Source organism: Thermocoleostomius sinensis A174 (genome assembly GCF_026802175.1).
Classification (GTDB): Bacteria; Cyanobacteriota; Cyanobacteriia; order Elainellales; family Elainellaceae; genus Thermocoleostomius; species Thermocoleostomius sinensis.
Window position 1 is genome coordinate 5,071,820 of record NZ_CP113797.1, and the last position, 229,875, is coordinate 5,301,694.

The following is a 229,875-nucleotide window of genomic DNA, read 5'->3' on the forward strand; positions in this document are numbered from 1 at the left end:
ATTGTCGCACCAAATTTGCTGATAGTGAATCCCTCACCGCCGCCGCTGCCACTGTGGCACTAGCATGTGGCACCATTAGCCGATCGCCTGACCCTCAACTCCTAGCTCTCCCTCTCTGCTTTTGCTTTTCTGCTATCTTCCTCTCCTCGGATACATTCGTCAGGAACTTCTCACCCTTAGAATAATTCAAAGTAAATATGAATACTGCTATTCAGGTTTGGCAATAAGTCCGTTATGACTACCGCTCTTGCGTTTTCTCGTTGTTCCTTTAAACCGATCGTCGTTCGATCGCTGATAGTAGGTGTCTTATCTACAGCCGGAGTGCTGCTGGGGATAGTGCCGACACTGAATACTTCCACGGCTGAGTTGACCTTCAGCCAAGCGGCTTATGCGCAAAATGGGTCTCAGTTTTCAGATCAAGACTTAGAGAATTATGTTCGGGCAGCCGAGCAGTTAGAAATTCGCCGACAGCGAGTGGTGGAAGAAATTAAGGGAATCGTGGGTTATGTTCCTGCCATTCGCTGTGACGTGCCCAGTAGCTTAGAGGAACTCCCATCAGGAGCTAGGGAACGAGCCGTAAGCTATTGCAATTGGGCGATCGGGATTGTGGAGGAGAATAATCTTAGAATCGATCAGTTCAATGCCATTATGTCTGCGAGTCAGTCTAATGCCGCCTTGGCACAGCGCATTCGCTGTATTCAGCAACCATCAGATGCCTGTGGACAATAGCACATCTCCTCCATCAGTCCTCCACTAGTCAATCGCCCATCGCTTGACTAGGCAACTTCAGTAACGGCTGGAACAGGTTTGCGCTGAATCTGCACGTTACCGTCGTTGTCAATGTCCACGATCGCCGTTTCTCCCATACTCACCTGACCTGCCAGAATGGCTTCGGCTAGATTGTCTTCTAGCAAGCGGGCAATGGCTCGACGCAATGGTCGCGCTCCGTAGCTGGGGTTGTACCCTTCCTGAATTAACTGCTCTTTGAACGCATCGGTGACTTCAATGCGAATGGCTTGTTCGCTGAGGCGATCGTCTACCTCTTTCAGCAACAGATCGGCAATTTGCTGGAGCTCGTCGCGTGTCAGCGGTTGGAAAACGATGATCTCATCAATGCGATTCAGCAATTCCGGGCGGAAGTAGTGCTTCATCTCATCTTGAACGCGCGTGCGAATGTGCTGATACTGCGTGTTGGCGCGATCGTCGGTAAGCTCAAAGCCCAAGCCACCGCCACCCTTCTCAATCAGCTTGGAGCCGATGTTCGAGGTCATAATCAACAAAGTATTCTTGAAACTGACCGTGCGGCCTTTGGCATCGGTCAAGCGCCCATCTTCCAACAATTGCAACAGCATGTTAAATACATCTGGATGGGCTTTTTCAATCTCATCCAGCAAAATCACGGTGTAGGGCTGGCGACGTACCGCTTCGGTCAATTGCCCGCCTTCGTCGTAACCAACATATCCCGGTGGCGATCCAATCAGCTTGGAAACAGTGTGGGCTTCCATGTACTCGGACATATCCAGGCGAATCATGGCATCTTCCGAGCCAAACACCGTCGCCGCCAATGCCTTTGTTAACTCTGTTTTACCAACCCCTGTAGGTCCAGCAAAGATGAGGCTGGCAATCGGACGTTCGGGATTTTTCAACCCCACACGGGCCCGACGAATAGCACGAGCGACGGCGCTCACCGCCACTTCTTGACCAATCACGCGATCGTGGAGGGCATCTTCCAGGTGCAGCAGCAACGCCGAAGTGGATTCGGTAAGTTTGGTGACGGGAATGCGTGTCCATTCGGAGACGATATGAGCAATATCATCTGCGGTGACAGAGGCAGCATCCGATGGGGTGGTATCTGTTGAGGACAGAATCGCTTTGATCTGGGCTTCTAACTCCAGTTCCCGATCGCGCAATTTTCCAGCTTGCTCAAAATCTTGAGCGTCTACAGCCGCTTGCTTATCAGTGGCTATTTGGCTTAGTTCCTGCTTCAGCGATCGGACGGGGGAATGTTGAGCCTGCCGCAACCGCACCAGTGATCCGGCTTCGTCAATTAGGTCAATGGCTTTGTCAGGCAAGAATCGATCGGCAATATAGCGGTGGGATAGTTTGGCTGCTGCGTCTAAGGCTTCATCTGTAATTGTGACGCGGTGGTGCTGCTCATAGCGATCGCGCAGACCGTGCAAAATCGCAATCGTTTCTTCAACACTGGGTTCGCCCACGGTGACGGGCTGAAACCGTCGCTCTAAGGCAGCATCGCGCTCGATGTACTTGCGATATTCGTCGAGCGTGGTAGCTCCCAACACCTGGAACTCGCCTCGCGCTAAGGCTGGCTTCAGCATATTGGCAGCATCTAGACTGCCTTCGGTGGCTCCGGCCCCTACCAATGTATGAATTTCATCAATCACCAGAATAATATTTCCCGCCTGCCGCACTTCCTCAACAATTTTGGACATGCGTTCCTCAAACTCACCGCGTAGGCGAGTTCCTGATAGTAACGTTCCAACATCAAGGCTGATCACCTGCTTGTCACGCAAGATATCAGGTACATTGCCATCGTGAATCCGCTGGGCTAGTCCTTCGGCAATGGCAGTTTTACCCACGCCAGGTTCACCAACCAGCACCGGGTTATTTTTAGTGCGACGCCCCAAAATTTGCACTACTCGCTCCAGTTCTAGCTGCCGACCCACCATTGGATCAAGCTGTCCTTGGGCGGCTAGTTGGGTTAAATCGCGGCCAAATTCGTCAAGTGTGCGGAGGGACGATCGTTTCGCTTGTGGAGCTTGGGAGCGCTCTCGTACCCCTGCTGCGACTGGAGCCGCTTCGATCGCCTGACTTACCTGTTCCAGCAATTGCACTAAATCAACCCCCAGATTCTCTAGCACCTTGAGGGCAATATTATTATCATCTTCCAAAATGCTAAGCAACAAATGCTCTGGCGTCACATAAGACTGGTTTTGTTGAGCTAGAACAGTAGCTTGTTCCAGCACGCGAACCGACTTTGGGGTAAACGGAATTTCCGTCAGTGCTGCATTATGGCTACGACCCATGAGATTTTTAACCTCACTACGAGCTGCCTCCAGCGTCACCCCTAAATCTGTTAATAGCTTCGCCGCTGTTGTTCCCTTGCCACGAAGCAACCCCAGCAGAAGTTGCTCGGTTCCAGCCGAACGATATCCCAAACGGCGAGCTTCTTCTTGGGCAGCCATAATTACTGCGATGGCTTGCTCCGTAAAATACTCAAACATGAATCGAATTCCTCCACTAGGCTGACTGGTGCAGCCGATCGGCTGCCCTAACGCAAAAAGCTAAGAATGCTGAGAAAAATGACTGAAGCGCGCAACCGAATGCAGTTCTATCAACTTCACGAAGATCAATCTCTATCAATCTCTCAGAGCAATCTATGTCTACAGTTTCAAGGGTTAGGTTTTGGTCGTTTGTAGGGTTTGCAATGAGTGAACGGGTTAGTCATCAATACAGCAGAAGTACAAACTAGCAAGTGGACACTGTTCCCATATGAACATTTGTTGACTTACCTTCTTACTGTAGCGAGGCGGGAATCGAGGTGGCAGGGAGGAAAACCGTCGCAACTAGTAGAGGCTCTTCGCTATTGTCAAGGTTTGTAACTGGCTGCATAACTCTGTTCCGTGACGGCGATAACTCCATAGGACTACAAAACCAAGCTCTGCAAATTGGTTTTACCAAGTCCTGCAACGGTCATTGAATCAATGGGAGTTCAAATCATGCCTGCTACAAATGGAAACGATGTTCTTTATGGAACCAGCGCCTCTGATACAATCGATGCTTTGTTAGGGAACGATACAGTTTTTGGCGGTTACGGAGACGATCGGTTGTATGGCAATGGTGGCAATGATTTTCTGTACGGGGACTATGGTAACGACACGCTCTATGGCGGCGTTGGCAATGATGCGCTGATTGGCAGTTGGGGCAATGATTTCATCTACGGCGAAGATGGTGATGATGTCATTGGCTTTTCAAGCTACCACGACGAGATTGGTGATGATTATTTATACGGTGGCAACGGCAACGATCGGATTTACGCAGGGACGGGTAATGACAGAGTGGATGGAGGCACAGGCAACGATATCTTGTATGCGGGTGCAGGCAACGACTATGTGGATGGCTGGACGGAGAATGATTTAATCTACGGCGAGACGGGTAATGATACGCTGTATGGCTATTCTGGCAATGATACGCTGTATGGAGGTAACGACAACGATCGAATGCTGGGCGAAGCTGGCAATGATTTTCTAGACGGTGGCAATGGCAACGATTATCTAGATGGTGGAGACGGTAGTGATACCCTCATTGGCGGTTTTGGCAACGATCAACTTGTTGGTGGACTTGGCACGGGTGATGGTGTAAATCGCCTTAATGGCTTTGGCACGACGGCTAGCACCATTGCGCAGATCGACACATTGATGGGTGGTTCTGGAACCGACTACTTTGTTTTAGGTGGCAGTTGGGGAGTGTCTTATGTCGAACCGGGTGATGGCTATGCAGTGATTGCTAATTGGGATTGGACTCGCGATTGGATTGAAGTGAAGCGCGTTTCGGGCGGCAGCTACAGCCTGGAATATAGAAGCGTCAGTGGCATTGGTTCCTCCGCCACAGATACGGAAATCTACTTTACCGACTCGCGTGGTGTTCGCGATCGCATTGGCATTGTGCAAGACAGTACCAATGTCAACATTGGTCGCGACTTTCGCTATGTATAGCTTCGTTCAATCCAGCACTCAGCTATACCTGCCTCAACTATTTCCTCTCTAAATTCCTAGATTGGTTTTGCTTTAACTTTCTTCAATTCTTTCTGTAGTAATCAAACGAATCACCAAGATCGTTCAACTCTACAGTTTTGCCTCTAGTCAAGGATCTCATTCATCCTTCTTCTCTTTTAGCCTTCTCCTCGATCGCTCTAGTCTTTCTGCGGGCTAGAGCGTTTTCTATGCTTATCTGACTACCAATGTCACAGTAAAGCTATTTGTGCACAATTTTTGCAGTCATCTCCGATAGCTCACTCGCAATTCTCAGTTTGACGAAATGCAGTTCAAGCCTTAAGCGGTTTCCATCCAGTCAAAAATTCGATCGAGTTGCTCAAGGGTAATTAGCCCATACTGCCAGAGAATCATGGGAATCAGGTTTGTACTTTGCTCGCATTGACGTAGTGCAAAGGCGATCGCGGCTGCCGGAACAGCAAGTTCCTCACTGAGGAACGTAATTAGCTGGACGCGATTGGTCGGCTCCTGAATCATTGGCTCACCCCCTGTCAATTAATTTGATATTAAGTGAAGTTTTGTAACAGAATTTCAGAATTTAATGAAGGCATTATAGCGAGAAATTGAGAATTGTGGGGAAGAAAATTGCAAGAATCAATCTTTGGTCTGACCCTGAGTTTCTGCGGGTTTTGTCTTCATTAGTAGTCTCTTCAAACCGACGTCAATGCATTTCTGGTGGTTTCCAAGCTTACGGCTCAAGATGAAGAAAAAATGAGAACACTGTAAACGTTTCTGAGAGATATTGCGTGAGTAACGCCCCTGATTTGAACTGCACACTGGCTGGCTAGCTACATAGCCGAGTGAAGCAGTAGTAACCGCAGCATCATAGGTTTGGGGCAGCGATCGGTTTCTACAACGAACGAGATTGGGTGATCACACCTGCGATCGGGCTTTTTGAGAGGGCAGGACTAAAATTAATTCTGTACAATTGAATACGAAGAGCAAGGAGATGTTACAAAGTTTGTTCTTTTTCTGGTAGAAGCACAGCCAATGCTGAAGCCATAAACAGGAGAGGAACCGTTCGTAGATGATACCAATTGCTCTCCTTTAAACACCCTGGTTCAATTGGAGGCACACTATGTCCCCAGATTTATTTGATGCTTTTACCGTGATTCTCGTGGTTTCTGTGTTTAGCTGTCTGTTTTCCCCAACCCTAGCTTGGCTTTTGTTTCCCCATAGCTAGAGTGACAGCCCTCAATGAGTCGCTCAATCGGCTTTGAGCAGTCTTCTCAGTCTTCTGTGTTTCGAGCTTGTTGAGGATTGGATCGAGCGGCTAGGCTAAACTAATTTTTTGCTTCTTTTTACTTGATTTTCTATTCACTGTCATGAGCACCTGATGGAGCAGGAGTCCCTTGCTCCATTTGTTTTTGTGCAGCGGCTTAATTGAGATTGAGTGACGAACCTCGAATCACCTCACCCCAACCCTTCTCCCAGAGCAGGCAGGAGGGGCTTTCGATCCTGGGTTTTGGGTTGAAGTCCCTTCGCCCCCGTGGGAGAAGGAATTGAGGGATGGGGAGAAAAATTTGCCAGTCAATCAAACAGGGGCAGGGGTACGAATGTGGGCTACTCTCTGGGTTGACTTGGTTTATACGCGACCGTACTCAACAAAAAATAGGGACTGCTCTCAGCCCCTATTTCACAGATTCAAACTAGTTCAGACTAGCTACAAATTGTTCGCCTTATACTAATTTCAAATCTGGATACTCGACCAACACTTCCTCAGCAGAAAGAGTGTCGCCTTCTGCTTGCGGTGTCCACAGCACTTCTAGCGCCAATAGCCGATCGCTGGAAACCGCACCAATCTGGGAAATAGCCCGACGCAAATCTTGATCATTGTTGACAGCGGGTAATTCGAGTTTGCCCTGTGCCGCTACCAACAGTGTTACAACGATGTATTCGCTGGGATTTTCAGGAAGCGCGAGTTCACCCGACGAAGCCAGGGCTTTACGGGCCTCTGCTTGTTGCAGCAGGTTGTTGACATTGGAGAGTGTTTCCTCCGAAAACTTACTGCGCTCAGTCAAGGCTAGACGATTAAATTGAGCTTCAGCCGCTTCTAAACGGGTTTGCTGAGAGTCGCTGCCACCATAAACCCAGTACTCTGGGTGACGCAAAAGCGCGAGGGTTGTCTCTTGTAGCACTTGGGCCAGTCCTTCAGGAGAGTTGGTATCAGCATGTTCAGCAATGCGATTGAGATCGGCTTGCAATCCTCGTGCTTTTGCTAATAATCCTACTTGCAGACGGGCAACGGAAACGGTTGGCGAAGCGGCGCCACTGTAGCTGTCATAGTCAGAGCTACCTGCGATCGATCGGAAGCTGCGCAACAGAAATGAGGCGACTGCGATAAAAATTAGCAGCGTGAATAAGCCACCGCCACCGAAGCCAAAAATGGGCACTACAAAGGGAAATCCAAAACCACCGCCGGGATAGTACCCACCCCCATACCCACCGCCTGGTGCATAGGTGCGAGGTGAGGAATAGGTTGGGCCACTGCTTGGCATTCTGAAGCTACCGCCACCAATGCGACCACCACTTTTTGCGGCCAATGCTCCATCTGCATGGCCAAGAACCAGCGTTGCAACTAAGATCAGCGCTAACACTGGTTTTAAAAGTGGTTTAATCCATCCAAATAATTTTTTGTGCATATTGCCGTACCTGTCCAATTCACGAACGATAAGATCGGCTTGGCTATACCCAGGGCTAAGCGTAACCTGCTTGATTTACCGAATGTTACAAATTGTCTACATTTCTAGTCTACTCTTTTGCTGCTTAAGGCAGAAGTAAGCTTAAGAGGGATTTTAGGGACGATTCAGGAGAGATAACCGTACTGAATTTCGATGCGATCAGATGGCGATCGCATAAATGTAACCGGACTGGCGATCGCTCGATCGGTTGCTAAGGTGAACAAGTGCGACAGATGAGCAAGTTCCTGCTGCACCCTCTGCCCTATGGTGAATTCTGATACGCCTCTAAATGGGTTCAAGGTCATTGAAAACGGGTCAGAACGGCGAATTCTCTACCGTGAGTGCTTTGGAATGAGCCGGATTGATATTCCAGTTCTGGTGCTGATAAGCGGGCTTGTTTGGGGGTACATTTCCATAACTTGGCAGGGGTTATTTTCTAGGGATTGGCCGGAAACCTTGCCTGAAGTCCGGTTTGCGATCGTTTTTGGTTTAGTGATCGCAGGTTTTTTTCTGTTCACAGTCCTCTGGCCGCTGTTTGGCGTTTCCGAATATCGCATCACACCCAATTATCTAATTATCCGGCGACACATTTTTGGCATTCTCTGGCAATATCGCCGCATTCCCAGATGTCAGATCAGAGGCATTCACCGCTTCACCGCGCCTCCTACTCGATATTCGCCGGAGCTTCATACAGTTTATGTTGTGGTTGGCAATCGCCGTACTCGCCTAATGACGCAATGGTCTCAAAAGGCAGAGTACGTCAATTGGTTACACACAACGCTAAGCAGTCTGTAAGTTTTGCCAAATTTAAGATTTGCGGCTAGTTCCTGCAAGGATGATTAACACCACTTCCTGTTTCTAATCTTGTTCTGGTCAAAGGTTTGAGTTACTCTTACTCTTCACTCTTTAGCCTTTAGCCTTCAGCCTTTAGCCTTCTACTTCACCCTCCCCCAACGATCGTGACAATCTCCAGTCGATCGCCATCTTGAATTTCAGTCCCGTCCCAAAACTGGCGATGCAGAATTTCGCCGTTATATTCCACTGCCACAAGGCGCGGATTCAACCCCATCTGTTCGAGTAAATCAGGCAATCGCGTTTGCGGGTGGCATTGACGCGGCTCACCATTCACTTGCACTTGAATCGGCTGAAAAGAATCAATCGAGGTAGACATACCCAATAGACCACTAGATATTCTTAGATACTTTTAAAGTGATAGCGTTTCAGATACATTGCTTCCATACCCCCGGCTGTCGCTGTTCTCCTTACTCAGGGGAGGCATCAAGAGATGTTACCAGGCTTGAAACACCATCTTAAACGGTCAACGGTCAATAGAACTCTAACCCAACGATTTATCTAGTTGGGTTATTGTGATTTCACCCGTCTCAACGTTTGTATGCGATCAAGTTGAGAGATGAAAAACTGGGTAGTCAGCGTCGGTTGTTCCGCCAGCATAATGGCCCGCACGATCGCCACCCGTTCTGCTCCTGCCGACAAAACATCGTGAAGATTTTCCGAATCGATCCCACCAATGGCGAACCACGGTATGGTGGCATGATCAGCCGCATAGCGCACATACTCAACCCCGGCGGCGGGTCTACCAGCTTTGGTTGGGGTTTCATACACCGGCCCAACGCCAACATAGTCGGCTCCTTCTTGAATTGCGCGCTGCAAATCGTCAGGGCTATGAGTTGAGCGTCCAATAATGCGCTGACTTCCTAACAGTTGACGCGCCAACGCGATCGGCACATCATGCTGACCTAAATGCACCCCATCGGCATTGACTGCTAACGCCAGATCGACCCGATCGTTCACCAGAAACAGTGCCCCATACTGATGACACAACTGTTTCAATGTTTGGGCAGTGTGTAAACGGGTGAGATCATCGGACTCCTTATCGCGATACTGCACCAGCGTCACCCCCCCTTGTAACGCTGCCTCGACCGTTTCGATCAAATTCACCACTGGAGCCGTTACCAAGTATAAATACGATTGTTGCAGGACTTGAAATCGCTTGTGATGCTCGAGATTACTCTCTAGGGTGTATACGCGATACCGCATGTGTTTGCAAGCAGTTCCCATCTCTGGGAAGTAGAGTTTGCCATATTCCTCTAACACCCGCAGTGCTTCTTGCACGCGGCAGAAATTGACCCGCAGCACTTGTGCCACGCTCGATCGCTGCTCTTCTTGGGGATGAGTTAAATCAGTGCCTGAATCGTTGGGCGTATCGCGAGTAGCCCGGATATCATCGCGATGCCACTGAGCCAATTCTTGACGAAGCTGCTTACAATCACTGGCAAAGTGAGCATTGTTTAACCCAAACCGACACCACTCTTCGATGATCCGTAGACCTTCACGAGCGCGGTCTAAATTGGCATCGAGAATCCGATATACAGCAAACTTAGAGAAAGCGGGGTGCAACTCTCTGGACTGTCTGCCGTCGTGACGATCGTTGTGTTGACTGTAGCTGTCGCCCATGCCATCTTTCCACTCCTGTTCTATCGTAACAGTTCCGTACTAGCGACACACAGTGCTACATTGCTACAATTAGAGAAAATTAAGCTCACCTTGGACGAGTGTCCGGATCACAAGTGAAGCAGCCGATTGCTGTAACTTGTTTCTGATGTGGCTGGCTGTTCGTCGAGATCTATTTTTGTTACAAGAGAATAATATTTCTGCCCGATCGATCCGGTTTGTCTCGAATTACGCTACATATAGAAATTAATCTTGAATTTACAATCAAAAAACGCTACTTGCAGTAATAAGCTGAGTCACCTTTTCAGTTGGCGTCGGGAGTTTATTTCATGCGTTCACTTCTTGCCTGTCATCGTCCTGCCTGTCAGCGCGCCAGTGCTTCCGTATCTGTGGTCATAGCAGCCACTCATTCGGCTTTTGCGTCCGAACATTTAAGTTGGGTTGGAAATTGGGTTGGACTATCGCTGACGGTTGTGTTATGGCAAACCAGTGCTTTGTTGCTGCCTAATTCCGCAGTGGCTGAAGTCATTCCAGCACAGGCCGAATCGAGTTCCTTCGCGGATTTCCCTGGGGCTTCCTCACCAACGGCGGAAGCACAGCGGCTTCTATTTGTGAGTTCGATCGTGGGCAACGATGACAGCGGAGATGGTAGTCAGCGATCGCCCTTTCGCACTATTACCCATGCTTTAAACGTTGCAACCGCTAACACCATTATTTTGTTGGCAGCAGGAACCTACAGCCGCGAAACAGGCGAAGTCTTCCCCTTACAGCTAAAATCCGATGTGACGGTTCAGGGTGATCCCAGTCGGCAGGGGCAGGGTATTATCATTCGCGGCGGCGGGACATTTACCAGTGCTGATGCCATAGAGCAAAATGCTACATTTCTGGGAGCCGAGCGGGCCCAGTTGATTGGCGTCACGATAACTAATCCTTATGCTCAAGGCTATGGGCTATGGAGCAACTCCGACAATTCACTCATTGCTAACAACACCTTTACTGACAGTCTATCTCAAGCTGTTTTTGTCCCGGGCGATCGATCGAGAGTGGTGCAAACAAATCGATTCGCTCGTCGCCGTACCGTTGCTTCACCCAACAGCACCGCCCAAACCCAACCCCCTCAAGAGCAACCCCTGATTCAGCCAACTGCTGCCATTACCGAGTTACCCCCTGCGGTCTCCGCCAAAGCGGCGATCACGACGCTGCCCCCGGTGCCCTCAGCGTCGCTTGCTTCGGTGACAGCCACCGCCGCTCGATCACCAGCAACAGCAGTTCGTCCATCGTCTAACCAAATCACCGTGCTGCCTCCGGTGCAGTTGCCTCGCTCAAGCAGCGATCGTTGGGACACCAGTGAATTCAGGCAAGCCTCTGCTCTCCCTATTCACCACCCAAGAAGTCCTATGGCATCAGACTCGTTGCTTGCGATTCAGCCCGCTATGGACTCCTCGATTCTGATCTCAGCCTTGCCCCCGGCACCCACTGCACGCCAACCAGCAAGTTCTCAGACCACGCGACCAGCGATACTACCGCATGCACAGGCATCTACTCGTTCTTTCGTAGAAACCTCAGCAGAATCCTTTAATCCAGATTTATCCAATTCAGCGATCGTCGAGCCGCGATCAATCCATCAAAGGCCTAGCCATCCCGGATCTGCCCAAGTCTCTGCTCAAGTTACCTCCCGATCGCTCCAACCCACTCAGTTGCAACAATCAACGTCGAATCAGACCACACCAGCGGCTGTGACAACTTCATCTACCACCGCCACCGCGATCGAGATTCCAGTTCCACCACCTGAAACCATTGCCACTGCTGTGTTAGATCATGCGACACCGCCGCTTAGCGCCATACAGCTTTTTAATGCGCCGATCGAGATTCCGGTTCCACCACCTGAGTCTAGCCAAGCCGAACCAACCATGCGTCCGCCGACAGGTGTCACCGCCAACGCAGCAGAGGCAAACGCCTTACTGCCTGTGCCTTCGGGCGATATTCCGATTGGCAATGTGGGAGATATGCCACGAGTCAGGATTGCAGGAACACCGTCTCCTTGGAGCAATGGATCACAGACTAGCGCTGCTGTCAGAGCCAGTTTGCGCTATCGAGTCGTGGTGGATGCCAACAACGACCAGTTGCGATCGTTAGTACAAGCGATTGTCCCGGATGCATTTATGACGCAAATCGGTGGACAATCACTGATCCAAGTGGGAGCATTCAGCGATCGGGGCAATGCTGAACAGGTGGTGCAACGGTTGAACCAAAATGGGTTAGTGGCTGTCATTCACGAAATTGAATAACTTGAATCATGATTTTTTCTTTGTGAAAGCAGATCGGGGATGGGCTATGACCTTCGACCAGAGCCATCCTGGCGATACCAGCGAGCGATGCGATCGGGTGATACCCCTAGTAAGTACGCCCCAATGACCAATTGATTGATTAGTGTTGTTTTAAGGATGCCTAGTTTGTGCCAGCGCCGGGCTGATGTAGTGACAGCACGGGGGACGATGGCAATATGCCCGATCGATCGGAGTTGTCGCACAAACACAAAGTCTTCCATAATTGGCAGAGCAGGAAATCCGCCAAGCTGGTGAAATGTTTCTGCTTTGAGAAACAGAGCTTGGTCCCCATAGGGTAGCTGTAACAAACGCGATCGCCACTTTACCCCCCACTCGATCCACCGCAGTCCGGGTTCTTGTCCGTCAATGTGTAGCTCAAAGGCTCCAGCGACAACATGCAGGCGGGAGAGGGTTGCTTGTACATCGGCGATCCAATCGGCGGGCAACCGGGTATCAGCATGAAGAAATAGCAGGATAGAACCAGCAGCAATCTGTGCACCCTGATTCATTTGCTGGGCCCGTCCGGTCGGAGCACTCAACACAATTGCTCCGGACTGTTGCGCTAATGTTACAGTATCATCTTGGCTGCCACCGTCTACCACAATGATTTCAAGATTAGTGTTGGTTGACTCGGTGGCTTGATTGGGTCTAGGGAGTTGCCCCTGTGGCAAGATGGCTTGAATCAATGCTGAAATGCGGTGGGCTTCGTTCAATGTTGGAATGATCACCGAAATGGCAGGTGGTGTGATACCTTGACGCACAGTTTCCCAGATCGGTAAGTCTTCGGGGCGATCGATATCTGCCCGTGTAGCTAGATAGCCGATCGATAAGTTTACCTGCTTGGCGGCCGTGACGGTTTGCTGAAATACCTCGCTGGTACTCCAGGCAATGTTAGTAAACAGCGTTGGAATCATGCGACTGAGTCCAATCAAATAGTAGCCGCCATCTACTGCTGGACCCAGCACCAGATCATGGGTTGCTAAAATTTGAAATGCTTGTGCTAGTTGCTCTGCACCGAGACTAGGACAATCTGTACCGATGACAACCACACGCTGAGCACCCATTCCGAAAGCCGCTTGTACCGCATAAGCCATGCGGTTTCCCAAATTCCCAGCGCTTTGAGGACAGTAACACCACGCCGATCCTAACCAAGCTTGCATCTGCTGGCGATCGACCTCTGGATTTTCAGTGCCGGCGAACCAAACTGTTGTTGAAATCGAGCGCCGATTGAGCAGCGTTTGTACCTGCTTCAGCGTATGTTCTGTCATTTGCCGTTGTAGTGCGGCCGCCCCTTCTGCACCCAGCGCCGGAATTAAGCGGGTTTTTGCCTGCCCGGGTTGCGGATAGCGAGTGAAGATGATGAGATGTTCAATCAAATGTTTTGTAGCAGCCAATAGATAGAGAGTTCCTTGCCGATCGCTCCACTTATGATGTCATCAATTGGTTTGAATAAACTGAAGAGATTCTGAGAACTGGGGAAGGACATCGCCAGAAGTAATGACTGACCAGCATAAATTAATAAGCCTTGATAACCTCATTTCGCTTGACAGCTATCGGCAAATTTAGCAGTAGGACGTAATATCTTCACCACACTCATCAGCTAGGTAACACAACGCTCGAAATCGTAATGCTACCACCTGATCGTAGACAGGATTCAGTTTGCACATTGGTGGAACATGAGCAAGAACATGTCCAAACACTTTGAGATCGCGCTCAAAGGGACATTGGGCTGGAACTAGTTGACAAATTTGATGCGCTAGCTTTGGATTATTAATTTGAATGCTATCTAACCACACCCGTAAAGGACGAAAAACATCGATCGCAAATCGTTGCTTTGACGGTTGGGTAGGGGTTGAGACATCGATCGCAGATAGGTCTCCATGGGACGGCTCTAGCCAAATCCATGGCGCTAATAGTAAGTTTTCGGGTTTGGTATTACAAGCGTTCATCGTTACATTTCAACTCATTGGAAGGATGGTGAGGGGAGTTTATAGTGTTCTCTACACTTTCAAAACTAGGTTTATCGGAACCGTTTTAAACTGAATTTTCCGATTGACCTGTAGCGATTTTAACCATTGCTTCATTATTTTCTGGTTATTGATTAAAGGTACAGAGGGGTTATTGATTAAAGGTACAGAGGGTTGATCATGTTTACGGACTACTTCTCCTGTTGGTTTGGGCTGACAAGCGTAAAGCTAACATTCCTTGGGGCAGTTTTTGGGCGATCGCCGCTACCTGGTCAGTTTTATCCCGAACAACCGCAGCGTGCAATTGATCCAACTCACACAATTTACGATTGATCCAACTCACACAATTTACGATCGATCGAATAGGGTTGGACGAATGCCATAGTGTCGATAGTGCCAGTAGTCTCGTAGAATGCGATCGTGGTCGAAGCAAAGCGGTGTAGGAGTTTGCCACGGCTCAAAAATTCCGACGTGTTTAGCATCATCGCCCGCTTGGGGTTCTCCAATGGCAGTTGCCAAAAACACAATGGCGATTGTGTGAAAGCGAGTATCGCGACTAGGATCGGAATACACCTGGAATTGTTCAATTAGATCGATCTCTAGCCCAATTTCTTCTTTTGCCTCTCGTCGTGCCGCCGCCTCGACCGACTCGCCATAGTCTACAAACCCACCTGGAAGCGCCCACCCTAAGGGCGGATTTAATCGCTCAATCAGAATAATGGGTCGATTTGGGCGACGCACCAGTTCAACAATAATATCAACCGTCGGAGCAGGATTTTTGTAAGTCACAAATGGCAATAGGAACCGCTAAATCCAGATATTTGTATCAAAATAAACTTTCTGACTTAAGGCTCGCTCATCCGGATGACTAGCATCCCCCCCTTTTGAAGGATGAGATTCTAGAGTCAAAAGGGATAGGCTTAAAAAGAATGCTTATATCAAATGACCCAGTATTAGGTGAGTTGGGCTTGAATGAGCGTTTTAGCCTGAACCGGGTTAATTGCAACTACTGGTTTGACGGGTATGGCTAATGAATGTTGGGCGTACAGGATTGAGTTTCATAACTAGCTCGGAAATCTTATAGTGGTTTTATAGTAGTGCGTCGAGTTTTTGGTCTAAGGATTTGGTAATAGACATTGAACCGGAACAGGTTATCTGATTGGCTAGCGTTTATTTAATATGGCAATCTAAACCATGCAACCTTTTACGATTCGTATTCACGTTCAATCCAATGACATTGACGTGCTTGGGCATGTGAATAACTCGGTGTACCAACAGTACTTGGAACGGGCTGCGATCGCCCATTCTGAGTCGTTGGGTTTGACGCTAGAGCGATACCGCGAGTTGGGAGGAGTTTTCGTTATGCGCCGCATTGAAATCGAGTACCTGCGCCCATCCGTAGTTGGTGATGTTCTCAACATCACTACCTGGGTAGCAGAACTGCGTGGTGCTTGTACGACTCGACGCTATGAAATTCGGAAACCCAATGAACGGAACCTTGTGTTAACCGCAGATGCTCTCTGGGTTTGGGTAGATGCACAAACGCTGCGTCCTCGCAGCATTCCTGATATTCTACAAGAGACGTTAGGCGATTTGGCGGTAGTTTGTCAATGACACTTGCTTCCTGGCAACACAATTACATGATTAGCAACGGCGTTCGGCTGCACTATGTTACGCAGGGCGATGGCCCATTGATGTTAATGCTGCATGGGTTTCCTGAATTTTGGTATTCTTGGCGACATCAGATTCCTGAATTTGCTAAGGATTACAAAGTAGTAGCCTTAGATTTACGCGGTTACAACGACAGCGATAAACCCAGTGATACTGCTGCTTACCGTATGGGGGAATTGATTAAGGATGTAGAAGGTGTCATTCGAGGGTTGGGCTACGATCGCTGTGTGTTGGTCGGGCATGACTGGGGTGGAGCTATTGCATGGCAGTTTGCCTATGCTCATCCAGACATGGTCGATCGATTAATTGTGATGAACCTGCCGCACCCAGCTAAATTTGCAGAAGGCTTGCGAACAGCCCCACAACTGTTGCGCAGTTGGTACATCTTTTTCTTCCAGCTTCCAGTCTTACCAGAGTTGATCCTGCAAGCGGGGGATTATCAAATGGTGGCGAATGCGTTCAACGGTATGGCGATCGATAAGACAGCATTCAGTCCTGAAGATATAGAAATGTACAAGGACGCAGCGGCCAAGCGGGGAGCTTTGACTGCGATGGTGAATTACTACCGTAATATCTTTCACCAGGGCTTCACGTCACGCCAATGGAGCAAACTCAGTGTTCCGACGCTACTAATCTGGGGCGAGAACGATGCAGCATTGGGTGTCGAACTCACCTACGGAACTGAGGCCTACGTCGATGATTTTACGGTTCGCTACATTCCCAATTGTAGTCACTGGGTGCAGCAAGAAAAACCAACCCTAGTAAACCAATACATGCGAGAATTCCTGACGGCTCATGCGGCGTAAATGAACCTAGCACTCACGGTTACAGAAATGTGGATAGAACGTAGTTCTCGGTAGGGACAGCACCGCCCGTCTACCTTACAACTCGGATCGATCGCTCATGGATCGCTCACTCCGGTTCATTCATCTGATGGGTGAAAGTATCTGTTGATAGGATTTTCAGGCGAATCGTTCGACCAAAGCGACTATTAGCTTCACCCAAATTTACTTCAATGATTTCATTGCTCAATGGAGCTAGTTGGCTCAGCAACGATCGCAAGTGGGGCGTACTAGTTCCGCTATCTAAATACACTCGCTCTGATAACGTATTCAGGCGCTTCCAGGTGGTGTAGAGTTTAACAACCATTTGTTCTAATTGAGACGCTAAATTCACTAAATCTGCTGTGCTATTGAGACAACCAATTCGTAACGCTTCTTCCAGTGCCGATTCTAGGTCGATCGCTTCTGGATCAAGTACCTGAACTTGCTTGGCTGCTGTTAAGTATTTAGCCAGATACCGTGCTTCTGCGGTGGCTTGTTTTACAGTGTCCACATCAGGATTTTCAGCAATCTCTGCTTTTAGTACGGTTTGATGTGATTCTGGTAACTTCTCCAGTTCTTTAACTAATGGCGTTAAGTAACGCGCTGGAACTGAGCTATTCGCTGCCTTTTCCTTAATTTCGATCGGCAATAGGTCGGAGGTCATCGCTGTCCATTCATCCGACAATTGTCGCACTTGGCGCTGAGTAATACGCGGCAAAGCGTTCGTTTCCTCTGCCTCTTTGAGCCGATCGCTGATCATTTGCTGGACTTCTGGAGCCGCTTGGGCGGTTTCTACAAAGGCGCGTTTGCTGAAGTGATTCACATCCTCTGGTTCCAACCTACCATCCTGTAACAGCGTGTCAGCACTGTTAGCTAATTCAATCAGGGCGTAGGCTTGACTTTTGCTGATTTCTCGTTCTTTCAACCAGTTGAGAAACCCAGTTCCGCGTCCGTCACCGCCTCGTTTTTCTCGATCGCGCACGGTTCGTAGAATGCGCCCGCGCCAAATATCAGTTTGCAGGTCAAAGCGATCGCATACTTGCCACGCAGTATTGATTTGTCGTTGAAATTCTTGATCGGAAAGTTGATCATCTTCAGGATCGGGTAATTGAAATTCCAGTTCCACGCCGTTGGGCAGTTCCTGCATTGACGGCAGGACGTGTAAAGAACCAGAACCGGAATTAGAACGAAGCGCTTGAACCATTGAGCAATGCCATGCAACAGTTGCATCATTATGGCACGACTTTAAAAAACCAGAACTCAACAGTCCCCGTTGCCAATGTCGCTGCGTAGTCCTGAAGTTGCTAAAGCAGACAAAGAGAATATAAAAAGAGGGAGTTGCTAGCGTTTGCTCGATCGCCGTGAGCAGCCCCCTCTTCAGAGATTAGCTTCGATTTTTCTCTGTGAATCAGTATAAATGATGGGCAAGATCGCTAGAGATCATGGCTTGAGATCAACAGCGAGTCTGTATCAGAAGCTAGCATCATCAAACTAGCAATACTGCTGAATGTCTTCACCGCATACATCTGCTAGATAACAAAGCGCTCGGAACCGCAATCCTACAAACTCTTCGTAGAATGGGTTGAGTTTGCACAATGGCGGAATGTGAGCCACTGTATATCCAAAAATTTTGATATCTCGTTCAAACGGACATTGAGCCGGGATCAGTTTGGCAATGCGATGTGCCGTTCGAGGATTGCGAATTTCAACGCGATCTAACCATTGACGAATTGGTTGAAGAACATTGCAGCGGGAAGCTTGTTTGGTGCGTAGTGTCGATGAAAAGTCCATAGTTGCACCTAAATAGTCTGTAGAACTCCTAAGAAATGGAACAATCAGATAGTTGCTAAAGGGTTGCTGGGGGGTGAAAGGACGCAAAGATGATGGCTCAAGGGTCGGTGTTCGTCTGGTTGCTACCAGCATAAGCAGGGGATCAGACGATTAGTTAAAGAAACCGACAAACCTGTTAAGGATTCACTAAAGTTCTAGTGAACTTGAAGCTGACTCAGTGGACAAATGGTGACGTAGACGTATTCGGTGACGTATTCGGGCGAATAGCCTGCCATAGAGATTTAGAGGATGGTTGTTGACGGGCCAAATATAGCGTAATCGCATACGCCAGGTCTTCTCGGGTCATGGGGCTGAGGGGATCAAGACGGTTGTAGGTTTTAAGGTTGACAAACCCCTCATGAACGGCCGTTGCCATGGGTTTTCTGGCCCAGTAAGGAATTTTCTTAGCATCCGGATACGGCGCTAGAACTCGATCGATCGCTTGATCGGAAAATTGAAATACCCCATGAGCTTGGGCAAAGATGGCAAATGCTTCTGCCCGTGTTACACGCTGTTCAGGATAAAACTGACCTTCGCGATAGCCCGTCATAATTCCATGACGCAGCACAAGCTGAATGTCGTCATAGGCCCAGTGGGAAGGGGGGACATCATGAATCGTGGCGATCGGTTGGGGTTGGGGCGATCGTTCATGTAGCTCAAAGGTTTTCACGAGGATATGAGCCAATTCAGCCCGACTGATCGTTTCTTCGTGTCGGACTTTGCCATCAAAATCGGTTGTCAATCCCACCTCCACTGCTCGATTAGCCGCTTCCGGCGGAGATTGAACTTGGGCAATTGTAAAAAGACCCGTCAGGAGCAGGGTCAGGGAAAGGGCACTCATAAACCGCTCCATCGGAACCACTCCTTTAACCACACCCCAAGCAGGATAAACCTGCTCAGTTTTATCCACGTTAGAGAACGCGAGGAGACGCCCCCCTTCCGTTATGCACTCTGAATTTCAGACCAACCGAATAGGATGTGACACTATCTTCGCTGTAACTCTAAGCAAAACCCTCCTTACTCATGATCGTCTACGAGCTTAAAGTTAGACATCACCCGGCTAGTTTGCCCACTTGGATGAATCAACTGACCTAGAAGACGTGTTGTTTTGTTGCAAAAGTTCCCGTGGAAGAATTGGGGGTTCGGAGTTGAGGGCGAGGGAAGGGGGAGGCAGTCAGATCATTCCGCAATTCAGCCATGCCCTTTATCCTTCCTTTTTCCTTTCTGTTTCGTCTCCCCCTGTTGCATAAATGCCTGCCAAAATCACCCAGTTTAGTGCATTCACCCGCCCATCATAAAGGGTGACATCGAAGCAAGCAAAGGCAACACAGCCTGCGAACGCTAGCAGATATCCAATAAATATTGCATCCAGGGCTGTTGATGGTTTGGTTAGCCGTGAGATCACCGCCTGAACGCAGATGTATCCCACCCATGCCACAAACCCGATCGCCACAAAAAGTCCTGCTTCGGTTGCCAGCATCAGCCAGAAGTTGTGCGGATGAGTGACATCTGCACATTCAACGGGTACGACGGGGTTGGTGCGTACCGCTTCGCAAGTTGGATAAAGCTCTAGCAGGCGATCGGCAAACTGAAATTTGTAATTTCCCAACCCCCAGCCAAACCAGGGTCGATCGCGCAGGAGATCCAGCGACACAGCCCACAGCCGCAACCGCGCATCATTAGCCCAAGCCGTCAGCGACAACGATCGTCCACCGATCCCCAACCACGCCGTGCTGACCAGAATACTGCCAATTCCAGCTAGGCTAATCCACCACATCGAGCGAGCCGATTGCACCAGCCGGGCCCACAGAACGGCAAACACTAGCAGTTGCAGGATGGCAACGATGAGTCCGTTACGGGAACCTGAGCAAAAAATACCCAGAAGATTGGCATAGGTTGCGAGATGCAAAAGCAGCACGGCTCTTGGCTTCAAAGAGAATTTGAAGTGTGATGATGGTTGCCGTAGGGCTTGGGATGGTTGCCTTGCACAATAGAACAGTACCCCCAGTCCTAGTCCCAAGATCAGGACTAGATAACTGGCCAAAGCATTGGGATGATTGAACATCACAATGGCGCGGCCGCTGTGAGGTCGATCGCGCACCCAGCGGATGAGCGGAATGCGACGAATGGATCTGGGCAGAGAACTGGTGCGTAACAGATATTCAACAAAAGCAATGGCATTGATAGGGACGGTACTAATCACCAATACCCACGCTAGTTGAGCAAGCCGCTCGGTGGTGCTTAACACGAACGGTACAACGGCAAACAGCAAAAAGAACGGTAGAAAGTTTGCCAGTTGCAGAAAGGCTTCCGCTCGATTGTTGGCAAATCCACAACTGAGTAGCAATAGTCCGGTGAGGAGAAGTAACCCATTGCGGGTCACTGGATCGAGAGCGGTGCGTTTGAATTTAATCAATAACGAAAAAATCAAACCAACGAGTCCGGCCAATCCCACATAGGACGCATAGGGCAATATAACTAGGCTACCTTGCAGCAGGTAGAAGTCAAATTGAAGCGAACGGGGACGATCGGACATCGCTGCGGGGTGCACCATACACCAACCTGTAGCTCACCAGAGAGTGCCTCACCCCAGCATTGTCGGTTAGTTGGTGGTAAGACCCTTTGTACTATAGCATCTGGCGTCTCAACTGTGCCGACATTTCTGTGCTGGCTAGATCTTCGGCTGTATTAAAGGCTTAAATCTCGGCAATGTGTTTGAGATAGCAAGAAGAATCTCGCGATGTGTTGTAGGCTGTCTGTAGCCATCATCTCTATTTATTTTCCACATTCATTTTCCACCGAGCGCTAGAAGCGAAGGAACCCGATTGAATGCCGCAACCGCCAGTAAACGGAAAGCAAATCGAGCGATCGATTAAGAAAGGTGCCAAAAAGGTGATAGCTGAAAGTGGCTTGAATCCTTCTACTCGCACGGGAAACAAGGCGCTAGATCATTGGGTGAAGCGGCTAATGGCTACCCAAGCAGAAACGCAGCCGATCGCTAACCTTTCGACAGCAACCAAACTGGGAGAAGCTCTGGGACAGAGGATTGTGGAACGGTCTCAGCAATTGGGAAAAACGAACCTTGATCAAAGCGTGATTCGCCAATTGATGATGGATAAGGATTGGCCTTCCACCATGCCTGAAGAGCGAGGTGTCGTAGAATCAGAGAGAGTTGCCAAGGCTGAAATAGCCAACCTTCCTGAGTCTGATGCGGTAAGTGAGACAGAGTCGATTAACAATGAGACAAAAGTTACGGCGGCGGCAGCCTCTCCTGATGCGGTTACAATTGAAAGCCCTGAAGAGTCGGACGTGGAACCGAAAGCTGAATCTGATGATTCGGAATCTATTCCCTCAGAAGATACCGACATTGCTACGGCAGAGATTGAAGCGGACACTGAAGAGCTTGAAACTGCGGAAGAGCCGACCGTGGAGACTGTAGAGAGCACCGCTGATGTTGGCGAAGAAGATCGAGAAGCGGATGAGGATGAAGATGAGGATGAGGATGAAGAGCCGATCGCTGCAACAGTAGTGGATGAAGAAACTGAGAAGATGGAGGATGAGGACGAGGCATCGATCCCTCTAACGTCCATCGATGAAAATTTAGAAACAGATGAGGATGAGGAAAGTGAAGAGTTGGAAGAAGATGATGAAGACGAAGAATCGATCGCTCCAGCAGTAGAGGAAGATCTGGAAGAAGCTGAAGCGGATGAGGAGGCATCAATCATTGCCGCATCCCTAAACGATGCTGAGGAAGGTGAAACCGATGAAAATATCGAAGAAGCACACGAGGCGACTGTGGTAACTTCTTTCGTAGAAGATCTAGAAGAAGATACAGATGCAGATGAACTCGCTACAGATGCAGAGTTAGAAATTGACGAAGAACTCGCAGATGACGAAGAAAGTCCTAATGAAAACTCTGAAGCAGAAGCAGATGCGCCTGTAGCAGGAACTGAACCAATTGAAGCAGATGCTATGGCTGAGGACGCAGTAGAGGAGGAAGAAACAGAGAGTGAAGCTGTTGCAATAGCGAGTGACGCTAAAGCTAGTGAAAAATAGCAGCTAGAAGTTCACTTCTGTTGCACTAGTTTTGCTGCACCAACTGCTTTAACCATTTTGGATAACTGCAAGAGTTTTCACTTGTGAGGCTGGGAAACTCAGCTTGTTTTAATAGATGACTGATAGTTCGTTTCAGCGTTTGTTCGACTGATGCTTCATGACCAAAGGCTTCAAAGCCAATGCTGACCCACGATTGGTCGAAAACAGAGAGTTCAACCCGCTCCAAGTTGCACCCTTGGGTGACGGTGGTTGAAATGTTTGTATCCGCCTCAAGTCTCTCAATTTGATCGGTGTTTGTGAGAATGTAAGTCTGCTGTTGACGGGCTTTTTTCACCGATAGCCAAGTATCAGACGGATGGGTAAAATCAATGACTGACGACGACTCGAAGCCCCACTTCACCCACTGTTCCAACTGCCCTTCTACTCGATCGTTAATCGAAACTATTCCTCGATCGATCAGTCGCTTTTTGATTTCTAGCTTGCCTTCCCGAACTTTAATCCCTAAATTTACCGTATCTGGTAAACAGAGATACCAGTCTTCCCGCTCGGAGGGTGGGGAAGGCATCTGGTGATCAAACCATTGGTGAACAACAAGCGGCAGGCAATCGGGCCAAAACCAGCGCATTTCCATTGTGGGATACATAGCGTTTACTCATACTAGGAACATGAGATGGAATGAAAACCCGATTATGCTTATTTTGGTTGAGTGACTAAATTTCACAACTAAGATCACCCGCTTTTTGACTAAAGCGTAAATTTTCGCGATAATCTACTGGACAGTCGATCACGGCTGGTACATCTTGACTTAGGGCCTCTTTAAGAATGGGGACAAAATCGGTGCTAGACTCGACGCGATACCCTTTAACACCCATGCTTTCAGCTAAGCGGACAAAGTCGGGATTGGTAAAATGAACAAAAGCAGACTCACCAAAGTGATTAATTTGTTTCCATTCGATTAGTCCATAGCCACCATCATTAAAGATAATCGTTACAAAGGGGGTTTTAGCTCGTAACGCTGTTTCTAGCTCCTGATTATTCATCATGAAGCCCCCATCTCCGGTCACGGCTACAACCTTGCGATCGGGTGCAACTAGTTTGGCAGCAATGGCCCCTGGAATGGCGATTCCCATAGCAGCAAACCCATTAGAGATAATGCAGGTATTGGGACAATCGCAGTGATAGTGACGGGCGATCCACATTTTGTGGGCCCCCACATCTGAAATTACAATATCTTCCGGTCCCATCACCTGCCGTAGATCATAGATTAACTTTTGGGGTTTGATTGGGAAGCCAGCATCGTTGGCGTGTTCTTCATAGTCCGAGAGAATCTCATCCCGCAAATGTACAGCATAGGGTTCGGGCTTGCCGTTGCGATCGCTGCGCCGCAAAATTTCAGCTAATGAATCTGAAATGTCTCCCACAACCTCAGCCATTGGAATATAGCTGCTGTCTACCTCAGCGGGGGTCATATTGATATGGACAATAGGAATATCTCCCAGCGGATTCCAGCGTTTGGGCGAATATTCAATCAAATCATAGCCGACTGCAATCACCAAGTCGGTATTGTCAAAACCACAGCTAATGTAATCTCGCTGCTGAAGCCCCACCGTCCACAGCGCCAACCGGTGGGTATAAGGAATGACACCTTTGCCCATAAACGTATTGGCAACGGGAATGTTCAGCGTCGTCGCAAACTCGGTTAAGGCTTCACTGGCGTGGGCGCGAATGGCTCCATTTCCTACTAAAATCAGGGGATTTTGAGCTTGGGAAATAGCAGCGGCGGCTCGCTCGATGCTTTGGAAAGAGGCATAGACCCGTTCACGGGTATCCGTTCTCAGGGGTTTACTGTCCACTTTCATTGCGGCAATGTTTTCTGGCAAATCAATATGTACTGCCCCGGGCTTTTCGCTTTGAGCCAGCTTGAAAGCCTTTCGCACAATTTCTGCGGTGTTGCTAGGGCGAACAATCTGTGTATTCCATTTTGTGACAGGTGCAAACATAGCCACCAGATCCAGATACTGATGGGATTCGATGTGCATTCGATCGGTTCCTACCTGTCCGGTAATGGCCACCAACGGCGCGCGATCGAGGTTAGCATCGGCCACTCCTGTCATCAAATTCGTTGCGCCCGGTCCAAGTGTAGACAGACACACTCCTGCTTTGCCTGTTAGCCGCCCATACACATCAGCCATAAAGGCAGCCCCTTGTTCATGGCGGGTGGTAATAAACTGAATAGAAGACTGTTTCAGGGCTTGCAGAACATGCAAATTTTCTTCACCTGGAAGTCCAAATACATACTCAACGCCTTCATTTTCCAAGCATCGAACGAGTAATTCAGCCGTATTCATTTCGGTCATATAGATTTCCTTTTTATCTCCTTGATTACTTCACCCACACTGTTTTAATGTTGACGAATTCGCGAATCCCTTCAGCGCCAAGTTCGCGCCCGTACCCGGAACGCTTAATTCCGCCAAACGGCATTCGAGGATCGGACTTGACTAGCCCGTTGATGAACACGGCCCCAGCTTCTAGTTCATGAATGAGTCGATCGCGCTCCTGATCAATTTGCGTCCAAGCGCTGGCTCCCAATCCAAACGGGGTACTGTTCGCTAACTCGATCGCTGCATTCAGATCGGGAACTTGAAACAGCAGCGCCACCGGCCCGAAGAACTCTTCGTGATAGGCGGGACAACCGAGCGGCAAGTCGGTCAGGATTGTAGGAGGGTAGTAGTTCGCAGAGGGAAATTCAGCAAGGGGCTGTCCCCCAATCAAGACTCTAGCGCCTTGTGCTACACAGGCTTGTACCTGAGCATCCAAATCTTTGAGAATGGTGGGAGTTGCTAACGGGCCCACGTTGGTGTCTGGGTGCATCGGATCGCCCACCTTCAGCGCGGCAAACTGAGCCGTCATCTTTTCGGCAAACGCAGCGGCGATCGATTCCTGCACAATAAAGCGCTTAGCGGCAATGCACGATTGTCCGTTGTTGAGCATCCGCGCCGTTACCGCTGTAGAGACGGCCGCTTCCAAATCAGCACTGTCTAGCACAATAAACGGATCGCTGCCGCCCAATTCCAGCACCGTTTTTTTAAGTTGCTTGCCGGCTGCACTGGCCAAACTAGCACCAGCAGCTTCACTACCTGTCAGGGTGGCAGCCTTGACGCGATCATCTGCAATAATTGGTGCCACGCGATCGGACCCAATCAACAAGGTTTGAAACGCACCCTCCGGAAACCCAGCCTTGGTTAAAATTTCCTCGATCGCCAGCGCCGACTGAGGGACATTCGACGCATGTTTGAGCAGCCCCACATTACCGGACATCAAGGCCGGAGCCGCAAACCGAAATACTTGCCAAAATGGAAAATTCCACGGCATCACGGCTAATATAATACCTAGCGGCTGGTAATGCACGAAACTGTGACTGGCATCCGTCTCGATCAGCGTGTCTTGCAGAAACTCCGCTGCATGTTCTGCGTAAAAGCGGCACACCCACGCGCACTTTTCCACTTCGGCGATGGCGGCGGCGATCGGCTTTCCCATCTCCAGGGTCATCAACTTGCCATAAGTTTCTTTGTTGGCATCTAGAAGGTCAGCCGCTGCGGTTAACCAGGCTGCCCGTTGTTCCATTGAGGTGTAGCGATACGACTCGAACGTTCGTTGGGCAAGCTCGATTTTCTGGGCAATGGCCGCCTCCGTCAACGGCTCAAACTCCTTGATGATTTCTCCCGTCGCCGGGTTAATCGTGGCAATAGCCATGTTTTTTGTTTTCCCTCCTGTTCACAAGCGAGGGCTAAGAATAGCAGGGAAGACCTCCGAAGTGGCACAAGAACTAAGTCCAACTCAGCCTTCGATTCAACCTTCGGCAGGCAAGCCCTACGGCACCTAGTCCTGACTACTAGGGTGGTCTAGTTCAACTGGTCTGTATCGATAGCTGTTCAACCTTATTAAGCCACCCTATCGCCCCCATTCTAGTGGTTGAAGCGGGTCGCTGTTTGTCACTTTGTTACACAGACTCATAAATCTCAGCGTTTGTTCATGAAACAGAGCGACGAGGACTAGAAAACCTTGCTACTCATCAGAACTGAAAAATGGCGCTTAGCCAAAGTCCATCTTGATCTAGATTGAGTTGAGTTCGTCTTAGTCCTTCTCCATCTTCAAAATCGAAACTGTTGAAACGATAGGCAAGCTGAAGCGACGCAAGGCGAGATAGGCGATATTGGGCCCCGGCTAGCAAATTCCAGGTCAAGTTTCGATCGGCGCCAATGTTAAATCCAGACACATCTCCCCGCAAATTAAGCGCCCATCGATCGGACAAAGCCAGCCCAATCTCAGCACCAAGCAACGGCTCAACCAGAGTTCTGGAGACACGAAACTCCCGATTGATGGTCGGTAGCCGGTTGTCTGGAATGGAAATGCCATCAATGCGGACAGTATCAACTTCAATCGTTTGTCTTAAGGAATTGGTGCGCACACCTACGATTGGCGCAATTACCAGACGTGGATAAAAATTTGTCTCTTCGTCCGAATCATCTAAAGATACATCAATGACTCGATAGGAAACTGCTGCATCCACCGTGATTTGCCGAACCGATACCCGACCATCCGCCGTAACTCGGACAGGGGTATTGAGACCGAACTGTCCTCCCCCTTGTACAATCTGCTGAATTCGCTCGGGACCAAACCGTTGAATAATAAATCGCTCAACGCTGACAGGGTCAAACCGTTGGGTAAATTGTTCCACTCGTTGAGGAGCCACCTGGCGAACAAACTGTAGAAGACTGCCAGCAGAAAACGTTCCCCCTAACCTGCCACTGTCGCTAGCATAAAGGTAGAAACCATCCAAGATGAATCTCCATCGATCGCGCTGGGCTTGCAGACGTAAGCCTCCATCAAACGCCCGATCGAGGTTCAAAATATCATCTAATCCAAAATCGATCGAGGTTCTCCGTCCAGCCACGGTCACGTCAGCCTCAACATCTAGGGGAACGAAGAGATAAGGCTCTACTGAAAACTGCCAGCGATTAGTGGATACTGATGGAGATACAGCTTCTGAAGGGGGGGAAGTGGAATCCTCTTGAGCTAACAGATCAGCTTGAGCCGGATGCTCTGTAGTTTCAATTGGTGTAGTCTCAATCTCTCTATCGGCAAACTCATCAGTAGAGCCACGTGCGAACTCATTGCCTGTAATTGAATAGCGTGAAGAACTGAGTTCGATCCCGTCAAAGGATGGAAGCGGCTGAATGAACTCGATCGAGCGCTTAGATGATGCGTGATCCTGCTGCAAAGAGAACACATTGAATGATGGGGCGGCGTCTACCCACGCCTCCAGATCTGCTGCCGACGGAACTGAGAAGTTTCTTGATGTGGTGTGCAGTTCCTGCGCAGAAGCAAGCGCATCCAAGCTTTCAGTCTGTATGCCGATCGAAGACAAAGCTGGAGACAAATCTGATGCAGCCTCTAAACTGTGTGAAGTGTCCAGTTCAACCGTTGTACTTTGAAGAGGTGATAATTCAGAGAATTGCCCTTCTGCACGCACAGGCGAACCTGAAATGGCGATCGCAATCGACAAAATACTGCTGCTGTATAACCACAGCGGCTTGATCGATCGGTTATTGAGGTGTTTCCAAACTTGTCTACCAATTAAATTTGCTTGACTAGCTTGCTCAACAGCCTTGAGTTGAGGCTTAACTTGAAAATTATTCGCCGTTACTTTTGATACAGATACCATGGTTGAATTCAAATCTTTTCTCTACTTGGTGCACAAAGCTACCGAGGTAAAAGTAATTCTCATGAAACAACAAATCAAAATAGCCTCACTGAGTTCTAGACTTGATTAACTAATAAACCAGTGTTGTAGGCTAGGTTCAATAGCGTCAGTCCAGTACTCGCTAGCATTCCATGAGTTGACTACTGTCTTGCAATCTATAGAAGAGTCAGGCTTTGAGGAGTCTTGTCAGTTAACAATTAGAGCTTCGGCAGTTGCCAATATGACTCAAATTGCTGCCCAGCTTATTCAGTGCTTTAAGCCACGAAAACAATATCATAATTCCTGGCTATTTCCAAGGAATAGGACGAGTATTAACGATTTTTCTTTAAAAAATCATTAAAAAATCAGTCAACACTCAGGTCAGATACTCATTCAATCTGTAGATTTTGTGTCTTCTGCTTCACAGCGCAGCAGTTTGTAGCTGAAAAGCCGATATGGATACTAGAAGGTTCTCAAAGATTTTCATTGGTTCAAGGGGGAGTATGATTGCACAATTAAAAGCGAAAAGTAAGGTAATTGTAAATTCGATCGATCGCTCAAATCTGCATAGATAAGTTGATCTGGTAAGGTGGCGCGCACCACTACATAACTATGACGCAAAAGTTGATACTGCTGTAATATAGACCAAACTTGTTGATAGACGGAACTAACCTTCATCAATACCACCACGTCGGCGCTGGTCAAAGCAGACTCTAATACTGCCATGCTATACAGTGCAGGCAATATAACCAGCCGTTGCGCACGAATGGTCAATGGAATTCCTAAGGCCGCTGCTGCCGCCATGGGTGAACAAATTCCTGGAATCGTTTCAATCTCAATCTGAGTATCAATTTCCAATAGCGTTTGTGCTAGATAGGTGAACGTGCTATAGAAACTCACATCTCCTTCAGATACAAACGCCACGTCTTGTCCCTGTTTCAAATAGTGCCAGACCTGTTCTGCCGCCGATCGCCACGCTTGACTTAAAACCGCCTCATCTTGCACAAAGGGAAAAACCAGTGGTAGCTGAACTTGTGCCGATCGCAACCAAGGTGACACAATTTGATGAGCCATGCCCAGTTTCCCCCCTACCCCAGCCGGAAACGCGACTACGGGTACCTGTTGCAGCAACCGTAACCCCTTCACAGTAATGAGTTCAGGATCGCCAGGTCCTGCTCCAATGCCATAGAGTTTTCCCCAAGAATGCATCATTAGTAGTCCTCTTATCGTTTCCGCGATTGACGACCTCGATGACGTTGCTTAGGACGGGAAAAAGCGGCTTGCCAACCGTGCGATCGCATGCGCTTTTTAGTTGAAACGAACCAATCGGCGGTGTAGTGGCTAAAGGCTCCCAGTTCCAAGCCTAAAAATAGCATGATGGCTTCACGTTGATAGTGCTGAAACAGTTGGCTCCAAAAGTTACCGATCTCAATCCAACTGAGTCCGAGTTGTCCCAGTTCATTGACTGTCGCGACACCAACTAAGCTAAAAATGCTTAGCCAGACCATCAAGTACAGAACCCGAATAGTTGTGCCGACTAATGGGCTGTGTGACCACAACGATCGATGCCTCATACTGTTGCGATAGGGCAACCAAATCCACCGTAACCAACCCCAGCGCCTGTAGTGGATCGAATGGGTATCGAGATCAGGACCCAGCATCAACCCACCCAACAAAAAACCCGCACAGACAATTAGCGTTAAGTAGCCCTGCTGAGTTACAGCCGCAACTAGCCCTGCCACGACCGGGAGGAGCCAGAGAGTAATGCGATCGTGTGTGCGACCAGAAGGCATAAGCAACCGTTCAGCTTCAAAATCTAGGGGTACTTCGCCTCCAGATATACCATTTTTGGACAGATTTAGTACCTGCGATCGAATCCCTCTTGATTTTGAACAAAATGTGCAGATCTGAAAAAAGTTTGCTATGATTAAAAACCGTGCGGGATACGTACTCTCCCCGGGCGGTTAGCTCAGTTGGTAGAGCGCCTGCCTTACAAGCAGGATGTCACTGGTTCGAGTCCAGTACTGCCCATATAGTACTACGGTGTTACTGTAGTGTTGCCAGATCTATGCCAGCACCAAAGTCAGTGTAAATGAAGACGGCAAGGCAGTGCCCGTAGTGCACGCTTATACGCGGTGAACGGACAGTTTTGTTCTAATGCCCCTACATCCGGACAGCAGTACCACTGTTCCTGTTAAGACTTAGTATTGAGAATTAGCACATAAACAATTCTTCCCTCTTGTATCAAGCCAATGGACAATGTCTTGCATCCCCTGTCGGCATTTGGTTGGATAGACGATCGCTGGGATAATTGCCAGACCGATCGTCCGCTTCACAGTTCACCAACTTATTGGTATGAAGGGGTTTGTCCTAAGCAAAGAGAACAGTTGCGCTTGCCTCGTACTGCGTTTGTGGAAACGATCGCACAGCGATTGATGCAGCAACTTGCTAACGACAATCGGTTTCAGCAAGAAGGAAAAATGTATGGTGTATTACTGGTTCAGTTACCATCTGGCGAACTACGAGTTCTAAAAGCCTTCTCTGGGTTGTTGAATGGTCAAGATAGCGTAGAGGGGTGGGTAACACCAATCGCTGGACGAGACCAAGTTGCCGTCGAGGAAGCCTGGACGATTACCCAACTCGAAGTCATCAAACAAGAATTGTTAGCATTGCAACAAATTCCAGAACGCCAGCAATACCAATGGCTACTACAAACATTCCATCAACAACTTCACCATCGATCGCACTATTATCGAGAACGGAAGCAAGAACGCCAGCATCAGCGGCAATTACTTAAAAAGAGTGTAATAGGCGAAGAGTTGTTGACAGCTTTAGAACAACTCAATGAACAAAGCCGACGCGATGGCATCGAGCAACGCCACTGGAAACAGCAGCAAATGGCACCACTCCAATCGTTGAAGCAGATGATTGATCAAGCTGATGCCCGCATGCAAGCTTTGAAACAACAGCGAAAATATTTGTCGCAACAGCTTCAAGCTCAGTTGCAGCGCGCCTATTGCCTGACCAATTTCGCTGGAGAAACCCTATCGCTAGAACAAGTGATTCAAGGCAGAATGCCTACTGGGACCGGGGACTGCTGTGCACCCAAACTGCTGCACTATGCCGCTATCCATCACCTGCAACCGATCGCCCTAGCCGAATTTTGGTATGGCCCTGCTTCCCCCAATGGCGACAAACAGCCCGGCGAATTCTATGGTGCTTGCCCTGAACGCTGCCAGCCACTGATGGGATTTTTGCTATCGGGAGCATCTCGCCGCTCTAAACCATTCGATCCTCCTGATTCCTCTAGTCATTCTACAACTTCGGCGCTATCGATTCTCTACCAAGATGAATGGCTGATTGCCGTCAACAAACCCGCCGGGCTGTTGGCTGTGCCGGGTCGCTATGCCGATCGTCAAGACAGTGTCCTCAGCCGCTTACAGCAAACTCACTCAGGTCTGCTGCGCCCAGTGCATCGTCTCGATCAAGCCACTTCCGGCATTTTATTGGTAGCTCGCACAGATGACGCCCATCGCCACCTCGGCCAACAATTTCAACAGCGCCAGGTGGACAAACGCTACGAAGCTGTTCTCGGTGGTGTTGTTCAGCCCGATCGCGGCATGATTGCGCTACCCCTTTGGGGCAATCCTACCGATCGCCCTCGACAGCAAGTTAACTGGCAGCACGGCAAGCCCAGCTTTACTGAATTTCAAGTCATCGACCGCCACAGCCATTACACCCGTCTTGAATTTCGTCCCTTTACTGGACGCACCCACCAGTTGCGGGTTCATGCAGTCGAAGGGCTAGGTATCCCCATCGTAGGCGATCGGTTATACGGCTGTCAGGCGGCGGTCGATCGGCTATATCTGCACGCAAGGGAACTGTGTTTTCAACATCCCTACCTTAATCACTCCCTACATCTACAGGCTGAAGTGCCTTTCACAGCAGCTTTTTAGAGTACCGTTCTCATCCTTCATCATGCTTCTACTAGCATCTTAAGCCAATCATTCACTCGGTTTGGCTCCCGGTGGTGGCAATTCCTCTAGAATGGTGAATCGAATATGATTCAGTGCTAGATCACCGATCGAAATGTCTTCAGGTAAATCGGGGGCGGTAATTTTTTCAAAGGGAATGCCTTTACCAATTTCAGCATGAAACCAGGGCAAGCCCATGAAAAATCGAGTAGGATAGGGGCCGCCTTCTACCACGTCATCCACGTTAGATTCCATTGGCACCCAGCCAAAACCAGGAATATAAAACTCAATCCAAACATGGTTGAAGTCGGGTTGTAACGGCACGCCACGTCGATCGGGATCAGGAGGGCATTTGTAGCGTCCAACGGTACGACAGGCAATGCCATTGAGTCGAGCCAGCGCTAGCAAAATCCCGACATATTCGCCACAGGAGCCAATCCCCCGATCGAGCGCTACATCGGGTGTATCAATGTGGGGCTTGATGCCGTAGGACATGCGATCATAAACATAGTTGCGAATTTTAAGAATTTTGCGCAGGATGTTGGTTTCCGTTCCAATTGCCTCACGGGCCGCACTGCGAATCATGGGTGTATCCATCGCTAAATCATCATCATCGACGAGATAGCGCCGCTGAAATTCTTGAGAGAGCGGCGGCAAGGTTTCAGTATCGCGGTAGGTCAGTTGATATTTAATGCCGCGCACTTCCATCAAGGCTTTCCAGCCAAAGATTTGACCTTCCTGGGGGGCTAGCTTGTCAAAACGAAACACAGCTACGCGCTGTCCTTCTTGAATTTCTTCGGTGTAGGGCCGCCCGATCGGTTCTACTTGTAGCACTGTTTGCCGATCGGTATTCACTGGCAGGGAAATGCGCCATTCGAGATTGGTAAGCGGAACTTCTTCTAGGGGAGATATCTCCTCGACATATGACATTTCTAAAAGATAACCGTTAGAAAGGGTATAACGGGCGGTTTCGTCATAGTAGTAATGCAATGGATGAATAAAAGTTCGATCGCGAGAGGTTAGCTCATAGGGATCTTCAGGATTGTTTGGATCATCGCGAATGTACATTTCCTCACTGGCATAGCAAACGTAGAGAAGTTCGCTGCCAGTTTGCGAATCGGTGTGGAAAGCCAACCCGGAAGGCGATTCATAGGGGGTTAAGACACTGAAGCGTACTTCCCCAGTGGCCCGATCCATGCAATACACAGATCGTTCAACATCGTCACAAATCCACAGTTCTTCCCCGCGAATCGTCAAGTTTTCAGCACCGACCCCCGGCAGGTAAAACTGCGTGATGCGGTTGCCGGAGGCGCGATCGAAGATTAGAATATAGCCTGCTTTTTGACAAGTGACATACACGGTTGATTGCCATACTGCCACACCATTCACCTCATAGGGCAGCGTCACGAATAACCGAGGCGTAAACTCTTCAAACGTACACCAATACACCGAGTCATCCCTGGCAAACCAAATCTGATTTTCCCAGACTGCCAGCCCTGTAGCGTCCATCAATTTTTGAGTAGCACGAGGATTGAGCACCATCGTGTTGTCGTTGGTGCAGTCTACTTGCAAGAGGTAGCCGCGAATGGAATCCAATGCTAGGAGCCGATCGCCTGTAGAAGCTAGCCCTCGCAGCATGTAGACTCCAAACGGACGAATGGTTCGGCGCTGCAAATCTAGTTTAGACGTATAGGGTGTTACGGTCTGCCCGGAAGACAGGTTAGATTCAAGTAGCATAAATAACAGAACAGATGGATGCAAGTCTGACCATCATAAACATCTCATTGATCCGCTACTGTACCAGAGAAACCTTATGCAGAGGATGACTCTTTAGAGAGGGAATTGATATCATGGGCTGAATACAGTGCGTCTAGTTGCTGATTAACTTAACTAAACTTATGACAAAACAGGCAGCAACCTTAATAGTCGCTTAATTTCCGGTTATTCTGCCGATCATCCCCTCCGCCTAGAATTTTCGTGAATTCTATGGGCGGGTCTTATGCTGCGTCGATTGAACTCCTATTTAAGACAAAAACTAGGCGATCGGAAATCATTTCGGAAATCATTAAAGTTAGGCTCTCTATTTGTCTCTGCCTTGGCAGTCACCCTGTTCACAGCTGCTTGTATTGCCGATCAAGCGGCTATTGAACAAGCTGATTCCACCTCAACAGGCGCTAGCGGCGGTACATCTACTCTTACCGTTTATACGGCTCTGGAAGACGATCAAATCAAGGACTATTTATCGTCTTGGAACGAACAGAATCCCAATACCACAGTGAACATTGTTCGCGATTCTACGGGCATTGTGACGGCAAAACTGTTGGCTGAAAAGGACAATCCGCAAGCCGATGTGGTGTGGGGGTTAGCCGCTTCCAGTTTATTGGTGGCCGATCAGCAGGGTATGTTGGAGCCGTATGCTCCGGCTGGGTTAGAGAAAGTCAGACCTCGATTTCGCGACGATCGCACTCCGCCGCATTGGGTCGGCATCGATGTCTGGAGTTCAGCCTTTTGCGTCAACACGGTTGAATCTGAACGAAAAGGGCTGGCAATTCCGCAATCCTGGGATGATTTAATCAAGCCAGAATACCAGGGACAAATCGTCATGTCCAATCCGGCCTCTTCGGGAACGGGATTTTTGTCAGTCTCCGCAATTTTGCAACTGAAGGGAGAAGAAGCGGGTTGGCAATACCTGGATGCGCTGCATCAAAACATTGCGCAGTATATGCACTCTGGTTCCAAACCCTGTAAAGCCGCTGGAGCAGGCGAATATCCGATCGGCATTTCCTTTGACTATCGGGCTGTGAAGCAGAAAAACGACGGAGAGCCGATCGCCGCTGTATTTCCTAAGGAAGGATCAGGCTGGGACGTGGAAGCCAATGCGCTGGTAAAGAAAACCTCGATCAAGCCAGAGGCACGAGCCTTTCTGGATTGGGCTATCAGTGAACCCGTATCGGAAAAATATGCACAAAACTTCGGCATCACCGCCGTCAAAACCAGCGTGCCCGTTCCCGATGGCTTTCCTGCTGACCCCGAAGCCCAACTGATTGAAAACGACCTGAACTGGGCCGCCGAAAACCGCGATCGGATTTTGGAAGAATGGACCCGACGCTACGACTCCAAGTCTGAACCGAAGGAAGGGTGAGAGAAAGGATGAACGGTGTAGGAAAAGGCGGAAGGAAAGGGGCGGCTACTAGCCTGTTTTAGGCGATCGATTCGATCCTAACTCACCGGGCCATAGCGGTAAAATGCGGGACTTCCTTTTCGCCTTTCGCCTTTCCTCCGACTCCCCACTCCCCACCTTCCCACTACCAACCCCCAACGAGGAACTGACTATGGCTGCTCCAGAGCAACGGGCGATCGTCACTGGGCAAAATATCACTGGGCACACATCGCCACAAACACCGCGATCGACGGCTGAATTAGCCCCAGGTGCGGTGGCGCAACGTGAGACTCAACCCTATCTGCGAATTGAGAATGTTCACAAGGAATTTGGGTCGTTTGTGGCGTTACGCGATATTTATCTAACTGTGTATCCGGGCGAGTTTGTTTGTTTGCTGGGGCCAAGTGGCTGCGGAAAAACGACGCTGTTGCGCATCATCGCTGGATTGGAACAACAAACGCGAGGACGGGTGATTCAGAATGGGCAGGATGTGTCGCAGTTGCCGCCCTCGAAGCGAGATTTTGGCATCGTGTTTCAATCCTATGCGCTATTTCCCAATCTAACGGCGGCTCAAAATGTAGCCTATGGTCTGCAAAATACCAAACAACCCAAGGATCAAATCAATGCACGGGTGAATGAACTGCTGGAGATGGTGGGCTTGAGCGGGTTTAACAACAAATATCCGGCGCAGATGTCCGGTGGACAGCAGCAGCGGGTGGCGTTGGCGCGGGCATTGGCCCTGTCACCGGGATTGCTGTTACTGGATGAACCGCTGTCGGCACTGGATGCCAAGGTGCGGGTGAAGTTGCGGACGGAAATTGCACAATTGCAAAAGCGGCTGGGTATTACCACAGTGATGGTGACGCATGATCAAGCGGAAGCGCTGGCCATGGCCGATCGCGTCGTGGTTATGGATCGCGGTATCATTGCTCAGGTGGGAACGCCGCACGCCATCTATCAACATCCCCACACGCCGTTTGTAGCCAATTTCATTGGGGTGATGAATTTCCTCAAAGGAGCGGTGGTGTCCGAAAAGCGAATTCGTTGCGGCAATATTGTTCTCGATGCGCCCAATAATGATCTGCCAGTGAATGCCAGAGCGATCGTAGCAGTGCGTCCGGAAGATGTCCGGATTGTGCCTGCTGTGTCTGATTCAACGATGCCCAATACTGTGATGGCTGAAGTGCAGGAATTTGAATTTCTTGGCTCTGGCTATCGCGTGTTGTTGCATCCAGATGGCGATGCCAAAGAACCGGTGGTGGTAGAAATTTCCTCCCATGAAGCGCGACAACTGAATCTTAGTCCCCAGGCACAGTTAACGATGCAGTTTCCGCCAGAGTTGATTCAAGTGTTTCCAGAGGAGTGAGAACGCATGACTGTTACGCCTGCCCGTAAATCGTGGTGGCGATCGACCCTCGATCAAATTTTTCCCAAGCAACAGCAGATTGTCACCGCTGAAGATTGGTTGCGGCGGTTACTGTTGATATTGGGAACTGTCTGGTTACTGATTGGGGTGGTATTGCCGTTATTTCCTCTGGTGATGCGTAGCTTTCGCGATCGAGAAGGAAACTGGATTGGTTTAGCCAACTATGTTCGCTATTTCACCACTCCCGCCCTCGGTGCATCCTTTGCCAACAGTTTGTATATTGCTGCCGCTACCACGATCGTTTCAGTAGGATTGGGCTTTCTGTTTGCCTATGCGCTGACCCGAACGGCCATGCCCGGCAAGCCGTGGTTTCGATCGTTGGGATTGCTCTCCCTTTACATTCCACCGCTAGCCAATGCAATTGGATTGGTGTACCTGTTTGGCAATCAAGGACTGGTGACAACCGGACTGTTTGGGCGATTGCCTGGATGGGATATCAATCTCTATGGAGCCAACGGCATCATCATCGGTGAGTCGCTTTACTGTTTCCCGCAAGCGGTGATTATTCTAGTCACAGCCTTGAGCTTAACTGATGCGCGACTGTATGAAGCGGCAGAAGTGTTAGGAACATCTTCGCTTCGCACCTTCTTCACCGTGACGTTACCTAGCGTTAAATATGGACTGATTAGCGCCATTTTTATTTGCTTCATTTTGGCATTTACAGACTTCGGTGTTCCCAAGGTGGTTGGCGGTAACTTTAATGTCCTAGCAACGGATATCTACAAACAAGTTGTGGGACAACAAAACTTTGCCATGGGCGCAACAATTAGCGTGTTGTTATTGATTCCCAGTATTATCGCCTTTGTCATCGATCGCCTGGTACAACGGCGACAAACAGCATTGGTCAGCGCTAAGTCCGTTCCCTTGCAACCCAAACCGAACCCAGTCATCGATCGGGCGATGTTGGTTATATGTTCACTGATTGTTTTATTTACAATTATTGTATTTGCCAGTGTAATTCTGGCGTCGGTGGTGCGAATTTGGCCCTATGATTTCACCCTCAGCTTACGCAACTATGATTTCAATCGGGTTGGGGGTGGTGGCTATGCAGCTTTCTGGAATAGCATTCGCATGTCGCTGTATACTGCCCTGTTTGGCACGATCGTTGTCTTTACAACGGCTTACTTGATTGAAAAAAGTAAAGGATTATCGTGGTTGCGATCGGTTAACTATTTTCTCTCGACCATTCCTCTAGCACTTCCTGGATTGGTATTAGGAATTTCCTATGTCTTCTTCTTCAATCAACCAATTTGGAGAATTCCGTTCACAGGTATAGCCATCTACAATCCCTTTAATGGTCTTTACGGCACAATGGCGCTGTTGGTGATAGTGCATATCATTCACTTTTATACCGTATGTTTTCTGACTGCCAATACTGCCCTGAAGCAGATTGATCCAGAGTTTGAAGCCGTTTCTGCCTCCATGCGCGTTCCCTTCTACAAAACCTTCTGGCGTGTGACTGTGCCGCTGTCGCTGCCTGCCATTTTGGAAATTGGTATTTACTTTTTCGTCAACACCATGGTGACAGTCTCTGCCTTGATTTTTCTCTACCCACCCACTCTACCGATGGCGGCCGTAGCGATTGTCAACATGGATGATGCCGGGGATACTGCTGCGGCTGCAGCTATGTCTACGCTAGTGGTATTGACTAGTCTCGGTGTGCGCCTGTTGTATTCCATTACCACTCGTAGTTTGAGAACCCGCAGTCAAGCGTGGTTGCAGCGTTAGACGCTCTTTGATTCAACTCTTCGATTCAACCTTTTGATTACAACCCTCAAATTTAGTCTAAATCTAGACATAGGAGCGATCGAATGTCCAAGGTGAAACTGGTCATGTTTGACATGGCAGGCACAACCGTAAAAGACGACAACGAAGTGCAAACCTGCTTCTTTATTGCAGCAGACAAAACAGGATTAACGGCTGAAGCCGATCGCGTTAATGCCATGATGGGCTGGGCTAAAAAGCAAGTCTTTCAAATCCTGTGGCGCGATCAAATTGGAGCCGATCATCCAGACTATGCAACTCACGTCGAGACTTCCTACGCTGCCTTTCGCCATGCCCTGGAACATCACTATCAAACTCAGCCAGTTCACCCCACCGCAGGCTGTCTGGAACTTTTTGAGTGGTTACGATCGCAATCGATCGCGATCGGCTTAAACACCGGATTTTATCGGAAAGTGACGGATATTATTCTGTCTCGTTTAGGGTGGAACCAGGGATTAAATAGCGATTACGTAGGTTCCTCCGATGCCATCATCCAAGTTTCCGTTACACCTTCCGAAATTTACAACCAGGAAGGTCGTCCCGCTCCCTACATGATTCAGAAAGCGATGTACAAACTTGGTATCAAAGATCCGCAAACCGTAATCACGATTGGCGATACTCCCTCTGATTTAGAAGCCGGTATCAATGCTCACTGCCTCATGTCCTTGGGCATCACCCACGGAACTCACACCCGCTCACAACTAAAGAACTATGCCAATCACGGAGTACTAGATTCTTTGAACGAACTAAAGGATAAAATCATAGCGATCGACCATCATCTTCTATAAAGCAAAAATCTTTATCATTCCTCCCTACTCCCTCTTCCCCACTCTCCTCCTGCCATGACTCACGCAGATGTTCTAATTGTCGGTGCTGGTATTGTCGGCTTAGCCCACGCCCTAGCCTTTGCCAAACGCGGACAATCGGTCGTAGTGTTTGAACGCAATCCGCAAGCAATGGGCGCATCGATCCGTAACTTCGGCATGGTTTGGCCGATCGGGCAACCGCAGGGAACTCTCTACAATCGAGCGTTGAAATCTAGAGACATTTGGCTAGAGGTAAGTTCCAAAGCAGGCATTCATGCGCAAGAGTCCGGTTCGCTGCATGTGGCGCGTCGTACCGATGAACTGGCGGTGTTGGAAGAATTTGTAGCGAGTCATCCAAATCCTACATCGGTGCAGTTGCTTACACCCGCTCAAGCAATCGAAAAAAGTCCAGCCGTCATTAAAGACGGGTTGCTAGGAGCGCTGTGGAGTGCCACCGAAGTGATTGTCGATCCCAGAGAAGCGATCGCCAAATTGCCGGCTTACCTGTCAGACACCTACAGCGTTCAGTTCCACTTTGGCACAGCGGTTACAGCCATTGAGAATGGAACAGTGACAGCAGGTGGGGAGCACTGGACGGGCGATCGCATGGTGGTTTGCAGTGGAGCCGATTTTGAAACACTGTACCCTGAACTTTACGCCACCAGCGGCATCACCAAGGTAAAGCTGCAAATGATGCGATCGGTTCCCCAATCCCATGGGTGGCGCTTAGGAGCGGCTCTCTGCGGTGGACTGACGCTAACGCACTATAGCTCCTTTGCGCATTGTCCCTCGTTGCCCGCCCTCAAGGAACGGATTGCTAACGAAACACCGCACTTCCCACAGTGGGGCATTCATGTCATGATGTCGCAAAACGCACAGGGCGAGTTAATTATTGGTGATTCCCATGAGTATGGGTTAAGTCCAGATCCGTTCGATCGCACCGACATTAATCAGTATGTGTTGGAGTATCTGAAAGGGTTCGCTGATGTTCCCTCTTTTGAGATTGCCGCCACTTGGCACGGCGTCTATGCCAAACTCCCCGGACAGACTGAACTGATCCTGCACCCCGACGAGAAAGTGACGATTGTCAATGCGCTGGGCGGAGCCGGAATGACGCTTTCATTTGGACTAGCAGAAGAGAACTGCATTACGGCAATCGCTCAGCAATGACCGCATAAAACGGATCGCCCCCCGCCAGTCCCATCAATTGCAGCACACGTGGCAGAGTCGAAGGTCGCGCAATCACTTCCGGTTCGCTGAAGCCAGGCACCGCCGCAAAATAGCGCTTCACCAATTCCACCCGATCGCCCTCAGAGCCATCACGCCACGCCTGAATCGCTTTTTGATAAAACATCCGATTGGAAAAACTCACGATTGCAATCCCACCCGGTTTCAGGATGCGATAGATTTCGGCAAACACCGCTTCAGCCCGCTGAAGATACTGCACTGAAACGGTATTGAGCACCGCATCAAACGATCGATCGGGCAACGGCAACAACTGCATTTGGTTCAGATTTTGTACAAAGTAATGATCCAAACGAGGATTGCGGGCCAGTTCTTCTTCGTTGAGTCCGTGTCCTTCCACGTGCTCAAACTCCATCTCGTCTGGCAGGTGAGATACCCAACTGCTCATCAGGTCAAAGATGCGAGTGTTGGGCTTGAGGCGTTCTCGGTATAGATCAGTTAGTTGCTGAATGAACAGTTCATCGACATGCGTGACAAATCGCGGCATATCGTAGAACAGTGTATCGTCGGTTTCATCAAGTTTGGTGCGTTGAATAGGTTCTAGCATGATCACAGCATCTTCCTACTCTTCTAGTGTAGATAAAAGTTGCGAAATATTAAGCTGACCTGGTCCGCCAACGGTGATCAAGCCACTCCACCCTGCTGGTAAAGAATTTTCTATCAATTTGCTGTCAGACTGAGAAAAGTAGAATGTGCACATGAGTCTAACGGATCACGATCGCTACAGGTTGAGGTAGGGAGTCCCATGATTAAAATTCTTCATCTTTCCGATATTCACATGGGTAGCGGCTTTTCTCATGGGCGGATCAATCCAGAGACAGGACTCAATACTCGGCTAGAAGACTTTGCCCATACCCTCGGCCAGTGCATCGATCGGGCCCTGTTTGAACCTGTGGATTTAGTGTTATTCGGAGGAGATGCTTTCCCTGATGCCACGCCACCGCCGATCGTCCAAGAGGTCTTCGCCATGCAGTTTCGTCGCTTGGTGGATGCCCAGATTCCTACGGTGCTGCTGGTGGGCAATCACGATCAGCACTCGCAGGGGTTAGGAGGGGCCAGTTTGTGTATTTATCGCACTTTGGGCGTGCCGGGTTTTGTCGTGGGCGATCGACTGCAAACACATCGCATTCAAACCCGCAACGGCGACATTCAAATTATTACCCTGCCATGGTTAACTCGATCGACGCTGTTGACCCGTCCTGACACTGAAGGGCTATCGTTGGGCGAAGTCAATCAGTTGTTAGTCGATCGGTTGCGGGTGGCGTTAGAAGGGGAAATTCGTCGCCTCGATCCAGCCATTCCCACGGTGTTGCTGGCCCACCTAATGACTGATACTGCCCGCTTTGGAGCCGAACGATTTCTGGCCGTTGGTAAAGGCTTCACCGTTCCCCTGTCGCTGCTCACTCGTCCCTGTTTTGACTATGTGGCGTTGGGGCATGTGCATCGCCATCAGATTTTGGCAGAGCATCCCTACGTGGTATACCCTGGCAGTATCGAGCGAGTTGATTTCAGCGAAGAAGCCGAAGAAAAAGGGTTTGTATTGGTCGAAGTCGATCGCGGCCACACCAAGCTGGAATTCTGTCCGTTATCGGTGCGCCCCTTTCGTACCATTCGCGTCGATGTGTCTGAAGCAGAAGATCCACAAGCAGCGCTAGTGAAAGCGATCGCGGCAGAACCCATTCAAGAAGCAGTGGTGCGGCTAATCTATCACGTGCGATCGGAGCAGCTAGATCAGATTGATAGCAACGGGCTGCATCAAGCTCTCAGTATGGCTCATACTTACACCATTCATGCGGAATTGGTTAGTCAACTGGCACGGCCTCGCTTGCCGGAAATGGGCACAGGCACCACGATCGACCCGATGGAAGCCCTGAAAACCTACATTACTAATCAGCCCCACCTGTCGGATATTGCGATCGAAATGATGGAAGCGGCTCAAGCGCTGTTAACCCATCAGGCAGACAGCGAATGCTTCGCCCAACCAGAATGGGACGAGTGGCAGCAGAGCCTTGATTTTGCCGAGGTCGCGCCAACATCGGAGACCGAACCGTCTCAACTGCGGCTACTGTAGCTGCCCTGCCCTGCCAGCCCTCCATTCATCAAGCCACGAGCGTCACTATTCCGCTATCGAGATCATAGCGCCCGCCCACCAGTTTCAACTGACCTGACTGTATCCGCTCACTAACGAGGGACGATCGCTGTAATTGTTCCATCTGATAGCGCACATTGGCTGTTACTGCATTATCTATCGCATCGCCTGGCTGATCTTTAACGCGATCTACCGCTGGCAAAATCGCCTTCACAAACGTGCCAATTTCACCAGGGAGAGGTTGGTTCTGCACCGCTGCCGTCACAGCCCCACAACGCTCGTGCCCTAGCACCATCAACAGCGGAGTTTCTAGCAGTGCCACCGCATATTCAATACTGCCGATCGCCGCCGAAGTGGCAATATTACCCGCAATCCGCACATCAAAAATATCACCAATGCCCTGATCAAAGACAATCTCAGCCGAGACCCGCGAGTCAGCACAACTCAAGACAGTTGCAAAGGGATGTTGCGCCTGTGCCACTTCTCGCACCCGCACCTCCGTTTGATCCGGATGTTGGGGATGATGTTGGGCAAACCGTTGATTGCCTGCCATCAGCTTTTGCAAGGCTTCATCCGGGCTAAGGGACGGCAGGCCGATCGCCGATAAATCAGCCGCCTGTGCTGATTTTTGTTGCCACAGCCAACCACTCACAGTCGTCGCGAACCCAAATGCGCCGATCGATCCAATCTTTAAAAAATCACGACGGTGAATGAAATGATTGATATAGTTCATGACTTTATGACTCGATTTTTCAAGAAATAGAGATGTCAAAAATACAAAAATTGAGAGGTAGTGGGTAATGAGTGATAAAAAGAATTGAATAAAAGAGCGCTAGAACAGTGAGTTTCGATCGCCGCCGAAACCCTCGTACCTCACTGATTTCCTTTCACCAATCACCAATTACCGATTACCCCTTACCATTCCCCATCCTTCTCTGATTCACTTTTATTCAGAGCGACGCCACACACTTTACCGATCGAATCTCCATCACATCCGAGATATAACAAGTACCACCAAATTTGTTGAGCAAAGGGCGAACGTTTTCCACCACCGCCTTAATCTGCTCAGGCATACAGAAAGCAATGATATAAACATTGTCGAGCATAGTCATATCTAAATCTTCGCCAGCCCGTAAGCCTTTACCAGCCACATTGCGAATGACAGCATGTCCATGAACCCCTGATTTATCCAAGCTATCTAAAATCTTGCCAAGCTCGAAGGAGTTGGCAATGATTTCAATTTTTTTCACAAGATGCATGGGCTTACCTCCACAACAGGTTGATTCCGTATAAGTACAGCGGAATTCCCACAATGATGTTGAATGGGAACGTTACCGCTAGAGCCGTGGAAACGTACAGGCTAGGATTCGCTTCAGGCACTGTTAACCGCATCGCGGCTGGAACAGCAATATAAGAAGCACTGGCACATAAAACAGAGAACAAGAGTGCGTCTCCTTGGGGCATGTTGATGAATCGAGCGATGAGCAACCCAATGCCTGCATTGAGTATAGGAATTAGTATGGCAAACGAGATTAGAAAAACACCGGTTTTTTGTAAGTCTTTAAGTCTGCGGGCAGCAACCAAACCCATGTCCAGCAAAAAGAAGGTGAGCACCCCATAGAACATACCTTGTGTGAAAGGTTCTAACACTTGCCAGCCATGCTCGCCTGTTAACATACCGATTAGGAGGCTGCCAACCAACAGAAATACAGAACTGTTGAGGAAGGCTTCTTGCAGCACTTCCGACCAAGCAAATTCACGCTTTTCATCAACTGTGAAGAGATTGACTAAAATCAACCCGACGATAATAGCAGGTGACTCCATTAATGCTAAAGCAGCAACCATGTAGCCATCGAAATCAATATTCAGTTCTGTCAGAAAAGCACTGGCTGTAATGAAGGTGACAGCACTAATTGACCCGTATGTGGCGGCGATCGCCGCTGCATCATAGGTATCTAACTTGATTTTCAGAATAAAAAAGGTGTAGAGCGGCACAATGCAAGCCATCAGCATTGCTGCTAGCAGGGTGAGAAGCACTTCTTGCGTCACGCCGCTTTTCACCAGTTCTACGCCGCCTTTGAATCCGATCGCCAGCAATAGATACAGGGAAAAGAGTTTTGGAATGGGTGCAGGGATTTCTAAATCAGATTTGACTAGAACAGCCGTCATCCCTAAAAAGAAAAATAGAACGGGTGGGTTCAGGATATTGGATACGATCAAGCTGCCATCCATGTCCGTCCCCCCTGAGGCTGCGAAAGTCGAAGGTTTGCGAAACGTTGCATTGTGAAAAACAGATATAGCGATTGAACCATGATGTATCGTGTCCTGTTGCTTTACCCGGTGTCAATCAAATGACATCAACGGAATCATACGCTTAGGAAACGTCCAATTCATCAGGTTCAACCGCTGATTGTGGCGTCCTGTTATTGCATTTCGTTGTATTAAGTTAATTTACATTGGCGTAAACCGTCGTGGCCGACGGTGAAGCCAAGTCAGCTTCGTGGGATCGGGCTGTTCGCAGCGCCTGCAATTGGGTTTCTAGCTGGTTCTTAACCTCGTGTCGGAACGTGAAGAAGTGTTCTCCGGCTCCTAACGTCACAATGTAGTCATAGAGCAGTTGGGGTTTTGTCAAGGCAATGATCGCCAGTTGCCACCAAAAGCGGAAACGAGTCGATCGCACGACTCCCTGTCGCCAACAAATGGTCAAAAATAGCCGCAGTTCGTGATGAGTCAGGCGCGGCTTCCGCCAAGGCCGTTTCCCTGTCATTAGCTGAATGTGGTGAAACGTGCGTTTCAAGTAGGGCAATGGCTCATACAAGTTCCAGAATGTCTCGATAAATTCCGTGACAATTTCTTCGAGCGGACGAGTGGGCACAAAATTCATCAGCGATGTTTGCGACCCAGCGCTAATGAAATCTTGCAAGCGCCCTTCTTGTTTCAGGCGTTGCCACATCGCAGTATTCGGCAACGCTTGTAGCAGATTGAGATGGGCTTTGGAAATTCCAGTTTCTTCGACAAATTCCTGAATTCGCCGTCCGGCTCCGGGTTTCTCGCCGTCAAATCCTAAAATAAACCCAGACATAATTTGCAGCCCGGCTCGGGTAATTTTGTGGCAGGACTCCATCAACGAATGGCGTGTATTTTGTTCTTTGTGCGCTACCGTCAAACTGTCAACATCAGGAGTTTCAATCCCCATAAACACCATGGTGAAGCCCGCCTGCACCATCAAATCCAGCAGTTCATCATCCTCTGCTAAATTAAGCGATGCTTCAGTCAGCAGAATAAAGGGATAATCGTGCTGCTGCATCCAGGGAATTAATGCGCGTAGGAAAACTTTGGCATTGCGCTTATTGCCGATAAAATTGTCGTCAACGACAAACACGTAGCGCCGCCATCCCATACGGTAGAGCACCTCAAACTCTGCCAGCATTTGTTCTGGGGTTTTGGTACGGGGCTTGCGACCGTAGAGATTGATAATGTCACAAAATTCGCACTGAAACGGACAGCCACGAGAGAATTGCACCGTAATAGCCAAATAGGCATCCAGATTCAACAGGTCAAAGCGAGGAATGGGCGTTTGCGTCACATCGGGTTTTTCGATCGATCGAAACACACCCGTTTCATCGCCTCGCTCTAACGCTTCCAGGAATAGGGGAATCGTGCATTCACCTTCATCTAGAATCAGATAGTGTGCCCCAGCATTCAGCGCCACTTCAGGCACAGAGGTGGGATAGGGACCGCCCACGGCTACTTTTTTGCCCAACGCCACACCTTTCTGAATCAAATCACAGAAGTCTTGCTTTTGAATAATCATGGCCGAGATGATTACCAGATCACACCACTGCCAATCTGCATCGGTTTCAAACTGCACATTGCGATCGGCGAATCGGACCTCCCAACTAGTGGGTAACATGGCAGCTACGGTGATTAACCCAAGCGGCGGATTGGTAGCCCGTAACCCTGCCACATCCAAGGTTTCCTGGTAAGACCAGAAAGAATTTGGCATGATTGGCCAAAGGAGTAACGCTTTCATAGGAACTCCGGGGGCGAGAGATTGTCAAAAAGAATATTCAGCTCGCGACATCAAAAATCGCGATGATTTATTTGCTAATCTCTTGCAATTCCACCTATAAGTTCAACATTGTTTCATAATTCTTGACTCTATTAAGTTTTCTACTGTTTTTTAAACTCATCTTCAATTTTCTTGACTCTTGACTATTTGTTTTTGTGGATGGCTGGTTTTTTCACGGGTGAAGTGCGTGGTTTATGTGGAACGTGCAGAATGGATAAAAACTACTGAAGAATTCGCAATCTTACCAGCTTTGAACAAACCGCGATCGTTGGCAATAATTCTAGATTTGTGCCAATGCTTTCTGTGTGTATAGCCAATGCTCAAAAATAAGGGCAGGTTCAGCTTTGCTGAATACCACTTTCCTAAGTTACTCATGTGATTGCTTGTGAATGACCTAATTGAGATTGATTTGATTCAATTTGGCTGGGCGCTTGGTCTGATGGGCATTGCGATCGGGCTTTCAGCTTGGCAACAATTGGGGCTGGAATGGAATCTGGCGGTGGCAACGTTTCGTACCGTGATTCAACTACTAGCCATTGGTTACATTTTGGACTTTGTGTTTGCCTTAAATACACCCTGGGCTGTAATCGGTATTATCGGTATCATGGCTGTCATTGCGGCGATCGTGGCGCGCAACCGCATCAGCCAAAAAGTACCCCGACTGCTGCCGATTGTAGGCGGTTCCATTCTGATTGGCACAGCCCTCACCCTCAGCTACGTCATCCTGCTGGTTCTACAACCCGATCCCTGGTTTCAACCACAATACCTTGTGCCACTAGCAGGAATTATTTTAGGCAACGCTATGAATGCAGCGGCGATCGGTGGAGAGCGCTTGGTGAGTACCTTAAATGCCAGCCGCTTAGAGATCGAAACCCATCTCAGCTTGGGCGCTACCCCCAGACAAGCGACGGCTGCCTATCGCCGAGAAGCGATCAAAGCAGGACTGATTCCAACCCTCAATTCCATGATGGTGGTTGGCATTGTAACGCTCCCTGGCATTATTACTGGACAAATTCTCAGCGGCATCAATCCCCTCGATGCGGCTATTTACCAGATGCTAATTATGTTTATTTTGGCGATTGCGACTCTTGGTACTACCATGCTGCTGGTTCAAGGCATCTACCGCCAATTTTTCAATCAGGCTGCACAATTTATTCCTCATTAACCTCTAGCAATGCCTCCGTTTTCGCCCATCAGACACTTTAAGGCATTGCTCACAGTGTTGTGTATTTCACAAATCTAGTTCACGTCGTCCCTCTAGTGCCCGGGCTAGCGTCACCTCATCGGCGTATTCCAGATCGCCTCCCATTGGTAGCCCGAAGGCAATACGAGTAACTTTGGTAAAGGGCTTGAGCAACTGTCCTACATAAAGCGTAGTGGTTTCACCCTCAACACTAGGGCTAATGGCAAGAATTACTTCCTTGATGTCTTGTTTGCTGACTCGTCGCACCAACTGAGCAATGTTAAGTTGATCTGGGCCAATGCCATCCATTGGAGAAATCAAGCCACCTAGGACATGATACTTGCCTCGATACTCGCGGGTTTTTTCTAGGGCAATTACGTCCCGCGAATCAGCAACGACACAAATCACATGTGGCTCTCGGTTCGTGGCGCGGCAAATTTCGCAGACTGGTTCAGCTGATAGGTGAAAACAAACTGAACAAACTCCCACTTGTTGCTTAGCTTCTAAAATCGCTTGAGCAAGGGCTTGAGCGTCGGCTTCTGGACGTTTCAGAATATGCAGAGCAAGACGCTGAGCCGTTTTAGGCCCCACTCCTGGTAGCCGCTGTAACTGCTCAATCAATCGTGCTAATGGGCGCGTGTAAACTGTCAGATCTCCCCCTCGATCGTGTTATCGAACTCAATCTCCATCATAGCGAGTGCTAGCAAATTAACGTGATGCAGGTGACAGTGCGATTCCTGCAAGAATTTGGTTAAGAAGCTAACTTTTTCTTGCCATTGCCCCGGAGTTTTAGGTATTACCTTGAAAAGATATTACTGAAATAGTGCCTCGCTCAAGTACGCAAACATCATGAAACTCCTCAAGTCTTGTGCATTGATCCTAACGGCAACCGTGTTGCTCAGCGCTCCTAGCCATGCCCGCCGTCAACGTATAGGTACAGCTTGCTACAGCGTCGATGCTAAACGCGGATGGCAATATCTTCAGCTTTCAAATACCTACAGCCGTGTCGTAAGTATTCGAGGAGAGTGGACTGCTGATGTCTTAAACTTCGGGCGAGTGGGTCCAGGTGGACATACCGATATCATTGAAGAAGACTACAGCGGATTTAAGTACGATGCAACAGTTCCACTGGGTGCGTTGCTCATTGGTGCGCCTGGTTCACCCTACAGTTGGTTGAATGAACCGCAAACTCTCTCACAGCCTATTAGTAATGTGGCGATGCGAATTAACGATGATGACTTAGCCCTCGAAGATAATTTTGGGTCGCTTCAAGTTTGCTTCAGCAATTAGCCAGTAAACGACCAAGACCTTTACCGAGTCAATAGACCTACTAAAAAGCACCCCCTTTTGGGAGTGCCTTATTGCGGAGGACTAGACACTAACCGCGCTAGCCACTCACCCGTCACGAACCATCAACTAACCGTTGATTTGAGGAGTCGACAGCGCTACCGGAGCCGCCTCACCCGCCGCCAAGTCCAGCGGGAAGTTGTGCGCATTACGCTCGTGCATCACTTCCATCCCCAAGTTCGCACGGTTGAGAATGTCCGCCCACGTGCTCACCACACGCCCCTGCGAATCGATGATGCTCTGGTTGAAGTTGAACCCGTTCAGGTTGAACGCCATCGTGCTGATGCCCAACGCCGTGAACCAAATGCCAACTACCGGCCACGCACCCAAGAAGAAGTGCAAGCTCCGCGAGTTGTTGAAGCTGGCATACTGGAAAATCAGCCGACCAAAGTACCCGTGCGCTGCCACGATGTTGTAGGTCTCTTCTTCCTGCCCAAACTTGTAGCCATAGTTCTGGCTCTCGTTCTCGGTCGTCTCACGCACCAGCGAGGAGGTCACCAACGACCCGTGCATGGCGCTGAACAAGCTGCCGCCGAACACCCCAGCAACCCCCAGCATGTGGAACGGGTGCATCAGAATGTTGTGCTCAGCCTGGAACACGAACATGAAGTTGAACGTGCCGCTGATGCCCAAGGGCATGCCGTCTGAAAATGACCCTTGCCCAATCGGGTAGATCAAGAACACGGCTGTCGCCGCTGCTACTGGAGCCGAGTATGCCACGCAAATCCACGGACGCATGCCCAGGCGGTAGCTCAACTCCCACTCCCGTCCCATGTAGCAGAACACGCCAATCAAGAAGTGGAACACCACCAACTGGTACGGTCCGCCGTTGTAGAGCCACTCGTCGAGAGAGGCTGCTTCCCAGATCGGGTAGAAGTGCAAGCCGATGGCGTTCGATGACGGCACCACTGCACCAGAGATGATGTTGTTGCCGTACATCAACGACCCTGCCACGGGTTCGCGGATGCCGTCGATGTCTACCGGAGGAGCCGCGATGAAGGCGATGATGAAGCAGGTGGTAGCAGCTAGCAGGGTGGGGATCATCAGTACGCCGAACCAGCCTACGTACAGGCGGTTGTCGGTGCTGGTCACCCAGTTGCAGAACCGCTCCCACACACTGGCGCGTTCGCGCGTCTGTAATGCTGTTGTCATGGTTCCTATGAGTGCTTGATAGTTAACAATTTGAGGTAGGTCAATGAACTTACCATGATTGTTATCTTAGTATGTTTATTGATTTTTGTAAACAAGACTGAGAGCAAAAACTCATTTTTAATTTCATTACATAAATAAAATTGTGAGCGAATAATTTTCTCAAGTGAAAGTTTTTGAGGCGGACAAGACAAAGAATCTGAAAAAAAGAAGCGGTTGTAGCCGCCTCTTACAAGTTAATTTGAGCTAGAACTTTGCTATGGGATAGTTTTTTCAGCCGACGAGATTTAATTCTGGACGCAAGATGTCATTCAGAATAGATTCTGGACGCTGCTCGTGTTTCCAGGCAAAAGCATGACGAAAAGCCGCTTCTTGGCAAGCTTGCAGTTGCTCGAAGCCAATAATGTCGTGGGTTAGCAAGTTCTCATATTCAAACGGCAAGCGAACATTGTGCAGCCCAGCGTTATCAGTGCAGATGGCAATATCGACTCCGGCTTCAAAGCAGCGATCGAACACTACCTTTAACTGCTGAATGCTTTCCAAGGTTCCAGTTTTAAGGTAAGTAGTAGGACAAACTTCCAAGCATTGCCCCTGTCTGGCTAGCTGTGGCAAAAGTTCTGGATGCAGTAGCGGAATTTGAATACCGTGACCGATGCGCATGAGATAGGGCAGTAATTCTGGGTAGCAGCCTGCGGTAGTTTCATACAAATGTCCGGTTGTATTCAATCCTAGCGATCGAGCGTAACTGTAAAGGTGAATGTATTCATCGAGTCGTTCCCGATAGTGACCGTCTCCACCGGCAATATCAATCCCACAGACATACGGTTTCATTTGGGCGGCCAATTCCACGATCGCCTTATTCACTTCGTAGGGCAACCGGGAATGCATACAGAGAATTTGGCTAGTCACGATCGGATATTCGATCATCTGGCTAGCCTTGCCCACGACTTCAACAATATCAGCCATGCGATCGATTCGTTCTAACTGACTTAGGTGGTCAGGTGTTCTGAGATAGGGGGTGTATCTTAGTTCAAGGTAGGCAAGATTCTCAAAAACATAAGCTCCTCGCATTAACCGATAGATGAAATACGGAAGAGTCTCATCGGTTTGTACTTTTTCAACAAGGGTATGTAATTCAAGATATTCATCTAGGGTATTACGAGGGCGAGTGTAGAAATCCTCGAACGCTTCGTAATGGTCAAACGGTTGGGCCAAATCGGGTTGATTGCGCTGAAAGTAGCGCCATAAAACTCTGGGTACAACAGACCCACCCAGATGCCGATGCAACTCTGCGTATAAAGCCATAAGAACCTCGTTGATGTATTGTTTAGCTGTTTATGCAGTGTGTCTATTTGTTAACAAGTCGTTACCAAGCATGCGTGAAACTGTCGAAAGACTTGTTAAGCCAATACTGATTGCGATCGTGGCTAACCCTGAACCATTGAACAAGTCAAAGCAGACGATCGGCTCGAAATAAGTAAAACAATAGGCACCCTGGGTACATACAGGATGACAACTAGCAGCTACTTCGTTGAACTCTAAGCTTGTTCTTGGAGTTAACCCTAAAGGGTTGAAGCAGGTATTTAAGTTACTTAATATAACGACAATTGAAGGGAATGGACATCCACTAGCCAGGTGAGTTAGGAAGGAAAAGCGGTGATGCTTACGTCAAATTAGCTTTTGTTAAGATGTTGCCCTTTCGCCATGTCGATTGAAGTTCCTTCCCTAAAGTAGGAACTTTAGTGTAGTTCAGCGGTCTACAGAAAGGTAGCCGTAGTTGGCAGCACAGGGAATGACAGCATCTACCTCAACTTTGAGTCTATATGAGGGTTAACGTTAGATTTTCTACAGATCTAGTCAACAACATTGTGAATCATGCTTTAGCCCCCTTCATTGAATGAGACTTCAACGCTATGCATTCCCCGCTTATCCTTTCATCTATCGGTTTTGGAGTCATGGCAGTCATCGGGCTGCACAGTTGTGCTGTCCTCAAACCGCTTCCTTCGCCAACTGCGAATTCTCTAATTTCACCCTCCTCCTCAACAATGACACCCTTGATGATCGAACCGCAGGCGATCGTGGCTTGCCCTAGAGAATTTCAAGGATGGTCGTTGGTGAGAAGTTTTGAAACGGCGCACTATTTATTGGCGCTGTGTCAGCGGGGCGAGGCTATCTACTTAGTAGGGCAAGAAAAGAAAAAGGTAGAAGCGTTTATTACAGCCATGGCAAAAGTAGACGGGGAGAAGATTGTGGCAGAAGACGCGAAGCGGTTTTCCTATGAAATTCGCCAAGGTACGCTAACGGTTAAAAAAGCAGGCAACATCATTGTGCAAGAAGGAATTCAGTAGCCTCGTACCAGCTAGCTGATCGCTGAGACTCACGATAGACTGAATAAACCTGGCGTATCTGCCACTAGCTAAGAGGACTCAGCCCGTGGTTACATTCGTTTCGTTGCAGGATCGGTTGCTGGATACGATCGCCCCGTATCGCGATCGAGTAGATTACTTAGAGATTCGCCTGGAGCAAAGTGAATCTACACTAATTTCCTATCGAGGTGTGCACCTAGATGCGGTCGATCGCAGCTTTTCTCTCGTAGGTAATGCCCGTGCTTGTCACAACGGTGGCTGGAGCTTTGTTACCTTCAATGGGCTAACAGATTTAAAAGATCGCCTTGAAGATGCGATCGCTCAAGCTAAGCTGATTGGAAAAGAGACAACTCAGTTAGCGGAGATCGCTCCAATTCAAGATTATGTAGCCGTAGAATTTGGTCGCGATCCGCGTGGCATTGCTCTTGACACAAAACGCCAATTAATCGAGCACTACAATCGTCTATTGGTAGAGTTCGATCCGCGCATTCAAACTACGATGACCAGCTACAGCGATCGGTTCAAAACCACCTATTTTGCTAACTCGCTGGGAACCTGCATTGCCCAAGAACGGCTGGACGTGTCGGGGCGCTTTGGCGTAGTGGCCAAGGGGGCAGACGGGCTGGTGCGGCAAGGGTTTGAGTCGGTGCATTCGCGATCGGACTATGCCGCTTTAGAAGGATTAGAGGCTCAGGTTGTCCAGGCGGCCGATCGGGCAGTGCGGCAGCTAGATGCGAAACCAGTGAAAGGCGGTCAGTATACAGTGATTCTCGATCCGTATCTGACAGGTGTTTTTATCCATGAAGCCTTTGGGCATTTGTCAGAAGCAGATTTTGTTTACGAAAACCCACGCATGCAAGAGTTGCTGGTGCTGGGTAAACCGATGGCAATTCCGCAACTGAACGTGGTTGACGATGGCACAATACCGGATCTGCCTGGTTCCCTCAAATATGACGACGAGGGCGTACCGACGCAGCGCAAGTATTTGATCAAGGACGGAATTTTGACGCAACGGCTGCACAGTCGCGAAACCGCCGGAAAAATGCAGGAAGCTCCAACTGGTAACGCTCGCGCTATCAGTGCCATGCACCCACCGATCGTTCGTATGACCAATACGGGTATTGAAGCAGGAGACGCCACGTTTGAAGACATGATTCGTGATATTGCAGAAGGGGTATATGCTGTGCGAATGCTGGGTGGGCAAACTAATGGGGAAATGTTCACGTTCTCTGCGGCTGAAGGCTACATGATTCGTGATGGCAAGCTGGCAGAACCTGTGAGTGATGTGACATTGACAGGAAACGTGTTTCAAACCCTCAAGGATATTGAGGCGATCGGCAATGATTCGGTTTACAAAAGCGGTGGTTGTGGCAAAGGCGGTCAATCTCCGTTGCCCGTGAGTACAGGCGGACCCCATGTACGTATCAACAATGTTGTGGTTGGTGGCCGGTAATTGGGAGTTGAGAGTCGGGAGTCGGGAGTCGGGAATTAGGGGTTGGAGGTGAACCGAACAGCTAAAGGACGATCGATCGATCGCTACAAATACCACAGTCTACCGCGCCATTCATTGATTGTCTGTGCCACTCTAGTGCAGAATGCCGCAAATTTAGGTGGACTGTGCCGCACTTGCGAAGCGTTCCGTCTGGAAGCATTGGTAATAGCAAATTTAGCAATAACCCAAACTCCAGCCTTTCGCAATGTAGCTGCATCAGCGGATCGGTGGCAGCCGCTCGTCGCTTGTTCAGTTGAGGGGTTGACCGATTGGTTAGACCAAAAACATCAAGCAGGATACCGTTTAATTGGGCTGCACGTTGATGCTAATGCTATTTCGCTCACCAAGTTTGCCTTTCCTCGCCGATCGGTGCTGGTATTGGGGCAAGAGTTAACTGGAATTCCCCAATCGGTGCTTCGTTTCTGTCATGACAGTGTCAAAATTCCCCAGTCAGGATTGGTCGAGTCACTGAATGTGCAAACAGCGGCAGCGATCGCCATGTACGAATATGGGCGGCAACACGCCGGACACTCTTAGCTAGCTTGATACTGCTCTAGGGTATGTTTTTCCCACAGCGATCGATACAGACCTGGTTGCTCAATCAGTTCAGCATGAGTTCCCGACTGAACAATCTTTCCCTGATCTAACACCAAAATTCGATCGGCAGTGGCAGCAGCAGAAAGTTGATGCGAGATGAAAATCACGGTTTTGCGACGGGTTCCTTCTGATAAGTTGCGCAAAATTTCAGTGGCCGTTTGGTTGTCTACGCTAGACAGGGCATCGTCCAAGATCAGCACGGGGGCGTCCACTAGCAACGCTCTCGATAACGCTGTGCGTTGCCGCTGGCCACCGGACAAGGTGATTCCCCGCTCGCCCACGATCGTTTTGTATTGTTGGGGAAAATTCAAAATTTCTGGATGAATTTGTGCTTGTTTGGCGGCATATTCGACTTCGGGCTGTTCGCTAAACGGCTCGCCATAGCGAATGTTGTTTTTGATGGTGGTGCTAAACAGAAAACTTTCCTGCGGCACGTAGGCGATCGCTCCTCTTAAATCCTTGAGGCGAATCTTGGTGATATCCTGTCCATCTAAAAATAGTTGTCCTGGTGCTACATCAAGCAAACGCGGCAACAGATTGGCCAACGTGGATTTTCCGGAACCGATCGGCCCCACTACAGCCACCGTTTCGCCTGGTTCAATGGAAAAACTGAGGCGATCGAGGGCCGGAGTTTGGGCATCGGGATAGGTGTAAGTGAGATGATGAGCACACACCCAGCCCCGCACCTCCGATTTAGGCAAAACAATGGCATCAGGTTCGTCTTTAATTTGCGGCTCAGTAGACAAAATTCCTTCCAAGCGATCGACGCTGACCTCTCCACGCTGATAAGCCGTAATAGTGAACCCTAGTAAAGCCGTAGGAAACACAAGTCGTTCAGCAAACAGCAGCAATGCTACGAAATCCCCAACGCTGAGAGTATTATTGGCGATTGATCCGGTACCCAGTGCTAGGATTGCTAATTGGCTAATGCTAGCTAGCCCCCGCAACAGGGGAAACAGCGTATTCTGGGTTTTAGACAGTAGCAGATTGGCCTTCAATAATTGCTGGTTCAGTTGTCGAAAGGCGCGTCGTTCATTCTGTTCTTGTGCATAGATTTTGATCAGCGCCATGCCACTCATGTCTTCTTGAATCAGATCGCTGAGGTTAGCGGTTTCCTGCTGCACCTGTAATTGCTGGTTACGTAAGCGCCGACTGAATAGCTGCACCAGAATCAGAATGCAAGGATAAACGGCCAGCGCCACTAGGGTTAAGCGAACGCTAATGCGCAACATGGCAGGAAGTGTCAGGGTATAGGCAAACACCATGTTGGCCAAACTGAGGATGGCAAAGCCCATTAACCGCCGGATATTATCGACATCACTGGTGGCACGACTAATTAGATCGCCTGGTGTATTGGTGCTGAAGTAGTTTGGTTCTAGGGTCAACAAATGCTTAAAAATCTTCTGCTTTAAATCAAACTCCACCTGTCGTCCCACTCCAAACAGCAGCACACGCGATGCCATCCGTACCACCCACATCACCGAAGACAGCCCCAGAATCAAAAGTGCATAAAACACAACCCGATCGAGGCTGAAGGTGGATTGCAGTTCGTCTAATCCATCTCGAATCAAGAGCGGAATATAAACCCCGATCGCATTGACAATGAATAGCGAAAAAATTCCCATTGCCGCTGGACGCCAATGGGGACGTAGGTAGCTGCCAAGTTTTCTTAAGCGAGAGTAAGCCATCGTGAGGAGAGGGAATGAGAGAGTGGTGAGGGAAAGGCTAAAGGCTGAATGAATCGTCTTATTCCTCCTGTCCTTTATCTTTCTCTTTAGTCCTCAAGCTTACACACTCAACGGATCTTGTAACCACCCCCGCATGAAGTAGTAAAGCCAGGCAAAATATTCGTCGATGACCCGAGTGGTAATGGTCAAGGCTTCGGCATTGGGAATGAGATCGGTGATGGCAGCCAGCCGCAACCCTCCCTGAAGTTGGAATACATAAAAATCAGTGGGACGGGCGGTTACATCAAAAGCTAGGTTGTGGAAGGTGGAAACGGCTCGTCGCAGCGTTAAAGCAGGTGTGACGAGAATAACTGGGATGACGGTACTGGCTCGGGGGCTACTGGAGCGTAAGCGGCGCACGTCTCCATTGCATACTGCAAAAATTTCACATTCGTCTACGGCTCCCGGTCCCAAAAGCAGGCGGCGGACTGCGATCGCACTACTACGGGGATCAAAGCCTTCATTATCTACACGAATTTGTTCAGCAGGAATTCCCAATCGTCCCAGATATGCATTAATCGCCTGAGCAGACGTAACGCCCGGTTGCGCTAGGATGGCTTGCGGCCCAGCACTGACAATGATTAAGGGCGCACTTCCTCGAGTCGCTTGTTCGCTATAAAGCTGAGCCGCAAAGTTGAGCCGCGATTCTAAAGACACACTCAGCCCATTCACCGTATTACTGAGTTGAGTGCGGACCCGATAGGCCGGATCGGTGGGTAGGGTTCCATCCCCTAATACAACGATCGCCTGCACACTTCCGGCTGGGCGTTGACCTATTTCCAGTGCCGTTCGTTGTTCGGTTTGGGCCGTCAGTAAGTAGGCCGTCAGCGGCAAGCTGGTGAGAAACAAAATGAGAAAAGCAGACGTGACTTGCGGCACGCCAATTGTAGCTTTCGCTTTTCCACCAAATATTGGATAAGTGCGGCTGAGGGCGTAGCCTAGCAACAGCAAAGACAATCCCAACGGTCGCAGCGGAAAGGAAATAATGCCCCAGAGAATGCCAGCCGTGCGGTTATCGGGGGTAAAAAATACTGACGCCAGCACAAATAGCAGCACCAGTAGACCTAACCAGGTGAGGTAAAAGCGTGGAACCAGATTCCACAGAACGAATCGAATCAAAAAGAAAATTCCAATCAGAAGTAGGATCTGAGTGATTAATTCAGGCATTCCAGTCTCTCCTTACACTGCCCCAATGGATTCGTTTGCTCAGCATGGCATTCTAGAAACACAAACCTGTTTAACTCTAATCAAAGACTGAAGAAAGCAATCACCGATCGGAAAAATTTTTTAGGAAATTTTGATAACGGTTAACCTGGACGCAGTTGCCCCTTAGCAAACCAGTGCTCAAGCCCGCCCTTCAACGTCTGATTACAAAAAAGCAAAAAGGGCGGAGAGCCGCCCTTCTAAATGAGTGAATTGATGAGGTGACAGTGATTCGGTGACAATCGCCTCAGGCTGCTCAACCCAAAATGCACTCCCCTATACGTTTGTACAAATGAGATCAAGATCAGTAAGCTCCAGAGCGCGTCACGATGATAGCGATCGTCTTGAAAATGATCTCCAGATCATACAAGGGCGACCAGCGATGTTGGTAGCGTAGATCTAGATTGACAATTTCCTCAAAGTCCTTAATGGCAGAGCGTCCATACACTTGCCACTCGCCGGTTAAGCCTGGTTTCACATTCAACCGTTTCCAGTGATGCGCGCTATAACGGCTGACCTCATCATGGGTTGGGGGACGAGTGCCTACCAAACTCATGTGCCCCAGCAACACATTCCAAAATTGCGGAAATTCATCCAGGCTGGTTTTGCGTAAAAACCGCCCTACGCGAGTAATTCTTGGATCATTTTTATTTTTAAAGATTAGCCCTTTGGCTTCGTTGGGAACCGTTGCTTTCAGTTCATCCGCATTCTGTACCATCGATCGAAATTTACGTAGGATAAACCGTTGTCCGCGCAGGCCATATCGTTCTTGCCGATAAAAAATAGGCCCGGGGCTATCCAGCTTAATCAGGAGGGCTAACGGAACAAAAATCACCGCAAAAATAGCTAGTCCAATTAACGCACCAATGATGTCGAGCAATCGTTTAAAGACGGACGAAGTAGATGGGTGAGGCACCTCTGACAGGAAAATAGAGGAGGTATCTGCGCTGCCCGTCGTATCAGAGACGAGGTAGTCAGTCATTGTATGAACAGCCTGTATCACAGAATTAGAGAGTGGGCTTAGGTATTGCTACAGGGACTATACAACGGGAGTCCGAGCGTAACCAATCAGAAGACGACAGCCTTTGCCAAAACTTTGCACCATTTCGGAAAGAATCCCTTATCTTCATAGAAGCTTCACAAATTCAATTTGAAGTTTCTTGAGGAAATTACCGAAATATGAAATAACTGTTGCAATTTATCGCACGCAACTACATCGCAACTTACGGAAGCGGCGATCGGACGTAACTCAATTCAAACTCACCGATAGCAATCTTCGAGAATGTTTTCTAACGATGTACCACGCTAGACAAATTGAACAACATGCACACAGCGGTGTGGTTCGACACGCTTCATCAAAACTTTAAAATAAACCACCCTAACATCAAGAAACAGCACTCGATGCTAATGCTGTTCTGTGCCAACTACGCCGATACTGAACTCAAATTTCCTACCATTCCACCTGTCCTCCGGATCAAATGGTAAGAAGTCAGAGACTATGAGTTGAACTTGCGTTGAAGTTTACGCAATGATTTTGACCGACTGTGAGAGGATGGGAAGACTCCATCTGAAGCCTAACCTGCCCCTGCTATGCATCGTCTAACTGCCACGCCTGGAGGATGGACGCCTGAGACCGATGGCGTCATTGTCATTGAACAACGAAAAGCACCGATCGTCTATCTAACTGCCGCCGATACGGATGTTCAGTTGCTTGCCAGCGCATCGAGGCGATTACCGGAGGGGTTTCCCGACATGCGGGTGGCTAGCCTGCTTCAACTCCAACAGCACTTTACCATCGATGCATATGCCGCAGATGTGCTGTCATACACGAAGGCGATCGTAGTACGGCTATTAGGTGGACGAACCTACTGGCCCTACGGGCTAGAAGTGCTTAAACAAACTACTGAGCAAACTGGCGCAGCACTGCTGGTGTTGCCGGGTGACGATCGCCCTGATTTTGAGCTAATGAGCCATTCCACAGCCCCCCTCGCCGTAGTCGATCGATTGTGGCGCTATTTCATCGAAGGCGGTGTTGAAAATATGGTGCGAGCGCTTCAGTTTGTCGCCGATGTGGGATTGGGAACCAGCTACAATCCCCTTCCTCCTCAACCTATCCCTCGCGTCGGTTTGTACCACCCTCCACTCCGGACTCCCCACTTCCCCCTCTCCACCCCTCAGGTTGGCATCCTGTTCTACCGCGCCCATTACCTAGCTGGAAATACTGCCCCGATCGACGCATTGTGTCAAGCCTTGATCGATCGCCAGTTTCAGCCTATCCCTGTGTTTGTTTCATCCCTGCGAGATGCTGAGGTGCAAGCAGACTTATTGGATTATTGGTCTAATAAGTCTAATCATGGGAATAAGCCGATTCAAATCTTGCTGAACACAACCAGTTTTTCACTGGCCAAGCTAGACGCTGAAACTCCCAATCTAGATCTGTGGCAACAGTTAGATGTGCCAGTGCTTCAGGTGATCTTCAGCAGCAGCACAGCCGAACAGTGGCAGTCGCAAACACGAGGGCTTTCACCACGAGATCTTGCGATGAACGTGGCCCTGCCAGAAGTCGATGGACGTATTATCAGTCGAGCCGTTTCGTTCAAAGCAGTGCAGTCCCATGATGCTGCCTTAGAAACCGATGTGGTTCACTATCAACCAATCACCAATCGGATTGAGTTTGTAGCAGACTTAGCTGCCAACTGGGTTCGTCTCCAGCAAACACCCGTGTGCGATCGCCGCATTGCCCTAATTTTGGCCAACTACCCCACTCGCGATGGTCGCCTAGCCAACGGTGTGGGGCTTGATACCCCCGCTAGCTGCGTTGAAATTCTGAAAGCACTCCAGCAGCAAGGCTATACCGTCACCGATATACCCGCAACCGGAGACGAACTCATTCAACGTCTTACTACAAGCATCACTAACGATCCCGAAGGGTACAATTTGCGATCGATTCCACAAACCCTATCCTGGGACACCTACCAAACCTTCTTTCACGCTCTACCAAAATCTATCCAGCAAGGCATCAACGATCGATACCCCTCTCCTCATTCCCGACTCCCCATTCCCGGCATTCAACTCGGCCACATCTTCGTCGGCATCCAGCCCGCACGAGGCTACGATCGCGATCCCAGCTTGAACTACCACGCCCCCGATCTAGAACCAACTCATGAATATCTGGCGTTCTATCATTGGCTGCGGCAAGAATTTGGGGCACAGGCGATCGTCCATGTAGGCAAACATGGCAATTTGGAATGGCTACCCGGTAAAGGCGTGGCCTTATCTCAAGAATGCTATCCAGAAGCCGCCTTCGGCCCGATGCCGCATCTGTATCCATTTATTGTCAACGATCCAGGGGAAGGTTCCCAAGCCAAACGTCGATCGCAGGCTGTGATTCTCGATCACCTGACACCCCCCATGACCCGCGCCGAACTGTATGGGCCCTTACAGCAGCTTGAAGCACTCGTCGATGAATACTATGAAGCCCAAAGCCTCGATCCAACGCGATTGCCAATTTTGCGCGATCGAATTCTTCAGTTGATGCAACAGGAAAACTTGCATCAGGAGATTGGCAGCAGAAGGCAAAAAGTCATCGATGTAGATCCAGCAGCATTCACCCCCCAATCCTTAACCCCCGACCCTCAACTTCTCTCTTCATGGTCTGAATTTCTCGCTCAAACCGATGGCTATCTCTGCGAGCTAAAGGAAGCTCAGATTCGCGATGGGCTGCACATTTTTGGGCAATGTCCCCAAGGACGCCAACTGCGAGATTTAATCGTGGCGATCGCTCGGCATCCAGGGTCGGGACGACTGGGATTGACCCGCGCGATTGCTAAAGACTGGGACTTGGCGATCGATCCATTGACGGCAGAGCTAGGGGAAGGTTGGGAAGTAGAAGGGAATCGGGAGTCGGGAATCGGGAAGGGGGAACCGGAACTCGCTGCGTGTCGCACGGTGGGAGATGTGGTGGAACGGTTGGAACAGGAAGCTGCCCGCTGCATCGAAACCCTCCTCACTTCCCCCTCTCTATGCCCCACCCCTGCCCCCCCAACCTCCAACACCGACCTCGAACTTACCTGGATTCGCGATCGCCTCTTGCCAGCCCTGCAACAAACCGATCAGGAAATCACGAATCTGCTGCGTGGTCTCAATGGTCAGTATGTGCCCAGTGGTGCTTCGGGTGCACCAACTCGTGGCCGGCCAGAAGTGCTGCCTACTGGGCGCAATTTTTATTCGGTGGATATTCGCGCCATTCCCACCGAAAGCGCCTGGGACGTGGGCCGCAAGGCTGCTGAAACGCTGATTGAATACTATGTGCAGGAACATGGCGAGTATCCTAGAACGCTGGCGTTGTCTGTGTGGGGAACGTCCACCATGCGCACGGGAGGTGATGATTTAGCGGAAGCCTTTGCTCTGTTAGGAGTGCAACCTGTCTGGGATGGGGCAGCCCGACGAGTCGTAGACTTTGAAATTCTGCCGATCGCCCATTTGGGACGACCGCGAGTGGATGTAACCTTACGAATTTCTGGATTCTTTCGTGATGCGTTTCCCAATTTGATTGACTTATTTCATCAGGCGGTGGCGGCGGTAGCAGCATTGGATGAGCCGATCGATCAAAATCCCCTTGCGGCACAGGTACAGCAAGAGACGCAGCAGTGGCAAACCCAAGGATTATCCTTCGAGCAAGCCAGCCAACGATCGCTTTACCGTATCTTTGGTTCTAAACCAGGAGCCTATGGAGCGGGGCTGCAAGGATTAATTGAGGCACAAAACTGGACCGATGATACCGATCTAGCGCGGGCTTACATTCACTGGAGCAGCTATGCCTACACCGGACAAGGTGAGGGACGATCGGCTCCCGATGCGTTTGAGCACCGGCTGCGCCACCTGCAAATTGTGTTGCACAACCAGGACAACCGGGAACATGATCTGCTCGACTCGGATGATTATTATCAATTTCAGGGAGGTTTAACCGCCGCTGTGCGATCGCTCACAGGGCAAAATCCTCAGACCTATTTTGGCGATCATGCTCAACCTGAAAGGCCAAAAGTTCGCCAACTTAAAGCAGAAATTGCGCGAGTATATCGATCGCGGGTAATTAATCCCAAGTGGATTGCTGGGGTGATGCGGCATGGCTACAAAGGAGCCTTTGAAATGGCCGCAACGGTCGATTATTTATTTGCCTATGATGCAACAGCGCATTGCGTCGAAGATTACATGTATCAAGGGGTGGCCCAAGCCTATCTCTTTGACCCACAGGTACAGGCATTCATTCAGCAGAAAAATCCTTGGGCCTTGCGTGATATGGCTGAACGCCTGCTAGAAGCTCATCAACGCGGGCTGTGGCAATCCATTGATTCAGCTACCCTAGAGCAACTCCGCTCGATTGTGCATCAGGCTGAAGGAGCGATTGAAACCAGGTAATCCCAACGCTTCTAGGAGAGACTATACCGCTGGAAAAATTAACTATCTGTTTCCGTCCCCTTGCGGGGAAAGGGTTATATCGAACCCGTCCCCGCGCCGCCCTCCGCGCCCTCGCCGCGACCTCGCCGTTTCCGTCCCCTTGCGGGGAAAGGGTTATATCGAACGTAGGGGTTTCGGGTTACATAGGGTACGCCATTCATTCTGTTTCCGTCCCCTTGCGGGGAAAGGGTTATATCGAACGTGACGTTTAACGTACCCTTCTTGAGTGGTACACAGGAAGTTTCCGTCCCCTTGCGGGGAAAGGGTTATATCGAACCCATGATTCCCAACGTCGAGGGAGAGCGGAAAGGCATTGTTTCCGTCCCCTTGCGGGGAAAGGGTTATATCGAACGCTCAACAATCTGCGTTCTGGGTCAGCCATACCAGGGTTTCCGTCCCCTTGCGGGGAAAGGGTTATATCGAACGCCACTGGATGGGGTGTTTAGCCTGGGGCTATTTTTGTTTCCGTCCCCTTGCGGGGAAAGGGTTATATCGAACGAGGCATCGATCGCTAAGAAGCCCCGGAAAGCTAGCCAGAGTTTCCGTCCCCTTGCGGGGAAAGGGTTATATCGAACTATCAAAACTGAGCCATAATAAGAACATACCGGAACAGACGTTTCCGTCCCCTTGCGGGGAAAGGGTTATATCGAACGCCCCCGGTTGTTGTAGCCGATGATCTCTGTATTCGGTTCGTTTCCGTCCCCTTGCGGGGAAAGGGTTATATCGAACCAGCGGCAGTACAGCAGCAGCAGGCGATCACTCTCACAGTTTCCGTCCCCTTGCGGGGAAAGGGTTATATCGAACAGAAATCGCCCTCGGTAGGTACATCAATTCCTGAGTTGTTTCCGTCCCCTTGCGGGGAAAGGGTTATATCGAACCACCCTCAAATGTTGACGCCAGAAGGCTACACAGTTCGGAAGCGTTTCCGTCCCCTTGCGGGGAAAGGGTTATATCGAACCTCGTGTGGCGTTTCGGGCTGCGTCGTTTGGGGCGTCTTGTTTCCGTCCCCTTGCGGGGAAAGGGTTATATCGAACGTAGATCAAGTAACTAGAGTAAAAACCGGTAAAGCGTTTCCGTCCCCTTGCGGGGAAAGGGTTATATCGAACTTTGGTATAACCTTAATTGTGGTTGCGCTAACGGCAACATGTTTCCGTCCCCTTGCGGGGAAAGGGTTATATCGAACAAGCCTTGACGGGCATCAGGGTATGTCCAGCCAGAGTAGTTTCCGTCCCCTTGCGGGGAAAGGGTTATATCGAACTTTAATTCAACCAAAATTCGATCGTCCATCAGCCGTAAGTTTCCGTCCCCTTGCGGGGAAAGGGTTATATCGAACAGAGAGGCCTTCAAACTTTTTATACCAAGAATCACCAAGTTTCCGTCCCCTTGCGGGGAAAGGGTTATATCGAACCAAAACCTCTAATGGCGCTCCCCCTGCTGAGATCACAGACGTTTCCGTCCCCTTGCGGGGAAAGGGTTATATCGAACTCACTGGGAAACAGGGCTTTACCCGCATCGTCATAATGTCGTTTCCGTCCCCTTGCGGGGAAAGGGTTATATCGAACAATTATTTAAGATCGACTGCCAATGAAACCTCATTTGGTTTCCGTCCCCTTGCGGGGAAAGGGTTATATCGAACTTGAAATGCAAGAATGTCTTTCGATTCATCCTTAAACACCGTGTTTCCGTCCCCTTGCGGGGAAAGGGTTATATCGAACCCTATGCCTTTGGAAACATTGATATATCTTGTTTCCAAGGTTCGATCGCGCGGCACTACGGAGAAACAGGTTCACAAACATTTACAATAACTTTGCCTGATACCAGTTTTAACCACTCTGCCCAACTATCGACATTATAGTGCAAATTCCCTAACGATCCACCTCAAAAAAACAGCACTTTCACCAAATATCACCCATTCACTCATACAGACTCTTGAAATCTCCGTGCGACAAAATCACCACCAAATTTACAATCAGTTATAAAGCCTAAAAACCCAGATTAGAGAGCGATCGAGCCACCCCGAACCCCATTCCGTTCACTGACTCCCTTCACAAAACCACACCTTACAAAATCACAAAATCCGGCGGCTCATAGGGCGGCGGACTGCCATACACCTTCACCCGCTGCTTCGTCCTGCCATCCATTGGATACGCCCGTAAACTATCCTCCCGCACATCCAACACCGGAAGCCAAAACCGCTCCAGTTGCTCCGTCAACCCCGCCTCATCCAGCGGACACTCAAACACCGACTCCTGCACCCGCTGACACACCCGCTCCATCCGCTTCGCCAGCTTCTGCCGCCGTTTATTATTCGCCACATCATAACAAACCAACCACAAATGACTCATAGCTTTAAAGTGAGGAGTGAGGAGTAAGCAGATCATTCCCAACCAAGACTCCCATTACCCACTACCCATTACCTGTTTTACCCACTACCCATTACCAACGCTCCATTCATTTCAACCCAAACCCCTCATAATCCAAATTTTGACTCACCAAACATCGCCCCACCCATCGCGCCTGCTCCAACATAATCTGGCTCACACTGAGACGACGATCCTGCGGTGGATAGAGCAACACCTTCGTCAACTGCCGCTCCAACTCCGCCAAAAACAGCTTCTTCCCCAACGCCCCCAGCCAAATGCCCTCCCCATCCGGCGCAGGCTCAAAATCCTCCGGTGAAATCGTCCCCGCCTGAATCATGGCAATCACCGCCTGATCCACCACCACCGGACGAAACTCCTCCATCAAATCCAGCACCAAATTTGGACGATACGGCTCGATCGCATGGAAAAACCCAATATACGGATCAAACCCCGCCTGCACACAGACCACAAACATCCGACTTGCCAACACCCCATAACCCCAACTCAGCAACGCATTAATCGGGTCACGGGGCGGCTGACGGTTTCTCCCTGTAAACCCCCAATCCTCCGGAAACCAATGGCGCAACGCCTGATAATAGACCCGCGCACAAATCCCCTCTATCCCCATAATCGCATTGCGCGTAATCGGAGTATCAATCCGCTGAAACCCCGTCGTATACGCCGCCAATAAGTCCACCACCTCCGTCAGTTCCGTAATCCTACCCTGAGTATCCCGATTCCGTCGCTGCAACAACGCCCGCTGATTTCGCACTTTACTCAACATCAACGATCGCGCCAGATCCAACCCCAACGGCGTATCCACACAGCGATATTGCGCCAACCGAATTTCAGGATTCGTCGCAAAACTGCCCTGAAGCCGACCGCGAAACTGCCCATTTTGCTTCAAAAACAGCGTTTCCACCCCCTGATCTAGCAAATGGGACAGCACCACACTGCTCAGTTGCACCCCCGGCATCACCACCACCAGGTCTAGTTCCGCCATCCGCAAACAGCGAGATTGATTATTTTGCTTAACCGTCAGATTATTGTTTTGATACTGAACCGTCGTTCCCGGTTCCGTTAAATATAGCGTCGTCATAGCAAGAGAAACGGGCTAAACCCATCACAACATCCCAAGCTGCACCCCGGCGATCGTCTTGTTGCCTACCATCCATCCTGAATTTGCGATCGCATCTTTCTCTAACTCCATCCTGGACAAACGATCGGGGCGATCGGTTGAGCAATTCTACGGGGAACTAGCACACCTAGTAAATTTGCACTTCCGTAGGTTTGCTAAAAAAGCCAAGAACAATTAAAGACAAATCATCCCTATCCCCTCAACCTCAGATACTGTATTTTTGATGCTGTGTTTCTTTGTGATTGAGCCACGATGTGATTGAGCCACGATCCCCTCGCGCTGCCCTCAGCTAAACTAAAAATGAGAAAAACGTGAAATTTCCACGATGGTCATAACAGCACGTCGAGCAGACCGAGTCGTATTGCATCACATTAGCTGGGAGCAGTTTGAAAAGTTGCTCGAAGATCTGGGCGATCGTCGTGCAGCCCGCATCGCCTATGACAACGGCAGCCTGGAAATCATGACCCCCTTACCTGAACACGAATACTTCAAAGAAGTGATGAGTACCGCAGTCCAGGATATTGCCGAAGCATTAGAAATAGACTACGAAAGCTATGGTTCAACCACCTGGCGCAAACACATCAAAATGGCAGGAATCGAACCCGACAATTGCTTTTACTTTCAACACGAACCAGCCGTTCGCGGCAGATTAGATTTAGACCTCAGCCAGGGCGACCCACCTCCCGATCTAGCCCTAGAAATTGATCTCACCCATAAATCCCTCGATCGCTTCCCCATCTATGCCCGCCTGGAAGTTCCAGAACTCTGGTGTTATGACGAAGGAGAGCTAAAAATCTACCACCTTCAAGCAGACAAATACATAGAAGCAGAAACCAGTCTGGCACTGCCAATGTTACCCATTCACGAACTCCCACAGTTGATTGAAACCCATCGCGCAGCAGGGCGGCGATCGATTCGACAAGCAGTACGAGAGTGGGCAAAGCGTTGGGCTTAGATAAAGCAGTGTCAGTGCTTCATCTCTCCACTCAGTCCTCCGCCCTCAGTCCTCAGTCCTTAATCCTCCGCACTCTATGACCCCGATCGCCCCTCTCTTACAAGTCAACCCCGAAACCGTCGAATTCCTGCAACAGCAATTCCAATCCCTCACCACCAGCTTCAACATTTATGTAGCATTGCTCAGTGCTGTCAGTGTAATTTTCATTGGATTTGCCGCCTGGTTCTTCAAACGCACCCTCAGCGAAGCCAAACAAGAAGTTGAACAACTCGTCAGAGCCGAAGTCAAACGCGAGATCGCCCGGAATGTTAGGCAGCGCATCGAGTTTTTAGAACAAGTTTTAGAACGAGAAGAAGTCCCCAGCCTTGTCAGCGTCGATTACGTCCTGCAAACCACCACCGGAACCCTCCCCAAAGAATACAACCTGCTCCGCGCCCGCTTTCCTCGCCTCAAATTACAGAAACTAGACAGCCGTAAACTCACTGGAGATGTGGTAGTGCTGGATCTGGTGAACTACCAGCCTAAAGGCAGCGAACTCACCGACGATGAACTGGAGCAAATCCTGCAACGCACGATCGACAAACTCTCTTCCGACTCCGTTCTGTCCATTTATATTCGAGGAAGATACAAGGCGATCGAAACATTGGGGCAAAAGATTAACTACTACACTTCCACTAATGTCCCCACTCAGCTTCTCGGCAACGTGATTAATTCTGCCTACGTCGCTCATACCTTGCGCGGCGAAGATGAATAAACCTAAAGTAATCCCAAAAAATGCAGCAATAAAGATACAAATCTACACCCCGTATCGTACTGACATCCAAATATTTCTTTGTTACATTGGACGGAATTCTTCAGTGAAAATTGCTTAGAATTGTAGGCTAAAGAAGCTGCATAATGTTGGGCTTTGTTGACTGGGCGGGCAAGATGCCCACCCCACAAGAGTGGTAATGTTTACTATTCAGAAAATAGAAATGATTTTTTTCGGTGCTTTACTCAGTTTAATCGATGGTTGATTCCCAAAAACAATTAACAGTGGCGATCGCCTGGTGTTTGGCATGGGGCGATCGGCGAGAACCGCAATTATCTCAGGATTTACTTCAGCAGTTTCGAGAAGCGATCGATACAGATCGAGAACCACCTGAGCCGTTAAATCCATACTTTGAACGGGCTAAAAGCCTACAGTCTTTAACAGCAGAGTTTCCCAAAAGTCTTCAGAACCTGAGTCCTGAACTGGTTCACCTTTGGCAGCAAAAAACGAAAATTGGACTGGTTTATGGCGGTGCAACAAAGATTAAACAATACGTCTTTGAAGAGGCAAAACTACAGGACATTCGTGGAGCCTCTGCATTGCTCGATCGGATTAATCTGTATGATATACCTGAGTTCTTTGGTAGCTCCGAAGGGACTCGTTCTGCTCGACAATGGCTCGAAAACAATGATTCAACTCTAGCAAAAGCTCTGATTCCAGAACTACTCATTTACTACAAGGGCGGTAGTTTTCTGGCTTTCTGTCCCGCTGCCCTAATTGATTCCCTTGCAGATGCGATCGAAAAACGCTACACCCAGGAAACCCTGACTGCAAATTCCTGTGTTGTGGGGGATGTCTTTCATCCTCTAGAAATTTACCTGGGATTACTCCAGAATCCGATTGAAAAAACGCTATGGCTTGATTCCCTGCAAAGCCATTTAACCAATCCAGCCGTTCAAGCTTATTTCGGCATTCAAGCAAACGATCCACCAGACAAAATTGAAGCAGCCTTTAAGAGCCGTAAAAACTTCAATGAACTGGTGGCAAAGTTAGCCAATCAATTCAATCAACGCCGGAGCGGATGCGATCGCCCTTCCCTTGAACAGAACAACACTCCTGATCAAAAAACTCGCCCCAGTCGTCGTTATCCGCCCATGTTTGAAACGCATCCTTATTTAGTTCGGGATGCTGGCGATCGACGATCTTCAGTAGCAACCGTCACTGATTTTCCTGAACCAATCCAATTCTCAGAGACATTGGCACGTAAACGATGGGTTGGACAAATTACTAAACAGGAATCTGCGGAAGAACGAACTTGGTTTAGGAAAGCTGGTCTGGATTGGGATGCTGGAGAAGTTGAAAGTTGGGTGAACAAGTTTGAGCAATATCTGCGTGATGAGAACCTTGTTCAGAAATATGATTCAGATCTGAATTTGTTTGATGAGAACCAGAAAATCAGAGACATTCACAAACGAGAAGCCCGATCGCTCCGAGAGATTGCCGCAGCCGATAAAAATGGATTTATTGCCTACATCTATGCAGATGGAAATAACATGGGGCAATACATTCGTGATCACATCGCCACACCCGCCCAATACGAACAATTCAGTAACGATATCTTCCACGCCACCGAGAAATCAGTTTATTACGCGATCGCCCATCATCTTAAACCGTATCACTACACACCTGACTCCTGCTCTAACCGCACAAATAAAGACAAAGTTTGGATTCATCCCTTCGAGATTGTCACCATCGGTGGAGATGATGTGTTGCTGATTGTTCCAGCGAATAAGGCTCTGAATATTGCAAAAACGATCGGCGATCGTTTTGAGGAGATTTTAATTGAGACGGGACGATATGCGATCGAACCATCCCAGAAACCGACTCCTCATTCTGAAATACATCGTTATAATCCCCAAGAAGCACCTGAGTCCAAATGTTGCCTCAGCATTTCCAGTAGCGTACTCATCACCGCAGACAATACCCCCATTTATTACGCCGATAAGCTCGTTTCGCAACTGCTGAAATCCGCCAAGAAAAAAGCCAAAGATTTAAAAGAGAAGGGGTATCACGGTGGCACAGTAGACTTCCTGACCCTGAAAGCCGTCACCATGATTTCCTCCAACATCAACGCCTTTCGCGATCAAGGATTGACGGTTAAATTGCCAGAGCGACAACAAGAACTCAAACTTTATGCCGCTCCCTACACGCTGCATGAATTGGGTGGATTGCTTGAAACCGCCAAAGCTGTCAAAAAATCCGGCTTCCCCCAATCGCAGCTTTATCAGATTCGTAGCCTTTTGGAACGGGGCAAACGCACTGCCATTTTGAACTATCGCTACTTCAAAGTTCGATTAGCAGCCGACAAACAACATTTTCTGGATAACGATTTTGAAAAAGCCTGGTGTGGAGCCAAAACCAACAACGGAAATCTGGCTCCGTGGATTCAAGCCATTCAAAAAGACGGTAAAACCACTTACGAAACCCTGTGGCGAGAACTGGTAGAACTATTGCCCTTCGTTGATGATCCTGCCAATGACGCTCCCAATGATAACGATCCCGACGATTCAAAGCGATCGGACAAACAAACGACTGCCCCATCTTCCCAGGAGGCGAACCAATGATTCAGCTTGCCTCCCTTAACCAATCCTTTCAGCCATCTACAACCCTCCCTCTAACCGCCATCATTGACACCGCCCTCTGCGTCGGAGCAGGCGGCTCATCCGGTTCCCTGTCGGACAAACCCATCCTCAAACGGGCAGACGGTAAACTGATAATTCCCGCATCCCAACTGAAGGGACGACTGCGCCATGAATGCGAAAAGATTGCCAGGGCATTGGGCTGGGCAATTTGTGAATCTCCAGTGGCAGAAACCATGTGCCCCCAACGGGCTGGATTAACAGGCAATTTTCAGCATGAACATTACGAAATAGGCGATCGTAACCCTGATGGTTCCCCACGCCATCACTGCCTGATCTGCCAACTGTTCGGGAATCCGTCTTTACCCGCTAGACTTCAATTCAGCGATCTGATCTGCACCGAAGATCCCGACAACACTCCAGAAGTGCTGCGTCCCGGTGTCACCATCAACCGTCGTCGTCGCACCGCAGAGGAAAAAAAACTGTACTTCCTCGAAACCTCTCCCGCAAACGCCCAGCTTCCCTTTACAGGGGAAATCACTTTGCTCCCAGGCACCCCCTATTTCGCCCAAGCCCTGATTTTGGCTGGACTGAAACACATTCACGCCCTTGGTGGTAGTAAATCAGCCGGACTGGGGTGGTTACAGTGGGAATCTTCTGTATTCAAGCATCCTGAAATCAATGATGACATCTGGGAATTCCTCGCCGCTGCACCCTCTCCACCTTCAGGAGGTGAACCATGAAACGCATTCACCTCACCATTACAGCAGAAACTCCCCTCGCCATCGGTCAACGCAAACCCGGAGCATCCGTCAGCGAAGCAATGGACTACATCCCCGGAACTGTGATTCGCGGGGCGATCGCTGCTCATATCCTCAATCAAACCTCTGACTCTCCCGCCGATGGAGACGACTTCCACACCCTATTTCTCAACGACAATGCCGCCGTTTTCCAAAACGCCTATCCCGCCGTTCTGAAGCTGAGTAGTGACCAATATGATGTCAGTCAAGGCGAGGTCAAAGTTCTACCTGCCACAGCCCTCAGTTCTAAAACCAATAGCGGCTTCCAGCCCAAAGCCGGAGTATTCGATGCCCTCATCGACAGCTTTTGCGCCAGAGAACATGGGCATTTTTATGAACCCAATGACGTAAACGGCGATCGAGTGGAGCCATTCAAAGGGTTTTACAGCCAGCATCAAGGTTCCTACTACGCCCATTCTGTCAACCAGCGACTTCTGACGCGAGTTGGCATTAACCGTCGTCGGGCAACCGCCCAGGAAGAAATTCTCTACAGCATTAAAGTGTTGGATGAGTTCCAAGGGAAAGCGCAGGACGGCACACCTCAACCGACCGTATACAAAAGCGCGATCCTGATTAGCGACGATAATCTGGCAACAGCGTTGCAGACTTTCCTGGAGCAGAATAGCCCACACTTTCGGCTTGGCGGTTCCACCTCGCGCGGACTGGGAAAAGTTCATATTGAGACGCAAATTGAAGATATCAAAGATATAGATGAGCGATCGAATGTCATTCAAGCTCGAATAGATATATTCAATGAAAAGTTAAACGAAAGATGGAGTTTATGGAATGTATTTAATGATTCCAATTCCACAAAGGGACGAACTTTTTTTACTCTCGATCTCCAATCCGATGCCATCCTATCAGAACACTGGCAACGAACAACCGTGATTTCAGAAGCGATGCTCAATCAATTTACTAATATCCACGATCCAGACCTTCAACTCCACATGGCATACAGCAGCTATGACTATCGATCGGGCTGGAATGCCGCATGGGGATTGCAAAAGGATGTAGAGCTAATGACCAATATGGGCAGTGTCTATCTGTTCAGCACCCAGCAACCCCAAGCCTGGTATGAGCCGCTAGCTTGGTTAGAAAGTAGAGGAGTCGGCGATCGGGTTTCAGAGGGGTTTGGTCAGATTAGGGTTTGTGATGAATTTCATTTAGTGTTTCGAGAAGGAGCAGAATAGAAGTGTCATACTTATCCAGTATTAGCATCAAAGAACAGTTGGCTTTGAGAATTGCTAGTGAAACCCAAAAACAGATGGACTCTATCCTGGAAAGGATTCAACAAATTGCGAAAGAATTCAAAATTGCCGAAAAAGATAAGCGATCGCCTTTCCGAAATGTTTTAGCAGTTGCGGTTGAATCCACTGCCTCACTCGAAATCATTAAAAACTATATTCGCTATCAGGTCGGACGTGGAAATAACTCTAGCCCTATCTGGATCTTAAAGCAGAATAAAAAGCTATTTGCAGAAGCATTAGTCGAAGCTCTTGATGCACTTAGACAAGACGCAGAAGAGATTCTAAAGCGCATTGAAGAGGCTTGTGAAGAAGCTCAAAAGCAGAATAAATCGAACGAAGTAGAAGCAGAACAAGAAACACTACTCAAGTATTTGCAGAATTCAAAAAATCAAGCAATGCTTCAGCGCGACTTGCATCTGGAATTAGCAAGGCTGTATTTAGGTTATCTGGCTCGTGAACATACTGCACTTGTAGGAGAGCAAAAAGAAAATCCTAAGACAGAAACTCATGATGAAAAACAAAAGGCATCAAAAACAGTTCATGGTACTCCTAATCAACCAACAATATCCAAATAAATACTGATATTGTTCTAAAAAGGTTTTATTGCTATGTCATCTCTTCAATCCCCTTTAAAGCTTTCTCTAAAAGAATTTTTAGATCTCCCAGAAACCAAGCCAGTCCGTGAATACATTGATGGGCAGATCCATCAGAAACCCATGCCCAAGGGAAAACATAGCCGACTCCAAACCTATTTAGTGGCTGAAATCAATCGGATGAGCGAATCCCAACGGCTTGCCTGTGCATTTGCAGAACTGCGCTGCACCTTTGGCGGACGATCGATCGTCCCTGATATCACCGTCTTTTCATGGCAAAGAATTCCATTAGATGCAGAGGGGGAAATCGAAAATACCTTTGAAATTCCGCCAGACTGGACGATCGAAATTCTTTCCCCAGAACAAAGCTCGATTCGCGTCATTGACAATATTTTGTTTTGCCTGAATCACGGCACTGAACTCGGTTGGCTGATTGATCCCCAGGAGAGATTAGTCATCGTTTTTCGTCCAGCGCAACAGCCAGAAATCAAGCGAGATCAGGATATCCTACCTGTTCTCAATCCCCTAAGCGACCTTAAATTATCAGTTGCAACGATATTCAGTTGGTTGAACCTAAGAAATGCAAATTAAATCAACTGTCATTCTTGTGGGGTGGGCATCCTGCCCGCCAGTCAATCCAGCAAAACGATCGCACAGGGTATTGAATCCAACATCTTAAACTAGTTCACAGGTATAAACAGACCCATGTTTGATACGTTCAAAAATCGCTTAGAACTTTCAGGAACCCTCTGGACAGTGACAGCACTCCGCATCAGCCAAGGACGCTCCCTGGAACCGATCGGCTCTGATTTGCCCGTCGTCAAAGATGCGCTGGGTCATCCCCTGATTCCCGGTTCGAGCTTTAAGGGAGCCATGCGATCGCGCCTGGAGAGTTTTCTGCGCGGGATAGACGACAACCTCGCTGCCAATCCGGCGATCGAAGAGGAGTGGGCGATTCCATCAGATGTGATGAAACAACTCAAAGAAGACCATCAAAATGACGCAGATTTAACCAGAACAATCATCGGCAGAACGGATCTAACTTCGCTGCTATTTGGCTCTCCCTGGATGGCGAGTAAGTTCCAGGTGCGAGATTTAACTGTTATACGAGATTCCTGGTTCGGACAATACCAGGAGCGAGACGGGGTTTCCATCGATCGAGATACTGAAACCGCCGCAGATGGCAAACTTTATGACTTTCAGGTTGTACCTGCGGGGACACCCTTTACGTTTAAGGCGATCGTCGAAAATGCCGAGGAGTGGGAACTGGGACTGCTAATGATTGGCTTACACCAGTTTGAAACTGAGCAAATTCCCCTGGGAGGTGGGCGATCGAGGGGATTGGGGGTGGTGAAGCTGGAGATCAAAGAGATGCGTTGGATAGATGTACGGCGATCGGATGAGCCAGACAGGTGCGATCCAGCCAAAATGCAGGATTACCTCAGACATTTGATAATGGAACAGGAAACACCTGTCGGCGAAGTTGTTTCTCCTGAACAACGAAAAGAGTGGGCAAGCCAGTTTATTAGCAGCCTTCAAGAACACATCGATCGACTCTCTCAGGCAAAGACTACAATCGAAGCAGCGCAGTCTTCCAGCAATCAAGCAAAGTAGGGAGAGAGTAATGATGTCTTTTAGTCAGTACAAATCGATCGGGGCTGTTGTTAAAGAATTTCAAGTTCGCTATACCGAGCTTAATTTTGTAGGTGAAGTCCCTTTTGTAATTCCTGACTATTTTCGTAATGATTTAGAAATTGTGATGCGCGAAGGAGTCGTTAATAATTCTGAGTTTGCTATCTGCGAAAACCTGATCTATCCTCTCCTCAAAGAAGTTTGGAAGAGTTATCTAAAGCACTTCGTCCTGTGGAGTCATCAACTTCTGACCTGTGATGACAATCTATCCGGCTTTCCAGAATACATCCTGGCAAGGCGATCGCCCCTCGGAAAGGTTGTGTTCGATCAACCCTACTTACTGCTCGTCGAAGCCAAACAGGACAAGTTTGAAGAGGGATGGGGACAGTGTTTAGCTGAGATGATTGCAGCCCAGCGTCTAAATGAAAATCCTCAACTGGTAATTTTTGGAATTGTTTCCAACGGGTCAATTTGGCAGTTTGGCAAATTACATGCTGAATCGTTTATACGCCATGTTGAACCATATACAATTTATGAGCTTGATACGTTGTTTGCAGCAGTCAACTTTGTTTTTCAACAGTGTGAAATGCAGCTTGATCAGTTGGTTACAGCCTAGAGAAATGCCCTATGTATAGTGGGAGGATGAAATGATCAATGCGATCGGCAAAATTATTCACAATGGAGTACTTTTTGATATGAAAAACTGGAGCAACGATGCCCCAGATGTGAATCGTCTTCCTGAAACAGTAGAGCAATTATTTAATTTGTTAGATGAACGGCAGATCGACTATTTACTCGTTGGCGGTGTAGCCCTGCTCAGTTATATTGAAGGACGTAACACCCAGGACATTGACTTTATTTTGGCAAGAAGTGACTTATCAGCCCTACCCGAAATTTCAATTTTAGAAGAGAACAAGGATTTCGCTCGCGGTAACTTTGATGCACTTCAGATTGATCTGTTGCTTACTGAAAACACGTTATTTAAGCTAGTTCATGATCATTACACTACTCAGCGGCAGTTTGGCGATCGAGTGATTCGATGTGCAACGGTTGAAGGGTTAGTCTTGCTCAAGTTCTTTGCTTTGCCTTCTCTCTATCGTCAAGGACAGTTTAATAAAGTCGCGATCTATGAAAATGACATTACTCAGTTACTCCTGAATTATTCCATTGAGCTTTCTGAAATCTTCAGAGTCCTTGCGGATCATCTCATTCCTACAGACTTACAAGAACTTCAGAATACCGCAACAGATATTCAAGCTCGAATTCAACGCCTTTATGCACAACGCCGTAAATTTGGTGAGAGTGAACCTTCCGATGAGAAATGAGCAATGCACAAACGATTAGTTAACCACTGCACGATCGAACTTTCCCTAATTCCCGATGGACCAATTCTCATCAAGTCCGGCAAAGAAGGGGCTGACCCCACCAAACCCGATATGGAATTTGTGGAAACTTATCATCAAGACGGACGAACCATTTATCTGCCAGGAAGTTCTTTGAAGGGAGCCATTCGCGCCCATGCAGAGCGGATCGTTCGATCGATTGGAAGTGACAGCAAACCTACTAATCCAAACCTGCTTTGGGCAAATGATCCCTTAAACGACAACTATGATTACTTAAAAGATCGAAAAGATAAACAAAAAAAGTTATCTCCTCCTGAAATTCATCTTCACTCTTCATTTACTGATCGACTGTTTGGAAACACTTCGATCGCCAGTCGTCTCCGGATTGAAGATGCCTATCCCACCGATCGCACTCAACTCAAATTAGAAGAACGAAACGGGGTGGCGATCGATCGGGTGTTTGGCTCAGTCGCAGTGGGGCCATTTAATTATCAGGTTTGTACGGGAGGAGAATTTAAGACCAAGATTCACCTCAAGAACTTTACGCTGGCGCAATTGGGCTTAATTGGTTTGGTGCTGCGGGATTTGAATGATGGCTGGTTTGGTTTAGGATTTACCAAATCGCGGGGGCTGGGAACGGTTAGGGTGCAATACGAACAGGCTATTGTGCAGTATCCAGCCTGCGTTTTGAATAGCGAGAATCAGATTAGTCTACTTGGTCATTCAAATCTATCCTGGAATCACACAACGCTGCTGGGGGTTGGAGCTTTTCTGGAAGAGTCCGAGCGCGATCGATATGGTTTCCCGAAGGACGATCGGCTGGATACCCCTGTGTCTGCTGAAGCAATGCCTCTAGGCTTCGGAGTACAGTTAACCTGGCATGGCAATACGGTGACAGATTTATTTGAACGTAGCGTCAAGGCATGGAAAAAGGTAGTTATGTCTGGAGCCACATCATGACCGCCTATGTTGGATATCGCCAAGCAACCGTTGAGCAATTGAGGGAATTAGTCGAACATCCTGCGATCGCCATTCCCAAAACCTATTATTTTCTGCGCTGGTTCGATCGAGTGAGTGGCATTCAGACAGAGTTATCGAAAGAGTTTCCTAGTCCCGAAGGGCAATTATTTAATGCCAGTCTGGAATTACGGTGGAAACGACAGGGAACTGAATACGACATTCTCCTTCTGAGTAAAGACGAACCTAAATCGGATTTGAAATTTACGCAATTAGGAAAAGATTGGGACTGGTGCGATCGTCCTGCGATTTTCCATAACAGTGATGAAACTAAATTTCCTAAAGGATTTGCATATCTAGACGGGGAAGAAAAGTTCAATCCAAAGAATTTTCCAATCAAGCAGCGATATTTCTTCAATTCTCAAACTGCCACCGTTCACTTTATCGCCCTCACCCTCGATCGCCATGTCTAGCAATCCTCCCCCCCCAAAACCATCGCGCCCTAACCTTGCAAATTCCTCGCCTCGCAGACGAAACAATTCCGAACAGGCATTACCCGCCAAACCCTATGAACTGATTCCGTTTCCCAAACAGCCGCCTTGCCTCAAACGTCCTGCTGGACACGACAAGTACCTGCCCGATCGCCTGCATGGAACCCTATTTCTGACGCTAACCGTCCAGACCGCTTTGCACGTTTCAACGGGAGTGGTGGTCATGGGAAGTGATATTGGCAATAATCGCATTCCCCTGATTAAAACAATGGTGCAAAACCCGGATCAGAAACTTACGATTCAGGGAAGTTCGCTAAAGGGCTGTGTGCGATCGGTCTATGAGGCAGTAACAAGGAGTTGCATTTGTAAGACGAAGGCAAAAAAATTACAAATTCCAGACAAGTATTCCGAGTGTACACCTGAGCCGAAGAAAGGGAGGTTGGATGTTTGTCCTGCCTGTCAAATTTTCGGGGCATTGAATTGGCAAGGTTTAATTGAATTTCAGGATGCAGTTTGCCAGAGTACGGGTTTTGCAACAGGGTTTATGCCGTCCTTGTATCGTCCCCGTCCTGATCAACGACGCGCTTACTTTAGACAAGGTAAAGTGGCTGGACGAAAGTTTTACTATCACACCATCAGGGCGATCGACAGGGGACAAAATCAGGGAATTCCGGTACAGACAGCAGCGAAAGAATACATATTCACCACAGCGTTGCACTTCAAGAATTTAACAGCAGAAGAGCTAGGAACCCTATTTATCGTTCTCGGACAAGATCCCCAATATCCGATCGCCCTCAAAGTAGGAGGTGGTAAACCGATCGGCATGGGAACGATGACAGTACAGGTTACGGCGATCGATTGCATAAAGGGACAGAACTTGCGCGATCGATATGTTGCTTATCAGTCTCCAGATTCGACTCAATTGACGGGCGACGTTTTACAGCAATTGATGCAACAACATATTCAAACGGCTCATGCGAGTGCGTTCGTCGAAAAACCTCAGCTAGATGCGTTGCTTGAAGTTCTACGATATCCAACCGATCGTGAACCGCCGACGGGAATGTATTGAGGCACAGGGAGTTTGGGAGTTAGGATCAGATTGGTCGATGCTGGAGAAATGCACCCATGATACAAACCATAGACACGCTTATTCAAAATTCTCTAAGCTTCGAGCAGTTCTTGAACTATGAATTCTCCGATGAGGGACGCTACGAGCTAATCAACGGAAATATTGTGAGGATTTTAGCCACTCGACAGCATGACAACATCGCAGAATTTATCGCGGATACGTTCAAAGCCGAAGTCAAACGACGAAACTTGAACTATCGCGTTTCCGGTCGAGTTATGATTCGCACCGTTACTCCAGAAGGCAAAGAGCAGGGACGGTTTCCGGATGTCAGTGTGGTCGATCGCACTTTATGGGATGCTAATCTTTCCGCCTATACTGCCTTCACCGATCCGCCTCAAATTGCGATTGAGGTCGTGTCCTCCAACTGGGAGGATGATTACATTGACAAACTCGATGAATACCAACGGCTAGGCATTCCCGAATACTGGATCGTAGATTACCAAGCAGTCGGTAGCCGATCGCTCCTTGGTCATCCTAAAATTCCAACGATTTTCGTTTGCTTACTCGATCAGAGCGGACAATACCAGCTTCACCCCTATCGTGGCGATGAGCCGATCGAGTCACCCACATTTCCAGAACTATCCATAACTGCGAATCAGATATTTGAGGCTTAGATGATGTCATCCGATGTTGCTCAAGTTGGACTCACCGATGCTCAGTGGAACATGGCTCACCAGATTGCTGATCGGTTGGCGAAAGAGGACACTGATGTGAACGAACTGGGAAAAGTAATTGCCTATCTACGAACGGCAATCAATCAATACGGCTCAAATGCCGGATCGCAGTTTTTCAAGTATCTAAAGACTCTGGTTAAGAATGGCAACAGTATCGGGCACAGTAGCAAAACAATTGGATACTATCGCAGTATTGACAAAGCCTGTAGTGACATTCTGCAAAAGGAAAATTTAGATGCTGAAGCGATACTCCAAATTTTGGGTTGGGCGGCACGGCTAATGCGCTATTACAAGGTTTCCCCGATCGGTGAAAATGCAGAACCCCAGGAAGAATCTGTTCCCTCTGCGGTGACAGAACGGCAAGCAGCGATCGAAGCCTTAATCCAAACACAAACCTTTGAAGTAGGGCAGATGATTGAGGCGCAAGTGAAGCAAAAACTGAAAGGAAATAAAGTTACCTATCTCATCGGAGATCTCTTGTTTACAGAGAAAGAAGCCAAGACATTCGATCGAATTCCTGCAAGTGGCAAGGTTAAGGTTGAAATTAAATCACTCAAAGAAGATGGCAGCATTAACCACGTTAAGTTTGTACAATCCTAGTTGAGGTAACAGACTATACCAAGGCAACTATTTCTCTTGTAGATGAAATTACTACAAATATTGAAAGATTTCTAAAATTAGAGCAATTCCTTGAGTGAAAACTTAGCCATACTTTATGACCTGTTATCGTAGAGGCTCTTTATCCTCTACTTCTACCGTTTCTGAATTTACGGGATTATAGCGGTAGTACGGACTATCTCATCATCTTTACTTCCTAAAGATGTCGGGCGCTCTTGGGAGTTTTACTGCTTTCGCTCGACTCCTAGTCTCTGAACCTTGTCAAACCCTTGAATATTTTTACCTTCGCCGTTTTGACCTTGGCTGCCGATTATCTGTCCCACAGACTTCTTGGCAATTCACCCGATTATCATCTATCGTTTTCACGACAGAGGGCCCTTTGAGCCACCCACTCTGAACTGCAACTAAGTGTACCTCCTTTAACGAATCAGGGAATTGAACTCTGACTTAAATCGACTAGGATTAGTAGCTATAGAAAAACGACCATATCCCCGCAAAATAGAATCCTGTTCTTCAGGTATTTTAACTTTCTCATCTTCTTTATAGATAAACACAATCAAAGGAACATCTTCTTTGAGAGATCGCAAAAAATCAACCACCCTTTTTAACTTTTCCTTTGAGTCCTTCGAATTCACATAAGAATATACCAGCAGATCACATTTTGATAGAGATAGAGCTTCATCATTGCGAAGATAATGACAATATATATTTTTAAATCCCTCCTTCTTTATGCCCTCTATTATACCAAAATCATGTAAATTTTCATTTTCAAAAATCCATAAAATCCTCTTTTACTTTACAAGTTCCTCTGCCCGTAAAAAATCATACACTTCAGAATATTGCTGCTTTAAATTCTCCTTGAAGGCTTCAACACCTGCTAACTCTGCTGTAAGTTCATCTTTTAGTTCCTGGGTTTTCTCTTTCAATTCTAGCAACTCATTGTTTTTTAGTTCCACCTCTTCAGTCAGTTTCTCAAAACGTTCTTCAACTTGTTTAAAGTTATTAAATCGATCGCGGATAAAGAATGCTAAAACAGTTCCAGCTACTGCGAAAATAAGAGTCAGTGAATTTCGAGTTTCATCAAAAATATGTTTAACAACATTAAAATTTTGCCTGGAATATTCTTTCCAGAAATCGCTTTCACTCCTCTCAAAAATCAACTCTTTTTCTACATTTGAAACTTCGAGTTCAATTTTCTCTCTAAGATACCGTTCGACTTCTCCTCTTATTAAATCTTCTGGGGTTACTTCGCTGGAAGATTCAAAGCCAGATATTATATTTTTTGCTGACAGTTGACTTAAATTTACATTCAATGCGTGAGCCGTATCAGACATTATTAGAAGGACTTGAGCTATTACCAATATCAAAACCGTAGTGATTCTCAGCATTTTAAAGGTTGCTCAACTCCATAGTTTAGACAAAGGCTATATATCCTGATTGATTCATTAACTCATCTTTTTATTGTGCAGATCCTAATTCGCTAAAAACGTTCAACAACCATCGACTAATGGCTCCATCCTCTTCTGTACGCGATCGTCTAAGAGCCTTTTCTACCAGATCAATTCCTAGTCCTGGTAAGACTTGAGATTCACGAATCTTTGTCCCATCAGCATTGGACAGAGCAGTCGCAAACACCTGACCCGTATTTACATTCACCACCCAATATTCCCGAACGCCGAGGTGTTGATAAAGCCTTTGCTGGCGATCGCATTCATCCTCTAAGGAAGAAGCCGCAATTTCGATCACAAGGGTTGGCGGATCGCATTCATCCAAGTTAACTGGAGCGTTATTGTAGGGTGGAAGTTTCAGTCCTTGACCCACGTAAAAAGCGAGATCGGGTTGGGATTCGCGTACTTTCGCTTTTCTGAAGGTGGTATTAGTAAATCCCTTAATAGAGAGCATCTTAACCGCTGCATAGAGGTTGACTAGCGTTGAAAGTACCGTATTATCCTGACCGTGTGCAGCACCAAGCGGCGACATCTCAATCCTCATGTAACCCTGATCATAATAAAATCTACCGCTTGCCAAAACCGGATCATCTGCAAAAGTCAGAAACGCTTCCCAGGTCGCCTCAACCCACGTATCGGTGGAGATCGTTTGCAGAGGAAGAGGGCTAGCCATCAGTGTCACCTCGATCGATTGATTATTAGCATAGCAAGTTGTTTGACAACAGATTGGAACGGGGCAAACAAGGCGTATGAGGAGATCCACGTTTGTTTTAACGTCTGTTGATTTGGAGCCACTCAAAAATTTGCTCAGCGGTTAACTCCAAGTCAACCCCTGGCAATACTTGAAGGGGACAACGCCCTCGACACACATTCGGTTCTTGTTGCGGCGCAAAAATCAGAATGGAATAATCATCGGGATCGATCATCCACACCAACTGACCACCCTGCTTGATGCAGTGCAAAAGATTATCAATCACACGATTGGCTTTTTGATCAGGTGAAAGAATCTCAATTGACCAATCCGGAGCTTCCAAAAAATTGTCCTCTGGTTCTCCTCGTTCATTGACTGGAATCCGACTCCATGCCACAACTGCCACATCAGGAACGATCGATCTTCCGGCGAACGTACAGCGTAATTCAGGTAATGCGGTGTAGGTTTCACTGTGCCCATCAATTTCAGCCAACAGTCGCTTTTGTAAGAGGGAATGTCGAGTTTTTGGCATGGTTTTTTGCATCGCATCCCCATCTGCATATTCCCAGGCTGGAGAGTCCTCAATGTAGGGATGGTTGAGGAATTCTTCAAGGGTAAGAGCCTGGATTGAAGGAGCGGTCATATTTTCAAGACAACAAGTCCGGTTCTGATTTCAGTATATCGGCTCTCACCAATGGGGAAACTGCATTAGCAACAGATGAGAACGATCGATCGTCTGAGGTTGGGCAGGACTGGTGTGCTGAGAAGAGAAATTTGGCAACGGATGAAGCAGAAGATGAGTATCAGGAATCGCCTGACCACTCTCCCGGATTTGTCGCCAACCAGGTTTCCAGATCGACGAGTGTTGTAAACTCTAGCAACGCTTCGCCCAATGCTTCTAGTTGAGTGAAAGAGAGTGACTGAATTTGAGCCGTGCTTCCAGGAGGGATAGCCTGGTTGAGGCGACGTGCCAGTTGTCGAAGGATTAGATTGACCTCGGACTGTTTAGCTTCCTGACGTGCTTCCTCTTTTAACTCCTGGTAAATCACAGATTCTTGCATGAGTTCTCTCCGTAACACTCGCCGGATTGTTTCTTGATTCAATACTAACCCAGCCATGATCCCAGTCGCTGCTGCCAGGTTGCTTTGGTCAGTTCGATCGCCGATATTCTCGATCGCCTGAGCAACTTGCCGTAGCGTACTGACTCGATCGGTTGTTTGAGCTAGTGCTGCATAGGGAAGGAGTCCTGGAAGTTGGAGAAATGGTTCGATCGGTTGTTCCCAGAGCCGCATGACCTGAAATTCATGGCGCAGGGTGTCTAGCTCAAAGGTAGTTTGCCGCACTAAGTTAGACTCAGTTTCTCGCAGATAAATCACAACTTGCACCATGCGTTTATTGGGAAACCTTCGATACACTCGCAGGCGATAATCTGCCATGCGAAAGGGCATGGTTGGGTCTGGAGCGGTTTGAAATTCGCAGTGCAGCACGAGGTCGTCGGATTGCAACAAGACCAGAGCATCGGCACGAATGGGTTCCAGGGAAAGCTCCGATGGGCTGAGTTCACTAAGGGCGATCGGTTTGCCGATGAGCCAGGTTGCAAAGTCTTCTGGAAATTGTTCGATGAGGAATTTGGAAACGTTGTCAAACATGAAGAAGAACACGGAACGCGGAACACGAAAGGTAGAAAAAGGAGCGGGAAAGACAAGGACTGGCTCGATCGCACCATCGTTGCTGACAGAGGCAAACCATATTTTACCTGTCCAAATCACTCGTCTGCCTTTAAATTCCGCCTTTCGCGTTTTGGCTTCACTGGCAATGGATAGAAACGGGCGATCGTTGTGGCATCGATGCAGAAGAAATAGATAAAAATGGGCGATCGTTTCTACATTTACGCACAAGAATAACGGACAGCAAGTGCCACTAAATCTTCAGTCATATCTGCCACCAACACGTATCTTATCCGTTTCCTTCGCTCTCCATTCGTGGTTACATTTCCGTTCATGTTTCCATCCCCTTGCGGGGAAGTAGTTAGGGAAGGTCTGTTCACCAACAAGGAGTGCATCTGATTACGCACCCATGTTTCCGTCCCCTTGCGGGGAAGTGGTTGGGAAAGTTCAAGGCGGCTTGGATCATTCTAATCCGTACTTCACTGAATTTCCGTCCCCTTGCGGGGAAATGGCTGGGAAAATGTCGGAGAAATCCGCAACAACCAAGATCTGGCACGCTTGTTTCCGTCCCCTTGCGGGGAAGTGGTTGGGAAAATCTTTCTCTGAAGGCGGTGCTGCATCTTCTTTCTCTGAAGGGTTTCCGTCCCCTTGCGGGGAAGTGGTTGGGAAATTTGATTGCTTCGCAGTATGCCCAACTCGATACAAGCGTGTTTCCGTCCCCTTGCGGGGAAGTGATCGGGAAAGGTTGAGTTGGTTACAGTGCGTGGATATTAACGAACTTTATTGTTTCCGTCCCCTTGCGGGGAAGTGGTTGGGAAAGCAACTCTACTTGTTGTCATTCGGGAGCAGCAACGCTTCCGTATTTCCGTCCCCTTGCGGGGAAGTGGTTAGGAAAGGATCTGGAAACAGAAGTCCGTGATTTAATTACGCAATTAGCGATTTCCGTCCCCTTGCGGGGAAGTGGTTAGGAAAGGTGCTGTCCTATCAGGAAATGATTGATGCAGTGAATAATGATGATATTTCCGTCCCCTTGCGGGGAAGTGGTTGGGAAAGGGTAGCCTCCTGGAACCTTTACGGGTTGAGAGGTTCAGCACCCCCGATCTCCATAGGTCAAAAATGACCTGAAAATCACAGCATGAAGGCTCAAAAATTAGGAAACTTCGATGGCTGAAACCCTGATGGGGCAAACCATCGCCATAAGCCAGCGGAATCATGCGGTTTTCAAGGTGCGGCTGCCCCCTTAGATTAACATCTCAATCTGAGATCGCCAAAAACCAAAATTCTTTTCTTAAGCATTTGCAATACTTCGTCGATCGCCTGTAATCTCCTCAATCAATCCCCAATCACACACATCCTTGATTTTGGGCGATCGAATTATAGATTTCATGAGATCTGATACCAATTTAAATTGAGAACGTGTTTAAATTGAGAACGTGGCAAATCGGGTAAGGGCGATTCGCGATTCGCCCTTACGAGCGGTTCATCTGTCGCAGAGATGGTTTAAAGCGGTATGAAATTCTCGTGAGGTGGGCATCTTGCCCGCCCAGTCAGTAAGGCGTTAATCACCAATCACAACAATGCAAAAAAGTATTTGAATACGCTTGTATTGTGGGCGCGTATCCTTTATGCTGTTGCGATACTGGTTTTTTCACCCGAACGAACCAGTCCACTCAAACCCGCTTAAGGTGAGGTATAGCGCTGATTAGGGAAGCGACCAACAACCCTAACCAGCTAACCTGGCACTCTGAAACAGGCAGAGGGCAAGGCTGTTTGATTGTAGATCATTGTGTCTGCGATCGACAGTCTCGCTGATGCATGACGACGCTTGGGGAGTTGTTTTTCTGAAACCTGCTTCCCACACCTTAAGCTTTTCTTCTCAACAACATCAGCGAGGAACCCTAATATGTCTTCAGAGTTCAATGAACAACTGCCCGTCACGCAGGACGATCGGGCCCAACTTTGGATTATTGGTACACGCGATCAAGTCATCTTCACCATGAACGAGCTTTACGTGAGAAGAGTTGCCACCGATCGCGCTCAGTTCACCCCGATCATCCCGGCTCCCTTTGCCGTCGGAAAATACATGACGGTGCTGGTGCGATAGATCTGCTCACGTCTGGTCTTCTCTTCTGCCCGCCTTGCTTCCAGAGGGGCGGGTAGGATACCGGCATGTCCTGAGTAGCGAGGATTCTGCTAAAGCCTGCTTCTGGCAATGACTCCTAAACTGCAAGCCATCGGAGGCTCAAGTTTTACCATAACGTTTTGTATACCGATAGACAATTCGAGAAAAAATCACTGTATCCTGTTCAATAAGTCACAGTCGTAATGAGTATGACTTAATAAGAGAACTTGAGTTTCTAGGTGCAATCACCAATGGTTTACAACCTTCACTGAAGTGAGAAGAAACTACTGTTTCAAGGTGACGCCTTTACTCATCGATCGCGTTGTTAAGAAGGATTGAACTGATTGTGAACTAAAGCGCTTGATGGTGAACTAAAGCGCTGCGCAACATCAATCTAATAGCAACACACGGTATAACAACACACCACAGGAGATACCCCATGAGCGAAAGCGGATGCCCATTTGCTGGCAACGGTCAGAAACATCAGCCTCGTCATGTGACGGGGAACCGAGACTGGTGGCCAAATTATTTGAACCTGAGCGTCCTCCACCAGCACTCATCCAAATCTAATCCCATGGATGAGGATTTCAATTATGCTGAGGAATTCAAAACGCTTGATTTAGCCGCTTTAAGAGCAGACATCTACGAACTGATGACCACCTCGCAGGATTGGTGGCCCGCTGATTATGGTCATTATGGGCCGCTCTTCATTCGCATGGCGTGGCATAGCGCAGGCACCTATCGGATTGGTGATGGTCGTGGCGGTGCAGGCTCTGGCAGTCAGCGGTTTGAACCGCTCAACAGTTGGCCCGACAACGCTAACCTTGACAAAGCCCGGATGTTGCTTTGGCCCATTAAGCAGAAATATGGTAGGAAAATTTCGTGGGCTGACCTCATGATCTTTGCAGGCAATTGTGCGCTGGAATCAATGGGCTTCAAAACACTCGGCTTTGCAGGTGGACGGGTGGATGTCTGGGAGCCAGAGGAAGATATTTACTGGGGGTCTGAGAAAGCCTGGCTTGGCAGTGAGCGTTATAGTGGCGATCGGGTACTGATGAATCCACTTGCTGCCGTTCAGATGGGGTTGATCTACGTGAACCCAGAAGGCCCAGACGGAAACCCTGATCCGATCGGCGAAGGACGCGATATTCGTGAAACCTTTAAGCGGATGGCGATGAACGATGCAGAAACGGTGGCGCTGACGGCAGGTGGACATACCTTTGGTAAGTGTCATGGTGCAGCAGAAGCAACCCACGTCGGACCAGAACCTGGAGGGGCAACCATCGTCGATCAGGGTCTTGGCTGGAAGAGTAGCTTCAACACAGGGGTTGGCGTTGATGCCATCACCAGCGGAATTGAAGGGGCATGGACTCCCACTCCGACGCAGTGGGATAACAGCTACCTCGAAACGCTGTTCAAATATGACTGGGAGCTAACCAAGAGTCCGGCTGGTGCGTGGCAATGGAAACCTAAAGGCGATGCAGGTGCAGGAACAGTGCCCGATGCTCACGATCCATCGAAACGGCACGCCCCCATGATGACCACGGCAGATATGGCGATGAAAATGGACCCGATCTACAACCCGATCGCCCGTCATTACCTTGAACATCCCGATGAGTTCGCCGATGCATTTGCTAAAGCCTGGTTTAAACTTACTCACCGCGATATGGGTCCGCGATCGCGCTATCTGGGTCCAGAGGTTCCTGAAGAAGAGTTCCTATGGCAAGATCCCATTCCCCCAGTTGATCATGAGTTGATTGATGAGCAAGACATCGCTGCGCTCAAAGCCAAGATTCTCAATTCAGGACTATCGGTTTCCCAACTGGTTTCAACCGCTTGGGCATCCGCATCCACCTTCCGCTGCTCCGATATGCGTGGTGGGGCAAACGGGGCACGCATTCGTCTTGCACCCCAGAAAGATTGGGAAGTCAATCAACCAGAGCAACTCGCAACGGTGCTGCAAACCCTGGAGAGAATCCAGCAGGAGTTTAACAACTCCCAGTCTGGCGGAAAGCGGGTTTCAATCGCAGACTTAATTGTTCTGGGTGGTTGTGCCGGAGTTGAACAGGCAGCCAGGAATGCGGGTCATGAGGTGACGGTTCCCTTTACGCCAGGACGCACCGATGCGTTGCAGGAGAAAACGGACATTGAATCCTTTGCTGTCCTCGAACCGACCGCAGACGGATTCCGCAACTACACCCGTGGTAAACACAGCGAATCGCTTGAAGAACTGCTGGTCGATCGGGCGCAACTATTGTCCTTGTCTGCCCCTCAGATGACGGTTTTAGTGGGTGGCTTGCGCGTTTTAGGAGCAAACTATGGAGGCTCGAAACATGGTGTCTTCACCCATCGTCCAGAAGCCTTGACCAATGACTTCTTCGTCAACCTGCTCGACTTAGGCACAACTTGGAAAGCAACGTCTGAAGAGGAATATGAGTTTGAGGGGAGCGATCGCAAAACGGGCGAACTGAAGTGGACTGCAACCCGCGTTGACCTGATCTTCGGCTCAAACTCTCAGCTTCGTGCCCTTGCAGAAGTTTATGGGAGTGCAGACTCTCAGCCGAAGTTTGTGAATGACTTTGTGGCAGCGTGGAACAAGGTGATGAACCTCGATCGCTATGACCTGCCCGCCGTTCAAGCAAAAAGTTCTGTGAGAGGGTTTTAGATTCAACTTCAACTGATTGTCAGATGATCTCATCAGATGATCAATGTTGAGGCGATACAAACGAGCAGAAATCTAACACACACAAGGAAGCCAGATACAGGTGGGAATGTCCAAGGAGCGCATCCCACCTTTCTATTGGGTGCCATAAATGAATCAAAATGTTTGCAATAAAAAACTTTTGGGCAACCTTGATGATCTACATGATAGTCCCAACAGTTCTTTCATGATTTGACAAATGCTTTTATGAAAAAGCTCCTAGTCTACAACGCTAGGAACTTTTTAGGTGTGAGGAGCGAAACTGAATCCGTCTAATCAACCGCTACCCTTGTCTAGTTCTTGACATTTATTCTTTACACTTCAGAGATGAATGCAAAACGGTGTTCAACAAAGGTCAGAGAGAACTAAAGCACCTAAAAATATACAATAACGAGGTTTTTACATGGCATCTGCGAATAAATTCCAGACAACTCTTCCGATTCATCGGATTTCGTTGACTGCGCCATACTCCTTGGATGCGGCATTGGCGTATTCTGGTGACTCACGCTGGTTGGGACTATATTGGGAATCTGAGTTAAACCAACTTTGTCATACTGATGGACAATCCGTCAGTACGGGCAACAGTCGAGCATGGCAAATCTTTTACTCACACCCTGACATTAAACCCTTACTTGAAGTCTGGCAACTCGGAGATGAGGGGCAGCCTGCTCAAAACTACCTCTTGCTTGATCGACAAACTCGGAGGCTATACGTGGGGGAAAGTACTATTGTTGAAGACTGTTTGGCGCAGCCGCAACTATTAGATTTATTAGCGGAGCTTGAAACAGGAGAAATCAAAATGAATGCTCCGGTTGATTCGCCCAGTTGGTTGCAGTGGGGAACCGATCGTGCCACGATTATCTGCGGCGTTTTGCTAGTACTCTTGGGACTGCCAATTGCAGGATGGGGCGTGGCTGAACTTTTGGATCATGAATATTGGCTAGAGATAGAGTTACCTGAATGGCTGGAGGTCGAATGATTCGTCAGGCTCAATTCTCCGCTTCTACCAGTCTAAAACGCTACCCACCTGCCACTGACCTGCCACACCCCTGACACATCGGCAAACTATTGTGAGTTTGTTCATCAATCCTCGATCGCATTGGTTCATCGAGTAGATTCACTGCATTTTCAAGAATGTATTGAATTATAGCGACGGTATTTACTGTTTAGTTGCAATATGGATGAATTCAAAATCGAATCAAAGCAAGAATCAAACCACTCTGAGAATGCATGGTTAGAGGGGCTGAAAACCATTGGTCTGAGCCTGATTCTCGCCTTCGGTGTCCGCACCTTTGTGGCAGAAGCCCGATATATTCCATCGGGTTCAATGGAGCCAACTCTACAAGTCAACGATCGCCTGATTATTGATAAAATTAGCTACGATTTTGAACCGCCCCAACGGGGAGACATTGTGGTGTTTAACCCGACGGATACGCTGGAACAGCGAAACTTTCACGATGCTTTCATCAAACGAGTGATTGGTCTGCCCGGAGAGCAGGTCGAAATCAAGAATGGGTTGGTCTACATCAATCATCAACCCCTCCAGGAAAATTACATCGCTGCGAAACCGGATTACCAGTGGGGGCCTGTGGTGGTTCCACCTAATTCCTATCTGGTGTTAGGAGACAATCGCAACAATAGCTATGATGGGCACTACTGGGGCTTCGTTCCCCGCGATCGCATTGTGGGTAAGGCAGTGGTGCGTTTTTATCCCTTCGATCGGGTAGGATTGATTGACTAATACGTTCATGTTGCCGTCACTGCTTCGTTATTACTTTGACACAAAACTCCTGTAAATTATCGTGGCGATGAATTTTGCTCAAAAGATTCATCCGACTCGGCACAGTGCTTGCTTCCCATCAACCTTTCCCCTCCTTTGCTATGTTTCGATTATAACAACGCTTCGTTTCATCCCAACCAGTTGGGTACGGCACAAGATCCTCAGTATGTGCAGGCTGTTGCGGCACTGGAGCATCCTTTACAGAAAAATTCATCTAGAAAAACAACTGCATCACGTTAACAAGGGAACACAAAAGATTACCTCATTGCCCAATCTTAACTTGTAGATGTGAATCCAAATTTCCCTCATTAGGATACAGTGTGAGGATTGAATTCTATATCCATAGCCACAGTGTCCATGATGGAGTATTTCAACAACGTGATGGTGCCCGGTGTACCGATTGATGAGAAAATCATTCGTGCCATATTAGTCTACGCTTTTCTGCTGATTGCTCTTCGACTAGGAGGCAAACGTGAATTAGGTCAAATGAATGGGTTTGATCTGGTAGTGCTGCTCTTACTATCAAATACGGTGCAAAATGCCATTATTGGGAATGACAATTCTGTTTTAGGTGGCTTTGTCGGTGCAGCAACCTTAATTGCCGTGAACTACATTATTGTCCGACTCGCTTACCGCTATCCGCGCGTTTCAAGGCTCGTGGAAGGTAGACCCACGATTCTGATTAGAAACGGGCAAATCATTCCTGAGAATCTCAATTCAGAAGTAATTACCGAGTCAGAACTTCGAGCAAGTTTGCGCCGTCAGGGGTTTGAAGAACTTTCGGAGGTTAGAATTGCAATTTTGGAAACGAATGGGAGTCTCACGATCGAACGAGAACCTGACATGACTGAAGAGCTAGAACACCGAAGGCTAATGGAGCAACTCGATCGTATTGAGATGGCCTTGAGTCAAATCAATCAATCTTAAAATCAATCTTAGCAGATTGCAAACCAGTTTAGAGAACGCCCTAAAGGTGTCAGTTGCAACCTAGACCGCCCCACAAATCCCTCAAGCTTGGGGGACTTTGACCAATCAATTGGGTTAGAAGTCCCCAAACTTGGGGGAGTAGAGAGATTGTGCAATGCACCGCTGCGCGAACGAGTGCAGTGTTGCCATTAACGCACATTCCCGTTCGATCGACTGAGAATGGAAAATCAGCTATTCATTACGCTGATGCAATAAGCCTACTGGCTCATGATTCGCCTCGCGTTGTTTAACGATTTTACCCATCACTGCTCTGTAATATTCTCCACCTCCTGTATGTGCCATCGCAGGTGAGGCATAGAAACCTGCCAGGGCAACTGAAGAAACAGCAGCAAGGCTGAGCAGGGTTAAACTAAATTTCACAACAGATGCACGTTTCATGATTTTCTCCATTCACTTTATTGGTTGAATTCGTATCTAGATGAAAGCATAGAAACAGTTTTTGGCAGATCGAAGTCAGTCCTGTGTTAAAGCCATGACAATTCACTTAATCATCTAAATACTCTGGTCAGCAAAACAAAGCAGGTGAACACTGCCTACTCTACAGTGCTGCGGTGCTATAGGCTTTAGCATATGTGCTTTAGGATAATGCCACAGTTTTTTCACCCTTTGCACATTGGTTTGACATATTCAATTCTTATCCTGCTGTGCAGATCAAAATTTTGCTAATAACTATCGCTTAGGTCATTAGAGTTAATCAAAAAAATAGAATCCCTTCAGGAGGTTACGATGAAACTCAACTTCATTTTGGGTCTGATAGGAGCCGTAACATTGTCCACACTGGTGTCTCCTGTTTTAGCTTATAGCCAGGTGCATTCAATGAATATCGTTGCAGAGAATGCCAAAGCGAAGTCCTATCATCCTGGGTTTTGGCAACCGATCGCCCATGTAAATCCGAGTCATCCTATTGGAGTCAGGATAATCAATTACCCATGAGGGAATCGGCAGGGGAAGTCTCAAAGCCGTTCTGGTTAGCTATTTCCCCTTTTCTTAGATGATTTAGTTCCGTTGACATCTGAAACTCAGCCCTGGGGCTGAATTTAGCAACTCAGGGATGCTCATTCAAAGATATTACGTATGCTAAATAATAGAATACTTAGTAAATGTTTAGAGAAGAAGGTCAGTGATGCAGTCCAATGATCATTCCGCGTTAAATCGGCAGACAGGTCTGAATGGCAAGTCTGCTTTAGGGAAAGCAAGTATTACCTCAGAACAGTTATCTGTGCCCAGCACCAAATCCACTCCTGAAACAACGGAATTGGAGACTCCAGACTCAGCCACAAAAGAGGAAGCAACATTAGAACCTCCAGAACCGCCGATCGAACCCCGTCGAAAGCATCCGCCCAAATGGGCAATCGGACTAATTGTTGTCGGTGCGATCGTCGCGGGAAGCTGGGGATTGCGCTGGTGGCACTATGCCTCGACCCATGAAGAAACCGATAACGCCCAGGTGGTGGGAAATATTTACCCGATTAGCAGCCGCATCCCTGGAACGGTACAGACGATCGCGGTGGACGATAATCAGCCTGTTCAGGCAGGACAGGTGCTGGTGCAACTTGATCCCCACGATTATCAAGTCAAGGTAGAGCAAGCCCAAGCTGCCTTAGCCGTAGCCCAACGTCAGGCCCAGGCTGCCCAGGCAGGGATCTCGTTAGCAAACGCCAATGCCCAGGCGCAGACCACCACCGCTCAAGGAAGCGTTGGAGAGGCGATCGCCTCTATCTCTAGTGCCCAAGCCGCATTAAAAGAAGCGCAGGCAGGTGTTCCGTTCGCCCAAGCGCAACTGGCCCAATCTGAGGCGAATCTACAAAAAGCCCAAACAGACGACCAGCGGTATGAAACCCTTTATCAGCAGGGAGCAATCTCTGCCCAACAGCGAGATGCCGCCAGAGCCAATTACGAAACGGCAGCCGCAGCGGTTGATGCCAATCGGCAACAGGTACAGCAGTCCCAGGCAAAAGTAGCCCAGGCGCAGCAGGGTATTGCCCAGGCGCAAGCTCAGTTGCAATCCAGCCAGGGTGGGATACAACAAGCCCAGGCAACCGGAGTGCAGGCAGAAGTGAATCGCAGTCAGTATGATGCCGCTGTGGCTCAGATTGCCGAAGCAAAAGCAGCCCTCCAGAATGCTCAACTCCAGCTTTCCTACACTCAGATTACGGCTCCGGCAACGGGGCGAGTGGGCAATAAAACCGTAGAAGTGGGGCAGCAAGTCCAACCGGGACAGCCCTTGATGGCAGTGGTCGGAACAGCCCCCTGGATTGCTGCCAACTTCAAAGAAACCCAGGTGGCGCGAATGCACCCCGGTGAAGCCGTTGAGATTCATATCGATGCCTTTCCCAGCCAGACCTTTGTTGGACGAATCGCGAGCCTGTCCCCTGCCTCCGGAGCGCAATTCTCGCTGCTGCCTCCAGATAACGCAACAGGGAATTTTACAAAAGTCGTGCAGCGGATTCCCGTCAAGATTACCTTTGACCCCAGCAGTATTCAGCCCTACGAAAATGCAATTACTGCGGGAATGTCGGCAACGGTCAGCGTAGCGGTGGAGTAAGCCAACCATGAGTCATTCTAATTCGGCTAGCGTTTCTCTGCCTCGTCCATCCTTGCCTCGATCGGGTTCTCCCCATCAGAAACAGTCTGCCCCACCCAGTTGGCTAAAGTGGGCGATCGCCATCACCGCTGCGCTGGGAGCCATTCTGGAGGTGATTGACACTAGCATCGTTAATGTTGCCCTCACAGATATTCAAGCCAGTGTCGGAGCAACCATTAGTGAAATTGGCTGGGTGGTGACGGGGTATGCGATCGCCAATGTGATTATCATTCCCCTCACCGCTTGGTTGGGGGATTATTTTGGCAAGAAACGCTATTTCGTGTTTTCGCTGATTGGGTTCACGATTGCATCGGTGCTGTGTGGACTTTCGGCAAACCTCCCAACCCTGATCGCGGCTCGCGTCTTGCAGGGGCTATTGGGAGGAGGGTTACTGGCGAAAGCCCAATCCATTTTGTTTGAAACGTTTCCTCCTGCCGAACAGGGCATTGCTCAGGCGATTTTTGGCGTGGGAGTCATTGCTGGGCCAGCCATTGGCCCCACCCTGGGCGGATACTTGACTGATAACCTGGGTTGGCGATGGATTTTCTTTATCAACATTCCCTTTGGCATTGCTGCGGTAGTAATGGCATTGCTGTTTTTACCTGCCGATCAACGCAGGTCTGCGGCTCGGCAACCCCAAGTGGATTGGTGGGGCATTGGGCTACTGGCGATCGCCCTTGGGAGTCTGCAAACCTTTCTGGAAGAAGGGGAACAGGATGATTGGTTCGATTCCCAATTCATCTGGTTTTTGGCGATCGCCACCGTCATTGGATTAACGCTATTTATCTGGCGAGAATTATCAACCCGGAATCCAGCCGTAGACCTGCGAGTCTTGCGTCACCGTTCCCTAGCGGCAGGCAGCCTCTACTCCGGAATTGTCGGTATGGGGCTATACGGAACGCTGTTCGCCGTACCAATCTTTGCTCAAAGCGTGCTGCACTTCACGGCACAGCAAACCGGATTGTTGCTACTCCCAGGGGCACTGGCTTCGGCAATTACGATGGTGGCAGTTGGTAAAATTTCCAGTCGGGTTGATGCGCGTTTGTTAATTGCAACGGGCAGCGTCCTTACTACACTGGTGATGTTTTCCCTGGCAACGATCAATCCCGATACGGGAACCGATTCCCTGTTCTATCCATTACTCTGGCGGGGAGTTGGCACGGTCATGATGTTTTTGCCCCTCAGTCTGGCAACGCTGAGTCCGTTACCCAAAGCCGATATTCCGGCTGGATCGGGCTTTTATAACCTGACCCGGCAACTGGGAGGCAGCGTTGGCATTGCTGTGCTTTCTACCCTTCTGGAACAACGGCATGCCTTTCACCGCGCCATGCTAGCTGAAAGTGTTAGCCCGTACAATCTACAAACTCAACAACGTCTCGACGCAATGACCGCTGCCATTCAAAGTCGCGGTTCTGATGCAGTCACCGCTCAACAACAAGCACTGCAATTACTAGATCAAACCCTTGATTTACAGGCTTCCATTTTGTCGTTCGAGGATGTGTTTCGCTTTGTCGGTATTGTGTTTATTTGTTCATTGCCATTACTATTTCTGTTGGCAAGAGGACGGGGAAACGGGGCTGGGGCAAATGTGCATTAGTATGATGAATCTTTAAAATTCAGTTACTGAATTGTTGTTGCTTTTACAGATCAGGTGCACTTACTGTCGCGAGAAGCGCACCGATCGCAATGGTTAGTGCATAACTTATCAAAAAACTAGCCCCGATTAAAGCGATCGCCCCTGCAACAGTTTTGACTTGCATTGTTTCTATCGGCAGTAACTACACGCAGGTCAGCTTAGTAAATTATCTTCCTGGAGAACTCCTTTGGCTCTAAATCGCGGTTAAATGCCGATCATCGTCCTCACTGCTTTGAAGCGTCAATCTCAATGTTTTCATAGAGGGCAATGATTTCGATTTGAGCCTCAAATGCAGTCAAGGACAAATAACATTTGGATCATCATATTCCGATAGCAGCCATTGATTAACAGCCGTTTTGACGTAATGTTCTACGTGAATTTGGTACTGATCAATGAGGAGATATTCGCGGAAGCTTTCAATGGTGCGGTAAGCAGAAAACTTTTCGCCGTGGTCGTAATCTTGGGTTGATTTGGATAATACTTCAGCAATAAAGCAGGGAAGGGATTAGTCACGGTGTCGGTACGCCCGGTTTGAAGCTGTAGGGTTTTTTCGACAACCATCAGATCGGGATAGGTGTAAAGATTGCGATCGGGAATCCACAGGCGTTGATCGGCTCCGAAAATCCGGTAGGGTTTGCCGCGCAAAGCAGATTTGAGCAGGGTTGCCAGATTAATTGCCAGTTCGTTGTGGTCAGGTGTGCCTCCCGTTATGAGTCGAATTTCTCCGTTTACATATTCATGGCGTTCCTCCGAGGCCGTTTCAAATTCCAGATATTCTTCACGGGTATAGGTGCGTTGCTCAAGTGCCTGTGTCATGGTGAATTCAAGCTCCCTTATGCTCAACGGTATCTGGCATTTGCTGAATGATTTCTATCGTGCGGACGCTGACGGTGCAGACTCACTGTAGAAGGTCAATGACATGTTCCTTGTAGTCCACAAACTTGTAGGTATTGAAGAGTTTGGCGGTCGGGTCTTTGGGTGTTTTTTCTTTGTATTGGTCGAGTATCCATTCCAGGGCGGAGCAGTTGCTGAGTTTGTAGTCCCAGGCAACAGCAGGGATACCTTCACTAGCTGCTCAAATGCATTACGAATGCTGGTTTCCTTTTTGGAACCGCCATAACGAACGATTTTTTTCGACCTCCGCTTGGTAATGCGCTACTAGCAATCTGGACATTCTACAACTCCTGGCACCGTGAAACCTGGGTAAAGTGAGGGCTAAAGCTCAGTATTCCCACTTAATCTCAATTCTGACTCATCGACAAGGTTCCAGATCTGAAACTGGGAAAGACGGTTCTAGGATCTGCATGAAGGTGGGCAAGATGTGAAATGCACAGGCTTCGCTAACGCATTTCAACAATTATCTTCCGGTTACGCCCTCAATGAGGACTTGCGGCATAGCGACCCGCTCACAGGACGCAGTTAACCTTTTCAGCTCACCAAAAGCCTGATTTGTTCTGGTGCAGTGGGATTGTTAGACAGAATCATCTCTATCTCAACTTAAAGGTGTCGAACTTCGGTAGGTGGCGATCGCCAGTTTCATGACGACTCTTTCGGTGACATGTGTAGGCCAATCATGTTTCCTTCTGTATCAACGATCATAGCCATGAACCCATATTGACCAATTGACATTTTTGGCTGTTGGATGTGTCCACCCGCTGCCACGACACGCTCCAGTTCTGTAGCCACCTCATCACAGTGGAAATAGGGTATCGTACCACTCCCACCAGACTTAACTCCTTCCATCTGAACCAATGCGCCAGAAGCGCCAACCTGATCCATTGCCATTGGAAATGCCCACATATCCATTCCAGAGCTTTCGAGCTTCTCCAACTTCATCTGAAACACAGACTCGTAAAACCTTTTTGCCCGATCCATGTTCTGTACATAAATTTCACACCAAACAATGGGATTGGATTTCATCACATGAACCTCTCAATTTTGCAATGACAATGTTTTTTTGGAAAAAGCTTCAAATCGTTACGTTTTGGGTTTCGGTAATAATGACATCGCTGAAATCGTAATCACGAAGCAGTGTGTATCTGTTCTGCTTTCGGTCTCTATTTCCATTTCTCTTACCTCAAAATGCTGTTAAATAAGTCGCAAGGCGATCAAAACACTCTGACCAACCTGTGTTGTGAGAATCCCGCGATTCAATCGATTCAAAGATGGCTTGCTGGAACGTCATCAACGTTTTGTTGCCCTGTTCCTCAAACGTTACAGTCACCAGCGTTTCATGTTTAGGCTGGCTGTTCTCATCTTCCCAGGCAAAGGTAAAGACTATGCGCTCTGGCTCAATGATTTCGCGATAGATGCCCTGCATCCAATAGTCGGTGCCTTCAGGGGAGCGAATACAGGCTCGATACATCCCGCCAACTTGCACATTCATCTGGCAGCCGATGGTCGTAAAGTCCTTTGGGCCTAACCAGCGAGAAAAGTGTTCGGGTTGAGTCCAAACTTTGAACACCAGGCTTCGAGGCGCATCCAACAGGCGAGTGATCGTAAGTTGCCGATCCTGAATTGTCGTGGCATTATTCATACTCATGTTCAACTATCTTAGCGTGATGCGTTTGCGTATTGCTCTGTTGAGGGTTCGCCAGATTGGATGGCACTGGGTTCCATATACACGATTTCCCAAATGTGTCCATCTAAATCCTGGAACCCGTGAGCATACATAAACCCGTGATCTTGTGGTTCGTTGTAGGTGTTGCCACCAGCCGCGATCGCGTTGCTCACCATCTCATCAACAGCGGTTCGACTTTCACTCGACAAACTTACTAAGACTTCAGTGCTTTTCGTTGCATCGCAAATAGCGTTGGGTGTAAACGATTTGAATTTGTCGTGAGTTAATAGCATGACAAAGATATTGTCACTCACAATCATGCAAGTTGCCGTTTCATCGGTAAATTGAGAGTTAAAACTAAATCCGAGTTTCGTAAAGAACTCCACAGATTGGTTGAGGTCTTTCACAGGTAGGTTCACAAAAATTTGCTTAGACATGGTTTCTCCAATGGTGTATTTCTGGTCTGAACAGTGAGTAATTTAATCATGACCTTCAGGCTTTGATAGGTCATGGATAACAGCTTTTTCTTGAGGTCAATCAAGGGCAAACGAACCAGTCTGAAGTTTTCCTGCACGACGGTAGACACTGACGATAGTACCTTTGCTTGTATTGCTGGAACTGACGAGTTTCAGCATGGATGGAACAGTGCCAGAACCAAAAAGTCGTTTGCCAGTTCCGAGTATTACAGGAAAGATAAGTAACCGATATTCGTCAATCAGGTCATGCTGAATCAGTGTCTGAGCAAGTCCACAACTGCCGTGAGCCTGAATTTCGCCTGAGTAACGTTGCTTCAGTTCGCCGACTTCCCCAACAACATCCTGAATGAGTGAGGAGCCATACCAATCAAAGGTTGTCTGTGTGCGCGAAGCGACATACTTTGGTAATGAACTCAATTGGTTGGCAACGAGTTCGTCTGTGTCGGTGATGCGGGGCCAGTGAGCAGCGAAAATGTCGTAGGTGGTACGTCCCAGCAGGAATGCTTCTGCTTTCGAGAAAATGTCATCCATTGTCTTTCCCATTTCCTCATCAGCATGGGGAACCAGCCAACCTCCGTGAGGAAAGTCGCCAGTTGTATCTTCACTTGGGCCACCGGGAGCCTGCATCACTCCATCCAGGGTCAAAAACATTGTTAAAGTCAGTTCAGCCATTGTTTATTCCTTTTAGATAGTCATTCAGGCGATCGCGTGTTACCCGCATTCCAGTTTCTAATGGCTAACTGATTCCGTCCGCTGCACGCTCAATTGTGGCGATGTCAATCTTTACCATTTTCATCATTGCTTCCTGCGCTCGTCGTGCGCGTTCCGTGTCGCGATCGTTGAGTAATTCGATCATCCGCTTGGGTACAATCTGCCAAGAGAGTCCCCACCGATCTTTGACCCATCCGCAGGCAACTTCTGATCCACCCTCTGCGAGAGCAGACCATAGGCGATCGACTTCAGGCTGGTCATCACAATGGATTTGAAACGACACAGCCTCAGTGAACGGAAACTGCGGGCCACCGTTTAGCCCCACGTATTGCATACCAGCCAACGTGAATTCGACCGTCAAGACCATGCCAGCGGGTCCACTCGGCGTGTCAATAGGAGACTTCAAAATACGATCGATGCGCGAATCTGGCAGTAACGAAACATAGAATTTAGCCGCTTCTTCAGCGTCGCCGTTGAACCACAAACAAGGGACAATTTTTTGAGTTGTTAGCATTGGATTCTCCGGTTAAATCTCTGTCTTTAAGTCGCTGATTTCAAAAGCTACACATCAACAACCATCTCGAAGCCACCATAGATCATCCGCTTGCCATCGAACGGCATTTCAGCATTGGGATTCTTTTCAGGCTGCATACTGCGTGGGTCTGCCATGACTTTCTTCATGCCCTCATCTCTGACTTCGCGTGAGGGCCACACAATCCAAGCAAAGCAAACTGTTTCGTCTGCCTGACGCTGAACAGCTAAAGGAAATGATGTAACTTTACCTTCAGGAACGTCATCACCCCAACATTCGACTACCTTGAGTGCCCCGTGTTCCTTAAATATAATCGCTGCGTCCTCTGCATATTGCTTGTAAACTTCTTTGTTAGCTGAAGGAACCGCTAAAACAAAACCATCAACGTAAGGCATTAGATTTCTCCTTGCAATAGAGTTGCAATGTTTGTCTATGCAATTGCACGAATCACATTATTTTTGCGATTCTAGGTTTATTCAGTTGACTGTAATTCTTGTAAATATTCATCCAGGCGATCGAAACTGTGTTCCCAAAATTGGCGATAGTGTTCCAGCCAGTCTGCTAAATCCTTCAGCGGTTCCGGATTGAGGTGGCAGGGTCGCCATTGGGCATCTCGGCTGCGGGTAATCAGTTGAGCACGTTCCAATACTTTGAGATGTTTGGAGATGGCAGGTAGGCTCATCTCAAAGGGTTCGGCGAGCTCTGTGACGGTCGCTTCTCCCTGAGCAAGTTGCGCTAAAATTGCTCGACGGGTGGGGTCAGCGAGGGCAGCAAGGGTGACACTCAGGGAATCCGTAGACACTTGAAATTTAACCGCGCAGTTAATTAACTAATAGGTTAAATGTACTACTTTGATCTGTCAAGGGCAATCTCTACTGTTCTGGTAAACTTTTGTAAGGTTTTGTCGATCGTCTAAGCTCTCATCTACGCTATTGATGCATTGAGATTGTAATCATCATTCCAACTGCAAAATGCAGCGGCTGTCGTTAAAAAATTGCATGATCAACTGAGAGAAATGTTAGACCAATAGGGTACTGGAGCTACTTTAACGACAGGACTGTGAATAATGCTGCCGCTGCCAATGCTGCGATTGTCCGAACATGGTTCCAGAATGTCCAATCGGTCAGATATTTCGCCCAGAGTGTTGCTTCTTCTGGACTATCGGGCTTCACGCCCGCCAACGCATCATTCAGCGGCACATTGAATGCGATCGTCACTGTGATTGTGCCAACGAGGTAAAGCAGACTACCTGCCAGCAAATAGAAGGCACTCGGTTGCTGCCACTTGAACAGAACGGCGATCGCTAGAAAGAGGCGAGTGAGAGCCGTTCCAAACAACGTGATCATGAATAACGGATTAATCGCCGTAATGTTGATCGATTGCATCGCAGCGATTCCTTGGGTTGAAAACGGTGAAAGCCAACGAAATGAGGCGTTATGGATACAATAATTTCATTCTTGGCAAACGATCGGATTCCCTCCATCACCGCATGATTGGGTTGACCGTAAATATCTAATCGTCTGACTGTACTGTGTTTCATCACATCATGGATGTACGGATCAGATATCTGCCAGTGAAACAGCATAGATTCCGAATCAGGATAGAACTGAACGCTGTAGGCTTGCAGATTCTCCTCGTCAACGTAAACCTCAACCAACAATTGAGGCCCGTTGGTTTCTACAAATTCAATCGATCGCTTCACGCTCTCCTGAAAATCTTCTAGTTCTCCTTGACGAATTTGCATTGTGTTGATCAGCAGAATGGATTCAGACATGATATCTCCTTTCCTAATTGAAGTCGTCATGACGGGATGATGATCAAGGCGATTGCCAGCACATATCCGGCCAGAGTCGGCAACATGGTCAGGGACATGCCCAAGGCACGCCCTTGGGCACCTCGGTGATCGCGGTGATAGCCAATCAAAAACAGGAGCCGCCCCACCGCAAACAGCATCACCGCCGTCACAATCAGCGACAGCCACGGCCCGCTGAGTAGGGTCGCCAGAGCCAGGTAAGCACCAACTGCAAGTACCGCCTGCTCCAGCGTATTTTGCAGAAACGCCACCTGCACCGCAATCTTATCGCTGGGTGGCCCGGCTGCCGCGCCGCCCACATCCGCCAGTGATTTCCGTCGTCCCATTGACACCATCATCACCCCCACCAGCACCCAAAGCAGCACAAACAGGCTCGCCTGAATGGCGAAGGCTAACCGGTTCACTAGCGAGGTCGGAAACTCAAACCAGACCGGCAATGTGAAATAGCCAATTCCTAAGCTAAGGGCACTGACAATAAGCGACAGAGCACCAGCCTTTCGAATGGCGAGTTCTTCTTTTTGCAGATTGACTTGCACTTCGGGTTGTCTGGTCATGGATCGTCTCCTAAGTAACTTTTCTCGAGATTGTGATTCAACCTTAATAAGGGAATGCGATGAACTGTGAGGAGTGTAGTTTGGTTGATGGGATTGATTCGATTGTTGTCCAATCAAAACACTGATTAGAACGATCGCGATTCCGAACAGTTGAATGAGTGTGAATGTTTGTTGGAGTAAGACGAATCCAAGCGAGGTTGCAACGACCGGGCTGAGCAATCCTAGATAGGAAACGGCCGAGGCTTTGAGTTTATCAAGCCCCCGGAACCAAAGGGCATAAGCCATTCCAGTGCCGACCACACCTAGATAAACGAAACCTAATAGGTTTGTGGTTGAGAGATGAGTAATAGATCCTTCGATCGTCAGGGCAATAGGCAGCAGAACCAAACCACCAACAGTTAATTGCCATGCGGTAAAGACCAGTAGAGAAACAGGGCGTTTCCACCGCTTAACGAGGACGACTCCCAGACCCATTGTGGCGGCACCAGCAAGCGCGGCAAGAATACCTACCCCATCCAGTCGTGCAGCAGGACTCACAACTAACAACCCGACTCCTGCAAAGCCCGCGATCGCCGCCGTAATTGACCGCTTAGACGGTTTCTCATGCAAGATCACCCAGGAGAACCAGACGACTAGTAACGGCTGGATTGCGCCTGCGGTTGCTGCAACACCGCCAGGAAGGCGATAAGCTGCCACGAACAGTAGGGCTTGAAAGATGCCGATATTGAGGCTACCTAAGAGCAAAATCCGCCACCACCAGATCCCTTTTGGCAGTTGCTTTAACCAGGCGATGAGCAGAATCCCGATGGGTAGCGATCGCAAGCTAGCCACCAACAACGGATGGTTCGGCGGCAGAAGCTCCGTTGCCACAATATAGGTCGTTCCCCAACTCATTGGTGCTAGAGCCGTCAGCAGAATATCAGACAGGTGAACTTTAGCTGCCTTCATATATATCACCGTAGAGCTGCACCATCAAATTTGAAATTAACCACGCACGGTGGCTTTTGCTGTGGAAAAACCGTTGAGACATAATCACTTTTTCTCAATAGAAAAATATTTTGCCTTCTTATTCTTTTGAAAGAAGCTTCTTGGTTTAAAACGTTTCAAGTTGCCTCAGTATTGCGACTCCAATGAGTGTACTGAAGCTAGCAGCAGCCCATAATCCAGAAGCGGTTTCCTGATTTTGAGCCAGTGCCCACCCTCCAATCAAAGGGCCAACCAAATAGCCAACTGTCCAACATTGAGCATTCAGAGCTAGATAAATTCCAAGAGAAGGTCTGGGTGCAAGTTCCGTCACCAGGGCTACTGCGAAGGGGTTGTAAGTAATATTTGCAATTGCCAACAGTGCGATCGCCAGCACAGCAAATACCATTTGTCCTCCGTTTGAAATTCCTGCAAACCAGACCAGCAAAAAGCCAATTCCCCACAACACCATTGACAGCATCAAGACATAAACTCGGTGATAGTTTTGCAAGAGGCGAACCATTGGCAACTGACAAAGCGCAGCCAATAACACATATCCTGAAAATAAAACCCCAACATTCCCTGGAGTCATACCTGTTGCTGTAGAGTGATGAACGAAGTTAGTAAAGTAGAGCGGCATCGTGCTTTCCATCAAATTGATGTAAGTGGTGAACAGGATGTTGGCGATCGCAAACACTAAAAAAAGAGGATTTAACAACGCCACCTTCCACGCTTTGAGACCCGTTCGAGCATCATCAGGAGAGGGTTGAGCTTGGCGACTGTCCTTGAGCATAATGGTCAGCACTATCAAAAAGATGAAAAACGTCAACCCATCGACGATAAACAGCAGTTGGTAAGAGTTGGCAATAGAAATCAGCATTCCACCTAACACGATGCCTAACCCTGAACCCAAAGAATCCGCCAAGCCAGAAACAGCAAAGGCTTCTTCTCGCTGGCTATCCTGCGATCGGTCTGTAATGGCAGCACCCGATGCTGGCCAATAAAGGCTGTCTCCCAGCCCCATCAACAGGTTCGCCAGAATCAGGAATGGGAAACTGTGGGCAAACCAAAAGACTCCATCTGCCAGGATAGAGATGATGCAGGAGAGGATGAGAGTACGGCGACAACCCCAGACGCGAGAATCGGTCATGGAACCTGCCAGGAAATAGCCAACGGCACTGGCGATCGCACCACTACTCAAGCCGATGCCGACTGCTGTTGCGGATAGCCCAACCTGATTCACGAAATAGATGGGCACATAGAACAGCACAACTCCAGAGCCAATCTGAGAGAGAAACCGTCCCGCTACCAGTACCCAGACTTGGGGGCTAAGTTGGGGCAACGAGGGGATTAACATATTAATCAAGTCTCCTTTTAGGCCCAGGTGTCTGCCATTGCAGGCATAGAGATTTCCTTGACACAAGAAGCATGGGAGAGAGACAAAATGCATCGGGCGATCGCCACCACGTCGTGAACCGGGATCTGAATACCGTTGAACTGAGCCAATGCTTGATCAATCCCTGCCGCATAGGGAACTTCTGTCGCAATCATGCCAGGATTCATGCAGGTGACCGCAATGCCATCTGCCCGCAGATTTTCACGGAGAGCGTGGGCAATTCCCCGCACACCAAACTTAGAGGCCACATAGGCAACCTCTGGAGAACCTGTGTTCTCAACTCCAGAAATCGAACCAATCAGGATGATTTTGGCATGGTTCGCCTGCCTGAGATTGGGTAGAACCGCTTGAATACAGTGGATTGCCGACAGAAGGTTGACCTGTAAGATTCGCTCATGGTCAACTGGGTTAATCTCTTCAAAGTCGTAATCATCACTAAACGCCGTTGATTCCCAAATGCCGACGTTGTAGACCAACGCATCCAACTTTTGTCCGTCCAGTGCTGCAACGATCTGTTGGCTGGTAGTATTAGAGGACAGATCGGCTTCAATCCAGATGCGGTTCACAGCATCTTGCTGCATGAGGCTCTGCGGTTTACCTCGCGATACTAACCATGCTGTATCTCCGGCTTGAGGTAGCCCTCGGCTGAGAGCATCTCCTAATCCTCGGCTTGCTCCCAAAATCAAAATATTCTTCATTTGTTACCGCTCAAACTGTAAGTAGGTGTTTGAAATCTTCACGCCAGCTCTCAAATTCCGTAATGAAGTTGTAGCCGCAGACCGTCTCCAGTGTTCGCCCGGAAATCACCTCTAGTATTCGGGCCGCTTGATCGCGGGTCTCTTGTTGCGGCCCAAACGGATTGAGTCGCATTTGAGATCCGGGTGGAAAGGCGTAGTCACAGATAAACAACACCTTGCGGTAGATGTACAACGTGAAGCCCGGTGAGTGTCCACCAATATGGAACGCTTCAATGCCACGTTCGGTAAAGTCACTGTCAAAGGGGCGATCGACCGGAAAGGGTTTAGCGATCGGAATCTTGGCATCCAGCGCGTGCAGATGGACTTTTGCGCCCCAAAGTTCACGATATTGGTTGGATGCACCCATGAAATCCTTGTGGGTAAAGTAGATTGCCTCGATTGGCTCCAAGTCTCGATTAAATGCGGATGGACAATCAATCCAAACCGCACCCTCCTTGGTTTCTATGCGATAAGCTGCGTGTTCAAACCCCAGACGAGGCACAGACAGCAATTGTGTGACATACTCATTGACGCGGTATGGAGTGACGCGATAGGTTCGCTCTGCCTCATCCCAAGCGACAAAATGATCATGGGTTGCGCCACAAAAGGGGCAGACATCTGGCATCTCATCTATCATGTTGTAGCCGCAAGTAGTGCAAACCCATTGCTGATAATCTGTTGAAATGGAGCCATTACCTGCCGGATTAGAAGTTGCAGAACTTCCATTTATGAATGGTTGAATGCTCATGTTAAAGTTCCTCTCTGAGATTGTTCTTCAAGGTTTGTTGCATTTGCTTCTCTGAAATTTGCTGCCATGATTTCAGTGTTTTATCAGTGCAGCAATAGCATCAGTTGGCTCCATCGCAGCCAACTCACCAGGTGGGCTAATCGCTCAAACCGGTTCAAATGGGTTGAAATTCCCGCTCAATCCGGGATTCAGTCCGTTTCAACGGACTTTCGTTCTTAGCCCCGAATTGATTCGAGGGCAGATTCCAGAAAAGGTGCAAGATGTGAGTATTTGTACATTGCCAGACGTGTTACTACACATTAAATGATTCATGATATGAGACAATTCCACTGGGTATTCGTGTGCCAAATGAAATTACCTGGAAGTATTCAGGTGGAATGTTTGGTAGAACCAGACTCGGCTCTGCCTTGAAACCAAAACGGCTATAGTACTCAGGGTTGCCTACCAACACACACCCAGATGCACCTCGATCGCGCAGGCTAGCCAATGCCTGTTCTACAAGCTGTGACCCAATGCCCCTGCCTTGATATTCAGGAATGACAGCGATCGGGCCAAGACCGTACCAATTCTGACTGCCATCGGAAATGGAAACCGGAGATATGGCTACATGTCCAATAACTTGACAATTTACTTCGGCAACAAGAGAAATGGTTAGGTTTCCTGAATTCCGCAACGCATCAACAATTACATGCTCAGTGTGGCTAGTATGGGGCGCATTGAGGAATGCTTCTGATATTAAAAATCTAATGGTTTCAACATCAGAAGCAACTTCTTGGCGAATTTTCATATTCATGGCTAATCAGGGAGCTTACCGATCGCACACCGGAGCACTCGACTGTGTACCTCGGCAGAAGCCGCCACTAGCAGCAAACGTTGTACTGTCTATTGGTAATGCCAGGGTAACGAGAGCCGTCAGGACAACGAGCTGAATTGAATGACTAAAATTGAAAACCTTCATCATGACCTCCAATTTGGACATAAGAAACTGGGTGTACAAAAACTGTGGCGGGGGCATTGCGCTGAGCCGTTTCAACCTTTTGCTTTGCGGCTCGATACAGTGACTTTATAAAGAAAAATCTTTATAAACTAATAATAGAAAACAGTTTCTCCAAAGTCTTGCAAATTCCTGTACTTTTGAGCAGATTCTTATTGACTTTTGAGAAATGCTTTAGGACTGCTGCCAACTGAGCGTTTGAAGTGATAGTTGAGATGGCTCTGATGCGTAAAGCCTAAAGAGTGAGCAATTTCTGCAATACTGAGTTTGCCCTGTCGCAGCAACTGTTTAGCCCGATCGATGCGGCACTGAATCACATACTGATGCGGCGATAATCCAGTCGATTGTTTGAACAATCGGGAGAAATAACTCGGACTCATGTGCGCGATCTTGGCTAACATTTCTAGTGATAGATTTTGATCGAGATGATCATGAATATAGTCCACTACTTGTCGTAGTGTATGTCGAGATAAACCGTTGGTGATTGATGACAGAGCATAGTTGCGAACAGAATAATGTCTTAACAGATGCGCCATTAATGCGATTTTCATAGCATCGACATACAAACGCCCTCCCATACTACCTGATTTCAATTCTGCAATTAGCGTTAGCCCAATGTGGTAAATCAAAGGGTCGGACGGGTTGATGATGGGCAGCAGTTCTACAGGGTTGGACTCCGTTGTATCGGTGAGTTGCCGTGTCAATAACTCTGGTTCAAATGCCAGCATCATGAACTGATGCTCTGACTCCCAATATGCTGAGGTGCGAGCATTGGCAGTCAACACTCTCACGGTTCCAGGACTCGCCAGATTGAGATATTTTTTCCCCTCAAAAGTTTCAACGATGGGCGACTGTAAAGTGCGATTGTGAATCACCAGCCGATGCTGAGGACAGAAATGCTCCACCATTTCGAAGGGAGGCTGGCGGTAATAGTGCAGGTAAAGTCCACCCCAATCCGTCGAATCGTTGGACAGCAGTGCCTTGTTTGGATAGAGCTTTGAAAGCTCTTCCCCAGTTAGATGAATCTTCAGCGCTTCGCTTGTCGCCATGACTCACAGCCCCCTGTCCAGCTAAGATGTTTTTATATGTAGTCGAAATGACTTTATATTAACAGACTTCCTGCGATCGCGGGGTGTTGCGGAAAGAGCGTCGGTAAACTGCTGCAATTTTTCCGGGTTTCGCATGGTGTAGATGGATTGAATGCAACCGTCTACAATCTCAAAGGTCATCACACTTTGAACGCAACCTTCTGCCATGATGACGATACCCGGTTGTCCATTAACCTCCACGACCTGAGCAACGGGTGTGATCAACCACTTGCGGCGGATAGCTAAAAAGAATCGAGCGACTTTCATCGCACCCTGCAAAGGTTTCAGAGCTGCTGTTACCTGCCCCCCTCCATCCGACCAGAAGGTGACATCCTTTGCCAAAAGCAACAGCAGATCTTGTAAATTGCCCTGGGTATAGGCTTCCAGGAATTGGTCTGCAACCTGCTCCTGTTGCTGGCGGGAAACTGGAAAGCGGGGACGTTGAGAGGTAATGTGTTGTCGCGATCGCCGCAAGATTTGACGACAATTGGCTGGACTTTTCCCAACCATCTGAGCAATTTCGTCATAGTCATACTCAAACACATCCCGCAGCAAAAATACAGCTCGTTCGATCGGTGACAATCGCTCCAGCACGACTAAAAATGCCATCGCAAGCGAGTCAGCTAACTCCACCTGAGCAGTTGGATCACCAGTTTGTTGAGTCAAGATGGGTTCTGGTAACACGGCCCAATGTACTGTTCTCGTCGCACACGGGCAGACCGGAGATGATCAATGCAAAGGCGAGTCATAATCGTGGACAAATAGGATCTGGCAGATTGCGATGACGCTGTGAATTGCATCGGCATCAAACACATCGGCAATCGCCGCTTCCGCCCCTTGTTCAGCTAAAGTCCTGGCTTTTTCTGAAGAGCGAGTCAACCCTACCACATCATGTCCTTGAGCCAGCAATTGGGCAATCAGCGGACGACCGATCGCTCCGGTTGCACCTGCAACAAAGATTTTCATTCCTCAACTCCTGAAGATGACGCATTCACAAATAAGACGAGAGAGCATCTTTTGTTGTGACAAGTCGAGCATCAATCTAGAGGTTTTTGTCTAGCCTTGTGCTGCCTGCGCTACCGCAAAGCTATCTTCAAACAGTTGATAACGAATCATTAAACCATCTTGAACGGTAAACACGAAGGCGAACTCACTTTCGATTACTTGGGTAAAAGATAGAGGAAAGTAGTCAGCTTATCTGATTGCCGCGGCGATGTTCTTCATTCGATTGGGTGATTCAATTGGGTGAAGCAGAGTAAGGAAACGATCGCTACCCTGAAAAGGCTACAGCAAGTGGAGAAAGCGCGATACTTTATTTGCTACGGAACATCTTTTGGTGCAGAACTTGTGAATGCGCCCATTCAGTATTTCGATGGTCATAACATTCGCCATACCAGCATCTCATTCGGGATCTACACCTCCAACAGCCACAACTGACGACTCTTCATGCCAAACAAGGAGCCTTCATGCAGAGAACTGTAATTAACCCTAAAACGGTGTTCAATTCATTACAATATGGCTTCAGTCAAGCGGTAATTGTTCCAAGTGGGCGACGAGTTGTTTTATCAGGACAAGTCGGAGTCGATGCAGAGGAAAATACTGTAGGCACCGATATTTCTACTCAGATCACGGTAGCTCTAAACAACATAGAAGCAATTCTCGCTGAGATTGATGCTGACCTTTCGTATGTTGTGGTTTTGCGTATCTACATTGTGGATTCGGCAAAGAATGATCAGCAAAAGATTACAGAGGCTTTATTAGAACGCTTCCCTGTCAATCCTCCGGCTACTTCCTGGGTGCTTGTTTGCGGTTTATCGGAACCGGAATGGTTAGTCGAGCTTGAAGCTGAAGCAGTGTTGCCTGATAAAAACTAGTTCACCCTATTGAAGCACATCAGTTAGTGGCACATCGCAAAAATTACTCACTGTTGTTGGACATGAGAACTGCAAAGCACCATCCATCAATGGTTTTTCGCAAGACGTGAGAATACTTGCGATCGCTTTTGTAATCCTTGGGAGACTCTGCGGACGCAGCAACAACTAGTTCTTGTAGTCTAACCTCGACAGCCAAATTACCCTGCCGTTCGATGCGAATCGGAGTTTGCTTGATTGATTCAAACTTGACGTTGCTGAACAGCTTCAACTCAGTTTCATAGAAGTCTGATTTGCCAGCGACAACATCATTTCCTTGCAGCATCAGTAAGATGTCGTCAGTACAAAGAGCACGATAGGAATTTGCGTCGCCATTCTCAATGGCGAAAATCTGTTTTGCGCGAAGGGAGTTAATCGACTCCTTATCTTTTAACGAAAACTCCCCAATTCATTCAGATTATTTATTCATCTAAATTCTCTCTTTTGATAATTAACTGAGTATTCTGACAATACCATCCCTGCCTTTTTTAGAAAAATCATTGAGGTGCTCCGATTTCATAAATTGATGGTTTCAGATGCCCAAACTCTGCTGCTCCGCTGTGTATCGATTGAGATGAGCCGCCGCAGATCGCCTTTGATGCTCACAGATAACCCTTCGGCGGTCGGCTCCTAACTCCTGCGGAGAGGCTACGCCAACGATTTGTTATCTCGCTTGGCAACTACATCTTGCTTACTTTCCAATCATATGCAATGCCTCAATCCAGATTTTGAGTTCCTGTTCAGCCAGGTTTTTATCAGTCAACTCCTGTTCCTGGTGAGCAATGTAGGTGTTCCGAAAGTCGTTGATGCGGGTGACGGTTTCCAAAAACTTACGCCCACCCTGAAACCGCAACTGAGTTTGTAAGGCTTCAAACACACCACCGATTTTCGTGGTGTCATTCAGCGCATAATCCAGACACGATCGCAGCAAGCCAATGAGCGACAAGCCATTATTGAACACCAACGTTCGTTTCAGATTTTGTGCCAATTTGCGGTAATAGTCCTCTGCTTTACGGTCAACGCCGCCCAGATAGGGAGCAAACCAGGCTTTTTGGTCATCTACGGTGACGGGCATTTCTGGTTGCAGTCGCCGTACCAGGAAGCCTTTCGCCACTTCATCGATCGAACCCAACAGAGCGGTAAAAACAGGGGCATAATTCATCCCCTCTTTGTTTTCAAAGAAGCGATAGAGCATGACAGACTGATCGGCAGCACGGCGATAGCGGGAAGGCAGGGCATTGAGAATGGCTGGATTAATCAGGCTATCGACAGCGGAGGCTTCTTCATCCACCTGCCCCAAATTCACAAACAGCGGCAAGTCCTGAAACTCCTCAGATTGGAGCAGGTTTTGTAAGGCAGGGGCACAGGCACGAGCCAGTTCAGCAACGGTATCACCTGCCATGCGTTCAAATACGCCTTGAGGAATGTAGAGATAGTGCCATGTGCCTGCTTTTTGCTGACTAAAGTCAGCACTACGAACGTTTTGGTTTGTAGTGGCGACTTCAGTCGTCATCCCCATCCCAGAAGCAGCCTCACACCAGGCGATCGCGGCTTTTGCTTTCAACGGTACATCCCGATCTTCTCGTCCTTTGGTTTCTACCAGATAATAGTGACCATCAATCGTTCGGACAAAGAAATCAGGGGTGTAAAAGGCAAGTCTGTCTCCATTTGCAAGATAATCAATTCGCAAGCACTGCGATCCGGCGTTTTTGGCAAAAGCAGCTACATCAGGGGCGCGATCGCAGAACTTCGCCACGACCACTTCTAACTCCCGATTACAGGTGACGAGATTGAACAGGGTCTTTGCGGCTTCCAGGGCGGGACGGCGTTCGCTCAGGGTGACTTGATAGGGTTTCCAGGCATTCAGGGATTTGGGCGGTTCGACGATCAGCCGTTCTTCCGTGGTGGTGGTGCGGCTGCGGATCAGGGGGACAAACACTGCCCGCAGGTGTTCTCCCACATCGGAGTCGGCTAAGCGAGCCACCAGAGCCGGATCGAACAGGGTGGTTTTCTGCTTAAACAGGATTTCTTCCAGGAAGGTTTGAATCAGAGGAGCTAGGATGGGATGGAGTCCCCGTAGCTTGCAAATGGTTTCCAGTTGCTTGACATAGTAGGAAACCGCACCGATTCCCGATGCCAATAGGGGTAGATTGAGTTGTAATTTCTCCACCACTTCGCCCGTAAACAGGTGTCGCCCTTCGTACTCGATTGTATTGTTCGTAGTGCCGACTGAAGTCGGCTCACCAGTAACATCATTAACCACTGAAGTGATTACTACAAACTCCGGGTTTGTAGTGATGACTTTAGTCATCCCAAAAGGCAACGGCTGAAACCGCTTAAACGCTTTTTTCACATCTTGAATCGTCAAGCCTTCCAGCTTGGGCACAATCCGAAAACCTGCGGAAAGGGTGGGAATCTGGATATTCAGGGCATTCACATCTTTGTGGCTCTCGTCGGGGAAGATGGAAATGGTCGTGGCGGGAACGCGATCGAGTTCCACAATTTCCAGCGGCAACCCTTCCTGAGCCAGTTCTTGCTGATAGAGGCTGGCAAAGGCGGGATGTTCCACTACTGTCACCAGTTCATTGGCTTGACCGGGGGGAGTCATACGGCGTAAGCCCCGTCCCAGGGTTTGTTCCGGCAAAATATTAGCCTTGGAACTGTAGGGACGCAGGGGCACGATCGTTGTCACATTTCGCACGTCCCAGCCTTCCCGCAGCATCAGCACCGAGACAATGCAGAAATAGGGACTGGCATTGCTATCCAGTTCCCGGCTGAGTTTTCGCAGTGCCTTCAGGTCATCGTCGCTGATGGCTTTTTCATCTTCGACAAATTCATAGCGGGCATCCTTGCCCCGTCCGACTTTTTTGAGTTTGCCCTTCAGGTTGGTGTGCAGGTTGATGGTTTTGCCGTTGAGTTGCTCAAATAGCGGATCGGTGTTGAAGCGTTGGGTAATTTGATCCGCCGCTTCGGTGTCATCGCACATAATGAACAGTAAAGGCTTTTTGCCGCTGGCTTGCCATTCAGCTTGGCTGGCTTTCCAGCGTTCGTAACCCAAAAGCAAATGCTGTTCCCAGCGGTAGGCAGCGTTGTCGTCGGCTTGTTCGACTAACTTGCGACTGGCTTGCCCGATAATGGGAGTTTTGACAATTCCGGCATCCACCGCTTCACCCAGGGGCGTATCGCAGACAATGTGTTTGAACAGTTGCCCTTTGTTGTCTTTGGGCGTGGCGGAAAAATCCAGTTGCGCCACCAGTTTGCCACCGCTGCGAGACAGGATGGTTTCGTGCAGGGTACGGATGGCTTCGTTCCAGGCGGAACCAGAATCCCAGACATGGTGGGCTTCGTCGTTCAGCACCATAACGCGACGATGGGCGGTGATGCGATCGCGCAGGGCGGCTCCGGTATCGAGGGCTTTAGTTTTAGAGACCACTGGCCCCATCCAGGCGTAGGAGTCTTCCTCGGCTTTCTTTTTGCGTTTAGCCGTGTCGTAGAGGCGATGGATATTGGTGAGGTAGAGCGTTCCGCCCGTTGCCGCACCGCTGGCTTCGTCTTGCAGCACGACGGATAAATTCCAATCGCCGCGCCATTCCGGGGGAATTAGCGGGTCTTCGTCAAACACGCGCCCGTTGCCAAAGTCGTCTTTGAGACGTTCGTAGACGGTGAGGTTGGGGGCAATGACGACAAAATGCCGCGCCATCTCCGAGTCAGATTCCCGCAGGGCATGAAAGTAGCTCCAGACCATGCACAGGCTCATGACTTTGGTCTTGCCTGCCCCGGTGGCCAGTTTGAAGGCGTAGCGGCTCCAGGCATCTTCGTCTTCGGTGATGCCCAGGGCTTGCAATTCCGCATTTGCACCGCCAAATTCGGCAATGATTTGGGACAGGCATTCGATACGACGGACTTCCTTGAGGTAAATCAGAGTCTCGACCGCTTCTCGCTGGCAGAAGTAGTAACGAAACTCAAATTCTTCACTACCCACCCCTACCCCCTCCGAGGAGGGGAAACGACGACGGTGGGCGCGGTTAAACCAGTGATTCAGCAGTTGAATCGTGGTGTCGCTGGCACCGATATAGAAGGCTTCTCGCCACTCTCGCACGGCTGAGCGCAGGTTATTGACCACCTCAATCGGGGAGGCTCTACGTCCCTGCACAATATTGCTTGTAACCCCTTTGTTCGTAGTAACCGCTTCAGCGGTCTTCTCCACCCGGACGCGATGGGCGTTGGGTTCTTGCCAGGGGGCAAATAGGGGTTCGAGAACGGTGGGATTGAGCGTTGAGGAGGTCATGAAAATCAGAATGAAAGCTTTTGAAATAGATCAGCTACGGGGAACGTAAATCCGGGAATCACCTCTTCTCCATCCAGAGAATCAACCGATTTCAGCAGGCGATCGGGTTCTTGGGCACAGCGGTAGACAAGGACATAGTGTTCGCTAGGGTGAATAATCCAGGCTAGACGAGTACCATTCTCGAAGTACTCCACCAGTTTGTCGTGAATTTCCTCTACGGTATTACCAGGAGACAGCACTTCCACTGCGAGATCAGGCGCACCCTCTAAAAATCCTGTGGGCAGTTCGGTCAATCCTTGCAAGCGTTCTTTAGCAAAGAAGGAAATGTCAGGGGAACGGCGATCGCCATTTTTCATCTTGAAGGCAGTGCTGGAGTCTAAAATAACCCCAAGCTTTTTAGGCAAGACATAGCTGGCTAAGGCTGCTACAAGCAGGCTACAGACATAGCCATGCAGTGCCCCTGAATTTCCCATGTCAACCAATTCTCCGTTCACGATCTCATAGCGATGCCCATCTTTGGGCAGTGCCATAAATTCTTCATCTGTCCAAACCTTTTTATCAGTTTTTAATTCAATTGCAGTAGACACAAATTACCTCCTTGCAATTACTGTGAACATTAAGCAATAGCAAATTCTGTAAGGGGACGCTTGCTGGGATGCTGAAAACCCAGCACGATATCTTTGGCAGAGACTCCAGCTTCTAGGAGATCATTGGCGATGCCCTGTTTCGTCCAGTCTTCTTCAATCCAAATTTTGCCTTGTTCAATCTTGAGGTAAACTGTCACCCCAAACTCTCGCCGCTTGCCATCCCAGCCCACACGAAACCAGAAATAGTGATCGTGCTCCTCATCAAAGGCAACACACTGTTGGACTCCGGGCTGATTGGCACCCATCGCCCATTGTTGATAGGCAGTCAGATTTTTTTGAATAATCTGACGGTAATTCTCTAGTTTGTCCATTGCACAATCTCCTGTTGATCAAGCTTTTTCCGTTTGTAGTTTCCACTTTAGCGAGCCTTGATCACCCTCACCAAAGTCATCCCATTCTTTCCCATAGTCTTTCACCGGATACCTGACCCAGCTATCCCGCAACCATTCCCGCCCCTCTGTCTCCAAATACCAATGCACACTGCTACAGAACCAGTCATAGGGCGAGTCTGCCCAGCTATGTTTGACAGGGTTGTAGTGAATGTAATTCAGAGTTGTGTAGTAATGTCGTTCAGAGCGAATGGCGCGATCGCTATAGGCATACCAAACTTTCCGCCCAACTGCCTGATCTTCCAGATTCCACTGTCGCGATGTGGAGCCGTGTATTCGTTGTAAAACTTTCCCTATTTGTTGATAAGGGCTAAAGCCCTTACTCCGAACCTGTTCGTAGTGAAGACTTAAGTCCTCATTGAAATCACCAAGATAAACTAACACATGATAATGATTGGGCAAAATCACCCACCCGCGTAGCTCAACCCCACAATTTGTAAACTGTTCAAACAGCAAGTCCAAAAGTTGTTTGCGTCGTTCTTCAGTCTTGATATGGCATTTATGCTCGTAGCAAGCCGCCGTCAGTAGGTAAAACGGTTGATCCTGAATTGGGTGAGGTGGGCTGTGGGGTGGATAGCCCTTAGCTAAACGTTGTTGTACAAGTTCAGCCCGCTGCACTGGTGTTAGCTGACGATACTCATACATAGCAAGCACCCCCAACCTCAACGTTTGTAGTAACGACTTCAGTCGTTATTTCCTGGTGATGAGGGCTAAAGCCCTCACTACGAGCCTTTGAGTTTGTGGTAACGACTTTAGTCGTTATTTTACGAACTGGGTTCATACTTCTACCTCTACGGTAATCGAGGTATCGCAGCCGAAGGTATCCACGACTTTGACGCAGGCAGTGTATTTACCCGGAGCCGGGTAGGTGTAGCCCGCATCACTGATGGTTTTGAGGGAGCGATCTTTGCGGGTGCGATAGTCTTGCCAGTCGTGGGTGAAGGGTTTGCCCGGTTGCCAGTTGAAGTCCACGGCCCAGAAGTCAATAAAATCAAAGCCACTTTTGATCGCCCGTTCTTTGATGGCTTCCAGTTCTTTGGTGGGCACTTCCGCCAAGGAGGGGAGGAACTGGGTGAGTTTGATGTCTACGGTGCGGGTTTGAGAACTAAAGTCCTCACTACGAACCTGGTTTGTAGTAACGACTTCAGTCGTTGCTTTACGGTAGACAGGTTCCGCCGCCAACACGGCAACTTCCAAAAACGGCGGCGGCGACTTGCGGTTTTTCTCCATGATCTCGCGGGGAATCTGCACCAGCTTCAGCTTTACGCCCAACTCTTGCACGAGGGCATTCACCAGCAAATGCAAATCCATCTCAAACTCCCAGGCAAGGCAATAGCACTCCCGCCCGCCCGCTGCGGCCACGGCCTGCGCCACCTGTTTGGCTTCGTCGCGGGTAAACATGGAGTCGATGCCATCCACATGGCAAAACGCCCCGGCTTTGCGTCCATGCAGTAGGGGCGAGGGCGGATTGGTCAGCACCTCCGCTTTGAAGAACTCCAGAATCACCCGCCGATGCTCTTCATCCGCCCTCTGCAAGCGATCCTTTTGCCACCACTGCCGCTCGTAGCGTCCCAGGTTATAGACATCAAAGGCGCGATAGGGTTTGCCTTCACTGTGCAATTTGCGCTGAAGCTCAATCATCCGTTTGCGCGAGGTATGGATGGCAAACCGCCCCAAATCACACATCAACCACCTGCGCCCCAACCGCTCCGCAACTGCCCCGGTGGTGCCACTGCCGCAAAAGAAATCGGCAACGAGATCGCCTTCATTGGAAGAGGCTTGGATGATGCGATCTAGAAGGGCTTCGGGTTTTTGGGTAACGTAGCTAATCCTTTCTTGTGCTTGCGAGTTGATTGCATATATATCACTCCAAATACTTGGAACAGATAATCCTGGCATTTCATCTAAATATCGCTTTATTCTTGGCATACCTTCTCGCGTGTAGTAAAGCTTATTTTGTTTTTCAAGCTCTTCCATTTTTTCTTTGGTATAAGACCACATTCTTCCACGCGGAGGAAATTTCCCTTTCCACTCATATCTTCCAGAATCACTACCGTGAGATGGAGCGGTTACGTTATCATCCATAAATCGTCTACCGTCAGGATCTCTATGCTTGTAGCGAGTTTCAGCATATTCATCACTGTAGGCGGTATATTGTGGGTTGAAAATGTATTCTGAAGACTTAGAGAAGTAAAATATTGATTCGTGAATATTACCAAAAGACTTTGAGTCACTGTGAGAAGTAGTACGTTTCCAAATGATTTCACTTTGAAGATTTTCACCTCCAAAAACATCATCAAGTAAAGCTCTAACCAAATAGCTAACCTGCCATCCTACATGTACATAGATGCTACCGTTCTCTGTGAGAAGCTCCTTCATCAAGGTAAGTCTTTCATAAAGCATAGAAAGATACGAATCTCGTCCCTTACCCCAAATATCTCGATAAGCAACCATTTCAAGTAAGGACTGATCTTTAAGTGCAGAATCTTCTTCCCCGATCGCCACACTCATTGAAAAATCTGCCCCCACATCAAACGGCGGGTCAATATAAATCAGATCTACCTTGCCCTTAAACTCCTGCAACAGCGAAGCCATCACCAGCTTGTTATCGCCCCAGATCAGCCGATTTCTAAAATCATCCACACGGGGATTCTGCTGTTCAAATAGCTCCAACTGCCCCGTCGCCGCCGCCGCCCGTCGCGGCTCATCAATACTCTCAATCTTCTGCATCGGCATCGCACACCCGGCAATATCCACCTCTCGCCGCTGGCCATACTCGTCATACTTGCCCTCCCACACCAATTCCGTGCGCATTTGGGAGAGGGGGTGGGGGTTGTGGGGGCCGTAGGTGGGCGATTGGGTCATAGAAAGGCAGCATGAAGGCGTAAAGGTCTGCCCTCAATTATAGTCGCTGCCTGAAATGCCGCCAAATCAAGCGTTTTGCAGGATGGGCTAGGCGTGATAAGTGGGGTGGGCGATCGTCCTAGTGGATATGCCAAGGGCGAACGTGAGGGTTTTCAACTTTGGATGAGCGCCTCAAAGTACAGCCCCACCCCAAGGCTAAAGCGAGATAACAAACTGATAATCAGAGTATTTGCGATCGAAGAGAGTACGTCCTAGCTGTTCCGCAGCAAGACTGGGGGAACTCGGATCGTGCATCACCTCACCACGCCTGTTGCCAACGCCACGAACTACGCCAACGAAGTCAGAATGGGTATAACGTGAAAACTCCTGAATCTGATGAATAATACCCAGTGCAGCACCGGGATACGTTTCTTCAGAAGCGAGCACCAGGCCAATCCGCTTATGAGACATTCTGTTGAGTACACGATCGCAGTCTGGATAGGAAGCCGCGTAGTAACAGAAGGTGCGATCGAAAAATGCCTTGGTTTGGGCAGATAAGCCATACCAATAAATCGGTGAGCAGAAAATCACTCCATCTGCTGGCAGGAAGTCGTCAAAAAAGAGTGTGCGAAACGGATCGGCGATCGCGCAGTCTCCGTTAGGAAGACGACAAGTGCGGCAGTCTCGCAGAAAACTCGCAATAAAATCGTCTATGAAGCGCAGTGAAACCTTTGTGCCTGCTGCTTCTGCACCCCGTTGAACGGCTTCAGCGAGTGTGGCTGAATTACCTGTGCGTCGCGGACTGCCGACCAGAATCAGGAGCTTTGATGGTTTATTCATCATTTTCTCCCTAGGCAGCAACTAGCTGACTCATTTTGGCGCGGGCATTGGCGATTGACTCTGCCAGTTTTGTGCCGCCATATTCATCATTTTCGACATGAATAAAGGTGATATCCGTGATGCCCATGAATCCAAAAACAGTTATGAGATAGGGATCGTGATGATTCATTTGTTCGTAGCGTCCTCCGGGATGGAAACCAGAATCACCACGAGATTCAATGATGAACATTTTTTTACCCAAAACCAACGGTTTAAAAACGTTGGCAGAATCATTCGGTTCAAAGGTAACAGTACGTCCAACTCGCACAATCTGATCAATGTATGCTTTGAATCCACTGGGAACGCTGAAGTTATACATGGGAACACCCATCACATAGACATCAGCCGCCAGGAATTCATCCACCAGTTCATCACTCAAACGAATCGCTTCACGCAGTTCGGGTGTGTGTTGCTCTGGTGATGAAAATGCAGCCGCAATCCAGGATTCATCGACATGGGGGATCGGATTGCGGCCAATATCACGATAGGTGACCGTATCGTTGGGATGAACTTGTTGCCATTGTTCAACAAATTCTCTAGTCATACGGCGAGAGTGCGATCGCTCTCCACGCGGACTGGCATCAATGTGCAGTAGGTGTGTCATTGTGATGAATCTCCTATTAAGCTGAATGGTGCGAAGTATTTTATGAATGTAAAGGTGTGAGGTTTTGTGCAAGGACACCATCGACTGGTAATTCAATTGGCTTTTTCCAACAATTCACCATTTCAGCTTAGAAAAACCTTCCCTGCCTAACTATCAAAATCCTGTGGAACTATCAAAATCCTGCAATCAGTTTTCAGGCGACCCAACAGCAATGCTCTGAAAGTGATTAGAATCAGAACTAGTAGTCTGCGGCGTAAATCTAGCTACCACTCTGTAGTGCAGGCATCTTGCCTGCTTGCAGTCGAGACGACTGCGCTACGGTTGCCGAACTTCCGCCTTGCTGTACTAGACACATGGGTTTGCATGATGAAGACATTCTTCACCCATCTAGCTGAAGCAACTGACTCCCCCATCCTGTCGAGTCAGTCCCAGGGTTGGAACCATATTTTGGTTGAGCAATTTCAGCACCCTCCCGGAGAGGAAAGGAGCCATTTTGACGAGGAACACGCCATTTGTCTGTCTCTGGCTCCCCGTCCAGTACGCCTGCTGCAAATCAAGGGTGGCAGAACTTATGTGGGGTTGCAGTCCAGAGGAGATGTTTCGCTTACGCCTGCAAAGATTCCGTCTTATTTTCGCTGGGAGAGTGATGATAGTTGCCTGCACATTCGCATTGCATCACAGTTCATTCAGAATGTTGCCAGGGAGACGATCGCCACTGATCCCGATCGCTTAGAACTGCGGCTAGAATTTCAGACTCGCGATCCACAGCTTGAGGCGATCGGCATGATGATGCTGGCTGAACTTAAGCAGGAACATATTGGAGGAAGGCTTTACATTGAATCGCTGTCAAATTTACTGGCAGTGCATTTGCTTAGACAATATGCCGCTTCTACATCTCGGTTTATCGTTTACGAAAGTGGCTTAACTGAACGTCAAATTCGACAAATTATCGAATACATTGATGCCCATCTGAATCAAGACATCAAACTGGCTGATCTGGCTACATTACTCGGTATCAGTGAATCCCATCTCAGTCACCGTTTCAAGCAGGCGATCGGTATCACCCCTTATCAATATCTGCTTCAGCAACGCATTGAACGGGCAAAGCAGTTGTTGAAAGAGGGCGATCGCTCCATCATGGACATTGCCCTTCTGTGTGGGTTCAACAGTCACAGCCATTTAAGCAAACAGTTTCGTCAACTCACAGGCATGACACCTAAAAACTATCGAACAAGTTAATCTGCATTAATGCCAGGAATTGTAAGTCTTCTGCTCCTTGCCGCAGCTAACCTTCTATCAGCCCTGGCAAGGAGCCTGGACTCAGTATGATCCCTCCTGAAGTTCTTCAGCAGCGTATTGATGCCCACCTGGAAAGTATTGCCACGTATAAATAGCTGTGTTGCTGGTTATTCACACTGGATAGGGCCCTTCCATAAATTTGTGCATATGATATCCCTTCGATCCCACAATACGCGCCAGTGGGCTGCGTGGATCAATCCCCGCTGTTAAACCGTCGAGTAAGTATCGAAAGTCATATTTGGGTTTCCAGCCAAGGTCGTTTCTTGCCTTTTCATTGACATATACCCTCTCAATACTAGGAAACATCTTCCAGCCTTGCCGGTTGTATGCTTCCTTGTAGTGCGGAAATTTTCGCTGCACAACTAAAGGTGCATCAATTTGCAAGTCAAACAGGTCGTCCGGTGTAAAGGGAGTCGTCGCACTGATAATGTAGCGATCGAAGCCAATTGTGGGTGCCTTTTGAATTGCGAGTAAATGAGCACTCATAACATCTTCAATGTCTACACGGCGGTAGAGCAATTCATTTGCCTTAATGTTGCCATCTTCGTAAGCCTCGCGTGTCTCTTTGTGGTCATCCGCTTCTGGAAAAAAGCGCGAGGTTCGCAAGATCAGGCACGGCAAACCCTGATTCCGGTAGAAGAGTTCGCATAGGTTTTCCGCCGCTACCTTGGTCACCCCATAGATGTTTTTTGGAATGGGAACGACTTCCTCCGTAATCCATGCGGCAGGAGCATCAGCAGGTGGGATGAGGGCATCGCCGAAGGTACTGGTGGTGCTGGTAAAGACAAACGATCGCACACCAGCCAATACCGCTTCTTCGAGCAGATTGAGTGTACCTGTGATGTTGGTGTCAACAAAGCGTTGCCGACTGTGAGTGGTGATATGGGGTTTATGCAGAGTTGGGGTGTGAAGGACTGCATCGATTCCTGTCATGCACCGTTTGACCCACTCTCGGTCAACGATCGAGCCAACGTGATGCGTGAAGTTGGAAGGCACAAGGTCAACCCCAACCACTTCATGACTCGTCGGTTGCAGTGTCCGCACTAATGCTTCGCCTAAATGACCACTACTCCCTGTCACTAAAATCTTCATAACATTTAACTAGCCTAAACTCCACCACTTTTGTCAGCCAGACAAATCCAGTTATGTGATCGTAGCCAAAACTTGCTCAAATTGCAGATTCACCTCGACTGGAATGTTGACTTGACATGCAACCATTTAGTTGCATAATAGGGGTATGGATGTCGTGTTTAAAGCCCTCTCCGATCCCAGTCGAAGACAATTGCTCGATCTGTTGTACACCCACAATGGACAAACCTTAGGAGAACTCTGTGAACACCTTGCCATGACGCGGCAGGCGGTTAGTAAACATCTTGCGGTGTTAGAGGCTGCCAATCTTGTTGTCACTTTGTGGCAGGGACGAGAAAAACTGCACTATCTCAATCCCGCTCCGATTCAAGAGATCTATGATCGCTGGCTCAGCAAGTACAATCGTCAACAACTTGATGCCTTGAGCCAACTCAAGCGCAACCTCGAACGAAATCCCCAGGAGACCGACCATGAGTAAACCGACCTTCCTCTATGTCACCTACATTGCCACCACGATTGAACAACTCTGGGATGCAATCACCAGTGACTCCTTCACTCAGCAGTATTTGGGCGAGGAGCAACTTCAGTCGGATTGGCAAGCGGGGTCGCCTATTGAGCAAGTCAACTCAGAGGGTGAATTAGAACCTAAAGGGGAAGTGTTGCGATCGCGCCCCCCGCACGAACTTTGCTACACCTTCCAGTTTTTCGATCACACTCAGCCATCCTGTGTTCGCTTCTTGCTAGAACCGTCTGGAACTCAAGTCAAACTCACCGTCGTTCATGATCGACTGGAGGTGCAAAGCTATCTCAACGTCAGCCGCAGGGGAACGATGTGCTTGTCTACTCTCAAGTACTTACTGGAACTCGAACTTGCGATTGCAGCTTAAACAACGTTACTAATCCAACTCATTCAAGGAACTCCCATCATGATTCCGACTGTGATTGAACAATCGGGTCGAGGCGATCGCGCCTTTGACATTTACTCTCGGTTACTGCGAGAGCGGATTATTTTTCTTGCAGAACCCGTGATGCCCGAAATGGCAAACCGCATCGTGGCGCAACTGTTGTTTCTCGAAGCCGAAGACCCCGACAAAGATATCTACCTCTACATCAATTCTCCGGGTGGTTCTGTGAACGATGGGCTGGGGATCTATGACACGATGAACCACATCCGCCCTGATGTTTGCACAATTTGCTATGGCTTTGCCGCGAGTATGGGCACGTTTTTGTTGGGGGCAGGTGCGAAAGGCAAACGCAGCAGTTTACCCAGTTCGCGGATTATGATTCACCAGCCTTCTGGAGGTGCACAGGGGCAAGCCGCCGATATCGAGATTCAAGCGAAGGAAATTCTCTATCTCAAAAACCAGATCAATCAGCGGATGGCAGACTATACCGGACAGTCGCTGGAGCAGATTGAGCGAGATACCGATCGTGATTTTTACATGTCGGCTCAAGAGGCAGTTGCCTACGGCTTGATTGACAAGGTAATCGAGCGCCCGATGCGCCCGATGCCCACTGAACTGGTGGCAGCGAGGTAAATTGCGATTTTCACAGAGATCGATGCTGTGTGTTCTCACCTGGCGTAATGAATAAGAGGGAACTGGATGAGTGAACTTTGGCAGTATGCCAGATTCCGCGAGGTACTAATATGTAATCGCCTGGGGTATTCAGAGAAACCAAGTTTTCAATTCCATTTTGCTGCAAAACGAAATCAACCTGACCAGAAAGAAGGCAAACAAACTCATCTCCGCTGGGGTGCATTTCCCAGCTATTCCAGTCCTGCTCGAAGGTATAGTGTGATATCAGCCGCTTGCCTTTGAAGTCACCAAACTGGGGTTCAAGATCTGCATAGAAGCGATCGCTCACTACAACAGGAATCGCGTCACCATTCTCTGCAAGTACAACAAAGGTAGAGTTGATTTGAGAAACCATTTCAGGATGCATCTGCTTTTACCTCCGGGATAGTTCACGGTCATAAACTGATGCCACTGCCCATCATCATGATAATTGCGGCACTTCCACAAACAATACAAAGTCCATCCAGCGATCGTATACATTCTATTCCTGTTACTTTCTCAATAGAGTGCTCCAATTCCATCACACTGTTCCGTTTTCTGACAATGCGTTAGAAACTCGCTCTGCCTTGCGATATTGTTGAATTAGAGATTCACGTAGCAGTCCTGTGGTTTTTCAAACACATCCGGTGGAGCATCGGCACCCATTAAAACGATGCCGCCTACAGTGAGGCAGATTGGTCAAGTCGGCAACGACATTAGCATGTGATCGCACGTGTGATGATAAATGCGGTTCAGCCCAAACAGTATGTTGAGTAGCCGTTGCACAATGGCGCATTTGTTCTCGTATAGCATCGGAATCTCAAGGCGTTCGGTCAAGATGCGTTGACCATCAAACGGGCGAAATTTCAGGTGCTTTTGAACCATTGCAACCGCAAGTTCTTCAGGATAGGTCGAAAGCTGAGTTTGCCACTGTCTAATCAGGTCTTCACCATAAAGAACCACTGCGTGTTGAAGATGAAATGCGATCGCTTGCTTCTCAAACACAAGCCCGTATTGCGAGACATCGTAACGCTCAACCACATCAATCACACTGTTGTCTATCATCTCGCGTGTCCAATGCCCCGCTTCGACTTTCATGCCGTATAGGTTAAATGTACTACTTTGATCTGTCAAGGGCAATCTTCACTGTTCTGGTGAACTTTTGTAAGGTTTTGTTGATTGTCTAAGAGGGTGTTTGAAAAGATTTGAGGTGTCAAATTTATGCCAACCGCCTCACCATAATCCGAATCATGGCAAGGTAGATCAAGGTTTCTGATGTCTCTGGTAATAATTCATAGTCTCTGACCAACCGTCTGCATCCCATTAGCCAACCAAAAGTTCGTTCTACCACCCACCTCTTTTTGAGCAAGCTAAAGCCTTTGGTTTGCTCAGGTCGCAGTACAACTTGCACAATCCAACGACAAACATCCATCACCCACATCAGAAAAGGGGCGCCATCGAACCCGCCGTCTACCCAAATGGTGATTAAGCGTGAAACCTTTTTCTTCATCCGTTTGACTCGTTTGAGGACACGTTTGCCCCCTTCGCGTTCCCCCAGGTTTGCCGCACTCACAAACACCCGCAAAACCAGTCCTAACGTATCCACCGTTAAAAATCGTTTGCGTCCTGTAATCAGCTTGCCTCCATCAAAGCCAACTTGTTGATGAACTCCTGCTGCACTCTTGATGCTTTGGCTATCGATGATCGCTTCTGATGGACTAGGATAGCGTTGCGCATCGATGCGAACCCACTGGTGCAACTGGTCATGAATGGAAATCCAGGTGCCGTCCAATCGCCAGTTGCGGAAGTACGTGTACACCGTCTGCCAGGCTGGGAAATCACCAGGTAAAGAACGCCAACGACAGCCTTCAACCAGAACATAGAGCATGGCATTGAGCACCTCCCACAGGTCAACGCTGCGAGGACGACCACCTGGCTTTGCTGCTGGAATTAATTCACTCAAAACCTCATATTGGGCGCGGGTTAGGTTACTGGGATATGCTTTACTCATCTGACTCACTCAGGGCTGTAGATATTTGCTATTCGCAGCCTACACTGAGTGAGCTTTTTTACGACCTTCCTGGCTTCTCAAACACCCTCTTACACCTCACGGTCTAGACTATTCAGACAAACTTGTTGATTTAGCTCGACAACGCCTTCAATCGTCCAGCAATATTTATTGGGGGAACGCTTGGGACTGGACTCCCCCTCAGTACTTTGATTATGTGCGAACTGAACTCGATTATGTGCCGCGCAATTATCGAAAACCTTTTGTCGAAAGGCTATTGGCTGAGTTTGTCGCTCAAGAGGGGCGATTACTCATTTCTCAATATCGCAGTCGTCGTGATGATTTAACTCAAGGCTGGGTCAACCAAGAATTAGAAAGGCATGGGTTTCGAGTCGTTGAAACACATTCGGGGTATAACGGAGACGGCTTAGAATTATGTCGTGTGGCGGTTTTGCAATCGAAATAGCGATCACCCAGCTATGCACACCGACCGTTGAGAAGTTATCGGTTGGAGTTCAAGATTATCTGCGGCGGGTGATTGGGGCCGTTATGCCGCAAGTCCCCGACTGGGGTGTAATCTGAATCATATCTGTGATAGTTCAGAGTCAAGGTAGCGTGAAGTTGCTGATCTAAATTCACCTTGAGACTATTAATGGTGTAACTATAAATTGAAGAGTACAGACATGGTTAATAAAACTAGACTAAGTATTGTATGCCTAGCTCATCAGGTAGAGATAAAGAAGTTAAGCTAATTCGTCAGGCTAACCGTGCTTCTGCAACTGCTCGTTTAATGCTAGGGAAATTTGATGATTGGCATGAGTTTTTGAAGGCTGACACTATCGATTTAGAAAACCTTCCACGTCGGAATTTAAAGTCAGGTAGTAAAGATGTAAAGCGTAGACTTTCGCGTGAAATCGAGGGGTTCTGTTCTAGAAACTTTCAAAACATGACTGAGCGAAAACTCGCTCAGTTGTACGAAGAGATAAAGGCGCATCGAGGTTTTGAGATACCTCTATTAGAATTTGAGAGTCAGTTTTCACCCTTGAATCCAAAGGTTCTAAAAGGCAGACCAAAGCATTTAACTGTTTGTATATCTTTGTGGGGATTACAATTCAAATTTCCAGAAGAAGAAATGGCAAAGGACTTAATTGAGGCACTGAATATAGTTGTAGAGGCGGAAGCATCCCTCAAAGACTACAAGAGCAAGCATCATTCAGAGAATAAAGAAAATCGTATTCAAATTAGTAAATTAATTCGGCAAAAAAGTTTTGCTTCTCGGTCAGTTGTCATCAATTGTTTCAATCTGATTGAAGCTTACTTGAATGGATTAGCTTGGGACTACGTTCAAACTAACGGAATAGAGCATCTATCCAATCGCAAGAAATCTCTTTTGGAAGACACGACACAAGTATCTACACGCGATAAACTCACGAAATATCCGATGACTATAACTGGCAATCAACTTTGGGAAGAGCCGGATGATGATCTAGAGGCGTTCATCAGTACACTTAAGCCATTCCGTGATTCTCTGATGCATCCTTCCCCTTTTTCTGCTCCTGAAAGGCATGGTGGATACGATAAATTAAGCCTGTTCTACAGAGTTGATTATGATACGGGATTACTTACAGCTAAGCTTTTGGTAGATTTAGTCAAGCGTATACAGAAGCATATTTATGGAGAGCGGTCAGTTTTGCCAGTCTGGATTGATGAATTAGATCAGGAAATTCAAAAATGCTGGGAATCACTTGAAAGCGAACGGCATAACAACCCGGTTGGAGCGGACTGAGGGAAGATCCCGGCAAGGATGCAAAAATCCAGGCAGCCGCTCAGCCGGAACGTTAGGCTGCTTGAGTGGCTGGTGAGGGCAGTAGTTTGAGGCTACCTATAAAGGTTCAAGATTAAGTTGGTACGATCGGCAGGGGACGCTAAGATAAAACTTTGCAATCTGAAGGAGTGGTGAAATGAAGATTCATTACCTACAGCACGTCCCTTTTGAAGGACTTGCCAGTATTGAATCGTGGGCAATCAGTCAAAATCACTCGTTGTCAGCCACCAGGTTCCATAGCAACGAGCCTTTGCCTTCAGTTAAGGATATTGATTGGCTGATCGTAATGGGTGGACCGATGAACATTTATGAGGATGACAAATACCCTTGGCTGACCGAAGAGAAACGGTTTATCGAACAAGCAATTAAGCAGAATAAAACGGTCATTGGTATTTGTCTTGGGTCGCAGTTAATTGCCAATGTTTTAGGTGCAAAGATTTATCAAGCTCAGCACAAAGAGATTGGCTGGTTTCCCATACAGATGACCGATATGGCTAAGGATTCTGCTGTCTTTAACTCGTTACCGCAGAGGTTGACCGTTTTTCATTGGCATGGTGATACGTTTGACCTGCCAGAAAGTGCGACTCGTCTAGCATACAGCGAGGGTTGCCAAAACCAGGCATTTGTCTACAACCAAAAGGTATTAGGCTTACAGTTTCACCTTGAATCAACCAAGGACAGTGTGCAGCAAATCATTGAAAACTGTGCAGATGAGTTAGTTGAAGGCAGATACATTCAGAAGCCAGAGGAGATGTTGTTAGGAGACGGTGATTTTGACACACTCAACAATGCAATGAGCAGAATCTTAAACAATCTATCGAGTGGAAGCGCAGCCTAACAATTCTGTTGGAGCGGACTGATAAAGTTGGTCGGTGTTGTTGCAAAGGTTATCGGCAGCCGCTCAACAGACCCGTTAGGTGTACTGGGGAGCGGTTCTGTGGTATTCATTCATAACTGCTACTAAATGACCGCATGGCAACGTTCCTTACTGATTCTGCTGATATTGCTAGAGTCTACTACTCCTCAAAATTGAACTTGAAACAGCGTAGTGAGTTGGGTCAGTTCTTGACCCCCGCAACTGTCGCACGTTTCATGGCAGGACAATTCAACAACCTGTCTGGTCACATTCACCTTCTAGATCCTGGGGCTGGAATTGGAACTTTAACTGCTGCTGTAGTAGAGCGGTTACTGGCAAACCCTGCTCAGGTTGGTAGTTGCAGCATTACAGCATATGAAGTCGAACCAGTCTTCTTCCCCTCGCTAAATCAAACCCTCACAGAATGCTGTGCTGCTTTGAGCAGCAAAGGAATTCAAGCAGATTATTACTTGCGAAAGGAGAATTTCATAAAAGCTAGTAGTGAAATGAACTTGCCACTCTTCCAGAAGGTAGTTCCAAGCTTTACTCATGCAATTCTTAATCCACCTTATAAGAAGATTCATAGTCAATCAGCAGAAAAGAAAGTTCTTTCAAGTATTGGGATTGATACTGTAAATTTCTACAGCGCATTTGTTTGGCTTGCCATCCTACAACTTATAGATGATGGCGAAATGGTTGCGATTACGCCTAGAAGTTTTTGCAATGGAACGTATTTTCGCCCTTTCCGAAAAGCTTTTCTAGAATATATGAAACTAGATAAAATTCATATATTTGAGAGTAGAACAGCAACCTTCTCAGAAGGTGAGGTATTGCAGGAAAATATTATTTTTCACGCACTAAGATCTAAACAAAAACCTAGCAATGTAAAAATAACTAGCAATTCTGAGATTGCATTAGATGAGATTTCAGAATCAAGATATGCTTCCTATGACGAAGTAATTGAGCCGAATGATTCCGAACAGTTTATTCATATTGTTACAAATCCTCTCAAAAATTCCTTGAGAGTTCAAATGAATAAAATGCCCTGTACGTTGGATGAAATAGGCTTAGAAGTTTCGACGGGTCCAGTTGTTGATTTTCGCCTAAAAACATCTTTAAGAAACTATTTGAGTGATGGAACTGTTCCACTACTTTATCCAGAATCTGTAAAACTAAGTAAATTAGTGTTTCCTCCTGACAATCCCCGCAAGCCCATTGCGATCGAAAAAAATCAAGATACAGAAAAATGGCTAATTGAGCCTGGTTGGTATGTTTTGACAAAACGTTTTTCATCTAAAGAAGAAAAGCGTCGTGTTGTTGCTGCTGTATGTTCTCCTATTGGTTCAAAATCTCTTGGTGTCGAAAATCATCTCAATTACTATCATGCTAAAGGAAAAGGAATGCCCCCTGATGTAGCTAAAGGTTTAGCAACATTTCTTAATTCAACTTTATTTGATAGCTACTTTCGTCAATTTAGTGGACATACACAAGTTAATGCTACCGACCTTCGTAGGGTTAAATATCCATGTAAAAATGACTTGATCCAAATAGGAGTTCGAGTTGGGAGCAATGACTTAAACCAAGAAGAAATCGATAAAGTTGTACATGAAGTTCTATCAATTATGGATGAAGCGACAGCCGCAGTTCAAGCAAACAAGCGAATCGAAGAAGCACTTGTAATTCTCAAGGCTATCTCTGCTCCTAGAGAGCAACAAAATGAAAGATCTGCACTCTGTTTACTTGCGTTAGCAGATATTCAACCTGATAAACCCTGGAGCCAAGCTACTGCACCAAAACGCGGAATCACAGAAATGATGGATTGGTTCCGTGATCATTACGGAAAACAATATGCACCAAACACACGCGAAACTGTTCGACGACAGACAATGCATCAATTTGTGCAGATGGGATTGGTGGTTGAAAATCCAGACAAACCAGACCGACCAATTAACAGCCCTAAGTGGTGCTACCAACTTCATCAGCAAGCGTTATCACTGCTTCAAGTTTATGGCTCTGAGAGGTGGGAAGAAGCTCGTAGAAATTACGCGGTTTCAGTTACTAATTTGTTGCAAGCCAGGAATCGAAATTTGTCCATGATTCCTATAACCTTGCCCGATGGTCAGGCGATTCAGCTTTCGTCAGGTGGGCAAAATATTTTAATTAAAGACATCTTAGAAAGCTTTTGTCCAAGATTTACGCCAGGGGGCGTAGTTCTATATATTGGCGATGCTGGTGATAAATTTATAATCAATGAAACACAAAAATTCCGAGAAATGGGGATTGAATTAGATCCTCACGGAAAAATGCCTGATGTTGTGGTGTATCACAGACAGCAAGATTGGCTTGTCCTTATAGAAGCTGTGACTAGTCATGGTCCAGTTAACTTAAAACGCCACAATGAGCTAAAACAGCTCTTTCAGTCAAGTCGTAAGGGTCTAGTCTTTGTTACTGCTTTCCCCAGTCGTAGGGAAATGACTCGGTATCTTGCCGAAATTTCCTGGGAAACGGAAGTTTGGGTCGCTGATCAGCCCGATCACATGATTCACTTTAATGGAGAGAGATTCCTCGGTCCATATTAGTGCCCGGAAAAGCGTTCTTAAAGATCTCATTTGTGAGAGTACACCTAACACTGCGTTGGTGCGGACGGTACGGAGGTTATCGGTGAGTGTTCGAGGTTATCTGCCGCCGCACAACTTCACCGTTAGCTAGCTTAGTTTTTCTACGAACGTGACGTGCACCAAGTCTTCACAATCATGAAAAGAGAAAGTAAATTTTACTCCTCACTAGTGATTTTTAGAGATAAGGAAGAGAAATAAGTGTGATTATGAGGTAAATGCGATATAAGGCAAGTAATAATGCAAAGAGCTGTTTTGTGTAAGGCGACTGATTTTGCTGCTAAGAGGATACTAAGCAGCAGTCTGGTTCTTAAATCAGGAGCTCTTATTTTGGGTAGCTTAGCTAGTATTTTTCTACTACCCAGTCATCCGGCAGTGAGCCAAAGTCGTATTTTCCATGGCGTTCAAGTCTCCCAAGATTTCGACACAAGTTCCGATTTAGCAGACTTGATCAGAGAAACGATTACAGGACAAGGATTTTCTGAAATTCGATTAGGCCAATGGGTAGTGGTTCCTGGAAGTAGAGATAACTACTACACATATGAGGTGCAGGAACTTACGGTGCAGTCAACATTCCAAACTTATGTGATCTTTCTGCTTACTGATTCCACATCCAATAATCCTAAACATGTTTCGTTTGGGGTTGATTGCACTGATAACAAGCTTAGACCAGTAAGATATCGTGTGTTTTCCAATAGAGGCAACACCTTAACTAATCAGTCAGTTAATGAGCCTTGGACTGCTCCATACAATGATTTTTGGCAAGACTTAGTTGATAGGGTTTGCAGCCTAGGAAGCTAGCCAGGTACTTAATGCACTCTAAATTTTTTGTCGCATCCAATAGGTATCATTTCATCTAACAGACAATTATCGCTTCGATGCAAAATATTTATGGCTGTTCGTCTTCTTCCCAACATCTTTAACAGGTCAATGAAGCAGCGGTTTGAAGATTCTTGCTTGGCTTTAGTTCACTCATCGCTGCTTATCTTGTTCGTTAGCTGGCTGAAGTAAATGGAAAATCTTGGGAGTTTATGTCTGCATCTCAATGACATAAAATTTTATAGGTATGCTCAATGTATACAATCTCATAGAAATTTCACGAGACATTGCCAAAGAGTTTGATTATTCTAGTATCGTAAAGCTATATTATTAACAAGAGAATTTTATTGGGGCTGCGTGGCTATTTTCACTTTGAAGCACATCTCCGTTTTGCTTGTTTACCTCAATTCTTGTTATTTTTGACACTGTCATTGCTATTTATTAGTTTCCTTGTCTTTCTTGCCATCATTGCATACATACCTTGGTATTTAGGCAAATTAGGAGACACAATTTTAGATTGGCTAATGACGATATCCGAATCAAATAGGAGCGGATATAATTTTCTAAGCTTTATTTTTTTGCCTCCTGTTATTTTTTATGGCTATTTATTGGCGATATTTCTAGTAAGTGTACCTGGTCTTTTAGGATTTGCTGATTTTTTTGATTGTCCTGGCTTTCAAAAAGCAGTATCATCGAATCTTAATACAGCATTTGCACTACGCTCTTACATTCGTTTTAAGTTGCCCTTTAAAGTAATCGCCTTTGCACCTCTTATGATGCATTTGTATGGTACTTTTCTGATTTTACTTACCGCTTCTTTGGGAGTTGTAATAACTTTTATTCCACACCAGATTGGCAAACTGGGGCATATACTCTTGAATTTAGCCCTTCGCCTGTCTGATTTTGACGACTCTAAACTCGATTTTTTGACTTTAACATTTTTGCCTCTTGCAATTTATGGAATTTGTATTCTTGCCATAATTATTTTAATAATTCCTGTCATATTGTTTGCTATGTTGGATATTTTAGTTGATTCTATTTAAATGTTTTTTGCTATTTATCAAAGTCACTTCTTTGTTTTCTAATGCTTCTAGTGAAATAGGACTAGGATGCGCTAGCGTAAATGTAACAAATCATGGTCTAAAAGATGTGTTAAGCGAAGCCTTAACACATCCTGCCAACTACAAGCTCAACACCATCACCAAGATTTGCACAGTGGCAGGGGTTACATCCCAATCGGCTTTGCAAACCTCAATTCTGGCAATAGTAATGGTTTCGCTCATGATCTACACATTAACCGATTCAGAGTACTCAAATCCCGATTTCTTCGTTAACCCCTGAAACAGGTGCAATTACCAAGTACAATCCATCGGTGGTTAACGATGCATTCAGTCAGGTTAGCGATTCGGGTGTCTTTTATGGGAGGCTATAATAGCTTTATGTTGCTTAAGTTGCTTGGAATACGTATATGAGCCAGCAGTTGACTCTAGAAATCAGTGATGAGGTCTACGCTGACTTGCAGCGTAAGGCCAGTGCAGTAGGCATCTCTATAACGGAGTGGATAGTGACCATTCTCAGCAGGCAGAGTACCGTAGCTAGCAGGGTGGCACTGTCCCCAGAGCAACAAGAGCAGGCACGGCAGAAGTTTAAGAGTCATGCAGGGGTAATCAGTTTAGGGTACGCAACGGGTATAGACAACGAAGCAATTGATGCAGACCTTGCCAAAGCTTATACCGATGAGTATTAGCGGCGGGGTTATTTTGTGCTTTTAGATACATCTGGCTTGCTGTGCTACTTGCATCGTGATGAGCCGCAGCATGAGAAAGCTGTACAACTTGTCGATGATTCAACCAGTGGGCTTCTGACTCACAGCCATGTCCTGGCTGAGTTGGTGGCCCTTGCCCTCATTCGTCGCTTTCCTCGGGCTAAGGTTTTAGCGTTTGTAGTTGACTTGGTTGATAACCCGGACATTGAAACGGTTTGGGTTGATGAGCAACTGCACCGAGAGGCTATGCAGCTTTTGCTTGCTCGGCAGGACAAGGGGTATTCCTTATGCGATGCGGTCAGCTTTATTCTGATGCGCCAGCGGGGAATAACCGATGCATTGACGACAGATCGCCATTTTGAGCAGGAGAGATTTATTAGACTCCTGCCGCCAGCTAGCTAACACTGCGTTGGTGCGGACGGTAAAGAGGTTGTCGGTGGGTGTTCAAGGTGATCTACCGCCGCACAACTTCACCGTTAGCCTGCTTTAACTCCAGTTAGGGCAGTACACCCCAAAACGTTTTATGAGGTGCTTTATGGCAAATGGTTAGGTCTCTATTTTTCGTAAGTACCCTTGAGGGTACTATTGCATTCTAATTATGTTGTCTAAAATTGATTTGCTTGCCCTGATATCTAGCAAAATTGGTTGATTCCACCTTAGAGGGTGTTTGAGAAGCCAGGAAGGTCGTAAAAAAGCTCACTCAGTGTAGGCTGCGAATAGCAAATATCTACAGCCCTGAGTGAGTCAGATGAGTAAAGCATATCCCAGTAACCTAACCCGCGCCCAATATGAGGTTTTGAGTGAATTAATTCCAGCAGCAAAGCCAGGTGGTCGTCCTCGCAGCGTTGACCTGTGGGAGGTGCTCAATGCCATGCTCTATGTTCTGGTTGAAGGCTGTCGTTGGCGTTCTTTACCTGGTGATTTCCCAGCCTGGCAGACGGTGTACACGTACTTCCGCAACTGGCGATTGGACGGCACCTGGATTTCCATTCATGACCAGTTGCACCAGTGGGTTCGCATCGATGCGCAACGCTATCCTAGTCCATCAGAAGCGATCATCGATAGCCAAAGCATCAAGAGTGCAGCAGGAGTTCATCAACAAGTTGGCTTTGATGGAGGCAAGCTGATTACAGGACGCAAACGATTTTTAACGGTGGATACGTTAGGACTGGTTTTGCGGGTGTTTGTGAGTGCGGCAAACCTGGGGGAACGCGAAGGGGGCAAACGTGTCCTCAAACGAGTCAAACGGATGAAGAAAAAGGTTTCACGCTTAATCACCATTTGGGTAGACGGCGGGTTCGATGGCGCCCCTTTTCTGATGTGGGTGATGGATGTTTGTCGTTGGATTGTGCAAGTTGTACTGCGACCTGAGCAAACCAAAGGCTTTAGCTTGCTCAAAAAGAGGTGGGTGGTAGAACGAACTTTTGGTTGGCTAATGGGATGCAGACGGTTGGTCAGAGACTATGAATTATTACCAGAGACATCAGAAACCTTGATCTACCTTGCCATGATTCGGATTATGGTGAGGCGGTTGGCATAAATTTGACACCTCAAATCTTTTCAAACACCCTCTTAGATGGATTAAAAGGAACATAGCCACCTAAAACAGATGCAACTTTATCGATCGCAGTATCTGTAAACGATAGATTTAGCTTTCTTGAGTAGTTACTTTCTGTTTGTTCTTCCTCCAATGAAAAATTATTCATAGGAGTAGCAGTAGTTTGAGACACACTTAAAGAAGTACCGCACTTAAGACACTTGCTTTTATTTCTAATTACGTAGCTGCTGCACGCTAGACACTTGACTTGCTGCTCACAACTAACGCAGAAGTTATACGCCTCATCAATTAGAACATCACAGTGCGGGCAATTCGGCACAGTCAGGTCTTCCCAAATTCTCTCGGCAATTCATCGCTAGTATACCCGTGCTTCTTATACAACGCCCACCTATTTGGGGACATTTGCCCCTAAATCAACTTCAAAACACTAACCCACTCAAAACATAGGGGGAACGGAATCTGAGTTCTAACCAACGAAACATCTGTTACGCCCTAACCAAGGGCTAAGCGGCATAACGTTGCCCATCACCCGCCGCAGACAACCTCTGAATCATAACCGATCAACCTTCCGGCGGTCGGTGTGCATGGGTGTTGTTAGCCAATATGCATTCCCATCCTGACATTGAAATGTCAAAAAGACATATCTCAGCTATGAAATGTCAAAAAGACATATCTCAGCTATTTTCCCTTGCATGAGTGCTAATGGAGCTGGGTCGCTGTCCCCATGATTTGAGCCAAACGTATTCTTCTTGCCTTGTAGCCAACCAAATACACCAAGTTAGAAGAGTAATTTGCCTAAGAATTGGCAAACTCGCAAAACTTACAATCCTTGCCTTTCGCTTTTTAGATGGCGTGTTTGAACTAAGGCTACCAGAGCGGACACGATATTTTAAGAGTACTTTAGGGCACCTAGATTTGCGAACGGCATCCTTCGTTCGTATCCACCACTCACCATCCTCCACTGACGGTAGTGAGTCTTGAAATGGGTATTGCTTCATTATTTCAGTACGTACCAACCATGAAGAAGGCATGGGGATATTGCGTGCTAGGGTAAATGCGCATAGCTTACCATCTTCATTGATGAGGGCGTGATCAGCACCTACGAAATCACTTTTTGTAGCGTCTGCCCAACGCCTCTGGATGAAAGTCTTACCTGTACACCACACATCATCACCATCACAGTAAGCGACCCAATGCATCCTGACAAAATTTAGAGCGTGATTCCGAACTGCTCCTAGAAAAGCCATTGGCATATGTACTATTTCCAATCTTGGATCTTCCTTGAGACTACCGAGAATCCTATCTAACCAAGCATTCTTCTCCTCAATACAAAGGATAATTTGACCGATGCTTGGGTCTGTAAGCGTTGCTTCTAATGTTTCCAATAAAAACGGCTCTTCACCATCTGTCATGGCTGTGATTATTGCTGCTACATCTTGATGATTGTTTTGATGCTCGTCAGGCATACCTACCATCTCCATATCAACACAGATTATCCTAGCGAAAGAAAAATTACGAAAGTATAAATAGTTACGAAAAATCACACTTTCTTTAAAGTTGGAGTGACGTGTAACATCTCATCTATAAGGAACAGCCCAACAGAGAGCTTGCTGGCTAACGGCACAGTTGAGCCGCCGCAGATATCCTTGAACACTCACCAGCAGTCTTGATGCGGTCGGCTCCAACGAAGGGTTGGACTGCGCTCACTTACTTTGAGTAAGCTTACCAAGCAATGTTGCATGTTTAGCTTTCAAAAATTCAAAAGTCTCTATCACTTCCCTTTCAAAATCAACAGGCCAATTAATTTTTGAATGCCATGAATACTCAACACCTTCTTCTTTCCATCGCTTATGTTGAATTGACCATGAGTTTTGATGATCCAGGAAAGCGACATAGCTATCTGGAAAACGAGTTCCTTCAATTAAATGCGTTTTAGACGTTAGTAGTTCTTTAATCTGCTCATTTCTAGGTAAAAAAGCTTTTTCAGCCCAAAACAGCCAAGTTTTTAGCTCTTGTTCAGGAAGCGGCTTACCTTTTATAAAAACATAATCCCTTTTTAGGGTATCAAGGAGATCTTGGTACGTCCGACGAGCTTCATAAATAAGAAAAGCCATTGGACCATACAATTCTTCAAGCTGTCTCTCCACGTGCTTTAAAGAAGCTTCAGTTCTTTGCCTTACACGATCGCGCCGATCAGTAAGCACATGATTGACCATCCATCCAACAGCACTAACAGCACCAGCTATCAAAGCAACAACTACTGAGGTATCCATACACGTTATCGATTATCCTTGCTGCCCAGTTCCACATCATTGAAATGATTTAACATAGCTTTCCCACTAGCAAATTTGAAATACTGTCTCGACCCGAAAGTAAAGCAGTCCAACGTTCGTGCTCACCGGACGCAGACAACCTTTGCGACTCAGCCAATCAGCTTGGAGCGTTCCGGTGCAGCGCGGTTGTTAGGTTGCGGCTACACCCGTAGGTTTAAACAAAACCTTCATCAACTAATTTTCCCTCCTTGCTAGTAATCTCATGACGCTGCCCTGATCCACCAACAACACGACACCAACTCTCAGAAATCAACTTTGCATTTTTCCCCTCACCATCAATCCAATAACTAAACCCACCATACATGCCAGGAACTGGAAACCACATTCGAGGTTGTTCTAGTTCTAGCAACGGTTCTAACTCTGGGAGCCTCAGCCTAGATTTTTGAACCAAATCACCTGCTCTACTGAGAATAATTTCGTGGAAGTTAGTTTGAATTTTTTGAAGTATTGTATGAGAAATATGTGTTTTGTAGACTGGCTCTAGTAAATGAACCAAGCTCTGATATCCCTTTCTCTTTGCAATATCCACTGCTCTTTCATCATCAGCATTCCGTAACGTCCGCCATGCTCCCATGCCTAACATTTTCTGTACTACTTCTCCTGGCGCATTTCCATGTGCAGCTTGATGGAGAGGAGTGTATAGCGATCGCCCATCAGGACGAGTCACATTGATCAAATCTGGACGCCCATTAAGAATTTCAAGGGTTTTCTTCCAGTGATATTGTTTTGCGGCATCTGCAAGTGCATGGCGAATCACAACCTCATCGTCCTGAAGCGCCTCTGATTTAGTGATACCGTCCCATTCAGCAGTCATTGCCCTAAGCCCTTAACTAAATCAACTATAAAACTTCCATTTTTCACAGGAAGCTTTCAAACCGTTGTTCCCCCAGATAACGCAAAGCAACCTAAGAGGGTGTTTGAAAAGATTTGAGGTGTCAAATTTATGCCAACCGCCTCACCATAATCCGAATCATGGCAAGGTAGATCAAGGTTTCTGATGTCTCTGGTAATAATTCATAGTCTCTGACCAACCGTCTGCATCCCATTAGCCAACCAAAAGTTCGTTCTACCACCCACCTCTTTTTGAGCAAGCTAAAGCCTTTGGTTTGCTCAGGTCGCAGTACAACTTGCACAATCCAACGACAAACATCCATCACCCACATCAGAAAAGGGGCGCCATCGAACCCGCCGTCTACCCAAATGGTGATTAAGCGTGAAACCTTTTTCTTCATCCGTTTGACTCGTTTGAGGACACGTTTGCCCCCTTCGCGTTCCCCCAGGTTTGCCGCACTCACAAACACCCGCAAAACCAGTCCTAACGTATCCACCGTTAAAAATCGTTTGCGTCCTGTAATCAGCTTGCCTCCATCAAAGCCAACTTGTTGATGAACTCCTGCTGCACTCTTGATGCTTTGGCTATCGATGATCGCTTCTGATGGACTAGGATAGCGTTGCGCATCGATGCGAACCCACTGGTGCAACTGGTCATGAATGGAAATCCAGGTGCCGTCCAATCGCCAGTTGCGGAAGTACGTGTACACCGTCTGCCAGGCTGGGAAATCACCAGGTAAAGAACGCCAACGACAGCCTTCAACCAGAACATAGAGCATGGCATTGAGCACCTCCCACAGGTCAACGCTGCGAGGACGACCACCTGGCTTTGCTGCTGGAATTAATTCACTCAAAACCTCATATTGGGCGCGGGTTAGGTTACTGGGATATGCTTTACTCATCTGACTCACTCAGGGCTGTAGATATTTGCTATTCGCAGCCTACACTGAGTGAGCTTTTTTACGACCTTCCTGGCTTCTCAAACACCCTCTAACGTTCCCAATCACCCGCCGCAGACAACCTCGAACACTTACAGACAGACTTTCGGCGGTCGGGTGCATTGGGGTTGTTATGCCGTGCTGCTACAACTGCTCCAACAATCTGTCGTATTCTGCGTGAGAACCTACCCAAAACCAAATCACTGTATCTCCATCTAATTGCCCAACCGCTCGATAACTTTTGCTAATACGGGCAGAGTAGATCGGCAACACCGGATGAACCTTCTTGAAGCGTAGACTTGGATAGCTTGAGTCTTCCTTAAACTGACGATACGCTGCACGGGCTTGCTCTTGAACCTGTCTAGGTAAATTAGCGAATAGTTTACGAAACTCGGTAGTAGTGCGCGATTTCACAGTGTCTCTGGGTCAAGTTCTTGGGTTTGACCTGCATGATATTCAGCTATTGCAGAAGCAGCCAGTTTTGCAAGAATATTCGGTGAGCGAGAGAATGATTCATCCCAACGCCGATCGTCCTCTATCTCTTCCAAAATCATTGCAGCGATCGCATCCTGTTCGCTTTCAGGTAAGGCTTGTAACCTGGCGATTGCTCGTTCAAGCAACTCAGTCATCGCTACTCCACTCAGCACTTCATACTTACCCTATCTATTATCGCTGCTCTCAGGTAGAGTGAGCATAGCCCGAACACGCTCTTGAAATGCGGGCAAACCGCCCTGATTTTGCCAGTGTTGCTGAAAAGTGGGCATTGTTTCCAGAAACATCACGTCGCCACCCTGAAGCCTAACTGGGTAACCAAATACTTCATCCGCTTTTGCAGAATTAGGGAGATTATTCCAATCAATTACCCAAAGCACTTCAACGATTCGATAGATATTGAAATCACCTTGCCACTTTTCACGTTCTGGCTTGTAATCAAGTACTTCTACAAGGTGCGTAACATAGCCACCTTGCCGAAGTAATATTAGATCTCCTCGCTGTGGTTTGCTGGCATTACCTTCGTCATCTTTCCAAGCCAACTTAAAGAGGCTTCCAGGCTTAAAAACTTGGTAAGCCCAAGACTCCTGACCCATTGGTTTGATATTCTTCGTCCACTTCAGGTTTTGTAAGTTCATGTATTGACTTCAACTTGAACACTAACAAGTTAACTTTCGGTTACGTCCTAACCAAGGACTAAGCGGCATAACGGCAAAGCTCACTGGCTGCCGATACCCTTTGCACCCTTGCCAGCACAAACCAGCAGTCCAGTGCAGCGCAGTGTTAGCCTGCGGAACTAACTAGGGTTCAGCTTCAATCCAACCCCTTACGATCTCTATCGGTACGCTAACAAATGGGTTGTTAGTCAGCACCTTGACGAGTTCATATCCACCTGCTTTTGCAGAACTTAGAAAACGGGCTTTCAGAGTTGGGTTCTCCCTCATCTTTTGTTGAAGCTCCATTTGGAAAACAGTTTGTTTCTGAATTTCTGATGCTTTGGGATATTTTTGCTGCAATTGATCCAAGATCTCTGCCACAACCTCAGCAACATTCTGATCTGCTGAATCAATATGATTGTGAATAACAGAGTTGTCTCTGTTTGCCGTTCCCTTAAATGAACCACCAACGTTAATAGATCTATTTTGCATCTCTATTCAACTCCCTGTTACTTTCGAGTTCCCTAATTAATTCGATTGTTGTCACCTGTTACGGCATTACCACTCATGTCTCCTCCAACTCTAATAGAGTTGTCTTGCCGCAGATCGAAAGTGTAAGAGGATAAACTTATAAGATCATCCATATAGTCATGTATCTTTTGAGAAATTTCTCTCAGAAAAGCTTCGTTTCGACTGATCAGTAATGCCTTGCTTGAGGAAGCGGTTTCTAATATAAGAGCATATTCTTTTGGTTTCATCTCTCGTTCTAGGACGATCAGAACCACCAAGACAATCAATATGAGTAAAGCATATTGCCAATAGGCTGCAATAAATCCAATTACAAGAAGTCCAATGAATGCTGCACCACCAGAATCTGCATTACTCGATTTGTTATTGTTTTGAGAAGAACCTTCAGGTAATCGAAAGAAATACTTAGGTTTGATCTTGTGTACTCCGACCCTCGTAATGTTGCGTAGCTGGTAGGTTTGGTCACCTAGCCTTATTACGTTTCTTGTGATTTTCAGTTCATCTGGCTTGTCTTCTCGCAGCATATTAGTTGTGATAAGTGATTGCTATATTTACTCGAATCTAAGAGGGTGTTTGAAAAGATTTGAGGTGTCAAATTTATGCCAACCGCCTCACCATAATCCGAATCATGGCAAGGTAGATCAAGGTTTCTGATGTCTCTGGTAATAATTCATAGTCTCTGACCAACCGTCTGCATCCCATTAGCCAACCAAAAGTTCGTTCTACCACCCACCTCTTTTTGAGCAAGCTAAAGCCTTTGGTTTGCTCAGGTCGCAGTACAACTTGCACAATCCAACGACAAACATCCATCACCCACATCAGAAAAGGGGCGCCATCGAACCCGCCGTCTACCCAAATGGTGATTAAGCGTGAAACCTTTTTCTTCATCCGTTTGACTCGTTTGAGGACACGTTTGCCCCCTTCGCGTTCCCCCAGGTTTGCCGCACTCACAAACACCCGCAAAACCAGTCCTAACGTATCCACCGTTAAAAATCGTTTGCGTCCTGTAATCAGCTTGCCTCCATCAAAGCCAACTTGTTGATGAACTCCTGCTGCACTCTTGATGCTTTGGCTATCGATGATCGCTTCTGATGGACTAGGATAGCGTTGCGCATCGATGCGAACCCACTGGTGCAACTGGTCATGAATGGAAATCCAGGTGCCGTCCAATCGCCAGTTGCGGAAGTACGTGTACACCGTCTGCCAGGCTGGGAAATCACCAGGTAAAGAACGCCAACGACAGCCTTCAACCAGAACATAGAGCATGGCATTGAGCACCTCCCACAGGTCAACGCTGCGAGGACGACCACCTGGCTTTGCTGCTGGAATTAATTCACTCAAAACCTCATATTGGGCGCGGGTTAGGTTACTGGGATATGCTTTACTCATCTGACTCACTCAGGGCTGTAGATATTTGCTATTCGCAGCCTACACTGAGTGAGCTTTTTTACGACCTTCCTGGCTTCTCAAACACCCTCTAAGCTCTCATCTACGCTATTGATGCATTGAGATTGCAATTCATCATTCCAACTGCAAAATGCAGCGGATGTCGTTAAAAAACGATTGAAAGTGCCGAAGCTGCCGTTGGAGAAGCGACTGCTACACGAGTTGGCAGACCGGGGGCGATCGCCGTCACCAGGTTGACCACCCCGACTAAACCCGTCAACATTACGATGCCTACGGGATGGCCGGACGACACTGGGTCAGGACACGGTTTAACTATGCCACGATCGCGGCTCAGACACAAAAACTCTATCGATCGCTGCTTTCAGAACCGCTTGGGGAGATGTTATGCGATTAAGATCGTGAATCTGATTAAGATTTCTTAGAAAACTTAAAATTGCTCAAATTTCAGAAAAACGTGAATGACAAGGAGCGTACGCGATGAAAGCCATCACGAATCTGGTTACAATGGTTATGCTACTGGGAATGCTGAATCTCGGCGCAGTTATACCTGCCGCTGCTGACTCATTACTTGCTGAAGAATCGGTAATTGAAGCGAGTGATTTTAATTCAAGTTCGGCTTTTTCTGCGGTGATATTGCTCAACTGCAAAGGGTTGCTAACCAGCTTCAGCAGACCTGGGGTCCGCTTCGCCCTGCGATTCAAGCCTACGGTAACGTAGATCTGCTGCAAAAGGGAGACACCTTAGTTTCGCTGGTGGCCATGTCACGCTATTGCCATTGAGCTAACGCAACTTTGCCATAGTTTCTCAGTACCTTTAGTCCTATTCAAACAAAATATCCTATTGCCAACCTGGCTAATACTGCATTTTGACTACGAAACAAACTGACTACCGAACCAAAACATTGTTTTGTCATGATTCAGCGTGTTTCAGCTTATTTTTCACCACTGGAGAATTCCTATGGTTACACGTACAATGTCCAAACGTTCTACTCGGTTTCTAGTCTTTGCATCTGCAACCGCTCTAATGGTTAGTTTAGTATCCTGTTCAACTCCGAATCAAGCGAGCAATCCGACCACAGCGACAAAAGTATCTCCGCAAGCATCCCCCAGCACACTCGCTTTAACTCAAGAAGTGATGCTGAATGGTTCTGGTGCCTCGTTTCCCGCTCCGCTTTATCAACGTTGGTTTCATGATCTCAATCAGCGCAATCCCAATCTGAAGGTCAATTATCTCAGTGTCGGCAGTGGTGCTGGGGTTGAGCAATTTACAAAGAAAACCGTTGATTTTGGAGCCAGCGATGTTGCCATGACCGATGAGGAGATTGCGGCGGTGAATGGTGATGTGCTGATGTTGCCCATGACCGCAGGCAGCGTGGTGTTGGCTTATAACATTTCAGGCGTTCAGGGTGAATTGAAGCTTCCCCGTGAAGTCTATACAGATATTTTCTTGGGCAAGATTACAAACTGGAACGACCCAGCGATCGCCAAAGCCAATCCAACCCTCACACTACCCAATCTGCCCATTACTGTTGTTCACCGCTCAGATGGTAGCGGTACTACAGGTGTGTTTACTCAGCATTTGAGTGCGATTAGTCCTGTCTGGAAACAACAGGTTGGCTCTGGTAAAAATGTGAACTGGCCCACAGGCATTGGCGCGCAAGGAAACGAAGGAGTAACCGCCCAAATTCAGCAAAACGAAGGGGCGATCGGTTATGTCGAATACGGCTATGCGAAGGAGAACGGTCTGCAAATGGCGGCATTACAGAACAAAGCTGGGAATTTTGTTAAACCGTCTGAACAATCAGCAGAAAAAGCCCTGGAAGCAGTGCATCTGCCCAATAACCTGCGAGCTTTTATTCCTGACCCAGAAGGTGCCAATTCCTACCCCATTGTGACCTATAGCTGGATGCTGGTACGAAAGCACTACAATAACCCCGACCAAGCAAAGGCGATTGAAGCCATGATTGAGTACGGTTTGACCAAAGGGCAAGATGAGAGCACTCAGCTTGGTTATGTACCGCTTCCGCATCGGGTTAAAGAGCAAGTTGCCGCTGTTGCTCAGGAGATCAGCCCCGACTATCACTTGGCACTGAAATAAATTTCGTTGTGAGCGATGGATAAGAGGCTTAGGGGCTGATCTTTGGATTAGCTCCTTTCTTGTCCCAGCGGCATGAACCCACAATGCACCAGGCAGTTGATTGCTCCAGTATCGCCCCAACCAGGAGAGGAATTCAGCAGCAAACAATCCAGACAGAGCCACAGCGAGAGCGTTTCTCCTACACTTTCAGATTATGCAGAACTGCAATATCACTGATACATCACTGCCACAGGAAAGAACTAGGATGCTGGAATTAAACTGAAAAGGACAAAATCTGATGAACGCTTCTCTTCATTCACAATTGATCTGCTTTTTAGAAAATGACCTTGGTATTCCAGCCAATGAAATTGCTATGGCTCTAAGACACCAGGACTGCGGAACTCAACTTCCTCTCATTCTCTGGCAGTATGGGTTTGTGACGCTCGAACAACTGGATCAAATTTTTAGTTGGCTGACGAGGGCTTGAACTGAGGATTCATGAAGAAAAAAAGAAAGCTGTCTGTGTCAGAAAGGCTAATCATCACACTGGGAATGTTACTTGGGATCGCCCGAATGGCAATATTTTCGATTCAAGCCTGGGGCGTGACTCATCCGCAGCACGACTCCACTATCGTTACTCCAAACACACCACGCGATCGGATTTAGTACAGTCTTAGGAGCGTGGATTAATAACCTACCTATCGTCCTGCCTCTTCGACTGGGCAGACAGGATGCCCACCCCACAAGAACTTCAGGTTATTAAATTTGTATTTCTTAGAATTCAATTCATCAAACTTGATTGAACTGACAACGACCTAAAACTAATACATTAAACAATGACGTTCTAACTTGTATCTCCATCTAATTGAAACAACTTTAACATCACTTCATCACAACTCGCTGACAGAATTGCATCCATTCTCGAATTAATGAGGAATTCGTAATGAACAATCAAGCTATTGGACTGCGAATTGTTTCGGTACTGGTTCTGACTGGATTTAGTCTGGTGGGTGCTCCTGTTGTGGAGGATGCCGCGATCGCAGATGAAACAACTTCCAAGCTCAGTTTGCTCCAGCTTTTATCTCCCCATTCTATTCATTTGGAGGAACTCAGCCCTGAAGAAATTGCCTATATTGAGGCGATGCAGGAACATTCTAATTAAACAGGAGAAAAAGCAATGGCATTTAATCTATCTGATTTTGGTTCGCTCAGTGCCAGCCTTCAAGAATTCGCCGATCAAGACGGTTGGATTCCATCTGTTACTGTTTCCTGGCAGGAGTTTAGATGGTCTCATCAGCTTCAGAGATCGTTTGCCAACAAAGCCGACGGTGAAAGGAACTGGAATGATTTTTTGAAGCGAGCAAATATTGCGATCGAAGATTCTCAAAGGAGACTGGAAGATCTGGAAAATTCTGATGAATGGTACATGGGAAAACCGCATCGAGTCTGAAACTTAGTTTTTGCAATGTAGCGATGTGTGTTTAATATACGTATTTCCACACATCGCTCATGCCCAAACTTAGTTTTGACTTGCTGTCTCAAACTGTGTTCCAACGTAGCTTAGAGAGTCGATTAGGTGTTTTCGAAAATAGTTCCAACCAATGTCAGTTCCTGCGAGTCCATGTCCTCCTGGAAAGGTATAAAACACGTTCGCAATACCTAACTGATCGAGGGTTTGGTGAAACTGCTTTGTTGAAGCGACAAATTCTGTGTCAATTTCTCCAGCATCTAAGTAGAAATGAAGATGCTGCTTTTCCTGCGGAGATAAGGGCTGTACCACCTGTTTGACAAATGCTTCAGGGCTATTGGCTGCACCACTCTCATCGGTAAAGTAGCCGCTGTGACTGAACAAAATGTTGAAGGTGTCTAGGTGACGCAGTCCAATATTAAAAGCTCCCCATCCGCCTGAGGAAATGCCTCCCATTGCCCAAAAGCGCGGATCATTGATGGTGCGATAGCGGGACTTGATGACCTGCACCAGTTCAGTGCCAATCAGAGTATCCAATTTGCCGTGAGTTCCGTTGTAATACGCTGGATCAAAGAGCGGGTTAGACCTCCGATCGTCGTTACCATTGGGCATGATTACGATCGAGGGAGGCAGCTTACCAGTGCTGTAAAGTTGCTGAAGAATAGAGGCGATCGCATACTTATCTCGATAGGACAGGGCATCATCATGTCCACCATGCAGCAGCACAATCACTGGATATCGCCGTTGGGGCTGTTGCTCGTATCCGGGGGGTAAAATCACGCCATACTGCCGGTTCTCTCCCATTGCCTGACTGGGAAAGCTTTCTAGCTGAAAGGGCAAACTAGAATCGGCGGCAACAACCGGAGCATCAAGCTGGGGTGCCCCTGCAACAAACGTATACCAGGCAGCAAAGGATGCCGTCAGCATGATCGCCATTCCGGCGATCGCCAACCAAGGGCGTTGCAATTTCATTCCTCTCCTATTGAGCAAGCTCATGAATATTAGCTTTCATTCCTCAGGTTTTTTAATGCTTAAAGGCATTCGATTTGTTCTGTTGTGCTCTCTTGGTTGAACGAGGGAACAGATAATTGACAATTTTGATCACAACAATAAATAAAAACAGGATAATTAAAAGACTTATTAAGAATAGGGATGTTGAAGATATCATGATGATTTTATGAAAGATACTATGCTGTAGATCGTAGAAAACACCGCGATGAAAGCGCATAGAAAGTAAACAGGACAATGAATTCAATCCCTTGAGCAATAGGTTGCCTTGAGGATTGCGCCGCCAGGTGGCCCACCTTACGCGAATTGGAGAGATTTGATTGTCAGAGTGGTAGAAATTCGGAGTCAGGAAGGGTTCTATTTCGGAGTGTGTTCAGTTTAAAAGTTGCCTATGGCAGGAGTATGGCATCGTTGTGGCAATGCATCTATTCTCAGATCTTGCACTGGGTTATCCCACCTGCCCTGTAACGAATTGCGGGCTAATGGATCAAACCCATCGAAATGGGTTGAAAGCCTTCTGGATAAAGGGTTTTAGTCCATTTATGAACTTAAGAAAGTAGTAGAGTAATGGTCTTGTGGGGTGGGCATCTTGCCCGCCCAGTCAGAGGATATTCACAATGACCGGATTAAATTTTTAACTTTCATCAACAGACTTCAGCAATTAGCCCCGAATTGATCCGAGGGCGGAGGATCGGAAAAGCTGCAAGATGTATGTATTCCAATGCAGGTATTCCAACAAATGGAGGAGAATAGAGCCATCAATCGGTCATCAGGCGATCGGTAATGAAAAGCGAAAGGTGCTGCCCTGCCCCAGTTGGCTCTCCACTTCAATTTGTCCGCCCTGAAGTTCAACCAGTCGTTTGGTAATCGCCAACCCAATGCCCGTCCCTTTCGCATCCTGCCGATTCTGCCGCGATCGCCAGAATCGTTCAAACACATGGGGAAGTTCATCGGGGGCAATACCTGTTCCTGTATCCTGCACTGCAACCCAAACCTGGTGAGCATCTTCCCATGCCTGGAGCGTAATGGAACCCCGTCGGGTATGGCGGAGGGCATTCCCAATCAGGTTCACTAAAATTTGTTCTAGCCGATCGTAGTCTGCTAAAACAGGTGGAAGATTAGGAGGACAATCCATTTGTAAAACCAGTTCATCTTCCAAGACTTGGGTCGAGAATTGTTGCATCAGGTTCCCCAAAAGGGTCGGTAATGCGATCGGCTGTAAATTCAGCGTTAAATGTCCAGCTTCCGCTTTTGACAGTTCTTGGAGATGATTCACTAACCGTTCTAATCGTTTGGTTTCCCGCACCATCAGCGTGTAGATCTTCGGCGTGGGTGCTATCTGCTGATTGGCAAATGCCTCCAAATATCCCCGCACGATTGTTAGGGGTGTTCGCAACTCATGGGTGACTTCGCCAATCAATTCTCGTCGGCGCATTTCCACATCTTCCAGGCTGACTGCCAAACGATTAAAGCTATTGCCCAAGCGATCTAATTCTGGAATGCTGCTGGGAGGCACCTGCTCATCAAATTGTCCCGCCGCAAATTGGCGAGCAATCCGCTCCATTTGGTTCAAGGGTTGGGTGATACGCTGGGCAATCCAATAGCTTAAACCAGTCGCAGCCAGGGTTCCCACACACATGGCGATCAGGCTGCTGCCATGCCATGCTGCTTGAAAACCTGCGAACAAAACCAGACGAGTGGAGCGAATAATTAGCCCGGCATCCTCCAGATCTGCCAGATGTCCAGAGAACAGATGCTGCGATGCCGCATTGCTGATAATCAAAAAACTAATGAGTCCCGTTAGCATCACCAGCAAATGGGAGATCAGTAGACGGGTTTGCAGTCCCAGTCGCATCGGCATCAGGTTTCCTCATCTTCAAACTTATAGCCAATTCCAGTCACCGTCTTGATAAAGCAGGGGTGAGCTAAATTTGGCTCAATTTTTTTTCGCAGGCGGGCAACGTGGGTATCAACGACGCGCTCATCGCCAAAGAAGTCCTCGCCCCAAATTTTCTCCACCAGATGCGTCCGGCTCCAGACCCGCCCTGGAGTGCTGACAAAGGTGGCTAACAGGTCAAACTCCAGGGTTGTCAAATCTAATTCTTCGATCGCTCCCTGGTCAGTCTTTTGAGCAATATGGCGATCGACATCCACCGTGAAGTGGGGAGTTTGATACACCTGGGATGGTACTTCCTGCCGCAGCGATCGTCGTAGCAATGCCCGCACCCGCGCTACCAGTTCGATGGGGCTAAAGGGCTTGACCAGATAATCGTCTGCTCCGGTGGATAGCCCAATCACGCGATCGATTTCCTCTCCCCGTGCCGTCAGCATCAGAATGTAGGGATCTTTCGCATTAGCTTGCTTGCGAATACGAGTACAAAACTCCAATCCGTCCATTCCGGGTAGCCCCAAATCCAGAATGACCAGATCGGGCTGATGTTCTGGGAAGAAGCGCAGAGCCTGCGTTCCGTCTCGGTAATGAATGCAGGTAAAGCCTTCTTTTTCGAGAAGCTGTTGCACAAACCGGGCAATTTCCACTTCATCTTCGACTATCAGAATGGTTTTGCTCATAGACAGGATGGGCGATCGATGAGATGCCTTTATCCTACCGCTTCCAAACAGTTAGCAGACTGTAGGCAGCAGGATGTGAAGGATAGAATCGTGCGGCAGCCGAATGGGGTGTTTAATCCCTATACGGGCATTAAGACGAACCTGCTGTTTACCAAGGGTGAGCCGACGGAGCGGAGTTAAGCGAGGTGCAGAGCAAGCTAAGATATGAGCTTCAGGTGTCGCTGGAGGGGCAGGAGGAGTCGTAAGCGTGGTGGAGCGCGAGGAGATGCACGATCGATCGCCGTTTTTAAGCATTCTGAGCTTTCCAGGTCTCAATATTTGGCTATGAGTGGCAAGAGTTCTGCTCTAACCATGAGCGATCGTGAGGAGCAACCATCATTCTGGCAGGTGAGGAGAATATCATTGAAATGTATCCAAATGGAAGGTGGAGGTATGTCCAATGAGCAAACCAAACTTCCAGACAATGAGTCAACTTGAACAGCTACTTTGGGACAACCGCGATCGAATCCTGGCAACTGCTGCTGAACATGGGGCGCGGAATGTGCGAATTTTTGGTTCAGTTGCCAGAGGAGAGGCAACCCCTGACAGCGATATCGATTTCCTACATCCATTTTCTAATTGATCTGGGTGAAAATTTGACTCCGTGGTTCCCGGTCGGATTAATTCACGATCTAGAAACCTTATTGGGTCACAAAGTTGATGTTGTGACAGAAAAATCTCTTCACTATTTCATCCGCGATCGGGTTCTGGCAGAAGCGAAACCATTATGAGAGATAGTCGGATCTACCTTGTGCATAATAGAGATTGTATTGCCAGAATTGAATCTTATACAGGTGATGGCAAGGCATTCTTCTTTGAAGATATCAACCGCCTCCGGCAAATACAACCGTTCCTCCCCCGCATCGTATTCAAATAATTCTGCATAGTGTCCCAAATCGATCGCAGTGGCAAACAATCGTTCGGCTTCTGTGTGGGGAAAATGTTCATCCAGTAAATCCAGAAAGAACTCCGATCGCATGGAGCCATTCTGCTTTTCCCGCAGGGTTTGCACCATGCTGGTAATCATCGGTACTCGCTCCAGAACTTGCTGCCGGAACAGATCCTTACTGCGTAGAATCGTCGTTGTGGCAAAGTCGCGCCCCACGCGGGTCAGGGTGACATCCCCCTGGGACACATTAGCAAAGCCCAATAGCACTGCGGCATCCAAAATTGGCAGTCACTTCCACTTCAGGATTCGTCATCTCCACTTCAGGATTCGTCATCACAACGACTCAAATTCGATGGCGATGATTGGCGATGATCTATTCGAGCAGTCTGATTGATCCAGAATGGGAGATTTCTGAACCTCCGTTGCTCCAGATGTTATCCCCGAAAAAGCAAACTCGGCTGTTTTTTGCTCGCAGAGTTAGAGAAGGTATATTCCCATCTCATGGCGAAAATCCGGTTTCAACTGTCTGCAAAACTCTCGAAGCAATGTTATCGCTGAAACGATAAACTGGCACGGCACAACTATACAATGGCGGCAGTTTAGATTATCCTACCTCTCAACGAATATAGTGCCTTGGTGCTATCTCAACCACGGGCTGATTATAGTGGAGACTGCTCTCATGCCTGAGTCAATGACAACCGGGCTAGTTCAGTTTTGGTCGCTGGTGCAGGAAGCCAACGCCCTTAATCCTGATGCTTTTCGAGCGATTGAGGTTCATCCTGCGGGCATCCTGCTAGCGATCACAGTAATTTTGCTAGTCGGACTCTCCCAGAGCATAGGACAGGGGATTGTACTGTTTTTGAACCAGGTAAAACCGATTCGGTTTGTGTTGAGTCTGGGCATTGCGGCAATTTTGTTTGTCTTTAGCGTCGCCTTTTGGGTGTTGAGTGTGTGGGTGGTGAGTCATCTGCTATATGGGGTTGATGTTTCATTTCTGAAGGTGTTTCGGGTATTGGGGCTGTCCTACGCCCCTCTACTGTGGAGCTTTTTAGTGGCCATTCCCTACCTGGGGGTACCAATTAACGTGGTTCTGTCAGTCTGGAGTCTGTTGGCCTTTGTACGCGGATTCAGCGTAGTGACTGAGCTTGATCGCTGGCAAGTGCTAGGCAGTGCCATCTGCGGCTGGGTGGTGTTTCAGATCATGCAACGGACAATTGGCCGCCCGGCGATCACCCTGGGGCATTGGGTTTCTAGCTCGGTGGCTGGGGTTCCGCTGGTTACTAATCTGCGTCAACTGGAGCAAACGGTACAAAGCAGCTTTACCAAAGCAGTTGATAATTCAAACAGAAACCAAGGTGGTGATTAAGTGATCGTTGACTCAGTTACTCCTCCATCAGTTGTCACTTCAGTCGGTCATTTCTCTTGGGGGCATTAGTACCGCCAGGCGAAAAATGTTATGAGGATTAGCATGGGGAATCAGATGATGCACACTTTTCGTCAAGTCAGGTACATCGCCCCTGGGGGGTTAGTGTTGTTACCCTTAGTGTTGCTACCCCAAATGCTGCCCCCACTAGCCTTGCTCAGGGGTAATGTGGGGCATGAGACCGAACGGATCTTCTTAGATCTGCTGCTGATGGGACTGGGCGCACTCATTGTTGCAGCCCTACTCAGTCCCTTGGAGACACTGGGTTGGTGGGCTGGATGGTATGGCGATCAAGTAGACCCGCACAGAACACCCTGCACCGCCGAAGAGCCATTGCCTTCAACTCAGGCGAGGCGCTACATCGTCTATCTCGACGGTATCGGCCAGTTTAAGTCTACCTATGCCCCAGAAGCAGAGCAGTTTCTTAGTGCTCTGGGTCAGTCCCTGCCAGACATGGTAGTGGTGCGGGGTATTACGCCCTACTCGGTATTGAACAAACCCCTGATAGAAGATCGACCGATGTCGGCATTTTGGCGACTGGTGACTTGGCTGCGATCGAAGCGCTTCTTCAAAGTTCTGGGAATGTTAATTAACATTCGCAATTTGCTAGTGGTGCTGGTGTCGGCTGATACGCGCTACGGTCCTGTCTACAACCGTGGCATGGCCCAGGTGATCTACAACGGACTGATCAATGAGGGCTATCGTCCAGGCAGTCGGGTGCCGATCACGCTGCTAGGCTTTAGCGGCGGCGGCGAAATCGCCATGGGGGCAGCTCCGCTGTTGCAACAATCGCTGGATGCTCCCCTCGATATTATCTCCCTGGCGGGAGTCTTCTGCGGGCACAACAAAATTCTCAACCTCAACCACATCTACCACCTCGTAGGCGACAAAGACCCAGTGGAGCGCACTGGCCCGGTGCTGTTTCCCAAGCGCTGGAAAGTCATGTTCCTCTCATACTGGAATCGAGCTAAAAAGCGCGGGCTGGTGACGTTTATTTCCCTGGGCCCAGTGGGGCATCAGACACCAGGGGGGGTGTTTGACCCTAACCTGCGCTTACCCGACGGTCGCACCCACCTTCAGCAAACGGTGGACTGGGTGACTGACATTTTGCAGGAAAAGCTGCCGTTGGAGCAACCCAGCACTGCTCCTCGCCCCAGCAGCTATAGTCTGGCTCAACAGGGAGACTTTAACCAACCAGAAGCCTATCCCCTGGGGGCAGTGGTCGATGCTGCCTACTACCGTCCCATTGCCCCCTGGATGGGTCGGCTGATATTGCCCACCTTAGATCAGCGGCAACCCCAAGATGGGGTCTGGTTTGAAGTACACCATGCTACTGCTGACTACAGCCACTTGGTCAGTCAACGGGTCTGGCTGAGCTGGCAAGACACTCCCTGGGTACGCCAGTATTTGAGCACAGTGACGCGGGATCTGCACTTCAGTGCCGATGCTAACTATAGCCGTCACCAAGGCAAGGTGGTGCCCGAACGGCTCAACGGTTGGCGGCAGGTGGGCCCCCTGGAGTCACTGGCTGGAGCCAGGCCCACAGACAACATGGTAGTGATGCTGAATGGCCCAGTGCAGATAGATTCCTTGCCAAATGGGGTAGTGCAGGTTTTGATCGATCAAGACCCGGCTCAGATCAGCGGTCGGTTCTATGCAATCGCCCAGTTTATTGCCCCTAGTCAGACCACTGCCGACGGTATGCTCTATCGCATTCGTCATTTCAACCGAAGTACCCGCCAGTTCGATGGACTTGAAGAGGTGGTGTGGTTGCCCCAGGTGGTGCCCAACATCAATGGTTTGCGTCCCTCTAGTAACCAAAACTTGGAGCGATCGCCCTGCAACCCGGATGGCTGGTATCTCTACGGTGCGCCCGACCGCAGGGGGCGGTTTGTGGTACAGGCTCTGGCCCCGCGCGCATTGTTTACCCTTATCCCTGATCAAGAGATCGTTGGCAAAACCGCCACCCATCGCTACCTCAAACAGGTCTCCTGGACAGTAAAGGGAGTCAAGGGTACGATCAGCTCCGTACTGCTGCGGGCAAGCGAAAAGGCTTCTTCCTCCTTTCATCTAGGTGATCGGCTGCTCCTCAACCACGTCTACGGCGGCGTGGGCGGAAAAATGACCGAACCAGCGGCACGAGGCCCAATCTATTTTGGTCACTTTGCCTATGGATTGGCAGAGGTGGTTCAAGAGCCTCTAACTGATGACTTGCGGCTAGAGATGCAGTACTTTCAGGTTTATACCCAAAATGGTGATGGGTTGATTGCTTGCCGTCACCATTGGTCAAACTACATGGGCGATCGCCAGTTTGGGTGGCTTAACCTGCGCCCGGTGCGCGATGCGGTGATCAAACTCGATGCTTTCACCAACCGCTACGACATTGACGGCGATGTTGTCTGTCCCTTAGAACTGCTGCTGCACCAACTCCAAATCATGATGGCCCGCTACCGAACTGGTGATGGCAGCGGCATCACCTATGTCGGACCCGCCAACAACTGTGCTCAAGACTCTAATCAGGCACTTTATGCTGCCCTCCAGCAGATCAACCGGGCTACGACAACCCTGTCCGACTCAGTGTCCTGGCTTCAGACGCATCCTGACCAGGCTGGGCAGGTCAAGCAGCTTCAGCAAATTGGACTTTCGCTCAAGCGTGATTTGCTGCCCTGGGGCACCGCCCGAGCCGACTGGCAGAACCACGAAGCTGTTTTGGGTAGCAGTCTCGAAGATGACCCCGTCAAGCAGTTGGCCACTGCCCTAGTGAGCTGGCGCACCGTACTGCCCCGAATCGCCAGTGATGCGGTGATCATATCCTTTCTACAACGAGGAGCCACCGTGCTGGTGTTGCGTACCACCCAGGTGGGCGGCACGATACCCGAGATTGAGCCGATCGCTCCGGTGGGATTGTAGCCATGAACCCATTCGTTCTCCCCCGTTGACTCTGGGTGGAGCATCCCCTATGGTTGCTCTGGTGTTTGCCCCTATCCCTCCTGCTGAAGCGGGGGGACTGCTGCCTGAAAATCAAAAGAATCTTAAAATGCGCTATCCCGATGAACTTGCCACCTGTTGGAGGCAACCTGGTTTAGTCGGGTGGGTGTCTCAAGCTATTTTAGAAAACAGACCGCTCCATGTGCTGTTAGTGAAAGCCAATGCAAACGCATTGACAGTTCGTCAACCTAATTTGGAGAGTTTACCATGCTGAAACAGCCATTTTTGCGACAGCCCGTTGTGCGAACCGTTGCTGCCATTTCCCTGGGGGCGATCGCTGGTGCATTGGGGCGATATTATTTTGGACTGGCCATGAATCACCTTCTGGGAATCGATGTCCCCTACAGCACCTTGGTCATTAATGTGACCGGATGTTTGGCAATGGGCTTCCTGGCAACGCTATCTTTAGGACAGGTAATTAGTCTACATCCTGATATTCGTCTGCTGCTCCTGACGGGTTTTTTGGGGTCGTATACCACCTTTTCCGGTTATGAACTCGATAGTGCCCATTTGTTGCAGCAGGATCGCTTACAGGCAGACCTGTTTTATTGGGCGGGAAGTGTGATGTTAGGATTCATGAGCTTGCAGTTCGGCATCGCATTTGCAGAATGGCTCCTTGGCAAGCTTGACCCTTCCAGGGAAACGCCCCACAACCGCGATCGGTCAAACTGACCCCTTTGGGTTAGCGATATCTCCTGATCTCTCCCCGTTCATCAATACACCCAACATGGAAACCCCTCTTTTGCTAACCCTTTGGATTGCGCTAGGAGCTATCCCAGGTGCCCTTAGCCGCTATTATTTAACGCTGGTTTGTGTGGAAAAACTCGGCGGAGAGTTCCCCTTTGGCACGTTTATCATTAATCTCTCTGGGACGTTTTTGATTGGGTTCTTTGCAACACTGTTTCAATCCATCCAAGCTGATCCACTGCTCAATAGTTTTGTCATTATTGGTTTTTTAGGGTCTTACACCACGTTTTCCACCTACGCCTTAGATACGTCAAATCTGCTCAAGCTGGCAAGTTATAAACGGGCAGTGCTATATGGGTTAGGCAGTCCATTGATGGGGTTTTTAGGAGTCGAACTGGGTATTGCTCTGGCACAACGGCTATAGCATTTGCAGGAGAAGCGAATGAAAAATGCAGAACAATTAACGATCTATGTGGCAGAGGGGGACTCCGTTCAGGGTAAATTACTCTACCGGGCGTTGATAGATGCGGCGCGTCAATCCGGCATTGCAGGAATAACGGTGATGCGGACGGCTGTGAGCTATGGACAACGCGATCGCCATATCAGTGTGGACTGGATGCCAGAACTGGCGATGCAAATGATGATGGTACTGACAGCAATTGATCAACCGGAGGCGATCGATCGCTACCTCCCGCAGGTTCAAGCCCTGGTTAAATATGGTTTGGCAATTAAGGAACCCATTACCGTCGTGCATCATGCCCCAGTATTGCCCGATCAACTAGCCCAACCCACACCGCAATTGACACCATTACAAAATCAGGAGAATGCAATGACCGACTTTGAGCGATTAACGATTTACGTTGGTGAATCGGATCAGTGGCAAGGTAAGCCCGTTCATCTGGCATTGGTGGAAGAAGCGCGTCGTCACGGATTAGTGGGAGCAACCGTTGTGCGGGGTGTGACTGGGTATGGAAAAACTAACCATGAGCGAATTAAGTTTCTGGGGATTATTGAGCTTTCCTCGGATTTACCAATGGTCGTCACGATGATCGATCGGACGGATAAGATTGAACAATTCTTACCACTCGTGCAAGACATGGTAGGAGGAGGAATTGTGGTACGCGATGCGATTAATGTTGTTCACCATGCACCCATTCAATAGGAATCAATAAAATGCCAACTCTACCCGACTACAATCCAAACTTATCTCCAGGTACACTCAGCCTCGCCGCTGTTAACTTGCTTCATCCGGCTCAAGTGGCGTTGGGCTATCGAGAAGTAGACTACCGAATTCAACAGTTTCAGGCAATGACTGCGGATGAATTAGATGCTTACCTGTTGGAGCATTTTTTACCCATTGTGATTGCGCCCGATCGCCTGCCCTATGTGGTGGATCACCATCATCGTGCCCGTGCGATCCAGATGACGGGTTTACGAGAAACCGTTTATGTCAAAGTGTGGGAAAACTGTCAGGATTGGTCAAGGGCTGAGTTTTGGCAATTGATGCAGGAGAAAGCCTGGGTGTATCCCTACGACAAAGATGGGCAACGGGTTGATGTTGAATCCATTCCAGCTAGTTTAGACCAGTTGCAGGATGACCCCTACCGCAGTTTAGCTTGGGGCGTGTTGCAAGCAGGGGGCTATGCCAGATCCGATGTCCCTTTTCAGGAGTTCCTGTGGGGTAATTATTTTCGTCAGCACCTTTCGTTTGAGAACACCGAGGCAGGCTTTCAACAGGCAGTTAACGCGGCGTTGCAGTTGTGTCGATCGCCAGCAGTCAGTCATTTGCCTGGGTACATCTCCGATGCTACTGGGTGAGTTGCGTACCTCTAAAGGAGTCATTTACCAAGCTCAACAAGAGCAGAACAGCAATGACACTGCCAAATTGAATGGCATCAACAAACCATTTTTGCTCTACCAAATCAGTCCAGCCGAAGGCTTTAGTGACAACAAGTAGATGAGCCGTGCTACTAATTGGCAAAAATTCGGTAATTCCTTGTACCAGTCCCAGGACGATCGCCTGAAATATTTCTTGAATGAGATCCATAATCTTTCCTGACCGTTGTCTAAACAGAAGGCGTAATTCAGGTCTACAGGCTAGTGAATGCCTTGACTCAAGTTTGAGCAGGCACAGCCTTTGATGTAATTTGTTCCTTTGGGTGTAAGGTTACTTTTGCCCGAACCATCCTAGCTAAGGGTGATTCCTTCTAGCAAGGTGATTGCTCCTGAGCGCAATCTACACACGTTTATTTGCATAGCAGGATTTCAGAGATTTGCTAGCAGACGTTGCTTGTAAAATTTAAGTTGACTTGCTATATTGCAGTATGTGGTGATGAAACTCACCTTCTAGCGCGGCTAGAGAACCGCCCTCAAGGCTAATAGTTTCTACTTCATGTTCCGTCGATGCTTTGGCAAAAAGCATTTGTGAAGTATTAGCGTTTAGTTTTTGAGAGGCTGTTTTTTGTGCATTTTCAAGCATTTAAGATTCATTTGACTTTCAGGTTTCATCAACTAGGCATTTGCCGGGTTGTGCGGCGGCTTGTATGGCGGCGTTTCAATCGCTGCGGCTGGAACACTTCCTAACGCCGGGGTCTGCGTATCATTCAAGCAATCCGCCTGAGCGTCATCACAAATTAACCCGGTTATCGATTCATTTTCTCTATCATTTTTCGATGCATTTATGAAAGGGCTACAGGATATCGAACAGTTTTTTGCCCTACCTCAAATTGCCAAATGGTTAGCAATCGCCACGATCGCAGGTGTTCTGTCGGGAACCGCCTCAGCCATATTGTTAGCTTCGTTGGAATGGGCAACGGATTGGCGTGAAGCACATTGGTGGATTATTGCCCTGTTGCCGCTGGGTGGGCTACTGAGTGGGTTGATTTATCACCACTTTGGTCAATCTGTTGAAGCAGGCAACAATCTCTTGTTGGAAGAGATTCACAATCCCAAACAGACGATTCCATTGCGGATGGCTCCGCTCGTGCTATTGGGAACCGTGATGACCCATTTGTTTGGCGGTTCCGCAGGGCGAGAAGGCACAGCCTTACAGATGGGTGCTTCCCTTGCTGATCAACTCACCGAAGTTTTGCACCTGAAAGGATCGGATCGCCGTATTCTTCTAATGACGGGGATTAGCGGTGGCTTTGCTTCTGTCTTCGGCACTCCTCTGGCGGGTGCTGTTTTCGGCTTGGAGGTGTTGGCGATCGGCAAAATTCGCTACGACGGGTTGTTTCCCTGTATCGTTGCGGCGATCGTCGGCGATTACGTGACGTTGAAATGGGGCATTCACCACACCAACTATCGACTGGCAAACGTTCCTGTGCTGAGTTTGGAAAACTTCTCCGCTGGTTCCGCCGATCTGTTGTCAGCAGTCTTTGCCGGTGCGGTCTTTGGCTTAGTGGCACTCCTATTTGCAGAAGTTACGCATAAAATTGGGCATGTCTTTAAGTCCAAAATTGCTTATCCGCCGCTGCGTCCTATGGTGGGTGGCGCGATGGTTGCGATCGCAGTTTGGGCAGTGGGAACCACCAAATATATTGGACTGGGAATTCCTACGATTGTAGAGGCGTTTCAGACACAATTGCCTCCCTGGGATTTTGCCGCAAAATTAGCATTTACGGCACTTACTTTGGGAGCCGGATTTAAAGGAGGTGAAGTCACCCCCTTGTTTTACATTGGTGCCACGTTGGGCAATGCTTTATCTTTGATTTTGCCCTTATCCTCCGATCTGCTTGCGGGCATGGGCTTTGTGGCTGTGTTTGGTGCTGCTGCCAATACCCCGCTGGCTTCAACCATCATGGCGATCGAGCTATTTGGACTGCCCGCCGGAGCCTTTGCAGGAATTGCCTGTGTCGTGAGCTATCTTTTTTCCGGTCATGCAGGCATCTACCGTGCTCAACGCATTGGATTAAGTAAATATCCCAAAGTCTTTGTGGAGGAGGGCGTTAGCTTAGCAACTTTTCCTAGCCTCAAACAGCCATTGGAGTTCGATTTGTTTAGTGATATCAATCCCTTAGGTTTTCTAGAAATGGAGAATGGCAAACCCATGAGACATCTGACAGCACTCCGGCTCTACTTTCATCATGGTGCCAGGTTATATGGCAAGACCCGCTGGCGCAGGCTAACCTCTCCCCATCTACATTGGCATCTTCCCCGTCTTGCGAAAGAATTTGGGATTCAGCAGGTGGTGCTACATCGGGTGCATATGGGCTATCTCAAAGGTGATGAACTGCATCACAATCATCATGAAGTCACGCCCCATCGTTTACCGCAATGTCTGGAATTGATTGATCAGGAAGCCAAGTTGCGGGAGTTTGTTGAAGTCCATCATGCCGATCTTAAGCACGTCAGGATTGTTTTGATTCGGGGTGAAGACTTACGTTCCCATGAAGACTTACATTTACAGGAAGATCTGCATTCGTCAGATTACCGGAATACATCTATGAATTATCCCTCTCCAATGACTGACCAATTGGCGGAATAATAAATGGCAGGCATTTGGAATAAATATGAGAGGATTTCATTCAACTTGCAAACCTGGAAATAAGCGATGTTAGCTGATGTGAATAAGTTGAATTTCAATCGTTGGTTAAACCAAAGGCAACTCCATGCGCTCAAAGAAGCGTATCATGCTGCAAAAGAGATTAGGGCATTGGAGGAACACTACTTTGCTGGAGAAAAGATTGCTTACACTCCCCAACAAAGTAAAACCGTAGTGGACTACGTAAAGAGCTTACGCGATCGCCAACTAACCAGAGTTCGCATTAACCTGGTAAAGTTCAGGGTCGGTGCTTTTCTGTTTAATCACAAGCTGTTGAGCAAAACTTCAGACTCTAGTTTTTCCAATGGCAATGAACCTTTAGTGCAAACTTGGGAACATCCATCTCTAGTTGAAATGGATATTTTAGAGAAGCTCCAATTCATTGAGTCAGTGGTGGGAAAATACCGCGATCGCAGTCCAGCTAACCCAGATTTGACATCAGAGGATCTCAATTCAGAATTATCGATTACCCATGCCTTACAACATCTCAACTCGGACGCAGGCAATCAAAAAAATGGTTCAAACCCTGACATAACGACCGATCCAGTTGTGCTGGATGCAAATCGGAGTCGCTCCAGTGCTAATCGATCGAATACTGCCAGTGCCTTAGTAAAGGGGTTCACCCAGGTTGGGAAAGAACTCACCCCAGAGTATGAACAGCAAGTGATTCATGAGTTGCGGCTGAGGCGCAAACAAAACAAGCTAGCAGTTCGATGGCTACTGATTCTAATCCTGGTTCCCATTGCAGTTCAGGTTGTTGCCAAAAATCTGATCTTTGAACCTTTTCTAGATAACTATGGCAATCATCATCCTCAGCAAATTGAACTCAATCAAGAAATTCAGAAAGAATTTCATGCTGAGTTTATGGATTTTAAGGAGACTTTAGAAATCGAGCAACTACTTGGCAATCTACCCCAATTGACTACTGAGGAAACTAAAAAACGGTTAGAAGAAAAAGCTACTGAACTTTGGCATGAGTCACGAGAACATGCCCTGAACGGACTGAAAAATGTAGCTGCGGATGTTGTTGCTCTAATAGTTTTTATTGGACTTATCTTCTTTAACCGAGATAAATTAATCACGATTCGCAATTTTTCAAACTGGTCATTTCTCAACTTAAGCGATCCAGCAAAGGTATTTCTGCTGATCTTGGTAACCGATATGTTTGTCGGCTTCCATTCGGTTGAGGGGTGGGATGTCATTTTAGTGAGTGTGTTCAATCACTTTGGATTACCGGAAAATGACACCTTTATCAAGAGTTTCATTGCTACCGTGCCCGTCTTTATGGATTCCTGCATCAAGTTTTGGATTTTCAACTATCTCACCCGTTTCTCACCCTCTGCCTCCGCCGTCTATGAGCGGATGAATACATAACATGAAGAAATCTGCATTATGGTTTGTCATTTTTCTAGGCGTTGTCAGCCTCTGTGCTGATGCCACCTACGAAGGGGCACGCAGCATTACCGGAGCTTATCTGGGCAGCCTGGGGGCAAGTGGTACGATCGTTGGCATTGTTGCAGGCTTGGGTGAACTGATTGGCTACGGATTTCGGTTAGTGATTGGCTATCTCAGCGATCGCACTCGCAAATATTGGGGCATTACAACCCTGGGCTATTTCATCAACACTGCTGTTGTACCGTTGTTAGCTCTGACGGGAACCTGGCAGGCGGCTGCCGGACTCATGATTGCAGAACGTACCGGAAAAGCCGTTCGGACTCCTCCCCGCGATGTGTTGCTATCCCATGCAGCGATGCAGGTGGGGCGAGGGTTTGGCTTTGGTTTGCATGAAGCGATGGATCAAATTGGGGCAGTTGCAGGACCGTTGATGGTTGCAGCCATGCTGTCCTGGCAGTTTGGCTATCGCGGTGGCTTTGCGATTTTGGTGATTCCGGCTGTCCTTGGCTTACTTGTGTTGCTGATTACCCAACGGATCTACCCCGATCCGCGTGACTTTGAGCCACCCTCCCCAGCCGACTTGCATACCGAGGGTTTACCACGTCGCTTTTGGATCTATTTGGGAGCGATCGCCCTAATTGCCGCAGGCTATGCCGACTTCCCCTTAATTGCCTTTCACTTACAACAGGCGGGAACCGATACAGAAAGCCAGATCCCCTTACTCTATGCCCTGGCAATGGGCGTGGATGCGATCGCGGCTTTAGCCTTTGGTCGCTGGTTTGATCAAATTGGGCTAAGGAGTTTAATGGCGGCAGTTGGGCTATCCCTGTTCTTCGCACCGCTGGTGTTTCTGGGAAATGCTCAATTGACAATTCTGGGCATGGTGCTGTGGGGGATTGGAATGGGTGCTCAGGAATCGATTATGAAAGCCGCTGTCGCTGGAATTGTGCCACCAGAGCGTCGCGGGTCTGCCTATGGCATCTTCAACACGGGCTATGGACTTGCCTGGTTTGCAGGAAGTGCCTTGATGGGCGTTTTATATGATTTTTCGCTACCTGCCCTGGTTATTTTTTCAGTGTTGATCCAATTTGCCGCTATTCCTGCGTTGTTTTGGGTGAGTGGACGAGCACGGAGGAGCTGAGGTAACGGGGCAATGTGGTACAGGCATGTAGTCGCTGAACTTGTAGACGAGTGATTCCCCAATTTGCATCGGCAGTAACTACACGCGAGAAAGCTTAATCCCCCTCGCTCAGACTTTAGGCTTCACTATGGATGGCATTGGCACGAATGAAAAACAGGGTGGCAAATTGCTGGGGTCAAAGCTAACTTCTGGAATCTGATCCGGCGGCACGAAGGCAACTAGGGTGCCAGCCCCCACCTGGGCGATCAGTCCCAGCAGCACCAGCGTACCCAGAATCACAACCACATCCGCTAAGCCAAAGGGAAACCGCTTGAGGTTTTCTGGGTAAGGAAAGGTTTGCTTGAACAGGGATTTCAAAAGGGGACTCAATGAGGATAATCTGATATTTACCACACCCGCAGGAAACCCTCATGCGCCACACCCCACCCCTGGAACCTTACACTCGCCCCAATGGTTAGTCCCATCATTCCACCCCGGCAGCACCGCCACTACCTGACCCACTGGCTGCTCAACCAAGACCGCAACAAAGCCAACGAACGCTCATTCAAGCATCCCTGGTGGCAGGTGATGTGTCTCACTGGGGTCGATTACTTCTCGACCCTAGGCTACCAACCGGGCATTGCCGCCCTAGCAGCGGGCGCACTATCCCCCCTGGCAACACTGATTTTGGTGCTGGTGACGCTGTTTGGCGCACTGCCGATTTACCGTCAGGTAGCGAAGTTTAGCCCCCACGGCGAAGGCTCAATCGCCATGCTAGAGCGACTTTTGCCCCGCTGGCAGGGCAAACTGTTTGTGCTGGTGCTGCTGGGGTTTGCCTGCACTGACTTTATTATCACCATCACCCTCTCAGCGGCAGATGCCACCGCCCACTTGGTCGAGAATCCACTGCTCTCAGCATTTTTACAGGGGCAGCAGGTGCCCCTCACTCTGGTTTTAATTACTCTGCTGGCGGTGATTTTTTTGAAGGGGTTTCAGGAGGCGATCGGGGTCGCCTTGGTGTTGGTAGCAACCTATCTAACTCTCAATCTGGTAGTAATTGGGGTGGCGGGCTATCAGATGCTGCAACAGCCGACCCTGTTGGGCAATTGGCACACAGCCCTGACTGTAACTAGCCCCTGGCGCATGATTGGGGTCTCAATGCTGCTATTTCCGAAGCTGGCTCTGGGGCTGTCGGGGTTTGAAACTGGGGTGGCGTTGATGCCCCTGGTGAAAGGCAACCCCAGCGACACCGACACCCAGCCTGCGGGACGCATTCGCCAGACTCACCAGCTACTGACCGCAGCAGCAGTGATCATGAGCTTTTTTCTACTCACCAGTAGCGTTGTCACCACAGTGCTGATTCCGGCAGCAGCATTTCAAACCGGGGGACAAGCTAACGGGCGGGCACTAGCTTACCTAGCTCACCAGTATTTGGGCAACGGCTTTGGCACACTGTACGACCTCAGCACCATTACCATTCTCTGGTTCGCTGGAGCATCGGCGATGGCAGGTTTGCTCAACTTGGTACCCCGCTATCTGCCCCGCTACGGCATGGCGCCTGAGTGGGCGGGGGCAGTGCGCCCCTTGGTACTGGTGTTTACGGCGATCGCCTTTACCGTCACCCTGGTTTTTGATGCCAGCGTTGAGGCCCAGGGCGGAGCTTATGCGACAGGCGTACTGGTATTGATGAGTTCGGCGGCAGTGGCGGTGACTCTCGCGTTCCATCGGCGCGGGGCAAAACGGGGCGCGATCGCCTTTGGGTTGATTGCTCTGGTGTTTTTCTATACCACCATTGCCAACATCTTTGAGCGTCCCGACGGCATTCGCATTGCGGTGTTTTTTATCACTGCCATTATTTCAACCTCAATGGTATCGCGGGTGTTTCGCTCAACAGAACTGCGGGTGACTGGCGTAGAACTCGACGAGACTGCCCAGGCGTTTGTTGCTCAGTTTCAAGCCCAGCCCGTGCGGCTGATCGCTCATCGTCGAGCAAAAGGGGAATCTGCCCTGGAATATCAACAGAAGGAACAAAATGTGCGGGAGGACAGCCATCTGTCCACCTCTCAGCCGATCCTCTTTCTAGAAGTGCAGGTGTTTGATGCCTCCGTGTTTATTGATGTAATTCAGGTCAAAGGGGTTGAGGTAGGCGGCTACCGCATTTTGCGGGTGCAAAGTTCGGCAGTGCCCAACGCGATCGCAGCTCTGCTGCTCTACCTACGCGACCAGACCGGCACCCTGCCCCACGTTTACTTTGAGTGGGGGGAAGGAAACCCCCTGAAATATCTGCTGCGCTTTATTTTCTTGGGCGAGGGCGATGTGCCCTTGGTCACCCGCGAGGTTCTCCGCAAGGCTGAACCCGACCCACTGAGGCGACCCCACATTCATGTCAGCGGGTAGTAGGCTGTCATTTTTGTTTTGCGGGGTGCAGGGGTAAGACCCCTGCGTGGAGGCAACGGCCCCATACCCCCATTACCCATCAGATCTTGCTTGACAAAGCACTAGAGAGTGCTACCGCTAAGACCAGTTCTTTCTCTATACATCATCCTGACCGTTAGGAACTTGAATACTGCTGCGATAGACTGCATCACCCTGTCCAGGTTGCTCAACCCCAGCTTGCTCGGTTTGAAGAATCCTGCCATTGCTTGCATCTACGGTGACTTCCGTTTGTCCAACGATCACTTTGTAAACAAGATTGCCGTCTTCATTGTCTATCGTCACCTGACTTGCATTACCCCTCTGAGCAGCTTCAGCGGCCTGTCTTGCTTGATCAGCGTTAATTCTAGTCAGAGATTGTAATTGAGTCGATTCTTGCTGTTCCTCCTGTTGGGCTGCAACCTCACCGTCCCCATCCCCCAGAGTTTGAGTAGCTTGAGTTGGATGGCGCATCTCACCTTGTACATGTTCCGGAGGTTCAGTTGCGGGGTTCATTTCACCATCCCCATCACTAGTTTGGCTCATCATCATACTGTGATGAGGAACGGTTGCTGCTGTGGTTCTAGTTTGATTTGCAAAGGCACTGCGGGCAGCAATACCAAATCCTAATGTACCCAACAAAGACAAGGCAATTAAGAGTTTAGTCGGTGCTTTCATAATGTGAAACTCCTATTCACTGGGTTTGCTATTTCACTGTAGGAAGCGGGGGTCAAGAACTTGGAAAGATCTTGCTCTAGATTGAAGAAAATACTCTACCGTAATGCTGCTAGCGTAATCCTGAGCTTCACTGTGCTACGGTGAATTTGTCTCTGTGAGCAACACGAATGAATGAGCAACGCCATCCGTGTGAGGGCGCAATCAAAACTACACTAACCAAACTCCGCAGGGTAAACAAGATGAGATCAGGGCGAAGGCAGATTACAAAACCAATGTCAAAGCTGAAGAGGAGATTGAAATAATTCTCCAACATTTAGAGAACCAGAACAGAGAGATGGAGGAAATTAAACAACTTCTAGAGAAGTTACAGCACTCTGATAGTGCTTGAATCACTTTTTCTCACTTCTTAAAATAAACTCTATGAACTGGATGAACCGATTTCCCTGGTGGATAAATTTGAGCTTAGCAATCATTTTGTTGGCTCTAGATGTCTGGATTATTTTCCAACTTTTTCAATTTTTTCACTCTGTCATCGCAATTGTAGTTATCGCAACCTTGCTGTCGTTTATTTTGGAATATCCGGTCTATTGGCTACATCGGTTTAGAGTGCCTCGGTTACAAGCTATTTTATTAACTTTGACAGTAGCACTGCTGCTTTTGATTGTTTTAGGCATAACACTTATCCCTGCTTTAATCGAGCAGATCGATCAGCTTGCCAAACAACTTCCAACCTGGATTCAATCAGGGACTCAACAGCTAACACTCTTACAAAGTTGGGCACAATCCCGTAACTTACCAGTTGACCTGGGAAAGCTAATTACTCGATTGGAAGATCGATTATCTAATCAACTGCAAGTTTTGAGCGGTGGTGTATTGACTGTATTGTTAGATCTCGTCGGTCGCCTGTTAGATTTACTTATTACGATTGTTCTAACCTTTTACCTACTGCTACATGGCGATCGTCTTTGGGATGGGATTTTCCAATGGTTTCCTGCAACTTTACAGATACAAACACGGCAAGCCCTCAAACAAAATTTTCATAACTACTTTGTGGGTCAATCAACACTTGCCCTATTGATGGGAAGTGCAATGACAATTAGCTTTTTAGTATTACAAGTTCCTTTTGGATTGCTATTTGGGTTAGGCATTGGTGTAATGGCACTGTTTCCCTTTGGAGCTAGCTTGAGCATCGTCACAGTCAGTCTTTTGTTAGCACTACAAAACATTTGGTTAGGCATTAAAGTTTTGATTGTTGCCTTTTTAGTTGATTTGGTAATTGAAAATGCGATCGCTCCACAACTAATTGGTAAGTTTACAGGACTAAATCCTGCTTGGATTTTAGTATCCCTGCTGATTGGGGCAAAAATAGGAGGCATATTGGGCGTAATTTTGGCAGTACCAATCGCTAGCTTCATCAAAAGTATGTTGGAGTATTTTTATAGGGGCAACGCTCTACCGCAGACAAAGATAAATCCTGATGTCATTGATTGACAATGCTTAACTCAGCGAGTGAGGTTGGTAATAAAGGTACTTTTGCAAAGGATGCTGATAATTCATTGATATTAATTATTGATATCTATAATTCGTCACCTTGCTGCTCCAGTGGTAATGTCGCCTGCGTTTGCATTAGCTCTTCAAATATCCGTTTGAGCGATCCCGCGAGTGGCACCGCTAATATTAGCCCCAATACCCCAGCTAACTGTGAACCAATGAGCAGTGAAAGCAAAATCCAAATTGGATTTAAACCAATCAGGTTTCCTAAAATCTTTGGTGTAACAGCATTGTCAACGACTTGATCGATTATTAGTGCAACGATCGCCAACTCGCCCCCCAAAATGACGCTCTTAAAGCTGATAATGACTGCGGATGTGAAAATACCAATTGTGTCTCCAAACGGAATTAAAGCGAGTAGACCGATGCTAGTACCAAACACGAGCCAATAGGGAATTTTGAGTATAAAGAAAGCTATTGTCAACGCTGTAGCCATCAGCAGAGCGATCGTGAATTGCCCAATAAAATAACTTCTAAACTGCTCTTGAAACGCAATCCGAACTTGGTTGCCGACCTCGCCTGGCAGCCAACGTAACAAGCCATTCCAAAACTTCTCTCCATGCAATAGCAAGTAGAGTGTAAACACGATTGTAATGAGGACTTCTACAAGGCGATCGGCAATGCCCAAAATGATTTCAGCAGCCTGATTCGGTAAATCAGCAACTTCATTTGGAAGCATTTGTGTCAGTTTGGTTGCTATCGCTGTGACGTTGAGAGGGACATGCCGTGCTGCAAGCCAGGTATCTAGTGCCTGAAATTGCTGGCTGCCTGAGTCTAACCAAACAGGCAGACGATCGGACAATTCTCGCAGTTGTTGCAGGAGTATCGGCAGCAGGTTAAAACCAAGAACTCCCAATAAACTCAATGTGATGAGCAGAATTAGAACAATACTGAAACCAGATTGAATCCCGAACTTTTCGATCTGACGAATTGGATAGCCCAATAGAAATGACAACAAGGTTGCCACAATTAGAATGGTAAACGGCGTTTGAAATGTTTGAAAGATTTTGTAGAACAGCCAAAGGTTCAGACATGTTAGGGGTACAGCAATCTCATACACCAGCCAGCGGGGGAGTTTGTCAAATCCTAGCATTGTAAACATGGTAGTAACTGAACGTTTCCTGTCACGATAGATCTAGATTAGGTACTCAGCGACACGCCTAATAAACGCCCGATGCCAAAGGTAATTCCCGATGCTGCTAACCCAAACAAAACCTGACGGCTTCCTGAAAATAAAACGCTCCGACCAGTCAGGAGGGTAATACCTGCACCAATCAGGAACAAAGCCAAACCGCTCAGGAGTAAGCTGATCCAAAGCGCGATCGCACCCTGCAAAAATAGAAACGGCAACACTGGGATAATCGCTCCTGCTGCAAACAGAAAAAACGAAGTCAGTCCTGCCATCCAGGCCGAGCCACCCAATTCCTCTGGATCGATATGATGCGTTCCAGAAGGGTGGAAAATCGATGAATTCGTCATAATCGTTGTTTAGTGTGATAAGACAGTCATTGAATTGAGTGGTTAAAACAACAGTTGAAATCACAGCTAATCTTCATAGCTGGGAATAAAAATTGGGGTCGTTTAACTGCTGGATTAGAATTGCTACCAGGGCAGTCCATCCAGTCTGCTGACTGGCACCCAACCCAAACCCGGTATCCCCATGAAAGTATTCATGGAAAAACAACAAATCTTGCCAATGGGGATCGTGCTGAAAGGGTTGTATCTCGCCATACATGGGCCGTTGACCATTGGGTTGTTTGCGAAATAAGTTGACCAACCGCTGGGATAACTCCTGCGCCACCTCCTTGAGAGTCATGTACTTGCCTGATCCGGTTGGGCACTCCACCTGAAAGGAATCACCAAAGTAGCGATAGTACCGCTGTAGAGATTCAATCAACAGATAATTCATCGGAAACCAGATGGGGCCGCGCCAGTTGGAATTTCCGCCAAAGTCTCCCGTAGTTGATTCGGCAGGTTCATAGTTGACGGAATAAGAATGGCCCTGGTAGTTCAACACATAAGGATGCTCCAGATGATAGCGAGACAAAGAACGAATGCCATAGGGGGAGAGAAATTCGTCTTCATTTAAGAGATGGCTAAGAATGCGTTTGAGTTGATCTGGCTTGGCGATCGCAAATAAAATTCGTTCCGTTTCTCCAGGGACTGACAGAAACGCACAGTTATCAAATAAGTCAGGTCGCTTTTGCTCTAGCCAATCTAGATCTTCCTTTAGCTCTGGCTCTAGGGTAAACGGTTCAGGTTCAAAAATAGCTACGGCAAATAGGGGGGCTAATCCCTCCAGGCTATAGACCTGAATCCGAATTTCCTGCCCATCGGGAAGCACTAGGGCACTGAAGTAAAAGCCGTCCGCCTCATCCCAGAGAGACAACTGGTTGTCTTGACCGATCTGATTCATTGCCTGAGCAATGCTGAGGGCGTGGCGCAGGAAAATGCAAGCCATCTGCCGATAGACCCGATCGTAGCAACCTAACTCGATGGCGATCCGCAAGAGATTCAACGAAAACATCCCCATCCAGGCTGTCCCGTCGGCTTGCTCCAGATAGCCTCCTGTGGGCAGGGGCGCACTCCGGTTGAAGATGGTAATGTTATCGAGTCCCAGGAATCCCCCCTGAAACAAATCGTTTTCCCCTTTATCCTCCAGATTCGTCCACCAATAATAGTTACCCAAAACCCTGTGAAAGATCTGCTCTAGAAAGACGCGATCGCCAATTCCCGTCGTTTCCTTTTCGTATTGATAGACCTTCCAGGCAGCCCAGGCTTGTATCGGCGGATTGACATCGCCAAAAGCCCATTCATAGGCAGGAATCTGCCCATTCAGATTGGTGTATCGCTTTCCACAGAGCAACAGCAATTGCTGTTTGGCAAAGTGCACATCCACCAGGGACAACACCACACAGTGAAACGACCAATCCCAGGCAGCAAACCAGGGATACTCCCAGGCATCGGGCATGGAGATGACATCCTTGGCATAGAGCATTTGCCAGTGGGCGTTACGCCCCGTCAGCCGGAATGCCGACGGCTTCGGTTCCGCAGGATCGCCCTGCAACCAGGTGTAGACATCGTAGTAATAAAACTGTTTACTCCACAGCAACGCTGCGATCGCCTGCCGTTGCACCAATCGATCATCCGGGCTGGCGTGGGGCAGCAAGGTTGCATAAAACTCATCTGCTTCTTGTTGTCTCTGATGAAATACCTTATCAAAATCATCATTAAAGGCTGCATCAACAGGCTGGTTAGTAAAGCGTAACTGCACTGTAACCGTCTGCTGGGCAGGTACCGTTAGATGATAGTGAGCCGCTGCCTTAGTCCCGATCAACTGGGGATTCACCGCTGCCCGATCGCCGTCAATCAGATAAGTATGAAAGGCATCCTTGACGTAGGGGGTGGGATTGGCAGAATTAAAGATTCGTTTGCAATTGGTTTCGTTATTGGTAAACAGCAGGGTTGGAGTCTGCCCCTGGAAGGCATCACAGTACAGCCAGCGAGTGCCAAGAGCAGGATGCTTGAGTTGAATAATCCCAGCATCTGCCCGAAAAAGATGTCCGGGAGGCTGCTCGCCTTTCCAACTCCAGGTGTTGCGTAACCAGAGGGTTGGTAGCACATCCAGTGGGGCGGGATTACTACCACGATTGGCGATGTGGAGTCGAATACAAATCTCTTCTGGGGATGCTTTGGCATATTCGGCTTCGATGTCAAAGTAGCGATCGCCCTCAAAGATCCCAGTATCGATTAATTCATATTCCGGTTGTTGGCGAGATCGTTCTCCATTTACCCTTACGAGTTCGTCATAGGGGTAAGCTTGCTGGGGATACTTATATCGCCAGCGCATATAGGCATGGCTGGGAGTGTTATCCACATAAAAGTAGTATTCTTTGACATCTTCACCGTGATTTCCTTCGCTATTGGTGAGACCAAACAATCGCTCTTTCAGGATCGGATCTTGCCCATTCCAAAAAGCCAGCGCGAAACAAACTTCCCCGTTCTCATCACAAAAGCCGCCTAATCCGTCTTCGCCCCAACGGTAAGCCCGCGATCGAGCCTGATCGTGAGGAAAATAATTCCAGGCATCACCGTAGTCCGAGTAGTCCTCTCGTACCGTGCCCCATTGCCGTTCACTCAGATACGATCCCCACCGATACCAGTTTGCCTTGCCTTGAGCATTGTCGTGAATTCGCTGTTGCTCTGCATTCGTCACCATATCTGCACAGGTTCCAAACCATCCTGGTTAGGCTAACCCAATTAGGCTGACGCACAAAATTCCCAGGACAACCAGCGTAATTGCCACATAAAGATGATCCCGCTGCTTCCAAAAAGCAACTGCTGAAAAGGCAACCCGTGCAATGGGAGTCGCAATTAATAGCAATAAACCGAATTGAATCAGTCCTCGCCGTTGCAGCAGCAAAGCCTCTGAGACAATGCCTGCGGGCGATCGCAAGCTCGACGGTTCACCTCGAAAAATGTGATAGTCCGGAGTCGTGTTGCCGTAATGAAATAAATACAGAACGCCACCCAATGCAACAACTCCGGCTGCCAATAGCACTCCAAATCGGAGTAGATTCCCCACTGTTTGCTCAATCTGTTCATCACTCCATGTTCGAGTCCGTCTACCCATTTCACAACCTGCCAGTTAAGCCATTAAAAATCATCTGAATTGCCAAAATGAAAATCACTACGCTAAAGACTTTACGGAGCAGTTGTGGTCTAGCATAAACCAGCATTCGCGCTCCCCAGAGTGACCCTGCCAACACCCCCAACATCACCGGCATCGACAACCCAGGATCAATATAACCTCGACTTAAGTACACACCTGCACCGGCGGCGGCGGTTACCCCAATCATAAAGTTGCTGGTGGTCGTTGATACCTTAAATGGAAGTTGCATGACTTGATCCATCGCCAGAACCTTGACCGCCCCTGAACCAATGCCCAGCAAGCCAGATAAGGTTCCTGCGGTGAACATTAAGCCAAATCCCAACGGAACGTTCTGTACATGGTAGGATTGTGAGCCTTCCGACGTAGGGTAGCTTCCATCGAGCCGTAGGCGAGTTGCAACTGGGTCAGGTTGGGCATCCAGTGGATGATCTTGATGGCGTTGGTTAGAAAGATAGGCAGAGTACAACAAGACAGCACCAAAGATGATTGCGATGACTGATGTGGATAGTTTGGCTGCCAAAAATGCCCCCACTAAGGCACCAATGGTTGTGGCCACTTCCAAAAACATTCCAATCCGGATATTGGTGTAGCCTTCCTTAACATAAGCAGCGGCGGCTCCTGAAGAGGTCGCAATCACCGAAATTAAAGAAGCCCCGATCGCATAACGCATATCGACTCCAAAACCGAGAGTCAGCAGCGGCACCAGGACAACACCACCCCCCAGTCCAGTTAGAGCACCGATAAAACCTGCCCCAATCGAACTGAAAGCAAGCAATACTGTAAGTTCAAACACAGTTAGCTGAGACATCGCCCCAGATCATTCCTTGGATTTTTGAATTTGCCGATATGTTCCCATGACTGGACTGAGATGTCTATCCAGAGTCGAAGCGAAGACACTATAACGCAATTGGCTTAAAGCGCAGATGTGAAAGCAAACTTCACACCTGCACTCGCTACGCAGTGGTGTCTGAATCAATGGCAAGATTAGAGGATATTACCACCAGATGAGACAATGCATAGCACCTTTTCCTTTATGCTGGGAACCCTTGCTGCGCTGTTTCCAATTGCCAATCCAATTGGAGCGATTCCTATTTTTTACAGTCTCACAGCCAACGATACGCCTAAATACCGCCTGCGACAGGCTCAGAAAACAACCTTTAATGTGTTTATTGTCCTGGTTTCATTTTTTCTAATCGGTAAGCTTATTCTTGGCTTCTTTGGCATTTCGTTAGGAGTACTACGCATTGCAGGCGGCCTAATCGTTGCCCATACTGCTTGGGAAATGGTCACTGCACGGCAACGGCTCACAACAAAAGAACATGAAGAAGCCGTTGACAAAGAAGATATTTCCTTTACTCCAATGGCAGTTCCCATGATTAGTGGGCCGGGTGCGATCGGGGTGATCATTGGCTTCTCAACCCGATCCCATCTGTGGAGTGAATATCTGGGCAGTTTCCTAGGGATTCTGATGTTTAGCGTTGTGCTGTATCTATGTTTAGTTCTAGGAGAACCCCTGATAGAGAAATTTGGGACAACTGGCATGGGTGCACTCAATCGAATTTTAGGATTTTTGATTTTGGCGATCGCGGTACAACTCATCGCTGAAGGAACAATTGAGATCTTGAAAACTACAATACCTGGTATAGGGCAGAACGGATAACTTTGTGAATGTGCAAGAGTTTATCGGGATCTCCCTTTACCGGGAATAATAAGCGGAGAAAAAACCTCGCCTTGATTTGTTCAAAGCGAGGTTGCGATTCAAAGGCGTTAGAGAAGACGTAGCTGTTGGAATTTATCGCCTCGAATTTCCTCGATCGCTGCGACCTCCATCATTATGACCGCTGCGTCCCATACCGCCGCGATCCCGCCCTCTGTCATCATGATCTTCTCTAGAACGCCCTCTATCATTACGACCCCGATCGCCCCGCCCTCTATCATCACGATTTCTCTTGGCTGGCTGACCGCCGCGATCAGGCGATGTTGAATCCTGAATATTATCTCGATCTCGCCGCCCCGGATCGGATGATACAGTGTCTTGAAGATTGTCTCGATCGCGTGTTTTGTGGGATGCAGCACTAACCGTGTGGGTTTGAGCATTCAGCGAGTTAGATGGAGCCGCGAACGCAGAGCGAGCAAAACCGGTCAGTCCAATGGTGCTGATGAAGGCAACAGCAATTAAACCTCTCATGATCTTTTTCATGTTCTAAATTCTCCTTATTTTGAATCCCGAACGTTTTTTGTGAACAAACCTTAAACTCTTGAAGAAATGCAGCGACGAGTGTTTTTTCAAGGTTTAAGTTTGTATTTTCACTGTAGGGTGATAGAGGCAAGAACTTGGAAAGACTGAGAAAAGATTGTTGTGGGGTATTGGTATGTGTTCATCGCAGGTGCATCCCCGGCATGGGCGTAGCAGGTGGTCTACTTCTGTATAACCAAAGAACCGGAACTGCGATCGAACTTCCGCATCGAGAGTGGCTAGTTCGTATTTGTATTGGTTTTCAAAGTCAAAGTGCAGCGCGATTAAAAATCTCAAATGACCTTCGAGCCTTGCGGAGTTCTTGACTTTTTGTTTCTAGAGTGAAGCTATTCCAAAGGAAAGGAGATTTCCATCATGAAAAAGAGATTTCTAGTTGCAATTGCACTGCTTGGCACTCTTGGTGTTGCTGGAATAGCCCGTAGTTTCGCTGGGAGTCAACCACAAAGAACTGTTGCTGTTGTAGCTCAGCCTCAAGTAATAGCAACGGCAGCATCTAGCCAACGCAAGGAACTGAGTACTACAGCCAATGATCCTCTCAACGATACCGATACCGAAGTTCAAGATAATCAAGTGCCGCAAGCCCTTAGCAACGTAGGTGAGTATGGTGAGCAGGTATATGATATGGCAAAGATTGGTGACTGGGCTAAAGCTCAAGCTGATTTAACAACCCTCCAACAGTCAGTTCAACAACTCAGCCAGCAGTCACCCAGCAACCATTCGCACCTTCTCTCCCTCAGAAATAGGGTGGCTCGGCTCAGTCAGGCGGTAGAAGCAAAAGATCAACAGGCGACGCAACACTATGCCAATCAGGTGACTCTAATCGCAGCCCAAATGACTCAGCCATACCCAACAAAAGTACCTATCGAAGTCACTCTATTAGACTATTATGGTCGTCAGCTTGAAGTTGACGCAGCTAGTAGTAACATGGCTCAACTCCAGTCCACAGCTAGTCAAATTGAGCAAACCTGGAGTGCGCTACGTCCAGTCATTGTGAGTCACGGTGGCAGTGCTGAGGCGCAACAGTTTGATGGTCTTGTTGCCAAGGCAAAGCAGGCTAAATCAGTTACTGACTATAGTCAGTTAGCTACCCCAATTCTTGACCAGGTAGATCAATTAGAAGCCGTTTTCAAATAGATACTGCTCTATCGTTAGAGGGTGTTTGCAAAGGATCAAACATCCTGCGTCTGTCTGCCAACGCTTCAATTACTGGGGGACTTTCGACCCAATTGCTCGGTCAGAGTCCCCCAAAGTCCAGCCCTAGTAGACATTCAAGCAAGGGGAATTTAGGGGATAGATTCGGTTTAATCCTCTTGTGATAATGTTCAGCCGTAAGCTTCCCTGATGGCTACGATCGAGTTACTCTGATGGTTGAAACGGGCGGATAGATCATTGATAGATCAAAGAATCAGTGGGGGAAATGTGCTGACGTGGCGATCGCGACTTGGCATTTGGACAGCCGCCTTGCTAACGGGCATCGTTGGACTTGTCAATCTAGTGTCTGCTGTTACGCCCAGGGTTGCGGCACGAGTAGAATTACTCCGCGAGATTTTTCCGTTCCAGGTTCGGGCAGGTGCCCACTTATTTGCCGTGCTGGCGGGCTTTATTCTTTTGACCCTTGCCTCCAGTCTGTTGCGTCGTAAGCGGGTGGCATGGCTGCTCACGCTGGTGTTGCTAGCCGTCTCGATGATTAGCAATCTAGTCAAAGGGCTGGACTACGAAGAGAGTATCCTGGCGGGCGTACTCTTCGTGCAATTGCTTTTAATGCGAAAGTGGTTTACGGCACGATCCGATCGTCCGTCTCTGACTCGCGGGGTGCAGGTGCTATTGGCAGCCCTTTTGTTCACACTAGCCTATGGCACGCTGGGGTTTTATCTCCTAGATAGAGAATTCAACCAGCAGTTCGATCTATGGGAAGCACTGAATCAAACCCTGGCGATGTTTTTCACGGCTGATAATGGGGGACTAGAACCGACGAATCGCTTTGGTCGGTTTTTCGCCAATTCCGTAGAATGGGTTGGGCTACTGACCGTACTCTATGCCCTATGGATGTTGTTGCGTCCTGTGCTGTTGCGATCGGGAGCAACACCGGAAGAACGGCAAAAAGCTCGGTTGATTGTAGAGCAGTATGGGCGATCGTCCCTTGCCCGATTCGCCTTGTTGGATGACAAAGTGTACTACTTTAGTCCGTCAGATCGTAGCGTTATTGCCTATGCTCAGAAAGGACGAGGGGCGATCGCACTCGGCGATCCCATTGGTCCATCAGATGATCGGCGTGAGGCAATCATCGGCTTTCAGCAGTTTTGTGCCCGAAATGATTGGCTGCCCGCCTTTTACCAAACCCTACCGGATGATGTGGCACTTTACAAAGCAGCAGGCTTTCAGGTGTTGCAAATTGGTGAAGAAGCGATCGTTGACTTACATGCGTTCACAATGGAAGGCAAAGCAGGCAAAAATTTGCGAACTGCTGTGAATAAACTAACGAAAGCAGGACACAAAGTTGATTTTTATCTACCCCCTATTGCAACTGACTTACTCAAAGAACTGCGAACAGTCAGCGATGAATGGCTGCAAACCATGCACGGTGCAGAGAAGAAATTTTCACTCGGCTGGTTTGATGAAGACTATTTACGCGACTGTGAGATCGCAGTAGTTCGCTCATCTACGGGACAAATCCAAGCCTTTGCCAATATTGTTCCTGAGTATCAATGCAACGACGCTACGATTGATCTAATGCGCCATCGAGCCGAAATTGAACGAGGAACAATGGATTTCCTGTTCATTTCATTATTTCAGCACTTCAAGGAGCGCGGCTACGATGGATTCAACCTGGGATTATCTGCCCTATCTGGAGTGGGCGAAATGGAGCAATCTGCTCGACTAGAGAAGGGAATTCACTACCTCTATAAGCATCTGAACCAGTTCTACAACTTCAAAGGATTACACGAATACAAAGACAAATTTCATCCTCGTTGGGAACCCCGTTATTTCGTTTTTCCCAGCTTAACAGCCTTGCCAGATGTTGTAATCGCCCTAATCAGAGCAGATTCAGGCGATCGCCTTTTCGATTATTTCAAACCCGGATCATGAACCACTTACGTCAAACAATTCGTCGCAATGCCCAATGGCTCCCTGCTGGACTGGGAGTTCTTCTTTTTGGCTTATCAATATGGGCAATCCGGCAAGAGCTAAAGCAACACACCCCTTCAGAAATCTGGAGCAGTATACGAGCAATTCCAGCAGAGTTAGTCGGAGTGGCAATTGTCCTGACGTTACTCAATTACTGGACGTTGACTGGATATGACACCCTAGCCTCTCGTTATATTCGTCAACCTTTGTCTTACCGCAAAACCGCACTGGCAGCCATTGTCAGTTATGCCATCAGCAACACCATTGGTTTAGCCCTGTTGAGTGGCAGCGCAATTCGTTACCGTTTCTATTCTGCTTGGGGCGTTCCGGCAGGCAAAATTGCTCAAATCATCGCTTTTTGCAATCTCAGTTTTTGGCTTGGACTCTTTGCGGTAGGTGGCATCCTGTTTATCATTGAACCGATCGCAGTTCCTACCCTCCTCAAGCTACCTTTTGCTTCAGTTCATCCGATCGGAATCACATTTCTGGTGATCATTGCCGCTTACTTGCTTTGGAGCATCTTCAGTTCTCGCTCGTTGCAAATTGCAGGTTGGACTCTTCCTCATCTTCCAATTCAGCTATCGCTGGCTCAAATTGTAATCACCTCCCTGGATTGGGCGTTAGCTGCCGCCGTGCTCTACAAATTGCTGCCCTCGGCTGCTCCGCTTTCCTATGCAGTTTTTTTTGGAATTTATCTTTTGGCACAGATCGCTGGCATTGTTAGTAATGTTCCGGGTGGCTTGGGGGTCTTTGAAACCGTTATGCTGCTGCTGATTTCACCTCCTGTGGCAGCAAATGATTTATTTGGTGCGTTAATCGCTTATCGAGTTATCTACTACTTTCTGCCATTGGGCATTGCGATCGTGTTACTTGGATTATATGAGTTAAAGCATCGTACCACTTCAAAATCATCGAACTCAGACTGAAGTTTACCGAAATAGATTCACTGGCATTGTCAGAAATCTTTCCCTTTATGCTCCTCGTCTCAAGTTATATACGATCTTTTCTAGATACCAGAGATCTGGCTTGCCTGGGTTATTTCTCTTTTCCAAATCAATCAACCGTTCGAGTGTGTCTTCAGAATGCACCATGCTCAGAAGTTCTCGGCGCAGTTTGGAGCAAGCGGATGTGTCACGATAGTTTCGATACCATTGACTCAGGACATTAGTTGCCATAGGGCTACATTCCTTTCTTTTAATTGTGTTGTAATTTGACTTTAGCGAGCGAAGGTCAAGAACTTTGCAAGAATAGTTTTCTTCATGCGCTCAATACAGCGGCACAAGTGGCAAATATTTTAGTAGCTGATAGTTATTTTTAAGCTGAGTTTCCATTCGCTTGACTAAAAAAACTCATCCTTTCATTTTCTTGTCGAGTTCTTTACCTTTGGTGTCTATTGTAGAAACGAGATGGGAAATGGATAAATCTGCTATTGATTGCTCACCCACATAATTGCTCGCAATGGCAATTTACAATGGCAATTCATAATGGCAATCAATATACACATCATGTGAGTAGATTACTGAAATCCAATCGCTCAATTGTTCTTATTTACGGAGTTTGTCATGGTTCATTTGAAGCAAATGATGGTTTTTGGCGCGATCGGTATTGTTAGTTTAGCAACATTGGCAGGTTGTAACAGTGCGCCACCTGCCACTACAGCAGCCTCACCAAGAGAAAGTTCTAGCTTTGTCGCAGGTTCAACCAAGGCAGGTTTTGACGAACTGCGTAACGTCATCGTTAATACTAGAGGTGCAGTTGAGGCAGGCGATTTTGCCAAAGCGAGAGCAGACTTCGCTCAATTTGAGGATTTCTGGAAACAGGTAGAAGATGGTGTTAAAGCTAAATCTGCTAGCACCTATGATGCAATTGAGCAGAGTATGGATCAAATCAATGGTGAATTAAAAACGTCACAGCCTAATCAGGCTATCATTCTCTCTGCATTACAATCTCTTGAAGCCAACGTAAATAGCGTAGCAAATTAGAAAAAAGGTGATGTTCGTCTGTATTCAAGTTGAACCTAACTCAAACAGAACATCACCTGGCTATATGTTCTTTACCAAGAAAATTGACATGAATCGAGCATTTCGTAAATATCATCGCTTTCTTGCGCCGATCCTGGCATTGCCACTTGCCTTGACCGTATTAACCGGAATGGCGGTGACTATCACCAAAGACTGGCCAATCAATACTGGACTGTCTTCAAACGTACTACTAAAAATTCATACAGGTGAAATTTTTGGATTAGCGGCAATCTATCCTGTTCTCAATGGCGTTGGACTCATTGAATTAATTGTGACTGGGTTAAGTATGTCTAGTGTGATGAGTCGGAGGAAATCAACTGTTCCTCGAGGTTAAAACAAAAGGAGAATTATCCGTGCCTCTTACATCAGCCGATCGCTGGTAGACGTACCGTGAAACAACTGCCTACACCAGGCTGACTGGAGACTGTAATTAAACCACCATGCCGTTGAGCAATGCCCTGAGCGATCGCCAACCCTAAACCAAATCCACCAGAGCTATAAGAACGTGCCTGATCGGCTCTCCAGAAGCGATCGAAAATGTGTTTAAGCTGTTCAGAGTTAATACCAATTCCAGTATCTTGAACATGAATTAAAACAACATTTCTTTCGCGGATACCTTCAATATTCACCGTTCCTTTTTCCTGAGTATAGCGCAGGGCATTATCAATCAAATTAGTCAACAACCGCGTCAGTTGAACAGCATCACCACGAACTTCTAAGCGATCGGATGATTGTAGTTTTAAACGAATCTGCTTTGCATTAGCGTGTGGTGTATAGAGTTGAAATAAGTTCTCTAAGATGGTTTTAAGATTGATAATATCTTGTTTAATATTGGGTGTTTGATCAGTTCTTGCCAACATTAACAAGTCTTCAGTCAAAGCCGTCATTTGTGCGGTAGCACTGGCGATCGCTCGAAACTTTTTGATGTGCGTTTCTCTTAATCCCTCTGGATATTTCAGCGCGACAGCCGCATTACTTTCAATCGCCATCAGAGGGTTACGCAATTCATGAGACGCATCAGCCGTAAACTGTTGCAGCCGTCGAAAGCTATCTTCAATGGGTTGCATTGCTTGACGAGTCAGCCAAATGCCACCAACTCCACTCAGGGATAACGCTAGAATTACCCCCCCTGCTAATCCCCAATCTAACCGTCGTAAATCACCGTGTAAGTCTTCCAATGATTCACTCGCTCGAACGTAGCCAATCAGAGTTCCTCCATCCTCTGCATAAATTGGGATCGTGACAGCCTGAATAGGGTGAGGAGACGTTTGTGTTTGAACAGGTTGCCCCGGATCTAATGGTAGAGTTACAACGTAGTTCCCCTGCTGACTCACGAAAGCACCCTGCACATCAAACCACTGCAAAGCCTGAGTTGGAGTTGCTGGAACTTCATCACTCTCGACGCGCAAACGTCCATCTTCTGCTTCCAGATCAGTAGCAGCGGCTTGAGCTAGAACCATCAGCTTATCTGTGAGTTCTTGGTGTAGACTGCGGGCAAAGGTTACCCGGACGACCAGTGCAAAGGAACCCAGGATGATCGTTAGCACAACCAAGTACGATAAGAGTAGTCGGTGCTGAATTGTGCGAAACATTACTCACCCGCAATGAGATTACTCATCAACAACTGCCATTCGATACCCTACACCGTAAACCGTTTCAATCAGTTCGCGTTGGCTCCCAGCGGTTTTCAGCTTACGACGAATGTTTGTAATGTGGGTTTTAATCGTTCCGCTTCCTGAGACTTGATCGAGTTCCCAAAGCTTGTCTAGTAGCATGGAACGGGTAAACACCTGTGTTGGGTTCTGTATCAGGCATTCCAGAATTAGATATTCTTTGGGGGTGAGGCTGATCGGTTTGCTATCGTAAGCAACGGTGTGGGAGGCAGGATTCAGTTCTAGTTTTTCGTGCTGCAATGTGTTTTGTCGCAATTCAACAGGACGACGCGCCAGAGCACGGATTCGGGCACTCAGTTCTTCTAGCTTAAACGGTTTGACTAAATAATCATCGGCACCTGCATCTAGCCCTATTACTTTATCAGTGGTCGTATCTCGTGCTGTCAGCATCAGTACAAACCCTTGATATCCCTCAGCCCGTAACCGTTTGCAGAGTTGCACCCCGTCGAGCTTTGGCAGCATCAAGTCCAGCAAAATTAGATCATAACTAGCTGCTTGAGTATACTCCCAACCTTCCAGCCCATCTTTTGCCGAATCAACCACATAATGCTGATACCGCAGGTCTTCTGCCAACGGCTCAGCAATGCGATCGTCATCTTCAACTAATAAGATCCGCATACCACGCTTCAATACTCCTTTTCACTGAATTTATCCCACTCTAATTGTCTCTCATAGATTGCGTAGTACTTCAACCCTGACTCGTTGGACAGAAACTTGCGCCCCCACCACCGCTATGACAGTAGAAACAACAGCAGCTATCAGTAGAACCATTATGTAGCTCCAGGGAATAGAGAGAACTTCAGGTGGAGGATCAAACACACCAGTGAGAACCTTAACCAGCATTTCGGCTACGGCAAAGCCAATCAAAGAGCCGATCGCCATCAAGCTTTTGTATGCCCCAACCGCAAGACCTATGAAGCCTTGACAGGGGCTTGATCGCGTAAAATAGCGATGCCGCCCCGCAGGACAATCACCGCAACGAGCAGTCCTATGACCAAATCGGGCAGCCGTGACCCAGTCATGCTGACCAAGAAACCTGCCGCGATCACGCCCAAATTGGCAATCACATCATTCTTGGAGAAGATCCAGCTTGCCCGCATGTGAACTTCTCCCTGACGGTGTTTGGCAATGAGCAGCAGGCATACTACGTTTGCAGCCAGGGCCAATAGCCCAATGCCCACCATCCAAGTCGGCTCAGGGTCGCTGCCAAGGACAAACCGCCGCACTACATCTGCTAAAACTAACAGCGCCAATCCTACTTGAAACAGACCGCTTAAGCCAGCGGCTCTTTTTTTGGCTGCGGGCGATCGCCCCACAGCATACAGGGCAATACTGTAGACTGTGGCATCAGCAAACATATCCAGGGAGTCTGCCACCAAAGCGGTTGAACCTGCCAGCAACCCCGTCACAAGCTCCAGCGCAAACATCAAGGCATTAATCGCCAGCAGCCAGCCCAGCGTTTTGCGCTGCGCCGCACTCGCCGCCTTAACATCACCACATCCGCAATCAGACATAGCGCTCCTTGAATGTAAAGTGGTCGGCTCTGAAAACAGGTTACTGAAACCTCAGTAGTGAATCTAGATTCAAATTCATTAGCGCTAGAGCCTTAAGTATGATAAACGGAAAATCCATTCTAGAAGCACCGTTCGACACTGTAGACAGTTAATCACGCTCAGCAATTGATGGATGCCCGATGGCGTGATGGAATAGGTGGCTGAGATCAATTCCTTGGCAGGTTCGGTAGTGCTGTGGAGGTGGGCAACAAAGCCGTAGAGTTTTTGGTTCGAGAAAGAGCTATTGACGGCCCATCCGGTGGAGTTTAGGGCGATTAGCTGATCGACCGAAGCGGCATCAATGCCAAGTTCTCGTTGCAGGATGGCGATCGCCGCCTGTTCTGGACTGGTTCCCGTGGACACTCGTCCGCCTGGGAGATCTAACGTGACCGACCCAACGCCAGGACGATAGCTGGGAGACGGAAAGAGAATTTGTTCGTTCTGAATCGGCAGCACAATAACCGAATCCGCTTTCTCAATTCGCCAATACTCGAGTACGTTTCCGCGATGATCTTGAAGATGTTCGCCGATCACGGTCAGCCAGTGCGAATGCATCTCCAGAAACCGATCCTGCACCGTCCAAGCTTGTTCAGCCCAGAATTGTTCCGCGTCAAAGGATGGAGTCATGACTGATTTGATGCTTGAGATTGGCGATCGCCCTAAAAATCAATAGCTCCCCCTATCGAATTACCTATCAAATTATCCAACGAATCATCCAGCGAATTACCCAACGAATTATCCAACTACCAGGCAACCCCTACAAAACCTTACCGCATCAAACTGCTTCAATCGGTTTCCCAAAGATTCTGTCGGTAAATTTCACATACCAGGCAGCCGCCTGCACTTGAATAATGTACGCCATTGAAATGATTAGCGCAATTTCTGAACCCTCTTTGCCAAAAGCCGTCATTGCGATCGCCAAGGCAATCGATAGGTTCCGCATGACAGTGCCATAAACTAGTGCGATCGCATCATCCCGATTAAAAAACAGCTTGCCCACGATCGTACTCAGCAAAAAGTTGCCACTATACACAATAGCCAACGGCAGGAGCAGGGACACCAGCATCCAGGGATTTGCCACAATTCCCTTCGCACGCAATGCCATCGCAACAAATACTACCCCCAATACGCCCAAGGTCGAGAAGGCAGGAAACTTCTGCTTCAGGTTTTTATTGTACTTATTCTGTCCAACAGTTGCTATCAGGATGCGCTGAGTGATGATGCCCAAAACCAAGGGCAAGAACACAATCACCAAGATTTGCTGGAACACGCTTGTCAAAGGAATCTCCACGACAGTTCCCATTAACCACTGGGCATAAAATGGAGTAATGATCGATCCAGCAATTAACCCGACAACGGTCATTTTGATTGCTGCACTCACATTTCCTTTCGCAAACCCTGTCCAGGAAATCGTCATGCCGCTGGTAGGCAGCAAAGCCGACAAGAGAAGTCCTAGCGCAATCAGCGGCTGATCATGGAAAAACCACTGTCCCACAAAATAATCAAAAAAAGGAATCACTGCAAAGTTAATCAACTGAGTGACTATTTGCACCCTATAGTCACCACTCGAAAAAACCTCCTTCACCTGTAAGTTGATCATCATGGGATAAACCATGAGGAAGGTTAGAGGAATAATGGCTGCTTTCAGAAAACTGGGGTCAACAATCACGCCAAAGAGAATGCCTGCGATCATTGCAGAGGGAATTGACCAAACAAGCTGCTGCTGAATGAGAGAAAGAAGCTTCCACATGAGCGTTTGTTGAGGATTCGATATTGATGATTCGCTCGTTGAATCAAGCGTGAATTAAGTCACGGGTTTGAGTTGTGCTTTGTGGACGTTGAGTCTGTGGCTGCGGGTCGCTGGGCGTGCAGAGAAGCCATTCGCTTAGCGCGGGCGTGGCGTTGCCCCAACTTACCAAGGGATTCTTGCAGCGTCCCCATCGGGCAAAAAGAACACCAGGCGCGAGGGCGAGTGGCAATTCCTAGAGGAATCGCAATTAAACTGGTGACAACACACATGTTGACAAATACTCCCCCAATCGCCAGCAAGTTTCCCCCTGTTGCAATCATGCGGGAAATGAAGACACTCATAAATAACCCAAACACCCCCCAGCGAAACCAGCGCCGATTAAACAGGCGCGGCCAGGGGCGATTGAAAGTAAAGTGGGGCATGACAATATCTAAAAAAGCTCCTCTGGGACAGAGATTGCCGCACCAGTAGCGAGCGTGAAAATAAGAGTTTGTAATTAGAAATGCCATCATCAGAGGCATCAAATAGCCCAGCAAGGGGTAGAACAAGCCCCCAATCGCAATTAACGGGAAGAATCCCAACATAATCCATTGAGAACGCTTGCCTTTGGATTTTTTAGCTTTGGCTTGTATCGTCATTGAAGTGCCTTCCGTTTTAACCTAGCTAACTATATAACTAGATAGTTATTAAAAAAACAATAGGCAATTATACTTGTACACTGAAAGCGGTGACCTAATTTAGTTAAGACTCAGTTGATCATGAACCCCTGGGATAAGCGCTACAAGGTAGAGGATTATGTCTATGGCACAACTGCCAACGATTTTTTGAGCAGCGTTGTCGATCGCATTCCATTGGGACGGGTTCTGTGCTTGGCAGAAGGGGAGGGGCGCAACGCAGTCTTCCTGGCAGAGAAGGGCTACTCGGTCACGGCGGTTGACTTTTCCAGCGTTGGCTTGCAGAAGGCGCGTCGATTAGCGGATGAGCGGGGGGTTTGCCTCGAAATCTGTTGTGCTGATTTGAAAGAGTACACGATTCATCCCAACCAATGGCAAGGGATTGTCTCTATCTTTGCCCATCTACCGCCCGAAGTGCGGGTTCCGCTGCACCGCGCCGCTGTCGCAGGATTGGTGACGGGTGGAGCCTTTGTTTTGGAAGCCTACACGCCTCAGCAATTGCAATATAAGACCGGTGGTCCGCCAACTGCTGAGCTGATGATGAACCTGTCTGATTTGCAAACTGAGTTGAGCGGACTGGAATGGGCGATCGCCCAGGAAAAAGTTCGCTTTATTCAGGAAGGGAGGCTACACCAGGGAATGAGTGCTGTGGTGCAACTTCTAGGGTTTAGGCATGAAGCTCACCCTTAAATTATTCTTGCACCAGCCTTGAAAGGACAGTGATAACTAGCCATGCTCACTCCCCTTGCGCCGTCCAACTGCTACTAACTCAGCAACTGGGGATGAGGGCTGCAAGACGCTCCAGCATGAGACTCATACTTCTGTTCAGCAACGCCTGTTAATTCCTGAGTCAAATCAGGGCTTGACGAAAAGTTTATACTACCATATAGTTATACAATAAGAATAAACTGGTTCGTCATACCCTTTAAGATTCAATAAGTTCCCATACAACTCTGCAATCTGATCAGGATTAGAAGCTTCGACCGACTAGATTGCAGACTTTTGGAGGCTCCTTACATGGCTCACATCATTGTGATTGGCGCGGGATTGGGTGGTCTGCCGACTGCCTACGAACTCCGACATCTTCTCCCTCATCATCATCAAATTACCTTAATCTCCGATACTCCCCAGTTTACGTTTCTTCCCTCGCTGCCCTGGGCTGCTTTGGGGTTAACAGCCCTGGAGTCTATTCAGGTGAAGTTGCCCAACCGACTTGAACCGCGGGGCATTCATTGGGTTCAAGGGCGCGTGGAAGGGATCGATCCAAACAACCGACAGTTGGTTGTGAATCAAGCGCTGCTCTCCTACGACTATTTGGTGGTTGCAACTGGCGCAGAACTCGACTTAGACACAGTACCGGGACTAGGCCCAGATCATGGCTACACCCAATCGGTGTGTAACCCCCATCATGCGCAATTAGCCCAGCAAGCATGGCAACAGTTTTTAGCACAGCCAGGGCCGTTGGTTGTGGGTGCGGTTCCGGGAGCAAGTTGTTTTGGTCCGGCTTATGAGTTCGCGCTGTTAGCGGATCACGAATTGCGAAAACAAGGCTTGAGAGATCAAGTCCCAATTACCTTTGTGACCCCCGAACCCTATGCGGGTCACTTGGGCATTGGCGGTATGGCCAATTCAGCGAAGCTAGTAACCGCCTTGATGGCAGAACGAGAAATTGAAGTTATCGAGAATGCAGCGGTGACCGCAGTAGAACCCGACCAGATTAGGCTCGCCGATGGGCGATCGCTTCCTTTTGCCTACTCCATGCTATTGCCTGCCTTTCGTGGCCCCCAATTTTTGCGGGAGGTTCCGGGTCTGACCGATGCAAATGGCTTTATTCCGGTGTTGCCTACCTATCAGCACCCTGATTATCCTTCCATCTACGCTGTGGGTGTGATTGTCCAACTTCAGCCACCAGAAGCCACGCCGCTGCCAGTGGGCGTGCCGAAGACAGGGCAGATGACAGAAGCAATGGGCATGGCTGTGGCGCACAATATTGCGATCGCCCTCGGTGAAAGATCTGCTCATCCGGTCGCACCTACGCTGGAAGCCATCTGCTTTGCGGATTTTGGCAATACGGGCATTTTGTTTTTGGCAGACCCAGTGCTGCCCGATTCGGCAACCGGAAAACGGCGACGGGCGATCGCGCTGCAAGGAGCCTGGGTGGGCTGGGCAAAAACCGCGTTTGAGCAATATTTTCTTGCCAAAATGCGCTTCGGTGCAGCCGTTCCCTGGTTTGAGCGGCTTGCCCTGAGAGGTGTTGGCCTATCGCTGGTGGAACCCCTGACACACTCACCATCACCTGATTGCCTGCCTGGAACCTCCTGTTGAGGACAGCTCAATGGATTGGACAACGAACTTAAAACGGCTGGAACAAATGGCGGATCGGTTTCGGATGATGTCTGACCCGACTCGTCTACAAATTCTGGCGGTATTAGGGGAACAGGAATTGAGTGTGCAAGACATTTGCGATCGCACGGGATACAAGCAATCCAACGTCTCCAAACACCTACGAGTGTTGCGTGAAATTGGGGCGATCGCCTGCGAACAACGCAGCTACTATCACTACTATCGCGTAATCGATCCGCAAATTCTAAGCTGCTGGCGCTGTACTAAAACTGCTTGTAATGAATCAGGAAATGAATCAGGAGAGCCTTATGTTAAAGCCGATTCAGAAATCGATGCAGAACTTCCATCAGCGTGTGATCAGCCTTGGACTCAAGCTGGTTGTCATGGTCAGTTTCAGCCTGTTGCTGGTCAATTGGAACCCTCTCATGGCGTTAGCCGCTCCCAACATCCCCAATCCAAGTGAATTGTCCCGCGCAATTCAGGACATTGAAAATCTGGATGCCATGCGCTCTGGATTAGCGTCTTCCTTGGAGGGGCGCACAGAGGAACCCACGCTGCAAACCATGCAGGAAGTTTGTCGCCCCGTGGGGATGCGAGCTAGGCAACTAAGTCAGGAGAATGGCTGGCAGGTGAAGCAAATCGCCAAGAAGTATCGCAACCCTGCCCATGCTCCCGATAACCTACAGTCCCGCATCGCCTTAGCAAGGTTTGAACAAAATCCAGAACTAGTTGGATTTTGGGATCGAGAAACGATCGATGGGCAATCAGGAACTCGCTATTACCGCCGCATTAATGTAGAGGCAAGCTGTTTAGCTTGTCATGGATTAAAAGAGAATCGTCCTCAGTTCGTCAAAGACAACTATCCGCAAGATTTAGCCTACAACTTTCATGTCGGTGATCTGCGCGGGATGTATGCCGTATTCATTCCCGATGATGTGAAGCAAGCGATTCAAGATGCGGTCAATCCATCATCCTGAGGTTGGTTTGATGATGAAAATGATTTCATTACGCCAGTTGATTTCGTTTATTCTAATCCCTGGGATTCTCGCATTGGCACTTAATGTAGGGGTTATGGTGCGTCCTGTTCAGGCTGCCATTCGCCAACTGGAAGAAGCACCTGGACAAGTAGTGTACCAGTCTCGCCAAACGCTGAAGGATCAGCAGGGAAATATTTGGCAGGCGATCGCCTTTAAGCGAGTAAAGCCGGACGGTACAGCGGGGATTTATTTACGTCTTGTCGCTTTTCCTGGCGTTGCAGAGGTGGATCATACTCGCCCGCTCAAATTAATCAACTCGCTAGGAAAAACTTGGACAGCCAATGATGCATCGCAGCAAATCTTCACAGATGCTGCCCATCCAGAACCGAACGTGGCCCAGTATGACTTGCAGCCAATCTTGATACAATTAGACCCTGCGGTGCCATTCCGATTGGAAGTTCCCAAACCTGATCAAGCCAGCACGACGCTGAATATTTCACCGGCGCTGATTGAAGAGTGGCGATCGCTACTTGAGTATGAAAACCTGTGAAAAAGTAATGAAACTTGAACGATGTTGCACAATCAACGTTTCTTTAACTCTATCTATGGCCCCGTAAAGTCCTGGCGATTTGGGCAGTCTTTGGGAATTGACCCAATCGGCGCGGTTTCAACCTGTTCCTTCAACTGTGTGTACTGTCAGCTTGGCGAAATTGAATATCAGACCACAACTCGACAAGTTTTCATTTCAACTGAACAAATTCAACAAGATCTACAACCTTTTGCGCCCTGGGATGTGGATCTTGTCACCGTCAGTGGCAGCGGCGAACCTACGCTAGCTCAAAATTTGGCGGATATTCTGACGGCTGCCAAAGCAATCACCGAAAAGCCCCTGGCTGTTTTGACCAATGGTAGCTTACTCACCGATCCAGATGTTCGAGCAGATCTGATGATTGCCGATCGCGTTTCGGTCAAACTAGACGCGATCGCCCCCAGTTTCTTCCAACGCATTAACCGACCCTTCGACGGCTTAGACCTCGGACAACTTTGGGCAGGGCTGTGGCAGTTTCGGCAACAATATTCAGGCATCCTATCAATCCAAACCATGCTGCTCTCGACGTGGAGCGATCAGCAACAAGCCGACTACATCACGCTGATGCAAAGACTGCTGCCCGATGAAATTCAGATCAACACGCCTACCCGTCCGAAACCAACTCGTCACGAACTGGATGCACGGGGCAACCATACTTCAGGATCTCGACCTTACCCTGTACGTTCCCTCAAACCTGTGAGCGTAGAGCAATTGCAGATTTTTTGCGATCGCATTCAATCTACGACAGGGATTCCCACTCGCTATCCTCAGCACCAACTCATCCCTTCCACGCAAGCATAAAGAGTAGCAACAATGCCAAATTCAATGCCAAATTCTCAGGAAAGAGCCGCGCTAAAACAAATGGAAATTCCACCGGGTCATCTCAACCTCATGGGCTATGTGGATGAATCAGAAGTGAACGGCCCTGGTTGTCGTGCGGTGATTTGGGTACAGGGCTGTTTGCGAGAATGTCCAGGATGCTTCAATCCAGCATCCTGGTCGTTTGAACCAAATCAAATTGTGAGTGTTGATGACTTGCTGTCCAAAATCTTGGCGAATCCACGCAACGAAGGAGTGACCTTTTCGGGTGGAGAACCGTTTTGGCAAGCACCGGCTTTGGCACAACTGGCCCATCAAGCCAAAGCGCAGGGGCTGAATGTCATGTCATTTACCGGATTCACTCTAGAGGAACTGCAAAGAGCTGATGCCCCAACCGGCGCACAGGCATTGCTAGATGAGTTAGATATTTTAGTGGATGGCCCCTACGTCGAATCGCTGGCAGTGCATACGCCAGATTCCCTGGTGTCTTCGCGCAATCAACGAGTGCATGTGTTCAATCCTGCCTTTCGCGATCGCCTCAACTGGGCTAGCGATCAAATGGAAATTCACATTCTCAAAGATGGCAGCCGATTGATCACAGGCTACCGGGGGCAGATGAATCTGACGGAATAGTGGCGATGCTTGAGATCAGAAATTTGATTATAATCAGGGCTATTAAATATAACTATATAGTGATATAATGAATAAAGGAAAAGGAACAACCATCCCTCTCTCACTTCATTACCAATCGCTTTAGCCGCTTGTTTTACGAAATTAGGGATTGCGGCATTGCGTTTCTCAACCTGTTCACTCTGCAACAAAAGGAGATCTCTAACAATGCTATTTCGCCAACTTTTTGATGAAGCTACCTGGACTTATACCTATCTGATTGCTGACCCGGACACGAAGGAAGCCATCCTGGTCGATCCCGTGGCTGAACAAGTGGAGCGCGATCTGCGTATCTTGAAAGAATTGGGCTTGACTCTGCGCTACTGTTTGGAAACCCACATCCATGCTGACCATGTTACGGGTACGGGCAAGCTGCGGGATGCTACGGGATGTTTGGGGGTCGTTCCTGCAAATGCCCAAGCGACTTGTGCCGATCGCTTTATCCAGGATGGCGAAGTGCTGCAAATGGGTTCAATTCAGATTGAGGCGATCGCCACTCTGGGCCACACCGACAGCCACATGGCGTATCTGGTCAACGGGACGCATCTGTTGACGGGAGACTCCCTGTTCATTCGCGGCTGCGGACGCACCGACTTTCAAAGCGGCAATGCTGGGGCAATGTACGATGCCATCACCCAACGCCTGTTTACCTTGCCGGATGAAACGCTGGTATATCCAGGACATGACTATAAGGGCGAAACGGTCTCTACGATCGGCGAAGAGAAGCAGTGGAATCCTCGCTTTGTAGGACAAACGCGGGAGAGCTTTATTGACCTGATGGCAAACCTCAACCTGCCCAATCCCAAGAAGATTATGGAAGCGGTGCCCGCTAATCAGGAATGCGGAAAAGTGGCGATCGCGGCTCGATAGAGATTAGAGATTGTCACTGATCTGCTCTATGCAGTTAACCTTCCAGCAATTCAGCCCTCTTCGCACCCGGTAGAAGAGGGTCTTCGTCATAAATGAGGTCAACAATCCTACGGGAGTTAGATTGATCAAGTGGCTGTCGCTGATATTGTATTACCAGTTGGTAGAATAGTTAAATAAGAATAGGTTAAAGCCAAATGAACAATGTTAAGCCAGTCAACGATGATATTATCGTAGCAATGGGGCAACCAACCTCTGATGATTTGCAACAGGCGGCACAGGAAGGCTACAAGTCGGTGCTGAATTTGCGATCGCCCCAAGAGGAAGGGGCATTGGGTGATGAACAACAGCACGCTGAGGCTGCCGGACTCCAGTATGTCAATTTGCCCGTGCGTCCCGATGCGCTGAGTCAGGAGCAGACAGATCAAATCATGAACCAAATTGAACAATTACCGAAACCGCTCCTTGTCCATTGCAAAAGTGGATTGCGCTCTGGGGCAATGGCACTAATGTATGTTGCCACTCGTGAAGGCATGGGTGCTGACGCTGCAATGGAAAAGGGAAAGCAATTGGGATTTGATTGTGAATCTAGTCCGCAGATGAAGCAGTTCTTTCAACAGTACGTTTCAGAATGCACGAATGCAAACTAATGCTGCACTATGTTAAATCAATGAAGATCGATCGAAGGAAGAAAATATTATGGCACTGGTACTCGAACAGATTAACGTAGAAGGTTTGGCGCAGTTGTCCTACATTGTGGGGGACGATAAGGCGGGAGTGGCTGCAATTATTGACCCGCGACGGGATGTGGATGTGTATTTGCAGCGAGCCAGAGAGATTGGGGTAAGGCTAATTGCGAGTGTGGAAACTCATATTCATGCGGATTTTGTTTCCGGTTCCCACGAATTGAAGGCGCGGATGGGGGTTCCCATCTATGGCGGAAAAACTGAGGATTATCAGTTTGATGTGCATCAATTGCAAGAGGGAGACAAAATTCACATTGGCAGTGTCACGTTGCGGGCGCTACATACGCCGGGACATACGCCTGAACATATTTCGCTGCTAATTTATGACTCTAAGCAAGGTGAAGAACCATTTGGATTATTCACAGGTGATACGTTGTTCAATCTAGATGTGGGTCGTCCGGACTTGTTGGGGGGTGGCACAGAGAAGAAATTAGCCGCGCAGTTGTATCATACGCTGTTTGACAAGATGCTGCCCTTGGGCGATCGCATTGAAATTTATCCTTGTCATGGTGCGGGGTCTGCTTGTGGGAAGTCGATTGGCGATCGCCGACAAAGCACGATCGGCAATGAGCGTATTTTCAATCCTGCCCTTCAGGAGCGATCGGAAAGCGAATTTGTGGAGTGGATCATGAGTGAGATGCCGGAACCGCCGCGCCACTATGCTCGACTGAAGAAGGTGAATGCCAAAGGTGCACCCGTTGTAGGTTGCCCGCCGACTTTACAACCGCTGACCCCGGATGAGTTTCAGCAAAAGATGCAGGAACACGGTAGTGATTGATGCGCGATCGATTCTTGCCTTTGGAGGTGGACACATTCCAGGGGCGATCAACATTGCGTTGCGTCCAGAGTTTCCCAACTGGGTGGGCTGGATGATCGATCCGGAACAATCCATTTTAGTGATTGTCGAAAGTGAACGGGATGTCAAACTTGTAACGGATCAACTGTTCCGTATTGGCTACGACAACTTGGCAGGTTATCTACATGACGGTATGACCAGTTGGCAGAATGCTGGATTACCGCTCTCAAGAATAGAAGAATGGACGGTGCATGAACTGAATCAGCATCGGCAAGATCCTTCTGTGACGGTATTGGATGTGCGAGGAGATGATGAATATAAGAATGGATTTGTCCCCGGAGCCAAGCACTCATTTGTGGCGCATTTGGAAGAACATTTAGATCAACTCGATCGCAGCCAAACGATCGCGACGTATTGTGGCAGTGGATATCGGGCTTCGATCGCGGCAAGCATTCTGAAGAAGCATGGGTTTGAACGGGTTGTGAATATTCCTGGCTCTTGGCTGGCTTGGAAGAAAGCCGATCTGCCAATTGAGAAACCAAAGGCGAGCGAAGCCGTGATGGCGTAAACGTTGACTCGCTCATTAGGGCTTCATCATGAATCCTTCATAATCAGAAACGTGTAGGGTGTGGGTGATCCATCCCTACACGTTTGATCAATCCTCAGTTTTCCGTGTTCAATTTGCCTTTTGCCGAGTTCTCTAGGCTTGCATAGCGATCGTTGCCATCATGCCTTGATCTTCGTGATCAAAAATATGGCAGTGATAAACCGTTTTGCCAGCATAGTTGCGAAACGGAACTCGAATGCGGACGGTTTCGTTGGCTCTCACTAAAACCGTATCTTTCCATGCAACATAGGGTTCGGGTTGACCATTTCGGCTAATCACCTGAAAAGAATTGATATGAAGATGAAAAGGATGATCCATTGCCATCGGGCCAGTGTTGACAATTTCCCATTCCTCAACCGTGTCGAGTTGCACCGTCGCATCAACGCGATCGTGATCGTAGGATTTACCGTCAAGTAAAAATGCCATGCCCATGCCCATTCCGGATCGCCCCATGCCCATTCCGCCCATGCCCATCGACAGTTCAATCCGGCGCGAGGTAGCAGGCTGAGGCAATTCTGCGACGGGCAGCAACTGTTGCGGGAGAGGAAGCGGTGCTGTGGAGCCACTGTACTGAATTGTGGCTAATACTTGAGGCGTGGTCTGAGAAGCGTTACCAGACATTCTTCCCATGCCTCTCATGCTGCCCATTCCCCTCATGCTCCCTTGTCCCATCATGCCCATCATGCCGCGATCGTAGGGAAGGTTCAGCAATCGATATTCTCCAGCAGGCTGATTACCTTGCACCAGCACTTCGGCGCGTTCACCAGGAGATAGCAATATCTCTTGTAGCTCAACCGGAGCGGCGATCGCCCCGGCATCTGTTGCAATGAGGTGTAGGGGATGGTTTTCTAATGCCAGTCGATAAAACCGTGATGTGGACGCATTGATCATTCGCAACCGCAACAGTCCCCCCGTTTGCAAGGAAAAGATAGGATTCTCTTTGCCATTGACGGTGACAAGGCTACCTTCTCGTCCTTGCATGATTTGCATTGGATTTGGGTTAGGAACCTGTCCGTTTGGATCAATCTCAAAATCCTTTAAAAAAACAAATTCTTCCTGTGCTGCTTTCACCTCAGGGATTTCATCGAGATCGCCACGAACAACAAAAATACCGCCTAACCCTCTAAAGACTTGATCGGCAACTCGTCCATGAAAGTGGGGGTGATAGAAGAATGTTCCCGCAGGATGATCGGTCGGTAAGGTGAATTCGTAATCAAAGGTTTGACCACTGCCAATATTCAAATAAACATTATCCGCCGTACCTGTGGGGGGAATGTGAAGTCCATGATAGTGGAGATTGGTGGGTTCGGATAGGCGGTTGGTAAAGCGAATCCGCACAGCATCACCTGGGCGCGCTTCTAATTGAGGGCCTGGAACTTGTCCGTTATAGGTGAATAAATTGGCAGTGCGATCGCCCAACGTCACTGAACTAGGCTGTGCTTCCAAATCAAATTTCACTATCCTGGGTGAACGAACGTTGGAAAGCTCCCTAGAAAGAGTCGAACTTTCTGCATTGAAGTTCGCCTGAGCCTGCGGTTGACTCTCGGCACAACGAGCCAATAGTAATGTCGCGGCACTACTTGTTGTCAGCGTTAAGAATTGTCTGCGGTTCAACCGTCGCATCTATTCCTTTCCCTAAATATTTAGTTCTTTCATTTTGACAAAGAACCCAAATGATTGCAGGTCAATGCCTGCAAACAGCATCATGACTCACTGTAATGCTCTCCTGATACTTTGCCTCGAAACACAATGTAGTTGTAGATGTTGTAGAACAACATAATTGGAATCAAAAATCCAATGAAAATGATCATGAAAACGAGTGCGCTAGGGGCTGCTGCTGCTTGATAGATGGTGATGCTAGGTGGAATGATGTAAGGAAACACAACTAACCCTAACCCAACAAAGGTGAGTAGAAAGAGTAGGATTGTCCAAACTAGCGGAGTCGCTTCAGCTTTCTGGTTCAAACTTCTTAGCAGGAGTCCAATCAACACCACACCCAGTAAAGGAATCAGCGCAAAGATATAAACTTCTGGCTGATGAAACAGCTTGGCTCTGGCGTTTTCGTAGACTACTGGAGTGACGATCGTAATCAAGATTGCGCCAATCAAGGTGGTAATAGCTGCTAGTTTGGCGGTGCGGTAGTGCGTGGCTTGGAGTTCTCCCTCGGTTTTGAGAATGAGATAGGTTGAGCCAATCAAGACATACCCTTGAATCAGCGTTAGGGCAACCAAAATCGATCGCCAATCCAGCCAATCCCAAATGCTACCGACAAAATGACCGGCTTCATCTACGGCAATCCCTTCCAGAACGCTGCCTAAAGCAAAGCCCTGAAATAGGGCTGCCATGAAGCTTCCCACACCGAACGCTAGATTCCAAAATACTTTATTGGTGGAATGTTCGCGGAATTCAAAGGCTACAGCCCGAAAGATCAAACCGAAAATCATGCCAAAAATTGGGATGTATAACGCATTCAAAATCGTGCCGTAGGCAAGGGGAAATGCCCCAAACAAGGCTCCGCCCATCAGCACTAGCCAGGTTTCATTCGCATCCCAAATATTCCCTAAGCTGGTCATTAAAATACCGCGTCGCTCCTCGCTGGAACTGGTTAGCGACAAAATACCCACACCTAAATCAAAGCCATCCAGCATGACATAGAGAAATAGAAACAGGGCCAAAATGACAAACCAGACCTGCGTTAAAAAGTGTTCTAGGTTCTCCATACGCTTATCGTTGAACGAGGTCTACTTCTGCGTAGATAGATTGCTCAATGTTGCCAAGGTTACTACTGCTGGGCTTCAACTGGGCGCTGATCGGGAATAAACTCAGCCGGTTCTGTCTCTACCGCGGGCTGATTCTCAATGCCTGGCACTGACAATTCTAAGTTTGGACCTTGACGAATGATACGACTGCCAAAGAACATCGCACAGATAAACAACGTCGTGTACACTCCAGCAAAGATCAGCAGCGATGTTAATACTTCACTAGCAGGCAAATTGGACACACCATCCGCCGTGCGGATCTGCCCATACACAACCCAGGGTTGTCGCCCTACGCAGCGCACAATCCAGCCAGATTCAACAGCAATGTAACCTAACGGAGCCGCCAGTAGCCAGGTTCGCAATAGCCATTTTTGTTGTGCGATCGCCTCTGGTGCGAACTTGCCCCGCAGCCATTGAATTACGCTCACTCCCATCAAACCTGCCAGGAAAAAGCCAATTCCGCTCATAAGACGGAACGAATAGTAAACCAAGCCCACCATTTTGGGGCGATCGTCTGGCTGCCATTCCTTAAGGCCTAAGACGGGTTCAGAGAGATTTTTCTTGAACTCCAAAATGTAGCCCAGCCCATTAGGAATGGAAATTTCCCAGTCATTTCGCTCCAGTTTGTTATTGGGTAACGCCACTAAGCTCCAATCCGCGGGTTGTCCTGCTGGACTCGTTTCCCATTTGGCTTCCATTGCCGCCAGTTTAGTTGGCTGGTAGTGAGCCACCTGCTCAGCGCTGAGGTGCCCAATGTAGATCTGCAAAGGCGTGACGGCGATCGCTACGGCTACGACAATCTTGAGCGATCGGGAAAAGAACTCGGCATGACGATGATTGAGAATATACCAGGCACTAATGCCGCCAATGACAAACAGCGAGGTTTCCAACGTTGCGAAGAACATATGGGAAACGCTGATGAACATAAACGGATTCAAAATTGCCTGAAAGTAATCATCGACAATGAACTTTCCGTTCACCACTTCTCCGCCTGCGGGGGTTTGCAACCAAGAATTTGCTGCCAAAATCCAGAAAGTGGAGAGGTTTGCGCCAAAGGCAACCATGATTGTAGCGAAGTAATGAATTTTAGGATTTACCCGTTCCCAGCCAAACAGCATGATACCTAAGAATCCGGCTTCTAGCATAAATGCCATTGCAGCCTCGAAGCCCAAAATACTGCCAAAAAAATCGCCCACCGCTTCTGAAAACGGTGCCCAGTTCGTACCAAACTGAAACTCCATTGGTAAGCCTGTGGCGACACCAATACCGAAGTTGAGAACATAAAGTTTTGCCCAGAAACGAGCATGATAGTAGTAATCGGAGTTGCGTGTTTTGAGCCATAAGCCCTCAACGATGACTAGATAGATTCCCATCCCAGTCGTCAACACGGGCCATAGCATATGAAAGATAGCAGTCAGAGCAAATTGCATTCGCGATAGTGCGACAGTATCAGCCCAGATATTCATCCTTGCCTCATCGATAAGGTTTTAGAAGGAATCGGCAATGGGGAGCGTCACAGTTGCAAGTCTAATGCAAGTCTAACCCTCATTCTCCAACCCCTGCCCTCAAGCGGAGACAAGAGAGCCGGATTGAAGATCCTCGCCCTGTGAGGGAGGGATCTAGGGTGAGGGCGACAAACGTGACAGGCTCCCTCATCAATTTACTTATTGTAACGGTATGAATTCTGTCCGTCTGTCTGGAACCTCCCATCAAGCACTTTTAAATTACCGTCTGATTAAAACAAAGATAGCAACGGCCAAGACAAAGTAACCGAATCCTTTTTCAAGTTGCTTGGCACTGACAAATTGATTTAAATAAGAACCCAAAAGAATTCCGACACTAGAGGCGATCGTGAACGACAAAAGCAGCGTCCAATCAATCGGAACGTGACCAAAATATCCGGCAAATCCGGTGACAGACTTCAGTGCCAGAATAATCAAAGACGTTCCTACCGCCTCTTTCATAGGAGTATTGCCGAGCAGTACCAACGCTGGAATCACCAAAAACCCACCGCCAATGCCAATGAAGCCTGTAAGCACCCCAACCACCAACCCTTCTAGCGCGATCGCCAACCATTTCGGAATGACTGTATGTTGATCAGAATGACTAGCTTTATCAAGCGATTTTTCCGATTTGCTGGCTCCTTTACGAATCATACTAATTGAGGCAACCAGCATCATCACTCCAAAGGTCACGAGTTGAATGGTGGGTGTAATGAATGGCAACGAGGCTAATCGCGCTCCCAAATAAGCCCCTAGCATAGAAGCGGGCGCAAACAGCGCGATAATTTTAGGATTGACATTGCCCTGCCGCCAATGGGGAATGGCGCCAATCAAGCTCGCGACTCCCACAATTACCAGAGTCATCGCGAAGGCAGACTTTGCCGGAACGGACATAATGTAAATCAAAACAGGAGCTGCCAAGATTGACCCGCCCCCACCGATTAACCCCAAGCTGATGCCAATGCAAACTGCCAGCAAGTGCCCAATGATAGTCGTCAACATTGATGTCTTTTTCCAGATTTGTTTTTCGAGTCACTCCAAGCTGAACGATCGCGGATGATCGAGGTATTGATCGCAACGACCGCCAAAAAAATAGGACGTTCTGATGAACGTCCTAGAACACTAAACGCGCTGGTTGTAAGGCAATTTGGCAAGTAGCATGGCTAACGCACAGGTATTAGTAATTCCAGCAAAAACTAGCCCGGAACCCACAAAACCGCTGAGGAGCAAGAACCAGGGAGACACAAACGCACCCAGTACAGTGCCAATTACCACCAGAGAACCTGCCACAATTTGTACCTGGCGCATCAGACTAATGGGCGCATTTTTGTTTACCTCAGTTGGATACCCTGCCTGCACCCAAGCCGATAATCCTCCTTCCAAGTGCGTCACTTCATCCAGCCCTGCTGCAAACAATTTCTGTGCCGCTTGGGCTGAGCGATTCCCTGTTCGACAGTACAACACTGTAGGTTTGTTGCTATCAAATGGAATGCTATTTGGATCAAATTTGGATAACGGCATCAGAACTGAACCGGGAATCTTTTCGCCCGCATGTTCAGAAGGCTCACGCACATCGACGAGTGTGACGGCTTGCTGACTCAATAAGGTATTCAGAGAGTCTGGATCAATGGTTTTCAAACGATCGCGTCGAGTTTGACTTGGATGATTGAAAGACATCTCATTCATGCTGGTCATGGAGTTCTCCTAACTGTTTCAAGTGTTGGGTAATGTAGCCTACCAAAATTGCTTCATGCTGGAGCGATCGTAAAAATTTGATACCATCGCCATCGTTCTAACTAGTCACAAGCACATTACCGCATTGTTCATTTGCCGGAACCGCTTCCATGATTTTTTTGGGATCAGGAAGATTCAGCCCATTCATAAACTCAATGAACTGATCGCGGGTTCGCCCCACAAAGCGCGGGTTCCATTGTTCTTCTTCAGCAATGGTAGAAACACTATGACCGCGATAGTCATGGGCAGGATACACGAGCGTTCCATCTGGCAGCGTGAACAGATTCTCTGTCACAGAATCATATAGTGTACCTGCATCACCGCTTTGGAAATCAGTCCGTCCGCAGCCGCGAATAAACAGCGCATCCCCCGTCAACACTCGATCGCCGTTCACCAGATACGCCATGTGGCTGTCGGTATGTCCTGGAGTTGCAATCGCCTGAATTTCAATCTCGCCGACTTTCAAGACTTCTCCATGCTGAATATGGCGATCGGCACAGGCAACTTGAGCCTTCGCTGGCACAATGGTTTCACAGCCTGTCAACTCCCGCAGCTTTCCAGCACCTGTGATATGGTCAGCGTGGACATGGGTTTCTAAGCAGTATTTCAAGGTCAATCCCAACTCGTTGATTAGCTTATAATCGCGCTCGACTTGCTCAATTACAGAGTCAACCAAAACCGCTTCCTTGGTGTTGGGGTCAGCAATCAGATAGGTATAAGTCCAGGTGTCTTGATCAAACAATTGGCGAAATATCATTGCTCTTTACCTCGTGAGACGGTGTTTACAAAAGGGTTGCATTCTAGGTGTCACCTGCAACAAACAGGATGGCAACGACAACCAAGATTGAGAAAAACGTGAGATAGCCAGTCACCATGAACGCGATCGCCCTGTAATGTTAACCTTAGATAGCTCATATCAATTAAATTACCATATAGTAATATAATCTGCAACTTTGATTTGCGTCAAGCCAAGACTGATTTAAGGTTTTCTTCAGAAAGAACAACTATATTACTACTTGGTAGTATGATAGACATAATTAATATCTCATGTTACTAACTCAGTTTCCATACCTTTCGTTACATTTGAGGAACTACCGTGTCACCGACTGCACAGCAAACCCAATCAACGCAACCTGCTGAACAGATTCATCAAAATCTCTCGGCTCCTGAGGCGATCGCCCCTCCGGTGAAGCACCACCAAATTGTGATTGTGGGGGGAGGAGCCGCCGGAATTACGGTTGCAGCCCAACTGCTGAAGCGAAATCGCGCCCTGGATATTGCCATTATTGAACCGTCTGACAAACACTACTATCAACCGGGCTGGACGCTGGTGGGCGGCGGTGTGTCTCCTATTGACAAATTCATTCGGGATGAAAAAGATGTCATTCCCAACGGCGCAACTTGGATTCAAGCGCGGGTGGCGAAACTTGATCCCGATCGCAATAGGGTCATCACCGAAGCAGAACAAGTCATTGAGTACGATTACTTAGTGCTCTGTCCTGGCATTCAAATTGACTGGCATCTGATTAAAGGACTAAAAGAAGCCCTGGGTCGAGGCGGAGTCACCAGTAACTACTCCAAAGACTACGCCCCCTACACTTGGGAAACGATCCGAAACTTCAAAGGTGGGAATGCTCTCTTCACCTATCCTGCTACACCCATCAAGTGTGGCGGTGCACCCCAGAAAGTGATGTACATGGCGGATGATACCTTCAAGCGCCATAGCGGCGTCGGAGTCAACACAACCGTGATGTTTTGCACCGCTGGGGCATCCATGTTTGCCGTGCCAGAATATTCTGCCTCTCTGGATCGAGTGGTGGCACGACGCGGCATTGTCACCAAATTTAAGCACAATCTCAAGGAAATCAAAGCCGATACGCAAGAAGCCATTTTTGATGTCACTACGGATAACGGCGTTGAGGAAGTCAGCCTTCACTACGATATGATCCATGTGGCCCCTCCCATGAGTGCGCCTGATTTCATCAAGCAAAGTCCACTGGCTGGGGCTGGCGGCTGGGTAGATGTTGATAAAGCTACGCTGCAACACACCCGTTATGCCAATGTGTTTTCCTTAGGGGATGCCTCCTCTTTGCCAACTTCTAAGACGGCCGCCGCTGCCCGTAAGCAAGCCCCGATCTTGGTTCAGAACTTATTGTCTTTAATCCAATCGCAGCCGATCGCAGCAGAATACGATGGCTATACCTGCTGTCCCCTGATCACAGGTTACAACTCAACAATCATGGCAGAGTTTGCCTATGGGGGAAAGCTGGCTCCCTCGTTTCCGCTTGATCCCACCCAGGAACGCTACTCGATGTATTTGGCAAAAGCTTATGTGTTGCCTTGGTTGTACTGGAACAGGATGCTGAAGGGTGAAGGATTTGAAGCCGATATTTTCAAACCCCTCAACAAATTGCTCCGCCGCTAGACAACATAGCGCAGGGGGTGGTAACAGCCCATCCCCTCAATGGTCGGATAGCCCCTTGAGTTTTAACGTTGGCGATCGCGTTTACTACATTGGTTCAGATGCCAAGATTTTGTCCGACTACGGCAACCAAATCCTAGAAATCACTGACTTGGATACAAAAACGAGACGAGTCGTCTGTCAAACGGTTCGTCTCGAACAAGTTGTCGGAATTGCATTTGAAGATCTCAGCAAACTCTAACGGACCTGCCTTAACTGCGACAATTGCTGAAGCTGTTGGCTTTGCTGTTCAATCTGCACCGTTAACGCATCACAAACCAAATCACACAGTTCAAACAAAAATGGATTGGCAATGCGATAGTATACGCAGACGCCACGCTGCTCACGGGCAACTACCCCCGCTTGAGTCAGCATTTTCAAATGCTTGGAAACATTTGCCTGCCCCAATCCTGTTTCTTCAAGAATCTCCGTCACATTCTTTGCACCTGTTTTCAAGGAACAGACAATTTGAAGCCGACTCACTTCTGATAAGACTTTGAAGAAGTCTGCCATTAGGCTCAAGGCTGCGGGCGTGAGTTTGGAAATGCCGCACTCATCCACTGCTTCTGCATTCATTGCTTTTGGCACACTTATTCTGGGTACTTTGTCCTGAGCAGCAACAGGATTCTTCGCTGACTTTGTGGGCATGGGAGGCATTCCAAACTTAAGGAATTTATTCTTATCATTATATTACCACACGGTAGTAGATGTTAGTAGTATAGAGAGCAGCAAGCGAGTCTGGCACTACACCATCTCGTCTTCAAAGTAGAGGGAACTCATAGGACTGTCTTGCAATCCTGACTACTAGTAGTTGATTTAAACAATCAGTAACGCTCAAACAGCTTCTCGAAAACCGTTGACTCAAGACCTTAGCAATGCATTGTGAGACTCTATGAACTATCTGCGTTTGATGGTAGCAAGCTGTGGAATTTTGGTTGTTGCAGGTTTGTTATTCCTGGGAACAGTGTTTGGAGTGTCGATTGTCCGATCGCCCCGTGAATTGACCGAACGCATGATTGGCGCTTCTCTTCCTGAAGAAGTTACCCCAGACGTTCAGTTCGATGGTCTACTAGGTCCAATTCCCATTGATATTGAATACGAAGCACACGTACGATTTACCATGCCAGCCAAGGAACTGGATGGTTTCGTTGAGCGCTTGGGTTGTCCATCTATAGAAAAGGTGGGAGATAAGTACGAATGCATTATAACGAGAGCGCAACGTCCCAGTGGGTTGCCACCTTCAGACGGCACAGCAGAGTCTCGCCTGATTCAGTTCAAATTGCTTGATAATCAAACCGTACTCGTTCAGATGCGTCTACTGGCAACCTGAATTGTCGATGTGGTTCCTTCCTTGGTAGTGGATGGAGCAAGCTTTGGCATCGGCCGGAAAATTGCGGGCTATTGCCTAGGCACAGCAATTACAGCACAGTCTCAGGAAACACGAGTGTCCTACTCTTGTCTCATCTCAAATCGCTTATGAACTATTTCTCTGATCCAAACATCATGGCGTCTTACCCTTGAGACAACTTGCTCCGTTTGTTCTCACCTGATTCTCTCGATCGCCTCACTATCGACTCCGTATTTCCTCACCTGTAATTTTTGTAGTCCGCTAGCTGCAAGCCTTTTAGGTAAAAGAGACAGACTGATCAGATCGATCAGTTTGATCGAGTCTGCTGTGCCGTCAAACCAAATCTGGCAAAATGATCCCCTACTGATAGCGTTTAGGGGAAATCAATATCGCTACATCTGCTGCTACTCGGGTATTCAGCGCGGTAGAAGAAAGAGACGAATTTTTGGCGCTCTTTCCCCACCGCTACGATTTTCTCTATGCAGAGATGCCTGACCCAACCGAAAAGCCCCACTGGAAAACCGAAAGTCGCTATCCCTTGTCCGATCGGACAATTCAACAGTCCACTCAGCTATTTGGGGTCCGTTTCGGCAAGAAAACCGCTTACTGTTTGCTCGATATTGACACCACCAGCGTTTACCACCCAACCCACGATCGCTTTGCCATTGGTAACATTGCAGCAGCGTTGGAACCGTTAGGGTTAGTTAACTTTGTCGCTTGTACCTCCAGTTATAGTGGCGGCATTCATTTGTATTTCCCGTTTCAGAAGGCTGAAAGTTCCTGGAAAGTAGCAGCGGCAGTAACGGCACTTCTGACCCAAGCTGGCTTTAAATTGCGATCGGGGCAGTTGGAAGTATTTCCCAATGCCAAGCCCTACGTTGCCGGACAATTGCCAAGCTTGTTTAATGCCCATCGATTGCCATTACAAATGGGGTCTTACTTACTTGATGCAGAGTTTCAGCCAATCTGGAGCGATCATTCCACGTTTGTGCAACATTGGAACTTTGCCAAGCAGCGCAATCACCTGAATGATCAGGTGCTAAAACAATTGCTACAGCCGGTTTGCAAGCCGTATGCAATGTCTGGGAAAGCGGAAAAATTTCTTAAGGACTTAAATACAGAAATTGAGATGGGCTGGACGGGCCACGGACAAACGAATCGCCTGTTGGGACGAATCGCCATGCGGGCTTATGTGTTCCATCATTGGTTAGCAGGAGGAGACCCCTTAACCGGACAAGCGTTGGTGGATAAGATTGTATCCACAGCCCGATCGCTACCGGGCTATTACGATTGGTGTCAGCACCAACCCGATATTGAGCAACGAGCCAGTGAATGGGCCCGTTGTGTCGAGGCAAGTCACTATTTTCCCTATGGTGTTGGCCGGCGATCGAACCGATCGGACGCAGAAAAGACAGAAACCGCATCAACAACGACATGGAACCAACAACAGACAGCATTAGCACGCGCGAGAATCCGTGAGGCTGTTGCCCGTTTGCTTGAAACGAATACTCTTCCAACTGGCATTACTGCACGGTTTCGACGGTTGACAACCTTTGGCATCAGTGGTAGTTCCCTCTATCGCCATCGAGATCTATGGCATCCAAACCACTTGGCAAGGGACACAGACCCCGTAGAACCCGTAAAGTCTGTGAAATCTATGGAGCCTGTAGAAGATCCAGAGCACACATCCAACCTAACAACCGATCGAAATTCCACAAACTTATTTCCACCGTCTGGGTGTAATCCTTTGCTAAATCAGCTTCCTACGCCTTCTCCACAAGATGTAGCGATGTTGGGGTGTAATCTAGCTTGGGGTTTGGAGGCTGAGGATTTACGGTATCTAGCAGGGCGATCGCGGATTTTAGAATCATCTCCAAATCAAGTGCAGCGATTACAGCAATTTCTCAGTTTTGGTGATCCAGTATGGATTGATGGAGAGCGATTGCAGGTGCAACAATTGGATGATACAGCCGACCACGCTAGGGATTACTACGGGGATTATCCTAGGGATCATTGTAGGAATCATGTTGTGAATCAATTGTCCAGGCTGAGATCTTTAGGGCGGATTCACGGTGTTATAGCACTGTATTTGGATCAATTTCCCGATCGAGAGATCAATGGGTGTTCAGATCGATTGCCATTATCTCGATTACAAGAGTCCCTATTACAAGAATGCTTCTTCCCGCTGTTAGGTCTATTCGATCGGTTGGCTGGATCGGTTGGCAACAAATGCTGTTTATGTTCGTCAAAAACAGTGGACACGATCGCAAATTTAAAATTCAATTTTAAATTTCTGACACCATGCTTTAGGAATCTTTATCCGTTGGTTGCGAAGACAAAACTGGTGAAACGGTTACATTGGTCACAAACTACTGAGGATTAACTGAGCACAACAGACAGGTTAAACTGATCGAAAATCTTGGCTAGGTTTTCGTAACAGACCGTAGAGTGAATAGGTATAAACAGAATGGATCAAATAGACTAGAGATAACGCTGGTTTGCTAAAGTTGCTCAGCCATTTCCATTCCCTTCTATCAAGACGGCTGTTTTCCTGTTGAACGGTTAATATCATTGTCTCAATTCATGACTATTGCCGGAACAAAGCTCATTGGCTCTGTAGAAAGATCTACGGATTTCTCTCATTAGATCAAAAGTTGCACACGTCACGGGATGCTATCTGCACCATGATTGGTTCTACACTCAGTGGTCGCTACAAAATAGTTAATGTTTTAGGTGCGGGTGGCATGGGTCGAACGTATGTCGCAGAAGACATGCTGCGTCCAGGGCATCCAAAATGTGTAGTGAAGCAGTTAAGACCTGCTAGCACTGATCCAAACGTCTTAGAAATTGCTAGACGGTTGTTTGCTACTGAAGCTGAAACCCTAGAGCGGTTGGGAAACCATGACCAAATTCCTCGGCTATTGGCTTATTTTGAACATGATGAGGAATTTTATCTAGTTCAGGAATTTATCGACGGGCATCCGCTTAGTGCCGAGTTACATCAAACGCGCCATTGGTCAGAGACGCAGGTTGTGCAACTGCTACAAGAAATTCTGGCGGTGCTATCGTTTATCCACAATCAAAACGTCATTCACCGCGACATCAAACCCGATAATATCATCCGCCGATCGCGTGACAATCGGTTGGTGTTGATTGATTTTGGCGCAGTGAAACAGGTACGGATGCAGCAGATTACTCAAATGGGGCAAGCAAGTGTCACGGTGGCGATCGGCACACCTGGCTATATGCCCACTGAGCAATCCACTGGCAAACCACGCCCCAGCAGTGATATCTATGCGGTTGGTATGGTAGGTATCCAGGCGCTAACGGGCGTACTGCCAACATTTCTGCAAGAAGATGAAGATGGTGAGGTGATTTGGCGACCGTTAGTGCAGGTCAGCGATGGCTTTGCTGAGGTAATTAATAAAATGGTGCGGCACTATTTTAAGCATCGCTACCAAACTGCCGCAGAAGCGCTGCAAGCGTTATACCAACTTACGGCATCGGGACAGGGAGCCAATGGTGGGACAGCCCCAACACACCTTGCATCTGGTGGATTAGTGGCTCCAACTATCTCTTCGCCCCCAACCTATCCCTACTCCACCCATTCGTTGCCAACCCCGCAATCCTCTACCACAACCCCCCCTCAGTCTGTGGAATCGCCCACCTCCGAACCAAGTTTTGCGGTTCCGTTCGCTGCTCCGGTTCCTCCGGTTGAGCCAGTTTCCATCTCCCCCGTCTCGCGATCGTCCCCACCTCAAACTCCTAGTACCCCACCAACCCAGTTTGTGGCTCCGCACCTGCCTCACCATTCCACCCCCCCCTCACCTCCAGGCACGACTCCGCAAGCAGGGCCTCAGTCCACTACTCCGGCGACGTACTATCAAGCTGGGAACTCGACTGCCTTTTCGGGAGCAGCTTCGGGAGCGGCTTCGCATCAATCCAATCCTCAGTTGACAACCCCCCTGCCACCAGTGTCCAGGGGGCGATCGCCAGCCGATCTCTATCCGGTTCCGGTACGATCCTCATCGCCACCCAAACTCTTGCTGATCGGAGGAGGTATTGCACTACTGCTGTTGGCTGGTGGAGCCATTTATACCCTGTTTCTAGCTGAAGAGCGTGACTCTCAGCCTGTGCCGACGATTACAACGCCGTCTCCTACGCCTGCACCTGCTCCCTCTCCCAGCCCAACCCCAACCCCGGAACCCGCACTAAGTCCGATTCCTGCACCGAGTCCATTGCCTGCGCCAGCCCCAATTCCTGACCCGGTTCCCTTCCCTGCGCCAGTGCCAGTGCCGGAACCAGAACCCTACATCCCCCCGCCGGAACCAGAACCCTTCATTCCAACTGAACCCGAAGCGGGCTATTCTCCAGAACCAGCGCCAGCGCCAGCGCCGGAACCAGAACCTTATATTGAACTAGCGCCAGCCCCCTCCCCTGCGCCAGCCCCGGCTCCATCTCCAGTACCCGATATTCCCTTTATTGAAGTGCCCGATTTTTAGAAATTGGATTGACAGAATAGCAAAAACTCAGTAAATTCAGATGGAAATGAAGGGGAGTAGCTGCCGATCGCCAAAGCTTCGGTTGATCGGACTGTCTAAGTCAACATGCTGGTGATAAACCTGGCTTAGACAACAGGAAACCAAATCTTGTTAGCGAGACCTTCACTAGGTTCACGTTTGAGGTGAGCTTGGTGGGGTCTTCTCATATGCAAGCTCACTCAGACTTCGATTTGCGATTTATCTGAGGAGAGCACTATGTTAGCTGCCTTTACAGCAGGGCTTTTGTTAATTACTATCTCGGAACTGGGCGACAAGACGTTTTTTATTGCCGCTATCCTGGCGATGCGTCATTCGCGGCGATGGGTGTTTGTTGGTTCGATCGCAGCTTTGGCTGCCATGACCATTCTGTCGGTGCTGTTGGGGCAAGCGGCTGGGCTGTTGCCAAGTGAGTATGTGCGGTGGGCCGAAGTGTTACTATTTACAGGGTTTGGTCTCAAGCTGCTCTACGATGCAAACCGGATGGGCACAAAGCCCAATTTAGAGGAACAGCAGGAGGCTGCCGAGGTGGTCGAGCATGCGGAAGCCAAACTGAAGCGTCATAATGGATTAGCTGTGTTGTCGCAAGCATTTGGACTCACCTTTGTGGCAGAGTGGGGCGATCGGACGCAATTCACGACGATTGCCTTGTCAGCCGCGAACAATCCCTATGGTGTCACCGCTGGGGCCATTTTGGGTCACGCCATTTGTGCCGCGTTAGCGGTCCTCTGTGGACGCATGGTTTGCAAACGCATCTCTGAACGAACCGTTACAGCACTTGGCAGCGGCTTGTTTTTGTTGTTTGGACTGGTTAGCTTTTTGCGATTGATGGGACTGCTGTCCTAGAACGGGCTAGAGAGAATGTGGGCACGGAGGTAGTAAATTTTGAGAGCAGCCTTAGTGGATCTACCTTTGAAAGGGTAAAGGATCAGGCATGAAAAACTTAGGATTGGCGGCGATCGCAATAGCAGCAATGCTGTGGGCAGTGGCAGCGATTGTAGCCAGCGAACTGTTTGCCGCAGGAGTGCAACCCTTTGAGTTGGCAATGGCCCGCACTGTCGTGGCGGCGATCGGGCTATCGTTGCTGTATCAGTTTGGCCCAACTTCACTGAGATCTCCCCCTGCCAAACCGCTGTCTCATCGCTGGTTTGAATGGCGATTGGTGCTGCTGGGATTTGCTCTGGCGTTTGTCACAGTTAGCTACTATGTGGCGATCGATCGGCTAGCAGTGGCGGTGGCGCTGGTGATTCAGTACACAGCCCCGGCCCTGGTCGTCGCATTAACTGCCCTACAGATGCGGCAATGGCCTGCCCCTACGACAATTGCTGCTGTGATTGCAGCTATTGTGGGTGTGGTGCTGGTTTCGGGCGTACTCAGTAGCCAGCTAGCCTTGAATCGTTTAGGACTGATTGCAGCGGGATTAAGTGCCTTGTTCTTTGCCAGTTACACCGTTCTAAGTGAATCGGTCGTGCATACCTATGGTGCGATCGGCGTCATGTTTCGCGCCTTTATAGTTTCTAGTTTGTTCTGGATTGGGTTCCAAACCGCTCAAGGCATGCCTACAGCCGTTTTTGCACCCGCCAACTTGCCTGGCATTTTATTCGTGGGTATCGGTGGCACCTTAATTCCTTTTTCCCTGCTGTGTTGGGGAATTCAGCAAGTGCAAGCTTCTCAAGCCTCAATCGCCGCCACCCTCGAACCTGTGATTGCAGCAGCCCTAGCTTGGCTGTGGCTAGGGCAAACCCTCGACCTAGCGCAAATCATCGGTGGCATCTTAATCCTCCTGGCTGTTGTATCCCTACAAAGGCGATCGATGAATGAGGAAAAACAAGGATAAAGGCTTCTCCCTATCCCAATTTTCAACCCCCAACCCCCCGTTCCCCGTTCCCTCTCTCCCCTATATAATGAAACCCTAAATCTTAGGTGCCATCGACCGTCAAAACGCCTATGACGCTGCTGAAGCTGCTCTTTATCCGTCATGCTCAATCGGTGGGCAATCAACAAAAGCGGATGCAGGGACAACGAGAATTTGAACTCACCGATGAAGGGCGACGACAAGCAGAAAAACTAGCCCAGCGGTTATTGGCAGAAGCATGGCGACCGTCCTGTGTGTATAGTAGCCCGTTGAAGCGCACAGTCCAAACAACAGAAATTTTGCTGGCTCATTTCTTAGCAGAGCCGTTACCAGCGATGGTCAGTGATTTAGTAGATGGTGAGGTGGATTCACCACTGGAGGTTTTGGCCACCAACCCGTCACCGGCGATCGCGGTGGAGTATGCTGATGAACTGAAGGAATTTCAGAACGGGATTTTTGCGGGATTGACCTGGGCAGAAGCTAGAGAGCGCTATCCCGATTTGTGTCATCAATTGGAAAGCTCGTCCGATTGGATTCAAATCCCTGGAGCCGAGTCTCTACAAGAAGCCCGATCGCGGGCCCGCCAATTTGTGCATCGTATTATCGATCGCCATGCTGACGGAGAGCAACTCTGGATTGTAACCCACAGTTGGATTCTGCAACACCTAATTGCTGAGCTAATGGGCTGTGATCGATCGTGGCGTATTCATGCCCGCAACACGGCGATTTTTGAATTTTGGGTGGATCGATCGCGCTGGCAACGTACTGATCAAAACCGCTTCAATACCGATCTCTGGCAAATTCGTCGCTTTAACGACTATCACCATTTGCTGTAAGGGGAATCGGGAGTCGGGAGTCGGGAGAACTTTTGCCGTTCAGCTTTTTTCCCTTTAATTAAAATCTTTAGACTACAATTACCAGCCTTCGCTTACAATACTTGGGGAAAAAAGTATACCAGAAGGGCTTAAAAAAAGGTTATTTTTAATTAACACGACTCTTCGCCTACATGATACAACGTCTAACCTGATGTTTATAACAGTAAATGCTGAGTGAGCAATGGTAGATTCGATGGATGATATTGCGAGGCAGGCACGTCAAGGCAGTGTCTCTGCAATTATTCAAGTTCTCAACGATAAGCTAGCTGACTCTGGAATTCGCACTAGAGCCGTGTTTGAGCAAGGGGTGCTGCAACTGCTATGCGAGGCGCCCACGCCAGAGCAACTTGAACAATCTGTGTTGGTTCCTCGGGTTCGCCAAATCCTAGAGTCCATTCAGCCTCACCGCATTCGTCGCGTTAATATCAACAGTCGTATTGTGCGAGAGCAGCAGCTTCTCTGGCTCGATGAAATTAATCGTGATCCCGATAATCAGTTGCTTTGGTCTGAAGAAATTACTTTAAGACGCCCCAACTTGTTTCAGCGTCTCACTCAAGGGACAAAAGAACGGAAGCCGATCGATCCCAAGGCTTCGTTGCCTAAAAATTCTCCGGTGCGTGTGGCTCGCGAAAAGCGATTGTTTTGGCGAGGTTTGGTGGGTGGAGCCAGCCTCAGCTTGTTTCTATTGTTAATAGGTTGGACAGTAGCCAATTGGCTAGAGCGACAATCTAACTCGTCTCAATCTGCCTCGGTTTCCTCTCCCGACCTGTCTTCTGAACCAGCCGCCACGCTTGATCCGACGATTGCGACAGCAGAGGTTGAACCCTCTGTCCCTGCTGAATCTCCTGCCTCGGCCGCATCAGAACCCGCCTCAACGGATTCACCCACGAATAGTCCTGTCGCAGTGGATGACGATCCATTTACAAAAGCGGTTAATTTAGCCCAAACGGCTGTGGAAGCTGGACAAACGGCCGACACTTCAGCAGAGTGGCTGACCTTGGCGGCTCAATGGCAACAAGCGTCTGATTTGATGGCGTTGATTCCTCCGGACGATGCTCGCTACGACATTGCCCAAAGCCGCATCGAGGTTTATCGTCAAAATAGTCGAGAGGCCCTTCAGCAAGCCCAAAGCCGTCCTTAAATCAATTTCATTGCAGCTAAATTCATGAATCTCCGCATTGGCAATGGTTATGATATTCATCGCTTGGTGAGCGATCGTCCGTTAATTTTAGGCGGTATTCAGATTCCGCATGACCTAGGACTGCTGGGTCATAGCGATGCTGATGTGCTGACCCATGCCATCATGGACGCGATGCTAGGAGCCTTGAGTCTAGGTGATATTGGACATTACTTCCCGCCAAGCGATCCCCAATGGGCCGGAGCCGATAGCCTGAAACTGTTAGCTCAAGTCAATGCATTAATTCAGTCGAAGGGCTGGAAAATTGGCAATCTGGATTCTGTGGTTGTAGCAGAACGTCCCAAACTGAAACCTCATTTACCGGCTATGCGCGATCGCCTAGCCAGTATTTTGCAGATCGTTCCAGACCAAATTAGCGTTAAAGCGACTACCAACGAAAAATTGGGCCCGATCGGACGAGAAGAAGGCATTGCTGCCTATGCGGTCGCTCTCTTGTTGCCGCGAGAGGGCTAGAAAAGAACCATTCTCCGCATCCCCCCTCCCCCGATTCTTTGATCCTAGATGTATAGTAGAAAGCAACATGTAACTAAGCGTTAAGGGAATTATGGCTGTCGATCTGGCTCGGCATTCAGTTTGGTCAGCAGCACAGGACTCGCTAGCCCTTCGAGCAATTTTTGAGACAATTACGGCCGAGAGTTGTCCCTACCTGTTTAACTTTCATATTCATACCGTTTGTTCGGATGGCAAACTGCAACCTGAACAGGTGATTGAACAAGCAATTGCGATCGGAGTGCAAGGGCTGGCGATTACTGACCACCACACAGTTAATGGCTACCGCAAGGCGCAAGAGTGGCTAGAGAATTGGTTGTGGTCGTCGTTTGATACTCCTCGTGCTTGCAATGCTCCAACCCTATGGACAGGGATGGAAATTAATGCAGAGATGCTGGGAATTGAAGTGCATATTCTGGCCTATGCCTTTGATCCCGACCACGGAGCGCTGCGCCCCTATCAACAAGGAGGCACGGCTGTGGGGGCTGCTTACCGCGCTGAGCGAGTGATTCAGTCTATCCATGAAGCAGGTGGGTTGGCAGTTTTAGCCCATCCGGCGCGTTACCGTCGATCGCCTGCCATGCTAATTCCAGAAGCCTCGCGGTTAGGTATTGATGGCATTGAAACCTACTATGCCTACGGCAATCCGTCACCTTGGGAACCCAGCCCCAAGCAAATGATGGAAGTATCTGCTCTAGGCACGATGTACGGGTTGCTTAATACCTGTGGTACTGATACCCACGGGTTAAGGTTGATGCAGCGTTTGTAGGTCCGGTGGTGCGGCTTAAACATAGGCGGCTTAAACATAGGCTATAGCTCGATCAGCATTTCCACCATGCTGACCCGGAAGCCGCAGGTGGTAAACAACTTGCGAGCGATTTCGTTGTTGGCAGCAGTATCCAGTCGAACCTGCTCAACCCCTACCTGTCGAAAGTGTTCGATCGCCCGCTGTATCAATTGCCGAGCTACTCCTCGGTGACGATAGGCTTCCTCTACCCAAAGATCATGAATAAAGCCATATTCCTTGACTCGATAAATGGGAATTTCGCGTTCTACTGTGGCAATCAACAGCGCGACAAGAACCGGGTCAGAGCCGATCGAATCTTCAGCCACCAAACATACATGGCGCGAATTTTTCATTAATTGATCTAGCCAGGACATGTAGCGTTGCTCTGGATTTGGTAAAAAGCCATACTTGGCTGGATCTAGGGCTTGGTGGAAAGCACATGTTTTGGCAACGAGGGGCAGCATGGATGGAATATCAGTCAGTGTTGCAGTACGAATGATCATATGAATTCATGAATTCAGCACTATCAATGCTGTAGTGAATCAGTTCAGCCCCAGCTATTTGCGATCGTCTGACTGGGATCATGCCTAGCTTGTCCAGCACTCGCTGCGACGCGATGTTTGGCACATCTGTACTGGCGGCTATGCGATCGAATTTTAGAGTATGAAAGCCGTAATGCAGCATGGCCCGGGCCGCTTCTGTTGCCAGGCCTTGTCTCCAACAGTCAAATGCTAACCCATACGCCAGTTCCAGTTCGGGCGGTGTGTGGAAATACCAGAACCCGCAGAAGCCGATCAATCGCTGTAAGTCGGTGGCAAAAAATAAGCCCCACAGGCCAAAGCCGTGCTGTTGAAACAAAATCAAGCTTTCCTCTACCCAGTCGGCAATTTGTTGATCTGACACAATCTGATCATCACAAAGAAACCGTCGGACTTGAGGATGAACTACGATCGCGTGTAGCGCCGCAGAATTCGATCGATCGAGCGGACGTAAGCACAACCGAGGGGTGTAAATCTCATAACGGGAAGCCTGGAAATGCACTGGCAAGGATGAGGGATAAACGATGAAGACGATCTCAACATTTCTATGAGGGCAGGTTTTGTGATTAGCGGTCTGGCAAAACCATTCCACCTCAGTGAACCCTGCCCCTAACGGCATCTGTCTCCGAGGAACTTCAGAACTCTCATAGTAAAGCGCGATCGAGAAAAAACAGAGAATTCCTAACCGCCAACCCCCAATCCCCTCATCCCCAACCCTGCTATGGCTCCTGCCAGCACCAGCCATGCCGAGTTTACTTGAAAGCGAAATACCGCAATTAAGCCAAGCACAGCCAAACTGGCCGTGCTCCAATCGACGATCGCCGCACTTAGGAGCGTGACTGTAACGGCCGCCATTAACCCCAACGCCCCTGCATTAACCCCATCTAAAAAGCCAGCCGTCCAGCGAGATTGGCGTAAGCGAGCAGCAAATGGGCTGATGATGGCAACTAAGAGAAACGATGGCAGAAAAATTCCTAGGGTCGCCGCAATTGCTCCGGCATGGCCCGCTAGCAGATAGCCGATGAACGTGGCGGTAGTAAATACTGGCCCCGGCGTAAACTCGCCAATAACAATGGCATCCAACAATTGCTGTGACGAAAGCACCTGCCAGCGCTCGACAAGATCGCGTTGCAGAAAAGCCAAGAGCACATAGCCACTGCCATATAGCACGGCCCCTACTTTGAGGAAAAACAGAAACACATTGCTCCATGCCACCGATCGCGGCGCATCAGTTGGATTTACTTGTGCCAAAACGCTTGAAACGGGCAATAAGAACAAACCAGTAGTGCTGTGGCGATTCGATTGCCCATTTCGCAGCAACATCATTCCCACCCCTGCCAGGACAAGCACCAGAACTTCATTTAGTCCCAAGAAATAAGCAGCAATGGCGGCTACACCTGCGATTGCTGTGGGAATATCTTTGATGGCTTTTTTGCCCAGTTTCCAGAGCGCTTGGGCAATCACCGCTAAAATTACCGGTTTGACACCGTACAGTACCCACTCTACCTGAGGGATTGATTGCGAGCGGACATACAGGATAGCTAAGCCCCACACCATCAGCATGGCCGGCAAAATGAAACAAATGCCTGCGGTCATCAAGCCGCGCCATCCGGCTCGTTCATTGCCGATTAGGATAGCCATTTCGGTGGAGTTGGGGCCTGGAATGAGGCTAGTGACACCCAACAAATCTAGGATTCGTTGCTCTGGCATCCATTGGCGACGCCGCACGACCTCATCGTTCATCATGGCAATGTGTGCAGCCGGTCCTCCAAAGGCGATCGTCCCCAGTTTCAGAAAGACGGTAGCCAGTTCTTGCAAGCGTTGTTGCTTTTCCGGTGGAGGTAAGTCAGCGAAACGAATTGAAGCTGGGGCCGACAGCATTTCTGGCTCTTGGGGCATGAACTTCTTCAACTCCTGATGTTAAATGGCTCAATATCAATAAATGTCATCAATAGGCGATGGTTCAGATGCTCGGTAGCAATGAATTAACGGCTCATTGTTTCAGAAGTATGATGTTCAGCAAAAACTTTTCAGCAAAAATACCTGCTTGACGGCTAGGCTGTCAGGCAGGTATTGCCCATCTTAAGGTACGTTCATAGCACCTTAGCTGTCAACTGACCTTAGCTGCGAATTTCGTTCCACAGTTGCACCCATTGGTCATAGTTTTTAACGCTTTGCCACATGTTGATTTGTGAATGCAGCGACAAATCATCCATAAACAATTCGTGGGCGCGTTCTGGGCCGATCGCTTCTGCACCCAAGGTCGTCGCTCCAGAATACCCAGTCACCTCCATAACGCCCTTTTGTCCGGCTCCGCTAAGGATGTAATCAATCCACTGGTATGCAACATCAGGGTTGCGAGACTTTTTGGAAATCATCCAGGAATCTGTCCAACCCGTGAGCTTCCCTTGAGGGCTGACCGAGCCGATTGGAAATCCAGCTTCGCTGAGTTGGGTATAGGTGAGCGGCCAGGCATGGGCTAGAACAATTTCACCCGATTGAAACAGGTTAGCCAGTTCGCCTGCGGTTGTCCAGAACTTCCGAATGTTGGGACGCAGTTGCAGCAGTTTGTCTTTAACTTCGGCTAAGTCGGCCTCGCTCAGATCATAGGGATCAGGTTTGCCCAGCCACAGCGCTACATCCGCGATCGTCATTGGGTTATCGGGTAGGGCAATTTTGCCCGCATAGTCCGAGTCGAACAACACATCCCACGACGACGGAGCCGACTTGACTGCTTTAGTATTGTAAACCAAGACGTTGGGGCCCCAAGCAAACGTAACCCCATAGGGTTTGCCGTCGAAGGTATTCCACTTGCCACCTTGAAACGATTCAAACACAGTGTCATAGTTTTCTAGCTTGCTGGTATCAATCGGCTGCACTAATCCAGCTTGATAGAGCCGCTCGGTGATGTCGCCCGATGCCGAAATGATGTCATAGGTGCGACCGCCGCCCGTGCGGAATTTGGCAAACATCTCGTCGCTAGAGCCAGCATACGTTGCCTTGACCGCGCAGCCTGTTTGGTCTTCAAAGGCTTTTGTAAACGAAGAATCGGTATAGCCCTCCCAGACAATCGCCGTGAGTGTACAGCCTGCCGCTTGGGCTGGACGGATTGGCAGCCACACCGAGCTTAGACCCAGTAAGCCCATCAATAAAATAGAAATAAAGCGATACAACATAGGTTGTTTCCTTGAGTGAGTATCAAATCAGAAACTTATCACACCAAATAGCGCCCCAATCAGGGTAGAGAAGGATGGAACAATCGGTTGTACTCTAAACCACAGATAGGGACAGACTCAATAACAAAATTAGTCTCTGTGCTAGCCAAGATAATTGGCCAAAATATCAGTCTAACGTTTGCCTGCTGCATCAGGGGGACATACCTGTTCAGCAACGCTGACCCGACAACGCCCCAACTCCAACGCTGGATAGCCTTCCACCACTTCAACACTCTAATTAAATGAGAATATATTGCATCAATGTTGACATTGATTTGCAATAAGGCTATTATCTATTCATAGTGTTCTCCTCTCAAAGGATCGGCAAGTGGGGGTAGTCGGCAGACTTAACCCCTCTTTTTTTGTCTAGGTCTCATCTAGTTTTTGGGGTACAACCATCGATACACTGGTAGGTGATAGTTAACTGGTGCAGGTTTCAACGCTGATTGCATCAGTTTTTAACGAAACGGTATCGATACACTTGCTTATGTCTGCTTTTCCCCCTGCCAATGTGGTTAAGTCTGTTGCTTCTACTTCATCCGATCGACATGAGACGACTGATTCACTCGAAGACTGGGATGTGATTGTGATTGGGTCTGGTATCGGAGGGTTAGTGACGGCCAGTCAGCTTGCTGCTAAAGGGGCACAGGTATTAGTACTAGAGCGTTACTTGATTCCGGGAGGCAGTGCTGGCTATTTTGAGCGTCAAGGCTACCGCTTTGATGTGGGGGCTTCGATGATGTTTGGTTTTGGCACAGAAGGTACGACCAATTTGCTGACCCGCGCGCTCGATGCCGTTCATGTCAAAGTAGAAACAATCCCTGATCCCGTGTCGCTGCACTACCATCTGCCCGGCAATTTAGATCTAAAAGTGCATCGGGATTATGAGAAGTATTTGCAAGAACTGATTGCCTATTTTCCCCATGAGGCGGTTGGTATTCGCAGATTTTATGATGAGTGCTGGAAGGTGTTTAATTGCTTGAATGCAATCGAACTCCTTTCCCTCGAAGAACCTCGTTACTTGATGCGCGTATTCTTTCAAAATCCGTTGGCGTGTTTAGGCTTAGCCAAGTATTTGCCGCAGAACACAGGAGACGTTGCCCGTCGATACCTTTCCGATCCCACCTTACTAAAGTTCATTGATTTGGAATGTTATTTCTGGTCGGTGGTTCCAGCCGATCGCACCCCGATGATTAATGCCGGCATGGTGTTTAGCGATCGTCACTATGGCGGTATTCACTATCCTAAGGGTGGCGTCGGTCAAATTGCCCAAAAGCTAGTAGAAGGACTGGAAAAAGCAGGGAGCCAAATCCGCTATAAGGCCAGAGTGACAAATATTGTCATGGAGCGGGGCAAAGCCGTTGGGGTGAAACTGGCCACAGGAGAGGTGTTGCGGGCGAAACGGGTGGTCTCAAATGCCACCCGCTGGGATACATTCGAGAAACTATTGCCAGCAGAGTCAATGCCGCGATCGGAACAAAAATGGCAGCAGCGCTACCAAAAATCGCCTAGCTTCTTCAGTTTGCATTTAGGCGTCAGGTCTGAGGTATTGCCGACAGGCACTGATTGCCATCACATTCTGCTGGAAGATTGGCAAAAAATGGAAGCGACTAGAGGCACCATTTTGGTTTCCATTCCCACAGTGCTCGATCCGAGTTTGGCTCCTGCGGGACATCATATTGTTCATGCATTTACGCCCGATTGGATTGAAAACTGGCAGGGATTATCGTCGAAAGACTATGAAGCCAAAAAAGAAGAAGTTGCCGCAGAACTGGTCGATCGCCTTGAAGCCATTTTTCCCGGACTTGCAGCCGGACTTGACTATCAGGAAGCTGGAACTCCGCGCACCCATCGCCGCTTTTTGGGCCGAGATGACGGCACCTATGGGCCAATTCCCCGCCGTAAACTGATGGGTTTGTTGGGAATGCCCTTTAATCGCACCGCCATTCCAGGATTGTATTGTGTGGGCGACAGCACATTTCCTGGCCAAGGACTGAATGCTGTAGCCTTTTCGGGATTTGCCTGTGCCCATCGCATTGCCGTGGATTTGGGGTTATAGCCGCTTATAGATCTGTCCAAATTCGAGCTTTGCGCAGAACAAACTGCAAGAAAGTCTCTTCCCTAGACACAATCGTGGCCGAGGCTTCCATGCCCGCCTGAATTTGACATTCTCGGTTGTGGCGCACCAACGCTGGACGATCGGGTTGAATGATCACTTCAAACGATCGACTGTTGGAATTGGAACTGGAGTTTTGTGAGCTTGTAGAATCGGTTGATTGATTCTCTTGGGAAGCCACATCCGGGGCAACGGCAATCACGTTGCCCTGCAATACCCCGTAATCAGGATAAGGACAAGCGTTAACTCGAACCTTGGCAAGTTGTCCAACTTCTACTTTGTCAATATCTTGGTTGGCGACCGAGGCTTTGATCACGAGCGGGGCATCATGTGGAGCAATTTGCGCAATGCTGTCTCCTGCCCGCACAATCTGATTGGGATTAGACAGATTTAGCTTCAACACCGTGCCCGTCGTCGTTGCCCGAATAATTGTTCCTTCTAAATCGCGCTCGGTTTGTTCTAGTTGAGTCTGATCGCGAATTAACTGAGTTTGTGCTTCCGAACGACGCTGAATCAGGGATTCTCGTTCTTTGCGAAGTTCAGCGATCGTGGCTTGTCCTCTCGCTACCTGTTGTGTCACCTGTTCCTGAGCCGCATTAACGCTGGCAGTAGTGGGATTGAGGGCTGCTCGTGCTCGTTCCAGTCGGGCTTCGGCACCCCGGAGGGCCGTTTCTTTTTCGCGAAGCTGCAAATCTGATACGGCCCCAACGCTTACAAGACGTTCATAGCGATCGCGTTCTTCTCTGGCATATGCTAGCGATGCCTCTGCCTCTTCAAAATCGGCTTGGGTAGTAACTTGTCGTTCTTCCAATTCGCGCTGATTGCGTCGAGTTTCTGCCTCGGCGGCGGCAATTGACCCATCGATCGATCGATTTTCGGCCGCAATTTGCGCGTTCAACAGGCGAATTTGCGCATCAAATTGATCCAGTTGTAATTGCCCTTGTTGCACACTGGCCTGTAGCTGGTTTTTTTGAATTTGTAATTTTGTATCGTCTAAATACGCCACAATGTCACCTTGGCGCACGGTTTGATTTTCCGTAACTTCTATTTGTTTGATTGTTCCTTCTAATTCAGTCTGCACGACTCGTAAGTCCCCGTCTGGTCGCACCGTTGCATCGGCTTTTACCGCAACGTTATATCTTGTCACGGCTGCTAGCGCGATTGTACATCCGATGGCTCCAACTAAGAAATAACCACTGAAGGTGATCCAGCGACTAATAGATGGTAGAAATTCATCAGCCTTAATCAGAGGAATGGCGTCGAGTGCAGATTGAGAAGGCTGAGAGGATGAAGCAGAGTCGGATTTGGGTTTAAAAATCTGAACCATGAACCACCTTCTTGATTAATCAACAATAGAGAAATGAAAGATACTTAATCTGTCTATTTGTGGACTGAAATAAACCTACCGATCGAAGCTGTTTCTGTCTGGGGCTTCTCCATACAGCGCATCCAGTCGATTACCTGTATTGGCAAAGATATCGGCAGGAGTGCCTTGCAGCTTCACTCGCCCTTGTTCCAAGAGCAGTACCCAATCAGCGCGTTGAATCACCGCTGGACGATGGCTAATCAAGACTGTCGTCTTACCGCGACGATAGGCAAACAACTGATCGAGTACGTTTATTTCACTAGCGGCATCCAACCCAGACGTTGATTCATCTAAAATCAACACAGGAGGATTATTAAGCAAAGCCCGAGCGATCGCTAATCGTTGCCGTTGTCCACCTGATAGATTTGTAGCAAATTCTCCTAGAATTGTCTGATACTTGTTTGGTAAATTACTAATGAATCCATCTGCACCTGTTACCTGACACACTTCAACTACCTGATCAAAGCTGGCATTGATATCTGCAAGTTGAAAATTCTCTAGAATCGATCGATTCCAGAAATGAGGTTCCTGCGAGACCAGCACTACCTGTTTTCTTAGACTATCTAGCGATAAATCTTGTTGATTGTAAGCGCCAATCCGAATGTTGCCCGACTGAGGTGAATAAAGACCAGCTAACAGCTTGGCTAGCGTGCTTTTACCACATCCTGACTGACCAATGATAGCCGTCACTTGCCCGCCGGGAATGCGCATCGAGAAATTATCCAGCAGATCGTCGCGATTTTGATAGTTGAAGCTAACGTTATCACAGACAATTTCAGCATCAGCGGCGATCGTTGCAGATGGTTTTTGTGCATCTTCTAAATCTTCAGGAACTGCTTGTGTCACTTCAGATAAGCGATGAGCCGCCGCCTTGATGCGCGTATATTCATCAACAAAACTGACAACGGTGCTAATGAAGTACGAGAAATTGTCGTTCATGGCTTTGAATGCCAGCAGTTGCCCAATGCTGAAGTTTTCAGCCGGATTGATCACTAGATTGCCGCCAAACCAAAGTAATGCAATACCGCCTGCACCAGACACTAATCCAGCAAACGAGTTGTTCATGATACTCAATTGGTTTGTCCGGAGGCTGAGATTAGCCAGTACACTGTAGCGTTTTTGAAATTCTTGCCAAAACCGAGGAGCCGCCGTCATGGTCTTCAGCGTCAGTGCACCTTTGAAGGTCTCTACCAATACACCCTGATTCTCGGTATCTGTGACTAGCAACGCTTGAGTTTTGCGGCGCAGCGTCGGTTGCACAATGACTACGCAGACCGACATGGCAATAGCAATCATCAGTGCGACGATTGACAGCTTCCAACTGTAAAACAGCATCAGTGCTACCGACAGAATGGCGACAAACGACTGGCTGGGCAAGTTAACAATCACCTGGGAAACAAGATGATTCAGTTGCTGAATGTCTTGTAGACGGCTGACGACTTCACCACTGCGGCGCGATTCATAGTAACTTAGCGGCAAATGCAATAAGCGTTTACAGAATTCTAGAACCAGTCCTAGTTCTAATCGCTGAGCAAAGTGAGTAATGAGATTTGCCTGTACCCACTCTAAAATGTTACTCACAACGGTCATTGCTAAAACTGCAATCGCGACTGTATTCAGTAACTTGAGATCGCCACGCACTAACACGTCATCGGTGAGAATCTGTAGCAGAATCGGTGATGCCAATGATAGCAATCCAATCACCAAGTTCAGCATCAATGCTTGGCTCAACATGCCGCGATATAGATAGATGCGCTGAAAGAAGCGGCCAAAACCGCCTGCATCCTTGTCTGTTCCGGTGATATCCGTACTGAAGCGGCTGGGGTCTGGCTCTAGCAACAGCATCACCCAATCGTTCCATCCTTCAGCTAGCTCGGTTGCTGACAGACGCCGCACGCCGATCGCCGGATCAACGACTACAAACTGCTTACCTTGCTTACCATACAGCACAACCCAGTGATTGCCTTTCCAGTGAATAATAGCCGGTAGTGGGGCTTCGTTAATCCGATTTAGTACTTCAGGTGATGCTTTGACCGGGCGTGTATTAAAGCCCAAGTCATTGGCCCCTTGCTGCAAACCCCACAGATTTGTACCTTGCTGCCCGGTTCCTACAATCTCTCGAATGCAACTAATGCTGAGCCTTGCACCATGATGTCGAACGACAGACGCTAAACACGCGGCTCCGCAATCTTCTTCACCAAGTTGTTGCACGTAATGGTATTTCATCGTCTAGACTCCGTACTCGCTGCTGATCATTGTGTTGTGCAGATGATCGAGTGGTTGATTTTGCGATCGCTTGCACAAGTCGGTTTTTCTCCGTTGGTCATACGATACAAAGAAACTTGGTGAGAAGCGTTCCCCTTGTCTGTCAACTTGATTGCCAAACGGGGAGCGATCGATGGATTATCTCTGTCATAGAAATGGCAGAAAAGTGCAAGATGAATTACTCTATGTAAGCATTTGTGTGAAAAGGGGACATTTCTCGGTGAAATGCCCCCTGTTTTAATCGATTAATGATTTGAATGAACGATCGTTCTTTGGATTAACCAAAACCTGTTAACAGTTGCTAGTAAATTCTAGCAATATGGTTATTTATCGAGTTATGAACTTAGTAGCAGATGATCACCGGAACAAATCGACAAATAATTACAGGTCCATACCATGTCCAGCGACGGAAACAACGACGCACAAAGCGACGAACGCAGAAATAACCACCATTGAGAGCGGCTGTTTCATCATCGGTTAGATCTGTAAACAGCGAGTTGTCCTTCTCTAGTTCCATACCAGACTCCCTTGATAACATTGATTGCAAATGAACTAGTTACAGTTGATTGACTCTTAACAGTCATTGATGCATTTTGGTAATGCTTTCATTCACCAAGTTTCAGAACTTAGTAGCAGAAACGCTGAATTTGGAAAGCACAAACTCGGCGGACACCGAACCACGTCCGTCGCCAGAAACAACGATAAACACGGCGAACGATACAACGACGATAGCCACCATTGAGAGCAGTCACTTCATCATCGGTTAGATCCGTAAACAGCGAGTTGTTTTTCTCTAGTTCCATACCAGACTCCTTTGATAAAGTTGCTTACACATCAGTCGATCGAATCGAATTCTAATCAACTGAGAAGCTTTCGCTCGCTTTTTACAATACGGAAGTATGGTGAGGGTTGCATTCGCTCTTTATGCAAATCTCTTTGCCAAATTGCGATCGTCCGTTGGCGTAAACTAATCGAGGGTATTGCTGAAAACTACATCCTCTGTCAAATTCGATCGCCCGCAAATTCTGAGTCATAATGAATGCCCAGGCGATTTTTGATTAAGATAGTTCATTGCTGAGTGCATTTGTCCGTCGGTCGATCGCATACTCTAGAGGTGAATCTCTCCCTGCCGCCCATGCCCTACGAGCCGCTCCATCACAAATATCGCCCCCAAACTTTCGCTGAACTGGTGGGGCAAGAAGCCGTGGCCACTACGCTGACCAATGCCCTGCGCCAACAGCGAATTGCACCTGCTTACCTCTTCACCGGGGCCAGAGGAACGGGCAAAACCTCCAGCGCCCGCATTTTGGCTAAATCGCTCAATTGTTTGAATAGCCCAATCCCAACTGAAACGCCCTGTGGGGTCTGCGAAGCCTGCCGCATGATTGCCAATAGCTCGGCGCTGGATGTGATTGAAATTGATGCCGCTAGCAATACGGGCGTGGACAATATTCGAGAGTTGATTGAACGATCGCAGTTTGCCCCGGTTCAGTGCCGCTATAAGGTCTATGTAGTGGATGAATGCCACATGCTCAGCACTGCCGCATTCAATGCCTTGCTTAAAACCCTAGAAGAACCGCCCGATCGCGTTGTTTTTGTGCTAGCCACCACTGATCCCCAGCGAGTCTTACCTACAATTATTTCGCGCTGTCAGCGGTTCGACTTCCGGCGGATTCCCCTCGAAGCAATGGTGCAGCATTTGAGAAAAATTGCCAATGCAGAGGGGATCAATATTACCCCAGAGGCCCTCTTGTTAGTGGCGCAAATTTCACAAGGCGGGCTGCGCGATGCTCAAAGCTTGCTCGATCAACTGAGCCTATTAGAAGGACAGATTACCGCTGAACGAGTGTGGGATTTGGTCGGAGCCGTGCCAGAGCGAGACTTGCTGGCTTTAGTACAGGCGATCGGACAGGATGACGCCACCACAGTACTCGATCGGGCCCGACGCTTGATGGATCGAGGGCGCGAACCGTTGATTGTACTGCAAAATTTGGCTAGCTTCTATCGAGATTTGTTGATTGCCAAAACCAGTCCCGATCGCCATGATCTAGTAGCGATTACGGCACCCACCTGGGCAGATATGGTAGAACTAGTGCAAGATCTCAGCCTCAGCGCCATCTTGCAAGGGCAACAATATTTGCGAGAAAGCGAAGTACAGGTGAAAAATACCACCCAACCGCGATTATGGTTGGAAGTAACCTTAATGGGACTCTTGCCTTCCGCTCTTGCGAGTATCTCTCTATCCCCTGCATCCCCATCGAAAACTGGCGATCGCATTCCAGATGTTAATCCTGGAGCCGACCGAACCACTCGTTCTGCGCGTTCGACCCCCCCACCCACCGCCAACAAAACCAGGACAGTTGCCAATACTCCTCCACTGCCAGTCGAGCCGCCAGCCGCAGACCGTCGATCGACTCAGTTTGCACCGAGTCAGCCTGTCCAGCCCACACCCCCTGTTTCAGAACCGCTACCGCCCTCTGTTGAACCTGTGGTTGAAGCAGAACCCGTAGAGGCGATCGAAGCGACCGACGCAGGCACATCCGAAAGTGCTGTGGATTTAGAACAAATTTGGCAGGAGATCATTGCCCAAATACGGTTTCGTGGCACGCAAGTATTGCTGCAACAGCAGGGACATTTACTGGCTTTTGATGGACAAGAAGCCCGCATTGGCTTTAAGTCGCAGCCGTTGTTTCAAATGGGCAAAAAACAATTACCTAGCATTGAAGCTGCCTTTGAAGCGGTGTATCAGCAGAAAGTGCGCGTCTCTCTCGAAATTACCAGCGTCCCTGATGCAGAACCTGGCACTCTGTCAGATGGGTCTACAACCACAAATGGGTCTGCGACCAGTGCCCCGCCCCCGCGTCGGATCACAAAAAATCCCTCAACTCCACGATCGACCCAAACCACTCACGAATCTTCACCCACCTACCCACCGTCTGCTTCCATCCCCCCAGCTTCCGATTCTTCTGTCCCTTCTATCGAGGAACCTGTCTCCCCAATTTGGGACAACAATGCTGATGAGGTAAAAGACGCCGCCCGCAGTATGGCGCAATTCTTTAATGGTGAAATTGTTAACCTGGATGACGAAATTTCTGAAACTATGCCAATTGCTTCTACAGAGCAAGCCCTTACAGTGGGAGGTGGTGAAGACAGTGAAGCCTCCAGCGAGATAGATACTGATATAGACGGCGATCCAGATGCAGACGTACCGTTTTAACCTGTGCTATTCTATTTTTTGTTCTGTGGTATGGTCATGATCTGGTATCTCATCTTCTAAATTTCGCAGTGCGGGAACTGCACAACTGATTAAACAAAACTGACAACAAATCAGTATCACCACCAGCGAGAAGAAGACAAATTGTAGGGTCACGCTGCTACCTAGATCAGTGTTGGGCTGCTTTAGCCTTCGGTTGGGACGGTACTCAAATCGCTTCTGTTGAGTGCCGAAAGTGATCGCGTCAACGCCTCAGGATACGAAATATGTATTGACAATGTAAATACGGCTTGCTTACACTACGAGCATGGATGTGTATTTCGTGCTCAACGGCATTAGTTTTGTCTGAAATGATGAAAAGGCCAGAATTAACCCGATAAACATGACGGTGTCACGTTTCAGCAAGCCGCAGAAGCCTTCTTTGATCCACTGCTTGTGGTGGTTGATGCGAGTCGTAACGACAAGGCCCGAGATGCCATTATTGGGTTAGATCAACGTTGGAATTTGTTATACGTTGTCTTCATTGAGCGCGAAAACGACATCATTCGGATCATCTCGGCTCGCAGAGCGACACGCAAGGAGCGGGAATATTATGAAAGCTGAAGCGTTGAAAAAGCGGTTAGATCGGAATCGTCCCATGACGACGATTACAATTCGGATGCCTGAAGATGTGATTGAGGATTTGAAGCGAGTTGCCCCATTGCTTGGTTTCTCCGGGTATCAGCCTCTAGTGCGGGCTTATATTGGGCAAGGGTTGCGGACTGACTTAGAGCGTTTAGAAGGCGATACGGTGTCTGCGTTGATTGCAAGTTTGAAGCGCCATGGTGTCAGTGATGAAGTGCTTCAAGAGGCGCTAGTTGAAGTGACTGGGCGTTAGGTTGGATCTAGGTTGCAGCCAGCATCCCAACAACTCCAACGCAGCGGACGGACGAGAATTGCTGGTGCCGAGTTCGAGGTGATCTGCCGCCGCTGATTGGGAACGTTAGGCTAGGTATTCATGAAGTAATTAGCGTTATGAATGACACAGAGATTATCTCCAAATTTATAAAAGTTGAGCAGGGGGATGCTGAACTTAAGATCTTCGTCTGCCACATATCCTGGCCACATCCCCACGAGTCTGCATCTAATTGGGCAGTAGCTACTGCGCTTCCAATAAAATCCTCAACTAAGGAAATTGAGTCCAAGATTTTGGGAGTTCTACAAGACAAGCGTTATTTTCAAGTTTGTCAGGAGTGCCAACAGCGAAACCCTTGTGGTTGGATGCATAATGATGGCACATGTCAAAGTTGCGCTGAGAGAAATCACGGCATTATCTACTAACGGATAGAGCAACTATGAATATCACCCTAGAGCTACCTTCAGAGCTAGAACGTGAGCTAGCCAATGAAGCATCACAACTGAATCTACCTCTGGCAGAGTATATTCTGCGAGTTCTTTCCTTTCGCCCTTTTCTCCAAAATCCTCCCAAAACAGGGGTAGAACTTGTTACCTATTGGGAAAGCATTGGGGTGGTTAGTTCCCGGACTGATATCACTGACAGTCAGGAGTACGCACGCAGGTTACGCGACCAAGCTGAACACCGTGAGCGGGCTTAGGTAGCAAATGTACATAGTCGATACTGATGTCATGATCGACATTCAGCGAGGTTACTCGCCCGCTCTAGCTTGGTTCGCCTCTCTCCCAGAACTTCCAAGCATTCCTGGTTTTGTTGTGATGGAGTTGATTCAAGATGCTCAAGATAAGCAACAGGTGCGTAAGGTTCTACAGCTTGTTGCCCCGTTGCCGATAGTGTGGACTACTGAAACTGACTGCGCCCGTGCCCTCTCTGATTTCACAGCCTATCACCTGTCTCACAAGGTCGGACTGATTGATGCCTTGCTTGCTGCTTGTGCCATTGGACGCAATGCAACTCTCTGTACTTTCAATGTGAAGCACTATCGAGTTATTCCTGGTTTGCGTCTGGAGCAACCCTATAGCCGCTGAACCGCCTAACACTGCGTTGGTGCGGATAGAACGGAGGTTATCAGTAGGAATTCGAGAATATCTGCCGCCGCACAACAGCACCATTATGCGGCTCGATCCTTGGTGAGTTGGTTGCTTGAAGATTATCTGTTGGAGCTAATGAATCACCAAAATCTATGATCTATCAGACTTACCACCCTAAATCACCCCTGTCGCGGTTCATAGAATTTTTTTGGATGAGGGAAGGCGATAATTTGTCGGTAGTGCAGACCCGGTTGCTGCCAATGGGGACAATGGAATTAGTGATCAATCTGGATGAGGATAGGATTCCACTATTCGATCGTCACAGTCGAATACAGTGTGGTAGTACCAATGGCACAATGATTTGTGGGACACACTCTGAAAACTTTATCATTCGCGACGCTGGCAAAATATCTGTGATAGGTGTGCATTTCAAACCAGGAGGAGGTGGAGCATTCTTTGAGCTACCTGCTGGCGAACTTTATAACGAAAGGATTTCTGTGAACGAGATATGGAAAACTCGTGCCGCAGAGTTGCGAGATCGCCTAGTGCAAGAATCTGCTCCAGAAACTCGCTTCTGGGTGTTGGAACAATTTTTGATGCAGATGTTGCGACCGATTAATTACCATCCTGCTGTCAATTTTGCATTGCAGCAATTGCAGCAATCTGCGAATTCAACCATTCGTTCCATCACTGAACAAACCGGGTTCAGTGCTCGCCATTTCAACCAACTATTTCGAGATCAGGTTGGCATTACACCTAAGCTGTTTTGTCGGATTCAGCGATTTCAGAAAGTTTTGGAGATGCTGTCAGTCAAAGCCCCTGTTGATTGGCTAGATATTGCTTTTACCTGTGGCTATTTTGACCAAGCACACTTAATTCATGACTTTCGAGCATTTGCAGATTGTACGCCAACCGAATATCTAGATCAACGGGGCTTTCACCGCTGTCATGTCGTCCTGTCTGATTAAGGTCAATTTTTTACAATCCGTTTGAGGAGAGATTAGTTCATAATCAATAGCTGTCATGTCATAGAACTTCTTGAAGAAACATCTAGACAAAAATAAACACTCCTATTGCTATGACTTTCGAAGAACTGCAATCCAAGCTAGAAGACATTAACCACCTAGTTGCAACCTTTCAAACCTCGGTTGCATTGGAAAAATACTATGCCGAAGATATTGTGATGATTGAAGGTGACGGTACAGTCACTACAGGAAAAGAAGCCTGTCGCCAAGGGAGAGCCGTTTTTTTTAACGAGATGCTGGTTGAGTTTAGAGAGTCTAAGCTGATCAGTCAAGATATTGCAGTCTCAGCCGATCACACCTATGACTTCGTTGTAGTTTCCAATTGGTATAACGATTTCACGATCAGATATGGTGATCAAACCATTGACAACAAAAGCAATCAACTTTCGATTGGCTATTGGAAAGATGGTTTAGTTGTCAAAGAGAGTTATAACTATCCCGTGATTTCAATGCAGCCAACAGTATGAGGAACGAACCTATGGCAACCAACGACCTAAGTTCGCAGCAGTTCTACTACGGCACAAAAGCAAACCTGAATCCAGGA

222 protein-coding genes, 1 tRNA gene, 10 pseudogenes, 2 CRISPR repeat arrays and 1 riboswitch (1 of these 236 running past the window's edge) are annotated in these 229,875 nt (G+C 48.3%); of the genes and pseudogenes, 114 read left to right on the forward strand and 119 right to left on the reverse strand.

All coding sequences use genetic code 11. From position 1 onward, the window contains the following. The first annotated feature begins 234 nt into the window (after positions 1–234). Positions 235–729: a DUF4168 domain-containing protein gene (locus OXH18_RS21840; RefSeq protein WP_268609587.1), complete on the forward strand. Its 495-nt coding sequence runs from the start codon at positions 235–237 to the stop codon at positions 727–729. 47 nt (positions 730–776) lie between these two features. Here the strand turns inward: OXH18_RS21840 and OXH18_RS21845 are convergent, their stop codons facing one another. After that, entirely contained in the window at positions 777–3,242 is a 2,466-nt protein-coding gene (locus OXH18_RS21845) for an ATP-dependent Clp protease ATP-binding subunit (protein WP_268609588.1), read from the reverse strand. 495 nt (positions 3,243–3,737) lie between these two features. Between OXH18_RS21845 and OXH18_RS21850 the strand changes: the two genes are divergently transcribed. Continuing rightward, positions 3,738–4,733, forward strand: coding sequence for a calcium-binding protein (locus OXH18_RS21850; RefSeq protein ID WP_268609590.1), 996 nt, complete (start codon positions 3,738–3,740; stop codon positions 4,731–4,733). A 336-nt stretch (positions 4,734–5,069) separates the two neighbouring features. Here OXH18_RS21850 and OXH18_RS21855 read toward each other — a convergent pair whose 3' ends face one another. From OXH18_RS21855 to OXH18_RS21865, 3 genes are all read right to left on the reverse strand, one after another. After that, positions 5,070–5,267, reverse strand: a complete 198-nt coding sequence (locus OXH18_RS21855) for a DUF2949 domain-containing protein (protein WP_268609591.1) — start codon at positions 5,265–5,267, stop codon at positions 5,070–5,072. A 1,202-nt stretch (positions 5,268–6,469) separates the two neighbouring features. Then, positions 6,470–7,432, reverse strand: a complete 963-nt coding sequence (locus OXH18_RS21860; protein ID WP_268609592.1) for a DUF1517 domain-containing protein — start codon at positions 7,430–7,432, stop codon at positions 6,470–6,472. Positions 7,433–7,596: 164 nt separating this feature from the next. Further along, on the reverse strand, positions 7,597–7,725 hold the full coding sequence (locus OXH18_RS21865) for a hypothetical protein (protein WP_268609593.1): 129 nt from the start codon (positions 7,723–7,725) through the stop codon (positions 7,597–7,599). 10 nt (positions 7,726–7,735) lie between these two features. Here OXH18_RS21865 and OXH18_RS21870 point away from each other — a divergent pair, with 10 nt between their 5' ends. Beyond that, positions 7,736–8,266: a hypothetical protein gene (locus tag OXH18_RS21870; RefSeq protein ID WP_268609594.1), complete on the forward strand. Its 531-nt coding sequence runs from the start codon at positions 7,736–7,738 to the stop codon at positions 8,264–8,266. A gap of 145 nt (positions 8,267–8,411) precedes the next feature. Here OXH18_RS21870 and thiS read toward each other — a convergent pair whose 3' ends face one another. Together thiS and OXH18_RS21880 are read right to left on the reverse strand one after the other, a co-directional pair. Then, on the reverse strand, positions 8,412–8,642 hold the full coding sequence (thiS, locus tag OXH18_RS21875) for a sulfur carrier protein ThiS (RefSeq protein WP_268609595.1): 231 nt from the start codon (positions 8,640–8,642) through the stop codon (positions 8,412–8,414). Positions 8,643–8,833: 191 nt separating this feature from the next. After that, complete coding sequence (locus OXH18_RS21880; protein ID WP_268609597.1) at positions 8,834–9,946, reverse strand: thiamine phosphate synthase; 1,113 nt, start codon at positions 9,944–9,946, stop codon at positions 8,834–8,836. A 326-nt stretch (positions 9,947–10,272) separates the two neighbouring features. Here OXH18_RS21880 and OXH18_RS21885 point away from each other — a divergent pair, with 326 nt between their 5' ends. Next, complete coding sequence (locus OXH18_RS21885) at positions 10,273–12,231, forward strand: DUF1565 domain-containing protein (protein ID WP_268609598.1); 1,959 nt, start codon at positions 10,273–10,275, stop codon at positions 12,229–12,231. Positions 12,232–12,275: 44 nt separating this feature from the next. Here the strand turns inward: OXH18_RS21885 and OXH18_RS21890 are convergent, their stop codons facing one another. Beyond that, positions 12,276–13,664: a TIGR04283 family arsenosugar biosynthesis glycosyltransferase gene (locus OXH18_RS21890; protein ID WP_268609599.1), complete on the reverse strand. Its 1,389-nt coding sequence runs from the start codon at positions 13,662–13,664 to the stop codon at positions 12,276–12,278. Between the two features lie 168 nt (positions 13,665–13,832). Then, entirely contained in the window at positions 13,833–14,219 is a 387-nt protein-coding gene (locus OXH18_RS21895) for a Mo-dependent nitrogenase C-terminal domain-containing protein (RefSeq protein ID WP_268609600.1), read from the reverse strand. A gap of 198 nt (positions 14,220–14,417) precedes the next feature. On the opposite strand from OXH18_RS21895, the gene OXH18_RS21900 reads away from it, so the two are divergent. Continuing rightward, positions 14,418–14,570, forward strand: a complete 153-nt coding sequence (locus OXH18_RS21900; protein ID WP_268609601.1) for a hypothetical protein — start codon at positions 14,418–14,420, stop codon at positions 14,568–14,570. A gap of 15 nt (positions 14,571–14,585) precedes the next feature. Here OXH18_RS21900 and OXH18_RS21905 read toward each other — a convergent pair whose 3' ends face one another. Next, on the reverse strand, positions 14,586–15,026 hold the full coding sequence (locus OXH18_RS21905; RefSeq protein ID WP_268609602.1) for an NUDIX hydrolase: 441 nt from the start codon (positions 15,024–15,026) through the stop codon (positions 14,586–14,588). Between the two features lie 405 nt (positions 15,027–15,431). On the opposite strand from OXH18_RS21905, the gene OXH18_RS21910 reads away from it, so the two are divergent. Together OXH18_RS21910 and OXH18_RS21915 are read left to right on the forward strand one after the other, a co-directional pair. Then, positions 15,432–15,851, forward strand: a complete 420-nt coding sequence (locus OXH18_RS21910; RefSeq protein WP_268609603.1) for an acyl-CoA thioesterase — start codon at positions 15,432–15,434, stop codon at positions 15,849–15,851. Next, positions 15,848–16,714, forward strand: a complete 867-nt coding sequence (locus tag OXH18_RS21915) for an alpha/beta fold hydrolase (protein WP_268609604.1) — start codon at positions 15,848–15,850, stop codon at positions 16,712–16,714. Before OXH18_RS21910 ends, OXH18_RS21915 begins: the two co-directional genes overlap by 4 nt. 106 nt (positions 16,715–16,820) lie before the next feature. Here OXH18_RS21915 and OXH18_RS21920 read toward each other — a convergent pair whose 3' ends face one another. From OXH18_RS21920 to OXH18_RS21935, 4 genes are all read right to left on the reverse strand, one after another. Beyond that, positions 16,821–17,879 carry a hypothetical protein gene (locus OXH18_RS21920; RefSeq protein WP_268613232.1) on the reverse strand — a complete coding sequence of 353 codons (1,059 nt, stop codon included), beginning with the start codon at positions 17,877–17,879 and terminating at the stop codon, positions 16,821–16,823. A gap of 344 nt (positions 17,880–18,223) precedes the next feature. Continuing rightward, complete coding sequence (locus tag OXH18_RS21925; RefSeq protein WP_268609606.1) at positions 18,224–18,523, reverse strand: Mo-dependent nitrogenase C-terminal domain-containing protein; 300 nt, start codon at positions 18,521–18,523, stop codon at positions 18,224–18,226. Positions 18,524–18,737: 214 nt separating this feature from the next. After that, the gene (locus tag OXH18_RS21930; RefSeq protein ID WP_268609607.1) at positions 18,738–19,472 is read right to left on the reverse strand and encodes an S-layer homology domain-containing protein; all 735 of its coding nucleotides are present in this window, start codon (positions 19,470–19,472) and stop codon (positions 18,738–18,740) included. A gap of 294 nt (positions 19,473–19,766) precedes the next feature. Continuing rightward, positions 19,767–21,116, reverse strand: a complete 1,350-nt coding sequence (locus tag OXH18_RS21935) for an O-antigen ligase family protein (protein WP_268609608.1) — start codon at positions 21,114–21,116, stop codon at positions 19,767–19,769. Between the two features lie 494 nt (positions 21,117–21,610). Between OXH18_RS21935 and OXH18_RS21940 the strand changes: the two genes are divergently transcribed. Then, positions 21,611–22,618, forward strand: coding sequence for a midas domain-containing protein (locus tag OXH18_RS21940; protein ID WP_268609610.1), 1,008 nt, complete (start codon positions 21,611–21,613; stop codon positions 22,616–22,618). 25 nt (positions 22,619–22,643) lie between these two features. Here OXH18_RS21940 and OXH18_RS21945 read toward each other — a convergent pair whose 3' ends face one another. From OXH18_RS21945 to OXH18_RS21970, 6 genes are all read right to left on the reverse strand, one after another. Next, on the reverse strand, positions 22,644–23,261 hold the full coding sequence (locus OXH18_RS21945; RefSeq protein WP_268609611.1) for a hypothetical protein: 618 nt from the start codon (positions 23,259–23,261) through the stop codon (positions 22,644–22,646). 67 nt (positions 23,262–23,328) lie between these two features. Next, a complete protein-coding gene (locus OXH18_RS21950; protein ID WP_268613233.1) occupies positions 23,329–24,966 on the reverse strand; it encodes an acetolactate synthase large subunit in 1,638 nt (545 codons plus the stop codon). A 34-nt stretch (positions 24,967–25,000) separates the two neighbouring features. Further along, a complete protein-coding gene (locus OXH18_RS21955; RefSeq protein ID WP_268609612.1) occupies positions 25,001–26,371 on the reverse strand; it encodes an NAD-dependent succinate-semialdehyde dehydrogenase in 1,371 nt (456 codons plus the stop codon). A 319-nt stretch (positions 26,372–26,690) separates the two neighbouring features. Further along, positions 26,691–28,343, reverse strand: coding sequence for a hypothetical protein (locus tag OXH18_RS21960; protein WP_268609613.1), 1,653 nt, complete (start codon positions 28,341–28,343; stop codon positions 26,691–26,693). Positions 28,344–28,844: 501 nt separating this feature from the next. Beyond that, the gene (locus tag OXH18_RS21965; protein WP_268609614.1) at positions 28,845–29,573 is read right to left on the reverse strand and encodes a precorrin-2 C(20)-methyltransferase; all 729 of its coding nucleotides are present in this window, start codon (positions 29,571–29,573) and stop codon (positions 28,845–28,847) included. Positions 29,574–29,584: 11 nt separating this feature from the next. Then, positions 29,585–30,154 (reverse strand): metal-binding protein, encoded by a 570-nt coding sequence (locus OXH18_RS21970; RefSeq protein WP_268609615.1) that lies wholly within the window; start codon positions 30,152–30,154, stop codon positions 29,585–29,587. A 165-nt stretch (positions 30,155–30,319) separates the two neighbouring features. Here OXH18_RS21970 and OXH18_RS21975 point away from each other — a divergent pair. Together OXH18_RS21975 and OXH18_RS21980 are read left to right on the forward strand one after the other, a co-directional pair. Then, a tRNA-Val gene (locus tag OXH18_RS21975) sits at positions 30,320–30,392 on the forward strand. A gap of 221 nt (positions 30,393–30,613) precedes the next feature. Further along, a complete protein-coding gene (locus OXH18_RS21980; protein ID WP_268609617.1) occupies positions 30,614–32,317 on the forward strand; it encodes an RluA family pseudouridine synthase in 1,704 nt (567 codons plus the stop codon). 48 nt (positions 32,318–32,365) lie between these two features. Here OXH18_RS21980 and OXH18_RS21985 read toward each other — a convergent pair whose 3' ends face one another. Beyond that, positions 32,366–34,072: a transglutaminase-like domain-containing protein gene (locus tag OXH18_RS21985; protein WP_268609619.1), complete on the reverse strand. Its 1,707-nt coding sequence runs from the start codon at positions 34,070–34,072 to the stop codon at positions 32,366–32,368. Positions 34,073–34,334: 262 nt separating this feature from the next. On the opposite strand from OXH18_RS21985, the gene OXH18_RS21990 reads away from it, so the two are divergent. The 5 genes from OXH18_RS21990 (at position 34,335) to OXH18_RS22010 (ending at position 40,661) form a co-directional block, all read left to right on the forward strand. Beyond that, positions 34,335–35,477 (forward strand): putative 2-aminoethylphosphonate ABC transporter substrate-binding protein, encoded by a 1,143-nt coding sequence (locus OXH18_RS21990; protein ID WP_268609620.1) that lies wholly within the window; start codon positions 34,335–34,337, stop codon positions 35,475–35,477. A gap of 190 nt (positions 35,478–35,667) precedes the next feature. Further along, positions 35,668–36,861: a putative 2-aminoethylphosphonate ABC transporter ATP-binding protein gene (locus OXH18_RS21995; RefSeq protein WP_268609621.1), complete on the forward strand. Its 1,194-nt coding sequence runs from the start codon at positions 35,668–35,670 to the stop codon at positions 36,859–36,861. Positions 36,862–36,867: 6 nt separating this feature from the next. Beyond that, on the forward strand, positions 36,868–38,649 hold the full coding sequence (locus OXH18_RS22000; protein ID WP_268609622.1) for a putative 2-aminoethylphosphonate ABC transporter permease subunit: 1,782 nt from the start codon (positions 36,868–36,870) through the stop codon (positions 38,647–38,649). A gap of 83 nt (positions 38,650–38,732) precedes the next feature. Beyond that, positions 38,733–39,473, forward strand: coding sequence for an HAD family hydrolase (locus tag OXH18_RS22005; RefSeq protein WP_268609623.1), 741 nt, complete (start codon positions 38,733–38,735; stop codon positions 39,471–39,473). Positions 39,474–39,527: 54 nt separating this feature from the next. Beyond that, positions 39,528–40,661, forward strand: coding sequence for a TIGR03364 family FAD-dependent oxidoreductase (locus OXH18_RS22010; protein ID WP_268609624.1), 1,134 nt, complete (start codon positions 39,528–39,530; stop codon positions 40,659–40,661). Here OXH18_RS22010 and OXH18_RS22015 read toward each other — a convergent pair. Continuing rightward, the gene (locus tag OXH18_RS22015; protein ID WP_268613234.1) at positions 40,639–41,286 is read right to left on the reverse strand and encodes a class I SAM-dependent methyltransferase; all 648 of its coding nucleotides are present in this window, start codon (positions 41,284–41,286) and stop codon (positions 40,639–40,641) included. The two genes, OXH18_RS22010 and OXH18_RS22015, sit on opposite strands and share 23 nt — an antisense overlap. Positions 41,287–41,481: 195 nt before the next feature. Between OXH18_RS22015 and sbcD the strand changes: the two genes are divergently transcribed. Next, complete coding sequence (gene sbcD / locus OXH18_RS22020; protein ID WP_268609625.1) at positions 41,482–42,807, forward strand: exonuclease subunit SbcD; 1,326 nt, start codon at positions 41,482–41,484, stop codon at positions 42,805–42,807. 28 nt (positions 42,808–42,835) lie between these two features. Here sbcD and OXH18_RS22025 read toward each other — a convergent pair whose 3' ends face one another. From OXH18_RS22025 to OXH18_RS22040, 4 genes are all read right to left on the reverse strand, one after another. Next, a complete protein-coding gene (locus OXH18_RS22025) occupies positions 42,836–43,558 on the reverse strand; it encodes a carbonic anhydrase (protein WP_268609627.1) in 723 nt (240 codons plus the stop codon). 217 nt (positions 43,559–43,775) lie between these two features. Beyond that, positions 43,776–44,084 carry a P-II family nitrogen regulator gene (locus tag OXH18_RS22030; RefSeq protein WP_268609628.1) on the reverse strand — a complete coding sequence of 103 codons (309 nt, stop codon included), beginning with the start codon at positions 44,082–44,084 and terminating at the stop codon, positions 43,776–43,778. A 4-nt stretch (positions 44,085–44,088) separates the two neighbouring features. Further along, complete coding sequence (locus tag OXH18_RS22035; RefSeq protein ID WP_268609629.1) at positions 44,089–45,057, reverse strand: sodium-dependent bicarbonate transport family permease; 969 nt, start codon at positions 45,055–45,057, stop codon at positions 44,089–44,091. A 214-nt stretch (positions 45,058–45,271) separates the two neighbouring features. Then, positions 45,272–46,858 (reverse strand): B12-binding domain-containing radical SAM protein, encoded by a 1,587-nt coding sequence (locus tag OXH18_RS22040; protein WP_268609630.1) that lies wholly within the window; start codon positions 46,856–46,858, stop codon positions 45,272–45,274. Between the two features lie 424 nt (positions 46,859–47,282). Here OXH18_RS22040 and OXH18_RS22045 point away from each other — a divergent pair, with 424 nt between their 5' ends. After that, positions 47,283–48,062, forward strand: a complete 780-nt coding sequence (locus OXH18_RS22045) for an ABC transporter permease (protein ID WP_268609632.1) — start codon at positions 47,283–47,285, stop codon at positions 48,060–48,062. 66 nt (positions 48,063–48,128) lie between these two features. Here OXH18_RS22045 and recR read toward each other — a convergent pair whose 3' ends face one another. Beyond that, entirely contained in the window at positions 48,129–48,731 is a 603-nt protein-coding gene (gene recR, locus OXH18_RS22050; protein WP_268613235.1) for a recombination mediator RecR, read from the reverse strand. A gap of 198 nt (positions 48,732–48,929) precedes the next feature. On the opposite strand from recR, the gene OXH18_RS22055 reads away from it, so the two are divergent. After that, on the forward strand, positions 48,930–49,370 hold the full coding sequence (locus tag OXH18_RS22055; protein WP_268609633.1) for a hypothetical protein: 441 nt from the start codon (positions 48,930–48,932) through the stop codon (positions 49,368–49,370). A gap of 126 nt (positions 49,371–49,496) precedes the next feature. On the opposite strand, the gene psbA is transcribed toward OXH18_RS22055, so the two are convergent. Next, on the reverse strand, positions 49,497–50,579 hold the full coding sequence (gene psbA / locus OXH18_RS22060; protein ID WP_268608835.1) for a photosystem II q(b) protein: 1,083 nt from the start codon (positions 50,577–50,579) through the stop codon (positions 49,497–49,499). A 270-nt stretch (positions 50,580–50,849) separates the two neighbouring features. After that, positions 50,850–51,881: an adenosine deaminase gene (locus tag OXH18_RS22065; protein WP_268609634.1), complete on the reverse strand. Its 1,032-nt coding sequence runs from the start codon at positions 51,879–51,881 to the stop codon at positions 50,850–50,852. Between the two features lie 740 nt (positions 51,882–52,621). On the opposite strand from OXH18_RS22065, the gene OXH18_RS22070 reads away from it, so the two are divergent. The 3 genes from OXH18_RS22070 (at position 52,622) to OXH18_RS22080 (ending at position 54,971) form a co-directional block, all read left to right on the forward strand. Continuing rightward, positions 52,622–52,924 (forward strand): hypothetical protein, encoded by a 303-nt coding sequence (locus OXH18_RS22070; protein ID WP_268609635.1) that lies wholly within the window; start codon positions 52,622–52,624, stop codon positions 52,922–52,924. 103 nt (positions 52,925–53,027) lie between these two features. Continuing rightward, on the forward strand, positions 53,028–54,395 hold the full coding sequence (locus OXH18_RS22075; RefSeq protein ID WP_315874778.1) for a TldD/PmbA family protein: 1,368 nt from the start codon (positions 53,028–53,030) through the stop codon (positions 54,393–54,395). A gap of 48 nt (positions 54,396–54,443) precedes the next feature. Next, positions 54,444–54,971, forward strand: a complete 528-nt coding sequence (locus OXH18_RS22080; RefSeq protein WP_268609637.1) for a TrmH family RNA methyltransferase — start codon at positions 54,444–54,446, stop codon at positions 54,969–54,971. Here OXH18_RS22080 and OXH18_RS22085 read toward each other — a convergent pair. From OXH18_RS22085 to OXH18_RS22095, 3 genes are all read right to left on the reverse strand, one after another. Next, positions 54,968–56,719, reverse strand: coding sequence for an ABC transporter ATP-binding protein (locus OXH18_RS22085; RefSeq protein ID WP_268609639.1), 1,752 nt, complete (start codon positions 56,717–56,719; stop codon positions 54,968–54,970). The two genes, OXH18_RS22080 and OXH18_RS22085, sit on opposite strands and share 4 nt — an antisense overlap. A 99-nt stretch (positions 56,720–56,818) precedes the next feature. After that, on the reverse strand, positions 56,819–57,925 hold the full coding sequence (locus tag OXH18_RS22090) for a YdcF family protein (RefSeq protein WP_268609641.1): 1,107 nt from the start codon (positions 57,923–57,925) through the stop codon (positions 56,819–56,821). A 340-nt stretch (positions 57,926–58,265) separates the two neighbouring features. Next, positions 58,266–58,943 (reverse strand): sugar transferase, encoded by a 678-nt coding sequence (locus OXH18_RS22095; RefSeq protein ID WP_268609643.1) that lies wholly within the window; start codon positions 58,941–58,943, stop codon positions 58,266–58,268. Positions 58,944–59,551: 608 nt separating this feature from the next. Between OXH18_RS22095 and cobN the strand changes: the two genes are divergently transcribed. Continuing rightward, the gene (gene cobN, locus OXH18_RS22100) at positions 59,552–63,379 is read left to right on the forward strand and encodes a cobaltochelatase subunit CobN (RefSeq protein WP_268609644.1); all 3,828 of its coding nucleotides are present in this window, start codon (positions 59,552–59,554) and stop codon (positions 63,377–63,379) included. A 48-nt stretch (positions 63,380–63,427) separates the two neighbouring features. After that, positions 63,428–65,133: direct repeats of the CRISPR family, unit length 37 nt; unit sequence GTTTCCGTCCCCTTGCGGGGAAAGGGTTATATCGAAC. 345 nt (positions 65,134–65,478) lie between these two features. Here cobN and cas2 read toward each other — a convergent pair. Further along, positions 65,479–65,763 carry a CRISPR-associated endonuclease Cas2 gene (gene cas2, locus OXH18_RS22105; RefSeq protein ID WP_268609645.1) on the reverse strand — a complete coding sequence of 95 codons (285 nt, stop codon included), beginning with the start codon at positions 65,761–65,763 and terminating at the stop codon, positions 65,479–65,481. 106 nt (positions 65,764–65,869) lie between these two features. Beyond that, entirely contained in the window at positions 65,870–66,880 is a 1,011-nt protein-coding gene (gene cas1, locus OXH18_RS22110) for a CRISPR-associated endonuclease Cas1 (RefSeq protein WP_268609646.1), read from the reverse strand. A gap of 364 nt (positions 66,881–67,244) precedes the next feature. On the opposite strand from cas1, the gene OXH18_RS22115 reads away from it, so the two are divergent. From OXH18_RS22115 to OXH18_RS22185, 15 genes are all read left to right on the forward strand, one after another. Next, positions 67,245–67,874, forward strand: coding sequence for a Uma2 family endonuclease (locus OXH18_RS22115; RefSeq protein WP_268609647.1), 630 nt, complete (start codon positions 67,245–67,247; stop codon positions 67,872–67,874). 76 nt (positions 67,875–67,950) lie between these two features. Beyond that, on the forward strand, positions 67,951–68,628 hold the full coding sequence (locus OXH18_RS22120) for a hypothetical protein (RefSeq protein WP_268609648.1): 678 nt from the start codon (positions 67,951–67,953) through the stop codon (positions 68,626–68,628). Between the two features lie 254 nt (positions 68,629–68,882). Further along, positions 68,883–71,249, forward strand: coding sequence for a type III-B CRISPR-associated protein Cas10/Cmr2 (gene cas10 / locus OXH18_RS22125; RefSeq protein WP_268609650.1), 2,367 nt, complete (start codon positions 68,883–68,885; stop codon positions 71,247–71,249). Continuing rightward, entirely contained in the window at positions 71,246–72,007 is a 762-nt protein-coding gene (locus tag OXH18_RS22130) for an RAMP superfamily CRISPR-associated protein (protein WP_268609651.1), read from the forward strand. Before cas10 ends, OXH18_RS22130 begins: the two co-directional genes overlap by 4 nt. Beyond that, the gene (gene csx10, locus OXH18_RS22135) at positions 72,004–73,254 is read left to right on the forward strand and encodes a type III-D CRISPR-associated RAMP protein Csx10 (protein ID WP_268609652.1); all 1,251 of its coding nucleotides are present in this window, start codon (positions 72,004–72,006) and stop codon (positions 73,252–73,254) included. Before OXH18_RS22130 ends, csx10 begins: the two co-directional genes overlap by 4 nt. A gap of 2 nt (positions 73,255–73,256) precedes the next feature. Beyond that, positions 73,257–73,886, forward strand: coding sequence for a hypothetical protein (locus OXH18_RS22140; RefSeq protein ID WP_268609653.1), 630 nt, complete (start codon positions 73,257–73,259; stop codon positions 73,884–73,886). A 33-nt stretch (positions 73,887–73,919) separates the two neighbouring features. Further along, positions 73,920–74,495, forward strand: a complete 576-nt coding sequence (locus OXH18_RS22145; RefSeq protein WP_268609654.1) for a Uma2 family endonuclease — start codon at positions 73,920–73,922, stop codon at positions 74,493–74,495. A 114-nt stretch (positions 74,496–74,609) separates the two neighbouring features. After that, entirely contained in the window at positions 74,610–75,518 is a 909-nt protein-coding gene (gene csx7, locus OXH18_RS22150) for a type III CRISPR-associated RAMP protein Csx7 (RefSeq protein WP_268609655.1), read from the forward strand. A gap of 13 nt (positions 75,519–75,531) precedes the next feature. Beyond that, positions 75,532–76,152, forward strand: coding sequence for a hypothetical protein (locus tag OXH18_RS22155; RefSeq protein WP_268613236.1), 621 nt, complete (start codon positions 75,532–75,534; stop codon positions 76,150–76,152). A 79-nt stretch (positions 76,153–76,231) separates the two neighbouring features. Then, complete coding sequence (locus OXH18_RS22160) at positions 76,232–76,861, forward strand: hypothetical protein (RefSeq protein ID WP_268609656.1); 630 nt, start codon at positions 76,232–76,234, stop codon at positions 76,859–76,861. 3 nt (positions 76,862–76,864) lie between these two features. Continuing rightward, positions 76,865–77,839: an RAMP superfamily CRISPR-associated protein gene (locus tag OXH18_RS22165; RefSeq protein WP_268609657.1), complete on the forward strand. Its 975-nt coding sequence runs from the start codon at positions 76,865–76,867 to the stop codon at positions 77,837–77,839. Continuing rightward, positions 77,836–78,309, forward strand: coding sequence for a hypothetical protein (locus tag OXH18_RS22170; protein WP_268609658.1), 474 nt, complete (start codon positions 77,836–77,838; stop codon positions 78,307–78,309). Before OXH18_RS22165 ends, OXH18_RS22170 begins: the two co-directional genes overlap by 4 nt. After that, positions 78,302–79,396, forward strand: coding sequence for an RAMP superfamily CRISPR-associated protein (locus OXH18_RS22175; protein ID WP_268609659.1), 1,095 nt, complete (start codon positions 78,302–78,304; stop codon positions 79,394–79,396). The genes OXH18_RS22170 and OXH18_RS22175 overlap by 8 nt, the downstream gene beginning before the upstream one ends. Before the next feature lie 56 nt (positions 79,397–79,452). Further along, a complete protein-coding gene (locus tag OXH18_RS22180) occupies positions 79,453–80,070 on the forward strand; it encodes a Uma2 family endonuclease (RefSeq protein ID WP_268609660.1) in 618 nt (205 codons plus the stop codon). Then, entirely contained in the window at positions 80,071–80,730 is a 660-nt protein-coding gene (locus tag OXH18_RS22185) for a hypothetical protein (RefSeq protein ID WP_268609661.1), read from the forward strand. Between the two features lie 809 nt (positions 80,731–81,539). Here OXH18_RS22185 and OXH18_RS22190 read toward each other — a convergent pair. From OXH18_RS22190 to OXH18_RS22205, 4 genes are all read right to left on the reverse strand, one after another. Further along, positions 81,540–82,082, reverse strand: a complete 543-nt coding sequence (locus OXH18_RS22190; RefSeq protein ID WP_268609662.1) for a hypothetical protein — start codon at positions 82,080–82,082, stop codon at positions 81,540–81,542. A 124-nt stretch (positions 82,083–82,206) separates the two neighbouring features. Next, positions 82,207–82,869, reverse strand: a complete 663-nt coding sequence (locus tag OXH18_RS22195) for a Uma2 family endonuclease (RefSeq protein ID WP_268609663.1) — start codon at positions 82,867–82,869, stop codon at positions 82,207–82,209. Positions 82,870–82,966: 97 nt separating this feature from the next. Further along, positions 82,967–83,530: a Uma2 family endonuclease gene (locus tag OXH18_RS22200; protein ID WP_268609664.1), complete on the reverse strand. Its 564-nt coding sequence runs from the start codon at positions 83,528–83,530 to the stop codon at positions 82,967–82,969. 160 nt (positions 83,531–83,690) lie between these two features. Next, entirely contained in the window at positions 83,691–84,785 is a 1,095-nt protein-coding gene (locus OXH18_RS22205) for an Rpn family recombination-promoting nuclease/putative transposase (RefSeq protein ID WP_268609665.1), read from the reverse strand. 105 nt (positions 84,786–84,890) lie between these two features. Next, a CRISPR array of direct repeats spans positions 84,891–85,600; the repeat unit is 27 nt; unit sequence TTTCCGTCCCCTTGCGGGGAAGTGGTT. Between the two features lie 857 nt (positions 85,601–86,457). Here OXH18_RS22205 and OXH18_RS22210 point away from each other — a divergent pair. From OXH18_RS22210 to OXH18_RS22230, 5 genes are all read left to right on the forward strand, one after another. Next, entirely contained in the window at positions 86,458–86,658 is a 201-nt protein-coding gene (locus OXH18_RS22210) for a hypothetical protein (protein ID WP_268609666.1), read from the forward strand. A 457-nt stretch (positions 86,659–87,115) separates the two neighbouring features. Continuing rightward, entirely contained in the window at positions 87,116–89,341 is a 2,226-nt protein-coding gene (katG, locus tag OXH18_RS22215; RefSeq protein ID WP_268609667.1) for a catalase/peroxidase HPI, read from the forward strand. 439 nt (positions 89,342–89,780) lie between these two features. Continuing rightward, a complete protein-coding gene (locus OXH18_RS22220) occupies positions 89,781–90,356 on the forward strand; it encodes a hypothetical protein (RefSeq protein WP_268609668.1) in 576 nt (191 codons plus the stop codon). A gap of 198 nt (positions 90,357–90,554) precedes the next feature. Continuing rightward, entirely contained in the window at positions 90,555–91,118 is a 564-nt protein-coding gene (lepB, locus tag OXH18_RS22225; protein ID WP_268609669.1) for a signal peptidase I, read from the forward strand. Positions 91,119–91,484: 366 nt separating this feature from the next. Further along, positions 91,485–92,084, forward strand: coding sequence for a DUF421 domain-containing protein (locus OXH18_RS22230; protein WP_268609670.1), 600 nt, complete (start codon positions 91,485–91,487; stop codon positions 92,082–92,084). 231 nt (positions 92,085–92,315) lie between these two features. Here OXH18_RS22230 and OXH18_RS22235 read toward each other — a convergent pair whose 3' ends face one another. Continuing rightward, complete coding sequence (locus OXH18_RS22235) at positions 92,316–92,522, reverse strand: hypothetical protein (protein ID WP_268609671.1); 207 nt, start codon at positions 92,520–92,522, stop codon at positions 92,316–92,318. 348 nt (positions 92,523–92,870) lie between these two features. Between OXH18_RS22235 and OXH18_RS22240 the strand changes: the two genes are divergently transcribed. From OXH18_RS22240 to OXH18_RS22250, 3 genes are all read left to right on the forward strand, one after another. Next, on the forward strand, positions 92,871–93,077 hold the full coding sequence (locus OXH18_RS22240; protein ID WP_268609672.1) for a hypothetical protein: 207 nt from the start codon (positions 92,871–92,873) through the stop codon (positions 93,075–93,077). Positions 93,078–93,267: 190 nt separating this feature from the next. After that, positions 93,268–94,689, forward strand: coding sequence for an HlyD family secretion protein (locus OXH18_RS22245; RefSeq protein WP_268609673.1), 1,422 nt, complete (start codon positions 93,268–93,270; stop codon positions 94,687–94,689). Between the two features lie 7 nt (positions 94,690–94,696). Further along, positions 94,697–96,325 carry a DHA2 family efflux MFS transporter permease subunit gene (locus OXH18_RS22250; RefSeq protein ID WP_268609675.1) on the forward strand — a complete coding sequence of 543 codons (1,629 nt, stop codon included), beginning with the start codon at positions 94,697–94,699 and terminating at the stop codon, positions 96,323–96,325. A 263-nt stretch (positions 96,326–96,588) separates the two neighbouring features. Here the strand turns inward: OXH18_RS22250 and OXH18_RS22255 are convergent. From OXH18_RS22255 to OXH18_RS22350, 21 genes and pseudogenes are all read right to left on the reverse strand, one after another. Continuing rightward, positions 96,589–97,180: pseudogene (locus tag OXH18_RS22255) on the reverse strand (Uma2 family endonuclease). 82 nt (positions 97,181–97,262) lie between these two features. Beyond that, a pseudogene (locus OXH18_RS25385) lies at positions 97,263–97,430 on the reverse strand (type ISP restriction/modification enzyme); the annotation flags it as partial. A 470-nt stretch (positions 97,431–97,900) separates the two neighbouring features. Beyond that, on the reverse strand, positions 97,901–98,284 hold the full coding sequence (locus tag OXH18_RS22265; RefSeq protein ID WP_268609677.1) for a VOC family protein: 384 nt from the start codon (positions 98,282–98,284) through the stop codon (positions 97,901–97,903). Between the two features lie 157 nt (positions 98,285–98,441). Beyond that, on the reverse strand, positions 98,442–98,900 hold the full coding sequence (locus tag OXH18_RS22270; RefSeq protein ID WP_268609678.1) for an SRPBCC family protein: 459 nt from the start codon (positions 98,898–98,900) through the stop codon (positions 98,442–98,444). A 17-nt stretch (positions 98,901–98,917) separates the two neighbouring features. Then, complete coding sequence (locus OXH18_RS22275) at positions 98,918–99,361, reverse strand: VOC family protein (protein ID WP_268609679.1); 444 nt, start codon at positions 99,359–99,361, stop codon at positions 98,918–98,920. A gap of 96 nt (positions 99,362–99,457) precedes the next feature. Continuing rightward, positions 99,458–100,072, reverse strand: a complete 615-nt coding sequence (locus tag OXH18_RS22280; protein WP_268609680.1) for a dihydrofolate reductase family protein — start codon at positions 100,070–100,072, stop codon at positions 99,458–99,460. A 64-nt stretch (positions 100,073–100,136) separates the two neighbouring features. Next, positions 100,137–100,625, reverse strand: coding sequence for a VOC family protein (locus OXH18_RS22285; RefSeq protein WP_268609681.1), 489 nt, complete (start codon positions 100,623–100,625; stop codon positions 100,137–100,139). A 47-nt stretch (positions 100,626–100,672) separates the two neighbouring features. Further along, positions 100,673–101,038 carry a DUF1428 domain-containing protein gene (locus tag OXH18_RS22290; RefSeq protein WP_268609682.1) on the reverse strand — a complete coding sequence of 122 codons (366 nt, stop codon included), beginning with the start codon at positions 101,036–101,038 and terminating at the stop codon, positions 100,673–100,675. Between the two features lie 77 nt (positions 101,039–101,115). Then, a complete protein-coding gene (locus tag OXH18_RS22295) occupies positions 101,116–101,445 on the reverse strand; it encodes an ArsR/SmtB family transcription factor (protein WP_268609683.1) in 330 nt (109 codons plus the stop codon). A gap of 238 nt (positions 101,446–101,683) precedes the next feature. Continuing rightward, a pseudogene (locus OXH18_RS22300) lies at positions 101,684–102,043 on the reverse strand (anthrone oxygenase family protein); the annotation flags it as partial. Next, positions 101,986–102,417 carry a hypothetical protein gene (locus OXH18_RS22305; RefSeq protein WP_268609685.1) on the reverse strand — a complete coding sequence of 144 codons (432 nt, stop codon included), beginning with the start codon at positions 102,415–102,417 and terminating at the stop codon, positions 101,986–101,988. The gene OXH18_RS22305 and the pseudogene OXH18_RS22300, both read right to left, overlap by 58 nt. 26 nt (positions 102,418–102,443) lie before the next feature. Then, positions 102,444–103,010, reverse strand: a complete 567-nt coding sequence (locus OXH18_RS25575; protein WP_390904404.1) for an MAPEG family protein — start codon at positions 103,008–103,010, stop codon at positions 102,444–102,446. Positions 103,011–103,088: 78 nt separating this feature from the next. Beyond that, positions 103,089–103,958: pseudogene (locus tag OXH18_RS25390) on the reverse strand (EamA family transporter); the annotation flags it as partial. A 145-nt stretch (positions 103,959–104,103) separates the two neighbouring features. Beyond that, positions 104,104–105,330 carry an MFS transporter gene (locus OXH18_RS22315; RefSeq protein ID WP_268609687.1) on the reverse strand — a complete coding sequence of 409 codons (1,227 nt, stop codon included), beginning with the start codon at positions 105,328–105,330 and terminating at the stop codon, positions 104,104–104,106. A 17-nt stretch (positions 105,331–105,347) separates the two neighbouring features. Then, the gene (locus OXH18_RS22320) at positions 105,348–106,067 is read right to left on the reverse strand and encodes an SDR family NAD(P)-dependent oxidoreductase (RefSeq protein ID WP_268609688.1); all 720 of its coding nucleotides are present in this window, start codon (positions 106,065–106,067) and stop codon (positions 105,348–105,350) included. A 10-nt stretch (positions 106,068–106,077) separates the two neighbouring features. Next, a complete protein-coding gene (locus OXH18_RS22325) occupies positions 106,078–106,743 on the reverse strand; it encodes an MBL fold metallo-hydrolase (RefSeq protein WP_315874779.1) in 666 nt (221 codons plus the stop codon). A 403-nt stretch (positions 106,744–107,146) separates the two neighbouring features. Next, positions 107,147–107,647, reverse strand: a complete 501-nt coding sequence (locus OXH18_RS22330) for a GNAT family N-acetyltransferase (RefSeq protein WP_268609690.1) — start codon at positions 107,645–107,647, stop codon at positions 107,147–107,149. A 15-nt stretch (positions 107,648–107,662) separates the two neighbouring features. Then, positions 107,663–107,833 carry a hypothetical protein gene (locus OXH18_RS22335; RefSeq protein WP_268609691.1) on the reverse strand — a complete coding sequence of 57 codons (171 nt, stop codon included), beginning with the start codon at positions 107,831–107,833 and terminating at the stop codon, positions 107,663–107,665. A gap of 167 nt (positions 107,834–108,000) precedes the next feature. Next, positions 108,001–108,897, reverse strand: a complete 897-nt coding sequence (locus OXH18_RS22340; protein ID WP_268609692.1) for a helix-turn-helix transcriptional regulator — start codon at positions 108,895–108,897, stop codon at positions 108,001–108,003. Between the two features lie 21 nt (positions 108,898–108,918). Continuing rightward, positions 108,919–109,602, reverse strand: coding sequence for a sigma factor-like helix-turn-helix DNA-binding protein (locus tag OXH18_RS22345; protein ID WP_268609693.1), 684 nt, complete (start codon positions 109,600–109,602; stop codon positions 108,919–108,921). Between the two features lie 63 nt (positions 109,603–109,665). Then, positions 109,666–109,902 (reverse strand): SDR family oxidoreductase, encoded by a 237-nt coding sequence (locus OXH18_RS22350; RefSeq protein ID WP_268609694.1) that lies wholly within the window; start codon positions 109,900–109,902, stop codon positions 109,666–109,668. Positions 109,903–110,402: 500 nt separating this feature from the next. Between OXH18_RS22350 and OXH18_RS22355 the strand changes: the two genes are divergently transcribed. Beyond that, positions 110,403–110,810, forward strand: coding sequence for a RidA family protein (locus tag OXH18_RS22355; RefSeq protein WP_268609695.1), 408 nt, complete (start codon positions 110,403–110,405; stop codon positions 110,808–110,810). A 43-nt stretch (positions 110,811–110,853) separates the two neighbouring features. Here the strand turns inward: OXH18_RS22355 and OXH18_RS22360 are convergent, their stop codons facing one another. From OXH18_RS22360 to OXH18_RS22395, 8 genes are all read right to left on the reverse strand, one after another. After that, positions 110,854–111,255 (reverse strand): YybH family protein, encoded by a 402-nt coding sequence (locus OXH18_RS22360; protein ID WP_390904405.1) that lies wholly within the window; start codon positions 111,253–111,255, stop codon positions 110,854–110,856. A gap of 282 nt (positions 111,256–111,537) precedes the next feature. Then, positions 111,538–115,134, reverse strand: coding sequence for a DEAD/DEAH box helicase family protein (locus OXH18_RS22365; protein WP_268609698.1), 3,597 nt, complete (start codon positions 115,132–115,134; stop codon positions 111,538–111,540). A 5-nt stretch (positions 115,135–115,139) separates the two neighbouring features. Continuing rightward, complete coding sequence (locus OXH18_RS22370) at positions 115,140–115,664, reverse strand: Uma2 family endonuclease (RefSeq protein WP_315874780.1); 525 nt, start codon at positions 115,662–115,664, stop codon at positions 115,140–115,142. Positions 115,665–115,750: 86 nt separating this feature from the next. Further along, complete coding sequence (locus OXH18_RS22375) at positions 115,751–116,092, reverse strand: XisI protein (protein ID WP_268609700.1); 342 nt, start codon at positions 116,090–116,092, stop codon at positions 115,751–115,753. An 18-nt stretch (positions 116,093–116,110) separates the two neighbouring features. Continuing rightward, a complete protein-coding gene (locus OXH18_RS22380) occupies positions 116,111–116,815 on the reverse strand; it encodes a transposase (protein ID WP_268609701.1) in 705 nt (234 codons plus the stop codon). A 132-nt stretch (positions 116,816–116,947) separates the two neighbouring features. Continuing rightward, positions 116,948–119,035, reverse strand: a complete 2,088-nt coding sequence (locus tag OXH18_RS22385; RefSeq protein ID WP_268609702.1) for a DNA methyltransferase — start codon at positions 119,033–119,035, stop codon at positions 116,948–116,950. A gap of 195 nt (positions 119,036–119,230) precedes the next feature. Then, positions 119,231–119,854 carry a flavodoxin family protein gene (locus OXH18_RS22390; protein WP_268609703.1) on the reverse strand — a complete coding sequence of 208 codons (624 nt, stop codon included), beginning with the start codon at positions 119,852–119,854 and terminating at the stop codon, positions 119,231–119,233. 10 nt (positions 119,855–119,864) lie between these two features. After that, entirely contained in the window at positions 119,865–120,497 is a 633-nt protein-coding gene (locus tag OXH18_RS22395; RefSeq protein WP_268609704.1) for an FMN-dependent NADH-azoreductase, read from the reverse strand. 366 nt (positions 120,498–120,863) lie between these two features. Here OXH18_RS22395 and OXH18_RS22400 point away from each other — a divergent pair, with 366 nt between their 5' ends. Continuing rightward, a complete protein-coding gene (locus OXH18_RS22400) occupies positions 120,864–121,736 on the forward strand; it encodes an AraC family transcriptional regulator (RefSeq protein ID WP_315874781.1) in 873 nt (290 codons plus the stop codon). Between the two features lie 171 nt (positions 121,737–121,907). Here the strand turns inward: OXH18_RS22400 and OXH18_RS22405 are convergent, their stop codons facing one another. After that, on the reverse strand, positions 121,908–122,888 hold the full coding sequence (locus OXH18_RS22405; protein WP_268609706.1) for an NAD-dependent epimerase/dehydratase family protein: 981 nt from the start codon (positions 122,886–122,888) through the stop codon (positions 121,908–121,910). A gap of 145 nt (positions 122,889–123,033) precedes the next feature. On the opposite strand from OXH18_RS22405, the gene OXH18_RS22410 reads away from it, so the two are divergent. From OXH18_RS22410 to clpP, 3 genes are read left to right on the forward strand one after another with little or no spacing between them, the layout of a single operon-like run. Then, positions 123,034–123,363, forward strand: coding sequence for an ArsR/SmtB family transcription factor (locus OXH18_RS22410; protein WP_268609707.1), 330 nt, complete (start codon positions 123,034–123,036; stop codon positions 123,361–123,363). Continuing rightward, on the forward strand, positions 123,356–123,772 hold the full coding sequence (locus OXH18_RS22415) for an SRPBCC domain-containing protein (RefSeq protein ID WP_268609708.1): 417 nt from the start codon (positions 123,356–123,358) through the stop codon (positions 123,770–123,772). The genes OXH18_RS22410 and OXH18_RS22415 overlap by 8 nt, the downstream gene beginning before the upstream one ends. Before the next feature lie 39 nt (positions 123,773–123,811). Further along, positions 123,812–124,423, forward strand: a complete 612-nt coding sequence (clpP, locus tag OXH18_RS22420; protein WP_268609710.1) for an ATP-dependent Clp endopeptidase proteolytic subunit ClpP — start codon at positions 123,812–123,814, stop codon at positions 124,421–124,423. A 10-nt stretch (positions 124,424–124,433) separates the two neighbouring features. Here the strand turns inward: clpP and OXH18_RS22425 are convergent, their stop codons facing one another. From OXH18_RS22425 to OXH18_RS22435, 3 genes are all read right to left on the reverse strand, one after another. Then, on the reverse strand, positions 124,434–124,829 hold the full coding sequence (locus tag OXH18_RS22425; protein WP_268609711.1) for a cupin domain-containing protein: 396 nt from the start codon (positions 124,827–124,829) through the stop codon (positions 124,434–124,436). 311 nt (positions 124,830–125,140) lie between these two features. Then, positions 125,141–125,539 carry a DUF4037 domain-containing protein gene (locus OXH18_RS22430; protein ID WP_268609712.1) on the reverse strand — a complete coding sequence of 133 codons (399 nt, stop codon included), beginning with the start codon at positions 125,537–125,539 and terminating at the stop codon, positions 125,141–125,143. A gap of 121 nt (positions 125,540–125,660) precedes the next feature. After that, positions 125,661–126,452 carry an IS5 family transposase gene (locus tag OXH18_RS22435; RefSeq protein WP_268607476.1) on the reverse strand — a complete coding sequence of 264 codons (792 nt, stop codon included), beginning with the start codon at positions 126,450–126,452 and terminating at the stop codon, positions 125,661–125,663. 214 nt (positions 126,453–126,666) lie between these two features. Here OXH18_RS22435 and OXH18_RS22440 point away from each other — a divergent pair, with 214 nt between their 5' ends. From OXH18_RS22440 to OXH18_RS22480, 9 genes are all read left to right on the forward strand, one after another. Next, positions 126,667–126,915, forward strand: coding sequence for a hypothetical protein (locus tag OXH18_RS22440; protein ID WP_268609713.1), 249 nt, complete (start codon positions 126,667–126,669; stop codon positions 126,913–126,915). A 246-nt stretch (positions 126,916–127,161) separates the two neighbouring features. Beyond that, entirely contained in the window at positions 127,162–128,235 is a 1,074-nt protein-coding gene (locus tag OXH18_RS22445) for a hypothetical protein (protein ID WP_268609714.1), read from the forward strand. A gap of 175 nt (positions 128,236–128,410) precedes the next feature. Beyond that, positions 128,411–129,112 carry a type 1 glutamine amidotransferase gene (locus OXH18_RS22450; RefSeq protein ID WP_268609715.1) on the forward strand — a complete coding sequence of 234 codons (702 nt, stop codon included), beginning with the start codon at positions 128,411–128,413 and terminating at the stop codon, positions 129,110–129,112. A 134-nt stretch (positions 129,113–129,246) separates the two neighbouring features. Further along, positions 129,247–131,709 (forward strand): BsuBI/PstI family type II restriction endonuclease, encoded by a 2,463-nt coding sequence (locus OXH18_RS22455; protein ID WP_268609717.1) that lies wholly within the window; start codon positions 129,247–129,249, stop codon positions 131,707–131,709. Between the two features lie 276 nt (positions 131,710–131,985). Next, the gene (locus OXH18_RS22460) at positions 131,986–132,546 is read left to right on the forward strand and encodes a hypothetical protein (RefSeq protein WP_268609718.1); all 561 of its coding nucleotides are present in this window, start codon (positions 131,986–131,988) and stop codon (positions 132,544–132,546) included. A gap of 437 nt (positions 132,547–132,983) precedes the next feature. Then, entirely contained in the window at positions 132,984–133,607 is a 624-nt protein-coding gene (locus OXH18_RS22465) for a hypothetical protein (RefSeq protein WP_268609720.1), read from the forward strand. 425 nt (positions 133,608–134,032) lie between these two features. After that, positions 134,033–134,311, forward strand: a complete 279-nt coding sequence (locus tag OXH18_RS22470; RefSeq protein ID WP_268609721.1) for a hypothetical protein — start codon at positions 134,033–134,035, stop codon at positions 134,309–134,311. Positions 134,312–134,326: 15 nt separating this feature from the next. Then, positions 134,327–134,731, forward strand: a complete 405-nt coding sequence (locus tag OXH18_RS22475; RefSeq protein WP_268609723.1) for a type II toxin-antitoxin system VapC family toxin — start codon at positions 134,327–134,329, stop codon at positions 134,729–134,731. A 346-nt stretch (positions 134,732–135,077) separates the two neighbouring features. Next, a complete protein-coding gene (locus tag OXH18_RS22480; protein WP_268607476.1) occupies positions 135,078–135,869 on the forward strand; it encodes an IS5 family transposase in 792 nt (263 codons plus the stop codon). A gap of 10 nt (positions 135,870–135,879) precedes the next feature. On the opposite strand, the gene OXH18_RS22485 is transcribed toward OXH18_RS22480, so the two are convergent. The 11 genes from OXH18_RS22485 to OXH18_RS22535 form a co-directional block, all read right to left on the reverse strand. Then, the gene (locus tag OXH18_RS22485; RefSeq protein WP_268609724.1) at positions 135,880–136,059 is read right to left on the reverse strand and encodes a hypothetical protein; all 180 of its coding nucleotides are present in this window, start codon (positions 136,057–136,059) and stop codon (positions 135,880–135,882) included. A gap of 502 nt (positions 136,060–136,561) precedes the next feature. Further along, the gene (locus OXH18_RS22490; RefSeq protein WP_268609725.1) at positions 136,562–137,353 is read right to left on the reverse strand and encodes a family 2 glycosyl transferase; all 792 of its coding nucleotides are present in this window, start codon (positions 137,351–137,353) and stop codon (positions 136,562–136,564) included. Between the two features lie 237 nt (positions 137,354–137,590). Next, a complete protein-coding gene (locus OXH18_RS22495; protein ID WP_268609727.1) occupies positions 137,591–138,160 on the reverse strand; it encodes a hypothetical protein in 570 nt (189 codons plus the stop codon). A 214-nt stretch (positions 138,161–138,374) separates the two neighbouring features. Then, positions 138,375–139,034 carry an ankyrin repeat domain-containing protein gene (locus tag OXH18_RS22500; protein ID WP_268609728.1) on the reverse strand — a complete coding sequence of 220 codons (660 nt, stop codon included), beginning with the start codon at positions 139,032–139,034 and terminating at the stop codon, positions 138,375–138,377. Between the two features lie 127 nt (positions 139,035–139,161). Continuing rightward, entirely contained in the window at positions 139,162–139,953 is a 792-nt protein-coding gene (locus OXH18_RS22505) for an IS5 family transposase (RefSeq protein WP_268607476.1), read from the reverse strand. Between the two features lie 180 nt (positions 139,954–140,133). Beyond that, the gene (locus OXH18_RS22510) at positions 140,134–140,403 is read right to left on the reverse strand and encodes a ParE family toxin-like protein (RefSeq protein ID WP_268607707.1); all 270 of its coding nucleotides are present in this window, start codon (positions 140,401–140,403) and stop codon (positions 140,134–140,136) included. Continuing rightward, on the reverse strand, positions 140,400–140,618 hold the full coding sequence (locus tag OXH18_RS22515) for a hypothetical protein (RefSeq protein WP_268607708.1): 219 nt from the start codon (positions 140,616–140,618) through the stop codon (positions 140,400–140,402). The genes OXH18_RS22510 and OXH18_RS22515 overlap by 4 nt, the downstream gene beginning before the upstream one ends. A 30-nt stretch (positions 140,619–140,648) precedes the next feature. Further along, positions 140,649–141,119: a hypothetical protein gene (locus tag OXH18_RS22520; RefSeq protein WP_268607709.1), complete on the reverse strand. Its 471-nt coding sequence runs from the start codon at positions 141,117–141,119 to the stop codon at positions 140,649–140,651. A 162-nt stretch (positions 141,120–141,281) separates the two neighbouring features. Further along, on the reverse strand, positions 141,282–141,629 hold the full coding sequence (locus OXH18_RS22525; RefSeq protein ID WP_268609729.1) for a hypothetical protein: 348 nt from the start codon (positions 141,627–141,629) through the stop codon (positions 141,282–141,284). A gap of 32 nt (positions 141,630–141,661) precedes the next feature. Then, a complete protein-coding gene (locus tag OXH18_RS22530; protein ID WP_268609730.1) occupies positions 141,662–142,189 on the reverse strand; it encodes a DUF6232 family protein in 528 nt (175 codons plus the stop codon). Between the two features lie 73 nt (positions 142,190–142,262). Next, complete coding sequence (locus OXH18_RS22535; protein WP_268607476.1) at positions 142,263–143,054, reverse strand: IS5 family transposase; 792 nt, start codon at positions 143,052–143,054, stop codon at positions 142,263–142,265. 495 nt (positions 143,055–143,549) lie between these two features. Between OXH18_RS22535 and OXH18_RS22540 the strand changes: the two genes are divergently transcribed. The 5 genes from OXH18_RS22540 to OXH18_RS22560 all read left to right on the forward strand — a co-directional run bounded on the left by OXH18_RS22540 (position 143,550) and on the right by OXH18_RS22560 (position 146,598). After that, positions 143,550–143,789: a hypothetical protein gene (locus OXH18_RS22540; protein WP_268609731.1), complete on the forward strand. Its 240-nt coding sequence runs from the start codon at positions 143,550–143,552 to the stop codon at positions 143,787–143,789. Between the two features lie 240 nt (positions 143,790–144,029). Next, entirely contained in the window at positions 144,030–145,169 is a 1,140-nt protein-coding gene (gene pstS, locus OXH18_RS22545) for a phosphate ABC transporter substrate-binding protein PstS (RefSeq protein ID WP_268609732.1), read from the forward strand. Positions 145,170–145,521: 352 nt separating this feature from the next. Further along, complete coding sequence (locus OXH18_RS25395) at positions 145,522–145,635, forward strand: DUF2949 domain-containing protein (RefSeq protein WP_315874782.1); 114 nt, start codon at positions 145,522–145,524, stop codon at positions 145,633–145,635. Positions 145,636–146,091: 456 nt separating this feature from the next. Continuing rightward, on the forward strand, positions 146,092–146,310 hold the full coding sequence (locus OXH18_RS22555) for a hypothetical protein (protein ID WP_268609734.1): 219 nt from the start codon (positions 146,092–146,094) through the stop codon (positions 146,308–146,310). Positions 146,311–146,325: 15 nt separating this feature from the next. Continuing rightward, on the forward strand, positions 146,326–146,598 hold the full coding sequence (locus tag OXH18_RS22560) for a hypothetical protein (protein WP_268609735.1): 273 nt from the start codon (positions 146,326–146,328) through the stop codon (positions 146,596–146,598). Positions 146,599–146,667: 69 nt separating this feature from the next. Here OXH18_RS22560 and OXH18_RS22565 read toward each other — a convergent pair whose 3' ends face one another. From OXH18_RS22565 to OXH18_RS22580, 4 genes are all read right to left on the reverse strand, one after another. Next, complete coding sequence (locus tag OXH18_RS22565; protein WP_268609737.1) at positions 146,668–147,588, reverse strand: alpha/beta hydrolase; 921 nt, start codon at positions 147,586–147,588, stop codon at positions 146,668–146,670. A gap of 805 nt (positions 147,589–148,393) precedes the next feature. Continuing rightward, positions 148,394–149,485: a sensor histidine kinase gene (locus tag OXH18_RS22570; RefSeq protein ID WP_268609738.1), complete on the reverse strand. Its 1,092-nt coding sequence runs from the start codon at positions 149,483–149,485 to the stop codon at positions 148,394–148,396. Next, the gene (locus OXH18_RS22575; RefSeq protein ID WP_268609739.1) at positions 149,485–150,195 is read right to left on the reverse strand and encodes a response regulator transcription factor; all 711 of its coding nucleotides are present in this window, start codon (positions 150,193–150,195) and stop codon (positions 149,485–149,487) included. The genes OXH18_RS22570 and OXH18_RS22575 overlap by 1 nt, the downstream gene beginning before the upstream one ends. A 51-nt stretch (positions 150,196–150,246) precedes the next feature. Then, the gene (locus OXH18_RS22580) at positions 150,247–150,489 is read right to left on the reverse strand and encodes a hypothetical protein (protein ID WP_268609740.1); all 243 of its coding nucleotides are present in this window, start codon (positions 150,487–150,489) and stop codon (positions 150,247–150,249) included. A gap of 169 nt (positions 150,490–150,658) precedes the next feature. On the opposite strand from OXH18_RS22580, the pseudogene OXH18_RS22585 reads away from it, so the two are divergent. Next, a pseudogene (locus OXH18_RS22585) lies at positions 150,659–150,965 on the forward strand (nucleotidyltransferase family protein). Positions 150,966–151,060: 95 nt separating this feature from the next. Here OXH18_RS22585 and OXH18_RS22590 read toward each other — a convergent pair. Then, positions 151,061–151,411: pseudogene (locus OXH18_RS22590) on the reverse strand (AAA-associated domain-containing protein); the annotation flags it as partial. A gap of 391 nt (positions 151,412–151,802) precedes the next feature. On the opposite strand from OXH18_RS22590, the gene OXH18_RS22595 reads away from it, so the two are divergent. From OXH18_RS22595 to OXH18_RS22625, 7 genes are all read left to right on the forward strand, one after another. Continuing rightward, a complete protein-coding gene (locus tag OXH18_RS22595; RefSeq protein ID WP_268609742.1) occupies positions 151,803–152,489 on the forward strand; it encodes a YIP1 family protein in 687 nt (228 codons plus the stop codon). A gap of 114 nt (positions 152,490–152,603) precedes the next feature. Continuing rightward, positions 152,604–155,456, forward strand: a complete 2,853-nt coding sequence (locus tag OXH18_RS22600) for a CAAX protease (RefSeq protein ID WP_268609743.1) — start codon at positions 152,604–152,606, stop codon at positions 155,454–155,456. A 49-nt stretch (positions 155,457–155,505) separates the two neighbouring features. Next, positions 155,506–155,748 (forward strand): hypothetical protein, encoded by a 243-nt coding sequence (locus tag OXH18_RS22605; protein ID WP_268609744.1) that lies wholly within the window; start codon positions 155,506–155,508, stop codon positions 155,746–155,748. Beyond that, complete coding sequence (gene crcB, locus OXH18_RS22610; RefSeq protein WP_268609745.1) at positions 155,742–156,206, forward strand: fluoride efflux transporter CrcB; 465 nt, start codon at positions 155,742–155,744, stop codon at positions 156,204–156,206. The genes OXH18_RS22605 and crcB (OXH18_RS22610) overlap by 7 nt, the downstream gene beginning before the upstream one ends. A 55-nt stretch (positions 156,207–156,261) precedes the next feature. Continuing rightward, positions 156,262–156,645, forward strand: coding sequence for a fluoride efflux transporter CrcB (gene crcB, locus OXH18_RS22615; protein ID WP_268609747.1), 384 nt, complete (start codon positions 156,262–156,264; stop codon positions 156,643–156,645). Between the two features lie 18 nt (positions 156,646–156,663). Further along, positions 156,664–157,383: a DUF190 domain-containing protein gene (locus OXH18_RS22620; protein WP_268609749.1), complete on the forward strand. Its 720-nt coding sequence runs from the start codon at positions 156,664–156,666 to the stop codon at positions 157,381–157,383. An 11-nt stretch (positions 157,384–157,394) separates the two neighbouring features. Beyond that, positions 157,395–158,039 (forward strand): ParB-like protein, encoded by a 645-nt coding sequence (locus OXH18_RS22625; protein WP_268609750.1) that lies wholly within the window; start codon positions 157,395–157,397, stop codon positions 158,037–158,039. A 40-nt stretch (positions 158,040–158,079) separates the two neighbouring features. Here OXH18_RS22625 and OXH18_RS22630 read toward each other — a convergent pair. After that, positions 158,080–158,268 (reverse strand): annotated as a pseudogene (locus tag OXH18_RS22630) (undecaprenyl-diphosphate phosphatase); the annotation flags it as partial. 272 nt (positions 158,269–158,540) lie between these two features. After that, positions 158,541–158,616: riboswitch (Fluoride riboswitch) on the forward strand. Positions 158,617–158,901: 285 nt separating this feature from the next. Between OXH18_RS22630 and OXH18_RS22635 the strand changes: the two are divergent. The 4 genes and pseudogenes from OXH18_RS22635 to OXH18_RS22645 all read left to right on the forward strand — a co-directional run. After that, positions 158,902–160,179 (forward strand): annotated as a pseudogene (locus OXH18_RS22635) (voltage-gated chloride channel family protein); the annotation flags it as partial. Positions 160,180–160,269: 90 nt separating this feature from the next. Continuing rightward, positions 160,270–160,707 carry a DUF190 domain-containing protein gene (locus OXH18_RS25400; protein ID WP_315874784.1) on the forward strand — a complete coding sequence of 146 codons (438 nt, stop codon included), beginning with the start codon at positions 160,270–160,272 and terminating at the stop codon, positions 160,705–160,707. Positions 160,708–160,773: 66 nt separating this feature from the next. Next, positions 160,774–162,138: a hypothetical protein gene (locus OXH18_RS22640; protein ID WP_268609753.1), complete on the forward strand. Its 1,365-nt coding sequence runs from the start codon at positions 160,774–160,776 to the stop codon at positions 162,136–162,138. Between the two features lies 1 nt (position 162,139). After that, positions 162,140–163,300 (forward strand): MFS transporter, encoded by a 1,161-nt coding sequence (locus OXH18_RS22645; protein ID WP_268609754.1) that lies wholly within the window; start codon positions 162,140–162,142, stop codon positions 163,298–163,300. A gap of 108 nt (positions 163,301–163,408) precedes the next feature. Here the strand turns inward: OXH18_RS22645 and OXH18_RS22650 are convergent, their stop codons facing one another. After that, on the reverse strand, positions 163,409–163,657 hold the full coding sequence (locus OXH18_RS22650) for a hypothetical protein (RefSeq protein WP_268609755.1): 249 nt from the start codon (positions 163,655–163,657) through the stop codon (positions 163,409–163,411). Positions 163,658–163,750: 93 nt separating this feature from the next. Here OXH18_RS22650 and OXH18_RS22655 point away from each other — a divergent pair, with 93 nt between their 5' ends. Continuing rightward, positions 163,751–165,676 carry an APC family permease gene (locus tag OXH18_RS22655; protein ID WP_268609756.1) on the forward strand — a complete coding sequence of 642 codons (1,926 nt, stop codon included), beginning with the start codon at positions 163,751–163,753 and terminating at the stop codon, positions 165,674–165,676. Between the two features lie 135 nt (positions 165,677–165,811). Here the strand turns inward: OXH18_RS22655 and OXH18_RS22660 are convergent, their stop codons facing one another. Continuing rightward, a complete protein-coding gene (locus OXH18_RS22660; protein WP_268609757.1) occupies positions 165,812–166,369 on the reverse strand; it encodes a PepSY domain-containing protein in 558 nt (185 codons plus the stop codon). A gap of 420 nt (positions 166,370–166,789) precedes the next feature. Between OXH18_RS22660 and OXH18_RS22665 the strand changes: the two genes are divergently transcribed. Beyond that, entirely contained in the window at positions 166,790–167,860 is a 1,071-nt protein-coding gene (locus OXH18_RS22665) for an AI-2E family transporter (protein ID WP_268609759.1), read from the forward strand. Between the two features lie 85 nt (positions 167,861–167,945). Here the strand turns inward: OXH18_RS22665 and OXH18_RS22670 are convergent, their stop codons facing one another. The 5 genes from OXH18_RS22670 to OXH18_RS22690 all read right to left on the reverse strand — a co-directional run bounded on the left by OXH18_RS22670 (position 167,946) and on the right by OXH18_RS22690 (position 173,400). Continuing rightward, the gene (locus tag OXH18_RS22670; protein WP_268609760.1) at positions 167,946–169,022 is read right to left on the reverse strand and encodes an AI-2E family transporter; all 1,077 of its coding nucleotides are present in this window, start codon (positions 169,020–169,022) and stop codon (positions 167,946–167,948) included. 38 nt (positions 169,023–169,060) lie between these two features. After that, the gene (locus tag OXH18_RS22675; protein ID WP_268609761.1) at positions 169,061–169,399 is read right to left on the reverse strand and encodes a VIT1/CCC1 transporter family protein; all 339 of its coding nucleotides are present in this window, start codon (positions 169,397–169,399) and stop codon (positions 169,061–169,063) included. A 73-nt stretch (positions 169,400–169,472) separates the two neighbouring features. Beyond that, positions 169,473–172,139, reverse strand: coding sequence for an MGH1-like glycoside hydrolase domain-containing protein (locus tag OXH18_RS22680; RefSeq protein WP_268609763.1), 2,667 nt, complete (start codon positions 172,137–172,139; stop codon positions 169,473–169,475). A gap of 27 nt (positions 172,140–172,166) precedes the next feature. Then, entirely contained in the window at positions 172,167–172,553 is a 387-nt protein-coding gene (locus OXH18_RS22685) for a DUF1634 domain-containing protein (protein ID WP_268609764.1), read from the reverse strand. Position 172,554: 1 nt separating this feature from the next. Next, on the reverse strand, positions 172,555–173,400 hold the full coding sequence (locus OXH18_RS22690; protein WP_268609765.1) for a sulfite exporter TauE/SafE family protein: 846 nt from the start codon (positions 173,398–173,400) through the stop codon (positions 172,555–172,557). 204 nt (positions 173,401–173,604) lie between these two features. On the opposite strand from OXH18_RS22690, the gene OXH18_RS22695 reads away from it, so the two are divergent. Beyond that, entirely contained in the window at positions 173,605–174,252 is a 648-nt protein-coding gene (locus OXH18_RS22695; RefSeq protein ID WP_268609766.1) for a MarC family protein, read from the forward strand. A 132-nt stretch (positions 174,253–174,384) separates the two neighbouring features. Here OXH18_RS22695 and OXH18_RS22700 read toward each other — a convergent pair whose 3' ends face one another. Continuing rightward, positions 174,385–174,792 carry a hypothetical protein gene (locus OXH18_RS22700; protein WP_268609767.1) on the reverse strand — a complete coding sequence of 136 codons (408 nt, stop codon included), beginning with the start codon at positions 174,790–174,792 and terminating at the stop codon, positions 174,385–174,387. A 411-nt stretch (positions 174,793–175,203) separates the two neighbouring features. Here OXH18_RS22700 and OXH18_RS22705 point away from each other — a divergent pair, with 411 nt between their 5' ends. From OXH18_RS22705 to OXH18_RS22715, 3 genes are all read left to right on the forward strand, one after another. Further along, positions 175,204–175,983: a hypothetical protein gene (locus tag OXH18_RS22705; RefSeq protein ID WP_268609769.1), complete on the forward strand. Its 780-nt coding sequence runs from the start codon at positions 175,204–175,206 to the stop codon at positions 175,981–175,983. Between the two features lie 285 nt (positions 175,984–176,268). Further along, positions 176,269–177,936: a phosphatidylglycerol lysyltransferase domain-containing protein gene (locus tag OXH18_RS22710; RefSeq protein WP_315874785.1), complete on the forward strand. Its 1,668-nt coding sequence runs from the start codon at positions 176,269–176,271 to the stop codon at positions 177,934–177,936. Continuing rightward, complete coding sequence (locus tag OXH18_RS22715; RefSeq protein ID WP_268609771.1) at positions 177,933–178,901, forward strand: lysylphosphatidylglycerol synthase domain-containing protein; 969 nt, start codon at positions 177,933–177,935, stop codon at positions 178,899–178,901. The genes OXH18_RS22710 and OXH18_RS22715 overlap by 4 nt, the downstream gene beginning before the upstream one ends. A 45-nt stretch (positions 178,902–178,946) precedes the next feature. Here OXH18_RS22715 and OXH18_RS22720 read toward each other — a convergent pair whose 3' ends face one another. Then, complete coding sequence (locus OXH18_RS22720; RefSeq protein WP_268609773.1) at positions 178,947–179,150, reverse strand: hypothetical protein; 204 nt, start codon at positions 179,148–179,150, stop codon at positions 178,947–178,949. 387 nt (positions 179,151–179,537) lie between these two features. Here OXH18_RS22720 and OXH18_RS22725 point away from each other — a divergent pair, with 387 nt between their 5' ends. Next, complete coding sequence (locus OXH18_RS22725; RefSeq protein ID WP_268609774.1) at positions 179,538–179,957, forward strand: hypothetical protein; 420 nt, start codon at positions 179,538–179,540, stop codon at positions 179,955–179,957. 88 nt (positions 179,958–180,045) lie between these two features. Beyond that, a complete protein-coding gene (locus OXH18_RS22730) occupies positions 180,046–180,330 on the forward strand; it encodes a peptidase (protein ID WP_268609775.1) in 285 nt (94 codons plus the stop codon). Between the two features lie 31 nt (positions 180,331–180,361). Here OXH18_RS22730 and OXH18_RS22735 read toward each other — a convergent pair whose 3' ends face one another. The 7 genes from OXH18_RS22735 to OXH18_RS22765 form a co-directional block, all read right to left on the reverse strand. Next, positions 180,362–181,588, reverse strand: a complete 1,227-nt coding sequence (locus OXH18_RS22735; protein WP_315874618.1) for a sensor histidine kinase — start codon at positions 181,586–181,588, stop codon at positions 180,362–180,364. Between the two features lie 18 nt (positions 181,589–181,606). Beyond that, a complete protein-coding gene (locus OXH18_RS22740) occupies positions 181,607–182,287 on the reverse strand; it encodes a response regulator transcription factor (RefSeq protein ID WP_268609778.1) in 681 nt (226 codons plus the stop codon). A 51-nt stretch (positions 182,288–182,338) separates the two neighbouring features. Beyond that, on the reverse strand, positions 182,339–182,551 hold the full coding sequence (locus tag OXH18_RS22745; protein ID WP_268609779.1) for a hypothetical protein: 213 nt from the start codon (positions 182,549–182,551) through the stop codon (positions 182,339–182,341). Between the two features lie 29 nt (positions 182,552–182,580). Beyond that, complete coding sequence (locus OXH18_RS22750) at positions 182,581–183,183, reverse strand: cation transporter (protein ID WP_268609780.1); 603 nt, start codon at positions 183,181–183,183, stop codon at positions 182,581–182,583. 84 nt (positions 183,184–183,267) lie between these two features. After that, entirely contained in the window at positions 183,268–183,849 is a 582-nt protein-coding gene (locus OXH18_RS22755; RefSeq protein WP_268609781.1) for an NUDIX domain-containing protein, read from the reverse strand. Between the two features lie 148 nt (positions 183,850–183,997). Further along, positions 183,998–184,972 carry an arsenic resistance protein gene (locus tag OXH18_RS22760; RefSeq protein ID WP_268609782.1) on the reverse strand — a complete coding sequence of 325 codons (975 nt, stop codon included), beginning with the start codon at positions 184,970–184,972 and terminating at the stop codon, positions 183,998–184,000. Between the two features lie 59 nt (positions 184,973–185,031). Further along, complete coding sequence (locus OXH18_RS22765) at positions 185,032–185,610, reverse strand: 4Fe-4S binding protein (RefSeq protein ID WP_268609783.1); 579 nt, start codon at positions 185,608–185,610, stop codon at positions 185,032–185,034. Positions 185,611–185,730: 120 nt separating this feature from the next. Between OXH18_RS22765 and OXH18_RS22770 the strand changes: the two genes are divergently transcribed. The 10 genes and pseudogenes from OXH18_RS22770 to OXH18_RS25405 all read left to right on the forward strand — a co-directional run bounded on the left by OXH18_RS22770 (position 185,731) and on the right by OXH18_RS25405 (position 194,020). Then, a complete protein-coding gene (locus OXH18_RS22770) occupies positions 185,731–186,336 on the forward strand; it encodes a class I SAM-dependent methyltransferase (protein WP_268609784.1) in 606 nt (201 codons plus the stop codon). 327 nt (positions 186,337–186,663) lie between these two features. After that, positions 186,664–187,971 (forward strand): NAD(P)/FAD-dependent oxidoreductase, encoded by a 1,308-nt coding sequence (locus tag OXH18_RS22775; protein WP_268609785.1) that lies wholly within the window; start codon positions 186,664–186,666, stop codon positions 187,969–187,971. Between the two features lie 10 nt (positions 187,972–187,981). Beyond that, positions 187,982–188,452, forward strand: a complete 471-nt coding sequence (locus tag OXH18_RS22780) for an ArsR/SmtB family transcription factor (RefSeq protein ID WP_268609786.1) — start codon at positions 187,982–187,984, stop codon at positions 188,450–188,452. After that, positions 188,415–188,966: a Tll0287-like domain-containing protein gene (locus tag OXH18_RS22785; RefSeq protein WP_268609787.1), complete on the forward strand. Its 552-nt coding sequence runs from the start codon at positions 188,415–188,417 to the stop codon at positions 188,964–188,966. The genes OXH18_RS22780 and OXH18_RS22785 overlap by 38 nt, the downstream gene beginning before the upstream one ends. 94 nt (positions 188,967–189,060) lie before the next feature. After that, a complete protein-coding gene (locus tag OXH18_RS22790; protein WP_268609788.1) occupies positions 189,061–189,516 on the forward strand; it encodes a DUF3122 domain-containing protein in 456 nt (151 codons plus the stop codon). Between the two features lie 21 nt (positions 189,517–189,537). Further along, positions 189,538–190,356, forward strand: a complete 819-nt coding sequence (locus OXH18_RS22795; RefSeq protein WP_268609789.1) for a radical SAM protein — start codon at positions 189,538–189,540, stop codon at positions 190,354–190,356. Between the two features lie 12 nt (positions 190,357–190,368). Further along, a complete protein-coding gene (locus OXH18_RS22800) occupies positions 190,369–191,007 on the forward strand; it encodes a 4Fe-4S single cluster domain-containing protein (RefSeq protein ID WP_268609791.1) in 639 nt (212 codons plus the stop codon). A 204-nt stretch (positions 191,008–191,211) separates the two neighbouring features. After that, positions 191,212–191,913, forward strand: a complete 702-nt coding sequence (locus OXH18_RS22805) for an MBL fold metallo-hydrolase (protein WP_268609792.1) — start codon at positions 191,212–191,214, stop codon at positions 191,911–191,913. A 194-nt stretch (positions 191,914–192,107) separates the two neighbouring features. Further along, positions 192,108–192,560: a protein tyrosine phosphatase family protein gene (locus tag OXH18_RS22810; protein WP_268609793.1), complete on the forward strand. Its 453-nt coding sequence runs from the start codon at positions 192,108–192,110 to the stop codon at positions 192,558–192,560. A 49-nt stretch (positions 192,561–192,609) separates the two neighbouring features. Then, a pseudogene (locus OXH18_RS25405) lies at positions 192,610–194,020 on the forward strand (rhodanese-like domain-containing protein). 132 nt (positions 194,021–194,152) lie between these two features. Here the strand turns inward: OXH18_RS25405 and OXH18_RS22825 are convergent. The 6 genes from OXH18_RS22825 to OXH18_RS22850 all read right to left on the reverse strand — a co-directional run bounded on the left by OXH18_RS22825 (position 194,153) and on the right by OXH18_RS22850 (position 200,811). After that, positions 194,153–195,682 (reverse strand): multicopper oxidase family protein, encoded by a 1,530-nt coding sequence (locus OXH18_RS22825; RefSeq protein ID WP_268609796.1) that lies wholly within the window; start codon positions 195,680–195,682, stop codon positions 194,153–194,155. A gap of 80 nt (positions 195,683–195,762) precedes the next feature. Beyond that, the gene (gene cydB / locus OXH18_RS22830) at positions 195,763–196,779 is read right to left on the reverse strand and encodes a cytochrome d ubiquinol oxidase subunit II (protein ID WP_268609798.1); all 1,017 of its coding nucleotides are present in this window, start codon (positions 196,777–196,779) and stop codon (positions 195,763–195,765) included. Positions 196,780–196,841: 62 nt separating this feature from the next. Next, a complete protein-coding gene (locus tag OXH18_RS22835) occupies positions 196,842–198,284 on the reverse strand; it encodes a cytochrome ubiquinol oxidase subunit I (protein WP_268609799.1) in 1,443 nt (480 codons plus the stop codon). Between the two features lie 258 nt (positions 198,285–198,542). Beyond that, a complete protein-coding gene (locus tag OXH18_RS22840) occupies positions 198,543–199,322 on the reverse strand; it encodes a sulfite exporter TauE/SafE family protein (protein ID WP_268609800.1) in 780 nt (259 codons plus the stop codon). Positions 199,323–199,442: 120 nt separating this feature from the next. Continuing rightward, entirely contained in the window at positions 199,443–200,015 is a 573-nt protein-coding gene (locus tag OXH18_RS22845) for a rhodanese-like domain-containing protein (protein WP_268609801.1), read from the reverse strand. 97 nt (positions 200,016–200,112) lie between these two features. After that, entirely contained in the window at positions 200,113–200,811 is a 699-nt protein-coding gene (locus tag OXH18_RS22850; RefSeq protein WP_268609802.1) for an MBL fold metallo-hydrolase, read from the reverse strand. 339 nt (positions 200,812–201,150) lie between these two features. On the opposite strand from OXH18_RS22850, the gene OXH18_RS22855 reads away from it, so the two are divergent. Further along, on the forward strand, positions 201,151–202,479 hold the full coding sequence (locus OXH18_RS22855) for an NAD(P)/FAD-dependent oxidoreductase (protein ID WP_268609803.1): 1,329 nt from the start codon (positions 201,151–201,153) through the stop codon (positions 202,477–202,479). Between the two features lie 55 nt (positions 202,480–202,534). Beyond that, complete coding sequence (locus OXH18_RS22860) at positions 202,535–202,717, forward strand: hypothetical protein (protein WP_268609804.1); 183 nt, start codon at positions 202,535–202,537, stop codon at positions 202,715–202,717. Here the strand turns inward: OXH18_RS22860 and OXH18_RS22865 are convergent. After that, complete coding sequence (locus OXH18_RS22865; protein ID WP_268613238.1) at positions 202,714–203,091, reverse strand: ArsR/SmtB family transcription factor; 378 nt, start codon at positions 203,089–203,091, stop codon at positions 202,714–202,716. The two genes, OXH18_RS22860 and OXH18_RS22865, sit on opposite strands and share 4 nt — an antisense overlap. A gap of 316 nt (positions 203,092–203,407) precedes the next feature. On the opposite strand from OXH18_RS22865, the gene OXH18_RS22870 reads away from it, so the two are divergent. From OXH18_RS22870 to OXH18_RS22910, 9 genes are all read left to right on the forward strand, one after another. Continuing rightward, complete coding sequence (locus OXH18_RS22870) at positions 203,408–203,845, forward strand: hypothetical protein (RefSeq protein WP_268609805.1); 438 nt, start codon at positions 203,408–203,410, stop codon at positions 203,843–203,845. A gap of 463 nt (positions 203,846–204,308) precedes the next feature. Beyond that, positions 204,309–206,246, forward strand: coding sequence for a hypothetical protein (locus OXH18_RS22875; protein ID WP_268609807.1), 1,938 nt, complete (start codon positions 204,309–204,311; stop codon positions 206,244–206,246). A 301-nt stretch (positions 206,247–206,547) separates the two neighbouring features. Further along, positions 206,548–208,365, forward strand: a complete 1,818-nt coding sequence (locus tag OXH18_RS22880) for a serine/threonine-protein kinase (RefSeq protein ID WP_268609809.1) — start codon at positions 206,548–206,550, stop codon at positions 208,363–208,365. Positions 208,366–208,620: 255 nt separating this feature from the next. Continuing rightward, entirely contained in the window at positions 208,621–209,247 is a 627-nt protein-coding gene (locus OXH18_RS22885) for a TMEM165/GDT1 family protein (protein ID WP_268609810.1), read from the forward strand. An 88-nt stretch (positions 209,248–209,335) separates the two neighbouring features. Further along, positions 209,336–210,238 (forward strand): EamA family transporter, encoded by a 903-nt coding sequence (locus OXH18_RS22890; RefSeq protein WP_268609811.1) that lies wholly within the window; start codon positions 209,336–209,338, stop codon positions 210,236–210,238. Between the two features lie 110 nt (positions 210,239–210,348). Next, positions 210,349–211,092 (forward strand): histidine phosphatase family protein, encoded by a 744-nt coding sequence (locus OXH18_RS22895; RefSeq protein WP_268609812.1) that lies wholly within the window; start codon positions 210,349–210,351, stop codon positions 211,090–211,092. Between the two features lie 220 nt (positions 211,093–211,312). Next, entirely contained in the window at positions 211,313–212,272 is a 960-nt protein-coding gene (locus OXH18_RS22900) for a RodZ family helix-turn-helix domain-containing protein (protein ID WP_268609813.1), read from the forward strand. 24 nt (positions 212,273–212,296) lie between these two features. Beyond that, positions 212,297–212,782: a 2-C-methyl-D-erythritol 2,4-cyclodiphosphate synthase gene (ispF, locus tag OXH18_RS22905; protein ID WP_268609814.1), complete on the forward strand. Its 486-nt coding sequence runs from the start codon at positions 212,297–212,299 to the stop codon at positions 212,780–212,782. A gap of 91 nt (positions 212,783–212,873) precedes the next feature. Further along, positions 212,874–213,587 (forward strand): PHP domain-containing protein, encoded by a 714-nt coding sequence (locus tag OXH18_RS22910; RefSeq protein ID WP_268609815.1) that lies wholly within the window; start codon positions 212,874–212,876, stop codon positions 213,585–213,587. A 41-nt stretch (positions 213,588–213,628) separates the two neighbouring features. Here OXH18_RS22910 and OXH18_RS22915 read toward each other — a convergent pair whose 3' ends face one another. From OXH18_RS22915 to OXH18_RS22930, 4 genes are all read right to left on the reverse strand, one after another. Then, positions 213,629–214,108, reverse strand: coding sequence for a GNAT family N-acetyltransferase (locus tag OXH18_RS22915; protein WP_268609816.1), 480 nt, complete (start codon positions 214,106–214,108; stop codon positions 213,629–213,631). Then, positions 214,080–214,889 (reverse strand): GNAT family N-acetyltransferase, encoded by an 810-nt coding sequence (locus OXH18_RS22920; RefSeq protein ID WP_268609817.1) that lies wholly within the window; start codon positions 214,887–214,889, stop codon positions 214,080–214,082. Before OXH18_RS22920 ends, OXH18_RS22915 begins: the two co-directional genes overlap by 29 nt. Then, complete coding sequence (chrA, locus tag OXH18_RS22925) at positions 214,826–216,043, reverse strand: chromate efflux transporter (RefSeq protein ID WP_268609818.1); 1,218 nt, start codon at positions 216,041–216,043, stop codon at positions 214,826–214,828. The genes OXH18_RS22920 and chrA overlap by 64 nt, the downstream gene beginning before the upstream one ends. A 221-nt stretch (positions 216,044–216,264) precedes the next feature. Further along, positions 216,265–217,320, reverse strand: a complete 1,056-nt coding sequence (locus OXH18_RS22930) for an ABC transporter substrate-binding protein (RefSeq protein WP_268609819.1) — start codon at positions 217,318–217,320, stop codon at positions 216,265–216,267. A 526-nt stretch (positions 217,321–217,846) separates the two neighbouring features. Between OXH18_RS22930 and crtH the strand changes: the two genes are divergently transcribed. Then, positions 217,847–219,418 (forward strand): carotenoid isomerase, encoded by a 1,572-nt coding sequence (gene crtH / locus OXH18_RS22935; protein ID WP_268609821.1) that lies wholly within the window; start codon positions 217,847–217,849, stop codon positions 219,416–219,418. Positions 219,419–219,422: 4 nt separating this feature from the next. Here crtH and OXH18_RS22940 read toward each other — a convergent pair whose 3' ends face one another. The 4 genes from OXH18_RS22940 to OXH18_RS22955 form a co-directional block, all read right to left on the reverse strand. After that, positions 219,423–220,802: an HlyD family secretion protein gene (locus OXH18_RS22940; RefSeq protein ID WP_268609822.1), complete on the reverse strand. Its 1,380-nt coding sequence runs from the start codon at positions 220,800–220,802 to the stop codon at positions 219,423–219,425. Between the two features lie 75 nt (positions 220,803–220,877). Then, positions 220,878–223,067 (reverse strand): peptidase domain-containing ABC transporter, encoded by a 2,190-nt coding sequence (locus OXH18_RS22945; RefSeq protein WP_268609823.1) that lies wholly within the window; start codon positions 223,065–223,067, stop codon positions 220,878–220,880. Positions 223,068–223,449: 382 nt separating this feature from the next. Beyond that, complete coding sequence (locus OXH18_RS22950; RefSeq protein ID WP_268609825.1) at positions 223,450–223,623, reverse strand: hypothetical protein; 174 nt, start codon at positions 223,621–223,623, stop codon at positions 223,450–223,452. 109 nt (positions 223,624–223,732) lie between these two features. Then, on the reverse strand, positions 223,733–223,909 hold the full coding sequence (locus OXH18_RS22955) for a hypothetical protein (RefSeq protein ID WP_268609826.1): 177 nt from the start codon (positions 223,907–223,909) through the stop codon (positions 223,733–223,735). Between the two features lie 332 nt (positions 223,910–224,241). Between OXH18_RS22955 and OXH18_RS22960 the strand changes: the two genes are divergently transcribed. From OXH18_RS22960 to arr, 8 genes and pseudogenes are all read left to right on the forward strand, one after another. Further along, complete coding sequence (locus OXH18_RS22960) at positions 224,242–226,323, forward strand: DNA polymerase III subunit gamma/tau (protein WP_268613239.1); 2,082 nt, start codon at positions 224,242–224,244, stop codon at positions 226,321–226,323. A 364-nt stretch (positions 226,324–226,687) separates the two neighbouring features. Next, a pseudogene (locus OXH18_RS22965) lies at positions 226,688–226,923 on the forward strand (BrnT family toxin). Next, complete coding sequence (locus OXH18_RS22970) at positions 226,913–227,197, forward strand: hypothetical protein (RefSeq protein ID WP_315874620.1); 285 nt, start codon at positions 226,913–226,915, stop codon at positions 227,195–227,197. The pseudogene OXH18_RS22965 and the gene OXH18_RS22970 overlap by 11 nt, the downstream one beginning before the upstream one ends. A gap of 457 nt (positions 227,198–227,654) precedes the next feature. Further along, positions 227,655–227,915, forward strand: a complete 261-nt coding sequence (locus OXH18_RS22975; protein ID WP_268609829.1) for a hypothetical protein — start codon at positions 227,655–227,657, stop codon at positions 227,913–227,915. Between the two features lie 7 nt (positions 227,916–227,922). Next, entirely contained in the window at positions 227,923–228,303 is a 381-nt protein-coding gene (locus OXH18_RS22980; protein ID WP_268609830.1) for a PIN domain-containing protein, read from the forward strand. Positions 228,304–228,518: 215 nt separating this feature from the next. Next, positions 228,519–229,274, forward strand: coding sequence for a helix-turn-helix domain-containing protein (locus tag OXH18_RS22985; protein ID WP_268609831.1), 756 nt, complete (start codon positions 228,519–228,521; stop codon positions 229,272–229,274). 110 nt (positions 229,275–229,384) lie between these two features. Then, positions 229,385–229,798: a Cif family virulence factor gene (locus tag OXH18_RS22990; RefSeq protein WP_268609832.1), complete on the forward strand. Its 414-nt coding sequence runs from the start codon at positions 229,385–229,387 to the stop codon at positions 229,796–229,798. A gap of 11 nt (positions 229,799–229,809) precedes the next feature. Beyond that, a protein-coding gene (gene arr, locus OXH18_RS25585) for an NAD(+)--rifampin ADP-ribosyltransferase (protein ID WP_268609834.1) crosses the window boundary here: on the forward strand, positions 229,810–229,875 show its 5' end (the start). Its footprint extends 627 nt past the window's final position; the window shows 66 of its 693 coding nt (coding positions 1–66); the start codon lies at positions 229,810–229,812; its stop codon lies beyond the right edge, outside the window.

Excerpts from the sequence above, each read along its gene's own strand:
- OXH18_RS22290 (WP_268609682.1), bottom strand. The coding sequence starts at position 101,038 with ATGCCTTACGTTGATGGTTTTGTTTTAGCGGTTCCTTCAGCTAACAAA.
- OXH18_RS22895 (WP_268609812.1), top strand. The coding sequence starts at position 210,349 with ATGACGCTGCTGAAGCTGCTCTTTATCCGTCATGCTCAATCGGTGGGC.
- OXH18_RS22180 (WP_268609660.1), top strand. The coding sequence starts at position 79,453 with ATGATACAAACCATAGACACGCTTATTCAAAATTCTCTAAGCTTCGAG.
- OXH18_RS22960 (WP_268613239.1), top strand. The coding sequence starts at position 224,242 with ATGCCCTACGAGCCGCTCCATCACAAATATCGCCCCCAAACTTTCGCT.
- OXH18_RS21910 (WP_268609603.1), top strand. The coding sequence starts at position 15,432 with ATGCAACCTTTTACGATTCGTATTCACGTTCAATCCAATGACATTGAC.
- OXH18_RS22735 (WP_315874618.1), bottom strand. The coding sequence starts at position 181,588 with ATGTTTCGCACAATTCAGCACCGACTACTCTTATCGTACTTGGTTGTG.
- OXH18_RS22715 (WP_268609771.1), top strand. The coding sequence starts at position 177,933 with ATGAACCACTTACGTCAAACAATTCGTCGCAATGCCCAATGGCTCCCT.
- cas2 (WP_268609645.1), bottom strand. The coding sequence starts at position 65,763 with ATGAGTCATTTGTGGTTGGTTTGTTATGATGTGGCGAATAATAAACGG.
- OXH18_RS22605 (WP_268609744.1), top strand. The coding sequence starts at position 155,506 with ATGGTTGCTCTGGTGTTTGCCCCTATCCCTCCTGCTGAAGCGGGGGGA.
- cydB (WP_268609798.1), bottom strand. The coding sequence starts at position 196,779 with ATGGAGAACCTAGAACACTTTTTAACGCAGGTCTGGTTTGTCATTTTG.
- OXH18_RS22130 (WP_268609651.1), top strand. The coding sequence starts at position 71,246 with ATGATTCAGCTTGCCTCCCTTAACCAATCCTTTCAGCCATCTACAACC.
- OXH18_RS22170 (WP_268609658.1), top strand. The coding sequence starts at position 77,836 with ATGACCGCCTATGTTGGATATCGCCAAGCAACCGTTGAGCAATTGAGG.
- OXH18_RS22890 (WP_268609811.1), top strand. The coding sequence starts at position 209,336 with ATGAAAAACTTAGGATTGGCGGCGATCGCAATAGCAGCAATGCTGTGG.
- OXH18_RS22495 (WP_268609727.1), bottom strand. The coding sequence starts at position 138,160 with ATGGATACCTCAGTAGTTGTTGCTTTGATAGCTGGTGCTGTTAGTGCT.
- OXH18_RS22090 (WP_268609641.1), bottom strand. The coding sequence starts at position 57,925 with ATGCCTGAATTAATCACTCAGATCCTACTTCTGATTGGAATTTTCTTT.
- OXH18_RS22825 (WP_268609796.1), bottom strand. The coding sequence starts at position 195,682 with ATGCGACGGTTGAACCGCAGACAATTCTTAACGCTGACAACAAGTAGT.
- OXH18_RS22210 (WP_268609666.1), top strand. The coding sequence starts at position 86,458 with ATGTCTTCAGAGTTCAATGAACAACTGCCCGTCACGCAGGACGATCGG.
- OXH18_RS22885 (WP_268609810.1), top strand. The coding sequence starts at position 208,621 with ATGTTAGCTGCCTTTACAGCAGGGCTTTTGTTAATTACTATCTCGGAA.
- OXH18_RS22095 (WP_268609643.1), bottom strand. The coding sequence starts at position 58,943 with ATGACTGACTACCTCGTCTCTGATACGACGGGCAGCGCAGATACCTCC.
- OXH18_RS22030 (WP_268609628.1), bottom strand. The coding sequence starts at position 44,084 with ATGCATCTTGTGAAAAAAATTGAAATCATTGCCAACTCCTTCGAGCTT.
- OXH18_RS22375 (WP_268609700.1), bottom strand. The coding sequence starts at position 116,092 with ATGGACAAACTAGAGAATTACCGTCAGATTATTCAAAAAAATCTGACT.
- OXH18_RS22670 (WP_268609760.1), bottom strand. The coding sequence starts at position 169,022 with ATGTTTACAATGCTAGGATTTGACAAACTCCCCCGCTGGCTGGTGTAT.
- OXH18_RS22940 (WP_268609822.1), bottom strand. The coding sequence starts at position 220,802 with ATGGTTCAGATTTTTAAACCCAAATCCGACTCTGCTTCATCCTCTCAG.
- OXH18_RS22620 (WP_268609749.1), top strand. The coding sequence starts at position 156,664 with ATGAAAAATGCAGAACAATTAACGATCTATGTGGCAGAGGGGGACTCC.
- OXH18_RS22330 (WP_268609690.1), bottom strand. The coding sequence starts at position 107,647 with ATGAATATGAAAATTCGCCAAGAAGTTGCTTCTGATGTTGAAACCATT.
- OXH18_RS22750 (WP_268609780.1), bottom strand. The coding sequence starts at position 183,183 with ATGTCTGATTGCGGATGTGGTGATGTTAAGGCGGCGAGTGCGGCGCAG.
- OXH18_RS22455 (WP_268609717.1), top strand. The coding sequence starts at position 129,247 with ATGGCAACGTTCCTTACTGATTCTGCTGATATTGCTAGAGTCTACTAC.
- OXH18_RS22390 (WP_268609703.1), bottom strand. The coding sequence starts at position 119,854 with ATGAATAAACCATCAAAGCTCCTGATTCTGGTCGGCAGTCCGCGACGC.
- OXH18_RS22810 (WP_268609793.1), top strand. The coding sequence starts at position 192,108 with ATGAACAATGTTAAGCCAGTCAACGATGATATTATCGTAGCAATGGGG.
- katG (WP_268609667.1), top strand. The coding sequence starts at position 87,116 with ATGAGCGAAAGCGGATGCCCATTTGCTGGCAACGGTCAGAAACATCAG.
- OXH18_RS22980 (WP_268609830.1), top strand. The coding sequence starts at position 227,923 with ATGTACATAGTCGATACTGATGTCATGATCGACATTCAGCGAGGTTAC.
- OXH18_RS22745 (WP_268609779.1), bottom strand. The coding sequence starts at position 182,551 with ATGGCGATCGGCTCTTTGATTGGCTTTGCCGTAGCCGAAATGCTGGTT.
- OXH18_RS22160 (WP_268609656.1), top strand. The coding sequence starts at position 76,232 with ATGAAAAACTGGAGCAACGATGCCCCAGATGTGAATCGTCTTCCTGAA.
- crcB (WP_268609745.1), top strand. The coding sequence starts at position 155,742 with ATGCTGAAACAGCCATTTTTGCGACAGCCCGTTGTGCGAACCGTTGCT.
- OXH18_RS22920 (WP_268609817.1), bottom strand. The coding sequence starts at position 214,889 with ATGGCTGGTGCTGGCAGGAGCCATAGCAGGGTTGGGGATGAGGGGATT.
- OXH18_RS22760 (WP_268609782.1), bottom strand. The coding sequence starts at position 184,972 with ATGTGGAAGCTTCTTTCTCTCATTCAGCAGCAGCTTGTTTGGTCAATT.
- OXH18_RS21915 (WP_268609604.1), top strand. The coding sequence starts at position 15,848 with ATGACACTTGCTTCCTGGCAACACAATTACATGATTAGCAACGGCGTT.
- crcB (WP_268609747.1), top strand. The coding sequence starts at position 156,262 with ATGGAAACCCCTCTTTTGCTAACCCTTTGGATTGCGCTAGGAGCTATC.
- OXH18_RS22340 (WP_268609692.1), bottom strand. The coding sequence starts at position 108,897 with ATGGCGACAAGCGAAGCGCTGAAGATTCATCTAACTGGGGAAGAGCTT.
- OXH18_RS22600 (WP_268609743.1), top strand. The coding sequence starts at position 152,604 with ATGATGCACACTTTTCGTCAAGTCAGGTACATCGCCCCTGGGGGGTTA.
- OXH18_RS22185 (WP_268609661.1), top strand. The coding sequence starts at position 80,071 with ATGATGTCATCCGATGTTGCTCAAGTTGGACTCACCGATGCTCAGTGG.
- OXH18_RS22515 (WP_268607708.1), bottom strand. The coding sequence starts at position 140,618 with ATGACTGAGTTGCTTGAACGAGCAATCGCCAGGTTACAAGCCTTACCT.
- OXH18_RS22155 (WP_268613236.1), top strand. The coding sequence starts at position 75,532 with ATGTCTTTTAGTCAGTACAAATCGATCGGGGCTGTTGTTAAAGAATTT.
- OXH18_RS22835 (WP_268609799.1), bottom strand. The coding sequence starts at position 198,284 with ATGAATATCTGGGCTGATACTGTCGCACTATCGCGAATGCAATTTGCT.
- OXH18_RS25395 (WP_315874782.1), top strand. The coding sequence starts at position 145,522 with ATGGCTCTAAGACACCAGGACTGCGGAACTCAACTTCCTCTCATTCTC.
- OXH18_RS21950 (WP_268613233.1), bottom strand. The coding sequence starts at position 24,966 with ATGAATACGGCTGAATTACTCGTTCGATGCTTGGAAAATGAAGGCGTT.
- OXH18_RS22785 (WP_268609787.1), top strand. The coding sequence starts at position 188,415 with ATGGCGTTAGCCGCTCCCAACATCCCCAATCCAAGTGAATTGTCCCGC.
- OXH18_RS22580 (WP_268609740.1), bottom strand. The coding sequence starts at position 150,489 with ATGCTTAAAAACGGCGATCGATCGTGCATCTCCTCGCGCTCCACCACG.
- OXH18_RS22725 (WP_268609774.1), top strand. The coding sequence starts at position 179,538 with ATGGTTCATTTGAAGCAAATGATGGTTTTTGGCGCGATCGGTATTGTT.
- OXH18_RS21920 (WP_268613232.1), bottom strand. The coding sequence starts at position 17,879 with ATGCAGGAACTGCCCAACGGCGTGGAACTGGAATTTCAATTACCCGAT.
- OXH18_RS22220 (WP_268609668.1), top strand. The coding sequence starts at position 89,781 with ATGGCATCTGCGAATAAATTCCAGACAACTCTTCCGATTCATCGGATT.
- OXH18_RS22035 (WP_268609629.1), bottom strand. The coding sequence starts at position 45,057 with ATGGATGGCAGCTTGATCGTATCCAATATCCTGAACCCACCCGTTCTA.
- OXH18_RS21845 (WP_268609588.1), bottom strand. The coding sequence starts at position 3,242 with ATGTTTGAGTATTTTACGGAGCAAGCCATCGCAGTAATTATGGCTGCC.
- OXH18_RS22840 (WP_268609800.1), bottom strand. The coding sequence starts at position 199,322 with ATGTTGACGACTATCATTGGGCACTTGCTGGCAGTTTGCATTGGCATC.
- OXH18_RS22525 (WP_268609729.1), bottom strand. The coding sequence starts at position 141,629 with ATGCAAAATAGATCTATTAACGTTGGTGGTTCATTTAAGGGAACGGCA.
- OXH18_RS22720 (WP_268609773.1), bottom strand. The coding sequence starts at position 179,150 with ATGGCAACTAATGTCCTGAGTCAATGGTATCGAAACTATCGTGACACA.
- OXH18_RS22490 (WP_268609725.1), bottom strand. The coding sequence starts at position 137,353 with ATGCCTGACGAGCATCAAAACAATCATCAAGATGTAGCAGCAATAATC.
- OXH18_RS22690 (WP_268609765.1), bottom strand. The coding sequence starts at position 173,400 with ATGTCTCAGCTAACTGTGTTTGAACTTACAGTATTGCTTGCTTTCAGT.
- OXH18_RS22775 (WP_268609785.1), top strand. The coding sequence starts at position 186,664 with ATGGCTCACATCATTGTGATTGGCGCGGGATTGGGTGGTCTGCCGACT.
- clpP (WP_268609710.1), top strand. The coding sequence starts at position 123,812 with ATGATTCCGACTGTGATTGAACAATCGGGTCGAGGCGATCGCGCCTTT.
- OXH18_RS21955 (WP_268609612.1), bottom strand. The coding sequence starts at position 26,371 with ATGGCTATTGCCACGATTAACCCGGCGACGGGAGAAATCATCAAGGAG.
- OXH18_RS22990 (WP_268609832.1), top strand. The coding sequence starts at position 229,385 with ATGACTTTCGAAGAACTGCAATCCAAGCTAGAAGACATTAACCACCTA.
- cas1 (WP_268609646.1), bottom strand. The coding sequence starts at position 66,880 with ATGACGACGCTATATTTAACGGAACCGGGAACGACGGTTCAGTATCAA.
- OXH18_RS22165 (WP_268609657.1), top strand. The coding sequence starts at position 76,865 with ATGCACAAACGATTAGTTAACCACTGCACGATCGAACTTTCCCTAATT.
- OXH18_RS22425 (WP_268609711.1), bottom strand. The coding sequence starts at position 124,829 with ATGCATCCTGAAATGGTTTCTCAAATCAACTCTACCTTTGTTGTACTT.
- OXH18_RS22595 (WP_268609742.1), top strand. The coding sequence starts at position 151,803 with ATGCCTGAGTCAATGACAACCGGGCTAGTTCAGTTTTGGTCGCTGGTG.
- OXH18_RS22900 (WP_268609813.1), top strand. The coding sequence starts at position 211,313 with ATGGTAGATTCGATGGATGATATTGCGAGGCAGGCACGTCAAGGCAGT.
- OXH18_RS22450 (WP_268609715.1), top strand. The coding sequence starts at position 128,411 with ATGAAGATTCATTACCTACAGCACGTCCCTTTTGAAGGACTTGCCAGT.
- OXH18_RS21860 (WP_268609592.1), bottom strand. The coding sequence starts at position 7,432 with ATGCACAAAAAATTATTTGGATGGATTAAACCACTTTTAAAACCAGTG.
- OXH18_RS22070 (WP_268609635.1), top strand. The coding sequence starts at position 52,622 with ATGACACCCTTGATGATCGAACCGCAGGCGATCGTGGCTTGCCCTAGA.
- OXH18_RS22480 (WP_268607476.1), top strand. The coding sequence starts at position 135,078 with ATGAGTAAAGCATATCCCAGTAACCTAACCCGCGCCCAATATGAGGTT.
- OXH18_RS22535 (WP_268607476.1), bottom strand. The coding sequence starts at position 143,054 with ATGAGTAAAGCATATCCCAGTAACCTAACCCGCGCCCAATATGAGGTT.
- OXH18_RS21945 (WP_268609611.1), bottom strand. The coding sequence starts at position 23,261 with ATGTATCCCACAATGGAAATGCGCTGGTTTTGGCCCGATTGCCTGCCG.
- OXH18_RS22755 (WP_268609781.1), bottom strand. The coding sequence starts at position 183,849 with ATGACTCCATCCTTTGACGCGGAACAATTCTGGGCTGAACAAGCTTGG.
- OXH18_RS21895 (WP_268609600.1), bottom strand. The coding sequence starts at position 14,219 with ATGAACGCTTGTAATACCAAACCCGAAAACTTACTATTAGCGCCATGG.
- OXH18_RS22200 (WP_268609664.1), bottom strand. The coding sequence starts at position 83,530 with ATGACCGCTCCTTCAATCCAGGCTCTTACCCTTGAAGAATTCCTCAAC.
- OXH18_RS21840 (WP_268609587.1), top strand. The coding sequence starts at position 235 with ATGACTACCGCTCTTGCGTTTTCTCGTTGTTCCTTTAAACCGATCGTC.
- OXH18_RS22910 (WP_268609815.1), top strand. The coding sequence starts at position 212,874 with ATGGCTGTCGATCTGGCTCGGCATTCAGTTTGGTCAGCAGCACAGGAC.
- OXH18_RS22915 (WP_268609816.1), bottom strand. The coding sequence starts at position 214,108 with ATGATCATTCGTACTGCAACACTGACTGATATTCCATCCATGCTGCCC.
- OXH18_RS22700 (WP_268609767.1), bottom strand. The coding sequence starts at position 174,792 with ATGAAAAAGATCATGAGAGGTTTAATTGCTGTTGCCTTCATCAGCACC.
- OXH18_RS22120 (WP_268609648.1), top strand. The coding sequence starts at position 67,951 with ATGACCCCGATCGCCCCTCTCTTACAAGTCAACCCCGAAACCGTCGAA.
- OXH18_RS22655 (WP_268609756.1), top strand. The coding sequence starts at position 163,751 with ATGGTTAGTCCCATCATTCCACCCCGGCAGCACCGCCACTACCTGACC.
- OXH18_RS21870 (WP_268609594.1), top strand. The coding sequence starts at position 7,736 with ATGGTGAATTCTGATACGCCTCTAAATGGGTTCAAGGTCATTGAAAAC.
- OXH18_RS22065 (WP_268609634.1), bottom strand. The coding sequence starts at position 51,881 with ATGGCTTTATACGCAGAGTTGCATCGGCATCTGGGTGGGTCTGTTGTA.
- OXH18_RS22795 (WP_268609789.1), top strand. The coding sequence starts at position 189,538 with ATGTTGCACAATCAACGTTTCTTTAACTCTATCTATGGCCCCGTAAAG.
- OXH18_RS22975 (WP_268609829.1), top strand. The coding sequence starts at position 227,655 with ATGAATATCACCCTAGAGCTACCTTCAGAGCTAGAACGTGAGCTAGCC.
- cobN (WP_268609644.1), top strand. The coding sequence starts at position 59,552 with ATGCATCGTCTAACTGCCACGCCTGGAGGATGGACGCCTGAGACCGAT.
- OXH18_RS22930 (WP_268609819.1), bottom strand. The coding sequence starts at position 217,320 with ATGTTGTATCGCTTTATTTCTATTTTATTGATGGGCTTACTGGGTCTA.
- OXH18_RS22410 (WP_268609707.1), top strand. The coding sequence starts at position 123,034 with ATGGATGTCGTGTTTAAAGCCCTCTCCGATCCCAGTCGAAGACAATTG.
- OXH18_RS22250 (WP_268609675.1), top strand. The coding sequence starts at position 94,697 with ATGAGTCATTCTAATTCGGCTAGCGTTTCTCTGCCTCGTCCATCCTTG.
- OXH18_RS21990 (WP_268609620.1), top strand. The coding sequence starts at position 34,335 with ATGCTGCGTCGATTGAACTCCTATTTAAGACAAAAACTAGGCGATCGG.
- OXH18_RS22305 (WP_268609685.1), bottom strand. The coding sequence starts at position 102,417 with ATGTCTGAATCCATTCTGCTGATCAACACAATGCAAATTCGTCAAGGA.
- OXH18_RS22645 (WP_268609754.1), top strand. The coding sequence starts at position 162,140 with ATGAAGAAATCTGCATTATGGTTTGTCATTTTTCTAGGCGTTGTCAGC.
- OXH18_RS22765 (WP_268609783.1), bottom strand. The coding sequence starts at position 185,610 with ATGACGATACAAGCCAAAGCTAAAAAATCCAAAGGCAAGCGTTCTCAA.
- OXH18_RS22325 (WP_315874779.1), bottom strand. The coding sequence starts at position 106,743 with ATGATAGATGAGATGCCAGATGTCTGCCCCTTTTGTGGCGCAACCCAT.
- OXH18_RS22685 (WP_268609764.1), bottom strand. The coding sequence starts at position 172,553 with ATGGGTAGACGGACTCGAACATGGAGTGATGAACAGATTGAGCAAACA.
- OXH18_RS22145 (WP_268609654.1), top strand. The coding sequence starts at position 73,920 with ATGTCATCTCTTCAATCCCCTTTAAAGCTTTCTCTAAAAGAATTTTTA.
- OXH18_RS21885 (WP_268609598.1), top strand. The coding sequence starts at position 10,273 with ATGCGTTCACTTCTTGCCTGTCATCGTCCTGCCTGTCAGCGCGCCAGT.
- OXH18_RS22500 (WP_268609728.1), bottom strand. The coding sequence starts at position 139,034 with ATGACTGCTGAATGGGACGGTATCACTAAATCAGAGGCGCTTCAGGAC.
- thiS (WP_268609595.1), bottom strand. The coding sequence starts at position 8,642 with ATGTCTACCTCGATTGATTCTTTTCAGCCGATTCAAGTGCAAGTGAAT.
- OXH18_RS22570 (WP_268609738.1), bottom strand. The coding sequence starts at position 149,485 with ATGCCGATGCGACTGGGACTGCAAACCCGTCTACTGATCTCCCATTTG.
- OXH18_RS25400 (WP_315874784.1), top strand. The coding sequence starts at position 160,270 with ATGAGACATCTGACAGCACTCCGGCTCTACTTTCATCATGGTGCCAGG.
- OXH18_RS22380 (WP_268609701.1), bottom strand. The coding sequence starts at position 116,815 with ATGTATGAGTATCGTCAGCTAACACCAGTGCAGCGGGCTGAACTTGTA.
- OXH18_RS22780 (WP_268609786.1), top strand. The coding sequence starts at position 187,982 with ATGGATTGGACAACGAACTTAAAACGGCTGGAACAAATGGCGGATCGG.
- OXH18_RS22470 (WP_268609721.1), top strand. The coding sequence starts at position 134,033 with ATGAGCCAGCAGTTGACTCTAGAAATCAGTGATGAGGTCTACGCTGAC.
- OXH18_RS21970 (WP_268609615.1), bottom strand. The coding sequence starts at position 30,154 with ATGCCTTCTGGTCGCACACACGATCGCATTACTCTCTGGCTCCTCCCG.
- OXH18_RS22575 (WP_268609739.1), bottom strand. The coding sequence starts at position 150,195 with ATGAGCAAAACCATTCTGATAGTCGAAGATGAAGTGGAAATTGCCCGG.
- sbcD (WP_268609625.1), top strand. The coding sequence starts at position 41,482 with ATGATTAAAATTCTTCATCTTTCCGATATTCACATGGGTAGCGGCTTT.
- OXH18_RS22010 (WP_268609624.1), top strand. The coding sequence starts at position 39,528 with ATGACTCACGCAGATGTTCTAATTGTCGGTGCTGGTATTGTCGGCTTA.
- OXH18_RS22540 (WP_268609731.1), top strand. The coding sequence starts at position 143,550 with ATGAAAGCCATCACGAATCTGGTTACAATGGTTATGCTACTGGGAATG.
- OXH18_RS22240 (WP_268609672.1), top strand. The coding sequence starts at position 92,871 with ATGAAACTCAACTTCATTTTGGGTCTGATAGGAGCCGTAACATTGTCC.
- OXH18_RS22355 (WP_268609695.1), top strand. The coding sequence starts at position 110,403 with ATGCAGAGAACTGTAATTAACCCTAAAACGGTGTTCAATTCATTACAA.
- csx7 (WP_268609655.1), top strand. The coding sequence starts at position 74,610 with ATGTTTGATACGTTCAAAAATCGCTTAGAACTTTCAGGAACCCTCTGG.
- lepB (WP_268609669.1), top strand. The coding sequence starts at position 90,555 with ATGGATGAATTCAAAATCGAATCAAAGCAAGAATCAAACCACTCTGAG.
- OXH18_RS22335 (WP_268609691.1), bottom strand. The coding sequence starts at position 107,833 with ATGTCCAAATTGGAGGTCATGATGAAGGTTTTCAATTTTAGTCATTCA.
- OXH18_RS22560 (WP_268609735.1), top strand. The coding sequence starts at position 146,326 with ATGGCATTTAATCTATCTGATTTTGGTTCGCTCAGTGCCAGCCTTCAA.
- OXH18_RS22660 (WP_268609757.1), bottom strand. The coding sequence starts at position 166,369 with ATGAAAGCACCGACTAAACTCTTAATTGCCTTGTCTTTGTTGGGTACA.
- OXH18_RS22790 (WP_268609788.1), top strand. The coding sequence starts at position 189,061 with ATGGTGCGTCCTGTTCAGGCTGCCATTCGCCAACTGGAAGAAGCACCT.
- OXH18_RS22985 (WP_268609831.1), top strand. The coding sequence starts at position 228,519 with ATGAGGGAAGGCGATAATTTGTCGGTAGTGCAGACCCGGTTGCTGCCA.
- csx10 (WP_268609652.1), top strand. The coding sequence starts at position 72,004 with ATGAAACGCATTCACCTCACCATTACAGCAGAAACTCCCCTCGCCATC.
- OXH18_RS22005 (WP_268609623.1), top strand. The coding sequence starts at position 38,733 with ATGTCCAAGGTGAAACTGGTCATGTTTGACATGGCAGGCACAACCGTA.
- OXH18_RS22695 (WP_268609766.1), top strand. The coding sequence starts at position 173,605 with ATGCATAGCACCTTTTCCTTTATGCTGGGAACCCTTGCTGCGCTGTTT.
- psbA (WP_268608835.1), bottom strand. The coding sequence starts at position 50,579 with ATGACAACAGCATTACAGACGCGCGAACGCGCCAGTGTGTGGGAGCGG.
- OXH18_RS21880 (WP_268609597.1), bottom strand. The coding sequence starts at position 9,946 with ATGGGCGACAGCTACAGTCAACACAACGATCGTCACGACGGCAGACAG.
- OXH18_RS22460 (WP_268609718.1), top strand. The coding sequence starts at position 131,986 with ATGCAAAGAGCTGTTTTGTGTAAGGCGACTGATTTTGCTGCTAAGAGG.
- OXH18_RS22865 (WP_268613238.1), bottom strand. The coding sequence starts at position 203,091 with ATGAATGCAGAAGCAGTGGATGAGTGCGGCATTTCCAAACTCACGCCC.
- OXH18_RS22800 (WP_268609791.1), top strand. The coding sequence starts at position 190,369 with ATGCCAAATTCAATGCCAAATTCTCAGGAAAGAGCCGCGCTAAAACAA.
- OXH18_RS22370 (WP_315874780.1), bottom strand. The coding sequence starts at position 115,664 with ATGGCACTGCCCAAAGATGGGCATCGCTATGAGATCGTGAACGGAGAA.
- OXH18_RS21960 (WP_268609613.1), bottom strand. The coding sequence starts at position 28,343 with ATGGTATCTGTATCAAAAGTAACGGCGAATAATTTTCAAGTTAAGCCT.
- OXH18_RS22195 (WP_268609663.1), bottom strand. The coding sequence starts at position 82,869 with ATGGCTAGCCCTCTTCCTCTGCAAACGATCTCCACCGATACGTGGGTT.
- OXH18_RS22435 (WP_268607476.1), bottom strand. The coding sequence starts at position 126,452 with ATGAGTAAAGCATATCCCAGTAACCTAACCCGCGCCCAATATGAGGTT.
- OXH18_RS22880 (WP_268609809.1), top strand. The coding sequence starts at position 206,548 with ATGATTGGTTCTACACTCAGTGGTCGCTACAAAATAGTTAATGTTTTA.
- OXH18_RS22025 (WP_268609627.1), bottom strand. The coding sequence starts at position 43,558 with ATGAACTATATCAATCATTTCATTCACCGTCGTGATTTTTTAAAGATT.
- OXH18_RS22245 (WP_268609673.1), top strand. The coding sequence starts at position 93,268 with ATGCAGTCCAATGATCATTCCGCGTTAAATCGGCAGACAGGTCTGAAT.
- OXH18_RS22115 (WP_268609647.1), top strand. The coding sequence starts at position 67,245 with ATGGTCATAACAGCACGTCGAGCAGACCGAGTCGTATTGCATCACATT.
- OXH18_RS22705 (WP_268609769.1), top strand. The coding sequence starts at position 175,204 with ATGAAAAAGAGATTTCTAGTTGCAATTGCACTGCTTGGCACTCTTGGT.
- OXH18_RS22445 (WP_268609714.1), top strand. The coding sequence starts at position 127,162 with ATGCCTAGCTCATCAGGTAGAGATAAAGAAGTTAAGCTAATTCGTCAG.
- OXH18_RS22555 (WP_268609734.1), top strand. The coding sequence starts at position 146,092 with ATGAACAATCAAGCTATTGGACTGCGAATTGTTTCGGTACTGGTTCTG.
- OXH18_RS22365 (WP_268609698.1), bottom strand. The coding sequence starts at position 115,134 with ATGACCTCCTCAACGCTCAATCCCACCGTTCTCGAACCCCTATTTGCC.
- pstS (WP_268609732.1), top strand. The coding sequence starts at position 144,030 with ATGGTTACACGTACAATGTCCAAACGTTCTACTCGGTTTCTAGTCTTT.
- OXH18_RS22350 (WP_268609694.1), bottom strand. The coding sequence starts at position 109,902 with ATGAAAATCTTTGTTGCAGGTGCAACCGGAGCGATCGGTCGTCCGCTG.
- OXH18_RS22770 (WP_268609784.1), top strand. The coding sequence starts at position 185,731 with ATGAACCCCTGGGATAAGCGCTACAAGGTAGAGGATTATGTCTATGGC.
- OXH18_RS22520 (WP_268607709.1), bottom strand. The coding sequence starts at position 141,119 with ATGAACTTACAAAACCTGAAGTGGACGAAGAATATCAAACCAATGGGT.
- ispF (WP_268609814.1), top strand. The coding sequence starts at position 212,297 with ATGAATCTCCGCATTGGCAATGGTTATGATATTCATCGCTTGGTGAGC.
- OXH18_RS21935 (WP_268609608.1), bottom strand. The coding sequence starts at position 21,116 with ATGGTGCACCCCGCAGCGATGTCCGATCGTCCCCGTTCGCTTCAATTT.
- OXH18_RS22565 (WP_268609737.1), bottom strand. The coding sequence starts at position 147,588 with ATGAAATTGCAACGCCCTTGGTTGGCGATCGCCGGAATGGCGATCATG.
- OXH18_RS21985 (WP_268609619.1), bottom strand. The coding sequence starts at position 34,072 with ATGCTACTTGAATCTAACCTGTCTTCCGGGCAGACCGTAACACCCTAT.
- OXH18_RS22270 (WP_268609678.1), bottom strand. The coding sequence starts at position 98,900 with ATGAATAATGCCACGACAATTCAGGATCGGCAACTTACGATCACTCGC.
- OXH18_RS22315 (WP_268609687.1), bottom strand. The coding sequence starts at position 105,330 with ATGTTAATCCCCTCGTTGCCCCAACTTAGCCCCCAAGTCTGGGTACTG.
- OXH18_RS22675 (WP_268609761.1), bottom strand. The coding sequence starts at position 169,399 with ATGACGAATTCATCGATTTTCCACCCTTCTGGAACGCATCATATCGAT.
- OXH18_RS22280 (WP_268609680.1), bottom strand. The coding sequence starts at position 100,072 with ATGGCTGAACTGACTTTAACAATGTTTTTGACCCTGGATGGAGTGATG.
- OXH18_RS22040 (WP_268609630.1), bottom strand. The coding sequence starts at position 46,858 with ATGAAAGCGTTACTCCTTTGGCCAATCATGCCAAATTCTTTCTGGTCT.
- OXH18_RS22235 (WP_268609671.1), bottom strand. The coding sequence starts at position 92,522 with ATGAAACGTGCATCTGTTGTGAAATTTAGTTTAACCCTGCTCAGCCTT.
- OXH18_RS22870 (WP_268609805.1), top strand. The coding sequence starts at position 203,408 with ATGAACTATCTGCGTTTGATGGTAGCAAGCTGTGGAATTTTGGTTGTT.
- OXH18_RS22845 (WP_268609801.1), bottom strand. The coding sequence starts at position 200,015 with ATGACCAGCATGAATGAGATGTCTTTCAATCATCCAAGTCAAACTCGA.
- OXH18_RS22730 (WP_268609775.1), top strand. The coding sequence starts at position 180,046 with ATGAATCGAGCATTTCGTAAATATCATCGCTTTCTTGCGCCGATCCTG.
- OXH18_RS22955 (WP_268609826.1), bottom strand. The coding sequence starts at position 223,909 with ATGGAACTAGAGAAAAACAACTCGCTGTTTACGGATCTAACCGATGAT.
- OXH18_RS21900 (WP_268609601.1), top strand. The coding sequence starts at position 14,418 with ATGTTTACGGACTACTTCTCCTGTTGGTTTGGGCTGACAAGCGTAAAG.
- OXH18_RS21995 (WP_268609621.1), top strand. The coding sequence starts at position 35,668 with ATGGCTGCTCCAGAGCAACGGGCGATCGTCACTGGGCAAAATATCACT.
- OXH18_RS22950 (WP_268609825.1), bottom strand. The coding sequence starts at position 223,623 with ATGGAACTAGAGAAGGACAACTCGCTGTTTACAGATCTAACCGATGAT.
- OXH18_RS22000 (WP_268609622.1), top strand. The coding sequence starts at position 36,868 with ATGACTGTTACGCCTGCCCGTAAATCGTGGTGGCGATCGACCCTCGAT.
- cas10 (WP_268609650.1), top strand. The coding sequence starts at position 68,883 with ATGGTTGATTCCCAAAAACAATTAACAGTGGCGATCGCCTGGTGTTTG.
- OXH18_RS22805 (WP_268609792.1), top strand. The coding sequence starts at position 191,212 with ATGCTATTTCGCCAACTTTTTGATGAAGCTACCTGGACTTATACCTAT.
- OXH18_RS22430 (WP_268609712.1), bottom strand. The coding sequence starts at position 125,539 with ATGAAAGTCGAAGCGGGGCATTGGACACGCGAGATGATAGACAACAGT.
- OXH18_RS22405 (WP_268609706.1), bottom strand. The coding sequence starts at position 122,888 with ATGAAGATTTTAGTGACAGGGAGTAGTGGTCATTTAGGCGAAGCATTA.
- OXH18_RS22945 (WP_268609823.1), bottom strand. The coding sequence starts at position 223,067 with ATGAAATACCATTACGTGCAACAACTTGGTGAAGAAGATTGCGGAGCC.
- OXH18_RS22265 (WP_268609677.1), bottom strand. The coding sequence starts at position 98,284 with ATGAAATCCAATCCCATTGTTTGGTGTGAAATTTATGTACAGAACATG.
- OXH18_RS22530 (WP_268609730.1), bottom strand. The coding sequence starts at position 142,189 with ATGCTGCGAGAAGACAAGCCAGATGAACTGAAAATCACAAGAAACGTA.
- OXH18_RS22085 (WP_268609639.1), bottom strand. The coding sequence starts at position 56,719 with ATGGCTTACTCTCGCTTAAGAAAACTTGGCAGCTACCTACGTCCCCAT.
- OXH18_RS22680 (WP_268609763.1), bottom strand. The coding sequence starts at position 172,139 with ATGGTGACGAATGCAGAGCAACAGCGAATTCACGACAATGCTCAAGGC.
- OXH18_RS21925 (WP_268609606.1), bottom strand. The coding sequence starts at position 18,523 with ATGGACTTTTCATCGACACTACGCACCAAACAAGCTTCCCGCTGCAAT.
- OXH18_RS25575 (WP_390904404.1), bottom strand. The coding sequence starts at position 103,010 with ATGACCAGACAACCCGAAGTGCAAGTCAATCTGCAAAAAGAAGAACTC.
- OXH18_RS22415 (WP_268609708.1), top strand. The coding sequence starts at position 123,356 with ATGAGTAAACCGACCTTCCTCTATGTCACCTACATTGCCACCACGATT.
- OXH18_RS22055 (WP_268609633.1), top strand. The coding sequence starts at position 48,930 with ATGAAACTCCTCAAGTCTTGTGCATTGATCCTAACGGCAACCGTGTTG.
- OXH18_RS22320 (WP_268609688.1), bottom strand. The coding sequence starts at position 106,067 with ATGAAGAATATTTTGATTTTGGGAGCAAGCCGAGGATTAGGAGATGCT.
- OXH18_RS22740 (WP_268609778.1), bottom strand. The coding sequence starts at position 182,287 with ATGCGGATCTTATTAGTTGAAGATGACGATCGCATTGCTGAGCCGTTG.
- OXH18_RS22190 (WP_268609662.1), bottom strand. The coding sequence starts at position 82,082 with ATGTCTGATACGGCTCACGCATTGAATGTAAATTTAAGTCAACTGTCA.
- OXH18_RS21965 (WP_268609614.1), bottom strand. The coding sequence starts at position 29,573 with ATGATGCATTCTTGGGGAAAACTCTATGGCATTGGAGCAGGACCTGGC.
- OXH18_RS22285 (WP_268609681.1), bottom strand. The coding sequence starts at position 100,625 with ATGCTAACAACTCAAAAAATTGTCCCTTGTTTGTGGTTCAACGGCGAC.
- OXH18_RS22175 (WP_268609659.1), top strand. The coding sequence starts at position 78,302 with ATGTCTAGCAATCCTCCCCCCCCAAAACCATCGCGCCCTAACCTTGCA.
- OXH18_RS22395 (WP_268609704.1), bottom strand. The coding sequence starts at position 120,497 with ATGACACACCTACTGCACATTGATGCCAGTCCGCGTGGAGAGCGATCG.
- OXH18_RS22275 (WP_268609679.1), bottom strand. The coding sequence starts at position 99,361 with ATGTCTAAGCAAATTTTTGTGAACCTACCTGTGAAAGACCTCAACCAA.
- OXH18_RS22850 (WP_268609802.1), bottom strand. The coding sequence starts at position 200,811 with ATGATATTTCGCCAATTGTTTGATCAAGACACCTGGACTTATACCTAT.
- OXH18_RS21980 (WP_268609617.1), top strand. The coding sequence starts at position 30,614 with ATGGACAATGTCTTGCATCCCCTGTCGGCATTTGGTTGGATAGACGAT.
- OXH18_RS22385 (WP_268609702.1), bottom strand. The coding sequence starts at position 119,035 with ATGACCCAATCGCCCACCTACGGCCCCCACAACCCCCACCCCCTCTCC.
- OXH18_RS22400 (WP_315874781.1), top strand. The coding sequence starts at position 120,864 with ATGAAGACATTCTTCACCCATCTAGCTGAAGCAACTGACTCCCCCATC.
- OXH18_RS22625 (WP_268609750.1), top strand. The coding sequence starts at position 157,395 with ATGCCAACTCTACCCGACTACAATCCAAACTTATCTCCAGGTACACTC.
- OXH18_RS22665 (WP_268609759.1), top strand. The coding sequence starts at position 166,790 with ATGAACTGGATGAACCGATTTCCCTGGTGGATAAATTTGAGCTTAGCA.
- OXH18_RS21855 (WP_268609591.1), bottom strand. The coding sequence starts at position 5,267 with ATGATTCAGGAGCCGACCAATCGCGTCCAGCTAATTACGTTCCTCAGT.
- OXH18_RS22505 (WP_268607476.1), bottom strand. The coding sequence starts at position 139,953 with ATGAGTAAAGCATATCCCAGTAACCTAACCCGCGCCCAATATGAGGTT.
- chrA (WP_268609818.1), bottom strand. The coding sequence starts at position 216,043 with ATGCCCCAAGAGCCAGAAATGCTGTCGGCCCCAGCTTCAATTCGTTTC.
- OXH18_RS22970 (WP_315874620.1), top strand. The coding sequence starts at position 226,913 with ATGAAAGCTGAAGCGTTGAAAAAGCGGTTAGATCGGAATCGTCCCATG.
- OXH18_RS21850 (WP_268609590.1), top strand. The coding sequence starts at position 3,738 with ATGCCTGCTACAAATGGAAACGATGTTCTTTATGGAACCAGCGCCTCT.
- crtH (WP_268609821.1), top strand. The coding sequence starts at position 217,847 with ATGTCTGCTTTTCCCCCTGCCAATGTGGTTAAGTCTGTTGCTTCTACT.
- OXH18_RS22640 (WP_268609753.1), top strand. The coding sequence starts at position 160,774 with ATGTTAGCTGATGTGAATAAGTTGAATTTCAATCGTTGGTTAAACCAA.